185 protein-coding genes, 6 tRNA genes and 1 CRISPR repeat array (1 of these 192 cut by a window edge) are annotated in these 230,686 nt (G+C 38.2%); of the genes, 101 read left to right on the top strand and 90 right to left on the bottom strand.

What is annotated here, in order from left to right:
• Both D9O48_RS04925 and D9O48_RS04920 read right to left on the bottom strand, forming a co-directional pair.
• Window positions 1-156: the beginning of an ROK family protein gene (locus D9O48_RS04925; protein ID WP_126971227.1), read on the bottom strand. Its footprint begins 822 nt before the window's first position; 156 of the gene's 978 nt are visible here — the first part of the coding sequence; it begins with the start codon at window positions 154-156; its stop codon lies off the left edge, out of view.
• An 86-nt stretch (window positions 157-242) separates the two neighbouring features.
• Window positions 243-1,865: an MFS transporter gene (locus D9O48_RS04920; RefSeq protein ID WP_126971225.1), complete on the bottom strand. Its 1,623-nt coding sequence runs from the start codon at window positions 1,863-1,865 to the stop codon at window positions 243-245.
• Window positions 1,866-2,026: 161 nt separating this feature from the next.
• Here D9O48_RS04920 and D9O48_RS04915 point away from each other — a divergent pair, with 161 nt between their 5' ends.
• The 4 genes from D9O48_RS04915 (at window position 2,027) to D9O48_RS04900 (ending at window position 8,186) form a co-directional block, all read left to right on the top strand.
• Complete coding sequence (locus tag D9O48_RS04915; RefSeq protein WP_126971223.1) at window positions 2,027-3,433, top strand: glycogen synthase; 1,407 nt, start codon at window positions 2,027-2,029, stop codon at window positions 3,431-3,433.
• Window positions 3,434-3,448: 15 nt separating this feature from the next.
• Window positions 3,449-4,726 (top strand): glucose-1-phosphate adenylyltransferase, encoded by a 1,278-nt coding sequence (locus D9O48_RS04910; protein WP_126971221.1) that lies wholly within the window; start codon window positions 3,449-3,451, stop codon window positions 4,724-4,726.
• Between the two features lie 100 nt (window positions 4,727-4,826).
• Window positions 4,827-6,194 carry an MFS transporter gene (locus D9O48_RS04905; protein WP_199750500.1) on the top strand — a complete coding sequence of 456 codons (1,368 nt, stop codon included), beginning with the start codon at window positions 4,827-4,829 and terminating at the stop codon, window positions 6,192-6,194.
• 141 nt (window positions 6,195-6,335) lie between these two features.
• Window positions 6,336-8,186 (top strand): alpha-amylase family glycosyl hydrolase, encoded by a 1,851-nt coding sequence (locus D9O48_RS04900; protein WP_126971219.1) that lies wholly within the window; start codon window positions 6,336-6,338, stop codon window positions 8,184-8,186.
• Between the two features lie 101 nt (window positions 8,187-8,287).
• On the opposite strand, the gene D9O48_RS04895 is transcribed toward D9O48_RS04900, so the two are convergent.
• Complete coding sequence (locus tag D9O48_RS04895) at window positions 8,288-8,506, bottom strand: OmpA family protein (protein WP_126971858.1); 219 nt, start codon at window positions 8,504-8,506, stop codon at window positions 8,288-8,290.
• A gap of 180 nt (window positions 8,507-8,686) precedes the next feature.
• Between D9O48_RS04895 and D9O48_RS04890 the strand changes: the two genes are divergently transcribed.
• The 5 genes from D9O48_RS04890 to D9O48_RS04870 all read left to right on the top strand — a co-directional run bounded on the left by D9O48_RS04890 (window position 8,687) and on the right by D9O48_RS04870 (window position 14,018).
• Window positions 8,687-9,190, top strand: a complete 504-nt coding sequence (locus D9O48_RS04890) for a PEGA domain-containing protein (RefSeq protein ID WP_126971216.1) — start codon at window positions 8,687-8,689, stop codon at window positions 9,188-9,190.
• Window positions 9,191-9,326: 136 nt separating this feature from the next.
• Complete coding sequence (locus D9O48_RS04885) at window positions 9,327-9,725, top strand: VOC family protein (protein ID WP_126971214.1); 399 nt, start codon at window positions 9,327-9,329, stop codon at window positions 9,723-9,725.
• 79 nt (window positions 9,726-9,804) lie between these two features.
• Window positions 9,805-10,863 carry a serine hydrolase domain-containing protein gene (locus tag D9O48_RS04880; RefSeq protein ID WP_126971212.1) on the top strand — a complete coding sequence of 353 codons (1,059 nt, stop codon included), beginning with the start codon at window positions 9,805-9,807 and terminating at the stop codon, window positions 10,861-10,863.
• A 125-nt stretch (window positions 10,864-10,988) separates the two neighbouring features.
• Window positions 10,989-12,941 (top strand): 1,4-alpha-glucan branching protein GlgB, encoded by a 1,953-nt coding sequence (glgB, locus tag D9O48_RS04875; RefSeq protein ID WP_126971210.1) that lies wholly within the window; start codon window positions 10,989-10,991, stop codon window positions 12,939-12,941.
• Window positions 12,942-12,998: 57 nt separating this feature from the next.
• Window positions 12,999-14,018, top strand: coding sequence for a tetratricopeptide repeat protein (locus tag D9O48_RS04870; RefSeq protein ID WP_126971208.1), 1,020 nt, complete (start codon window positions 12,999-13,001; stop codon window positions 14,016-14,018).
• A 139-nt stretch (window positions 14,019-14,157) separates the two neighbouring features.
• On the opposite strand, the gene argS is transcribed toward D9O48_RS04870, so the two are convergent.
• Window positions 14,158-16,047 carry an arginine--tRNA ligase gene (gene argS, locus D9O48_RS04865; RefSeq protein ID WP_126971206.1) on the bottom strand — a complete coding sequence of 630 codons (1,890 nt, stop codon included), beginning with the start codon at window positions 16,045-16,047 and terminating at the stop codon, window positions 14,158-14,160.
• A gap of 75 nt (window positions 16,048-16,122) precedes the next feature.
• On the opposite strand from argS, the gene D9O48_RS04860 reads away from it, so the two are divergent.
• From D9O48_RS04860 to D9O48_RS04845, 4 genes are all read left to right on the top strand, one after another.
• A complete protein-coding gene (locus D9O48_RS04860; RefSeq protein ID WP_199750499.1) occupies window positions 16,123-16,647 on the top strand; it encodes a GtrA family protein in 525 nt (174 codons plus the stop codon).
• 64 nt (window positions 16,648-16,711) lie between these two features.
• Window positions 16,712-17,824 carry a TlpA disulfide reductase family protein gene (locus tag D9O48_RS04855; protein ID WP_126971202.1) on the top strand — a complete coding sequence of 371 codons (1,113 nt, stop codon included), beginning with the start codon at window positions 16,712-16,714 and terminating at the stop codon, window positions 17,822-17,824.
• A 12-nt stretch (window positions 17,825-17,836) separates the two neighbouring features.
• Entirely contained in the window at window positions 17,837-19,630 is a 1,794-nt protein-coding gene (locus D9O48_RS04850; RefSeq protein WP_126971200.1) for a sensor histidine kinase, read from the top strand.
• 8 nt (window positions 19,631-19,638) lie between these two features.
• A complete protein-coding gene (locus D9O48_RS04845) occupies window positions 19,639-20,394 on the top strand; it encodes a LytR/AlgR family response regulator transcription factor (protein ID WP_126971198.1) in 756 nt (251 codons plus the stop codon).
• A gap of 104 nt (window positions 20,395-20,498) precedes the next feature.
• On the opposite strand, the gene D9O48_RS04840 is transcribed toward D9O48_RS04845, so the two are convergent.
• The 7 genes from D9O48_RS04840 to D9O48_RS04810 form a co-directional block, all read right to left on the bottom strand.
• Complete coding sequence (locus D9O48_RS04840; protein ID WP_126971196.1) at window positions 20,499-21,515, bottom strand: PDDEXK nuclease domain-containing protein; 1,017 nt, start codon at window positions 21,513-21,515, stop codon at window positions 20,499-20,501.
• A 264-nt stretch (window positions 21,516-21,779) separates the two neighbouring features.
• A tRNA-Pro gene (locus D9O48_RS04835) sits at window positions 21,780-21,853 on the bottom strand.
• 73 nt (window positions 21,854-21,926) lie between these two features.
• A complete protein-coding gene (locus tag D9O48_RS04830) occupies window positions 21,927-23,135 on the bottom strand; it encodes a family 16 glycosylhydrolase (protein WP_126971194.1) in 1,209 nt (402 codons plus the stop codon).
• A gap of 6 nt (window positions 23,136-23,141) precedes the next feature.
• A complete protein-coding gene (locus D9O48_RS04825) occupies window positions 23,142-23,858 on the bottom strand; it encodes a glycoside hydrolase family 16 protein (RefSeq protein WP_199750498.1) in 717 nt (238 codons plus the stop codon).
• A 95-nt stretch (window positions 23,859-23,953) separates the two neighbouring features.
• On the bottom strand, window positions 23,954-24,844 hold the full coding sequence (locus D9O48_RS04820; protein WP_126971192.1) for a PKD domain-containing protein: 891 nt from the start codon (window positions 24,842-24,844) through the stop codon (window positions 23,954-23,956).
• 1 nt (window position 24,845) lies between these two features.
• Window positions 24,846-26,327, bottom strand: a complete 1,482-nt coding sequence (locus D9O48_RS04815; protein WP_126971190.1) for a RagB/SusD family nutrient uptake outer membrane protein — start codon at window positions 26,325-26,327, stop codon at window positions 24,846-24,848.
• 18 nt (window positions 26,328-26,345) lie between these two features.
• Complete coding sequence (locus D9O48_RS04810; protein WP_126971188.1) at window positions 26,346-29,438, bottom strand: SusC/RagA family TonB-linked outer membrane protein; 3,093 nt, start codon at window positions 29,436-29,438, stop codon at window positions 26,346-26,348.
• Between the two features lie 853 nt (window positions 29,439-30,291).
• Here D9O48_RS04810 and D9O48_RS04805 point away from each other — a divergent pair.
• The 5 genes from D9O48_RS04805 to D9O48_RS04785 all read left to right on the top strand — a co-directional run bounded on the left by D9O48_RS04805 (window position 30,292) and on the right by D9O48_RS04785 (window position 38,893).
• A complete protein-coding gene (locus D9O48_RS04805; protein WP_126971186.1) occupies window positions 30,292-33,171 on the top strand; it encodes a triple tyrosine motif-containing protein in 2,880 nt (959 codons plus the stop codon).
• A 373-nt stretch (window positions 33,172-33,544) separates the two neighbouring features.
• Window positions 33,545-35,290: a sensor histidine kinase gene (locus D9O48_RS04800; RefSeq protein WP_126971184.1), complete on the top strand. Its 1,746-nt coding sequence runs from the start codon at window positions 33,545-33,547 to the stop codon at window positions 35,288-35,290.
• A complete protein-coding gene (locus D9O48_RS04795) occupies window positions 35,287-35,952 on the top strand; it encodes a response regulator (protein ID WP_126971182.1) in 666 nt (221 codons plus the stop codon). The genes D9O48_RS04800 and D9O48_RS04795 overlap by 4 nt, the downstream gene beginning before the upstream one ends.
• 86 nt (window positions 35,953-36,038) lie before the next feature.
• Window positions 36,039-36,875, top strand: a complete 837-nt coding sequence (locus D9O48_RS04790; RefSeq protein WP_126971180.1) for a DUF6089 family protein — start codon at window positions 36,039-36,041, stop codon at window positions 36,873-36,875.
• 80 nt (window positions 36,876-36,955) lie between these two features.
• On the top strand, window positions 36,956-38,893 hold the full coding sequence (locus D9O48_RS04785) for a menaquinone biosynthesis decarboxylase (RefSeq protein ID WP_126971178.1): 1,938 nt from the start codon (window positions 36,956-36,958) through the stop codon (window positions 38,891-38,893).
• A 40-nt stretch (window positions 38,894-38,933) separates the two neighbouring features.
• Here the strand turns inward: D9O48_RS04785 and D9O48_RS04780 are convergent, their stop codons facing one another.
• Together D9O48_RS04780 and D9O48_RS04775 are read right to left on the bottom strand one after the other, a co-directional pair.
• On the bottom strand, window positions 38,934-40,778 hold the full coding sequence (locus D9O48_RS04780; protein WP_126971176.1) for a transglutaminase-like domain-containing protein: 1,845 nt from the start codon (window positions 40,776-40,778) through the stop codon (window positions 38,934-38,936).
• Window positions 40,775-42,706, bottom strand: a complete 1,932-nt coding sequence (locus tag D9O48_RS04775) for a DUF3857 domain-containing protein (protein ID WP_126971174.1) — start codon at window positions 42,704-42,706, stop codon at window positions 40,775-40,777. Before D9O48_RS04775 ends, D9O48_RS04780 begins: the two co-directional genes overlap by 4 nt.
• Before the next feature lie 193 nt (window positions 42,707-42,899).
• Here D9O48_RS04775 and D9O48_RS04770 point away from each other — a divergent pair, with 193 nt between their 5' ends.
• Window positions 42,900-43,772: a TraB/GumN family protein gene (locus D9O48_RS04770; RefSeq protein WP_126971172.1), complete on the top strand. Its 873-nt coding sequence runs from the start codon at window positions 42,900-42,902 to the stop codon at window positions 43,770-43,772.
• An 84-nt stretch (window positions 43,773-43,856) separates the two neighbouring features.
• Here D9O48_RS04770 and D9O48_RS04765 read toward each other — a convergent pair whose 3' ends face one another.
• Window positions 43,857-44,273 carry a nucleoside-diphosphate kinase gene (locus tag D9O48_RS04765; RefSeq protein WP_126971170.1) on the bottom strand — a complete coding sequence of 139 codons (417 nt, stop codon included), beginning with the start codon at window positions 44,271-44,273 and terminating at the stop codon, window positions 43,857-43,859.
• A gap of 131 nt (window positions 44,274-44,404) precedes the next feature.
• Here D9O48_RS04765 and D9O48_RS04760 point away from each other — a divergent pair, with 131 nt between their 5' ends.
• The gene (locus D9O48_RS04760; protein WP_126971168.1) at window positions 44,405-45,412 is read left to right on the top strand and encodes a DHH family phosphoesterase; all 1,008 of its coding nucleotides are present in this window, start codon (window positions 44,405-44,407) and stop codon (window positions 45,410-45,412) included.
• A gap of 9 nt (window positions 45,413-45,421) precedes the next feature.
• Window positions 45,422-46,345: an FKBP-type peptidyl-prolyl cis-trans isomerase gene (locus tag D9O48_RS04755; RefSeq protein ID WP_126971166.1), complete on the top strand. Its 924-nt coding sequence runs from the start codon at window positions 45,422-45,424 to the stop codon at window positions 46,343-46,345.
• Window positions 46,346-46,420: 75 nt separating this feature from the next.
• On the opposite strand, the gene folP is transcribed toward D9O48_RS04755, so the two are convergent.
• Window positions 46,421-47,260 carry a dihydropteroate synthase gene (folP, locus tag D9O48_RS04750; protein ID WP_126971164.1) on the bottom strand — a complete coding sequence of 280 codons (840 nt, stop codon included), beginning with the start codon at window positions 47,258-47,260 and terminating at the stop codon, window positions 46,421-46,423.
• Between the two features lie 100 nt (window positions 47,261-47,360).
• Here folP and D9O48_RS04745 point away from each other — a divergent pair, with 100 nt between their 5' ends.
• Window positions 47,361-47,912: a DUF1599 domain-containing protein gene (locus tag D9O48_RS04745; protein WP_126971162.1), complete on the top strand. Its 552-nt coding sequence runs from the start codon at window positions 47,361-47,363 to the stop codon at window positions 47,910-47,912.
• 11 nt (window positions 47,913-47,923) lie between these two features.
• On the top strand, window positions 47,924-49,042 hold the full coding sequence (locus tag D9O48_RS04740) for a BT_3928 family protein (RefSeq protein WP_126971160.1): 1,119 nt from the start codon (window positions 47,924-47,926) through the stop codon (window positions 49,040-49,042).
• 513 nt (window positions 49,043-49,555) lie between these two features.
• Here the strand turns inward: D9O48_RS04740 and D9O48_RS04735 are convergent.
• Both D9O48_RS04735 and recF read right to left on the bottom strand, forming a co-directional pair.
• On the bottom strand, window positions 49,556-49,837 hold the full coding sequence (locus tag D9O48_RS04735; RefSeq protein WP_126971158.1) for a DUF721 domain-containing protein: 282 nt from the start codon (window positions 49,835-49,837) through the stop codon (window positions 49,556-49,558).
• 29 nt (window positions 49,838-49,866) lie between these two features.
• The gene (recF, locus tag D9O48_RS04730) at window positions 49,867-50,952 is read right to left on the bottom strand and encodes a DNA replication/repair protein RecF (protein ID WP_126971156.1); all 1,086 of its coding nucleotides are present in this window, start codon (window positions 50,950-50,952) and stop codon (window positions 49,867-49,869) included.
• 196 nt (window positions 50,953-51,148) lie between these two features.
• Here recF and pdhA point away from each other — a divergent pair, with 196 nt between their 5' ends.
• From pdhA to D9O48_RS04700, 6 genes are read left to right on the top strand one after another with little or no spacing between them, the layout of a single operon-like run.
• The gene (gene pdhA / locus D9O48_RS04725) at window positions 51,149-52,144 is read left to right on the top strand and encodes a pyruvate dehydrogenase (acetyl-transferring) E1 component subunit alpha (RefSeq protein WP_126971154.1); all 996 of its coding nucleotides are present in this window, start codon (window positions 51,149-51,151) and stop codon (window positions 52,142-52,144) included.
• A 32-nt stretch (window positions 52,145-52,176) separates the two neighbouring features.
• Complete coding sequence (locus tag D9O48_RS04720; RefSeq protein WP_126971152.1) at window positions 52,177-52,860, top strand: tetratricopeptide repeat protein; 684 nt, start codon at window positions 52,177-52,179, stop codon at window positions 52,858-52,860.
• Between the two features lie 6 nt (window positions 52,861-52,866).
• Window positions 52,867-53,358 carry a 6,7-dimethyl-8-ribityllumazine synthase gene (gene ribH, locus D9O48_RS04715; RefSeq protein ID WP_126971150.1) on the top strand — a complete coding sequence of 164 codons (492 nt, stop codon included), beginning with the start codon at window positions 52,867-52,869 and terminating at the stop codon, window positions 53,356-53,358.
• 9 nt (window positions 53,359-53,367) lie between these two features.
• Window positions 53,368-54,087 carry a (Fe-S)-binding protein gene (locus tag D9O48_RS04710; protein ID WP_126971148.1) on the top strand — a complete coding sequence of 240 codons (720 nt, stop codon included), beginning with the start codon at window positions 53,368-53,370 and terminating at the stop codon, window positions 54,085-54,087.
• 21 nt (window positions 54,088-54,108) lie between these two features.
• Entirely contained in the window at window positions 54,109-54,513 is a 405-nt protein-coding gene (locus D9O48_RS04705; protein ID WP_126971146.1) for an EVE domain-containing protein, read from the top strand.
• A 6-nt stretch (window positions 54,514-54,519) separates the two neighbouring features.
• Complete coding sequence (locus D9O48_RS04700; protein ID WP_126971143.1) at window positions 54,520-55,200, top strand: SIR2 family NAD-dependent protein deacylase; 681 nt, start codon at window positions 54,520-54,522, stop codon at window positions 55,198-55,200.
• 6 nt (window positions 55,201-55,206) lie between these two features.
• Here D9O48_RS04700 and D9O48_RS04695 read toward each other — a convergent pair whose 3' ends face one another.
• Both D9O48_RS04695 and D9O48_RS04690 read right to left on the bottom strand, forming a co-directional pair.
• Window positions 55,207-55,797 (bottom strand): HD domain-containing protein, encoded by a 591-nt coding sequence (locus D9O48_RS04695; protein WP_126971141.1) that lies wholly within the window; start codon window positions 55,795-55,797, stop codon window positions 55,207-55,209.
• A 145-nt stretch (window positions 55,798-55,942) separates the two neighbouring features.
• Entirely contained in the window at window positions 55,943-56,428 is a 486-nt protein-coding gene (locus D9O48_RS04690) for a hypothetical protein (RefSeq protein ID WP_126971139.1), read from the bottom strand.
• A gap of 104 nt (window positions 56,429-56,532) precedes the next feature.
• Here D9O48_RS04690 and rimO point away from each other — a divergent pair, with 104 nt between their 5' ends.
• Together rimO and D9O48_RS04680 are read left to right on the top strand one after the other, a co-directional pair.
• Window positions 56,533-57,843 (top strand): 30S ribosomal protein S12 methylthiotransferase RimO, encoded by a 1,311-nt coding sequence (gene rimO, locus D9O48_RS04685; RefSeq protein ID WP_126971137.1) that lies wholly within the window; start codon window positions 56,533-56,535, stop codon window positions 57,841-57,843.
• A gap of 108 nt (window positions 57,844-57,951) precedes the next feature.
• A complete protein-coding gene (locus tag D9O48_RS04680) occupies window positions 57,952-60,474 on the top strand; it encodes a zinc-dependent metalloprotease (protein ID WP_126971135.1) in 2,523 nt (840 codons plus the stop codon).
• 307 nt (window positions 60,475-60,781) lie between these two features.
• Here the strand turns inward: D9O48_RS04680 and ychF are convergent, their stop codons facing one another.
• Window positions 60,782-61,879, bottom strand: coding sequence for a redox-regulated ATPase YchF (ychF, locus tag D9O48_RS04675; protein ID WP_126971133.1), 1,098 nt, complete (start codon window positions 61,877-61,879; stop codon window positions 60,782-60,784).
• Window positions 61,880-62,013: 134 nt separating this feature from the next.
• On the opposite strand from ychF, the gene D9O48_RS04670 reads away from it, so the two are divergent.
• On the top strand, window positions 62,014-63,255 hold the full coding sequence (locus D9O48_RS04670; protein ID WP_126971131.1) for a nucleoside recognition domain-containing protein: 1,242 nt from the start codon (window positions 62,014-62,016) through the stop codon (window positions 63,253-63,255).
• Between the two features lie 60 nt (window positions 63,256-63,315).
• Here D9O48_RS04670 and D9O48_RS04665 read toward each other — a convergent pair whose 3' ends face one another.
• The 4 genes from D9O48_RS04665 to D9O48_RS04650 all read right to left on the bottom strand — a co-directional run bounded on the left by D9O48_RS04665 (window position 63,316) and on the right by D9O48_RS04650 (window position 68,146).
• Entirely contained in the window at window positions 63,316-64,065 is a 750-nt protein-coding gene (locus D9O48_RS04665) for a DeoR/GlpR family DNA-binding transcription regulator (RefSeq protein WP_126971129.1), read from the bottom strand.
• Window positions 64,066-64,182: 117 nt separating this feature from the next.
• Window positions 64,183-65,919: an OstA-like protein gene (locus D9O48_RS04660; RefSeq protein ID WP_126971127.1), complete on the bottom strand. Its 1,737-nt coding sequence runs from the start codon at window positions 65,917-65,919 to the stop codon at window positions 64,183-64,185.
• Window positions 65,897-66,880, bottom strand: coding sequence for an MlaD family protein (locus D9O48_RS04655; RefSeq protein WP_126971125.1), 984 nt, complete (start codon window positions 66,878-66,880; stop codon window positions 65,897-65,899). Before D9O48_RS04655 ends, D9O48_RS04660 begins: the two co-directional genes overlap by 23 nt.
• Window positions 66,881-67,069: 189 nt before the next feature.
• Complete coding sequence (locus tag D9O48_RS04650; RefSeq protein WP_126971123.1) at window positions 67,070-68,146, bottom strand: N-acetylmuramoyl-L-alanine amidase family protein; 1,077 nt, start codon at window positions 68,144-68,146, stop codon at window positions 67,070-67,072.
• 716 nt (window positions 68,147-68,862) lie between these two features.
• On the opposite strand from D9O48_RS04650, the gene D9O48_RS04645 reads away from it, so the two are divergent.
• Both D9O48_RS04645 and D9O48_RS04640 read left to right on the top strand, forming a co-directional pair.
• Window positions 68,863-69,711, top strand: coding sequence for a helix-turn-helix domain-containing protein (locus tag D9O48_RS04645; protein WP_199750497.1), 849 nt, complete (start codon window positions 68,863-68,865; stop codon window positions 69,709-69,711).
• 66 nt (window positions 69,712-69,777) lie between these two features.
• Window positions 69,778-71,463: an alpha/beta hydrolase-fold protein gene (locus tag D9O48_RS04640; protein ID WP_126971121.1), complete on the top strand. Its 1,686-nt coding sequence runs from the start codon at window positions 69,778-69,780 to the stop codon at window positions 71,461-71,463.
• A gap of 60 nt (window positions 71,464-71,523) precedes the next feature.
• Here the strand turns inward: D9O48_RS04640 and D9O48_RS04635 are convergent, their stop codons facing one another.
• On the bottom strand, window positions 71,524-72,429 hold the full coding sequence (locus D9O48_RS04635; RefSeq protein ID WP_126971119.1) for an N-acetylmuramoyl-L-alanine amidase family protein: 906 nt from the start codon (window positions 72,427-72,429) through the stop codon (window positions 71,524-71,526).
• Between the two features lie 681 nt (window positions 72,430-73,110).
• Between D9O48_RS04635 and D9O48_RS04630 the strand changes: the two genes are divergently transcribed.
• Window positions 73,111-75,714 (top strand): putative LPS assembly protein LptD, encoded by a 2,604-nt coding sequence (locus D9O48_RS04630; RefSeq protein ID WP_126971117.1) that lies wholly within the window; start codon window positions 73,111-73,113, stop codon window positions 75,712-75,714.
• 129 nt (window positions 75,715-75,843) lie between these two features.
• Here D9O48_RS04630 and D9O48_RS04625 read toward each other — a convergent pair whose 3' ends face one another.
• The 6 genes from D9O48_RS04625 to D9O48_RS04600 all read right to left on the bottom strand — a co-directional run bounded on the left by D9O48_RS04625 (window position 75,844) and on the right by D9O48_RS04600 (window position 81,992).
• Window positions 75,844-76,581 (bottom strand): lysophospholipid acyltransferase family protein, encoded by a 738-nt coding sequence (locus D9O48_RS04625; protein WP_233589184.1) that lies wholly within the window; start codon window positions 76,579-76,581, stop codon window positions 75,844-75,846.
• A 154-nt stretch (window positions 76,582-76,735) separates the two neighbouring features.
• Window positions 76,736-77,410, bottom strand: coding sequence for a uracil-DNA glycosylase (ung, locus tag D9O48_RS04620; protein WP_126971113.1), 675 nt, complete (start codon window positions 77,408-77,410; stop codon window positions 76,736-76,738).
• Between the two features lie 10 nt (window positions 77,411-77,420).
• Window positions 77,421-77,912 (bottom strand): hypothetical protein, encoded by a 492-nt coding sequence (locus tag D9O48_RS04615; RefSeq protein WP_126971111.1) that lies wholly within the window; start codon window positions 77,910-77,912, stop codon window positions 77,421-77,423.
• A gap of 49 nt (window positions 77,913-77,961) precedes the next feature.
• Window positions 77,962-78,582 (bottom strand): SGNH/GDSL hydrolase family protein, encoded by a 621-nt coding sequence (locus tag D9O48_RS04610; protein WP_126971109.1) that lies wholly within the window; start codon window positions 78,580-78,582, stop codon window positions 77,962-77,964.
• A 123-nt stretch (window positions 78,583-78,705) separates the two neighbouring features.
• Window positions 78,706-81,303 (bottom strand): TonB-dependent receptor family protein, encoded by a 2,598-nt coding sequence (locus tag D9O48_RS04605; protein WP_126971107.1) that lies wholly within the window; start codon window positions 81,301-81,303, stop codon window positions 78,706-78,708.
• A gap of 80 nt (window positions 81,304-81,383) precedes the next feature.
• Window positions 81,384-81,992 carry a DUF445 domain-containing protein gene (locus tag D9O48_RS04600; protein WP_126971105.1) on the bottom strand — a complete coding sequence of 203 codons (609 nt, stop codon included), beginning with the start codon at window positions 81,990-81,992 and terminating at the stop codon, window positions 81,384-81,386.
• A gap of 25 nt (window positions 81,993-82,017) precedes the next feature.
• On the opposite strand from D9O48_RS04600, the gene D9O48_RS04595 reads away from it, so the two are divergent.
• The 11 genes from D9O48_RS04595 to trhO all read left to right on the top strand — a co-directional run bounded on the left by D9O48_RS04595 (window position 82,018) and on the right by trhO (window position 94,009).
• The gene (locus tag D9O48_RS04595) at window positions 82,018-82,206 is read left to right on the top strand and encodes a hypothetical protein (protein ID WP_126971103.1); all 189 of its coding nucleotides are present in this window, start codon (window positions 82,018-82,020) and stop codon (window positions 82,204-82,206) included.
• Window positions 82,184-82,257 (top strand) — tRNA-His (locus tag D9O48_RS04590). The genes D9O48_RS04595 and D9O48_RS04590 overlap by 23 nt, the downstream gene beginning before the upstream one ends.
• Window positions 82,258-82,407: 150 nt before the next feature.
• Window positions 82,408-84,510: a carboxy terminal-processing peptidase gene (locus D9O48_RS04585; protein WP_126971101.1), complete on the top strand. Its 2,103-nt coding sequence runs from the start codon at window positions 82,408-82,410 to the stop codon at window positions 84,508-84,510.
• 144 nt (window positions 84,511-84,654) lie between these two features.
• Window positions 84,655-85,170 (top strand): KdsC family phosphatase, encoded by a 516-nt coding sequence (locus D9O48_RS04580; protein WP_126971099.1) that lies wholly within the window; start codon window positions 84,655-84,657, stop codon window positions 85,168-85,170.
• 97 nt (window positions 85,171-85,267) lie between these two features.
• The gene (locus D9O48_RS04575) at window positions 85,268-86,134 is read left to right on the top strand and encodes a geranylgeranylglycerol-phosphate geranylgeranyltransferase (protein ID WP_233589196.1); all 867 of its coding nucleotides are present in this window, start codon (window positions 85,268-85,270) and stop codon (window positions 86,132-86,134) included.
• 3 nt (window positions 86,135-86,137) lie between these two features.
• A complete protein-coding gene (locus tag D9O48_RS04570) occupies window positions 86,138-86,716 on the top strand; it encodes a Maf family protein (RefSeq protein ID WP_126971095.1) in 579 nt (192 codons plus the stop codon).
• Between the two features lie 111 nt (window positions 86,717-86,827).
• Window positions 86,828-87,814, top strand: a complete 987-nt coding sequence (locus tag D9O48_RS04565; protein WP_126971093.1) for a pyruvate dehydrogenase complex E1 component subunit beta — start codon at window positions 86,828-86,830, stop codon at window positions 87,812-87,814.
• Between the two features lie 354 nt (window positions 87,815-88,168).
• Window positions 88,169-89,332, top strand: coding sequence for a sigma-54-dependent transcriptional regulator (locus D9O48_RS04560; protein ID WP_126971091.1), 1,164 nt, complete (start codon window positions 88,169-88,171; stop codon window positions 89,330-89,332).
• A 304-nt stretch (window positions 89,333-89,636) separates the two neighbouring features.
• Window positions 89,637-92,081 carry a penicillin acylase family protein gene (locus D9O48_RS04555; protein WP_126971089.1) on the top strand — a complete coding sequence of 815 codons (2,445 nt, stop codon included), beginning with the start codon at window positions 89,637-89,639 and terminating at the stop codon, window positions 92,079-92,081.
• A gap of 7 nt (window positions 92,082-92,088) precedes the next feature.
• Complete coding sequence (locus D9O48_RS04550; protein WP_126971087.1) at window positions 92,089-92,436, top strand: hypothetical protein; 348 nt, start codon at window positions 92,089-92,091, stop codon at window positions 92,434-92,436.
• Window positions 92,437-92,962: 526 nt separating this feature from the next.
• A complete protein-coding gene (gene trhO, locus D9O48_RS04545; RefSeq protein ID WP_126971085.1) occupies window positions 92,963-94,009 on the top strand; it encodes an oxygen-dependent tRNA uridine(34) hydroxylase TrhO in 1,047 nt (348 codons plus the stop codon).
• A 253-nt stretch (window positions 94,010-94,262) separates the two neighbouring features.
• Here the strand turns inward: trhO and D9O48_RS04540 are convergent, their stop codons facing one another.
• Entirely contained in the window at window positions 94,263-95,354 is a 1,092-nt protein-coding gene (locus D9O48_RS04540) for a lactonase family protein (protein WP_126971083.1), read from the bottom strand.
• A 134-nt stretch (window positions 95,355-95,488) separates the two neighbouring features.
• A complete protein-coding gene (locus tag D9O48_RS04535) occupies window positions 95,489-96,424 on the bottom strand; it encodes a phosphoribosylaminoimidazolesuccinocarboxamide synthase (RefSeq protein ID WP_126971081.1) in 936 nt (311 codons plus the stop codon).
• A gap of 141 nt (window positions 96,425-96,565) precedes the next feature.
• Here D9O48_RS04535 and D9O48_RS04530 point away from each other — a divergent pair, with 141 nt between their 5' ends.
• The 5 genes from D9O48_RS04530 (at window position 96,566) to bshC (ending at window position 105,406) form a co-directional block, all read left to right on the top strand.
• Window positions 96,566-99,502 (top strand): TonB-dependent receptor domain-containing protein, encoded by a 2,937-nt coding sequence (locus tag D9O48_RS04530; RefSeq protein WP_126971079.1) that lies wholly within the window; start codon window positions 96,566-96,568, stop codon window positions 99,500-99,502.
• 80 nt (window positions 99,503-99,582) lie between these two features.
• Window positions 99,583-101,055, top strand: coding sequence for an aldehyde dehydrogenase (NADP(+)) (locus tag D9O48_RS04525; RefSeq protein ID WP_126971077.1), 1,473 nt, complete (start codon window positions 99,583-99,585; stop codon window positions 101,053-101,055).
• Window positions 101,056-101,160: 105 nt separating this feature from the next.
• Window positions 101,161-102,213 (top strand): aldose epimerase family protein, encoded by a 1,053-nt coding sequence (locus D9O48_RS04520; RefSeq protein ID WP_158624815.1) that lies wholly within the window; start codon window positions 101,161-101,163, stop codon window positions 102,211-102,213.
• 95 nt (window positions 102,214-102,308) lie between these two features.
• Window positions 102,309-103,559, top strand: coding sequence for an NAD(P)/FAD-dependent oxidoreductase (locus D9O48_RS04515; protein ID WP_126971073.1), 1,251 nt, complete (start codon window positions 102,309-102,311; stop codon window positions 103,557-103,559).
• A gap of 230 nt (window positions 103,560-103,789) precedes the next feature.
• The gene (gene bshC / locus D9O48_RS04510; protein WP_126971071.1) at window positions 103,790-105,406 is read left to right on the top strand and encodes a bacillithiol biosynthesis cysteine-adding enzyme BshC; all 1,617 of its coding nucleotides are present in this window, start codon (window positions 103,790-103,792) and stop codon (window positions 105,404-105,406) included.
• A 76-nt stretch (window positions 105,407-105,482) separates the two neighbouring features.
• On the opposite strand, the gene D9O48_RS04505 is transcribed toward bshC, so the two are convergent.
• The 6 genes from D9O48_RS04505 to D9O48_RS04480 form a co-directional block, all read right to left on the bottom strand.
• Complete coding sequence (locus tag D9O48_RS04505) at window positions 105,483-106,373, bottom strand: DUF6929 family protein (RefSeq protein WP_126971069.1); 891 nt, start codon at window positions 106,371-106,373, stop codon at window positions 105,483-105,485.
• Window positions 106,374-106,413: 40 nt separating this feature from the next.
• Window positions 106,414-106,959, bottom strand: a complete 546-nt coding sequence (gene purE, locus D9O48_RS04500) for a 5-(carboxyamino)imidazole ribonucleotide mutase (RefSeq protein WP_126971067.1) — start codon at window positions 106,957-106,959, stop codon at window positions 106,414-106,416.
• Between the two features lie 63 nt (window positions 106,960-107,022).
• Window positions 107,023-108,336: a TolC family protein gene (locus D9O48_RS04495; RefSeq protein WP_158624814.1), complete on the bottom strand. Its 1,314-nt coding sequence runs from the start codon at window positions 108,334-108,336 to the stop codon at window positions 107,023-107,025.
• A 4-nt stretch (window positions 108,337-108,340) separates the two neighbouring features.
• Entirely contained in the window at window positions 108,341-111,436 is a 3,096-nt protein-coding gene (locus D9O48_RS04490; RefSeq protein ID WP_126971063.1) for an efflux RND transporter permease subunit, read from the bottom strand.
• 9 nt (window positions 111,437-111,445) lie between these two features.
• Window positions 111,446-112,489 (bottom strand): efflux RND transporter periplasmic adaptor subunit, encoded by a 1,044-nt coding sequence (locus D9O48_RS04485; RefSeq protein WP_126971061.1) that lies wholly within the window; start codon window positions 112,487-112,489, stop codon window positions 111,446-111,448.
• 127 nt (window positions 112,490-112,616) lie between these two features.
• Complete coding sequence (locus D9O48_RS04480; protein ID WP_126971059.1) at window positions 112,617-113,738, bottom strand: 5-(carboxyamino)imidazole ribonucleotide synthase; 1,122 nt, start codon at window positions 113,736-113,738, stop codon at window positions 112,617-112,619.
• A 218-nt stretch (window positions 113,739-113,956) separates the two neighbouring features.
• Here D9O48_RS04480 and D9O48_RS04475 point away from each other — a divergent pair.
• A tRNA-Arg gene (locus D9O48_RS04475) sits at window positions 113,957-114,030 on the top strand.
• 384 nt (window positions 114,031-114,414) lie between these two features.
• On the opposite strand, the gene D9O48_RS04470 is transcribed toward D9O48_RS04475, so the two are convergent.
• Genes D9O48_RS04470 through D9O48_RS04445 form a run of 6 tightly spaced genes read right to left on the bottom strand, consistent with a single transcriptional unit; the run spans window position 114,415 to window position 119,076 of the window.
• Complete coding sequence (locus D9O48_RS04470; RefSeq protein WP_126971057.1) at window positions 114,415-115,746, bottom strand: OmpA family protein; 1,332 nt, start codon at window positions 115,744-115,746, stop codon at window positions 114,415-114,417.
• 39 nt (window positions 115,747-115,785) lie between these two features.
• Window positions 115,786-116,265 (bottom strand): lipocalin-like domain-containing protein, encoded by a 480-nt coding sequence (locus tag D9O48_RS04465; RefSeq protein WP_126971055.1) that lies wholly within the window; start codon window positions 116,263-116,265, stop codon window positions 115,786-115,788.
• Complete coding sequence (locus D9O48_RS04460; RefSeq protein ID WP_126971053.1) at window positions 116,246-117,079, bottom strand: hypothetical protein; 834 nt, start codon at window positions 117,077-117,079, stop codon at window positions 116,246-116,248. Before D9O48_RS04460 ends, D9O48_RS04465 begins: the two co-directional genes overlap by 20 nt.
• Window positions 117,003-117,791: a hypothetical protein gene (locus D9O48_RS04455; RefSeq protein WP_126971051.1), complete on the bottom strand. Its 789-nt coding sequence runs from the start codon at window positions 117,789-117,791 to the stop codon at window positions 117,003-117,005. Before D9O48_RS04455 ends, D9O48_RS04460 begins: the two co-directional genes overlap by 77 nt.
• Before the next feature lie 3 nt (window positions 117,792-117,794).
• Entirely contained in the window at window positions 117,795-118,562 is a 768-nt protein-coding gene (locus tag D9O48_RS04450) for a hypothetical protein (protein WP_126971049.1), read from the bottom strand.
• Window positions 118,563-118,584: 22 nt separating this feature from the next.
• Complete coding sequence (locus D9O48_RS04445) at window positions 118,585-119,076, bottom strand: hypothetical protein (RefSeq protein ID WP_126971047.1); 492 nt, start codon at window positions 119,074-119,076, stop codon at window positions 118,585-118,587.
• A gap of 119 nt (window positions 119,077-119,195) precedes the next feature.
• Here D9O48_RS04445 and D9O48_RS04440 point away from each other — a divergent pair, with 119 nt between their 5' ends.
• From D9O48_RS04440 to D9O48_RS04415, 6 genes are all read left to right on the top strand, one after another.
• Window positions 119,196-121,388, top strand: a complete 2,193-nt coding sequence (locus D9O48_RS04440; protein ID WP_126971045.1) for a tetratricopeptide repeat-containing sensor histidine kinase — start codon at window positions 119,196-119,198, stop codon at window positions 121,386-121,388.
• 57 nt (window positions 121,389-121,445) lie between these two features.
• Window positions 121,446-122,084 (top strand): response regulator transcription factor, encoded by a 639-nt coding sequence (locus tag D9O48_RS04435; RefSeq protein WP_126971043.1) that lies wholly within the window; start codon window positions 121,446-121,448, stop codon window positions 122,082-122,084.
• 420 nt (window positions 122,085-122,504) lie between these two features.
• A complete protein-coding gene (locus tag D9O48_RS04430; protein WP_126971041.1) occupies window positions 122,505-122,741 on the top strand; it encodes a helix-turn-helix domain-containing protein in 237 nt (78 codons plus the stop codon).
• Window positions 122,742-122,943: 202 nt separating this feature from the next.
• Window positions 122,944-123,183: a helix-turn-helix domain-containing protein gene (locus D9O48_RS04425; protein WP_126971038.1), complete on the top strand. Its 240-nt coding sequence runs from the start codon at window positions 122,944-122,946 to the stop codon at window positions 123,181-123,183.
• A gap of 119 nt (window positions 123,184-123,302) precedes the next feature.
• The gene (locus D9O48_RS04420) at window positions 123,303-124,157 is read left to right on the top strand and encodes a DUF6265 family protein (protein ID WP_126971036.1); all 855 of its coding nucleotides are present in this window, start codon (window positions 123,303-123,305) and stop codon (window positions 124,155-124,157) included.
• A 45-nt stretch (window positions 124,158-124,202) separates the two neighbouring features.
• Window positions 124,203-124,763: a YdeI/OmpD-associated family protein gene (locus D9O48_RS04415; protein WP_126971034.1), complete on the top strand. Its 561-nt coding sequence runs from the start codon at window positions 124,203-124,205 to the stop codon at window positions 124,761-124,763.
• A gap of 87 nt (window positions 124,764-124,850) precedes the next feature.
• Here the strand turns inward: D9O48_RS04415 and D9O48_RS04410 are convergent, their stop codons facing one another.
• The 3 genes from D9O48_RS04410 to D9O48_RS04400 form a co-directional block, all read right to left on the bottom strand.
• Window positions 124,851-125,369, bottom strand: a complete 519-nt coding sequence (locus D9O48_RS04410; RefSeq protein ID WP_126971032.1) for a YciE/YciF ferroxidase family protein — start codon at window positions 125,367-125,369, stop codon at window positions 124,851-124,853.
• A 298-nt stretch (window positions 125,370-125,667) separates the two neighbouring features.
• A complete protein-coding gene (locus D9O48_RS04405; protein ID WP_126971030.1) occupies window positions 125,668-131,526 on the bottom strand; it encodes a non-ribosomal peptide synthetase in 5,859 nt (1,952 codons plus the stop codon).
• A gap of 26 nt (window positions 131,527-131,552) precedes the next feature.
• Window positions 131,553-131,744 carry a hypothetical protein gene (locus D9O48_RS04400; protein ID WP_126971028.1) on the bottom strand — a complete coding sequence of 64 codons (192 nt, stop codon included), beginning with the start codon at window positions 131,742-131,744 and terminating at the stop codon, window positions 131,553-131,555.
• Between the two features lie 112 nt (window positions 131,745-131,856).
• Between D9O48_RS04400 and D9O48_RS04395 the strand changes: the two genes are divergently transcribed.
• The 9 genes from D9O48_RS04395 to cas2 all read left to right on the top strand — a co-directional run bounded on the left by D9O48_RS04395 (window position 131,857) and on the right by cas2 (window position 141,753).
• Window positions 131,857-132,879 (top strand): methyltransferase, encoded by a 1,023-nt coding sequence (locus D9O48_RS04395; RefSeq protein WP_158624811.1) that lies wholly within the window; start codon window positions 131,857-131,859, stop codon window positions 132,877-132,879.
• Between the two features lie 3 nt (window positions 132,880-132,882).
• On the top strand, window positions 132,883-133,209 hold the full coding sequence (locus D9O48_RS04390; protein ID WP_126971024.1) for an EthD family reductase: 327 nt from the start codon (window positions 132,883-132,885) through the stop codon (window positions 133,207-133,209).
• A gap of 9 nt (window positions 133,210-133,218) precedes the next feature.
• A complete protein-coding gene (locus tag D9O48_RS04385) occupies window positions 133,219-133,845 on the top strand; it encodes a 4'-phosphopantetheinyl transferase family protein (protein ID WP_126971022.1) in 627 nt (208 codons plus the stop codon).
• Between the two features lie 63 nt (window positions 133,846-133,908).
• Window positions 133,909-134,301 (top strand): hypothetical protein, encoded by a 393-nt coding sequence (locus tag D9O48_RS04380; protein ID WP_126971020.1) that lies wholly within the window; start codon window positions 133,909-133,911, stop codon window positions 134,299-134,301.
• A 498-nt stretch (window positions 134,302-134,799) separates the two neighbouring features.
• Window positions 134,800-135,309: an O-acetyl-ADP-ribose deacetylase gene (locus D9O48_RS04375; RefSeq protein WP_126971018.1), complete on the top strand. Its 510-nt coding sequence runs from the start codon at window positions 134,800-134,802 to the stop codon at window positions 135,307-135,309.
• A gap of 4 nt (window positions 135,310-135,313) precedes the next feature.
• Window positions 135,314-135,853 (top strand): RNA 2'-phosphotransferase, encoded by a 540-nt coding sequence (locus D9O48_RS04370; RefSeq protein WP_126971016.1) that lies wholly within the window; start codon window positions 135,314-135,316, stop codon window positions 135,851-135,853.
• Window positions 135,854-136,141: 288 nt separating this feature from the next.
• The gene (gene cas9, locus D9O48_RS04365) at window positions 136,142-140,443 is read left to right on the top strand and encodes a type II CRISPR RNA-guided endonuclease Cas9 (RefSeq protein ID WP_126971014.1); all 4,302 of its coding nucleotides are present in this window, start codon (window positions 136,142-136,144) and stop codon (window positions 140,441-140,443) included.
• Window positions 140,444-140,493: 50 nt separating this feature from the next.
• Window positions 140,494-141,390 (top strand): type II CRISPR-associated endonuclease Cas1, encoded by an 897-nt coding sequence (cas1, locus tag D9O48_RS04360; protein WP_126971012.1) that lies wholly within the window; start codon window positions 140,494-140,496, stop codon window positions 141,388-141,390.
• A gap of 27 nt (window positions 141,391-141,417) precedes the next feature.
• Entirely contained in the window at window positions 141,418-141,753 is a 336-nt protein-coding gene (cas2, locus tag D9O48_RS04355) for a CRISPR-associated endonuclease Cas2 (RefSeq protein ID WP_233589183.1), read from the top strand.
• A gap of 105 nt (window positions 141,754-141,858) precedes the next feature.
• Window positions 141,859-143,110: direct repeats of the CRISPR family, unit length 46 nt; unit sequence GTTGTGTAATACTGAAGTTACATCAAAAATGAAAGCAAATCACAAC.
• 528 nt (window positions 143,111-143,638) lie between these two features.
• Here cas2 and D9O48_RS04350 read toward each other — a convergent pair.
• The 13 genes from D9O48_RS04350 to D9O48_RS04290 all read right to left on the bottom strand — a co-directional run bounded on the left by D9O48_RS04350 (window position 143,639) and on the right by D9O48_RS04290 (window position 163,657).
• Window positions 143,639-144,616 (bottom strand): hypothetical protein, encoded by a 978-nt coding sequence (locus D9O48_RS04350; protein WP_126971010.1) that lies wholly within the window; start codon window positions 144,614-144,616, stop codon window positions 143,639-143,641.
• Window positions 144,617-145,092: 476 nt separating this feature from the next.
• Window positions 145,093-146,100 carry a cytochrome d ubiquinol oxidase subunit II gene (locus D9O48_RS04345; protein WP_126971008.1) on the bottom strand — a complete coding sequence of 336 codons (1,008 nt, stop codon included), beginning with the start codon at window positions 146,098-146,100 and terminating at the stop codon, window positions 145,093-145,095.
• A 2-nt stretch (window positions 146,101-146,102) separates the two neighbouring features.
• The gene (locus tag D9O48_RS04340) at window positions 146,103-147,446 is read right to left on the bottom strand and encodes a cytochrome ubiquinol oxidase subunit I (protein ID WP_126971006.1); all 1,344 of its coding nucleotides are present in this window, start codon (window positions 147,444-147,446) and stop codon (window positions 146,103-146,105) included.
• A 403-nt stretch (window positions 147,447-147,849) separates the two neighbouring features.
• Window positions 147,850-148,572, bottom strand: a complete 723-nt coding sequence (locus tag D9O48_RS04335; protein ID WP_126971004.1) for a copper homeostasis protein CutC — start codon at window positions 148,570-148,572, stop codon at window positions 147,850-147,852.
• A gap of 2 nt (window positions 148,573-148,574) precedes the next feature.
• Window positions 148,575-149,594 (bottom strand): N(4)-(beta-N-acetylglucosaminyl)-L-asparaginase, encoded by a 1,020-nt coding sequence (locus D9O48_RS04330; RefSeq protein ID WP_126971002.1) that lies wholly within the window; start codon window positions 149,592-149,594, stop codon window positions 148,575-148,577.
• A gap of 44 nt (window positions 149,595-149,638) precedes the next feature.
• On the bottom strand, window positions 149,639-150,988 hold the full coding sequence (locus tag D9O48_RS04325) for a sugar porter family MFS transporter (RefSeq protein ID WP_126971000.1): 1,350 nt from the start codon (window positions 150,986-150,988) through the stop codon (window positions 149,639-149,641).
• Window positions 150,989-150,998: 10 nt separating this feature from the next.
• Window positions 150,999-152,783 carry a class I mannose-6-phosphate isomerase gene (locus tag D9O48_RS04320; RefSeq protein ID WP_126970998.1) on the bottom strand — a complete coding sequence of 595 codons (1,785 nt, stop codon included), beginning with the start codon at window positions 152,781-152,783 and terminating at the stop codon, window positions 150,999-151,001.
• A 183-nt stretch (window positions 152,784-152,966) separates the two neighbouring features.
• Window positions 152,967-154,235: a glycoside hydrolase family 88 protein gene (locus D9O48_RS04315; protein ID WP_126970996.1), complete on the bottom strand. Its 1,269-nt coding sequence runs from the start codon at window positions 154,233-154,235 to the stop codon at window positions 152,967-152,969.
• Between the two features lie 18 nt (window positions 154,236-154,253).
• Window positions 154,254-156,209 (bottom strand): heparinase II/III domain-containing protein, encoded by a 1,956-nt coding sequence (locus tag D9O48_RS04310; RefSeq protein WP_126970994.1) that lies wholly within the window; start codon window positions 156,207-156,209, stop codon window positions 154,254-154,256.
• Window positions 156,210-156,359: 150 nt separating this feature from the next.
• Complete coding sequence (locus D9O48_RS04305; protein WP_126970992.1) at window positions 156,360-157,769, bottom strand: c-type cytochrome domain-containing protein; 1,410 nt, start codon at window positions 157,767-157,769, stop codon at window positions 156,360-156,362.
• 20 nt (window positions 157,770-157,789) lie between these two features.
• Window positions 157,790-158,854 carry an NHL repeat-containing protein gene (locus tag D9O48_RS04300; protein ID WP_126970990.1) on the bottom strand — a complete coding sequence of 355 codons (1,065 nt, stop codon included), beginning with the start codon at window positions 158,852-158,854 and terminating at the stop codon, window positions 157,790-157,792.
• A 1-nt stretch (window position 158,855) separates the two neighbouring features.
• Window positions 158,856-160,328, bottom strand: coding sequence for a DUF1501 domain-containing protein (locus D9O48_RS04295; protein ID WP_126970988.1), 1,473 nt, complete (start codon window positions 160,326-160,328; stop codon window positions 158,856-158,858).
• Between the two features lie 140 nt (window positions 160,329-160,468).
• Window positions 160,469-163,657 (bottom strand): DUF1553 domain-containing protein, encoded by a 3,189-nt coding sequence (locus D9O48_RS04290; RefSeq protein WP_126970986.1) that lies wholly within the window; start codon window positions 163,655-163,657, stop codon window positions 160,469-160,471.
• Window positions 163,658-163,942: 285 nt separating this feature from the next.
• Between D9O48_RS04290 and D9O48_RS04285 the strand changes: the two genes are divergently transcribed.
• The 4 genes from D9O48_RS04285 to D9O48_RS04270 all read left to right on the top strand — a co-directional run bounded on the left by D9O48_RS04285 (window position 163,943) and on the right by D9O48_RS04270 (window position 174,368).
• Window positions 163,943-167,986: a hybrid sensor histidine kinase/response regulator transcription factor gene (locus tag D9O48_RS04285; RefSeq protein WP_126970984.1), complete on the top strand. Its 4,044-nt coding sequence runs from the start codon at window positions 163,943-163,945 to the stop codon at window positions 167,984-167,986.
• A gap of 412 nt (window positions 167,987-168,398) precedes the next feature.
• Window positions 168,399-171,695: a SusC/RagA family TonB-linked outer membrane protein gene (locus D9O48_RS04280; RefSeq protein ID WP_126970983.1), complete on the top strand. Its 3,297-nt coding sequence runs from the start codon at window positions 168,399-168,401 to the stop codon at window positions 171,693-171,695.
• Between the two features lie 30 nt (window positions 171,696-171,725).
• On the top strand, window positions 171,726-173,483 hold the full coding sequence (locus D9O48_RS04275) for a RagB/SusD family nutrient uptake outer membrane protein (protein ID WP_126970981.1): 1,758 nt from the start codon (window positions 171,726-171,728) through the stop codon (window positions 173,481-173,483).
• Window positions 173,484-173,651: 168 nt separating this feature from the next.
• On the top strand, window positions 173,652-174,368 hold the full coding sequence (locus tag D9O48_RS04270) for a 3-ketoacyl-ACP reductase (RefSeq protein WP_126970979.1): 717 nt from the start codon (window positions 173,652-173,654) through the stop codon (window positions 174,366-174,368).
• 51 nt (window positions 174,369-174,419) lie between these two features.
• Here the strand turns inward: D9O48_RS04270 and D9O48_RS19120 are convergent, their stop codons facing one another.
• A complete protein-coding gene (locus D9O48_RS19120) occupies window positions 174,420-174,623 on the bottom strand; it encodes a YqaE/Pmp3 family membrane protein (protein WP_126970977.1) in 204 nt (67 codons plus the stop codon).
• A gap of 209 nt (window positions 174,624-174,832) precedes the next feature.
• Between D9O48_RS19120 and D9O48_RS04260 the strand changes: the two genes are divergently transcribed.
• Window positions 174,833-175,201, top strand: coding sequence for a VOC family protein (locus D9O48_RS04260; protein ID WP_126970975.1), 369 nt, complete (start codon window positions 174,833-174,835; stop codon window positions 175,199-175,201).
• A gap of 24 nt (window positions 175,202-175,225) precedes the next feature.
• Here the strand turns inward: D9O48_RS04260 and D9O48_RS04255 are convergent, their stop codons facing one another.
• On the bottom strand, window positions 175,226-175,618 hold the full coding sequence (locus tag D9O48_RS04255; RefSeq protein ID WP_126970973.1) for a hypothetical protein: 393 nt from the start codon (window positions 175,616-175,618) through the stop codon (window positions 175,226-175,228).
• Between the two features lie 112 nt (window positions 175,619-175,730).
• On the opposite strand from D9O48_RS04255, the gene D9O48_RS04250 reads away from it, so the two are divergent.
• The 10 genes from D9O48_RS04250 to D9O48_RS04210 all read left to right on the top strand — a co-directional run bounded on the left by D9O48_RS04250 (window position 175,731) and on the right by D9O48_RS04210 (window position 184,738).
• The gene (locus tag D9O48_RS04250) at window positions 175,731-176,246 is read left to right on the top strand and encodes a DUF2975 domain-containing protein (RefSeq protein WP_126970971.1); all 516 of its coding nucleotides are present in this window, start codon (window positions 175,731-175,733) and stop codon (window positions 176,244-176,246) included.
• A gap of 2 nt (window positions 176,247-176,248) precedes the next feature.
• Window positions 176,249-176,455 carry a helix-turn-helix domain-containing protein gene (locus D9O48_RS04245; protein ID WP_126970969.1) on the top strand — a complete coding sequence of 69 codons (207 nt, stop codon included), beginning with the start codon at window positions 176,249-176,251 and terminating at the stop codon, window positions 176,453-176,455.
• Between the two features lie 75 nt (window positions 176,456-176,530).
• Window positions 176,531-177,403 (top strand): ABC transporter ATP-binding protein, encoded by an 873-nt coding sequence (locus D9O48_RS04240; protein WP_126970967.1) that lies wholly within the window; start codon window positions 176,531-176,533, stop codon window positions 177,401-177,403.
• 2 nt (window positions 177,404-177,405) lie between these two features.
• Window positions 177,406-180,573 (top strand): ABC transporter permease/M1 family aminopeptidase, encoded by a 3,168-nt coding sequence (locus D9O48_RS04235; RefSeq protein WP_126970965.1) that lies wholly within the window; start codon window positions 177,406-177,408, stop codon window positions 180,571-180,573.
• A gap of 24 nt (window positions 180,574-180,597) precedes the next feature.
• Window positions 180,598-180,729 (top strand): hypothetical protein, encoded by a 132-nt coding sequence (locus D9O48_RS19070; protein ID WP_262707373.1) that lies wholly within the window; start codon window positions 180,598-180,600, stop codon window positions 180,727-180,729.
• 246 nt (window positions 180,730-180,975) lie between these two features.
• Window positions 180,976-181,404: a VOC family protein gene (locus tag D9O48_RS04230; protein ID WP_126970963.1), complete on the top strand. Its 429-nt coding sequence runs from the start codon at window positions 180,976-180,978 to the stop codon at window positions 181,402-181,404.
• A 37-nt stretch (window positions 181,405-181,441) separates the two neighbouring features.
• Entirely contained in the window at window positions 181,442-181,945 is a 504-nt protein-coding gene (locus D9O48_RS04225) for a DinB family protein (RefSeq protein ID WP_126970961.1), read from the top strand.
• A gap of 215 nt (window positions 181,946-182,160) precedes the next feature.
• Entirely contained in the window at window positions 182,161-182,415 is a 255-nt protein-coding gene (locus tag D9O48_RS04220; RefSeq protein WP_126970959.1) for a hypothetical protein, read from the top strand.
• 172 nt (window positions 182,416-182,587) lie between these two features.
• Window positions 182,588-183,322: an SRPBCC family protein gene (locus D9O48_RS04215; protein ID WP_158624810.1), complete on the top strand. Its 735-nt coding sequence runs from the start codon at window positions 182,588-182,590 to the stop codon at window positions 183,320-183,322.
• A gap of 228 nt (window positions 183,323-183,550) precedes the next feature.
• A complete protein-coding gene (locus D9O48_RS04210; protein WP_126970956.1) occupies window positions 183,551-184,738 on the top strand; it encodes an acetyl-CoA C-acyltransferase in 1,188 nt (395 codons plus the stop codon).
• Between the two features lie 501 nt (window positions 184,739-185,239).
• Here the strand turns inward: D9O48_RS04210 and D9O48_RS04205 are convergent.
• From D9O48_RS04205 to D9O48_RS04195, 3 genes are all read right to left on the bottom strand, one after another.
• Window positions 185,240-186,100, bottom strand: a complete 861-nt coding sequence (locus tag D9O48_RS04205; protein ID WP_126970954.1) for a hypothetical protein — start codon at window positions 186,098-186,100, stop codon at window positions 185,240-185,242.
• 282 nt (window positions 186,101-186,382) lie between these two features.
• Window positions 186,383-186,766 carry a DUF3037 domain-containing protein gene (locus D9O48_RS04200; RefSeq protein WP_126970952.1) on the bottom strand — a complete coding sequence of 128 codons (384 nt, stop codon included), beginning with the start codon at window positions 186,764-186,766 and terminating at the stop codon, window positions 186,383-186,385.
• Window positions 186,756-187,520, bottom strand: coding sequence for a HipA family kinase (locus D9O48_RS04195; RefSeq protein WP_126970950.1), 765 nt, complete (start codon window positions 187,518-187,520; stop codon window positions 186,756-186,758). Before D9O48_RS04195 ends, D9O48_RS04200 begins: the two co-directional genes overlap by 11 nt.
• 80 nt (window positions 187,521-187,600) lie before the next feature.
• Here D9O48_RS04195 and D9O48_RS04190 point away from each other — a divergent pair, with 80 nt between their 5' ends.
• From D9O48_RS04190 to D9O48_RS04175, 4 genes are all read left to right on the top strand, one after another.
• Window positions 187,601-188,257: a protein-L-isoaspartate(D-aspartate) O-methyltransferase gene (locus D9O48_RS04190; protein WP_126970948.1), complete on the top strand. Its 657-nt coding sequence runs from the start codon at window positions 187,601-187,603 to the stop codon at window positions 188,255-188,257.
• 166 nt (window positions 188,258-188,423) lie between these two features.
• Complete coding sequence (locus D9O48_RS04185) at window positions 188,424-188,807, top strand: response regulator (protein ID WP_126970946.1); 384 nt, start codon at window positions 188,424-188,426, stop codon at window positions 188,805-188,807.
• Window positions 188,808-188,986: 179 nt separating this feature from the next.
• Window positions 188,987-190,477, top strand: a complete 1,491-nt coding sequence (locus D9O48_RS04180; protein WP_233589182.1) for an alpha-N-arabinofuranosidase — start codon at window positions 188,987-188,989, stop codon at window positions 190,475-190,477.
• Between the two features lie 108 nt (window positions 190,478-190,585).
• On the top strand, window positions 190,586-191,095 hold the full coding sequence (locus tag D9O48_RS04175; protein WP_126970942.1) for a ClbS/DfsB family four-helix bundle protein: 510 nt from the start codon (window positions 190,586-190,588) through the stop codon (window positions 191,093-191,095).
• A 149-nt stretch (window positions 191,096-191,244) separates the two neighbouring features.
• Here the strand turns inward: D9O48_RS04175 and D9O48_RS04170 are convergent.
• From D9O48_RS04170 to D9O48_RS04155, 4 genes are all read right to left on the bottom strand, one after another.
• A tRNA-Val gene (locus D9O48_RS04170) sits at window positions 191,245-191,319 on the bottom strand.
• A 93-nt stretch (window positions 191,320-191,412) separates the two neighbouring features.
• Window positions 191,413-191,487: transfer RNA gene (locus tag D9O48_RS04165), tRNA-Val, on the bottom strand.
• A gap of 93 nt (window positions 191,488-191,580) precedes the next feature.
• Window positions 191,581-191,655: transfer RNA gene (locus tag D9O48_RS04160), tRNA-Val, on the bottom strand.
• Between the two features lie 266 nt (window positions 191,656-191,921).
• Window positions 191,922-192,311: a barstar family protein gene (locus D9O48_RS04155; protein ID WP_126970940.1), complete on the bottom strand. Its 390-nt coding sequence runs from the start codon at window positions 192,309-192,311 to the stop codon at window positions 191,922-191,924.
• A gap of 273 nt (window positions 192,312-192,584) precedes the next feature.
• Between D9O48_RS04155 and D9O48_RS04150 the strand changes: the two genes are divergently transcribed.
• Together D9O48_RS04150 and D9O48_RS04145 are read left to right on the top strand one after the other, a co-directional pair.
• Window positions 192,585-192,875, top strand: coding sequence for an ATP-dependent Clp protease adaptor ClpS (locus D9O48_RS04150; protein ID WP_126970938.1), 291 nt, complete (start codon window positions 192,585-192,587; stop codon window positions 192,873-192,875).
• 263 nt (window positions 192,876-193,138) lie between these two features.
• Window positions 193,139-193,549 carry a response regulator gene (locus D9O48_RS04145; RefSeq protein ID WP_126970936.1) on the top strand — a complete coding sequence of 137 codons (411 nt, stop codon included), beginning with the start codon at window positions 193,139-193,141 and terminating at the stop codon, window positions 193,547-193,549.
• On the opposite strand, the gene D9O48_RS04140 is transcribed toward D9O48_RS04145, so the two are convergent.
• Both D9O48_RS04140 and mtaB read right to left on the bottom strand, forming a co-directional pair.
• A complete protein-coding gene (locus tag D9O48_RS04140) occupies window positions 193,546-194,988 on the bottom strand; it encodes a hybrid sensor histidine kinase/response regulator (protein ID WP_126970934.1) in 1,443 nt (480 codons plus the stop codon). The two genes, D9O48_RS04145 and D9O48_RS04140, sit on opposite strands and share 4 nt — an antisense overlap.
• A gap of 328 nt (window positions 194,989-195,316) precedes the next feature.
• A complete protein-coding gene (gene mtaB / locus D9O48_RS04135) occupies window positions 195,317-196,591 on the bottom strand; it encodes a tRNA (N(6)-L-threonylcarbamoyladenosine(37)-C(2))-methylthiotransferase MtaB (RefSeq protein ID WP_126970932.1) in 1,275 nt (424 codons plus the stop codon).
• Window positions 196,592-196,658: 67 nt separating this feature from the next.
• On the opposite strand from mtaB, the gene D9O48_RS04130 reads away from it, so the two are divergent.
• From D9O48_RS04130 to murB, 4 genes are read left to right on the top strand one after another with little or no spacing between them, the layout of a single operon-like run.
• On the top strand, window positions 196,659-197,072 hold the full coding sequence (locus D9O48_RS04130; protein ID WP_126970930.1) for a DUF4258 domain-containing protein: 414 nt from the start codon (window positions 196,659-196,661) through the stop codon (window positions 197,070-197,072).
• 58 nt (window positions 197,073-197,130) lie between these two features.
• A complete protein-coding gene (locus tag D9O48_RS04125; RefSeq protein ID WP_126970928.1) occupies window positions 197,131-197,901 on the top strand; it encodes a lysophospholipid acyltransferase family protein in 771 nt (256 codons plus the stop codon).
• 13 nt (window positions 197,902-197,914) lie between these two features.
• Window positions 197,915-200,377, top strand: coding sequence for a replication restart helicase PriA (gene priA, locus D9O48_RS04120; RefSeq protein WP_233589181.1), 2,463 nt, complete (start codon window positions 197,915-197,917; stop codon window positions 200,375-200,377).
• A 3-nt stretch (window positions 200,378-200,380) separates the two neighbouring features.
• A complete protein-coding gene (gene murB, locus D9O48_RS04115; RefSeq protein ID WP_126970924.1) occupies window positions 200,381-201,397 on the top strand; it encodes a UDP-N-acetylmuramate dehydrogenase in 1,017 nt (338 codons plus the stop codon).
• A 498-nt stretch (window positions 201,398-201,895) separates the two neighbouring features.
• Here the strand turns inward: murB and D9O48_RS04110 are convergent, their stop codons facing one another.
• The 4 genes from D9O48_RS04110 to D9O48_RS04095 all read right to left on the bottom strand — a co-directional run bounded on the left by D9O48_RS04110 (window position 201,896) and on the right by D9O48_RS04095 (window position 208,144).
• Complete coding sequence (locus tag D9O48_RS04110) at window positions 201,896-205,249, bottom strand: glycosyltransferase family 117 protein (RefSeq protein ID WP_126970922.1); 3,354 nt, start codon at window positions 205,247-205,249, stop codon at window positions 201,896-201,898.
• Window positions 205,250-205,361: 112 nt separating this feature from the next.
• Window positions 205,362-206,177 (bottom strand): SAM hydrolase/SAM-dependent halogenase family protein, encoded by an 816-nt coding sequence (locus D9O48_RS04105; protein ID WP_126970920.1) that lies wholly within the window; start codon window positions 206,175-206,177, stop codon window positions 205,362-205,364.
• A gap of 14 nt (window positions 206,178-206,191) precedes the next feature.
• A complete protein-coding gene (locus D9O48_RS04100) occupies window positions 206,192-206,998 on the bottom strand; it encodes an SDR family oxidoreductase (RefSeq protein ID WP_126970918.1) in 807 nt (268 codons plus the stop codon).
• A 66-nt stretch (window positions 206,999-207,064) separates the two neighbouring features.
• On the bottom strand, window positions 207,065-208,144 hold the full coding sequence (locus D9O48_RS04095) for a lipase family protein (protein WP_126970916.1): 1,080 nt from the start codon (window positions 208,142-208,144) through the stop codon (window positions 207,065-207,067).
• Window positions 208,145-208,339: 195 nt separating this feature from the next.
• Here D9O48_RS04095 and D9O48_RS04090 point away from each other — a divergent pair, with 195 nt between their 5' ends.
• Window positions 208,340-209,155 (top strand): SOS response-associated peptidase, encoded by an 816-nt coding sequence (locus D9O48_RS04090; RefSeq protein WP_126970914.1) that lies wholly within the window; start codon window positions 208,340-208,342, stop codon window positions 209,153-209,155.
• On the opposite strand, the gene D9O48_RS04085 is transcribed toward D9O48_RS04090, so the two are convergent.
• Complete coding sequence (locus D9O48_RS04085) at window positions 209,152-210,666, bottom strand: rhomboid family intramembrane serine protease (RefSeq protein ID WP_126970912.1); 1,515 nt, start codon at window positions 210,664-210,666, stop codon at window positions 209,152-209,154. The two genes, D9O48_RS04090 and D9O48_RS04085, sit on opposite strands and share 4 nt — an antisense overlap.
• A 1-nt stretch (window position 210,667) precedes the next feature.
• Window positions 210,668-211,132, bottom strand: coding sequence for an OsmC family protein (locus D9O48_RS04080; protein ID WP_126970910.1), 465 nt, complete (start codon window positions 211,130-211,132; stop codon window positions 210,668-210,670).
• A gap of 233 nt (window positions 211,133-211,365) precedes the next feature.
• Here D9O48_RS04080 and D9O48_RS04075 point away from each other — a divergent pair, with 233 nt between their 5' ends.
• The 4 genes from D9O48_RS04075 to D9O48_RS04060 all read left to right on the top strand — a co-directional run bounded on the left by D9O48_RS04075 (window position 211,366) and on the right by D9O48_RS04060 (window position 215,718).
• Window positions 211,366-211,953 (top strand): PhnA domain-containing protein, encoded by a 588-nt coding sequence (locus tag D9O48_RS04075; RefSeq protein ID WP_126970908.1) that lies wholly within the window; start codon window positions 211,366-211,368, stop codon window positions 211,951-211,953.
• A gap of 133 nt (window positions 211,954-212,086) precedes the next feature.
• Window positions 212,087-214,312, top strand: coding sequence for an alpha/beta hydrolase family protein (locus D9O48_RS04070; RefSeq protein ID WP_126970906.1), 2,226 nt, complete (start codon window positions 212,087-212,089; stop codon window positions 214,310-214,312).
• 9 nt (window positions 214,313-214,321) lie between these two features.
• Entirely contained in the window at window positions 214,322-215,260 is a 939-nt protein-coding gene (locus D9O48_RS04065; protein WP_126970904.1) for an aldo/keto reductase, read from the top strand.
• 113 nt (window positions 215,261-215,373) lie between these two features.
• Window positions 215,374-215,718, top strand: a complete 345-nt coding sequence (locus tag D9O48_RS04060) for an ArsR/SmtB family transcription factor (RefSeq protein ID WP_126970902.1) — start codon at window positions 215,374-215,376, stop codon at window positions 215,716-215,718.
• A gap of 100 nt (window positions 215,719-215,818) precedes the next feature.
• Here the strand turns inward: D9O48_RS04060 and abc-f are convergent, their stop codons facing one another.
• From abc-f to D9O48_RS04015, 9 genes are all read right to left on the bottom strand, one after another.
• Window positions 215,819-217,405 carry a ribosomal protection-like ABC-F family protein gene (abc-f, locus tag D9O48_RS04055; protein ID WP_126970900.1) on the bottom strand — a complete coding sequence of 529 codons (1,587 nt, stop codon included), beginning with the start codon at window positions 217,403-217,405 and terminating at the stop codon, window positions 215,819-215,821.
• Window positions 217,406-217,625: 220 nt separating this feature from the next.
• On the bottom strand, window positions 217,626-218,165 hold the full coding sequence (locus D9O48_RS04050; protein WP_126970898.1) for a GNAT family N-acetyltransferase: 540 nt from the start codon (window positions 218,163-218,165) through the stop codon (window positions 217,626-217,628).
• Between the two features lie 5 nt (window positions 218,166-218,170).
• Window positions 218,171-218,692 (bottom strand): GNAT family N-acetyltransferase, encoded by a 522-nt coding sequence (locus D9O48_RS04045; RefSeq protein WP_126970896.1) that lies wholly within the window; start codon window positions 218,690-218,692, stop codon window positions 218,171-218,173.
• Window positions 218,693-219,133: 441 nt separating this feature from the next.
• Entirely contained in the window at window positions 219,134-219,508 is a 375-nt protein-coding gene (locus D9O48_RS04040) for a DUF779 domain-containing protein (protein ID WP_126970894.1), read from the bottom strand.
• 14 nt (window positions 219,509-219,522) lie between these two features.
• Window positions 219,523-221,028, bottom strand: a complete 1,506-nt coding sequence (locus D9O48_RS04035; RefSeq protein WP_126970892.1) for an aldehyde dehydrogenase family protein — start codon at window positions 221,026-221,028, stop codon at window positions 219,523-219,525.
• A gap of 362 nt (window positions 221,029-221,390) precedes the next feature.
• Window positions 221,391-221,945 (bottom strand): GNAT family N-acetyltransferase, encoded by a 555-nt coding sequence (locus D9O48_RS04030; RefSeq protein WP_126970890.1) that lies wholly within the window; start codon window positions 221,943-221,945, stop codon window positions 221,391-221,393.
• Between the two features lie 94 nt (window positions 221,946-222,039).
• On the bottom strand, window positions 222,040-222,855 hold the full coding sequence (locus D9O48_RS04025) for a TSUP family transporter (protein WP_126970888.1): 816 nt from the start codon (window positions 222,853-222,855) through the stop codon (window positions 222,040-222,042).
• Window positions 222,856-222,900: 45 nt separating this feature from the next.
• Entirely contained in the window at window positions 222,901-223,371 is a 471-nt protein-coding gene (gene ybaK, locus D9O48_RS04020) for a Cys-tRNA(Pro) deacylase (protein ID WP_126970886.1), read from the bottom strand.
• Window positions 223,372-223,394: 23 nt separating this feature from the next.
• On the bottom strand, window positions 223,395-224,432 hold the full coding sequence (locus D9O48_RS04015; RefSeq protein WP_126970884.1) for a succinylglutamate desuccinylase/aspartoacylase family protein: 1,038 nt from the start codon (window positions 224,430-224,432) through the stop codon (window positions 223,395-223,397).
• 331 nt (window positions 224,433-224,763) lie between these two features.
• On the opposite strand from D9O48_RS04015, the gene D9O48_RS04010 reads away from it, so the two are divergent.
• From D9O48_RS04010 to D9O48_RS04000, 3 genes are all read left to right on the top strand, one after another.
• Window positions 224,764-225,369 (top strand): FMN-binding negative transcriptional regulator, encoded by a 606-nt coding sequence (locus tag D9O48_RS04010; RefSeq protein ID WP_126970882.1) that lies wholly within the window; start codon window positions 224,764-224,766, stop codon window positions 225,367-225,369.
• Between the two features lie 42 nt (window positions 225,370-225,411).
• A complete protein-coding gene (locus D9O48_RS04005) occupies window positions 225,412-226,137 on the top strand; it encodes an AAA family ATPase (protein ID WP_126970880.1) in 726 nt (241 codons plus the stop codon).
• A 95-nt stretch (window positions 226,138-226,232) separates the two neighbouring features.
• The gene (locus D9O48_RS04000) at window positions 226,233-226,793 is read left to right on the top strand and encodes a hypothetical protein (RefSeq protein ID WP_126970878.1); all 561 of its coding nucleotides are present in this window, start codon (window positions 226,233-226,235) and stop codon (window positions 226,791-226,793) included.
• Window positions 226,794-226,826: 33 nt separating this feature from the next.
• On the opposite strand, the gene D9O48_RS03995 is transcribed toward D9O48_RS04000, so the two are convergent.
• Window positions 226,827-227,321, bottom strand: coding sequence for a GNAT family N-acetyltransferase (locus tag D9O48_RS03995; protein WP_126970876.1), 495 nt, complete (start codon window positions 227,319-227,321; stop codon window positions 226,827-226,829).
• Between the two features lie 35 nt (window positions 227,322-227,356).
• A complete protein-coding gene (locus tag D9O48_RS03990; protein WP_158624809.1) occupies window positions 227,357-228,133 on the bottom strand; it encodes a LuxR C-terminal-related transcriptional regulator in 777 nt (258 codons plus the stop codon).
• Between the two features lie 376 nt (window positions 228,134-228,509).
• Here D9O48_RS03990 and D9O48_RS03985 point away from each other — a divergent pair, with 376 nt between their 5' ends.
• On the top strand, window positions 228,510-229,007 hold the full coding sequence (locus D9O48_RS03985; RefSeq protein WP_126970872.1) for a hypothetical protein: 498 nt from the start codon (window positions 228,510-228,512) through the stop codon (window positions 229,005-229,007).
• Window positions 229,008-229,432: 425 nt separating this feature from the next.
• On the opposite strand, the gene D9O48_RS03980 is transcribed toward D9O48_RS03985, so the two are convergent.
• Window positions 229,433-230,560, bottom strand: a complete 1,128-nt coding sequence (locus tag D9O48_RS03980) for a hypothetical protein (RefSeq protein WP_126970870.1) — start codon at window positions 230,558-230,560, stop codon at window positions 229,433-229,435.
• Window positions 230,561-230,686: the final 126 nt, after the last annotated feature.

Raw genomic sequence — 230,686 nt, 5'->3', positions numbered from 1 at the left:
TAAATCTTGAATATAATCTTCTATTTTCTCATGTTTCTTAGTTGATACAGCTCCACGATAACTGATTGCTCCACGATGATCTACTAAACCGAATACGGTATTGGTTCCACCTATATCAATTCCTATCGCGTATTCCTTTCTTTTTAAAGTTGACATATCGTTAGTCGTTTATATTTTATAATTAATAACTAAGAGTTAAGAATGTATAATTCCTAACTCTTAGTTATTAATTCTTAATTGAATTAATGTCCTTTACTCTCTACTGCTTTATCTACATCCAGCCCCTGGCTGATTAACACCTGTCTGGTTTTAACAGTATGCCAGATAAGGTAAGCGAAACAAGCTAAAGGAACGATGTAAGACATATGTGTGAAGTTAATACCACCGGTATTGTTAATATCTAAATCTATCACAGCTGCCTGTGTTGGAGGAATAATTGCACCACCTAAAATCATCATTACTAAGAATGCAGAACCCTGGCTGGTGTATTTACCGATACCGTTTAATGCTAATGCAAAGATTGACGGCCACATTACAGAACAGTATAAACCGGTTGAAATGATAGCAAAGTTTGCGATTGCCCCGGTAGTGAATAATGACAATACAATAAAGAAGGCGGCAAAACTGGCAACGGTGATTAACTGCTTCACCGGTTTATCTCCACTGTACAGGAACGCCGCTACCGCTACTGCGATATAGAAAGGATAAATCATGAATTCTCCTACTGTATTTCCTTTGATGATATTCACTAACAGAATAACACCGAAGGCAAGGAAAGGAACAACGATCTTTAATATTTTCTTTACTTTTTGTGAAAGGTTAAACACACTCACGGCACCTGTCCAGCGGCCGATCATCATCGATCCCCAGTAAAGCGACACCAGGTGTGAAATTTCCTGTTCGGTATATCCTCCGAATTGTTGCAGTTTCAATAATGCACCGAAATTATTATCGATGGTTACTTCAACACCCACATACACGAAGATGGCAATCATACCCAATGTTAACTGCGGATAACTCATCGCCCCCCATCCATTCGGATTTTTTCTGGCAGATACCAGTGCATTAAATAATACACCCAGAATCAATACCAGTGAAGAGATAATGATCAATCCTTTATTAATTTGTAAGGCATTGTGAATGGCATCAGCAAACAGAATCGGTAAAATTAATGCACCGATGATCAATAAACTGATCAGTGCTTTCGGACTTTTTTCTAATTTTTCATTAGAAGTAGTTTTAGGAAGTTTCGTAAAACCGAATACTAATGCAGCGATGATAAACAAGCCTGATAAGAAGAAGTATAACTGTTGAATTTTGCTGATATCAGCTACGTGGTCGCCTTTGGCATCACCGAAAAGCAGGTAACTTACAGCTAACGGGCCTACAAGGGCCCCGAAAGAGTTTAAACTTCCGGCCATATTCAGACGGTGTGCACCGGTTTCAGGGCTACCCAACGCAATAGCGAAAGGTTGTGCTGCTGTTTGTTGCAGTGAAAAACCTAAGGCAATAATGAAGAAAGCTACCAGGATAAGCGGGAAGGTGGTATTTTCCATTGCACTTACAAAGGCTAATGAAATAGCTCCTACCACTGAAATCGATAACCCGATAATGATACCTTTTTTATAACCGATCTTATTTAATAAGTCAGTACCGCTGATAGATGATAATAAATATAAAATCAGAGAACCGTAAAAATAAGCTCCGTAGAAGGCAGAGCCGATCAATTGAGACTGAATCTGGTCAAGATTGAAATATTCTTTACAGAATGGAATAAAAATAGAGTTCGATGCTGCTACAAATCCCCAGAAAAAGAAAACTATAGTTAGTACTCCGAACTGAGACCATTTGGTTTGTTGAGCCATGCTTTGAAAATTGAAAATTAGAATTAGACGCTAAAATTAAAAGATTTTTTAAAGAACCCTCCATTTTGTTAGAAAATTTAATCACCAATTACAAACATTTTTTAAAATTATCAGAACTTTCCTGCGAAAGAATCCTTATATTGATAAGGAAATTTTATCTAATGGAAATTGTACATGTCAGTGCTGAATGCTATCCGTTTGCCAAGGCAGGTGGGCTGGGGGATGTGGTAGGCGCTTTACCGAAATATCTTCAGCAGGCAGGAAATGTAGCGAAAGTCGTTTGCCCGATGTATCGTACTAAATATCTCTTTCAGAAAAACTGGGAGGTGGTGCACAAGGGAAATACCAATATGGGAAACTGGTGGTTTGATTATACCGTCATTAAAGAAAGTTCCAATGATTCAGGGTTTGATCTGTATCTCATAGATATCAACGGTTTGCTTGACCGGGAAAAAATCTATGGTTATGACGATGATGTTGAACGCTTTACTGCGTTTCAGATTGCCGTACTGGATTGGTTGGTAAACTGGCAGCACCAACCTGATGTGCTGCATGCACACGATCACCATACGGGCCTCATTCCGTTTATGCTTCGTTATTGTTACCGTTTTAAAAAGATCTCCTCCGTTAAAACGGTTTTTACTATACACAACGCCGAATATCAGGGAGCCATGAGCTGGCAGAAATCTATTTACCTGCCCGAATGGAATACCTGGTATTGGGGATTACTGGATTGGAACAATGCTATCAATCCACTCGCATCCGCCGTAAAATGTGCAGATTGGGTAACTACTGTTTCACCCAATTACATGCGCGAATTACAACAACATGCCAATGGGCTGGAACGATTATTTCAACAGGAATCAAAAAAGTGTATCGGTATCCTCAATGGAATTGATGTAAAAGTATGGGATCCTGAAAACGATCAGTATCTTGATCAACACTATTCGGTTAAAACCGTTTCGAAAGGTAAAAATTACCATAAAAAACAACTGTGTAAGCGTTTCCAGTTAGATGAATCTAAACCTTTGTTCATCTTTATCGGAAGATTGGTGGGAGAAAAGGGAGCCGAAATTATTCCTTCAGCCATACGCGACTCTTTCCGTTACATCGGACGCAAAATGAATTTCCTGATTCTCGGATCGGGAAGTCCGGAAACCGAAAACGCATTGGTACAGTTAAAGTCTATAGCCGAAAACGATTACAATGTATTTGTTGGCTATAATGAAGCCCTGAGCCATGCAATGTATGCCGGTGCAGATTTTTTGATGATGCCTTCAAGAGTAGAACCCTGCGGGCTGAATCAGATGTACGCATTAAGATACGGTACGATGCCATTGGTAAGAAGAACCGGAGGATTACAGGATACTGTGATTGATGTAGGCGATGAAGGAGGCTTTGGTATCCGTTTTGAAAATGTATCAACAGGAGATCTTACACATGCCGTTTACAGAGCATGTGCCTTATATCAAGATACGAAAAAAATGGCAGAATACCAAAAACAGATGATGAAAATCGACCATAGCTGGGAAAGCAGCATTCAGCAATATATGAGCATTTATCAATAACAAAAACAGACGACTATGAGCAAGCAAGTGATCGCAATCATTTTAGGAGGAGGAGCCGGCACACGATTATATCCCCTGACCGCCAGCAGATCTAAACCCGCAGTACCCATTGCCGGTAAATACAGATTGGTGGATATACCTATCTCAAACTGTATTAATTCAAACATCACCAGAATGTATGTATTAACGCAGTTTAATTCCGCTTCGCTCAATAAACATATTAAGAATACTTATCACTTCAGTATTTTCAGCTCAGCTTTCGTAGATATCCTTGCAGCAGAACAAACTCCCGATAATGCCGGTTGGTTTCAGGGTACCGCAGACGCCGTTCGTCAATCGTTCAGACACCTCACCCAACAGGAATACGATTATGTATTGGTGTTAAGTGGTGATCAGTTGTATCAGATGGACTTCCAGCATATGATTCAATCACATATTGATGCAGAAGCGGATGTATCAATCGCAACGATTCCTGTTACTGCCAAAGACGCCACTGATTTCGGTATTATGAAAGTTGCTGCTGATAAAAGTATTACCGCCTTTATCGAAAAACCATCTACTGACCTGTTGGAAGGATGGGCGAGCGATACAGGTGAAGAAATGCAACAGGCCGGAAGAAACTACCTCGCCTCAATGGGTATTTATGTGTTTTCTAAAGGAGTACTGCATAAATTATTGAATGAAACTTATCGTGAATCGACCGATTTTGGAAAAGAAATTCTGCCAAAATCAATCGAAAATCATAAAGTAGTCAGTTACCAGTATGAAGGTTACTGGACGGATATCGGGAATATATCTTCTTTCTTTGAAGCGAATCTCGCGCTGACGGATGATTTGCCTCCGTTTAATTTATTCGACAGAAATAACGCCATTTATTCGCGTGCGAGAATGTTGCCGCCGGCAAAAATAAACGGTACCACGCTGAACCGTACAATCATTGCAGAAGGATGTATTATCCGCGCAGCATCTATCGAAAACTCTGTGATCGGTATCAGAAGCCGTATCGGTGAAGGAACCGTCGTTCAACACTGTTATATGATGGGTAGTGATTATTTTGAAACGATCGATGAAATGAATCGCGCACGTGAACGTGGAATGCCACCTATTGGTATCGGAAATAATTGCCTGATTCAGAATGCGATCATTGATAAAAACTGCCGCATAGGGCATAATGTTCAGATTAAAGGAGACCAATCGCTTGAAAACAGTGATCATGAATTATATACTGTAAAAGACGGAATCGTCGTAATCAAAAAGAACGCGATTATTCCTGATAACTATATTATCGGCTAAAAACAGGGAGTGGCAGGAGAGGGCAGAAAAAATATTTAAGCAATGTGTATTAAATACGCAAAGTTTATTATCTTTCGGTCTGATAAAACTAAAGATTGCTATGTCATCCACTACCACTCCTTCTTCCTTTAAGAAGAAGCCAATGATGAGCCTTGCTCAGATTTTCAATATGAGCTTTGGGTTTTTCGGCATTCAGTTTGGCTTTGCACTTCAAAATTCCAATGCTTCCGGTATTTTAAGAACCTACGGTGCAGATGTGCATCAACTTTCGTGGTTTTGGCTGGCAGCTCCTTTGATCGGCCTTATTGTTCAACCTATTGTAGGGCACTACAGCGACCGTACCTGGTCGAAACTGGGAAGAAGACGTCCTTATATTTTAGCGGGTTCTATTTTATCGGCAGGGGCACTTACACTCATGCCGAATGCAAATATTCTGGGAGATATTGCTCCTCTGGTGATTATCGGTGCAGGTTTCCTAATGATTATGGATGCCTGCTTTAACCTGGCAATGGAACCTTTCCGCGCTTTGGTTGCTGATAATCTGTCTGCAGAACAGCATACTTCCGGTTTTTCGGTACAAACAGCTCTTATCGGTGCCGGTGCCGTAATCGGTTCTTTTTTACCCTTTGTTTTAGGTAAGTTTATTGATTCGGATGCTCCTGAAGGAGTAATTGCCGATAATGTAAAATATGCTTTTTACATCGGAGCGGTGTGTTTTGTATTAAGTGTGTTATGGACTGTTTTTAAAACCAAAGAATATAATCCGCAAGACTATAAAGCTTATCACGGCGAAACTAAAGAAGAAGGTGGATGGAATATTTTCAGAGACTTTAAAAATATCCCTTTAACGATGCGTCAGCTGGGGCTGGTGCAATTCTTTTCGTGGTTTGCCTTATTCGGTATGTGGGTATTTACTACTGATACGATTGCCACGCATATATTAGGATTGGATCCGGCTGATTCTTCTTCAGAAGCTTTTAGAGATGCACAGGGGTGGACAGGAGTGATTTTTGGTGTATACAATGGTGTATCGGCTATTTATGCTTTAATGCTACCGAAAATTGCCCGTAAAATCGGCCGTAAAAAAACACACGCTATTTCATTGGTCATCGGTGCACTCGGTTTGATTTCTATTTATTTTGCTCCAAATAAAGAGTTTTTAATTTTCTCCATGGTACTGGTAGGTATTGCCTGGGCAAGTATTCTTGCAATGCCGTATGTTATTCTGGCCAGCTCCATTCCTGCCGGAAAAATGGGTATCTACATGGGTATTTTTAATTTTTTCATCACGCTTCCTCAGATATTAAATGGTATCATCGGTGGTCCGATGGTAAAAGTTCTGTTCAATGGTAAACCGGTTTATGCACTGGTATTGGCAGGTGTGTGTTTCTTAATTGCTGCAGTAGCCGTACTGCGTGTATATGACCCGGGCGAAGATAAATTGAAAGTGGGGGATATTAATCGGTAAAGATAATTTTTTCATTATAAATAGCTACCGTATGGTTCATTTCCTTCATGTTTCAATTCCCTAAACTGGCGGAGGAGAGTGGAGAATGAAAAGTGTAGTGACTTAATTCCTTAACTTCTTAATGGTTCAAAAATATTAAAGATGAAGTATTCATTTCTTTTTGTGTTTGCATTGTTGATTGGTATACAATTATGGGCTAACCCGAAAGCATATCCTACACATTGGTATGTGGGTATGAAAGATCCTTCCCTGCAAATTTTATTGCGTGGTGAAAATATCGCTGACGGCGTTACCGGTATTACCACTGCATATCCCGGCGTAACGGTGAATAAAGTTCATTTCTTCGATAACAAAAACTATATCGCAGTAGACCTGACCATCGCCGCAGGTGCAAAAGCTGGAGTGATTGACTTTCAGGTACAGAATACCCGGAAAAAAGGATTCAAACAATTCAGGTATGAATTAAAAAATAAAAACACCCAAAACGGCCGGTCAAGAATCGTCGGGGTGGATACAAGAGATCTGATTTATCTGATCATGCCCGACCGTTTTAGTAATGGCGACCCGTCTAATGACCGGATAAAAGGTATGTTAGACCAAAGTCTGAACAGACAAAAAATGTTCGACCGTCATGGAGGTGATTTAGCAGGTGTTCAAAATAAGCTGGATTATTTATCAGATATTGGTGTTACTGCCATCTGGTTAAATCCGGTATTGACTTCTGATATGCCAGGCCGTTCTGAGCATGGGTATTCTACCACCGATCATTATGAAGTAGATCCCCGTTTGGGAGGAAATAAAGCTTATTATCAGCTCGCAGATGCGATTCATGCAAAAGGAATGAAATTGATTCAGGATGTTGTTTACAATCACATCGGCACTGAACACTTTCTGTATAAAGATATGCCTGATAGTTCGTGGTTTCATTGGTGGGATGAGTATACCAATACGACTTATAAAGACCAGGTCTTGATGGATCCGTACGCTTCAGAAATTGATAAAAAAAGAATGAGCGACGGCTGGTTTGTACCTTCAATGGCTGATTTAAATCATCACAATATATTCGTAGAGAAATTTTTGATTCAACACGCTTTGTGGAGCACTGAAGAGTTCGGCTTAGATGGCTGGAGAATCGATACTTATGCTTATAATGACCTTGACTTCATGAATCGTTGTAATGCGGCTTTATTGGAAGAATATCCGCAATTGCTGATCTTTGGTGAAACCTGGGTACACGGCGTTCCAAACCAAAGTTTTTTTGCAGCCAATCATTATGATATCCCTTTCAAAAGTAATTTACCGGGTGTAACCGATTTTCAGTTGAATTTATACGGAATATTACCCGCGTTAAATGAAAAGTTTGGCTGGACAGAAGGTGTTTCGCGTTTACAACTGACTACCTCTAACGATTTTGTATATAAAGATCCCAACAGAAATGTTATATTCCTCGATAATCATGATGTAAGCAGATTCTTTTCAATGGTAGGAGAGGATGTTGCTAAAATGAAAATGGCCATCAACTGGTTGTTTACTTTCAGAGGTATTCCACAGGTATATTACGGAGCTGAAATTCTGATGAAGAATTTCGCAGATCCCGATGGAAAAGTAAGAGAAGATTTTCCTGGCGGATGGAAAGAAGATACCGTGAATAAATTTGAAAGCAGCGGCAGAACAAAAATGGAAGAAGACTTTTTTCAGCACTTTAAAAAGTTAGCGAATTACAGAAAAAAATCATCTGCATTGGCTGCCGGAAAATTTATGCACTATGTACCTGAAGACGGTGTATATGTATACTTCCGTTACGACGATAAAGAAACAATCATGTGTGTAATGAACCCAGAAGAAGAAAGCAAAACATTTAAACTGAAACGTTTTGCCGAAAGAATAAAAGGAGCTCAAAAAGCCAGAGAAGTGGTTACTGATAAAGAGTATGAATTAAAAGAATCTTTCACCGTTCCGGCAAAAGAATTATTGATATTGAAATTGAATTAAGTAGTCAGTTTAATAGATCTAATTAAAAAATTAAGGTAATTAAGAAGTGTTTATTTCATTCTTAATTACCTTAATTCATATATACCAGGTTGAATAGATATTTATAGTTTTACCAGTTCAACCCTTCTGTTTTTAGCTTTACCATCTTCAGTAGAGTTATCAGCAATCGGGTTTTGCGCACCAAATCCCTTAGCTGATAATCGTGAGGTTTCTATACCTGCCTCAACCAATGAATTTAATACCGTATTGGCACGTTGTTCGGATAAGGTTTGATTGTGTTTACCATCTCCTGTATTGTCAGTATAACCGTTAATAGCTATTTTAAGAGACCTCCCCGTCTGGAAAACTTATCCTGTATCACACGGTATGAAAAGCACAGGTATTTTGTAATTCTATTTTGTTTTACTTTTGTTGTAGAATCAGCTATCGCAGGTTACTATAATAAAAGTTATCTATTTGTAAGTAGCTGATGCTCAAAATTCCCAAACCTTTACCATCATATGACAAAGTATTTTTTGAAAATTGTTTTTACAGCAGTTCTTATTTCTTTGTTTTTTACAAACTGCGCTACTATTGTAAGTAAAAGTTCTTATCCGCTATCGATTGATAGTAGTCCTTCAGGAGCTTCGGTAACCGTTACCAACAAAAAACAAAACCTTGTTTTTAAAGGTGAAACGCCTGCAACCGTTGTATTAAGCGCAGGTGCCGGTTATTTTTCAAAAGCAGAATATCTCGTTACTATTACTCAACCCGGCTATCAGGAGCAGGTTTATCCCGTGATATTTAAGTTGAACGGCTGGTATTTTGGTAATATATTAATTGGTGGCTTTCTTGGCTTTCTGGTAATTGATCCGATTTCAGGTGCTATGTGGAAATTAAGTTCACCACCGATTTATGCAGCCCTGAAACCTGAAACCGTTGCCCATCGCACCCCTTCATTACAGGTAGTGGATATTAACAGTTTGTCTGAAGAAATGAAATCAAAACTGATCCGTATTAAGTAACAGCTTCATAAGTAACCACCGGTAAGATAATTTTACTATTATTTCTTTTCTATTCAACAGCTGGGTACACTCAGCTGTTTTTACTTTAATAAATTTGCCCTCAGGCATGCTGATATTACTTATAAAATAACTTATTATGATAAAGTTTGGTTATACTATTCTCTACGTGAACGACGTAGAAAAGATGGTTGATTTCTATGAAAGAACTTTTGGGTTTCAGCGTAAGTTTGTAACTCCTGAAAATGATTACGGCGAAATTATAACTGGTGAAACAACCCTTTCATTTGCGTCGCATACCCTTGGAAAATCGAATTTTACTACAGACTATATCAAAAGTGAACCCGGTGAAAAGCCTTTTGGGTTTGAATTGGGTTTTACAACCGATGATGTGGAAAGTTTAGTAAAAACAGCGATTGAGAATGGAGGCGTTTTGGTAGCGGCTGCCAAACAGAAACCATGGGGTCAGACGGTGGCCTATATCCGTGATCCGGAAGGTTTTTTAGTTGAAATCTGTACACCCATTCATAATTCTTAATTAAGAATGGGGAGGTTGTAACATTTTTTATTTTAAAGCGTCTTTGTAAAATAATGATTTATTCTACAAAGACGCTTTTATGAAAAAGATGAAATACCTTTTATACCTGTTTTTATTTTGTTCTGCCCGGTTGCATGGTCAGCAGGATGCAACTGCATTCATTCATCAGCAATTTGAAAAAGGGCATTTCAATGGTGCTGTTTTGATAGCAGATCAGCATCAGACAATACTGGATATACAAAAAGGGTATGCGAACTTCCAGTTTAGTGTACCGGTCACCCATCATACAAAATTTCCGGTTGCTTCCGTTACTAAATTATTTACTACAATAGCTTTGTTGCAGCTGTATGAAAAACAACTGCTGCAATTCAGTGATCCGGTTGGTAAATACATCGATTATCTGAATGATAGTTGTAAGAATGTTACCATATCAGAATTATTGCTGCACTATTCCCCCCTCGAGAATGAACCTATCCGCGCTTATACTTCAAAGTTTAAATTAGACGACTACATAAAAACATTTGTAAAGAATTCTACCAGAGGTAATAGAAAATTTAATTACAATAATGTTGATTATGTATTATTGTCTAAAGTAATTGAAAAAATAACCCGGCTTTCATATGCAAAAGCAATCGATAGTTTGATTTTACAACCGCTTCAGTTAACCAATACAGGATTTGTAGAGGAGGGTGAAGTAATTGCTCAACTGGCATACGGTTACCACAATTATACTTTCGGAACCGGTAGTAAAACTGATAAATTATACAATGACAGAAGGTATTTGTCAAATTACTATGGTGCCGGGCAAATATACTCCACCACATATGATTTACACCGTTTACTTCTGGCAATAAAGAACAATCAGCTTATTACTGAAAAAACAAAACAGTTGTACATGGTGAAATCGCAAACAAATGATTACATTGATTGGTTGAAAGGTAAACCGACATATGGTTTTTTCTATGATGACAAACACCTCCAACGTGCCTTATTGCGAAGAAGTGGAAGTATTGACGGGTTTAATTCGGAAATTATCATCAGTGCAGATTTCAGTTACTGGGTGATCATTCTTTGTAATACAGATACCGGCGATCTGAAATTGATCGGAAAAAGATTGGTAGAAACATTTAATAAATAATGAATGATAACATTTGCTTACTGTGTGCATGAAGGGTAACAGCCTGAGAAACATATAAATGATAAAGTTACCAGTTGCAACTAATTCATATTTTCATTATATTTGAGAATAACAAAAACCTCATCATGCAACTGCCGCCATACAGATACGAAGACGTGCACTTTGTAGACAGTACAAAGTCTGTATGGAATTATTCCTTTTTTCAGCAGCAGGATTTAGATGATTTTAAAGATGGCATTTTTATCAATGCTTATAAGTGTTTCGGCGCACATCCTACCATTGTATTAAATACGGCAGGGTATTATTTCAGTGTTTGGGCACCAAACGCAACTTATATTTCTATTGTCGGCAACTTCAATCAATGGAATGAAAATGCACATCCTTTATTTGTGCGGTTAGATAAATCAGGTATCTGGGAAGGATTTATACCTCATTTGCCTAAAGGCGAATTATACAAATTTCACATTGTTGGTTATGAAGGACTGGTTCTAAAAAAAGGAGATCCTTTTGCCTGGTTCTGGGAGTTACGTCCGCATACGGCATCTATTACCTGGGATTTGGAGTACCATTGGAAAGACGGTACCTGGATGGCCGACAGGAAGATGAGGAATAGCTTATCGGCGCCCTGGAGTGTTTATGAAGTACACCTGGGATCGTGGATGAAACCCGATCCTTCTGATGAAGAATCATTTCATACTTACGGATATCTTGCAGACCGTTTAGTGGGGTATGTGAAAGAAATGGGATTCACTCATGTGGAACTCATGCCGGTGGCAGAGTTTCCTTATGATGGAAGCTGGGGGTATCAGGGAACAGGATATTTTGCCCCTACCAGCAGATTCGGAAATCCGCAGGATTTTATGTATCTCGTTGACAGGTTTCATCAGGAAGGAATCGGAGTGATTATGGATTGGGTACCTGCCCATTTTCCTTATGACGAACATGGTTTATATCGTTTTGACGGTACAAACACTTATGAATATGCCGACTACCGGAAAGGGTTTCATCCAGACTGGAACTCCTATATTTTCAACTATGCGAGAGGTGAAGTTCGTTCCTTTCTTTTAAGCAATGCTCATTTCTGGATGGAGCATTATCACATTGACGGACTAAGAGTGGATGCAGTAAGCTCTATGTTGAAATTGAACTACTCTCGAAAAGAAGGTGAATGGGAACCCAACGAATTTGGAGGCGATGGCAATATTGAAGCCATTGAATTTATTAAATTGTTTAATACAACTTTATATAAAAGATTTGAAGGCATACAAACCATTGCGGAAGAAGCTACTGACTGGCCGGGTGTTTCAAAACCTATTTATGCAGGAGGCCTGGGGTTCGGTATGAAGTGGATGATGGGCTGGATGCATGATACCCTCAAATACTTTAAAACTGATCCATTCTATAGAAGCAATATTCAAGACCAGCTCACATTCAGTATCATGTATTATTATGATGAAAACTTTATGTTGCCGCTAAGTCATGATGAAGTAGTACACGGAAAAAGTCCGATGATCTACAAAATGCCTGGTAATGAAAAGGAAAAGTTTGCAGGTTTAAGAAGTCTTTACGGATACATGTATACTCACCCCGGAGGTAAGTTATTATTCATGGGAAATGAGTTTGGTTCTACTACCGAGTGGAACTACAAAACAGAATTGCCGTGGGGGTTATTACAGTATCCTGTACACGCTGGTTTACAGCAATATGTAAAAGCACTCAACGAGTTATTGGTGAGTGAACCGGCTCTTTATGAAAAGCAGTTCGACACCGGGGGATTTGAGTGGGTAGATCTGCAACATCGTTCAGAATCAGTAATTGTATATCGCCGTAAAACCACGGCAAATGAAAAAGATTTGGTAATAATTTTAAACCTGACTCCGGTTGCCAGATTCGGATGGGAAATTGTCGTTTATGGTAAATCTGCCTGGAAACAAATCTTAACCAGTGATGATCAAAGGTTTGGCGGGGATGGAGTGGCAGATAACCAGGTAATTAAGTGTGAACTCATCGATAAAAACTCTGACCACTACAAAATAAAACTTGATTTACCAGCGTTATCAATAGTAGTACTCAAGTAATCACCCTATGTTTTTGGAACGAAGATTGTACCTTTGTTTCAATAAACGCCCTTTTTTATGAAATCCGTATCCGTAGTAATATTAACCCTATTGAACCTGTCACTATTTGCTCAATCAGATAGTACTTCACATTATTATCAAACCGGCAAGGAGGCCTTCCTTGAAAACAAATTCCGGGTTGCAGAAATCGCTTATCACAAGTCCTTAAGTTTTAACAATGAACACATTCCCAGTTTACAAGGACTTTATTCTTCGCTTTTAGCTCAAAGCAGATATCCCGAAGCATATGCTATTTTATTAAAGATAGAACCGTTAACCGATGGCAATGATAAATTTGTTGTAGGTGAATTGTCGCGTCTTTCTTTGGATATGCGTAAGTGGCAGGATGCTATCCGCTACGCAGAAAAAGCAAAACAATTAAATGTAGAAGGCAATCACTCTTATACATTATCAAAAGCGTATTATCATTTAGAAGATTACGGTAAATCATTACAGCATGCAGATCATGCTTTCAGGTATGATTCTTCTTCTGCTGAAATTCCTTATATAGCAGCACAATGTTTCTTAGAGATGAGTAATTACAAACGTGCAGCCGGTTGTTATGAACAGGTGCTGGCAAGAGATTCTTCAAAACCTCAATGGATGTATGAAGCAGGCCTGGTTTATTATGCTATGCCTGACGATAAAAAAGCTATTTACTGGATTGAAAAGGCCGGTGAAAAAGGTTATCGTAAAACCAATGATTATTATGAGAATCTTGCAAATGCTTACCTGAATAGTAAGCAATTTGAAAAAGGTACTGCCATATTGATCGAGCTATTAGCTAAAAAACCTCAGGATCAGGAATTATTATACAATATCGCTGATGGGTATTACCGTCAGGGTAAGTTTGATCAGGCGATAGAGTATTGGGATAAAATACTTTTTATTGACAAGCAAAACGCTCAGGCTTTATACATGATCGGGTTAAGTTATCAAAAGAAAGGAGATGTTTCAAAAGGTCAGCAATTATGCGATGCGGCGATTAAATTAGATCCTTCACTCGGTGATTTAAAGAAAGAGCGTAGACTTCGTTAGGGTTATTATTGGAATAAAGGCCGGCAGTTTCTTCAAACCTCCCCGGCCCATTTTTTTAGCACGTTTTTCAATTGAAAATGGCCACGTAAATAAATTAAGAATGAAGAATTGAGAATTTTTTTCAACTTTCCATTCTCAATTACATTTTAGATGGTACATTAATTCCCATCAGATGCATTCCTCTTTCGATAATGTTTGCGGTTAACATTGCAATTGCAATTCTCAATACCTTTTTCTCTTCGTTTTCTGCTTTTCCGATTGAATGTTCAGAATAGAAGCTGTTAAACGACTGAGCCAGTTTAAATACATAAGCAGCGATTACGGAAGGATTGTACTCTTGTGCGGCCTGAGCGACTACCGCAGGAAACTGCTCTGCTAAACTGATTACGGCTTTCTCTAAAGGCAACAAACCTGTTCCGAAAGAAGACGTTGTTACATCCACCGTTCCCTCTTTACGTAAAATAGATTGTATTCTCGCATAAGCATATTGAACGAATGCGGCAGTAAATCCATGAATATCGATCGATTCTTCCGGGTTGAAGATAATTCTCTTTTTAGCGTCTACTCTTAACAGGAAGAATTTCAATCCCCCCAAACCAATGGTTCTGTATAAGTGCTGTAGCTGCTCTTGCGTAAAATCATTTACTTTACCCAGTTCGGTTGTTTTTTCTTCGGCTATCTTAACCATATCAGCTGCCAGATCATCGGCATCCACCACCGTTCCTTCACGACTTTTCATTTTACCGAAAGGCAATTCCACCATCCCGTAGCTTAAATGAAAAATACCGTCAGCTGCCGGCAGCCCCAGTTTCTGAGCAATCAGTTTCAATACTTTGAAGTGATAATTTTGCTCGTCTCCCACTACATAAATACTTTTATCACACTTAAATTCTTCATATTTCTGTAGTGCCAGTCCGATATCCTGTGTTATGTAAACAGATGTTCCGTCTCTTCTTCTGACGATCTTTTCATCCAATCCGTCAGCAGTTAAATCAATCCATACAGAGCCGTCTTCTTTTTGATAGAATACTCCTTTTTCAAGCCCTTGCTCTACCAGGTCTTTTCCCAGGAGGTAAGTTTGGCTTTCATAGTATGTTTTGTCAAAGTCAGACCCAATTACTTTGTAGGTTTCATTAAAACCGTCATATACCCACTGATTCATGGTTGACCATAACTTTAATACCTCCTGATCACCTTCTTCCCATTTGAGCAACATCGCTCTTACTTCACGCATAATCGGGGTATTGTTACGGGCAATTTCTTTAATCTCGTCTTCAAGACTTTCTTTCTTTTCGCCCTCAAGTGTAGGTAGCTTATCTAAGAATTGTTGAAGTTTAGGTGTGTCGGCAGCCTGAATATTTTCAAAGTTTCCGCTTTTAATCTCTTCTAAAACCGGTACAGTCTGCGCTTTTAGTTCATTTTCGAATTTTACATAAAAGTCGCCCACCAGGTGGTCGCCTTTGATGCCGGTAGAGGCAGGAGTGGCCCCGTTACCGAACTTTTGCCAGGCCAGCATCGATTTACAGATATGTACACCACGATCATTCACGATACAGGTTTTTACCACATCGTATCCGTAAGCTTTGAAGATTTCGGCAATACTCCAACCCAAAAAGTTATTTCTCAGGTGACCCAGGTGTAAAGGCTTATTGGTATTCGGAGAGGAATACTCTACCATTACCTTCTGGCCGTTTGATGAATGATTGCCAAAGGTTTTATCGGTATACCTGCTACCCAGAAACTGTATCCAGAAACTGTCTTGCAAACTTATATTCAAAAACCCCTTGATAACATTAAATCTGGCAATAAGGCCGGAACATTGCGCCAATAAAGCGTTACCCAGCTCATTTCCGATCTGTTCAGGAGCTTTTTTCAGCGATTTTACCAGGCTGAACAATACCACTGTATAATCACCCTCAAATTCAGGTTTTGTTTCATTTATAAGGATATCTTTCTCAGCAACAGACAGTTGAAAATTGGCTGAAATAGCCTGGGCTACCTCTTTTTGTATAATCGAAACTATTGACATCTTATTCATTTAAGGTTGCAAAAATAAGAATTACCCGTTAAAATGCTTAATTTCGTGCACTTTAAAAGCAATAGAGTGAAAGATTGGGTTATAAGTTTTATAGATTTTTTTTATCCACCGTTCCGGCGGTTAATGCCTTTGCAAACGTTCAGATACGCTGTTTGCGGCGGAACAAATACTTTGTTAGACATCTTTATCTACTTTGTTGCTTATAATTTCATCTTAAAAAAAGAAATCCTGGATCTGGGTTTTTATGCTTTTGAACCCCATATTGCGGCGATTTTCATTGCTTTTCTGATCAGCTTTCCTACGGGATTCCTTTTAAACAGGTATATAGTTTTTCCGGGTTCAGCTTTAAAAGGCCAGACGCAGCTGTTCCGTTATCTATTGCTGGTGGTGATTTGTATTCTGTTAAACTATGTATTTATCAAGTTTTTCGTTGAATATTTAAATATCTATCCAACCGTTGCTAAAATCATTACTACGGTTATTGTGGTTTCTTTCAGTTATGTAACCCAAAAGAAGTTTACTTTCAAACAATCGATGGATGAGCCACTAAATACACAGGTTGACGATCAACAAAGCCCGGATTCTCATTAGTATTGCCCGGATTCTCATTGTAGTTTGATAATTAGCCCGCATCATTTCATTTTTGAATAAAAAAATGAAATCCTTAATTCTTTCTTGTTGTATTCTTTTTCTTCCGTTTTTTCTATCGGCTCAGTACCGTATAGAAGCGCATCTAACCGGTTTTGATGACGGAACTGTTTTTTATCTGAAAGATATTGAAGCCGATCAGGTACTGGATAGTACCGTGCTAAAAAACAAATCCTTCAATTTTTACGGTTCTTTTGATGATGTTCCTTATGCTTTATGGGTGTATACCATAGTAGGCAACCAGTTTTACTATTGTAACCTTCTGATGGGAAATGAGCATGTAGTGATAAAGGGAGCAGCAAAGGAAATGCCTTATTACATTAGTATTACCGGATCTGGTATTCAGGATACGGATAATATTCTCCGGAAGAAAACCGCTGGTTTTTCCGTTTCAAGAGACAGTCTGGTGAATATTGTAGTACCTCTTATGAACAAGGATGAGAATCCGGAATTGCAGAAGAATATCTGGAATCAGATCCGGAAAATAGATGATACCATGGATATCATTAAGCGTACGTTTATTGATAAAAATATTAATTCATATGCTGGTCTGAGGCAATTGTTTTTTTATCGCTTCAGTTTAGATTCCTCTACTTTGCATAGTTTGTACAATCAACTGAAAACTCCCTTCAGAGAAAGCCGTTATGCCAAAACAATCGCCACCTTTCTGAAAGTAGGCATGCCGCTGAAAACCGGAGAGATGTCATGGAACTTTAAGGCAATCGATTCTTCGGGGAAACAATATCAACTCTCTGATTACAAAGGTCAATTTGTATTGATTAACTTTTCTACTACTTATTGTGGCCCTTGCATACTTTCAAAAGATGAACTCAAGGCGGTAGCAGTTAAATATGAAAATCAATTATCATTATTAACTTTTAATGCAGACGCGTCAAGATCTACCTGGCTGGCTGGTATTTATCGTGACCAACCTTCGTGGCCTGTATTGTGGGATGGTAATTCCGGTCATAGTGAAACCGTTCTTAAATACGGCGTGCAGGGATACCCCACTTTTGTACTGATTGATCCGGATGGGAAAATTGTGCACCGGTGGTCAGGGTATGGAAAAGGATCATTGTTGTCTGTAATGGAAAACAAAATGCCTAAACAGAATAATTAGTAAATTTCAGTAATGAATATTAGAAAAATCAATAAAGAGTGGTTATTGATCTTGTTCCTGAGCTTACCGCATTATGGTATAGCTCAGGAATCACGTATTTCATCAGCTGAACCGTATTTTCAATTTCATATTTTATATAATCATGCGGATAGTTTTAGTTATGATAATTACTATTATCTGAAAGAAAAGTTTTTTTGGTCGTTTGAGTCTTCATCCGGTGAATTCAGACCTTTCGCCGATGATTTGTTTAACGGTGCATCGCCGCTGGGAAAAATAAATACCATAGCAGGAATAGGGCTTCGTTTTAAACGTTCAACAACAGCACATTCAGGTTATCCGGTAAGAGTGCTGGATAAACAATATACTTCAACGAATATATACGATTCATCTGCTGTGCACGTAATTGCCCTGGGAATAAACAAAAGCAATGCTGCTCAATATGAGTACAGGCTTGTTTTGAATGAAGATACAGTAATACGAGGATGGTCGCAGTTCACCACTTTCAAAACAATACCGGAAAACGGTTACACTTATGCTGACCTGGGAACATTTTTGCATCCTGGCAATTATCTGTTATTGGAAGTGAGACATAAAAAAACATTACAAGACGCCGGAAGTATTGTTTTAAACTGGCCAAGATATCCTAAATTAAGAGTGGCACAGTCCAGAATTTATTTTAAGGAGAATAATGCAATGGGAACAAATGGATATTTTGATGCAGGCATGATCAAGAATGGTTATGCTACAGAAAAAGACAGCCTGACCGGTGTTTTGAAAAACTTACGATTGCCCGGCGATAAAGAATATGAGAGTTTTATTTTTGACCTGAGAGACCAGGAAATTACTTTTCCTTATACAGCTAAACTGGTAAGAAATATAAAAGGTGTAGAGGATACTGTCGAAATAAATAGTTACTTCAATGAATCAACAATAAAAATACCTTCATATTTTCTGAACAAACCAGGTAAGTTCAATTTGTTGTTAGGAAGTACCTATTATTTTCATTATCCGGATTTTGATAAGTGGATTTTGAAAATTCCATTTGAAATTCAACCGGTGCCTGTATTATTGAGAAAGTGGACATTCAGGGAAATTTTACCTGTATCTCTTCTGGTGATTCTAGCTATTGTATTGTTTTTTTATTTTTATTATAGACGAAATAAACGAAAATTAAAGCAGGTAGAATTGGAAAAACAGTTGAACACTTTGCAACTCCGAAGCTTGCAGGATCAGTTGAATCCTCACTTTTTATTCAATGCATTGAGTGCGATACAAAACCTGATAGGTAAAGGTGATCTGGAAAATGCTTCTCTTTACCTGCAGCGTTTTTCTGTGTTAACCAGAACGATACTGGCTAATAGTCAGCAGGAAATGATCAGCCTGGAAGATGAGCTGAACATTCTGCAATCATATCTTGAAATGGAACAATTGCGTACTTCTTTTAAATTTCGAATTGAAGTAGATAAAAAAATTAATACGGCTAATACAGAAATACCGGTAATGTTGTTACAGCCTTTTGTTGAGAATGCCGTAAAACATGGAGTCAGTTCTTTAGATAGAGAAGGTTTAATATTGTTGAAAGCGGTTCAATCAGACCAAACACTAACTTTTATCGTAAATGATAATGGAAAGGGAATAAAGGCCAAAGAACAATCGGATATAGCAAAAGGGTGGGGGCTGGATGTATTAAAGAAAAGAGTATATTTTTTAAATGAAATGTATGGTTATCCGGTGGTGAGTTATCAGGTACACTCTGATTCAAACGGTACAACAGTAGAAATAAATTTAAAAAAGTGGTTTAATTAAAAGCTATTATGCCTATCAAAACAATTATAGTTGAAGATGAAATAAATAATCTGGAACATTTACAACGTCTTGTGAGCGTAAATATTCCGGATGTAGTAATAGTAGCTACCGCTATGGACATTGTAAGTGCTCAGGAGGCTATTTTATTTCATCAACCGGAGCTGGTACTACTGGATATTCAGCTAAAAGACCATACGGCATTTGATCTGTTAAGACGTTTGCCTGAAATTTATTTTGAGATCATATTTATTACGGCTTATGATCATTATGGAATTCAGGCGATAAAATTCTCTGCACTGGATTATTTATTAAAACCGGTAACAAAAGATGATTTAGCGGCAGCTATATTAAAGGCTTTTGACAGAATACGTCAAAAGAAGAAAAACAAACAATTGGATAATTTATTGGATTTTCTCGCTGCGGGTAGTCCGGAACAGAAAAAACTGGCATTACCCTTACAGGATGAAATAAGATATGAACCCATTACAGCTGTTGTACGTTTTGAAGCATCCAATAATTACTGTTATGTTTTTTTAGATACAGGGGAGAGGCTGTTAGTATCCAGAACATTAAAAACATTCGCAGTAATGTTAGAATCGTATGGATTTATCCGAACACATCAGTCACATTTAGTGAATTCAAGATATGTCAAAAGCTTTCTGAAAGAAGACGGCGGCTTATTGTTATTAAGTGATACATCAAAAATTCCCATTTCAAAAACTCATAGACTGTTGGTTAAAGAGCGTTTAGGACAATTACCCTGAGAAGAATGATTTTTTAGAGAATAGCCAGCGAAGACAATATCTTGAGAGATACAAAGTATTGTATTGATTCATTGTTTTTTCAATAATTCATCATTTCAATAATATTAGGATTTGGAAGTTGTTGAATGGTTAAATTGTTCGAATCCTCTTGTCATTTCATCGAGTAGTTGTTTTTCTGTAGGAAGGTATAATTGATATTGACTGGCTACCAACTGTTTTTGATTTTCTGGCAAAGTAAACCTTACGACTGCATCATTTTTACTGGCGCAGAGTAATATCCCGATTGTAGGATTTTCATGTGGGAGCTTTTCAATACGATCGTGATAGTTGATATACATTTGTAACTGACCGATATCCTGATGTGTAAGTCGGGTTGTTTTAATTTCTACAATTACAAAACATTGTAACAGGCGATTGTAAAACACGAGATCTACAAAGAAGTCGTCTCCATCGAGATGTATTCTTTTTTGACGGGCCATGAAAGAAAACCCATTTCCAAGCTCCAGTAAAAAATCTTTTAAATTTGTGATAATTGCACTCTCAATTTCCCGTTCGTAATAAGAGGCTTCTCTCTTTAAGCCGAGAAATTCAAGATACATGGGGTCTTTAATAATTTCTTTTGCATCAGACGGCTGCTTTTCATTTCTTGCAACAGCCAGTACACTTTCCTTATCATTACTTAAAAGTAACCGTTCATAGAGGCTGGTATGGATCTGTCTTTCTAATTGCCGTACAGTCCAGTTATTTTTAATAGCTTCTGCTATGTAAAAGTCTCTTTGATCTTGATTTTTAAGGGTTAAAAGTAATCTATATTGACTCCAGCTCAATTGTGAACACACTGTGTTCACAATTGGAAATGTTCGATAAAACTGTCGATACCAGTTAAGTTGGCGATACGAAAAGTTAGTACCATATTCTGGTTGTAATTTTTCAGATAAGTATTTTATCAGAAAGGTTCCATAATCTGCCCTGTCTTTTCCGTTTTGTTCCTCTTCGAATATTCGTTTGCCAATGTGCCAGTACATTAAAGTACGTTGGTGATCAACTGCGCGAATGGCGTTTTCTCTTGAATGCTGAATGATAGATTTAATATCTTTTACTAAAGATTCAATTACCTGCATATCGTGGGCTTTAGAGTTTTAAAAAGCACTTCGTGAATAATAATTTACGTAGTTATTGTGCAACTGGATTTAAAACCAGGTAAATGAATATAAATACTATAGAATAAATATTTAAATAGCGATAAATATGAATTATCAGATTGTAATCAATTAATCAGTGCGATAGTCGGGTTGGGAAACCTGTGGAAAACGGGTAGAGTCGGTAGTATGCGGCTAGATAGTTACAATAAAAAAAGAGGCCGAAGCCTCTTTTTTTAATTTCTGTCGGGAAGACAAGATTTGAACTTGCGACCCCTTGCACCCCATACAAGTGCGCTACCGGGCTGCGCCACTTCCCGAACTCAGGTTGCTGATGCAACGGGGTGCAAATTTATCATTTTTTTTATAACTTAAAAAATTACCGCGTGAATTTTATGGATTAGGTGCAAAATAACGCACGTAATCGACTATTAACCATTGCGGAAACTCGGTGGTGGCATTCGGATTGCCCGGCCAGTTTCCACCTATTGCAAAGTTGATAATCATATAAAACTCTTCGTTAAAAGGCCAGTGATGGCCATTTAAATCAGCCGGCGTCATGCGCTTGAATTCAATATCATCCACCAGCCAAACGATTTCATCTTCTTTCCAGATTAATGAATAAACATGGAATTCGTCGTGTAAAATTCCTGAAGGAAGCGTGTAGCTGGAGGTGCTGTGTACAGAGGAAGGTCCGGGGCCGTAGTGCAATGTACCATGTGACTGGTTCGGTGTATTACCGACCATTTCCATCATGTCAATTTCACCGCTGCTGGGCCATCCGCCGAATACCTCATGTTGCGGCATCAGCCAGAATGCCGGCCATATGCCTTGTCCGTAAGGTAATTGTGCTCTGATATCGATTCTACCGTATTTAAAGAACTTTTTGTCGCGGGTGATGATTTTTGACGAAGTGTAATCAAATCCCTGATATCTTTCCTGACGCGCTTCGATAACCAGATTGCCTTGTTGTGTATAAATGTTTTCGCTTCTGGCAGTGTAGTATTCTAGCTCATTATTTCCCCAGCCACATAATTCAGGACAACCGTTTCCGTTCTGATTGGTCCAGATATTTGCATCAAAACCATCCGTAAACTCATCATTCCAGGCTAATGTATAGCCGGAATAACTCATCGGAGTACTGTATCCGGTAGTAGCGATTTCAATTTTACTATCATCATTTACAATGGTACCGGTGGCTGTTTTTCTGGTGATGACTCCATAGTTGGCAGAAAGTAATTCAACCGTAAAGGTTTCATTATTTTCTCTGATTTCATCACCGATTACTTTTACTACGATAGAACTTTTTGTTCTACCGGCGGGCACTACCAGTGTACCGTTGGTGACCGGTTGGAAGTCTTCACCTCCGATAGCGGTACCATCATGAACGGTGTATTGAATCGTGATATCCATATTAAAAGCACGGTTGAAACTTACTTCGAAATCGAAATCAGTTAAACCGCTGTTACCTTCGGCTTTTGTGACATCTTTTATTTCAATACCCGGTTCAGGTACACCTTCTATTTCTTCTTTGTCTTTTTCACAAGAAGTAAATACCAATAGTAATACCAGTGCGGAGAAGATATAATTAAGTCTGATCATAATAAATTATTGATAAATTCTAACATAGTCGATCACCAGCGTTTGAGGAAAGATGCTTGTATCAACACCATGTTTTCCTCCCCAGTTACCGCCTACTGCGACATTTAATAATAGGTGAAAGGCCTGATCAAATGGCCAGGCAGCACTACCATCGTGTTCGTTGGCGAACTCAAAAAAGTAGTGGTTGTCTACGCCGATCTGAATCATTTTCTCAGACCACTTTAACTGGTAAACTCTGAATGTATCAGCGACATTGGGCAGATAGATATCTTCACCTTTATGCGTTTGCATTACATGGTTATAGGCACCGGTATGAACCGTTCCGAATAAAGAATCTTTTTCGAAGCCTACATATTCCATGATATCAATTTCTCCGCTATGAGGCCAGCCTCCATATACCCAATCGGTTGGTAACATCCAGATGGCGGGCCAGATACCTCTTCCTGTAGGAAGTTTAGCCCGTACCTCTATTTTACCATATTTCCAATCACCTTTTTTCTTTGAAGTTAATCGGGCGGAAGTAAAAGACGGATGATTACTGCTGTCGTAACGAGCTGTAATATGTAAAAAACCGTCCTTTACCTGAACGTTCATTGAATCGGCTTTTGTATATAACTGAAGTTCGTTATTGCCCCATCCATGCGCGCCCACATCATAACTCCATTTAGTGCTATCGGGTAATCCTGTATAGTCAAATTCGTCTTGCCAAACAATTTTTTCCACAGTCGATTGACACGCATTGCACAGAACAGCCATCAAAAGAATAGAATATAGTCTATACATAATATTAAACATTGAAAGGCAAAACCTTCTGGTTATTAATCTTTCGGGATTAAGGTAAACTTCCATGTGCCCCAGTCATATGCTTTTTTCAATATGATTTTGGTAGCTGATATGAATTCTATTTCATAGGAGTTACTATTTTCCGGCTCACTTACAATAGCAGTGTTACCGGCTTTGTACAATCCTACGAAAGCACCTAATCCTGTAATATTTAATCTGTTTCCTGATATGGCAAATCTATGGTCGGCATTCGTTCCCCATGCAGCATATTTTGCAGGAATAGAACTGAACGGAGCACAGCCTACCAGTGGTGCCATATCGGCTGGGAATACAGCACCGCCTTCTTCGTCTACCCAGATATCACCTTTGTTATCGAATGAATAAGTACCGTTAATGTTAAAAGTATATTCGTCGTTGAACAGGCAAGGTCGCACGCCAGGTTCGCCGGCACCGCTTGCCCACCATTGTTGTCCTTCAGGGCTTCCTACCCATAATGCTCCTGGAGCGGTATTATCCAATACCCAGGTTTTAAAGTCGCAACCTGTTAAGTTTGCCAGCATACCTACACAACGGTCAGGATCGTTTTCCGGTACTACGATCTCAATTGAATCCAGGCCAAAGCCATCTTGATTAAAACTTCTTAGCTTTAGCAAATAACTGCCTCTCTCAGGATAATAGGCAGTATCTTTCTGATTACCGTTAAAACTGGCAGAACCGTCGCCTAAAGTCCATTGATGAATGAATGCGCCGGGTGTTAAATCGGTAATCAACCAGCGGTTATTCATTCCCTGAATAGGTGTTGCTGTAAAGTTAGCCGTAGGTGGGTTACCCACTGTACGGTAATCTTCTTTTGATGAACAGCTTTGTACTGAGCAGACAGTAACTACTGCTACACAGATATAGGTTAGTTGATGAATAATTTTCATACTAGTAATTATTTTGTTTTAACACGCCTTTAGTGATATCGATTTCCTGCTGCGGAATCGGTAATATTTCATGTTTGTTCGGAAGAAATCCTAAAGGGCCTAATACTGTTGATGCCATGCCTGTTCTTACGAGGTCAAAGAAGCGATGTCCTTCTGTAGCCAGCTCTAAGTGTCTTTCTTCCATGATATTTTCAATCGTGGCTACTTTATCGCCTAATCCTACACGGTTACGAACGGCATTTAACAGGTCATTGGCTCTTGACTGATCGCCACCTGAACGAACAAGGGCTTCAGCTTCGAGTAAGTAAGTATCAGCCAGTCTGATTTCTATTTCATTAATCGGCCAGTTTAACTCCACATTACCGATGGTAGATCTGTAAGCAGTAACAGGTGCATATTTTTTAATGAAGTAATCAGTGTTCTGATATCTTTCAGTATAAGTAGCGCCACTCAACTTCAATGCATTTCCGTCAATGATAGTATGTTCAAAGCGTGGATCACCCTGCATTGCGTTTACAAGATCCATTGAAATCGGGCAGAATCCCCATCCTGCAGAATAAGTTGGTCCGTTATAATCTGCCGGTCCGATAAACTGCGGTGCTACGTTACCGTCAGAGCCATTGATCCAGCCCCAGTCGCCCCAGCCTGCTAAGGTAGTATGCGAAATTTCAAGAATTGATTCGGTATGAAAAGCATTATCAGGGTTGAAAATATCTCCATAATTATCCAATAAGCGATAAACTGAAGAGGTATTTACTTCTCTTAATACGGCTGCTGCTTCTGCCATTCTGCTGTTATCCATTTTGAAAAGCAGCATTTTTCCGAATAAAGCCTGTGCTGCACCTTTGGTTAATCGGCCTGTTTCTTCTACCGGAACAGAAACCGGTAATACATTAATGGCTGCTTTCAGATCTTCTTCAATCAACTGATAAACCAGATTAGGATCTACCTGTTCCTGATTGTACATTTCACTAGGAGCCAGTGATTTTGTAATCAATGGAATGTTTCTGAAGAATCGAACCAGGTCAAAATAAAAGAACGCTCTTAAAAATTTTGCTTCAGCACTTACCCTGTCTAAGAAAGTTGGATCCAGTTTATCTTTTACCAGTTCAATTTTTTCTAACAAAAGATTAGCTCTGTATACACCTGTAAAGTTTCTTTGCCATAGGCCGTATTGTGGGCCACGAAAAGGATCTAATGTGAAGTTGTCATAAGCTACCCATGCCGGCTGGTCAGATGCATCTGAACCTCCTGCATGTGCTTCATCTGATGCTGTTGTTAATAAAGGCATTTTCATGGTATAGCCACCTGAGTTTCCCCATTGCATCACATCATAAACAGCTACCAACCCTTGAAATACCTGTTCTTCATTCTGATAAAAATTGTCTTCCAGTTCTGTACCTCTCGGAGTTAGCTCCAGAAAGGATTTACTGCAGGCACTGGCAACAATGCATATAGCGATTATATAAATTGATTTTTTCATTGTAATACTTTTTAGAAATTAGAAACCTAAGTTCAATCCTAGGAAAAATGCTCTTGGTTGCGGATAAATACCTCTGTCTACTCCGAAGCTGTCACCACCGATTTCAGGATCAAATCCTCTGTATTTGGTGAATGTTAACAGGTTGTTGGCCATTACATATACTCTGGCTTTCTGAATACCTGCTTTTCGGGTAATTGATTGTGGTAATTGATATCCTAACTGAATGGTCTTGATTCTGAAATAAGATCCATCTTCTAAAAAGAAATCTGAGCTTTGGCTATAGTTTTTGTTCGGGTCACTAATGGTCATTCTGGGATGTTCGTTGGTAGAACCTTCTCCGATCCAACGGTTCAAGGCGTGTTTGGTCCAGTTGGCCATTGGTAAATCGAATCTTCTGATCAGATTCATTACGTCATTACCCTGAATACCTTGTCCGAATACCATCAGGTCAAAGTTTTTCCATTTAGCCTGAGCGGTAAACCCATAAGTGAATTTTGGAGTAGGATTGCCTATAATGGTTCTATCATTGTTATCAATAATACCGTCTCCATTAAGATCTACAAATCTTAAATCACCTGGTTTTGCATTCGGTTGAATAACGTTACCGTCTTTGTCTTTGTAGTTATCCACTTCCTGTTGGTTCTGGAAAATTCCATCTGTTCTCAAGCCGAAGAAAGAACCGAAGGCATGACCGATTTGTGTACGTGTAATATCTAAGCCTTGCGGACCATAAGTTTGTCCGGGTAAGAACTCTTTATCATCTCCGAGATAAGTGATTTTATTCTGGATGGTAGAGAAATTACCATTTAATGATAACTGTACTTCTCCGATTTGTTGGTTATACCCTAATTCAAATTCAAAGCCTCTGTTTTCAAGTGTAGCGATATTTCCGATAGGTCCTGCATTACCAACAAATGCCGGTACTGCAATTTCCAATAACATGTCTGATGTTTTTTTGTGGAACCAATCGATGCTGGCATTGAAGTGTCGAAGGAACTGTACATCCATACCAATATTGAGCTGAGAAGTTTCTTCCCATTTCAGGTCCGGGTTTGATAAACGGTTCGGAGAAACTCCAGTGAAGATTGCTGAAGGCATTCCGAATGTATAATCTCTACCGCTACCTACCGTAGCAAGATATTGGAAATCGGCAATTCTATCATTACCTGCAACTGCCCATGAACCTCTCAATTTCAGGAATTGAATAGGTGTTACACTTTCAAAGAATGATTCTCTTGAAAGAATCCAACCTGCTGATACGGAAGGAAACACACCATATTTATTATTGCTACCGAAACGTGAAGAACCGTCTCTTCTTACAGTGGCAGATAAAAGGTATTTATCTTCATAAGAATAAATAAATCTACCGAATAGAGAACTGAGTGTATTTAAATATTCTCCACCCCAGAAGTTACGATCAGCACGCGGTACATTAAACCCTAACGAAGCATCTTTTAAACGGGTAACAGGAATATTATCAACGGCTCCGGCCTGTGTCAATCCTTTATTCTTTTGAGCGGAAGTACCTGCCAATACGGTAAAGCTATGGTTATTTAAAGTTGTCTGATAAGAAAGTGTATTTTCCCACAGCCAAAATAAACCTCTGTTTGATTCGCGGGTATATTGATTTCTTACGCGCTGATTCGTTGCATTCAGATAAAATACCGGTAAAAAGGTTTCTGTTCCCCAGAAAGCCAGGTCAGCACCTATGCTTGATCTGAATTTCAATCCCTTCAGTATTTCTGCATCGATATAAGCATTTGCTACGATTTTATCGCTGAAGTTGATGGTTTCATTCGTTTGAAGTGCAGCAACCGGATTCAGAATTTCCGAAGTTACCAGGCCGGAAATACCATAAGGGAAACCTCCCGGGGTTTTAATGATATTCGGATTATTATAAGGAGCCATGTTGTATTTAGCCGGATCTCTTTCTACCAGAGGAGTAATCGGATCTATATTGATCGCTCTGTTTAGTGGTGAGCCCCACTCAGAGTTGGTACCCACTCCCACAGACTGAATTCTGGTATAACCGATATTGTTTCCGAATTCAATTCTATCAGAAATTTTGTGTGTACTGTTAAATCTTAAAGTGATTCTCTCAAATTGAGAATTAGAAGTGGCAACGATACCGTCCTGTTGAAAATAACCGAAAGAGGTGAAGTAAGTAGACTTCTCTCCACCGCTGGCTAAGCTCAATTCATGGTTTCGCATTTTTGCGTTATCATTAAATATTTCTTTCTGCCAGTCTGTTCCTTCTCCCAAACTTGCTACATCCGGAAAACGTAAGCCTTGATTAGAAGCAGCATATGCTTCATTCACTAAAGTGGCATATTCTCTAGCATTCAGTAAATCCAGCTTTTTCCATGGTGCCTGGGTAGCCTGATAACCATTATAGTTTACAGAAGTTTTTCCTTTTACACCTCTTTTGGTGGTTACAAGGATAACACCGTTTGCCCCACGTGCTCCGTAAATGGAAGCCGCAGCGGCATCTTTCATTACCTCAATGCTGGCAATGTCGGCCTGGTTCAGGAACTCAATGCCGCCTTCAATCTGAACACCATCTACTATATATAGAGGATTACTGTTACCGATAGTCGTGATACCTCTCACACGAACAGTGGCCGGAGCACCGGGCTGGCCCGAAGATGTAGTAATATTAACCCCTGAAATTCTACCCTGAAGTGAGTTTTCAACTCTCACTACGGGCATGTTTTCAAGCTGTTCTGCTTTAATTGAAGAAATAGCGGTGGTTACATTAGACTTCTTTTGTACACCGTACCCGATTACAACAACCTGTTCCATCTGATTAGGTAAAGGAATCATGGCCACCGTATAAGTAGCACGGTTGTCTGCTTCCCAGCTGGCAAGTTCAAAGCCAATGTGGCTAAAAGTCAGTTTGTCTTTTTCTTTAATATTATTAATGGTCGCGGCCCCGTTCACATCGCTTGACCCGGCTGGCTGGCCATTCAACAGAATGGTCACATTCGCCAAAGGTTCAAGTGTTTGTTGGTGAACGAATTGGAGTTGTAGGGGTGGCCTTGTTTGCGCAAAAGTTGTTTGAGCAAACATAAATAAAAGCCACCAACTCATAAGATAAGAAGCGAATTTCATAAGCAATCATTTTTGTGTTGGTGAATCACTGTAAATCTAGGCATGTTCTTAACTAATTTTAACAAATTCACTACATCACTGGTACAACTAGATCGTTTTAGCTGGCTAAAACGATACATCAATACTACGTCATGTACATAAATGCGCTTTTTTCGGTTTTAAAACTGACCGGAAAATCTGCCGGAAATCAGCATCTGAAAATTATAATAGATTATAAAACATTGACAATCAAAAAAATAATTAGTGCTGACTTCGCTGGCAAATGAATGGATAAAAATAATATGTATGTTGAAGTAGTTGATTTTCAACTAAATGAAGTATAAATTATGATTAATCGTGCTAGTAATAGATGTATCTATAAATATTATATATATACAATACACTAAAAATAACTTTATCGGAATCAAAATTGAAAAGAATACTTTTTGATTGCGATTGAAACTAAATAGGAGTACTGTGAGCGTTAGAGAAGGAGTAAGTCAATGCATTATAATGTCTGAACATTGTAATGCATTTTTTAATCTATACTCGCCGGAGAACTGTTTCTTTTGCAACCTTTCCGCTTTTCAAAAAAGCATTCGCAAGAGAATAAAAAAATAGAAAGGCTTAAAACTATTGGATACAAAAAATACGTAAGTAGTTAGTAACAGGGTAGAAATAATTAATTATTAAAAAAATTTAAACGCTAAAATAAAATAGTACTGTAAAGTAGAAGAGTGATGATTTTACAATAAGGTTCTGTAATAAAGAAATGCTATGATAAAAGCATGTGTGCAATAGAAGAAAACGGTTTTATATTATATACATTCTAAAAAAAATATCGTAATATGTGTTAAAATGCATTACTAAGCCTATGAGGGGTTTCTTTGTAGTGTTGCTAACGATGAATTTGCTGTTTGGTAATTTGTTTGCTCAAAATACCATTGGTATGCCTTCTATTGTCAATTATATAAAAAAGGAATATAGAGGTGCTACACAAAACTGGATGATCACTCAGTTGAACAATGGAGTTGTCTTAGTAGCCAATAATGACGGACTTTTATCTTATGATGGTGTTTATTGGAAAAAACATACTGTTTCTAATCGAACAATCGTTAGGTCTGTTGCGGTTGATGCGGCTAATCGCATCTTTGCCGGAGCCCAGGATGAATTAGGTTATTTTCTTCCCGATAGTAATGGTAACCTTTATTACCAAAGTTTAAAATCGAAGATACCTGAGAAACATCGGAACTTTACTGATGTATGGCAGATTAATTTTTGGGGTAATCATGTTTTCTTCAGAACAGAGAAATCAATTTTTATTTATGATTCCGATACTATAGCTGTTTTTGATGCTCCGGTTCAATGGACGGATATGCAGCTTGTGAATGGAAAAATGCTGGCACATCAAAGAGGTGGGCATATTTATGAGTATAGTAAAGGAAACTGGAAAGTATTCCTTGAATTACCCGTTTCATTTCAACACGAACTAATAACAGGTATTATATATAATGAAAAATCAAAACAATATGTAATCGGATTTTCTAAAGGAATCTATATCTATGATCAAGGCAAATTAAAGCCCTGGTACCCGTCGTTAGAAAAAACATTTGAGAAAGCCAATCTGATCCGTTTTTCACAGAATCGTTCAGGTGACTGGATGATTGCCACTCAATATCAGGGTATGTATGTAGTAGGAGAACAGCTGGATTGGGTACAACATTTTAGTACAAACGAAGGGTTGCAGAATAACCACGTCAATTATATTTTCGAAGATCAACAGGGAAATGCCTGGCTGGCACTTGAGAATGGAATAGATGTAATGTTGAGCACAAACGCTATTAAAAAGATTTTACCCGAAGGTCGTTATGATGCAGCGGGATATGCAATGCTATCTTATAAAAATCATCTTTACTTAGGAACTACTAATGGCCTGTATCAGATTCCGGTTAGTGCGCCCGGTGATTTCACACTCCAGAAAATGCGGGTTGCAGATATTCCTCAGGCGCAAGGACAGGTACGTAATATTCAGGCTGGCAATTTTGGAATGATTTTGTCGAAACACGAGGGTGTACAATTTTATTATCCCGAAGAAAAAAAACTATTAAACAGTAATGAAACAATCGGACATTGGGTTTTTCAGCCGATCGTTTGGGAAGGTAAACTCGCGTGGATTGCCGGACATTATCTGGGATTGTCTGTCTGGACAGAAACCAGAAAAGGGTTTAAAAAAGAATTTGATATTCCGGATTATCATGAGTCATCGAGGTTTGTAGAGGTTGACCAGCAAAACAGAGTATGGGTTTCACATCCTTACCGCGGAATTTATCTCCTTGAACAAATAAACAATTATACAGCACCGGTATTGTTCGGAGAAGCCGACGGGCTCCCTTCTAAGATGAACAATCACGTCTTCAAACTCGGTGGAAGAATGGTTTTTTGCACGATTGACGGAGTATATGAATTTGATGATAAAAGCAGAAGATTTTATCCATCTGAATTTTTCAAAAGATACATTGGAAATATTCCTATTCGGTATGTTAAACAGGACGAAGAAGGAAGCTGGTGGTTTATTACAGATAAAAAACTCGGCGTAATAGATTTCACGGGTACTGAACCGCAATATTGGGAAATAGCCGAATTGGAGGATAGAATGGTGAGGGGTTTCGACCGGATTGAAGCAATTGATCCTAACAATATTCTTATCGGGGCGGAAGAAGGTTTTTTGCATATTAACTTTAAAAGATATAAAACAAAACCGCTCGAATTAAAGCCGATTATCAGTTCTATTCAATTAAATGAAGATCATAATATCTATAATGGATTCGGAGAGCTTCCGGCCAATGCGTGTTTTGATTATCTGGACAATCAGCTCAAATTTAGTTATGCTACACCTTCTTTCGGAAGTATAGAAAACATTAAATTTTCTTACCGGTTAAAAGGTTATCAGGACGAATGGAGTGAGTGGTCTGATAAAACTGAGAAAGAATTTATGAATCTGCCGGCCGGGCAATTTGTGTTCGAGGTAAAACTTCGAACGAATAAAGGAATTGAATCTGCTATCACCGGGTTTCCGTTTCAAATATATCCGCCATGGTATTTAAACGGATGGGCATATTTGTTATACTTTATTATGATTATCGGTCTCATATCTTATCTCTTTTACCGTCAGCACCAGAAATACCTGCAGGCTATGCAAGTGCATCAGGATGAACAGGCACGTTTGAAATACTTGCATGAACTGGAGTTGGATAAATCCGAAAAAGAGCTGGTAGAATTGAGAAATGAAAAGTTACAGAGAGAATTGGCTGAAAAAAATCAGGAACTAGCTTCAAATACTTTACATCTGGTACATAAAGAGGAGGTTTTGGCACATCTGAAAGAAAATTTGCAGAAAGTAAACGGACAAAAAGACGTAGAGTATGCTTCAAATGAAATTAAAAGGTTACTAAAGAAATTGGGTGAAGAGGAAAAGCAGCGGGAAACATGGGAACAGTTTGCCGTACACTTTGATACTGTACACGCTAATTTTATCCAGCAACTCATCGCTCAGTACCCAAAACTGAGTTCGAATGAAGTAAAACTATGTACATATCTGAGATTGAACCTGAGTAGTAAAGAAATTGCAAAATTGATGAATATAAGTGTAAGAGGAGTGGAGATCAGCAGATATCGTTTAAGAAAAAAACTGCAACTTCAGAAAGAGGAGAACCTGTTCCACTTCCTCTATAAAGTTACTAATAATTCTCTATAATGTCAATTACGGTTACCAATAAGTGTTTTCCTTTAGTTTATTGATTAGTGTTAGGTAGTTTTTTCAGATTCTGTTTAATAAAAATTTATTTTCCAAATTAGTTGCATTTGCAATTTGTTGTAATGCAATAGATTCTATTTAAAGAGTTTGTCGGAAAAACATAGTACTAAACAGTAAGTTGTTGGTTTAATCTAAATATTAACACTTACAAAATTGAGCTGATCGATCTAAAATATTGATGTTAATCAATTTTGTTTGTAAATAATTAGAATTAAATTGAATATATATTTCTACTTAAGTCGAGATGAAGTTTATTTGCCTACTTATACTGATACAAAGTTTGACACTCGTGGTATGCGCGCAGTCGAAACCAATGCCTGGCGAAGTCGTTGCGAAGTACTATGACTCTGTAAAGCTTAAAAATAAACTGCAGCATAATTTTATCGAGTCTTTTACCGAAGGTGCAGAATGGCTGGGAGAGATGCCAAACTTTGACTCGGTTGCCCAGTTGTATTATCAGTTAACCTATAAAGACAGCTCCAACCAGTATGAACTGGCGAGGTATTATCTGGCTAAAGTAGTGCGAAAACTGAATATGGGCAGGTTGGGGGAGGCAGATTACTATAATGAGCTCTTTTACAATATTGCAATTAAGAATAATTTTCAGCAGGATCAGATAACGGCTTTACGCAGACTGATAGGAGTGGCTAGCCTCATTCATGATACGGCCACCTTTCAGAATTACTTTAAAGTAGTATATCCGCAACTTGAAAACTTTGAAGCTACTATCAGGTCTGATAGTTTTAAGTATAATACGGTACAAAGCTATTTCTACTTTATTAACTATGCCGGTGGCATGTATGCTTATCTGAAAGATTCTATGGCTATAAAAAAGCTTTATGATATTTCAACCAATATAGCCTCGATCATTAACCGGGATAATTACTTTAAACAGTCAGACAAAAATATGTTCGAAAGAACCTATTTATTGATAAAGATGTATTACAAACGATTTTTTCCAAACGAGATCAATGAAGATTTTTATGAAAAAATAAAGAGTTATTTTTTAGAGCCGAATGCAGCGTACATGAAAGCCGATAACTATGATGCAATGAGAGTATACCTGCTATTGGCACAGAATCTAAAAAGTGTTGATATGTTAAAAAAGTCACTGACTTTATATAACACTTTTGTGTACGATAATAATTTGATCAATAATGATAATGTATTATTACTGAATCAGGGGTGGTTGGCCTATTATAGCGGTGATTATAAAGGTGCGGCAGATAAATTCTGGGAAATGAAGGTAAATCTGGATAGCATAAATTACCTGTTGTACCGTATCAACTTTAAAAATGAAAGAGAAAATTATATATCCAATCTGAAGTTAAAAGAGTCCTACGAAAAACAATTACAGGCTGAAAAGGATAAAAGACAATATCAGATGATTACCTATATCCTTTTAATCGCAATTATTATAGTGGCTGTAGTAGTGTACTATTTTTACAAAAATAAATCGCACCAGATTGATAAAGAAAGACTCTTTCTGGCGCAGAGTATTCATGACGAAATAGCTCCGTTAATTTTGTTTACCAGACAAAATCTGATAAGATATCATAAAAATAAAGATATCAGTGAAGAAGCTTACAATGAATTAAACGATCAGATTTCAAATGTAAGGGATATGGTTCGCCAGATGAGTCATGAAATCAATGATAAAAGAACATACTCAACCAATATCTTTAAAAACTCTCTGATTGACTTTAAGCAAACAATAGAACGAATTTCCGGTAAAGCGTTCGAGTTCGAATATAATGTTCCGAATGTTGCGATCAGCTTTACTCAATATCATCGAATGCGGTTAATTGTATCTGAATTGGTAGCCAACACTGTAAAACATGCCCAGTATAATAAAATTACTTTACGGGTAACTTATGTTGAACACAGGATTATCTTTTTTTATCAGGATGATGGCACCGGCTTTAGTGAGAATATTTTATCGGGTGGAATAGGAATGAAGAATCTGCTCTATCATACCGAAATCTTAAAAGGTGATCTGAAACTCAATAATCAGTACCCTAATGGTTATCATTATCAAATCACCATCCCTTTAACATGAAAAGTACATTGAATAATACCCTTTTGATTGTAGATGATCACAAAATGATCGTGAATGGTTTAGTCAGCCTCATCGGAGACCGTTTTGAAACGGTAGAAACAGCTTTCAGGGGCGACGACGCTATTGAAAAGTCTTCGTTGTATAAACCTCAATTGGTTATCTTAGATTATAGATTACCTGACCAGTTAGGCCATCAGGTTGCACGGGAAATTAAAAACCAAAACCGCGATACCAAAATTTTAGTATACACTTATAATGACGATGCGGAAGCTGTCAATAATATGTTTTCAGCCAATGTAAACGGTTATATTATTAAAGATGACAAGGATGAAGATATCTTGCAGGCGGTAGATTATATTTTGCAGGGAAAGGACTATTTCTGTGCCATCGCCAGGGGGCATATTATTAATACATTTACTTTACAAGACAATATCCCGGCATTCAGAGTCGGAGAGCTGGAGTTCTCACCCCGGGAAATCGAAATTATCCGGTTTACCTGCATGCAAATGACGGCAAAACAAATAGGACTAAAACTTAATCTGAGCGAACGGACCATCGAACAATACAAAAGTTCTGTTAATAAAAAAATCGGTTCAAAGAACCTTGTTGGCCTGATTAAGTTCGCTTTGAAGTTCGGAATTGTTAAATTAGAGGACCTGTAAAACAAGAACAAGCCGGTTAATTTGCTTTTGGAATAAATCTTGTTGACAAACTACCATAGAATTAATACATTTACGTCTTTAATTGTATGAACAAGATATTATTCGCCGTTCTCGTTATCTCCAATTTAGTTGCCTTACCAGGCTTAGCACAAGATCGTTGGCAGCTTACTGCTTTCGGAGGAGTGATGAACTACAATGGAGAACTTAATAGTGCTTTCAGAGTAAAAAACTCCAAACCGAGTTTCGGTTTGGGCGTGCAATATAAATTAACAGATTTCTGGGCTGTGCAGGCAAATCTGACTTATGGTAAATTAAATGCGCACGACTCTAATAACGTAGCTAATACAGCACATCGTAATCTACATTTTTCTAATAATATTTTTGAAGTGAATACAGTTGCTGTATTACACTTTAGAGACTTATATTATAAGATGTGGACTCCTTACGTTTTTGTTGGCGTTGCTTATTTCCACCATGAACCTTATACTTATTATGCGGGCCAGAAAGTGAAACTACGCCCGCTGAGTACTGAAGGACAGGGATTGGCTAATTACCCTGACAGAAAACCTTATTCACCCCATCAGATTGCTATTCCTTTCGGAGGCGGTGTAAAATTCAGATTATCTGATAAAGTACATCTGGCATACGAAGTGAATCTAAGAAAACTATTTACAGACTATATCGATGATGTAAGTACACGTTATGTGAATCCTGCAGATTTATTGGCAGAAAGAAACCAGTTAGCCGTTGATCTGAGCTACCGTGGCGGCGAAATTCCGGGCGGTAACCCGGCTTACCCCGCGCTGAATACGATCAGAGGTAGTGAAAAGACTAAAGACTGGTACTATAATCACGGAATTAAACTATTTATCGGTTTAGGCGACGGCGGTCGTAATAATTACTTGCGTTGCCCGAAATTTTAACGCGATTTTACTCTTACTATTTATTACTGCTCTCTTTTTACCATGCTTATTGCGTAAATTTGTGTTTTATAATATAGCGCATGGCATATAAGAATCAACAAGCTTTTATTGAAGCATTAGAAAATGCGGGCGAATTAATCCGTATTAAAACTTATGTAGACCCTAAGTTGGAAATTGCTGAAATCACCGACAGGTTTAGCAAAGAACCAGGTGGTGGAAAAGCTCTTTTGTTTGAGAACACAGGTTATGACTTCCCTGTTCTGATGAACGCTTACGGAAGCGAAAAAAGAATGTGTCTGGCTTTAGGAGTTCAACAACTTGACGATATTACCCACGAAATAGAAGGTTTATTTAAGTTATTAACAGCTCCGAAAGAAGGAATGCTGGATAAACTTAAACTACTTCCCAAATTGAGCACTTTTGCATCCTGGATGCCTAAAGTTAAATCAGGCCGGGGTGAATGCCAGGAAGTGGTAATGACCAACCCTGATATTACTAAATTACCGGTTATTACCTGTTGGCCGAAAGATGGAGGCCCGTTTGTTACTTTACCGGTTATTCATACGAAGGATCCGAACACCGGACATAGGAATGTAGGTATGTACAGAATGCAGGTATTCGGTGAAAAACTCACCGGAATGCACTGGCACCGACATAAAGTAAGTGCAAAACATTTTCAGGAATACAAAAAGCTGGGTCAGAAAATGCCGGTTGCTGTGGCATTGGGAGGTGATCCTGCTTATGCTTATTCAGCTACTGCACCTTTGCCCGAAAATGTAGATGAATACATGTTAGCGGGTTTTCTGAGAAAAAAGAAAGTAGAACTGGTAAAATGTATCACCCAGCCTTCAGTTGAAGTTCCTGCAGATGCAGATTTCATTATCGAAGGCTACGTTGACCCCAATGATGAGTTAATATGGGAAGGTCCTTTCGGTGATCATACCGGTTATTATTCATTACCTGACTGGTATCCTAAATTTCATATCACAGCCATCACTCATAAAAAAAATGCAGTTTATCCGGCCACTATAGTAGGTATTCCGCCACAGGAAGATGCCTGGCTGGGAAAAGCTACAGAGCGGATTTTTCTGGCACCTATCAAAATGACAATGGTACCCGAAATGATCGATATGGATATGCCTGTGGAGGGTGTATTTCACAATCTCGTGATTGCTAAAATTGACAAAGAATTTCCCGGGCAAGGCCAAAAAGTAATGAATGCGATGTGGGGTGCCGGCCAGATGATGTTTAATAAAATTCTGGCAATTCAATCAAAACATCCAGACGCAACAAAAGATGTGGCTATTACCGACTATCTGCACTTAGCGCGCCAGATGTTTGAACAAATGAACCCTGCAACGGATGTTTACTTCTCTCAGGGCCCGATGGATGTTTTAGACCATAGCTGCTCTAAAATGGGCTTCGGTGGAAAAATGTGTATCGATGGTACCATCAAACTTCCTGAAGAAATAGACGATCGTTATGAGTGGAGCAAAACGTTTGATAAAACTACTGTTGTTGCGCGCCTGGTAGAACAGTTTCCTGCGATACAGGCTGTTAATGCAAGTTTGACTGATCAGGGAATAGGTTGCCTGGTCATAGCGGTAAAGAAAAATAAAACCGGCCATATTCGTGAACTGCATGAACAAATTGCTGCTTCAGGATCAGTAGATGCTATCAAAATGATCCTTTACGTGGAGCATACGGTAAATCCACATCACTTACAGGTTGCCTTGTGGCGTTTCTGTAATAACCTGGATCCCAAACGCGATTATTATTTGTACGATACACAGAAAGGCACTAAAAAATGGTCTTGTTTAGGTTTGGATGGCACTATTAAAACACTCGGGTTTGACGGTTTTGAAAGAGATTGGCCGAATATTATTGTTGCAAATGATGAAACCATCAAAGCTGTTGATGCAAAATGGAATGATTTAAATGCAGGTCCTTTTATTGCATCGCCTTCGCTGGCATTTAAAGATCAGATCTATGGCGAAGAAGCCGTAGTTAAACTATAAACAAATAAAAAAGGTATGACCGCAAGTCATACCTTTTTTATTATTGCTTTTGAAGAATCATTTGTCCGCTTCTTGAAACTAAAACTTCTGTATTGGTGCGCTGAAAGTCGCTGAAGTCTTTTGCAGGAATCACTTTCTCCTTCATACTGTACTGTGTATAAATATGTAAAATATTGTTCTCTTCGTCATACACACGCTTTGAATTAAAAGAGATATACTTCGAATCAATTGACACATCAGCAGGTTTCGACAACAATTTATAATTCATTGGCAGCTTGTAGGTAATCGTATCACTTTCGATAAAAGGGAATTGAATAACAAGATCTTTTTTTCGGGATTCATTCGACTTGATGTCTTCTGCGAAAAAATGGTATGGATAAAGATCTAAAAATATCTTATCCGGTGTTTTTGTTTTAGAAAGGTTGTCAATTTGCATTTGTACTTCGGCCAGCTGACTTTTTTCTTTTTTAATTACATTGAGTGTACGGGGTTGTGTCCAGTGAAGTTCGTTGATCAATAAGTTGGTTGCCTGGGTTTTGGTACCATGAAGGCGGGGGCGAATCAATTGACTCACATCACCGGTAGCTGAAATATGATGTACAATATCAGCACCTGCCTGCTCATTCAAAGTAATAATAGTGTTTACATTCAACAAAGAACTTTGAGCAATACTTTTAGGTGTATGAATCAGTTTTCCTCCTTTTTCCATAATTGGAAACCCTGTTCTGTTTTCTGTGAAATATCCCAGATTGCCGAATTCAGCTGTTTTTGAGGTGCATTCCAGCCAAACCGTATCACCTTTATTCGGCACGGTTAAAATAATATGGTTACTATAATCAAAAACAAAATCTTCTGTCATTACAAACGGAATATCTCCACCTGCATAAATAACTACCGGATAACTTTCAATATTCAATGCTTTTAAAGCACTGTGCATGTAGTTTGTTAAAGCTTTACAGTCGCCATACTTATTTTTTAAAGTACTGATAGCTGAATAAGGCTTAAATCCACCGATTCCTAACTGAATACTTATATAACGAAAATTATTCTGAAGGTATTCATATACGATTTTTGCTTTTTCACGGTCACCGGAAGCATTTTTAGTAATATCCTGTAAAAATGTTACATGCTCAGCGGGTAGGGCAGTTTCAGTTTTCCATAGTTCCCAAAAGAAATTTGACAGGCTTTCAAAACTTTCGTTTGAGCCTGCTTTGCCATAATAAACAAATCGGGGAATATTCAGAAAAAGTATAGGAACATCAAATTGTTGTCCTACTTCATAGTTTTCCAGTCTTAAATTAGCAGCTTCAAACGTATATAGTTTTTTACCGTTCGAAAGGTTATCGATTTTTTGCGTAAACCGGGCATTTTTTGCCAGATACGATAACGGCAAACTGGCAGGAGTTTCAACATATACCTTCGCTTTTTCGCACAGCTCTTCATCAGAGTTGATTACCGAGAAAATCGGAAGGTTTACAAAACTGCTGTACTTTACTTTGTAAGAAACTTCTACTTCAACCGGATAGCTAAGTGCTGAGTAGCCTGCTACGTAATAGTATGAACTGGAAGCCATGTCTGAATCTACTATCTGTTTAACCATGTCTTTAGCAGACATTTTTTTCTCTGTTTTACCATTCTTTTTGTAAACAATAGAGGCTGATTCCAGTTTAATGCCTTCATTCTGAAATATTGCAACGCCCAGGTTTTTTTTTCCGGAAGGATTCAGTACGGTCATCGTATATTTAACCTCATAAGTAAACTTCTTCTCATCTGCCAGAGAAATACTGGTTTCATAGTTATGATAAACTGTATGCGGTGGTTTTTTATCGCTAAAAGAAGATAATATACACCAGAATACTATAAAAAATAAAAGTTGCTTTATCATGCCTTTTGTTTGAATACAATTTGTTCGTTTAGTTTCTCAAATAACATTTTCCAGAATTCATAAAAATCTTCATATTCTGATAACTCATACATATGTTTCAGAATAGAAATGTCAAGCTGGATGTTTAATCGGTTATTTTCATGAAATACTCTTCGGGTATAACTGATTGACTTATCATGCATCAATAATTTAATATTCTGTGGTACATTTTCTATTTCCCATTTTGGATCTACTTCTATTACAAAGTTGACTCTTGTTTGTACCGGAGCAGAAAAATAAACAGCTGTTTTTCTTAGCTCAGCGGTGAAAGGGTTTTTGGTAAACCCACTAAAATAGTTCGTAGGAACCATCAGAAACTGGTCTTGTAATAAGGTTGGCTGTTTAAAGTTGAAATAGGTTCGGGCCAGTGAAGCGTTGGTTGAATCACTCTCAAAACGTATATCTTTTATTTCCATTGAACCTGTTTGTTCAAATGTTTTATAATAATTAGATGAATCTTTTACATAGAGGCTGTGTGCGTTAATTTTGCCGTAATCTGCATGGAAATAAATTGCTCTTCCGTCAATGATTCCATTTTCATCCATCTTAGCTACAACATTAATGTTGTTTAGATTTTTCTGATTGTTTGATTCGATAGATACAATCTGATAGGTAGCATTTTTTGAAGCAGCACTTATAATTTCCAGGCCGGCGGTGTTTAATACATCCCGCGGTGGTAAATCAAAAGGAACAAAACCGAATACAGGATTATTATAGTAGGTTTTACCATCAATTTCTACTTTAATCATAAGTGTAGAAAAGTTTGAAATAGACGGCCAGGCAAGATCCAGTGTTGGTTCGTCGTTCGTTGTAGCTAATACAAGGGTCGGTTTAAGCCCTGCTTTCTGAAGAAGTCTGTAGTATAATGCAGCAATTTCAACCTGTTTTCCTTTCTTCTTTGAAAGAATGTTTGACAGTGTCGTTTCAAAATACAAATCACCATCTTCGGTCATAATATAATTATCTCTCACATACTCGTACAAAAACTTTGCTTTTGAATAAGAGTCTTTAAGGTCTGTCATTTTTGAGAATACACGTTGAACTTCATGATCGTTGTTGATATTTGCTTTCAGCTTTCTTCCGAAATTATCATCATCCAGATAATTTCCCAGAACCTGCGCCAGTTTGGGCGTTAAATCCGGTCCATGGTTGTAGGATCTTGGTACTAACATAGATCGCTGTACGTAGATATAAAAATTATCTCCGTAAGGTTCTTCTTTTAAACCAAAAATAGAATCTACTTCAACATAATATTCTTCTCGCCCGCCTTTACTGCTATTAATTCTTTTAAAGTTTTTATGGATGTGGTTAGCCAGGTCAACCTGAAACGCCTGCTCGAAAGAAGAACGCATTACTGATTTCAGAATGGGAATGTTTTCCTGGTAATAGTGATTTCTGAAGTAAGGAGTATTTACGGTGTATTCATAGTGAACAATGCTGCCTACCTGGATATTAGGTGCGGCTACTTTCATGGTAGCACGGTAGTTGTTTTCTTTGGAAGTGAAAATATTTTCTTTGGCAATTACCTGTTCGGTCACTTTACCGTTTTCATCTATGTTATAAACAATCGCTTTATCAATTTTTACTGTTTCGGTAAGTTTGAATGGATTAAAACGAACGCTTAAATTGGCTTCTTCAAACCCTTTCTCGTTTAATACTTTTACAATACGCGTATGTTTCGTTCTGATGGAGAAGTTAGAAGAAGTAAGAATTAAATCATATGCACTTTCTTTATACAATACGATCGCTTCTGCATCGGGGTCAAATCCGCATTCATCAATACTCCATCCCTGATTTACAAAATCTTTTAAATCATATTGAGGGGCTCTTTGAGAGAATGATTGAAAGTGGGTTAAAATAATCAATACTACGATTAGGTAAGGCTTCATTTTTTGAACTTTGGGGGCAAGATAGCAAAAAATGTTACAATCAAATAGTACTTAGGGCAGGTCTTGATTTTTATCATACCATTTTTTCTGATCTGTTAATTAATTGTAATATAATTGTAACTTAAACAACTAAGTAATATATTTAGACAGGATAAAAAAATTATAAAGAAAAAGAATATATAAATATTTCATAATGAAGTTTGTTGTAAAAATTTTAGCTTTCCTCTTACTACAAGTATCGGCCATCGAAATAAATGCCCAGAAAAGAAAGTCAGGTAATCACTCTCTTTTGTATAAAGTAGAATCAAAGGGTTCAACACCGTTTTATCTGTTTGGAACGATTCATTTGATCTGTGCTGATCAGTTTAAAGTTTCCGAATCATTAGAGCTGGTATTGGAGCAGGCCGAAACATTGTATCTTGAATTAGACATGAATGCGGTGAACCCGCTGGCTGTTTTTTCAAAAGCTGTTTCTTCTACAGCGTTAGATGAATTTTTACCGGCTCCGACCGTTGATTCTTTAAAAAAGTTCATTGCAACACAAAGTAGTTTGAATTTACCCTGGATGGTGGTTAAAAAGTTGCAACCTGTTTTTATTCAGCAATTGTTTATGCAAAACTTACTGGATTGTAAAACCGAGGCGATCGATCTTTATCTGAATAAACGTTTTGTGGATATGAAAAAGCCGGTAAAAGGGCTGGAGACTTTCGAGTTTCAATTGGATATGATGATGGGAATAGAATATAAAGATCAGGTGGAAGGGTTACTTCAGTACATGCGACAACCAGATCAAACGAAAGAACAGTTTGGTAAACTGGTAGAAACTTATTTGAGAGGCAATGCTGAAGAACTGTATGCTTTGATCAATGAAGACAAGTCTTTTGTTGACATGGAGGATAAGTTTTTGTCTGAACGTAATGAAAACTGGGTAAAGATTATGAAAGAGAATAAAGGAAAGCAAAAGTATCTGTATGCTTTCGGTGCTGGTCACCTGGGTGGAAAAAAAGGGGTGATAGCTTTATTGAAGAAGGAGGGTTTTAAAGTAACGCCGATAGAACAAAAATAAGATTACTGAATATCTGATGATGTTTTAATCAGAGCGTTGCAGTAAGAATAATAAAAAAACCGCCGTCAGGCGGTTTTGATATTTTTAGAATTGCTCTAAACCACTGAAGAAGAAATTACCCTCAATAGCAGCGTTTTCGTCGCTATCAGATCCGTGAATTGCATTTTCACCCAGTGAAGTAGCAAATTGTTTGCGGATAGTACCTTCAGCAGCCTGAGCAGGATTCGTTGCACCGATTAAAGTTCTGAATTCAGCTACGGCGTTTTCTTTTTCAAGAATTGCGGCGATAATGATACCGCTACTCATGAAATCTACTAATTCGCCGTAAAAAGGGCGCTCTTTATGCACAGCATAAAACTCACCAGCTTTTTCTTTGCTTAATTTAGTTTGTTTTAAGGCAACTATTCTGAAGCCTTCTTTAATGATCCTGTCTAAAATAGCTCCTGCGTGGCCATTTTTCATAGCGTCAGGCTTGATCATTGTAAAAGTGCGATTGCTCATAACTTGTCTCAATTTTGCGCAAATATAATCGATTCAGTTACTTTTTCGAAAAAATGCTGCGCTGAATGGGGATAAATCTGCTAAACTAAACTTGGAGAAACCCTGATAATTACGCAAATTTGCGTTCTTTTATGAAAGCAATTAAAGAAATATATCCGATTTTAGAGCAGCCACAGAACATTGTCATTACCTTTCATCAGAAACCGGATGCCGATGCAATGGGGTCAGGATTAGCACTTTACCACTTTTTGGTAAAAGGCGGGCATAAAGTGGATGTAATTTCTCCTACTAACTGGAGTGATTGGTTGAACTGGATGCCGGGCGTGGACAAGGTGATTGATTTTGAACTCAATAAAAATTTGTCTCAACAGCTCATTGCGCAGGCTAATTGCCTTTTTTGCTTAGATTTTAACATTATTTCGCGTACGAAAAACTTTGCTCCGGTACTCGAAGATATCAGTGCTACTAAGGTATTGATCGACCATCACCAGCAACCTGACGTAGATTATTTTGAATACGGTGAAAGTAATACGGCTAAGAGCTCTACCTGCGAAATGGTCTATGACTTTATCATCGAATCAGGTAAAGGTGAATGGATAGATCAAACCATCGCAGGATGTTTGTATGCGGGTGTAATGACAGATACAGGGTCGTTCAGATTTCCTGGAGCAACGGCCAGTACGCACCGGATGATTGCCGATCTGAAAGAAAAAGGAATTGAGCATACCCGTATTCATGAAAACATTTATGACAACTTCCTTGAAAACAGGGTGCGCTTTTTAGGTTACGTGCTTTTGAAAAGAATGGAAGTGTTTTATGAATATAATACTGCCATTATTTGGATTTCCAAACGTGACTTGTTTAAATTTGAAATCAAAACCGGCGATACCGACGGTTTGGTGAATTATCCTTTAACAATCAAAGGGATTAAATTTGCGGCTTTGGTCATCGACAGGGATGAGGAGCGTAAATGGAGTTTCAGAAGTAAAGGAGATTTTGACGTTAATACATTTGCCCGAAAATATTTCAATGGGGGAGGTCACTTCAATGCAGCAGGAGGTAGATCTAATGATTCTCTCGAAGAAACCATTGAACACTTTAAAAAAGTTTTAAAAGAAAACGCTGCTCAATTATTATAAAATTTATTCATGAAAAAGTTATCTGCAATCTTAAGTACTGTTGCTTTAGCTGCAATGGTCAGCTGTAGCGGTGACGGTAATTTAAAAACCACTGCGTCCGGTTTACGTTACAAAATTTTTGATGGTGGTACAGCTGAAAAAGCACAGTACGGAGATATCATCAAATTCAGATACGAGCAAAGAATCAAATTTGCTAAAACCGGTAAGGATTCTATTTTAAACAGTAATGCTGAATCAATGCCTGCTTATGCAAAAGTTGATTCTGTAGGTGCAGTTTATGACCCATCTGAAGTTTTCAACCTTTTAGGTTTAAATGACTCTGCAGTAACTTATATTTCTGTAGACAGCCTTGCTAAAAAAGGAGCTAATTTACCTCCGTTCATTACTAAAGAAGATGAACTGTTAGTTACTTTTAAAGTGGTACAGATTTTCAAAGATGACAGTACTGCCCGCGCTGATCAGATGATTGAAGTGGAAAAAGAACAGGCTCGTCTGGTACAGGAAAACCAAAAACTGGAAGATAAAGCTGCCAGTTTAATCGGCCCTAAAACAGAAGAAATTGAAAAATATCTGGCTGACAATAAAATCAATACTGTAAAAGCTCCTAAAGGAACTTTTGTATTGGTTTCAAATGCAGGAACAGGTGCTCAGGTAGAAGATGGAAAAACACTGGTGATTAAATATACCGGTAAATTATTTCCTTCAGGAGAGCAGTTTGAAAGTAATGCCGGACCTGATGGCCGTCCTTTTGAATTTGTAATCGGTCAGGGCCGTGTAATTCAAGGATGGGAAGAAGGTTTGAAATTCTTTAAAAAAGGTGGAAAAGGAACTTTATTTATTCCTTTCAACTTAGCTTATGGTGCTCAACCGGGCCCTGGCGGTACACCACACGAAAACCTGATTTTCGATATCGAAATAGTTGATGTAAAATAATCAGTAATAAATAAAAAGCCGTCCGGAACATGATTCCGGACGGCTTTTTATTTGCAATAAGTGAAACAGCTGCTGTTATTGATTCGTTGAGGCGGATACAAGCTTTTCTCTTATTTTTATCACTTCCATCGCTTCTTTTACATCGTGTACTCTGAGTATATGGGCTCCTTTTTGTAACGCATATGTATGCAGGATTGTGGTACCGTTCAAAGCTTCTGAAGCTTCTACATTCAATAATTTCTGCACCATTGATTTGCGTGAAACTCCTACCAGCAGTGGCCGATTCAATAAATGGAATGTTTCCAGCTCTGCCATTATTTTATAATTATGCGCCAGGGTTTTACCAAATCCAAACCCCAGGTCAATAATAATATCTTTGATTCCATTCTCCTCACATTGTCTGATTTTTTCAATAAAATACGTTAACATTTCTGACAGAAGATTATCATAATGCGGTGCAACCTGCATCGTATCCAGATTCCCTTTCAAGTGCGTGAGGATGTACGGAACTTGCATCCTGCCCGCCACCTGGAGAATAAGGGGGTCGATAGAAGCACCTGTTACATCATTAATTAGGTCTGCACCGGCTTCTACTGCCTGTTCAGCCACTATTCCATAGAAAGTATCAACAGATATAACGATATCAGGATAGGTGTTTCTGATCAGCCGTATAGCTGCGGATACTCTCTGGGCTTCCTCTTCAGCACTGATTCGTGCAGAACCGGGGCGTGTACTTTGCCCGCCTATGTCGAGCATCGTAGCGCCTGCTTCAACGTGTTTTTGAGCTACGGGAAGAATGTCTTCACCCAGATGACGATTACCGGCATAGAAGCTATCCGGTGTACAATTAATAATACCCATGAGTTGCGGGCGATTAAAATTCATTAATCTTCCCTTACAGTTGATACTATACATCTCAAATCATTACTTTGTGCTAAGTTAATCATTTAGAAAATGATAAGAATAGTGTAATTTTTTGTGCGTTTGGCGTAAATTAGCTCGAATTTGATTGATTATGAATAATACATTGACGCAATACGATCAGGTAGTGGCTGAGTGTGAAGCATTGTTTCTAAAGAAAACGAAAGATTATGGCACAGCCTGGCGTGTATTAAGGCCGATTTCTATCGTTGATCAGCTGTTTATCAAGGCTAATCGTATCCGTACGATTCAGGAAACCGGCGTAAATAAAGTCAATGAAAGCATTACCGGTGAGTTTGTAGCAATGGTCAACTACGGTTATATCGGATTGATGCAGTTAGGTTTTACCAATGACGATCCGGAAGAAGTTGCTTATGACCTGGTGGCTCCGTTATACTCCCAAAAAGTAAACTGGGTAAGAGAAATAATGTTGAAGAAAAACCATGACTATGGAGAGGCATGGCGTGATATGTCGCAGGAAAGTTTTGTAGACCTGATACTGATGAAATTAAAACGTATCAAACAAATTTTGCAAAATGACGGTAAAACAATTGTAAGCGAGGGTATAGATGCAAACTACACTGATATTATCAACTATTCGATATTTGCACTCATCTTAATTCAGGAAGGACAACATCCTGCTTAAATAAAACTGTTATGAAGTTAGTACTAACCATTATTCGCTATTTTGTAGGTATTTTATTCATTTTTTCCGGTTTGGTGAAAGCGAATGACCCTCTCGGACTCAGCTATAAAATGCAGGAGTTTTTTGAGGTGTGGGGATTGCACGGTTTAAGTGACTATACACTGGTCTTTTCAATACTGATGATCGCTTTTGAAATTATTGCCGGAGTAGCGGTAATTATCGGTTGGAAAATGCGATTGTTCAGCTGGTTATTATTACTGCTGATGATTTTCTTTACCTTCTTAACAGCCTATGCAGTTTTTTCGGGAAAGATAAAAGAGTGTGGTTGTTTTGGAGATTGTATTCCGCTCAGTGCATTGCAATCATTCTGGAAGGATGTTATTTTGCTGATACTGATCATTGTACTGTTTATTAACCGTCATAAGATAGAATCACGCATCAGTACCCGTTGGGCATTAATCAGTCTGGGTTTAACGATTGCTTTTAGTTTTAAGCTGATGGGGCATGTAATGACCCACCTTCCGATTGTAGACTGTTTACCTTACAAAAAAGGAAATAACCTGGTAGAGCAAATGAGTATTCCGCCGGGAGCAATTCCTGACAGTACGGTGATTACATTCGTATATAATATGAATGGCCAGAAACTGGAGTTTACAGCTGACAACTTTCCTGATGATTTTGATGAAGATGTTTATCAGTTTGTAGATCGTTATGATAAGGTGGTGCGTAAAGGAAACGCCACTCCGAAAATCAGAGATTTTATTTTAGCGGATTATAGCGGTACGGACCTGACTTATGAGTTATTAGAGAAAGACCGGTATCAGGTATATGTATTCCTGAAAGATGAGCTAAAGCCTGGTAAATGGCAGGATGAGCTGAAAGCATTCAATACTTATCTCGATGGTCAGCAGATTGAAAAATATCTGGTTTCTAATCTGAGTGAAACGGAAGCGCAAAAAGTTGCTGCACAATATTTCCCTGGCTATCAGTTATTGCGTTCGGATGCAACCGCCATTAAAACAGCGGCAAGAGTGAATCCGTCTATATTATTGGTGAAAAAAGGAACGGTGTTAGACAAGCAAAGTATCAATGATATTGAAACAATGACAGAAAATATTAAGAAATATTAGATAACCTCTTTGAAATTCATCTGACGTATAAATAGCGTTGTAGTGATCTGTGAAGCGATAAAATAGTTAGATGAGTGTGGGGCGATCGTATAATAAATTTTTGAATACTATGTGGAGTCTTAATACTCCACATAGTATTATACGTATTTTTTCAGCAAATAGATTTAGAAATGATAATTTTCTCTTTCTTCCGTTGAAGTTTTTCTTACTCTTTACTTCAAACAAGGTAGTATGCTGTTTAACTGATGTTAAGCAGATCGCTGTAATAGTTCAAGGAAAGGCCTGATTACTATTATCAGCCTTGTCAGCATCCTCTTCATTCACCTACCCCTATACTAATAATATACGATTTTTTCTTCGTAAAAATGCATTTTATTGAATGCTATATATAGCTGGTTTATTAAGAACAGCTTAAACTATAAAAATTATAAAAGGTTGCTTCGGAAGACTTATAATCTAAGAAGTGAAGTTAACAACGTTAATGCAGAAGTATTGCAAAAGCCCTTAAGTTTGCTACTTTATAACAACATCTTTAATAGTACCGGCTCCCAGTTTTTCATTGACACGGAGAATAATATTTTCTTTCTGATACATTAACTCCTGACGCAGGGGCGCTACATTGGTGTGGATATAAAGCGTATGCTGGTAAATACTGATTTTCTCTGTATACCTGGCAATCGTTTTACCCATTAAAGTTTCCCAAACATCTTCAATCTGTAGTGCCTGAACACTGAATTTTAATCTGCTTCGGTTCAGGAACTGCTGGATAGCGTCTCCTAATGAAATTTCAGCCATGCTGCAAGATACATTCTTTCGGGTGATAATTAATCAAGTTTTATGATCTGAACAGTCTGATTTAACTGGTTGAAGTGTGTTTTTATTCTTTCAACATGTGTGTCTGTAATAAAAATATTCGACTCCTGCTGTTTACAAACCCATTGCAGCAGGTGATGCATCCGGTGTTCATCCAGTTTTTCAAAAACATCATCCATTAACAGGATGGGAGAGAAGCCTTTGTTTTCTCTTAATATTTCGAATTCGGCCAGTTTGAGCGCAAACAAAAGACTTTTTCTTTGTCCCTGAGACGCGATCTGTTTAAACGGCTGATCAAACATTGAAAATTGAAGATCGTCTTTATGTATACCACCATTGGTGCGTTGCAAATGAATATCTTTTTGCCGGTTATTTTGAAGAATCTCACCCATCGGCCGGGTATGAAGGCTACTTTGATATTGCAGGGTAACCGGTTCGTCTACCTGGGCAATTTCCTGATAAAATCCACCTACTTTGGGTAAGAGATCGGCTAAAAAAGTATTTCTTACTTTGAAAATAGCATCTCCCAATGGAATTAGTTGATTATCATATACATCGATCAAATCATGAGGAACGGGCTGGTGGGGTGTCAATGATTTCAGTAAACTATTTCTTTGTTGAATTATCTTGTTGTAATCCAGTAGATTTTGTAAATATACCGGATTGATCTGGGCGATCATGCCATCTAAAAATTTTCGTCTTTCTTCAGAACCTTCGGTAATGAGTGCAATATCATCCGGAGCAATGATTACGCAGGGTAATTTGCCAATATGCAGGGCAAACTTTTCATAAGGTTGCTGATTCCATTGCAATTCTTTTTTTCCGGTTTCACGTAAAATACAGGTTACCTGAGCCGGTTCTGACTGCCAAAGCAGTTTTGCGTCGATTCTGAAGCCTTGCAACCCTTTATATACATTGAGCTGGTCGTTGCGCGTAAAATAACTTTTTGAAAAGCATAAATAGTAGATAGCATCCAGTAAATTGGTTTTTCCGATGCCATTTTTACCGCAAATGCAAACAATTCGCTCATCAAAGTGGAACTGTTGAGCCGGGTAATTTTTAAATTGGAAAATAGATATATCTTGAAAAGCGACCATGTGCGTTTGCAAGATAGCACGTTTTAACGAATGAAAATGTCAAAAACTGCCATTTCAGCACAGAAATCTAAAGGGTTCTGAATCAAAATTCTAAAAAGCTGTACCAAGTGATGAAAAATTGAGCTGAGTATCTTATATTTGCTCCGCTTTTCATGTAAAAAACTGAAAAGATTAGAAAACCTCAAATTTAAATATTGTGGCCACTAAATTCACCAAGGATACTTATTTATACTGGTACGAATTAATGCAATTGATTCGTCAGTTTGAATTGACAGCAGAAGAAAAATACAAAATGGAAGGAAAAATCCGCGGTTTTTTCCATGCTTATGTAGGGCAGGAAGCAATTGCGGCAGGATGTATGACTGCTACTCGTTTAGAAGACCCTTATGTAACTGCTTATCGTGATCACGGTCTGGCACTGGCAAAAGGAATGAGCCCGAATGCTTGTATGGCTGAACTGTACGGAAAAGCAACCGGTTGTGCTAAAGGTAAAGGCGGAAGTATGCACTTTTTCGGTAAAGATGTATATTTCTTCGGAGGCCATGGTATCGTAGGTGCACAAATCGGTACAGGTGCTGGCTTAGCTTTCGCTGAAAAATATAAAGGAACTGATAATGTAGCATTGACTTTCTTCGGAGACGGTGCTTCTCGTCAGGGTATATTGCATGAAACTTTCAACATGGCGATGACCTGGAAACTTCCTGTTATCTTCATTTGCGAAAATAACCATTACGCAATGGGTACCTCTATCGAACGTACGTCAAACGTAATCGATATCTACAAATTAGCAGATGCTTATGAAATGCCTGCTGACTCTGTGGATGGTATGAGTTGTGAAGCTGTTCATGATGCGGTTGCACGTGCAGCGAAAAGAGCAAGAGAAGGAGATGGTCCTACTTTATTAGAGATTAAAACCTATCGTTATAAAGGTCACTCTATTTCTGACCCTCAGAAATACCGTACCAAAGAAGAGGTAGAAAATTATAAGCAAAGAGACCCGATCGAATTAGTACGTAACACCATTTTAACTAACAAATTTGCTTCTGAAGCTGATTTGAAAGCGATCGATCAACGTGTTGCGGATGTGGTGGCTGAGTCTGTGAAATTTGCTGAAGAGTCACCATGGCCAAACGACGATGAAGTGTTGAAAGATATCTTAACAGATGAAAACTATCCGTTCATCGTAGACTAAACAATAACCAATACTAATTAAATAGTCATTTCATGGCAACTGATGTTCAAAACACCACAACATCTATCGATAAGTCACCAGTGTCGCCTTTAGTGCCTGGCGGTAGTTTTTTTAGCCAATACGGTAAAAAAATTGCTATAGGTTTAGGTATCGTTGTAGGCGCTATCGTAGTAGTTTTAGGATATAACCATTTTGTAAAAGGACCTCAACACGAGCAAGCCGCAGATGCTCTTTGGAAATCACAAGAGTATTTTAAAGTTGATTCATTCGCATTAGCTTTAAACGGCGATGGTAAAAAACCAGGTTTATTGAAAGTAATCGATGAATACGGTTCTACTCCAAGTGGTAACCTGGCACAATTTTATGCAGGTGTATCTTATTTACAGTTAGGACAGTTCGAGAATGCTGTAAAGCATTTGAAAGCTTTTTCTACCAGCGAACCTGAGTTGAAATTAAGAGCTGCCGGTTTATTAGGAGATGCTTATTCTGAATTAGGTCAAACCAATGAAGCAATTGCATCTTACAAAGAAGCTGCTAAAGCAAACACTGAAGATGATATCAATAGCTCTGAATACTTATTCCGCGCAGCATTGTTATCAGGTGATGCTGGCAATGCGCAGGATGCAGTAAGTTTATTAAAAACTATTAAAGAAAAATATCCGAATTCTCAAAGAGCTTTCGAAGTAGATAAGTACTTAGGGAAATACGGAGGATAATTTATTATGGCAAGCGTACACAATAGTAAATTATTACATATAGATACAGGCATTCTTACAAAGGATGCCTGTGTCGTTATTGTAAAAACCGAATGGAATGCAGCAATCGTTGATGAGCTCGAAGCCGGCTGTATCAGTGTATTAAAAGAACATAATGCACAATATAAAGTACTGACGGTTCCGGGAGCATTTGAACTTCCTTTTGCTGTTAAAAGATATTGGGAACTGAATAAGTATAAAGATGACCGCCCACTCGCCTTCATTACACTGGGATGTGTGATCAAAGGAGATACCCCTCACTTTGAATATGTATGCCAGGGTGTTACCGATGGGGTAATGAATCTGAATCTCCAGTTACCGGTACCAACTATTTTCGGGGTTTTAACCGTTAATACACAACCTCAGGCAATGGAAAGAATAGGTGGAGAACACGGACATAAAGGGGAAGAAGCAGCCATCACAGCTTTAAAGATGATTGCTTTAGCGAAAACATTCTAAACTTTTCATATGAAAGTACACATTTTCATACCTTGTTTCATAGATCAACTATATCCTCAAACCGCTTTTAATATGATTAAGGTGTTAGAGCGGTTAGGGTGTGAAGTCGTGTATAATGAATCTCAAACCTGCTGCGGACAACCGGCCTTTAATGCCGGATTCAGAGCCGAGTCTAAACAGGTTTGTTCTAAATTCATTGAAGATTTTAAAGACGCCGAATATATCGTTATTCCAAGCGCTTCCTGTACAGGTTTTATTAAAAACTATTATATAGAACTTTTTGATAATTCTTCTTTACATCAAACCATCGTTGAAATGGAAAAGAGAACTTATGAGTTTTCTGATTTTTTGGTGAACGTGTTGGATGTAACTTCTTTCGGCGCTTCATTTCATGCAAAAGTAGCGTATCATGATTCATGTGCAGCATTGAGAGAATGTAAAATTAAAGAAGAACCCAGAAAGTTACTGGAAAATGTAGCCGGCCTTGAACTGATCGAAATGCCTTACAATGAAACCTGCTGCGGATTCGGTGGCACTTTCGCTGTAAAGTATGAACCCATTTCTATCAGTATGGCTGATCAGAAAGTAAATAACGCTTTGTCGGTTGGAGCTAATTGCATTGTGAGCACAGACCTATCCTGCTTAATGCACCTCGACGGTTATATAAAAAATAAAAAACTGCCATTACAAACGATGCATATCGCAGATGTATTGGCTAACGGATGGTAAATTATAAGAAATACGTTTACTATGGCTTATTGGTTAATCAAATCAGAACCTTTTAAATATTCCTGGGAACAGTTTTTAAAGGATAAAAAAACATTCTGGGACGGTGTTCGTAACTACGGAGCAAGAAATAATCTGAAAGCTATGAAAAAAGGAGATCTCGCTTTTTTCTATCATAGCAATGAAGGGGTAGAAATTGTAGGCATCGCCGAAGTGGTGAAAGAACATTATCCTGACCCGGAAGACGACAGATGGGTGTTGGTAGACTTTAAACCGGTGAAAACTTTAAAAAATCCGGTTAAGCTGGCGCAGGTGAAAGCTGATGATCGTTTGCAGGATATGGACCTGGTGCGCCTGGGCCGTTTGTCTGTTCAAACAGTAAAGCCCAAAGAATGGGCAGTTGTATTGGAACTTGCAGGAGAAAAATAACCGCATATGAAACATATTGTTGTACTATCAGGAGCTGGTATCAGTGCCGAATCAGGGTTACAGACTTTCAGAGATGCTGACGGTTTGTGGAACGGTTATGAAATTACCGAAGTGGCTACACCCGGTGCCTGGAAAAGGAACCCTGCACTCGTGCTGGATTTTTACAATATGCGCCGCCAGAATGTATTGGGTGCTGAACCCAATCAGGCTCACCGGTTATTAGCAGACCTCGAACAACAATATAAAGTAACAATTATTACGCAAAATATTGATGACCTGCACGAACGGGCAGGGTCTACGAATATATTACACCTGCATGGTGAAATTTTGAAAATGCGTTCTGAAAAGGATGAGTCACTGGTGTATGATATCCGGGGTGATATCCATCTTGGAAATACAGCAGCAGACGGCGCTCAGCTTCGTCCGCATATCGTTTGGTTTGAAGAAGCTGTACCTATGATAGAACCGGCTATCGGAGTAATGCAAACTGCTGATATTTTTATCATTATTGGTACCTCCCTCGCAGTTTATCCCGCAGCAGGTTTAGGCCAGTATGCTTTTAATGCTACTGAAAAATATATTATCGATAAACGTATTCCTTCCGAAGTCAATTTAAAAGGATATGAGGCAATTGAAGCTACAGCAACTGCCGGTATGGAAATATTACATAAAAAACTAATGAAGTAACCGGTTCTATTTTCTTAATATTCCTTTTTCAACACCTTCGTTGATAAGTTGCTCTGCATATTCCCAGATCGTTTCTGAACCGTCTTTGATAACACTCTTTTTGTTATATACTTTTTGATAGTTAACGCCGGGTTCGTTCCAGGTACCGCCGTTATTAGAAGTGTTTTGTAGCAAAGGTTCCAGCCTGTCCATCGCTTTGGCAAATCTTGCTTCAGCGGTTTCACCGGCTTCAAACTCTTCCCATATTGCAATGAGGGCTGTAGCCTGTTCCGGTGGAAGTAATCCAAAAATTCGATTCGCAGCTAACCGTTCTTCTTCCGTATTGCTATGATTTTTCTGTGTATCATAAATAAAGGTATCTCCAGCGTCAATTTCAACGATATCATGTATCAGTACCATTTTAATGACTTTTAGCAGATCAACCGGTTCGTTCGAATGTTCTGCTAATACAACTGCCATTAATGCCAGGTGCCAGCTATGCTCCGCATCGTTTTCATTACGGTTACTATTCAACAGTTTTGTTTTGCGCAGGATATATTTGAGTTTATCTATCTCTTTGATAAAATCAATTTGTTGTAATAGTTTTTCAGAAATCATGGTAGGTCACATTAATTATTCGTTGTAAATGTAGTGCTTCTTTCAGAACTACAGCTGAGTGCACGGGCATTAAAAAAAGCTGATTCTTTAAAAGAATCAGCTTGTAAATTGTAAATAATAAATATGATTAACTGGCTAACGGGTGTTAAAATGCAAAGCGAATACCTAATCCACCCCAACCGGATTCCCAGTAATTATAACCGATAAAACTAACAGACGGCTGCCAGTCTAAACTGATATTAATTGGAGCACCTTTGATTTTATAGTCTAAACCTAAAACTCCGTCCACTCCAATATTAACACCTTTCTTACGTCCCGGATATGACCTTCTCCACTCGTCGTTCCAGAAACCGATATGCGCACCGCCACCAATATACCATCTCAGACCTTCAACATTGTCAAAATTGCCATGGTATTCATATAACCCGGTTACACGGATGCCATCGCCCCAGATATACAGTAAACCTTCTAATGCAGCATCCGATTTGATAAAATGCTTCACAGAAATGGCTGTGGGGTAGAACTTAAAACCGACAGCTGTTTGATAATCACTGCCTAATGCCTGAGCTGTGGCCGTTTGGCTGCCTATAAAAAGCGATCCGACTAATAAAAATGCAAGAATTTTCTTCATAAGTCATTCTTTATGTATCCAAATAAAGTTATAGCTAAATTAATGCTTATTAGCAATCATAATGCCATTCTACTGATGGAAATGTTTAACTTTGCAGGATATTTATGAAAACGAGATCACGAAAACAGGATAAAGTGAACATTATCACCCTAGGTTGCAGTAAAAACCTGGTGGATAGTGAAGTATTAAGTGGACAACTGAAAGCAAATGAAATTGATGTTGTGCACGAAAATGAAAAGTTAGACCATAACATTGTGGTAGTTAATACCTGTGGGTTTATTGATAAGGCAAAAGAAGAGTCGATTAATACTATTTTAGACCAGGTAGACCTGAAACGTCGCGGTAAACTGGATAAAGTTTACGTAACGGGGTGTTTGAGTGAAAGGTATAGAAATAACCTGGAAGATGAAATTCCTGAAGTAGACGCATTTTTCGGAACAATGGAATTACCATTGATTTTGAAAAAATTCGGTATTGATTATAAAGCCGAGCTGATCGGAGAACGTTTACTGTCTACTCCGCAGCACTATGCCTATATGAAAATTTCAGAAGGCTGTAACCGTACCTGTTCTTTCTGTGCCATTCCTTTAATGCGTGGCGCACATACTTCCAGAAGTATTGAGGAGTTGGTGACTGAAGCTAAAAGATTGGTGAGCATGGGAGTGAAGGAGGTAATGTTAATTGCGCAGGAGCTGACTTATTACGGATTAGATATCTATAAAAAAAGAATGCTTCCCGAGCTGCTGAACCGTTTGGCAGATATTGAGGGTTTGCACTGGATCCGCTTACACTACGCTTATCCTTCGAAATTTCCTTTAGAAATATTAGATGTGATGAAAGAGCGCCCGAATATTTGTAACTACCTCGATATGCCGTTGCAGCATGCCAGCGATAATATGTTAAAGGCTATGCGCCGGCAGATTACAAAAGCTGAAATGGACGACCTGATTTATCAGATCAGAGACAGAGTGCCGGGTATTTGCTTAAGAACGACCCTGATTGCCGGCTTCCCGGGTGAAACACTGGATGATATCCAGGTGATGCAGGATTTTCTGACACAACACAGATTCGAAAGAGTTGGCATCTTTACCTACTCTCATGAAGAAGGTACCTCCGCACATGATCTGACAGATGATATTCCTGCAGAAGAAAAGGAGAGAAGAGCACAGGAAGTAATGGAGGTACAACAAGAAATTTCGTACGAAAAAAATCAGTTACTGATAGGTAAAACATTCAAAACTATCATTGATAAAAAAGAAGCCGGCAGATATATCGGCCGTACTGAGTTTGATAGTGTGGAAGTAGATAATGAAGTAATTATTAACGCTGATACTCCGTTAACCATTGGCGAGTTCGCAAATGTAAAAATTACCAAAGCATACGATTATGATTTGGAAGGAGAAGTAGTTAAATAGTATCAAGATAAATAGACCTGCTCTTTTTGTTAGCTAACTGTTATAAACACATTATTTTTTGTAAAACATTCAGGAATTATCTGTACGTTCGGGGAAATTAATTTGTTTATGAAAAGTTATAAGAGTAGGTTTATTGTACTTACCTGTGCAATATCCTTATTTGCGTATGGGTGTGTGTTTAAGAAGAAGCCCCAGAAAACTACTCCTGCTCCGGCTACTACAGCCACAACAACCCCTCCAGCCGCTGCTCCGGCAAAACCAGCCGATAAAAAGTACAGCGATGTTATTACCAAAGATAAAGTCACTTACAAAGGTTTTATCGACTTGCATAAAGTTGGAGACAAGTTCTATTTCGAAATTCCGGATTCAATCTTTAACAGAGATCTTTTAATGGTTGGCCGTTTTTCTGCTACCGGTTCGAACATGAAAGACAGAGGTGAATTTTTTGGATTCGCCGGTGATGAAATGGGGTCAGACCTGCTGCAATTTGAGATTCAACCGGGTAACAAGGTTTTCTTAAAAAGAATGGTAAGCGCTAACCTGATTACCGATTCTACCGATAACCTTACTGCCAGTGTGAAAAGGTCTAACATGGATATCTTTTTAAATGTGTTTCCTATCGCTGTAAAGAAAAGCGATACGAATAACGTGGTAATTGATATCACCGACTGGATTACTAAAGATGAGGCATTTGCAGGATTAAATGAAATGCTGAAAAAAACCATCGGTTTAGGTGCTCCTAAAAGCGACCTGACCATCGTACGTTCTGCAAAAGCATATCCAATCAATATTGAATTTGATGTGTTAAGAACCTATTCTTTTTCAGGAATGAGAGCAGCTCAGACTGCAACCTTTGGTACTAATACTTCCATCGTATTATTACCGAAAACTCCTATGAAAGCAAGAAAATTCGATGAGCGCGTAGGTATTTTCGCTACTCCGAAAATTGATTTTCAGGCATACAAAGACAAACGTATCAATATTGAATATGCTGACCGTTTCAGACTGGAGCCAAAACCTGAAGATGTTCAGAAATATTTAAGAGGAGAACTGGTAGAACCTCAAAAACCAATTGTGTTCTACATCGACAGAGCTACTCCTAAAGAATTAATTCCTTACTTTATTAAAGGTGTTGATGCATGGAACATTGCTTTTGAAAAAGCCGGTTTTAAAAATGCAATCAAGGGAATCTTAGCACCGACTCCACAGGAAGATTCAACCTTCAGCTTATATGATGCGCGTCACAGTGCAATCGTTTATCACCCTTCCAGCACTGAGAACGCAATGGGGCCTCACGTAGTGGATCCAAGAAGCGGTGAAGTAATTGAATCACATATTATCTGGTACCACCACATGTCAAATATCCTGAAACAATGGATTTACATGCAGGTAGCTCCCAACTTCCCTGAATTATATACTTTAAATGTGCCTGAGAAATTAATCGGCAGAATGGTTGAGTATGTAATTACGCACGAAGTAGGACACACTTTAGGTTTACACCATAACTTCATCGCTAATAACTCAACGCCGGTGGATAGCCTTAGAAGTAAAACCTACATCGCTAAATATGGTATCAATAGTAGTTTGATGGACTATTCAAGATTAAATTATGTAGCGCAGAAAGAAGATAATTTACCGATTGAAATGTACTTCCCTACGATCGGAGATTATGATATTTGGGCAATTGAATGGAACTATCGCTGGACGCCTGACACTTATGAAAAAGATGTTCTTGCGTTTGATGATTTAACCACTGAGCGTTTAAAAAATCCCAGATTAAGATGGGCTGCTTATAAACCCGTTCCGGATCCGAGAACGCAAACAGAAGATATCGGTGACGATCCGTTAAAAGCTTCTGTATATGGTATCAACAAAATCAAAGCTTTGATTCCTACAGTACCTAACTGGGCGTTTGATAATGTATCTAAGTACGACGATATGATGGGCATTTACGACATGAGTAAAGCTTATTATGGTATGTTCTTAAATCATGTTGCTGCATGGGTTGGTGGATATTATTACGAAGATATTCATCCGAAAAGCGGTAAAATTGAAATGAAAAAACCTGTTGAAGTAGCTAAACAAAAAGCTGCTATCGACTGGATGAAAAAATATGTGTTAGAAAAACCAACCTGGTTCTATAACAAACAATATGGTCAGATCACCGGTGTTACTGAAAGAAACTTTTTCTCATCTTTTGCAAGTGCCAGAGCTATGAACCTCTTAAGTGGAAGATTGTTACAAGGATTATTTGATCAGCAACAAGACCGTAGCCAGCCTTCAGTTGGTTTAGGTAATTACCTGAATACATTCACTACTGAAATCTTCACCAGAAGCAGAATGAATGACGAGTATTACCGTCAGATGCAGATCGCTTATGTAAATGGTTTGATCAACGCATATTCTACTAAAAGAGCTAACCTCGCCAAAACATTTAATGTAACGGTTAGCAGTGAGAATGTTGACTTCAGTTCAATTGTTGCAGCCCAACTGAGTAAAATCAGAACGAACTTACAAGCTGTTTCAGGCGACGAAATCATTAACGGACATAAGAATTATTTAATAAAACTTATTACCGACGGATTAAACTTCAAAGCTGAACCTGTATTGATTCTGAATACTCCTCAGTAATTAATGAGTCTTTTTATAAAGAAAAAGGTGTATCTGTTACAGATACACCTTTTTTATCTTAATTAAATTAAAGCGGATAAGTTGTAGTATAGATTAAATGTAATTCAGCACAGGTTTACCGGATAATTACCATTTCTCTTATGTTTGGCAAAAGGAAAAAGCGCTTTGTAACTGAACACATCAAACGATATTAACTTCAAGAGCTGCATAGCCGTTTTCAACGCTCAACTTTCAATTGCCTTCATTCTCTTCATGTTTAAATTTTAATCAACAGGTTGAATGAGGCAAAGTGCAGCGGTAAAATACATTATACATTAAATCTGAAGTGCATGATATCACCATCTTTCACTATATACTCTTTACCCTCGATTCTTAACTTACCTGCATCGCGACAAGCAGCTTCGGAACCCAGGCTAACGAAATCTTCATAAGCGATTACTTCAGCTTTAATAAAGCCCTTTTCAAAATCCGTGTGAATCACACTCGCCGCTTGCGGTGCTTTCCAGCCGTCCTGGATAGTCCATGCACGAACTTCCTGTACACCTGCAGTAAAGTACGTAGACAGGTTTAATAATTTATAGGTAGATTGAATTAATCTGTTTAATGCAGGTTCGGTCATTTTATACTCTTCCATGAACATTGCTTTATCCTGCGGGTCTTCCATTTCAGAAATTTGCGCTTCGATGCTGTTGTTCATAATAATGACTGTTGCATTTTCATTTGTCACGGCAGCTTTCAACGTGTCAGAAAACTTATTACCTGTATGCATTGACGGTTCGTCAACATTGGCTACATATAATACCGGCTTAATCGTCAGTAAAAACAAATCGGCAACTGCTGATAATTCATCTTTTGCAAGACCCAGCTCACGCATATTTTTCCCCTGCTCCAGATGGGCTTTACAACGTAACAAAACCTCTTGTTCTGCTTTATATTTCGGATCCTGACGAGCCATTTTCTCTATTCTTGAGATTTTTTTCTCTACAGACTCCAGGTCTTTTAGCTGTAATTCAGTATCAATAATTTCTTTATCGCCGATAGGGTTGATGGCACCTTCATCGCGAAGAATATTTTCATCTTCAAAACAACGGATTACCTGAATGATAGCATCCACTTCACGGATATTGGCAAGGAATTTATTTCCTAAACCTTCCCCTTTGCTGGCTCCTCTTACTAATCCGGCGATATCTACGATTTCAATCTGGGTAGGTACTGTTCTGTTCGGCTGTACCAGTTCTTCCAATTTGTTTAATCTCGCATCCGGTACATCTACTAAACCAACATTCGGTTCAATGGTACAGAAACGATAATTGCTCGCCTGAGCTTTAGCACTATTACTAACTGCATTAAACAAAGTTGATTTTCCGACATTCGGCAACCCAACAATTCCTGCTTTAAGTGACATGTAGAATGATAATTATTTGATTGAATCTCTATTTTCCGCGCAAAGATACACCCAATTTCAGATTTTACTGCCCAATTTGTTACAATTGATTGAGTTTTCGAGTAATTTCATTTCTTCTATCTAAATCGAGGAAAATGGTTTTAAATTATTTGTGGATTGCCTTTTTTTTATTGTCTTTTATTGTTGCAACAGTTCGTCTTTTAATGGGTGATACGTTGATTTTCAAGGAGATGATGGATGGTGTTTTTAACTCAGCCAAAACAAGTGTTGACATTTCTATCGGTTTGATAGGAATCATGAGTTTGTTTCTGGGTTTTATGAATATCGGTGAAAAGGCCGGTGCTGTCAATTTATTATCGCGAATTGTTGGTCCGTTATTCAGTAAACTCTTCCCTGAGTTGCCGAAAAACCACCCGGCATTCGGAACAATGATGATGAGTTTTTCGGCTAACATGCTCGGTTTAGACAATGCTGCCACGCCATTTAGCCTGAAAGCAATGAAAAGCCTGCAGGAGTTAAATCCTTCATCGCATACTGCTACTAATGCACAAATTATGTTCATGGTACTGAATGCGTCAGGATTAACCATTATTCCTGTTAGCATCATTGCCCAACGCTCCATCTTAAAGTCGAATAACCCCACCGAAGTTTTCATTCCTCTACTTATAGCAACTTTCATATCTACTATGGTAGCTATGGCGGTTACTGCCTTCTGGCAAAAGTTTACCCGTAAACAATGGGGGGCTATTATCGCTTTCGGGTTAGGAGGAGCTATACTGGTAACAGGATTAGGTTATTTATTAAGATATGTGTTAAGTCCTGATTCTGCCACCGGCTTTTCAAACGTAGTGAGTAACGGCATTATCATGCTCATCTTTGTATTGTTTATACTGGGTGGTATGGTAAAAAAGGTGAATATATTCAACACCTTTATTGAAGGAGCCAAGCAGGGATTAATGGTGTGTATCCGCATTATTCCTTACCTCGTAGCCATGCTCGTAGCCATCAGTTTATTAAGAACCAGCGGCGTTTTTGAATTTATTATATCCAGCATCAGCTGGTCAGTAGCGGCCATGGGAATGGATACGCAGTGGGTACCGGCACTACCGACAGCTTTAATGAAACCATTAAGCGGAAGCGGTGCCAGAGGGATGATGATTGATGCAATGACACAGTATGGGCCTGACTCATTTGTAGGAAGACTGGCCTGTGTATTTCAGGGAACTACAGAAACTACTTTTTATATCGTAGCGGTGTATTTCGGTTCTGTAAATATCAGAAATACCCGGCATGCTATACCGGCTGCACTGATTGCCGATCTTGCGGGTATAATTGCAGCTATTCTGATCGTTTATAACTGGCCATGGAGCAGTTAAAAAGTTAAGAGTTAAGAATTAAGAGTTATGAATTTTTAATTCATAACTCTTAATTCTTAATTATAATACGGTGATTCCTGCGTCGATAAATGGTTTTAATTTAGGGTCGGTAGAAGGCAGTTCTGTGATTAAAACATCAATATCCTGAATCGGACTAATATGAATCGGTTGTAATGTATTAAGCTTTTCTGCAATGGTTAAGCAAACTACTTTTTGTGAAGATTCGATCATCGCTTTTTTTAATTGTACTACATCCCAGTCGCTATCGGTAATACCGTCTTTCACATCAATAGCATTAATACCAAGAAAGCAAAGATCCGCCCGGATTTTTCTTACCTGGCTGATAGCTTCTCCACCTACAGTTATTTTTGAATTTTTAGCCACCTTATCTCCCAAAACAATCACATCAATGGTAGGATGCTGTATATATTCGAGTACCGCAGGAATACTGCCGGAGATGAACGTCGCCTTTAACTGGGGGGGTAATGCCTTCGCCATTTCAATAATAGTAGTACCGCCGGTAGTGATTACAAACATTCCGTCGCGGATTAATGAAGCTGCTTTTTGTGCAACAATCCTTTTATTATCTTGCGAGTAAACGTCTGTTACCGGATAAGATACCTGGTTAAAGGAGTGAGACAGTGCGCCGCCATGTACTTTTATCAATTTCCCTTCTTCTGCCAGTTCCTGAAGATCTCTTCGGATAGTATCTTCAGAAACATTCATTTCCTGACTTAAACCAGAGCTCAATACTTTATTATGTAAATTGACCTGATGTAAAATATAGGCCTGACGTTCTTTTTTTAACATTGCACCATGCTTTGCTTAAAAATACTGTTATTTCCTGCAATAAAAAGCAGATTATCGAAAAATAAAAACAAAAAAGGCAAATATGCCTCGTAAAGTGCAGGTATTTGCCTTAGTAATTTATAAATCAACAGTTACTTCTTTAGCTACTTCTTCTTTTTTCTTTTCTGCTTCCGGCACGATAAACCGGACTTTCGGAAGAATATCATATTTGCTTTTCGGACGATCTGCCTCCCGCCATTTAAAATCGGGGAGCTGTTTATCCGAATCGCCTGCTTGCTGTATCGGAACCATTTTTCCATTTGGTGCATCGATAGCAGCTACCTGGTTCAATTCTTTATTAATAAAACGAAGTTCTATAATTGAGCCTTCCAGTTTATTGACACCGATGAGTGCGCTGTCGTTATCAGGAATATAATAGATCGATTCAGCCGACCCTCGTGAACGTATAAGATTGATATTGCCTTCGAGGAAAAAGGCGTTGATACGTCTTCCTTTCAGCTGATTGTACAATTCATTACCATATTTATTAATCGCAAATGCATTTTCAAATACCATGATTTCGTCTGGTTGCTGATTTTTAGTGAATACATACATGGTATCGCCAGACATCTGATTTTCCGGATTCCAGGCCACCGGATCGATATACAAGCGGAGAACGGAGTCTATATTACTATAATAAATACTGTCAGCTACAGCCTGCAGTGAGTCACTATACACTTTTACATTGCGGTAACCGATAAAATATCTGTCGGCACTGTCTTTACCTGGTTCTAATACAGGCAAAGGATACATGGCTTCTACACCTGCGCTATCCAGCCCTAAACTGGTATCTGTATAGGCAGCAGTACGAAGCTGCATAATGAGGTCAGTAACTTTACCAGATTTAAACTGATCTGCCCTGAGGTATAAAGAATCATTTTCCTGTTTAATGATCAGGTAAGGATCTTTCTCTGCAAAGAGGTTATTGTTTTTTGAGTTAACTTCTATATAGTTTCCTCCCAAAACCTGTCCTTGTGCAGAGTCGGCAAAAATGGCATTGCCCCATAATTTACTCAATCCGGTTGAGTCATCTGTAATGATATCATCGGCCGTGGCCATTGTTCTTTTAACAGGATCGGTAATGACCGGGTTCTTTCCGAATTTAGCTTTTCGGTTTTTTACATCATAATAGCCGTCATTCGTAACGATTTGCTTTTGTGTAGAATCGATAATCGTGGTGCGGGTAACGAAAGTGGCAATTTCGGTTTCCGTATTATACAGCAGTGAATCGGTATTCAACTTATACTGCGGATCTACCAACTTTACCTCTTTTTTAAAGAAAACATCTTTAAGGTCTCCGTAATAAGTACCTTCTACACTGGTTAATACCGATTGTTTATTAATTACTTTACCTCCCTTAAAATAATCACCTACATTTTCGCCAACATTGTAATTAAAGTTTTCGGTGAGCAATTCGATTTTACCGTCTGTGAGTTTTACCTTTTTGCGGAGTTCTGCTAAACGGGTGCTACTGTAATATTTGAGGTATTGGGAATATATATTTATACTGTCTGCCTCATTGATATGTACATTACCAAAAGCTTCCAGTATTCTGGTTTTTTGATTTAAAACAGCACTGTCACACTTAAAAATAGTGGTTTCGTGTTGTAATATCACATTTCCCACCATTATAAAGTATTCAACTGAGTCGTTGACTTTTTGATTTCGGGTAAGATCGGAATTAATCCATTGTATCACTTTAACCGAAGTATCAGCTGGTGAAGGGGGAGGTGTTACCTGTGCATATAAAGAAACAGTGCTGCCTAATATTAAGCAGCACGTTAAAATCAATTTATTGAGCTTTTGTTGAATCATAAACTGGTGCTGTTATGGGTCCCGTTTTATCTTTCCTGCCAAATACACTTACGTTAACATATCTTTTCGGGTGTAAACGGAAATCATCTAACAAAGTATTTAAGCTTCTGTTCGTTTGTCTGATCTCTTCATATAGTTTTTTATCATGAATTAATGCACCCAGAGAACCTTCAGAGCTGTTCATTTTAGCAACTACACCATCTAATTGTTTGAGGGTAGATTGTAATTGAATAACTATCTGGTCAACAGGAGCGGCGGCAAACTTATCAGAAGTAGTGGCAAAGTTAGTGATCATTCGATCAAAATCAGCCTGTTTATTGCTAAAACCTGCTGTTAAAGTTTCTATGTTGGTTAAACTTTTTTGCAGGCTGCCATTGGTGGCTAAAAGATTTTTGAGTGAGCTGCTGGTAGCACCGAGGTTGGCTACAATTGCCTGTAAATTATGCTGGGTGTTAGGGTCAAGAATTGCTCCCAGTTTTTGCATTACCGAATCTACAGACTGCAAAGTCAGGTTGAGGCTGGCTAAGGCCGGATCGAGCGAACCCTGTATTTTGTCGAGCATTCCTTTGTAAGGCTTGCTGGCTAAAACTGCACCGGATTGTATATAATTAGTGCTTTGACCCAGTTCAATACCTAAAGAACTTCCCCCTAATAAAGCACTGTTCATGAAAACTTGTGAGTCATCAGGAATATTCAGATCTCTGTCCAGAAAAATTCCTACTACAATAGCAGACAGGTTTTTATCTTTTTCTTTGAGACTAATGACCTTACCCACGGGTAAACCGTTAATGGATACGGGGCTGGAAGTGGACAAACCGTCTATATTCTGGAATTCTGTATAGATAGTAAATTTAGAGCCCGGACTTAAACTTTTACCTTTCAGGAAATTGAAGCCTAATATTAGAACAGCGATGGCTACTGCGGTTAAAGCTCCTATTTTCGTTTCGTTTGAAATCTTCATTTTTCTGAATTTATTGCTGGTTTCTTTTCCAATCTATCTACTCAAATTATCATACCACCATCAAAAATAGGCAAATCAAGGTTACCTCGTATCAATCAAGCTTACGAATTTTCTAAAACTATATGTTAATTCCTTGAAAATAAGTGGGTTCTAATAGCCTTGTAAATATCCGGAAATTTTCGTATCTTATTATTTAAGGCCTTCCTTTACCTGAGTACTATCGGGTAGCTCCTCAATAATATCCAGAGAATCCATAATAATTTTAGTAGTGGTATCTTTTACCGGTGCCCATACTTTAATCTTTTCATAGCTTTTACCTTCTGTAAGGGTGCGGTATTGTTTTACTGCGTTTACCACAGAGTTGGCAATGGCTTCCTGACCTATTTTGCTGTTCAGATAGTCTTCTTCTGCTTTGCTGGAAATAAAACCTGTTTCTACCAAAACGCTGGGCATTGCGGTGGCTTGTAACACCCAGATACCTTTTTCATTCCTTTGTTTAACACCTCTGCTGAACCTGCCGCCATCTACAAATTCTTTTTCTACCAGTTCTGCCAGTAATAAACTTTTATCAAAGTATTTTTTGGTCCATAAAAGCGATTTAACCTTAAATTCGGGATCATCCAGATCAGGAACTGAATCGAATGAAGGAATTTTATCCGCCAGTCTTTCTGCTACATATTCCGATTTTGCCTGGGTACGGTCTGCGGCCCAGATAAAGGTTTCTGTACCGTTAGACGGGTTAGGAGAGTAAGTGACGTTATATTTAGGAACTTTACGGGTTCTTTTTTTTCTGTTTTTTCCTTTACCGGTATAATAAGTTTGAGTACGATAGCCGATAAACTTAGAGTGTTTGAGTTTCGGCGCCGCATTTACGTGAATCGAGATAAAGAGGTCGCCATTGTTTTTATTAGCAAAATCTGCCCGCTCTTTAATCGCCGGATAAGTATCACTTTTACGGGTATATAGAATTTTAGCATCCGGAAATGCTTTTTCCAGTTTTTGCCCCACAAGTAAGGCAATGGTTAAGCTGATATCTTTCTCGGTAGAATAAGCGCCCCTGGCGCCTACGTCTGAACCGCCATGTCCGGCATCAACGATAATGGTTTTAAGTGTTTGTGCCGGCAGGTTCAGAATGCCGGTAAACAAAAAAGTTATAAGGGTGATAGATGGAATATATTTTCTAAACATCGATTCAGGTTTCTTATTATTTTCAGAATAACGGATCATTCTGCAATCCATTGTTTCAAAAAGGTGTCTTTTTTTCACCAAACGTAAATTTACAGCGGTTTTTTGTTAAACCGATTGGTTTTTATTGAATTTGGGAGGGGAGAGGGCACATTTAACAAACTATATGCTATAATCACTTTTAAAGGGTGATTTCTTGTTTGTTATAGGGATGTTTATTGATGTGTGCCTGAATGAATAAAGGGAAGGTTCCGATTATTTTACTACCTTTTTTTTATAAAAAAATCAACCAAAAGCATTCTTTACTTTATTCGTCATGATTCAAGGATAATTCCCCGTCCAGTCTTCATTTTTCAATAAAAAATATTGGCAGATCATCTGAACCTGGGTACAAATCCGTATATATTCCTGTAGCATGTTACAGGTTTAGAATCAACTTTATAGTTGATAGATTCATCAGGCGTTTTTACGTTCGGCGAATCACACTGGGGTTTATCGTGATGGCTCGTTAAATACCGCTTTGAGGGAGCGAAGTGAGTCGGCGGGATACAAATCTACAGTATAAAGGGTTACGGTAAAATAACACTATGAAGGCGGTGTTGGGAGTATAGTGTTATATAAATATTAAAAGTGATCTGATTCAAAAATAAAATATACGATTTATGATTAAATTGGATGTTTCCTGAGAAAATGGATTGCATCCAAGGGAAAAAACATGCGTGTCAGTTATTAAGTAAATAATTGAGGAAATGCAGCTTTCCGGAAAAATGTAACATTTTTATTTTAATTGCGTCTTTATGCAAAGATGGTCTTCTTTTCATAAAACCCCTGTTGCAATGGAAACATTTATAACATTTAAATCAAACGACCCGTTGATATCCCGGTATGTACACTATTACTATCTGGATCTCAAACCCAATAATATTGTTACGGAGTTCGAGTGTTTCCCTCATTATAATAATACTTTATCACTGTACCGGTCGCACCATTATACGCCGGATGGAGAAATTGTTTACCAGGAGAATGGTACACCCTGCCAGATCTTTACCCCGGTACGCGAAAAAGTATTAACAGTTAAACAAACCGGAAAGGTGCACCGAATTGTAATTGTTTTTCATGCAATGGGAATACAGCAGTTTTATAGAGAACCGGATTTTGGAGTGCTCAACAACAGTTACAATTTTTTCTCTACTGATGAACTGACAGATTTATTTGATGGTAATGATACCGACACACTTACCCATCAACTCGATACCTTTCTCAAAAGCAGATATATTGCTTATGAAAACCCCTTGCCTGAAAAAGCAATCAGTGAAATATTCAGCAATTATGAAGATTTTTCAGTTGAATTACTGGCGGAAAAATTATCCGTTAGCAGAAGACATCTTAATAGAGTATTCAAAAAGAATATCGGTGTTTCTGTAAAAAAGTTTCATGAGATAGTTGTATTTCGAAAAACGATGGAACGCAAGCTGTTTATCCGTCCAGAAGAAAGCTTTACCAGTCTTGCTTATCAGTTTAACTTCAGCGATCAGGCGCATTTGAATAAAACCTTTGACAATTTTACAAAAAAATCACCCACGACTTTCTTTAAGAAAGGTATTTTACTGGGTTCGCAGGACACTTTCTGGCACCGTATCCGGTAAAATACATGTCCCAATTTTACAATTTTCTCTTTAGGTGAAAGAATAATTTTGTTGCTAAAAGTGAAAATGAAAAAATATAAGATACTTGCTTTGTCATTGTTGATGACTGTTAGTTTGTTTTCTCAGGAGAATTACAAACTACTTTCCAGAAAGGCACTCGAAACAATGTGGGCGGCGAAAGATAGTTCTGGTTATGTACAAGCGCTATCAATGTACGAAGATGCTTTTAAAAAGTTTCCTGATGAAGTGGACGGTACCGGTCTATACAAAGCTTCAGTACTGGCGGGAGAGTTAAAATATTATGATAAAGCGTTCTATTACTTATACCTGTTGAAAGATATTGATCCTGAAAAAAATGGCGGCTTCCCCGGTTGGCGTGTGATTACCGGAAACTATTCAGCGTCTGAGTATAGAAACCTCCTGAAAGATTCCAGATGGGAGCGTTTAAAAATGGAGGCGCTGGCTATGAAAGCTGCATTTTTTAAACAGTTAGCTGCAGCAGAAGAGGAGTTTTTTCAGGTAAGTGCAACAGCAATTGACACTACAGTAGATGGAAAACAATTGTACATACAACTTAAAAATCAACAGCAGTACCTGCCTAAACAGCAGCAGAATTATTCCATTTCCTTTCAGATTAATGACTCTACCAAAACATCTTACTTTGTACATCTGCCGGCAAATTACAATCCTGAAAAGAAATATCCTTTACTCGTATTCCTGCACGGTGCTGTTAGAAGCAATGCATTGATTGATTTTCAGACTGCTCAGATGAATCTCTTTGACTGGAATAGATATTATACCAAATATGCAGCTCAATACGAAGTGATCCTGGTGTTTCCGAAAGGCAGCCGCCAGTATAACTGGATGGTTCCTGATGACGGGTTTTTCATGGTGCCCGACATGGTAAAACAAATCAGAAAATCAATCAATGTAGATGGAAATAAAGTATTTGTTTCCGGACATTCAAATGGTGCTACCGGCTCTTTCTCTTACCTGATGAAACAACCTACAGCTTTTGCCGGTTTTTATGGATTCAATACTTATCCGAAAGTATTTACCGGAGGAACATTTGTTGAGAATATTAAGAATCGTTCTTTTATTAATTTCTCTACCGATGAAGATTATTATTATCCGCCCAATGCCAATGATGATTTTACAAAACTGATGCAATCTTTGAAGGCCGATTATAAAGAATATCGCTATAATGGATTTCCACATTGGTTTCCTCAGTTCGATGAATCGGAGCCGGCTTATGAAATTCTTTTTAAAGAGATACAATCCCGTAAGAGAAACCCGACACCTAACGATGTTTCATGGGAGTTTGACGACGAAAAGTATGGCAATATTGACTGGCTGAGTAATATCCGGTTAGATACGGCAGCTCCTAAAGCCAACTGGCACCAGACAAAGAATTTTACGATTGATACCTGGTTATCTTATAATAAAGAAGATAGCCTGGTGGCTGATAAGGTAAACAGACAGGCATTTGACTTTCCCCGGCAATCCGGAAAAATTATAGCCGGCTATAAGAATAATACATTTACTGTTAAAACCTCATGTATCGATGCTTTTGAAATTAATATTTCACCTGAAATGGTTGATATGAATAAGAAAGTAAAAGTTTATTTGAACGGAAAACTGATTTATGATAAAAAAATCGATTATGACAAAGCTTTTATGCTGCAGCAAATGCAGATGAGTGCAGACAGGGAGCAGCTATGGGTTAATAAAATTGTTTGTGATACTAAATAATAAAAGGGAATGCGTCATCTTTCATCAGATGGGGCATTCCCTTTATAAATAATATTCCGATTATTTAACGAGATCAAAATATCTTTTCAGAGAGGTGACGATTACATCTACCGATTCAGCCTGACCTTTTGCACTCATCAGGTATTCTTCTTCTTTCGTATTTGACAAAAATCCTAACTCTATCAGTACACTTGGCATTCCGGTAGCCTGTAACACCCAGATACCTTCTTCATTACGTTGTTTTACACCACGGCTAACCCTGCCTATTTTCACAAATTCTTCTTCTACCAGAGTGGCAAACTGTAAGCTTTTGGCAAAGTATTTTTTCTCATACAACTGTGCACGAATGAGTGCTTCAGGAGAAGTAAGATCTAAGCCCAGATTTTCATTTTCATGATAGGCCTCTTCCTGCGTTCTGGAAATTTGTTCGGATTTGGCACCGCTTCTGTCTGCTGCCCAGATAAAGGTTTCTGTTCCGATTACTTTATTTTCTACCCACACGTTTTTATAAATAGGCTCTCTTTGTTTTACTTTCTGCACTTTTCCTTTTACTTTTTTCTCTACCCATTTGTCTTTGTAACCGGTAATTTGTCTTTTATTCCATCCGCCGGGCTTTAATCCGGTGGCATTGCAGTGGATTGAAATAAATAGGTCGCCTTTATTTTTATTGGCAAACTCTGCACGGTAATACAAGGCGTCTTTCTTATTAGTAGTGTTCCCCGGAAAGATATCCGTAGTACGCGTCATAATGATTTTATAAGTCGGAAATTGTTTTTTCAGCGCCTCCGCTAACTTCATAGAAACCTGAAGCGCCACCGCAGACTCTTTAATTTTTTGCCCCATTGTTCCTCCGTCAGCACCTCCGTGCCCGGGATCAATGATGATCGTTTTCTGATCGGTATTCTGCGCAAATAAACTGGTAAAGTGTAATGTCAATGAAAATAAAAAAAGAAAACTATATTTCATGCTTTAGAGCTTTTTCCGTTCTTCAAGGATTAATTAACAAAGTTAGTTAAAACTTGCGAAGGATTGTTTAAATCTGTTTAAGTAGAGTTTTATTTATAGGCTGTGGAAGATTTAAACAGTATTTTGCTTTTATTTATTTGATTATCAATTAATAATGAAATTGTTGTTAGTGGCCTTGCAGCTTCTGCCTATTTGATTCAACTCTTTATTCCACCTTCGGCCATTTCTTTTTAAAACAACTCACACGAAAATTAATCATTTTTATCTAGCTGACATAACGTTGAAAGATACAGCTTAAAAAATAACAAAATAACAACAGTTATCAGGGGATGTTTGTCGTTTAACGCAGCTAAAAGGCTTTTTATTTTATAGCAGGTTACCCATGTGTTTGCTGACCGGTGTGGGTATTAAAAGAGGAGAGGAAAATGAGGTGTTTGTTACTTTAAGACTAAAAACTTAGAAATAAACACCTGTTTTTCAAGCAGTGCATTGCCATGTTTTCGTTAAATCTTTTGTAATACTAGTTATTTCATGCACTTCAGTCAACTAAAATTTTAATTTCTCTATTTATTTATTCATTAATAGTTATTTTTGCCCATCGTGCTTAGATCATGTTTTATGGTTGGAAAAATGTATAGGTTTAACTGCAATACCGGAGGTCGAAATAAATCATTAGTCCTATTGTTATCATTTCTGATACTAGGCAGTCTTTCTGTATTGGCCCAATCTACTTCGAATGATACGATTCCTCCTGTAAAAACAGACTCCTTACAAATTGAAAAGGTCGACACGATTCCCCTGAATGACTCTACCAAACTGGTTCAAAAACGTTTTTCTTACAAAATTTCCAAAGATTCTTTAGATGCGCCTATCAACTACGGTTCGAAAGATTCGTTGGTGATGAATATTCCCGATAAGGTGATTATTTTGTATTCGGATGCGAAAATTCAGTACAGAGACATGAATTTGACGGCCGATAGTATGAATATGAATCAGCAAACAAAGCTGATTACCGCTATGTACAGACGCGACACTGCAGGGAAAATGATCGGTAAGCCTAAGATGACACAGGATGGAACGGATATGGAAGCGTTAGAAATCGTGTATAATTTTGAAACGCAACGCGGCATCACTAAGAATACTGTTACACAACAAGGAGAAATGTTCGTGCAAGGTGAGCGGATCAAAAAAATCTCCATGGAGGAGTATTTTGCCTACCGCGCACAAATCACTACCTGTAACCTGGATACACCTCACTTTGCCTTCAGGGCACATAAAATGAAACTGATCAATAAAAAAATGGCAGTTTCCGGTCCGATTCACCCCGAATTTGAAGGGGTACCTATTCCTATTTACCTTCCTTTCGGTATTTTTCCAATGGCCCAGGGCCGCCGGTCTGGATTATTACCACCACAGTTTACTGCCAGTGAACAATTCGGTTTGGGTTTAGAAGGATTGGGGTATTATAAAGTATTTAATGATTACTTAGACGTTACTTTACGGTCAAATATCTATACTTATGGAGGTTGGATGATGAATCTGATGCCTACCTACAGGGTGCGTTATCGATACAACGGATCTATGAACCTGTCTATGCAGAATTCAAGAATTCTGAGTAATGCCGGCGACCGCGAATTCGATAATACCCGTACGTTTAATATTACCTGGACGCATGCTGTGGATAGCAGAGCTCGTCCGGGAACCAACTTCTCGGCTAACGTTAATGCCGGTTCTACCCGCTACAACAGGTTAATCACCAATAATGCGATGAGAAACTATCAGAACCAGATGAACTCATCTATCACTTATTCTAAAACCTGGGACCGTTTCAACTTTACCGCCAGTGCAAACCACAACCAGAATAATAATACCCAGTTAATCACTATGACGCTTCCTAATATGGCGTTAACCATGAGTACTCTGTATCCTTTCCAAAAGAAGGAAGCCGTAGGAAAAAGCGGATGGTATGAAAAACTAGGTATTGGTTACAACTCTACTTTTTCGAATCGTGTTTCTGCTTACGAAAAAGATTTTAACGTCAAACACCTGCTGGATACCATGCAGTGGGGAGCTTCACATAATGTACCGATTCAGTTGGCCTTGCCACAATTGGGGCCCTTACAAATTACCCCTGGTATCTCGTATCGCGAAAACTGGTATTCGCAGCGAATGTTCAGATCATGGAATTACGGTACCCAAACAATGGATACCTCTATTAATAAAGGTTTTTATCGCTCGAGCGATATGGCTTTCAGTGTCAGCATGAGTACGGCAATGTTCGGAAAATTCGAACGTTTCGGAAAAAACAGCAATATCAAAGCGATCCGACACGTAATCAGGCCACAGGTTTCTTTGAACTACAATCCGGCATTGGCGAGTAAAGACTACTATACCGTTATGATCGATAGCGGAAGACGTGCGCAGCAAACCTCTTACTACACAGGTGGAATTTCGTCGGTTTTCAGTGGTGAGAAGTTCGGTGGTATGAGTTTTGGTATCGACAATAATATTGAAGCAAAGTTCCGGGCAAAAGATTCAACTTCTAAAGACAGGGTTGTTCGGTTAATTGATGGATTTGGTATCAACGGTAGTTATAACTTCTTATTAGACTCTTTCCAGTTGTCGACTTTCAATTTATACGTAAGAACAAATCTGTTTGAAAAGATCAATATTACTGCACGTGCAAACCTTGATCCGTATCAGGTGGATGAACGTGGCTTCCGTGTGAACAAATTTGCATGGGAAGGAAGGAAGTTTACCCCCGGAAGAATTACCGACGGATCATTAACCATCTCCAGTAGCTTCAGAAGTAAAGCCGCAGAAGGAAAGGATGCAGACCCAATCAATGAAAACTATGATAACCTGAGTCCATATACTCCTGATGAAGAAATGGCCCAGCTGGCATACATGCAACAAAACCCTGCAGAGTTTGCAGACTTCAATATTCCCTGGAGTCTGAACTTTTCCTTTACTTACAACTTCAGAAGAGTTTTTGAAGAAGATCAGGGGCGTTTTTATACCAATAACACCGCGAGTCTGAATATGAACGGTGACTTTAATATCACTCCGAAATGGAAGTTGGGGATGAATACTTTCTATGATGTAAAGACTTCGTCTGTTCAGATGTTAACCATGTATCTATCCAGAGAACTTCACTGCTGGCAGTTATCCATTAACGTAACACCGGTTGGTATTGTAAGAACATTCAATATCACCATTCACCCGAAATCTGGTTTATTGAGAGATTTGCGTATCAACAGAACAAGATACTTCTACGGAATGTAATTAGAGAAAAGTAAGAATGGAGAATTAACAATTAATAGTTAAGGGTGATGTAAAATCATTCTCCAACGAAGCATTATAATTCAGTACAAATCTGCTGGATAACGCAATACCTTAATAGTAAAAAATATTCTAACTCTTCGCATTTGCTGCATAATAATTACTCATAATGTTAAATACCCGTTCTTTTAAACTGGCTACAGTGTCAGAATCTAAAGGAATGATTGGTGCTAAAAAATGAATATCGATCGGGTGGGGAAGTACATATAATCCTTCATCAGCAGGCATAATTTTTCTCGTATTGAAGATAATACCTGGAATGATTGCTTTTCCTGTTTCAAGCGATAATTTGAATGCGCCGTCATGAAACGGTTTCATCGGTTGGTCGGTTTTATTTCGGGTACCTTCGGGATACAAACACATGTGTAAGCCATCAGCTAATACCTTCTTCATTTTTCCGAAACTCTGTTTGCGTGAGTTTTCGTCTTTCCTGTCAACAATCACACTTCCGGCTTTGTAAATCAGTCCAAACAAAGGAACTTTTACGAAATCACTTTTCGCGATAGTTTTGTTTCCTCCCGGAATGGCAGGAGAAGAAACCGGGATATCCATGAAAGAATTATGATTACAGCATACAATATAGTTTTCTCCCTTAGCAAAATGTTGTCGCCCTTTAATACGCATCGGGCAACCACACAATGGAAGAAAAACGCCCATCCACACACGTGCAAATGATAAGAAGCGAACAGTTCTTTTAGGGTCGGGTAAAAAATATACAAACAGTAAAAACGGAATAAAGAATACTACCATGGTGCTAAAAAAAGCAATGGCAGTCCAGACGGCCCATATTCTTGCAAAGATTTTTTTCATCATACTATAATTTAGCCCGCTGCGAACTGATCGGTATTAGTGAGCGGATAACAGGTCTGTATTTCTCTTATTGAACGTTTCCGCAGCATAATTGTTCAAAGCGATTATTATCTTTCTTATCAAAGAATGATAAGATGAAGGTTAGATACGATTCTTACAAACTCCAATCTACCGGATCCGCCCCGTGTTGTATCAAAAACTGATTCGCCATTGAAAAATGTTTACATCCGAAAAATCCACGATCTGCAGAGAAGGGTGATGGGTGTGCTGCTTTCAGGATATAATGACCGCGGGTGATATCTATCAGGTCAACTTTTTCCTGTGCGAATTTACCCCATAACAGAAATACGACATTTTCTTTTTGTGCGGATATTGCCTGAATAACTGCATCAGTAAAACTCGCCCAGCCGATTTTAGAATGGCTCATTGGTTCGTTTGCACGAACAGTGAGAGAAGCATTTAATAACAATACGCCTTGTTTTGCCCAGGCAGTAAGATTACCATGGGTTGGGATAGGCATTCCGATATCTGTCTTTAATTCTTTGAAAATATTGACCAGTGACGGCGGTGGTTTTACACCGTCCTGTACCGAAAAGCTTAGTCCATGAGCCTGCCCGGCTCCATGATAAGGATCTTGTCCGATAATTACTACTTTGACTTCATCAAATGGAGTGAGCTCAAATGCATTAAAAATCTGGGGGCCCGGAGGAAAGATAGTAGCACCACTTGCCCGTTCCATCTTTAAATGCGTTACTATTTGTTGAAAATATGTTTTACTGAATTCGGCTTTTAAAGCCTGCTTCCAGCTGTCGTTGATTTTTACATCCATGTTCAGAGTGTTAACTTAATACAAGTAATGTAACCATGCCCACCATCACTAACGCCAGTACATAATTACCGGGTTTTACCTGCCACCTCATACGGGTTGCGGGCAGCCATAAATAAATTGCCAGAAATAAAGAAAAAAGTACTGCAATAATAGCTCCGGCCAGGTATGAATCCAGACTTTTGTCTGAAATCATCTGTGTTAAGAAGGCTACGCTTAAAGTGAGTATCATCAATGTTACGAAAACGGCAGCACTCCAGCCGAAAGATTTCTTTTGTATAATTTTTATCCCTCCTAAAAGTGCAATAATGGTAATAAATAAATCTCTGGTTTGACCTAAAAACGCGGCTCTGTCAACAATGAGCTGTTCGTTATTCATTTGAATACTGGCGGCGTTACCGTTCACTAATTCCGTAGCCATTAATCCGCCATAAACGATCGCAATAATAAAACAAATGATTGCAATCAGAATGTCAATCCAACTTAGTTTAAACTGATTTTCCACTGTTTCTCTTTTAATAGCTGCAAAATAAGAAACATTCTTCAGGAATGTTTTAATCTGTTGAATGATTATTTATCTGGTTGGTAATATAGTTAGAGACCAGCGTGGCCCATTGCATGTAGAGGTTACCGGAAGGATGGAGACCATCTTCTGCTAACAAACTCAGGTCTGTAGCCGCCATTTGAGTAAGTGGTGTAATATTGATAAAATGTGTTTGGTAATCTTTAGCAGCCGTTTCAATAATTTCATTGAAGGTTTCCAGCTCTACACTGATTTTAGAAGGATTTTTGTCAGCAGCAAACGGAGTTACCCCATAATCAGGAATACTTAGTAAAATACAATGCTGCGGTGTTTCAACAAAACTGAGCGCTGTTTCAATTAATGCAAACAGATTTTCCTTGAAATTCTGTACCGATAAACCCCGATACTGATCATTTACTCCAATCAGTAAAGTTGTATAATCAAATGCCGGTGGTAAAATTCTTTCATCGATGGCCTGCAACAATTCAGCAGTAGTCCATGCCGTTTTTGCTACAATTTCAGGAGCAGCAAACGGAATAGCTGCTTTTCGCAGTAATTGAACAGTCTGATAAGGGAAATTATGATGAAGAGGAACTGATTCCCCGATGGTGTAAGAGTCGCCTAAACATAAGAATGAATACGTTTCCTGCATAGTTGTTTTGAAATTTTAATAATACATTTCATTTAGGTAGGGCTCATCTTATAATGATACAAAAAAAACAGCACATCACCAAATGATGTGCTGTTTGCTTATGATTGTTTGATTCTGATATTATTACATATTCATATCACCACTATCCATTTCCTGGCGGTTGTTTTTACGTTTGAACAGAGATTGGTCGAACTTACCGAATCTTAAACTAAACGTAGCACGTACCACTTGCGGGTCTCTTCTTCTCCACTCATCCTGAATCATTCCGATTGCTTCAGAATGTATAATCATTTTGCGTGATCTCAGGATATCGCTCCAGTTTACAGAAAGGCTCGCCTGGTTATTACCCAGTTTAAATTCTTTTCTAACACCTAAGTCTACACCATAGTTAGCACCGATATAACCCTGAGAAGTTGAGGAGGGGCCTCCACCCATCGGGCCTCTGCCACCACCGCCAAAGCCACCGCCTTGTCCGGAATTACTGGTAGATACAGCCAATGCGGATTTAGATTTGTAATCACCGTTTAACTGAAAACTCCAGCCTTTGTTAAAACGGAAATTATTATTCAGTTTCATCGTCCAGCTCCAACGTTCATTTTCGATATCAGGCATACTGCTGGTACCATTGATTTTAGAGTAGTATAGATTACTACCTAAGTTGGTTTCCCAGAACTTAGTAATATTATTTCTGAAAATTAATTCTAAACCGCTGGCATAAGCGTCGCTGGCATTGATAAAGGTAGAAATATACGCTGTATCAAAGTCATTGCCGATTATCTCATATTTCTGGTAACGGGTAATCAGATTATTGGTATGTTTTCCGAATAAAGTAGCCAATACCATGTTGTTACTTTTACCATAAGTCCACTGATAAGATAACTCTAATGAGTTTGTAAACTCCGGAACCAGGTCAGGGTTACCGGTACTATAATTCAAGGGGTCAGAGTAGTCGGTATTCGGCATTAACTGGAAGAAACTCGGACGGTTGATTTTTCTTGAGTAGTTTACCTGGAAATCCTGATAATCGGTAATACGTTTGTTGATAAATACACTTGGGAAAAGGCTGATAGGAAATTCATTTTTGAATTTACCAATCCCTTTTTGTTCTCCATCGTAATTTGAACTCTCCGCACGTAATCCTACCTGATAACTCCATGAATCTTTTACGTTTTGTGAAAAAGTTGCATAAGCTGCGTACACATTATCAACATAGGCGTAGTCGTTCGTTAAACCCGGATTGAGCACACCGTTGAAATAGTTTTGTTGTAAACTCTCAAAGTTTCTGCTTTGTAAACGAAGTCCACCTTCCCACTTCATAAAATCATTAATAGGAGAAACGTAGTCGATCTGTGCAACGATGAAATCGTTTTTACCATTTCCTCTTACACCTTGTAATAATTCATTTGAAATAGGGGTATGGTGGCCGGCATCTGCATAATTTCTGGAGAAGATATCACTATTATTTACGTTTTTACCGTAGTTGTATGTAAGATCTGCTGTTAGTTCACGTCCGGGTTTTGTAAACAATCTTTTATAACCTATCTGGGTACCCATATTGCGCATTTCAAACTCACTGAATGTATTTCTGTATTGTGAAATGAAATTGTTATGAGTTCCTGAAGTATCGATATTAAGACGGTTATAATTCTCATTGTCGAAATTACCACGCATAATAGATTGCGTAACGGTAATCGTATTTCTATTATCAATCATGAAGTCTAAACCGAAGCGGGAAAACAAAAATCCGCCCAGGTTTTCTCCATCAGTTCTTTGATAGGTATTAATAATATCACCGTCTGCAAATTGAGTACGATCGGTTTCACCCCAGTTTTTAGATTTACGCTGGTTATAACCAAGGTTGGCGAAAAGATTTACTTTTCCCTGGCGAACGTTAATATCACCACCACCGTTTAATTTACCGTATGAGTCGATACCGGCACGGATACTACCGTTGTAACCGGTTTTACGGCTTTTCTTCATAACGATATTCAGAATACCCGACTGACCGCCGCTGGCATCGTATTTAGCGGAGGGGTTGGTGATGATTTCAATACTTTGAATGGCATCGGAAGGAATCTGATCGAGCGTTAATGTAGTGGGGCGCCCATCTACAAAAATGGTAGGAGCACTGTTTCTTAAAGAAACGTTTCCTTCTATATCCACATCCACAGATGGTACTGTACGCATTACGTCGATTGCCGTACCGCCGGTGGCGTTAATACTTTTTTCAACATTAAAGATCTTACGGTCAATTCCCATTTCCAATAAAGGCTTTGAGGCGGTAACCGTTACAGTTTCAAGGGTTTTGGCACCCGCTTCTAATTTAATATTACCTAAATCTACTTCGGTGTTTGGCATTTGACCGCTGGACGGATTAAAATTAAAGCTCACTTCATTCGTCTGGTCTTCATAACCGATGGCGGTGATATACAATTTGAACTTTCCGTTCAGGGGTAAACCACCTACTTCAAAGTTTCCGTTCGACTTGGTCAGCATCCCACCTACTAAACTGTCTTTAGTAGATTGAGTAGCCGGATCAAACTTTAAAATGTATAACTGAATGGAGGCGGCATCGATGCCTTTGTTTTTCTGGTCTACTACTTTCCCGTAAAATTTACCATTGGCAGGCGCAAAGCCACCTCTGTTTGCACCTGCTGGTGGCTGTGCATAAACAAGAGAGGCTGTAAGTACACCTACCAGTGCTGCTAAAAAATTTTTCATAATTTCTTCTTAGTGTATTAGAGTTAGACGGTGAATAGAAATAAAACCTTCGTCCTCAAATGTTAAAAAAAGTTAAAGAGTTATTTTAAGATAAATACACTTAAAATCACCTGTATAACACCGATCAGAAATCCTAATATGCCTCCGATAATTTCAATATATCTGAATTCTTTTGATAAAATCTGGTATAAAATAGATTCCAGCTTGTCTGAAGAGAAGTTTTTGACTTTCTCGTAAACAATTTTTTCCAGGTCGAGTTCATTTTTCATTGAATTAATGTACCCGCTTAAAAGCTGGGGAAATAATGCCTCTAATTCGCCCATGAAGACGGCTTTTAATTCCTGAATGGTTTTGTCGCCAATGAACATACTGATAACGGGCATTTTTTCTTTGAGGCGAACACGTAAAAAATCGTCGATATGGGTTTCAACGAGGGGTAAAACCTTTTGTACATTAGCAGGATTGGCAATTTTTTGTTCAATATCAGCAAATGAGAGCAGTTCGTCACTTACCAACTTTCCGAGTTTTTGGGCAAATGCATCCTGGCGCTTGGGAAATACGCCTTGTAGTTTATATCCTAAAATGTTAACGGGTTGTTTAGGATGAAATAACATTCTGATTGCTATCAGATTCGTAATCCAACCGATAAAACCTGCGATGATCGGTATAATAATAAGTGTCCAGCTCATGTTTGTTTTTTATAAATGCCTGCAAATGTATAAAAGTAATTTGGAAACTGGTTTTTTGATGAAATCTAATATGGGATTGCTTCCTGCGGGGGAGCAAACTGAAAATGAAAACTTTACACAAAAAAAGTTTAAAAAAATAACAAAAAGTTTTTGTGCGAATATTAAACTTATCTATCTTTGCAACGCAAACGGTGGTCATAGCTCAGCTGGTTAGAGCGTCGGATTGTGGTTCCGAAGGTCGTGGGTTCGAACCCCATTGGTCACCCAAAAGGCTAAAGCTTTAAAGCTTTAGCCTTTTTATTTCCGGTCTATTTTGTTAACTTACTCTTTAATAGTTGTTAAACTATAAATAATTTCAAACCTTTCTGACCTAGAATGTTTTATATTTGGTAGGATGTCTAAAGTTTTTAAAAATATGTTTAATAGAAGAAACCTTCCCTTTATTGCAGTATTGGTAGGCCTCGCCCTTTTGATAACAGTCAACACATTAGGTAGAAGTAGTAAAGAGGACCCCTCTCCGAATGAAATGATTCTGAGAAATGTAGCCGTGTATCTGCAACAGCTGCACTATAGCCCTAAACAAATAAATGACGAATTTTCCCAAAATATATTCAATAAATACCTGAACGATCGTTTAGATCCGCAAAAGAATATTTTTATTCAGCAGGATATTAATGATTTAAGCGAATATAAATTAACACTGGACGATGAAATTCTGGGAGCACCCATCAAATTCGTACCGGCAGTGTACAATATCTACCAAAAAAGAATTCGTGAAACGGAAGCTTTGTATAAAGACATTTTAAGCAAACCGTTCGACTTCTCTAAGAATGAAACCTATGCCGTAGATGCTGATAAAAAGAGCTTTCCTTTAAACGAGGCTCAAAGACGAACTGAATGGACGAAACGTTTGAAATACCTGGCATTAAATCGTTATGTTGATCTGGTAATGGAGAATGAAACCAGTGAGAATAAAAAACGCCCTAAAGATTCATTAGAACTGGACGCCAGAAATTATGTGCTGAAACTGATGAACAGAACCTACGATCGTTTTAAAACAAAATATAACGAACAGGAACAATTCAATGATTATGTAAAAACAATCGCTGAATATATCGATCCGCATACTACTTACATGCCGCCTGTAGATAAAAGATATTTTGAAGAGCAGATGAGCGGTAGCTTTTTCGGTATCGGAGCTTCTTTGCAGGAATCTGATGGTAACATAAAAATTACTTCAGTTCTGGTGGGTAGCCCCGCATGGAAATCAAAAGAAATAGCCGTTGGTGACCTGATCGTAAAAGTAGCACAGGGAAAAGAAGAGCCGATTGATATTGTTGGTTATTTTGTAGAAGATGCAGTAAAAGTAATTCGTGGCCAGAAAGGTACGGAAGTTCGTATCTGGTTAAAAAAACAAGATGGTTCAATTAAAGAAGTTTCTTTAATCAGAGATAAAATTATTCAGGACGAAACCTTTGCCAAATCTGCTATTATTGAAAAAGACGGAAAAAAAATCGGATATATTTATCTGCCTGAATTCTATGCGCCATTTACCGAAGAAGGCGGGCAATATAGCTCTGAAGATGTAAAAGCAGCATTGGTAAAACTCAATGAGTCAAAAGTAGAGGGTGTCATCATCGACCTTCGTAATAACGGTGGCGGTGTGCTGCGCGAAGTGGTGAAAATGGTAGGTTATTTTATCGACCAGGGGCCTGTAGTACAGGTGCAGGATAGAAATAAACGTCCTTACATTCATAATGATACAGAAAAAGGAATTGTTTTTAACGGACCAGTCACTGTAATGATCAATGAGTTCAGTGCTTCGGCTTCTGAAATATTTGCAGCTGCTATTCAGGATTATAAACGTGGTGTAATTATAGGAAGTACTTCTTCATATGGTAAAGGAACTGTACAAAGAGTGTTGGGAATTGACCAGGCAACAGGATTTTTTAATACCGATTCTGAATTAGGAACTTTAAAATTAACCATTCAGAAATATTATCGTATCAACGGTGGGTCTACTCAGTTAAAAGGAGTAGAATCTGATATCATCCTTCCTGATTTGTACGAATATGCAAAATTCAGAGAGAAAGATGTGAAAGAAGCATTAGAATGGGATGAAATTAAAAAAGCAACTTATCAGGAATGGCCGATGAATTATGACCTGCAACTGGTGAAACAAAAAAGTGAAGAAAGAGTAGCACAGAATAAAGCATTCCAGCTCATTAAAAATAATGCTGAGTGGCTGGCAGGTGAAAAAGATAGCATTGTTTCATTGCAATTAGACAGTGCACTGAAAGAGCGTAAAAAATCAAAAGAAATTACCAAATCAATTGATGAAGCTTTAAAAGATAAAGTAATCTTAAGCGTGAAAGCTTTTCCTGCTGATATAGAGAAAGTGGCGAATGATACAGCAAAAGCAGATCGTTTCAAAGACTGGATCAAGTCATTGAGCGAAAATGATATTTATCTGAGAGAAACGGTCAGTATCATGAATGATATGATCAAAAAGCAATAAAAACTTAACATTCTGAGCAGAACGGATATTGTTCTGTGATATATAATTCTACCTGAAGCAGTGTTGTTCCGGCTATTTGAGATTTCAACCTCGAATAGCTGGAACAACATTTTTTTTGACGTACATTTGTTTGAACCTACAGCTATGTTAGATCAATTAAAGAATATTAAAGCCTTTGTGTTCGATATGGACGGCGTTTTAACCGACGGAAGTCTTACCGTACATCCGGAAGGTGAACTGATCCGCACCATGAACGTAAAAGACGGCTATGCGATGCAGTTTGCCATCAAAAGAGGGTATAAGATGGCTGTAATTTCAGGTGGCGTATCGCAACCAGCCGAAATAAGGTTTCAAAAATTAGGATTAACCGCTATTCATATGGGCGTGAGAGATAAGGTAGAAGTGCTTAAACGCTTCATGAGTGAAGAAGGCATTAATGCGGGAGAAGTACTTTATGTGGGGGATGATATTCCTGATCTGGAAGTGATGCAAATGGTAGGAGTAAGTGCCTGCCCCCATGACGCTGTACCGGAAATCCAGGCAATCGCACATTATATCTCACCGGTTGCAGGTGGCAAAGGTTGTGTGCGCGAAATCATTGAGAAAGTATTAAAACTCCAGAAAAAATGGGTAGCTGATACCCATATTCCCAGTACATAAATAAGTATAGAGAAAAGCTTATAGCATGCATATTGTTACTGCCTTTTTTAAATTAATTAGAAGTCTGAACTTACTGTTCATTGTGCTTACACAATGCATGTTTTTGTTTTTTATAGCACAGCCGATATTAGGTGAAACTCCTCTAACCGATATATTGCCTTTACCTGCAATTATATCGCTCATTGTAGCTGGCGTGCTGATTGCCGCAGGCGGAAATGTTATTAATGATTACTTTGATATCAATATAGATATTATTAATAAACCCGAACGACGAATCATTGATAAATATATCAGGAGAAGATGGGCTATCGTATGGCATTTAATGTTCTCATTTGCCGGCATTTTATTAACCGGTTATGCTGCCTGGAAAACAGGTGCCTGGTGGATGTTGCTCGGCAATATCGGAACTGTACTTGTTTTGTGGATGTACAGTGCTTCTTTCAAAAAGAAACTATTAAGCGGTAATATTATTATTTCATTACTCACAGCATGGGTAATTCTGATCGTTGGGGGATGGATTCATTTTGTGATTATTACGCGCTTCCCTGAACTGGAGGTGAATACAGGTAAACTATTAAGACTGACCTTCCTCTATGCCGGATTTGCATTTATTATTTCTATCGTCAGAGAAGTCATCAAAGATATTGAAGACCGTAAAGGAGATCAGAAATACGGTTGTAAAACAATGCCGATTGTTTGGGGGATACAAGTCTGCAAAATATTCATTATTACCTGGCTGATTATACTAATTGCCGCTATTGCCGGATTAATTGTATACGTTTTACCTTATCAGTGGTGGTATGCGATCGTTTATTGTATTATTTTCATTTTAGCACCTCTCATGAAAATAGTTAAAGGTGTTTATCATGCACAAACGGTGGCGGAATTTACAAAACTCAGCTCGCAGGTAAAAATTGTAATGCTATTCGGTATTCTGTCGATGGTGTTTTTTAAAATTTACTAAATTATGTACCGTTATCAATATCCTGTTGTTTTGGCTTCAGCGTCACCCAGGCGAAAACAACTGCTGGAATGGGCTGCCATCCCCTTTGAAGTGGAAGTGGCTAATACCGATGAAATTATTCCTGAAAATACCCCTGTAACGGAAGTTCCTATCCTGATTGCAGCTGAAAAAGCCGGTGCAATTCAAAAAAAACATTCGCAACCGTCTATCATTATCGCTGCCGACACCATTGTTGTGGCGAATGAACAGATTTTAGGAAAACCTCAGAACCGCACGGAGGCCCTCGAAATGCTGGCTTTGTTAAACGGAAAAAACCATACGGTGATTACCGGAGTATATATTATTACTCCGAACGAAAATATCCGTTTTTCCAGTTCTACCGAAGTGAGCTTTAACTTGCTAACGCCCGCTGAGCTTGAGTTCTATGTAGATCAATATCAGCCCTACGATAAGGCCGGGGCCTATGCTATACAGGAATGGATCGGTGCCGTGGGCATTGAAAAAATAACCGGAGACTTCTACAATGTGATGGGACTACCTGTTCATGAGGTATTTGCAGCCCTAAAAAAGTTCAGACTGTAACTTATGTAGAGTAAAAATTATGAATTATCTTTAATCCCCGGTTGACTAAGATTTGTTTATATGCCTATCAACCAATAATTTTGCACAACTTTCTAAATAATAAAAACCGGAATGGCAAGAGTTATCGCATATCGTGAGGCGCTTCGTGAAGCGATGAACGAAGAAATGAGAAAAGACCCGAATATCTTCTTAATGGGTGAAGAAGTAGCAGAATACAATGGTGCTTACAAAGTGAGCCAGGGTATGTTAGCTGAGTTCGGCCCTAAAAGAGTAATCGATACCCCAATTGCAGAATTAGGTTTTGCTGCTATCGCAGTAGGCGCTGCACAAAACGGACTACGTCCGATTGTAGAGTTCATGACATGGAACTTCGCTGTATTGGCGATGGACCAGATCCTGAACACTGCATCTAAGATGTTAGCCATGAGTGGTGGTCAGATCAGCTGTCCTATTGTTTTCCGCGGACCAAACGGTTCTGCAGGTCAGTTGGGAGCACAGCACTCTACAGCATTTGAAAGTTATTACGCTAATATCCCTGGTATTAAAGTAATATCTCCTTCAAACCCTTACGATGCAAAAGGCTTGTTGAAAGCTGCAATTCTTGATAATGACCCGGTAATGTTCATGGAAAGTGAACAAATGTATGGCGATAAAGGAGAAGTTCCTGAAGGCGAATACATTATCCCAATCGGTAAAGCTGATATTAAAAAAGCCGGTAGAGACGTAACCATCGTTTCTTATAACAAAATGATGAAAGTTGCTTTGGGTGCTGCAGCTGAATTAGAAAAAGAAGGTATCAGCGCTGAAGTAATCGACTTACGTACTATCCGTCCTCTGGACTGGCATACTATCGTTGAAAGCGTTAAAAAAACGAACCGTCTGGTGATTGTTGAAGAACAATGGCCAATGTGTTCAATCTCTTCTGAAATCGCTTATCGTATTCAGAAAGAAGCTTTCGATTATTTAGATGCACCTGTATTAAGAATTACCGCAGCAGATGCTCCTTTACACTACGCTCCAAACCTTGTAGCAGCAGCTTTACCTGATGTTCCAAGAACAGTGAAACTGGTGAAAGACGTGATGTACAGAAAGAAATAATCAACTGATTATATAAATAAAAAAACCGGAACTAGTTCCGGTTTTTTTTATGAATTTTAATGATTATTTTAATAGCCTGGCGGTGTTGATGATCACTAACAGAAGTCCTAAATTAGTAGCCATAAATAAACTGCCAACTAAAAAAACTTTCCAGAAAATGTTTGAATTTGCGTACGTTGTTTGTGGGTTCATAGGTGATGGGTTTGGGTTTTAACTAAATTACACCGAACTTTAAGAATTAACGAATATTCTACATAAAATATTGAGGCAATACATATTTTTATGTAGAGGTTTATACAGAAAAGCAAACAGCCAAATTGGTAAAATTCTTTAATAAAAAACGATATTAAAAATATGCCTAATATATTGCTGATCGATGATGAAAGAGCAATTCGTAAAACGTTGGGTGAAATCTTAATTTACGAAGGGTACAAATTAGATGAGGCGGTAGACGGAGAAGACGGCTTAAAACAGTTCAAGGAAAAAACTTATGACCTCGTTTTGTGCGATATCAAAATGCCAAAACTTGACGGAATGGAGTTTCTGGAAAAAGCACGTGCTATTAATCCTGACGTTCCTATTGTAATGATTTCTGGTCATGGTACCATCGAAACAGCCGTTGAAGCAGTAAAAAAAGGCGCTTACGACTATATCAGTAAACCACCCGATTTAAATCGTTTGTTGATCACGATTCGTAATGCAATGGATAAAACGCAGCTCGTTGCAGAAACCAAAGTGTTAAAAAGAAAAGTCAGCAAAGTTGCCGAAATGATCGGCGAATCAGACCCTATGGTACATATCAGGGCAACTATCGATAAAGTTGCTCCGACCGACGCAAGAGTACTGGTTTTGGGTGAAAACGGCGTAGGTAAAGAGTTGGTGGCCAGATGGATTCATGAAAAAAGTAATCGCGCAGCATCTCCGATTATTGAAGTGAACTGTGCCGCTATTCCGAGCGAACTAATTGAAAGTGAGCTGTTCGGACATGAAAAAGGCTCCTTTACTTCAGCGGTTAAACAAAGAATTGGAAAATTCGAACAAGCTAACGGCGGTACACTCTTCCTCGATGAAATCGGTGATATGAGCCTGAGCGCACAGGCAAAAGTGCTCAGAGCACTCCAGGAAGGTAAAATCACCCGTGTGGGCGGTGAAAAAGATATTAATGTTGATGTAAGAGTGATTGCCGCTACCAATAAAGATTTATTGAAAGAAGTGGAAGAGAAAAATTTCCGCCTCGATTTATATCACCGGCTCAGTGTAATTATCGTAAAAGTTCCTTCACTCAACGAAAGAAAAGGAGATATTCCTCTACTGGTAGATAAATTTTTATCAGATATCTGTGCCGATTATGGCATTACTAAAAAAGTAATTACTGATGATGCCATTGATGCTTTAAAAGAGCATAACTGGACCGGTAATATCCGCGAATTACGCAACGTGGTAGAACGTCTGATTATTCTTTCCGGTAAGTCTATTAATGGAGAGGATGTGAAGAATTATGTTTTGCCGAAAATTTAATAAGTTATAAGATTTATAAATCCCGTATATAATGGTAGTAGTAAATACTCATTGTATACGGGATTTTTATATTTATGGCATTTTTTCCATAAGACCTCTTACCTTTTCTGTAAGGGTAAATACTTGTTGCGATAAACGGGCTTTAAAGATGCGCAGGCTACTTCTTATCAAACGGTTTTGACAAAGATCAAAACTGGCCAAATTTCTTAGAATAGAAGAGTGATATTTTTGTAATCTATTGAGAATCGGTTAAATAATTTAATAAAAAGATCTATTTTTATTCTCAAACCCTCTCTATTAACTTATGAAATGGATTTCTTTTTCAATTTCTGCATTGGTTTTAGCAGCATTGATTTACGCATTAGACAGGCCTTGGGGGGCAATTCCTGCATTGGGAAAACTGTTAAGTCCGCAACATGGTTTCTGGCAGAATGCTGAATCTTACGATAAAGATTGGTCAAACACTTATCAGTTTAATCACTTAAACGGAAAGGTGGAAGTATTACTGGATGAGAGAATGGTGCCACATATTTTTGCAGAGCATGATGAAGATGCTTATTTTGTTCAGGGATATTTACATGCACAGTTCAGATTATGGCAAATGGAGTTTCAAATCTATGCCGCATCAGGTAGATTGTCTGAAATTCTTGGCTTCGGAAACGATAGCCTTTATCTGAAAGTTGACCTCGGAATGCGTAGACTGGGAATGGTATACGCTGCTGAACAGGCCCTCAAAGAAATGGAAAGTGATCCTGCCTCTAAGTTAATGCTCGATAATTATACTGCAGGGTTTAATGCTTATGTACAGCATCTGCAATGGAAAGACCTGCCTTTAGAATATAAATTATTGAATTATACTCCTGAAAAATGGACTAATCTGAAGTCGGCCATTTTTCTGAAAATGATCTCTTACGATTTAACTGCTAGAGATAACGATATTGAATACACTAATCTCTTAAAAACACTGGGCCCGGATATGTTTGAAAAAATGTATCCTGTTACGAGTGACTCTCTCGATCCGATTATTCCTAAAGGAACTTTTTTTGAAAAGTCGCCCATTGATTTAAGTGTTCCTGCACATATTCATGATAGTACGCATGCATGGGGCGTATTGCTGGAAAAAGAGATGACTGAGCCACATCCCGGAAATGGTTCTAATAACTGGGCGGTAAGTGGTTCACGTACTGCCAGTGGAAAACCGATTCTTTGTGATGACCCTCACCTGGGAATGAACCTTCCCGCACTCTGGTTTGAAATACAGATTAAAACGCCGCAACAAAATGTATATGGCGTCAGTTTCCCCGGAGCACCCGGTGTGATTATCGGTTTTAATGATTCTATTTCATGGGGCGTTACCAATGGTAGCAGAGACGTACGCGATTATTACAAAATTCATTTTGAAGATCAGACCCGTCAAAAGTATTGGTACAACGGCGAGCTGCGGAATACAACCCAGCGTCCTGAAAAAATTACAGGTAAAAACGGCCAGGTATATATCGATACCGTTGATTATACGCATTTTGGTCCGGTAGCACGACAATTATTCCAGGGTGCGAAAGATAAAGTATATGCTGAGTATGCAGTAAGATGGAAAGCACACGATCCGAGTAATGAGTTAAAAGCCTTCTATATGCTGAACCGTGCAAAAAATTATGATGAATACCTGACTGCTATCAGAAACTTTAAAACACCTGTGCAGAATTTTGTATTTGCATCAGCAACAAATGATATTGCTATCTGGCAACAAGGAGAATATCCTGCTAAATGGAGACGCCAGGGTGATTTTTTAATGGATGGAAAAGATTCTACTTATGAGTGGAGAGGGATGATTCCTGAAACGCAGAACCCTCATCAGAAAAATCCTGCACGCGGATTTGTAAGTTCAGCCAATCAGTATCCTACTGACACTACTTATCCTTATTATCTGGGCGGCGATCATCCTCCGTACAGAGGAAAAATTATCAATTTCTACCTGAGCGATATGAACGGAGTAACGGTAGAGGATATGATGTATCTGCAAAATCAGAATTACAACTACTATGCAGAACTGGCTGTTCCTGTGCTGATCAATCATTTGAATCGTGATTATCTTGATGAAAAAGGATGGAAGTATTTTGAAATGATCAGAATATGGAACCGCAAGAATGATCCCGAAGAAAAAGGTGCTACCATCTTTACTATCTGGGCAAAAAAATTCAGAGAACTGACTTATGCCGATGAACTGGCAAAAGTTCCGGATCCGAAAAGAATGCCTTATGAAAATATTCATATTGAAGCTATCCTCAAAGATACCAACTATCTATTTTTAGATGATATCACTACTGAAGTGAAAGAAGGATTGAGCGATATCGTTACCCGGGCTTTTATTGAAACAACTGAAGTACTGGAGAAAATGGAAAATGAAAATAAAGGTTCATTAGCCTGGTATCAATACAATAATGCCAGTGTAAATCACTTGTTGAAACTTCCCGTATTCTCGTATAATAAATTGTATACCGGCGGAGGTGTACACATTATCAATGCGGTGAGTGGAAATCATGGGCCTAGCTGGAGAATGATAGTACATATGACAGATCCTGTTGAAGCTTATGGAATATATCCGGGTGGACAGGTAGGTAACCCCGGTAGTAAGTTCTATGACCAGTTTATTAATGACTGGGCTGCAGGCAGATATTACAAATTGTTGTTTTTGAAAGAAGCCGATGGCACCCATCCGGCAGTTAAATTTAAACAAACCTTCTCTAAATAATTAGTATATGAAATATATAGTAGCATTATTGCTTACCTGTTTACTGGCATTTGCATTGTCATTGTACTTGCCCTGGTATGCTATTGCTATCGCTGCCTTTGTAGTGGCGGCTTGTATCCACCAAACTCCTTTTAAAGCATTTTCAGCAGGTTTTGTGGGTATATTTTTTTTGTGGACTGTTGTGAGTTTTTATTTAAACTGGCAAAACAAAAGCCTTTTAAGTACGAAAATGGCCAATCTTTTTCCGTTGGATGGAGAAGGTTTCGGTTTACTGGTTATAGCCGCTTTAATCGGAGGAATAGTGGGTGGAACCGCAGCTCTGACGGGCTCCTATTTCAGACGCATGCTGAACTAAACAAAAATATAAGCCGAGGTATTTATTTGGGGACTTTTATCAACACAGTTTTGTTCGCAACTTATTAAGTACCAATATGCTGGATAGGTAATAGTTTCGTTTCATCCTAATTTGTCAAGAGAAAAAGACTCTTTTATTGACCTCAGACAATGCTTTTATTTAAAGCATCTAAAAAATAAAAGTGAAATCGATATTCAGTGAATTTCAAGTAGATACGTCATTCGTGGCATCTGCTTTGTAATTACTATATTGGTTTTTCATAGGATATTGGATTTAAAAGTGGGGACTGATTTCTATCAGACCCCTTTTTTTATGCACACCTTAGAAATCGAGTGGAGAAGTAAGTAATCGGTTTGATCACCCGTTCTTGATTCAAATATTGCGTAGCCGTTTTCAATTCTCAATGATCGACTTCTTCACACTATTGTGCTGACGAAAATCATCTCTTTAAATTACTGTTTGTTGTATCTTTGCATCGGTTCAAAATTTTGACCGTCAGGCATACGGTCGCAAAATTTTAAAGTTTATGGCAATTTTACACAATCGGGTTTCTCAAAAGGAACTCAAAGAAAAGTTATTTCAAGAAACGACTCCGCGAAAAACGATCTCATTTTATCATTATTTTCCTATCGCAGATCCTCATCAATTCAGAGATGACCTCTATAAACACTTATATGAGTTAAAGGTATTCGGGCGCATTTATGTGGCTAATGAAGGTATAAATGCTCAAATCAGTGTTCCTGAAACGAACTTCGAGGCATTTAAGAATTTTTTATATAGTATAGCACCGTTGAATAATCTGCGGTTGAACATAGCCGTTGATGACGATGGTAAATCATTCTGGGTATTAAAAATTAAAGTAAGAGAAAAAATCGTAGCTGACGGAATTGAAGATCCTTCGTTCAATATGGAACAGAAAGGAAAGTATGTGAATGCCGAGCAGATGAATGAGTTTTTACAGGATCCGGATACGATAGTAATTGACATGCGCAATCACTACGAATACGAGGTAGGGCACTTTGTAAATGCATTGGAAGTTCCCAGTGATACTTTCAGAGACCAGCTGCCGATGGCTGTTGATATGCTGAAAGACCAGAAAGACAAAAACATTATCATGTACTGCACAGGGGGCATTCGTTGTGAAAAAGCCAGTGCTTATATGTTACATGCAGGTTTTGATAATGTGTATCATCTGGAAGGTGGTATTATCAACTACGCGCGTCAGGTGAAAGATGCTGGCCTGGAAAGTAAATTCATTGGTAAAAATTTTGTATTTGATAATCGTTTAGGCGAGCGGATTACTGAAGATATCATCTCAAAATGCCATCAATGCGGAAAACCATGTGATACGCATACCAATTGTTTAAATGACGCCTGTCACTTATTATTTATTCAATGTAAAGAATGTGCTGAAAAATTTGAAGGAACCTGTAGTACGGAATGTTTCGAATTCATTCATTTGTCAGAAGAAGAGCAGAAAGAAAAACGTAAAGGCATTGATAAAGGAAGAAATATTTTTAATAAATCAAAAGCCAGACTCAGACCCAAAATTCAACCTGGTGACTTACACTAAGTAAGTGTGTAAGCGTATCGATATAATATTTGGTAAATCCGGTAATTTTTCGTATCTTATTAGTAAGAGGCTTTATGTTGGAAATTGAAAATTGAGAATGAAGAATTGAGAATGGAAAGTGTATACTAATTCTTTGTAATTGAACACTGCAAATTGTGTTAAACTCAAAACTGCGTAACCGTTTTTAATTCTTAACTCTCAATTCTCAATCGCCTTAACTCTTTCTTATTAAAGGAATTAAGAATTTTCTTTTCTAATCTTTATGAATCATACACACCGGCTGAATGATATTTTCCAGATGATTGTAATACTCAATTTCTCCTGATTTTTTATCCCGCTTAAAAACAACAATTTTATTGCTGTTCTGATTCTCTATCATTAACCAGTTATCATCTTTACTGATAAAGAAATTACGGGGAGTTTTTCCTCCGGTTGCATGGATATTTTTTTGTTTAATACTTCCGTTATGCTGAATTTCAAACAGTGTAATACTGTTTAACTGGTCGCGAAGCGTGGCATACAAATGTTTTCCGTCATGGCTGACATGAATATCCGCTGCTGTAAACCGGCCTTGAAATCCGTTGGGTAATGCACTTACACTTTCAATATATTGAAACGCTGGATTGGTATAATGATAAACATCCACCATTCCGTTTAGTTCTCCTAAGATATACAACCACTTTCCATTCGGATGGAAAGCGATATGTCTTGGCCCGCCTCCTTGCGCAAAGGGTATATTTTTTGAATAGTCAGGTAGTAGTTCTCCGGTTTTTTCGTTAAAAGTGTACACTTTTACAGTGTCGATACCCAGGTCGGGAACCAATAAAAATTTGTTGTCGGGAGTAAATACCGTAGAATGCACATGTGCTGCTTCCTGACGTTCTTTATTCGTACTTTTTCCGGTATGTTGCAGCGTAGATACGGGGTCGCTGATACTACCATCGTCCTTGATTTTATAGAGCGTAAGGTTTCCTGAACTATAATTACCAACAGTCAGCCATTGTTCTGTTTTGTCTAAACTAATGTAACAGGGGTGTTTTCCATTGGTCGTTTGTGTAGAAAATATTTCGAAACGATTATCTGCATTTTTTCTGATGGCATGCACTTTCCCTTCTGTGTTTTCTTCAACAGCATATAAAATTTCTTTTTTACTGTAAGTTAAAAAAGAAGCCTGCGGTATTGCCACGCTGTCTACAATCTTTAAAGAAGCATCGTTTGCGTTAAACTGAAGCAAATGTATCCCGAAGGGTGATTCTTGTGTATAGGAGCCTACCCATAACTTTTGTTGTGCTGTTAATGCAATACTTACCGGCAAGCAAATGCATAAAAACATGTATTTTTTCATGTCGTTTGATTCGTATTAGATATTATGAATATACAATAAAAAAGGCTCTCAGAAAAGTTCTGAGAAGCCTTTTAGTAAGTTATATCAGTAAAAGTTTACTGTAAGTTGAACTACAGTGATATTGCGCAGTAATATCAATGTAATGATTGATACTGTTCTAAAGCTTTTACCACTTTTGCTTCTAATTCTTCATCACTGATCGGTTCCGGTTTGAAAGTTTCACCGATCACGCGCTCATAAAGCTCAATATAGCGGTTTGAGATAGTCTGAATCCATTCAGGAGACATGTATGGGACGGTTTGACCTTCCTTACCCATAAAATTATTGGCAATCAACCATTCTCTTACGAATTCTTTACTTAACTGTTTTTGTCTTTCGCCTTTTGCCTGACGGTCTTCAAACCCCTCAGCATAAAAATATCTTGATGAGTCTGGTGTATGTATCTCATCCATCAGGTAGATGGTATCCCCGATTTTACCAAATTCATATTTTGTATCAACGAGAATAAGCCCGCGTTTAGCAGCAATTTCTTTTCCTCTTGCAAAAAGTGCCAGTGTATACTTTTCAAGTTGCGCCCATTCTTCGGCAGTACACAGCCCTTGTTTAATAATTTCTTCTTTAGAGATATCTTCATCGTGACCTTCTGAAGCTTTGGTAGAAGGAGTAATGATTGGGGTAGGGAAGTAGTCATTTTCTTTCATTCCCTCGGGCATGGTTACACCGCAAAGTATTCTTGTTCCGGATGCATAAGTTCTCCAGGCATGGCCGGTAAGGTTACCTCTTACAACCATTTCAATTTTAAACGGAGTGCATCTTTTTCCGATAGAAACCTGAGGAGCAGGCGAGTGTAGTAGCCAGTTCGGACAAATATCTTCTGTTGCTTTCAGCATATAAGCAGCAATCTGATTTAATACTTGTCCTTTATAAGGAATCGGTTCCGGTAAGATAACATCAAATGCCGAAATACGGTTAGATGCGATCATCACCAATAAATTTTCATTAATAGAGTATACATCGCGTACTTTACCGCGATAGAAATTTGTTTGATGTGGGAACTGAAATAATTTCATGAGGCAAAATTAATTCTTAGTAATGAAATTCAAGCATTTTCATGGAAAATAGGTAGAATATATTATAGCATTAAAATAAATTTTCAATATTCATCAACTGTGGTTAAATTACGTATATTATTATTGACTAAAACTGCCCATATGAGAAAAGGCTATCAATTTATGACAGCTTTCTTACTGACTATTTTTTGTACGATTGCTGTCTACTCGCAAAACGTTACTATCTCAGGTACCGTTATCAATCAAAGAACTAAAACAACAGTTCCGGCTGTTTCGGTTACCATTAAGGGAACCGGACTGGGAACTTACACCAGCGACAAAGGTGTTTTCAGAATCAGCACTACTCAGCCTTTACCACTCACATTAGTAATTTCTTCTATTGGTTATCAAACTCGTGAAGTTGAATATACCGGTGGCGGAGAATTGAATATTGAGTTGGAAGAAGGCTCCGACCTGGGTACGGAAGTGGTGGTTTCTGCCTCCCGTTTAGCTGAAAGAATTATTGAGTCTCCCGTATCTGTTGAACGTTTGAACGCTGCTGCCGTAAGGTCATCTGCCGCACCTTCTTATTATCAGGGGCTGGCAAACATGAAAGGGGTGGATATGACTTATTCATCTATTACCTTTCCGACTTTAAGTACCAGAGGTTTTAACGGTAGCGGTAACCTCCGCTTTAATCAGTTAACGGATGGAATGGACAATCAGGCGCCTGCACTGAACTTTTCAGTTGGGGTGATTCTGGGGCCTACCGAGCTTGACATCGAAAGTGCCGAATTATTACAGGGTGCTTCTTCAGCTTTATATGGTTCAGGTGGTACCAACGGTACACTTCTGATTACCAGTAAAGACCCGTTCAAGTATCAGGGTTTTAGCTTTCAGGCTAAAACCGGTGTGAACCACGTAGATAACAAACAACGTGATATGGCAATGTATCACGATTATACTTTCCGTTGGGCTAAAAAACTTTCGGAAAAGTTTGCTGTAAAAGTTGGCGGGCAATATATGAGAGCTGCTGACTGGCAGGCTCAAGACACCAGAAATTTGAGTCGTAACAACGTTTTAAGTGAAATTAAATCCGGCGACCGTATGACCGACCCGAACTACGATGGTATCAGTGTGTTCGGTGATGAGGCTTCTGTAAGTATGCAAAGCCTTGCACAGGTAGTACGCGGTCAGGTATCTGGGGCACCGAACGGAAATATGTTGTTGGCAGGGCTGGATAACTATATTCAGGCAGGCTATACACCACAACAGATTGCAGGAGCAATGGCCGGTGATCCGAACCTTGCACCATATGTATCTTATCTGCCTTTCTTACTGGCAACTTCCGGCGTGGCCAATAATCCGTACGCAGGATTATATGGAAACCAGCTCGTAAGCAGAACCGGTTACGATGAAAGAAACCTGGTAGATTACAATGCTTATAGCATTAAAGCAAATGCAGGTTTGTATTATAAAATAACGCCGGGCATCGAAGCTTCATTGTTAGGTTACTGGGGTAAAGGTACCACTGTTTATCAGGGTGCTGACCGCTACTTCTTAAAGAACTTTATCATGGGGCAGTACCGCGCTGAAGTAAAAGCTAAAAACTGGTTTTTACGGGCGTATACATCACAGGAAAATTCCGGTGATTCTTATACCACTACGACCGCCGCTTTGGGGGTAAATGCTACCTGGAAAGGAAACACCGATTGGTTCAGCCAATATTCCGGCACTTATGGTGCTGCAGCATTGGGAATTATTCCGAACCCTGCTAACCCGGGTACTTTCTTACCGGTAATGAATCCGCAGACTGCACATGGATTAGCACGTCAGCAAGCAGACGGTGGAAGGTTTTTACCAGGATCACAAGATTTTAATAATGCATTATCTAATGTCACCAGCATTGATATTAAAGATGGCGGTGCTAAATTCTCTGATAAATCAGCCTTATATCACTTTGAAGGACAATACAATTTATCAGAACAAATCAAATTTGTAGATGTACTGGTAGGTGCAAACTATCGTATTTATCACCTGAATTCAAGAGGTACGATTTTCGCCGATACTACCGGACCGATTAATATTGGTGAATACGGTGGTTATGTACAATTACAAAAGAAATTGTTCAACGATGTATTAAAACTGACAGCTACCGGCCGTTATGATAAATCTAAAAACTTTGACGGACGCTTTACGCCACGTGTAACTGCATTGATACAGGTAGCGAAAGACAATAACATCCGTTTAAGCTATCAGCAGGCTTATCGTTTTCCTTCTACACAGGATCAATACATTAACTTAAACGTTCCGGGTGCACGTTTAATCGGTGGTTTGCCACAGTTCCAGCAATTCTTTGAGTTCGATACTCGTCCGGTATATACTGCCGAAAGTATTGCAGCTTTCAGAAGTGCTTATGCTGCCGGTAATGTTGACCCTACTTTATTAAAGCAGGCTACTTTCAAAGAGTTAAAACCTGAGATTGCCAATTCATACGAAATCGGTTATCGCGGTTTAGTTACTAATAACTTATTGATCGATGCTTACTTGTACTTCTGTAATTACGAAAACTTTATCGGAAGAACAGCTGTAGGCAGAGCCATGGCTACACCGGGTGCCAGTATTGTTAACCCATTGACCAGTGAAAACTATTCATCTCCTCAAAACTCTGAAAACCGCGTAAAAGCTGTTGGTTGGGGTATCGGTGGTGAATATCGTTTCCCGGGAACGTTCTTCCTGAAAGCAAACGTATCCGGTGACCAGTTACGTGATGTTCCTCCGGGTTTGGTTACTTTCTTCAACACACCTAAAGTACGTTATAATGTAGGGGTAGGTGCTGAAAGCATTAGAATGTCTCGCTGGGGCTTTAACATTGCCTACAGATGGCAGGATGCTGTTCAATGGCAAAGTACCTTTGCGTCTGGTATGATTGATGCATACGGAACAGTAGATGCTCAGGTAAACTATAAATTGCCTAATATTAAAAGTTTTATTAAATTAGGTGCATCAAACGTATTGAATAAATACTATGTAAGTGCTCTAGGTAACCCGGCTATTGGCGGTGTATACTATGTTAGCTTCGCTTACAATGTATTCTAAGATATTAAAAAAGTCTACCGAAAAGTGTCGCCATAAAGCGGCACTTTTTTTTTGACTATTTTTGCTTAAACAGTTTCATTATGATACAAACAGCTACCATGGGAGACTCTGTTGCAAATGCTTATCAGGCATTTCTTGCTTATAGAAACTTATCCTATGCCGGAAGAGCAAAGCTATTGAATCATATAGCTGATGCGCTGGCATCAAATGCGAACGACCTGATTGCGATTGCTGCAGAAGAAACAAACCTGAACCCAGCCCGATTAAAAACAGAGTTGAACAGAACCTGTTTTCAATTACGTTCATACGGGGAAGCTGCTGCTAAAGGATTGGTGTTTGATAATACGATAGATGTGGGAACTACAGGTAATTCTCAGGTAAATATAGATATCAGAAAAACGGTTGTTCCAATAGGCGTGGTGGCTGTTTTCGGGGCTTCTAATTTTCCTTTTGCGTACTCTACTCCCGGAGGAGATACGGCCTCAGCCCTCGCTGCGGGTTGTACGGTAGTGATTAAACCACATCCGGCACATTTTAAAACATCCCTGGCGGTTGCAAAAATAATGAAGGAGGTTTTGGCACAACTCCATCTGCCCGGCTCCATCATTACACATCTGGAAGATGCTTCTACTGAAGCCGGTATTGAACTGGTAAAACATCCTCTGATAAAAGCTGTTGGTTTTACAGGTTCTCTGAATGGAGGTAAGGCCTTGTATGATATTGCACAACAAAGAGTGCAACCTATTCCTGTGTTTGCCGAAATGGGAAGTGTGAATCCCGTGTTTCTTTTTCCTAACCGGCTAGCGCAATCCGCACCTAAATATGTTGGTGTACTGGCCGGAGCAATTACCGGAAGCGTTGGTCAGTTTTGTACGCAACCCGGAATTATCGTCGGTATTGATTCTCCTGCTTTGGAACAGTTCAAATCTTTACTGGTAGCAGATTTAAACACAATTCCGCCCGCTAAAATGTTGCATCAGGGTATTGCAGATTCTTTTGCAAAATACCGTCAACTGTTCTTAGATAAAACCACTACTGAACTACTTACAAAAGAGCAATATTTTGAACATGATATGGCAATACCTACTCTGATTGAAGTGAGTGCTGCAGATTTTATCAATGATAACAGTTTACAGCATGAAGTATTTGGCCCCGTGTCATTACTGGTTCGTTGTGCGAACGAACAGGAAATGGTACAGATTGCTTATCTGATGAAAGGTCAGCTAACAACAACTATAGTGGCAAATCATCTGGATGTGGAAGACTATAAAGAAGCTATTCACCTTATTGCTGAAGTGGGAGGAAGAGTAATATGGAATGGTGTACCTACCGGAGTAGAAGTTTGTTTAAGTATGCACCATGGCGGAGATTTTCCGGCTACTACCGATTCACGCTTCACAGCTGTTGGTGCTGATGCTATCAAAAGATGGGGAAAAATCAAATGCTATCAGAACTTTCCGCAGGAATTACTGCCTCCACCTGTACAGAATAAAAATTCCTGGCAAATATGGAGAAGAATTAATAATGAATATTCCAAATCTGACCTGGATTGATTATTTTAACAATAAAAAATGCGCCTTCCCCAAATCCTTATTCTTTTAACTTTAATGATCATTGTTAGTTGCAATGACGAAAATGAAGAAACGAAACCTCCAGAAATGAACCAAGCAGAAATAAATGTACCGGTTGAAACAATTGGATCAATCAATGGTGTTGATGTAAAAGCTTATACGATCAGTAACAACAATAATCTGAGTATGACGGTGTTGAATTATGGAGGAATTGTACAAAGCCTGTTGGTACCGGATAGAGAAGGAAAGATGGGAAACGTGGTACTTGGCTATGAAAAACCCGAAGGGTATTTACAAGAAGGTAATCCATACTTCGGCGCATTAATCGGTAGATATGCAAACAGAATTGCCAATGGAAAGTTTTCTATCGGAGACAAAGAATATAAACTCACCGTAAATAACGATCCTAATACATTACACTCGGGTGAACATGGTTTTCATAATGACTTCTGGATAGTTGAACCACTCAGCAATTCGAGTTTATTACTGAAGTATACTTCTGCTGACGGACAAGAAGGTTTCCCCGGTAAACTTACCGTGGAAGTGATATATATACTCACCGATAACAATGAATGGATTATTGATTATACGGCAAGAACAGATAAAGCCACGCCTGTTAACTTAACCCAACATACCTATTTCAATCTGAATGCATTTCAAAATGCAGCCGATGTATTGAATCACGAAGTGTATTTTAATGTTACTCATTATACGCCGGTGAATGAATATTTAATTCCTACAGGTGAAATCGCTACCGTGAAAAGTACTCCGTTTGATTTCAGCGAGCCGAAAGTATTAGGTACTGTGATAGGTGCTTTAAAGGGAGGTTTTGATCATAATCTCATTTTTCAAAAAGAAAGGGCAATGGATAAGCCGGTAGCGATCATTAAAGACGCATCTTCCGGAAGAAAAGTTACCATGTATACCACTGAACCCGCAGTGCAGTTTTTTACTGGCGGTGTATTAGACGGTAGCCTTATCCATACACACCACCAACGCAATTACCCGCAATTTGCAGGTTTTTGTCTGGAAGCGCAGCATTATCCGAACAGTCCCAATCAATCGAATTTTCCTGATGTAATTCTCAGACCGGGCGAAACTTATTTCCAAAAAACAATATATCGGTTTGGTATTGAATAATTTCGCTGTTTATTTCTTTTTTATCTATTTGAACTTAGTTAAATTCACATCGATTTTTAAGCTCAATTAAAAGTCTATCCTTAACACCTTCAAACATGAGAAAAAAGATTACAATTGTAGGTGGTGGAATTATTGGTCTCTGTTCCGCCTATTACCTGCATAACGATGGCTATGACGTAACTGTTATTGAACGGGGAGATATTACAGACGGTACTTCTTTTGGAAATGCCGGATATGTTTCTCCCAGTCACATTCACCCTCTTCCATCTCCGGGCATTATTGCTAAGGGATTACGTTGGATGATGAGTTCAACTTCTCCTTTTTATATTAAACCCAGAGCTAACTGGGATTTAGTACAGTGGGGGCTTACTTTCTGGAAAAATGCTAACCATGATACGATGCACCGTAACTCACCGCATCTCGATCGTTTATTGAAATTGAGCAGAGAGTTGATGAATGATGTGCGTGATGATATTGGTAATGAATTTCATATGGAGGAAAAGGGAATTCTGAACGTTTATAAAAGCGAGGCGCTTGAAAAAAATGAGATCCGCTTAGCTAAAGAAGCAGCCGACTACGGAATTGAAACCAGAATACTGAATGCAAAAGAATTACAGGATCTTGAACCTGAAGTGGAAATACTGGCGAGAGGTGCTGTGTGGTATCCGATAGATGCGCATATACATCCGGGAAAGTTTGTAATGCACTTACATAAACACCTGGCAGCAAAAGGTGTGGAGTTTGTTCTGAATGCAGATGTACTCAACTTTGAAACCAATGGTTCTAAAATTACTTCAGTCATAACTACTAAAGGAAAATATCCGGTAGAAGAGTTGGTATTAAGCCCCGGGGCATGGTTACCGGTTCTTACAAAAAAATTAGGAATTCATCTTATTTTGCAGGCAGGTAAAGGGTACTCGATGACTTTTGAAAAACCTGCTGTGAATTTAAGACACCCTGCTATTTTAGTAGATGGCCGTGTGGCTATGACACCAATGGGCCCTGATCTCAGAATGGGAGGAACGATGGAAATAAGTGGATTAGACTCTCCCAAACTTTTTAAAAGAGCCCGTGCTATTTATGATGCTGCAATGACTTATTATCCGAACCTTCCGGTAACATTTCCGGGAACAGATAAAATCTGGAGTGGCCTGAGACCGTTGAGCCCGGACGGTTTACCTTATATCGGAAAACATAGTAAGTACGATAACCTGGTAATAGCCGGCGGACATGCCATGATCGGCGTATCAATGGCAACAGGAACCGGAAAAATAGTGAATGAGTTAATTGCCGGCAGGCCTACATCCATAGACATCAGCGCATATAACGTAGAGCGTTATAAATAAAAAATTATCGCTGTTAACCCGAACTAATCAGGGTTAGCAGCGTTTTTTATTTTGTATGGTTGAAAATCAGTGAAGCGCTTCAATTGGCTGTGTCGCTGTGTGATAGGAAATCTGCGTAATAAATGGCTCAGAATAAATTAAACATTCTACAGTGTACGTAGCGATGGAATTAAATAATTTTAACGATCTTTTCAACCAAAAAAACGTAATCTTGTTATAATTCCGAAAAGATGGATGAGTTTATGATGAATACTTCAATTAACAACGTTTCGCTCGAAAGTACAGGCTATTTTTCTAAATTGATGCTTGACTATGTTCAATCGCATCCATCTGTGTCAGGCTTATACGATTATCCGATGAATGAAGAAGGTTTGTTGAATGCGTTAAAAAATAAGCAGCAACAAACAATTAACAGAAATGTTCTTGCAGAAGTATTAAAAGAGCAATATCAGTTACTGTCTACTACCGACCTTGTACAGCAAAATATAGATGCACTGCTCGAGGAAAATACGTTTACAATATGTACCGCGCATCAACCGAGTTTATTTACGGGTAACTTGTACTTTATCTATAAAATTGCTCAAACGATCAGTTTAGCAAAATCAATGTCTGCCAAATATCCTGAATACCGTTTTGTACCGGTTTTCTGGATGGGTTCAGAAGATGCGGATCTTGACGAGTTAGGATATGTTTATCTGAATGGAGAAACATTGCGCTGGGATACCAAACAAACCGGCGCTGTAGGCAGAATGAGTAATAAAGGAATTGATACACTTATACAGCGTCTTGAAAACGAGCTGAGTGTTCAGTCGTATGGTAATGAACTAATTGATTTATTAAAACGATGTTACCGGCCGGATGAAAATTTTCAGCAAGCTACTTTCCGTTTGATTAATGAACTGTTTCAGCAATGGGGCGTAGTCGTATTGATTCCTGATCATCCGGCCTTAAAAAAAGAAATGCAACAAATCTTCGAAGATGATTTAACTACACAACAACCATCTGAGATTGTTGCCAAAACAATTGCGCAAATTCCCTCTCAATATAAAATTCAGGCAAATCCACGTTCTGTAAATCTTTTTTATCTCACAGAAGGTATCAGAAACCTGATTGTGTTTGAAAACAATCTTTATTGGGTAAAAGGCACTGAATTACAATTTACACAGGCAGCTTTACTGGAAGAATTACATACTCATCCTGAAAGGTTTTCTCCCAACGTAATTTTGCGTGGATTGTTTCAGGAGAAAATCCTTCCTAATATTGCTACAATCGGTGGAGGTGGAGAAACTGCTTATTGGTTAGAATTAAAAGACCTGTTTAAGCATTATGAGATTCCGTATCCGGTACTGGTATTGAGAAATAGCTTTTTATGGATGGATACAGATCAGGTAAAAATTCAGCAGAAATATAATATTAGTAATGAGGAAATGTTTTTACCTACACAACAGCTGTATGCTGCGCTAACTAAAAAACAAACCGACAAAGACTTTAGCACGCAGAAAGAATGGGATGAAATGAATGCTATTTATCAGCGTTTAAAAGAAAAGGCTGCACAGATTGATAAAAGTTTGGTGCAACATATCAGTGCATTACAGGTAAATGCTGAAAGAAAATTGAATACTTTAGAAAAAAAGTTATTTAAATCTGAACGGCAAAGTTTTGAGCAGCTTAACCGTCAGGTAGAAAAGTGGAAAAAAGAATTGTTCCCCAAAAACGGATTACAGGAAAGAGTAGAGAATTTTTTACCGTTTTATGCAAAGTATGGTAAAGAATTTATTGAAATCATTGTTGAAAAATCTCCGGCATTATCTAACGAATTTATCATAATAAAAGAAGAGGTGGTTTAGAAACCACCTCTTCTTTTATATTAGTCAATAAGATTGCTCTGTTTTGATCATCAGATAAAATGAGCAATCTGTTGTATTAGTGTTGAACAACACCGTCTTCCTTTAATTTGAGTTTATACAAAGTAGTATAACCATTCTGGTGATGTGAAAGTAACTGAATTTTGATACGATCTACTTTCTCAGATTGTACACAAACACTTTCAACATTACATTGTTCAAAGTCTTCGATGTGTTTATTGAGAACAATCAGTTCATTTACTTTCATATGTTTTCTACCAACTTTTCTCGATGCGTTTTCGATAATGCCCAAATAGTTAATGCTATGTTCTTTTGAAGTATGAGCAGTAAATAACAACCAGTCATTTTCAGGAGCATAAGCAAAATCTGTCAGATGGAAGGGGGCGGTCGGTTTATCCGGAAATTCTATTGGTAAAATACTAATAGGAATAGAAGATGGTTTTTTCCAGAATTTATTTTTAACGATAATGAGTTTTGGAACTTCCACTTCGTTAGTAGGTTGATGTGCTAAGATGATCTGATCATCCGGAAAAGTAGCAGCAGCAATGATGTTGGGATTTTTGATACCAGCTTTTTCAATTTGTTGGAAAAGAAGTGTCAGGTCGAGATCTTCTTTGTGTAAACTGTCGAGATTGAAAAGAATACCGTATTTGCTGTATGGTTCGTTGCCGCCATTTCCTAAAACCAATAAACGCGGGATAGAGTTTACTTCAACAATAGTGTTGGTGGCTAAACCCGGTTCGATGGAAGGGAGATGAAATTTACCTTGTGTAGGTATTTTTGGCTGGTGAAACAAATTAGCCTGTTCGTGATTCCTCCAGTTCTTATTCGTATTCAGAATATCACTGGTTTTTTGGTCAATAATCCACAACTTGTTATCGTGAAATTGTAAATGAGTTCCCAATTTCACATTTTCTAGCTCTTTGGCTTTAAATACTTTTACTTTCATACAGGTATAATTTCAAACATGCTAATGGTACCGTGAAAGATTAGTTTTTCTTCGAATCAAATTCGTTAGGGAATCCTTTTGATTGAAGGTTTTTTACTTTTGTTAATACTTCGGCTTCCAGCTGAGATTTGTAATCTGCTACTTTTTCTCCGATAGATGCTTCAAAGGCCCCGATGATGGAACCAGCTAAAATACCGGCATTTTTGGCCGCATTTAAAGCTACTGTTGCAACAGGGATGCCATTCGGCATTTGTAGAATAGATAACACAGAATCCCAACCATCAATACTATTAGATGATTTGATTGGAACACCTATGACGGGTAAATGAGTAAGTGAAGCGACCATTCCTGGTAAATGTGCGGCACCGCCGGCGCCGGCAATGATGACTTTAATTCCTCTCCCAGCAGCTTTCTGTGCATATTCCACCATTCTTAGTGGTGTTCTATGCGCCGAAACTACCGTTAATTCATAACCAATCCCAAACGCTGATAATACATTTGCCGCAGCCTCCATTATAGGCAAATCGCTGTCGCTGCCCATAATGATGCCTACCTGAATAGGATGGTTCTTTTCAGTAGATACCATTTATTTTGATTTTACTAATTAGCTTTCACGCTATGGCCGCAATAATTATTTTGCAAACCTACGTTATTTTATCAAATCTCCCTTCAATTTTAGAAGTTCGGTTTCTGCTAATTTAGTATTATATCGGGCCTGAATCAACCTGTTATAGCCATCTTCAAGGCTTTTTTGGGCTTCTCTGAGCTCCAGATTGGTAGTGACCCCTTGCTTAAAGCGGGCCATGGCGATTTGTACGTTTTCTTGTGCCAGCTGTATATTTTGCTCTTCTAAGTCAAGCATTTGTAAAGATGTCTGATAGTTTTTGAACTGATTATTGAGTGCCAGATGAACGAGACTTCTCTGACGTTCCAGCTCCAGCTCACTCGCTGTTAATGCATAGTTTGCACGAAGAATATTTTTTCGAACGGTAAATTTATTAAATAAGGGAATGTTGACACTTAATCCATAGTTCAACCCCAGGTTTCTGTTAAACAAAGGGGTGAAGTTGTTGATAACCGTCTGGTTTTCTGTTCTGGAAAAGTTGTAAGCTGTATTCCAGGTAACGGTAGGATAGCGGTCTGCTTTATTTTCTTTCACCCATAATTGCGCCAGCTGAACATTTTGTCTGGCAATCGCCAAACTCCAGTTAGTGCGCTCCGCATCATCGTGCAAATCGCCTAAAACAAGACTTTCATTAAACGGAATACTATCATATACATCGTATTGAGCATTGTTATCAACGCGCATAATCTGATTCAACGTTTCTTTTAACTGTTCAATCAAAGTACGCTGTTGAATCAGCAAACTTTGTTGAGCATTTAAGTCTACCCTGGCTTGTAAAAGCTCAGGCTTACTTCCTAAACCTACGCTTACTTTTTTCTCTGCCAGTACAACACGTTCTTTATTGAGGTCTATCAGCTCGAGCGTAGCTTTCAACTGTTGTTTCTGACGAACAATGTCGTAATAAGTAGCGATTAACTGGGCTAAGCTTTCTGTAATCTGATTTTTCAACTGATAACCTGCTAATATATTCTGCTGATCATAGCGCTCTCTTAGTACAAACATTTTCATACCGTCGAATAAAGTCCAGTTTAATGCCACTGCCCCTTGCATATTACTGGAGCGGATATTAGGGCTACCTCTTTCTTCGCCGTTGGCCAATAATTGTTTCTGGTCGTTTTTATTCCAGGTTTTTGTACCGGTAGCATTTAATACCGGTAAAAAAAGTGCATAAGCATATTCACGGTCAACTGCAACATTCAGCGAATCGTTTTTCGCTAAAAGAATATCGTAGTTGCGCTCGAGCGTAACCTGAATGGCTTGTTCAAGACTTAACTTTTCTTGTGCGGTGGATGTAATGGATAGCAACAAAAACAGGTATATAAAGAATGATTTTTTCATTGATTTAATTTTCATCTGGGATCTGATCAAGATTGCCTGATTCAAATACATTTTTTGCTTTCTTTTTAGATAAATAAGTATACATAGACGGTACTACATATAATGTAAGTACAAGCGAGAACATAATACCACCTACGATTACAATACCTAACGGAATACGGCTGGTAGCTGCAGCACCCAATGACAATGCAATCGGTAAAGCACCTAATGCCATTGCAAGGCTGGTCATCAGGATGGGTCTTAAACGCATTTTCGAGGCATAAGCTACTGCACTGATGGCTGGCATATTTTCTTCTCTTTTCTGATTGGCAAATTCAACAATCAGAATACCGTTCTTTGTTACCAGACCAATCAGCATGATCATACCAATCTGAGAGAAGATATTAATTGTCTGATCAAAATACCACAAGGCCAGTACAGCACCCGCGATTGCCAGCGGAACTGTAAACAGGATGATTAACGGATCTACAAAGCTTTCGAACTGTGCGGCCAGTACCAGATAAATTAATACAAGCGCCAGTACAAACGCAAATAAAGTGTTTCCTGAACTTTCTGCATAATCACGCGAAGCACCTGATAATTCAACTGCAAATGTTTCATCTAATAACTGATCTTTGATTGAATACATCATCTCTATTCCTTCTCCCAATGTTTTACCGGGAGCAAGACCCGCTGAAATAGTAGCAGATTTATAGCGGTTGAAGTGGTACAAACTCGGTGGAGTAGTAGCTTCTTCAATACTTACGAGATTGTCTAAAGAAATCATTTCACCTCTGGTATTTTTTACATAGAGGTTTCTTAAATCGGTCGGATCATCTCTGTCGCTGCGCGCCACTTGCCCGATTACCTGATATTGTTTGCCTTCTTTATAAAAATATCCGAGACGAAGATTACTAAAAGCAAGTTGTAATGTCTGAGAAATATCAGCTACGCTCACACCCAATTGTGATGCTTTGATACGATCTATCTCAATTCTTAATTCAGGTTTATTGAATTTTAAATCTACATCTACATTCAGGAATATACCAGACCGGTTGGCTTCTTCTAAAAATTCGGGAAGTATAGATGTTAGTTTTTCAAAATTATTATTCTGTATCACAAACTGAACCGGTAATCCGCCTCTTCTGTTTACCTGAATGGTTTGTTCCTGAATGGCGAATGCTCTACCGATCGTATAATTTTTCAGATTCCTGTTAACCATGTCAACAATCTCTTCCTGCGAGCGTTCACGTTCTTCCGGATCGTTTAATGTTACCCTTACCGTACCGGTGTTTGCACCCCCTGTACCTGAAAATCCGGGAGAAGTAATGGAAAGAATAATCTTTTTCTCAGGTACTGAATCTAATAGAAAATCAGATAGCTGATAAACATACTGGTCCATTAAATCATAACTGGTTCCTTCCGGTGCGCTTAACGATAGTCTGAACTGACTACGGTCTTCCATTGGTGCCAATTCCGATTTCAGTCCTTTTCCAAGAAAGTAAATCAAACCAAAACAGATCACCGTGATCACTAATGCCAATGATCTTCTTTTTAAGAACCAGTTTAATGATTTGTAATAGCTGTTTTCCATCCATAAGAAGAACGGTTCTGTTTTATCATAAAACCAGCTGTTCTTATGTGTTTTTCTGGCCATTTTTACGTTTAGTACCGGTGTGAGGGTTAAACTCACAAATGCAGAGATCAATACTGCTCCGGCCACCACGATACCGAATTCACGGAAAAGGCGTCCTACAAACCCTTCTAAGAATACGATTGGTAAAAAGATAATTGCGAGTGTAATCGAAGTTGCAATTACCGCAAAGTAAATTTCCTTGGATCCTTCCAGTGCAGCTTTATGCCTGTTCATACCTGCTTCCATCTTTTTATAGATGTTTTCGGTTACAACAATACCATCATCCACTACCAGACCGGTAGCCAATACAATGCCTAACAAGGAAAGTACATTGATGGTAAATCCGCACAGATACATGATAAAAAATGCACCGATTAATGAAATCGGAATGTCAATCAACGGACGGAAAGCAATTAACCAGTCTCTGAAGAATAAATAGATGATCAGTACTACCAGTACAAGTGCAATGATGAGCGTTTCTTCTACTTCACTGATCGATCGTTTAATGAAGCGGGTTTGGTCTAAACCGATGTTCAATGTGATATCGGCAGGTAATTCCGCTTTCAGTTCTTCATATCTTTTATAAAATTCATTAGAGATAGATACATAGTTAGAACCCGGTTGTGGTACAATTGCCAGCGCAATCATAGGAATACCACTTTCACGTAGCGATGACTCTTCGTTTTCGGGTCCTAAAATGGCTTCGGCTACATCACTTAAACGAACGGTTGTACCGGTTCCGCTGGCAACGATGACGTTATTAAAATCATCTTCTGTAAATAATCTGCCAAAGGTTCTTAAGCTTAATTCGGTTTGGTTACCTGAAATTTTTCCTGAAGGAAGTTCTACGTTTTCTCTTGCCAAAGCATTCTGGATATCACGTGGAGTAATGCCATATGCTGACATTTTAGAAGGATTAAACCAGATACGCATTGCATATCTTTTTTCTCCCCAGATCTGAATACCGCTTACTCCCGGAATGGTTTGCAGGCGTTCTACCAATACGTTTTGTGCATATTCGGTTAATTGCAACGGATTTTTGGTTGTACTCTGCACCGTCATAGAGATAATCGCATCTGAGCTGGCGTCTGCTTTTGAAACTACCGGATCGGAAGGGATATCGTCGGGCAATTGTCTTTTTGCGCGGGATACTTTATCTCTTACATCATTGGCCGCTGCTTCAAGGTCAACACCTAATTCAAACTCCACATTGATTCTTGAACTACCCTGGCTAGAGGTTGAAGTAATATTTTTAACACCGGGAATGCCGTTGATTTCTTTTTCTAAAGGTTCGGTAATTTGTGATTCAACGATTTCGGCATTGGCGCCGGGGTAGGAGGTGGATACGTTCACATTCGGCGGATCAATGGCAGGATAATCTCTCACCCCCAGAAAGGTGAAGCCAATGATACCGAAGATCACGATCAGTATATTCATCACGGTTGCCAGTACCGGCCTCCGTAAACTTAGTTCTGAAATATTCATGAAATATTTTTAGTCAACTTTCGATAATTCAATTTTACTATTCGGTCGGATGGTCATCAGCGATGTAACGATAATGGTATCGCCCGGAAGAATACCGCTTAATATTTGTACATAAGAAGCATCTCTGATACCGGTCGTTACCGTCGTCGGAACACCTTTTCCGTCGCGGTAAACAATCACTTGTTTATCTCTGGCCTGTGGAATAATTGCCTGCGTCGGAACTACCAGTTGTACATCCTGATCAGCGAATGCCAGATTTACTCTTGCAAATGCACCGGGTGACAGGTGTTGATCGTGACCGGTAATGGTGGCACGCACTTTCAGTGTTCTGGTATTGGTTTCAATAGTGGTTTCTGTAGCAATCACTTTTGCCTGATAGGGCTTTACATTACCGGCAACGTAAAATTCAATGTTTTTGCCGATACGGATATGATTGCTATATTTTTCAGGAATCGAAAACTCCAGCTTCAACTGGTTTACCTGACTGATTGTAGTGATTAAAGTAGTAGGAGTGATATAAGCGCCGGGAGAAATATTTCTTAATCCCATTCTGCCGTCATAAGGCGCGCGAACTTCTGTTCTGCGGATATTTACATTTACCAGATCGATATCAGCTTTCAGATTGTTTACATCCAATTCGCTTAAATCGTATTCCTGTTGAGAAACTCCTGATATGGTCAATAATTCTTTCTGACGTGAAGCTGTTTGTTCTGCAATAGATAACTGAACCTGTAGTTTTTTCAGTTGAGCCTGCAGGTCTTCGTCGAATAGTTTTACTAAAACCTGTCCTTTTTTAACCTGACCACCTTCCGGAATATTAATGGCTACGACTCTTCCGGAAATTTCAGACATTACATCTGTTTGTTCATAAGGCAAAATCGTGCCTGGTGCATCCAGCTTTTCATCTACCCCCAAAGATTTAGCAACAAACCCTTCGGCAATAATTGTCGAATTTCGGGCAGCGGGTGCTTCTGTTTTTTTTGCTTCCCCTTTGCAGGCAATCAACCCTGTGATTACTAATAGAGACCAGGAAAAGACCGGTATTTTTCTCATATTTGCTTAGTTGGTGTTGATGGTCAAACCATCAAACTATTTTGAACCGTTTAGTGATATATAGCAGACGATAAAAATACGTCATACGTTGCAATCAACATCAACTAAGCACCATGAATTCAGGAAATTAAGCCTTCACTTTCAAAATATTTTTAATGCGATTGGCTTTGAAGGTGAGATCTTGCATCTCTTTATGAATGATAGTGATATGTCCCATCTTTCTACCAGGCTTGGTTTGTGCCTTTCCGTAAATATGCACAAACACATTATCCATTTTTAATATTTCTTCCATATTTTCATATACTGCATCCCCGCTGTATCCTTCTTCTCCCAGCAAATTTACAATGGCTGCCGGTAAAATATGTTCGGTATTACCGAGTGGATATTGTAATAAAATTCTCCACAACATATCGAATTGTGAACTGTAATTGGCTTCAATTGTATGGTGACCGCTATTGTGTACGCGCGGAGCCGTTTCATTTACTAATACTTTACCATCAGTATCAACGAATAGTTCCACGGCAAAAATACCCGGGCTATTCAATCCTTTTACCACTGCCAGTGAAACCGCTTCAATGGTCCATAAAATACGCTCGGGCAGCTGAGCCGGCGCCAATTGATAATCTAAAAGATTCAATTTAGGATCAAAAACCATATCTACTGCCGGATACAAGGCCGTTTCACCTTTTTCGTTAATCGCAATAATCTGTGCAATTTCTTTACCTACATTGACCATTTTTTCAAGAACTGCCGGAGCATCAAATCCTTTGGATATGTCAACGGCAGATTGCAATACCTGTACACCTTTTCCATCATAACCGCCTTCACCGATCTTGTGTACTGCCGGTAAAAAAGAGGCATTTTCGCTCAAAGCCTGTAAGTTCTCCGTAACGATAAAAGGAGAGGTAGGAATCTGAAGATCACTATAAAACTGCTTCTGGGTAATCTTATTTTTGATGATTCGCAATGCAGCCGGACGGGGGTAAACTCTTACACCTTCTTTTTCCAATTGCTCCAAAGCTTCTATATTTACCGCTTCAATTTCAATGGTAATCGCATCCAGCCCTTTACCGAACTGATAAACCGCTTCATAATCTTTGATATCTCCTTTCACAAAGTGGTGACATAAGTGTGCTGAAGGGCAGTTTGCATCATTTTCTAATACATAAGTTTCTACCGGATAATTAGCAGCAGCCTGTAATAACATTCTACCTAATTGTCCGCCTCCTAAAATTCCTACTTTTTGCATGATTAAAACTTGAGTGGCGAAAGTAGAAAACAATTGAGAATGTTCCTGCAAAAAAGAGGGATAATTTTCATTGTAGGAGTGGTGCTAAATTTTTTTTTGAGTGGAAATGCTTTTCCAGACTGCATTTCAAATACCATGAACAATTAAATTTCAATTTTTTATGAAATTTTTTTTGTGTAAATGAAATCATTTTTTACTTTTGCCATCCTTTAGCGGACGGACCGGTAGCTCAGCTGGATAGAGCAACTGCCTTCTAAGCAGTAGGTCATTGGTTCGAATCCAATCCGGTTCACTAAAGCAAAATCCTTCTCAAATTGAGAAGGATTTTTTTATAACCAATAACCACTGCTAAGTTTTTTACGCTTAAAATATTCAATTCTCCCGCAGATTATGCCGATAGCACCGCTGTTATTCACATGATTGATTCAGCACAGCTACACACTGAATTACATTCAATCATCTATAACTTATCTGCGAAAATCAGCGGAAAATTTCACCTGTCAAATATAGGCTGCCATAAAGCAGTGCATTACCCGGTGATAAAAAAATCTGTTCGCACAGAGGCTTTATCGCCCCATCCTTAAAAGATACGATTTTTTTACCAGAGTAACAAATTTGATTTGCGTCATAAGATGCACATAATGTGTGTTTTATAGATCTGTGTTATGTAACATTGCTAATTCCGCAAAAACTCCACTCTTCTGTTCTGAGCCTTACCTTCCGGTGTAGTATTGTCCGAAACAGCTTCGGTGTCACCTTTTCCATCAGTGATGAGCCTGTCGGTTGCTATACCATATTTTTTTGTCAATTCATTTTTTACGGATGCTGCCCTTTGTTTCGAAAGCGCTAAATTATTTTCCTTTTGCCCGGCGTTATCGGTATGTCCTATGATGGTCAGTTTTAAAGAAGGATTTTCTTTCAGTATGGCTGCGATTTCCTGTAGGGTTGCATCAGATGATGGCTGTATGGCTGATGAATTGGTACTGAACAAAATGGCATTGGTAGAATACCTGCCTTCGTTCAGTATTTTTGAACGGGCATCGTCATCTGAAGAGGCAAGCCTAACATTTGAAATATAAAAGTAATTGCCGTCTTTTGCTTCATAACGACTGAATAATAGGGTGTTCAGTACTTGGCCGCTCTCAAATGCCTGTGGTAAATCCCAGATTTTCTGTTCACCCATATACATGCGCAGTCTTTGTTTTTGTTTCCAAATCTGCACTTTAACCTTATTGTTGTTTACGTTGAAGCGGTTAAGTGATTTTATTTTGTTGAAGGCAATTTTTTCGCTGTTCTCCCAGATTTCATATTCACTGTAGCCTGATTTTTTACCACCTTCTTCCTGTGGATGCAGCATCAGTAGTAAGCCGTTTCTTTTTTCTTTCCCTCTTTTTTCTTTATACTTTTCCCAAATCATCAGTTCCCTTTTGTTTTTCATATTTCCGATAACGATCCAGAGCGGATAATCGTAATATGAAAACGTAGAAGGCACGTAAAGATCAAATTCAAGCGTGAAATTTTCAGGGAGATTTTTTACTTTATCCCATATGAAAACCCCTGGCGAAGAAAGCTCCATCCACTTTGCATCACTTCCTGCCATCCTGGTTACTTTAGCTGAACCTGTTGTATTCCAGTTAACGGGCAGGTCTCCTTCTTTGTCGTCTGTAAAGTTTTCAACAAACAGCACTTTGCTACCAGGCTCAAAGTCCGGGTTACTGTTTATCTTATCAGGGTTTTGTTGATCTGTATTGCTTACAGGATTGTTTTTATTTTCCGGAATATTTCCGGTTGATTTTTCCTTTTTCTTATTTTTTTTACCACTGAATATACTGTCAATAGCCTGGTCTGTTTTTTTAGAGCTTTCTCTTTCTACGCGTCGTTCTACCGTACGTTCGGCGGCTTTTTTAGCTTTATCTCCCAATCCTTTTACAAACTGCGCATGGACGTTGCCTGCACATAATAACAGGGCTATCACCCATAGATATTGATTAGTTATATGTGTTTTCATTGTATTAACTGCATTTTTATAAAACGGTGAATGAAAAATTTATCCTTCGGTTTTATCAAAGAACAGTCTTTGTGTTTCCCCACCCGAACTTGCCTCGAATGCCATTGCATCATGACTAATACTTATTATTTCAACAGCCCATGACATAGAAGCTCCATTAATAGTAAGGTATTTATTGTCGGTCAGTGTATAGGTTCCTTCAGATTGTCCATAATCTGTACAAATTCCTTCACTCATTTCAAATGATTGTGATAAGATGGTACCGTCTGCATTAAACCTGAAGTAGGATCTGCGGCTGCAGGCGCTGGTGGTGCTATAGGAGGTAGACTGCAGATACCAGTTGCCCGAAGTGAGATGATCGCGAATATCAGTGGCTTTGTCTTTATCCTTTTTACATGAAGCCAAAATTAAAATAGACGCGAAAAAAAACGTATTAAAAAAGCTGGTCACCGGTTTCTTCGTTACTGGTGAAAAGTGGTTCATTTTCATAATGAGTGTTTTATCGTTTGGTATATTCATAAGTTACCGTTGTTTCAAATTCGGTAGGCATAATTCGTAAGGTCCTTTTAGTAGGATAACCGTCCTGATTATATTCATGCGTGTAGGTATGTGTGTAAGTTTCTGTACCTCCTGATACGGATTGCATTTCAGAAAGATTATTGTTATTAAAACTCATAAAAGGCCGGGTATCTTCGTGATAATAAAATTCTTTTAAAGATTTTTTATCATCGTAGGCATTGCAGGTGATTCTTTCAGTTAATACGTTGGATGAATTGTATACCGTGTATCCGGAAACATTTCCTTTTACATCAAAAGTATATACAAATCTTCCCCAGAGAGAACCGGAAGAACTGTAATTACTATACTCCATAGAGTTCGAAGTATAGGAGTAAACGGAGGTTTTGTAAATAGCGTCCGCTTCTCTGACGGTTATTTTAACCAGCCGGTTCTGACCGTCATATTCCATTTCTTTTGTGGTCGTTTCGCCTGCCTGAACAATTGTTGATTTTGTAGGAAGACCTGCAGCGTTAAAATCGGAATAAGTCTGTGTTGTAATGGTGCCGTCAGTAGCAGTAAATGTGATGGAAGCTAACTTGTTTTCCGGATTGTAATTGAATATTGTTGTACCATTTATGTTAGTTAACTTAGTCAGATAAGTTTTTCGGTTATCATGCTGTTGATCATTACTTTTTTTACAACAGATAAAAGTTGACAGGCACATTAATATTGATAAAATTTTTATCGCATTCATGGGTTTACCATTTTTCATATTGATAGGTATTGTGTTGGCTGCCACCTCCGTCTGAAGCAGTGGTGGTTGTTTTTGTAACATAACCATCTTCGTTATATTCATGAACCAGCGTGTAATTGATGATTAAACTTCCACCACCTGATGCAGGAAAAGTGTTTGTATAAGTCAGCGCATTATTTATACCGATTTGCAATTTCCAGTCAGAGAAAGGGCTGAGAAATTCTTTGAAAGAATGTTTGTCATCATGAGCCGTGTAATTTCTGCGGAAAGTTTGTTCGCCACGTTCGTTATAATTACGCTCGTAGAGAATATTGTCATTATCATCGTAGCCATATACAGACTCGTTGATCTGATTATGAGCGTTGTCAAAAGTCTTCTTTTCAATGAAGTTTCCTGAATAGGCATAGGTTGCATATCTGAATACCACAAGGGTACCGCCTTCATTGAATAAGGTAGTACGTCTTGTGATGCGGTTCTGGCTGTCATACTCGGCTTCCTGATAGGTTCTGTTGTCAGGAGTAGTAGCATTATATCCGGTTACCCTTCTTGCGTTACCATGATCATCGAAGAGTGAATACTCAACAATACGGGTTGGATATATTCCGGAGGGATAGACTGTTTCTTCTTTCACGAGCCTGTTTTCACTGTCGTAAGTGAAATTTATAATTGCTTCTCCGGTGGTTATTCTGGTCAGATATGTTTTGCGGGTGTCGGGCAACGGTTCTTTATCTTTTTGACAGGCGATCAGCATTGCCAGACAGGTAAGTATTGAAATGATTTTGGAGATTTTCATGTGTTATCGTTTTATAAATTCATAAATTTCCTGGAAAGATGCATTAGAGAGCAGGTCGGTCGTTACTCTTTCTGTTGCATATTCGTTCTGGTTATAGGTGTAAGTACATGAATACCGGGCATCTAACACAGCATAGTTGTATGCCTCGTACCCGGTATAGTTGTTGACCGAAAAAAAGTTGGGTGTTTCATTGAGTGCTATCGACAGGTATTTGTAGGGATGTTCAGGAGCTTTCTTGTTATCATATCCTGTAAATACCAACCTCCAGGTAGATACATTATCTGCATTTAAAGAGTTCATAGACGTTACATTTCCTGCATTGTCTATTGAGTATATTCTCAGATACTGTTGTGCACCGCTAACATTAAAAGTTCTGTATTCAATTCTGCCAGTGGTATAGTTATAGGTGTCGTAAGGGCCGGATATACCGTCAGTAGCGTAATTGGTTACTTTGGCTGGCCTTGCGTTGGCATCATATTCAACCAATAAATAAGGTTTATGCGAAGGATTTGCCGGAAAATTATAATCTATTCTTTCAGGCATTCCCGCAGCGTTGAACTGGCGATAGGTAAGATGAATATCTGTGGCGCCGTCACTTTTTTTATAGGTTTCGCCTATCAGTTGATCGTTTCCATCATAGGTATACTCTATCTGACCCGCACCGTGTTTGTGTATTGTAAGGTAAGTTTTGCGGTTGTCTTCCTCTTCTTTACTGCAACTAAAAAGTGTAGTAAAGCAAATAGATAGTAGCAAATATTTTAACTTGTTCATAATTAATGATTTATTTTTTTGCTTATAAGGAAGAAAACTCGCCATTCGTTATTGTAACACGATCGCCCGGAGCCGGACCGGTCAGTTGGCCTGAAAATGTTCCTTTGAATTTTTTAGAAGAACCGGAGCCGGCTACTTCTGTGATTTGTATTACGAAGTTGTTTGCTCTTCCTGTCAGATAGGTTTTTCCGTCTACCTGAGTAATAGAAGCACTTCCGTCCAGCTCATTAAGCACATAAGTGCCGGTAGTTATTTCGGTGGTGGTAGAAAATATGATTGAGAGTCTGGATGTTTGTCCTTCGAAGGTCTGATCACTGCCTGCAAGTGTAAAATTGTGCTTACCTTCAGCAAAAGAGTTGCCGATGATCGTTGTTCCGTCTGAGCTCCAGGTTTTTCCGGCTATGCTCAGCCTTATGTAAGCGGGTGCTGTTTCAGAAGAGTTGTTTTCACTTCGGTTACAAGCTGTCAGGCTTACGTAAAAACAAATGGCAATCAATAAAAAGATCTTACGCATAAGTGTTTATTTTCAGCAAAATTTGCACAAAGAGTCAGGGTTTTTTATAGCATGATGATGCGTAAAAGACAGTTCGGGTATTCGCTCTAAACTTTTTAAATTCGTAATTAAAAACAATTATGATCCGCTATCTGCATTGCTTATTAGCCTGCATGCCATTATTTGCCGTTTCCCAAACGGTGAACGACCGGTATCTGGAACAAAAACTGGACGAGGCAAGGCAATATCATCAGCAGTTTGAGCATAACAAATCAATGCAGGTACTGGATGCTTTATATGCTCAATCAGTAAAAGAGCAAAACGACTTTGCTGCGGCTTTGTCACTGATTAAGAAAACCCATTATACCATAACAAATGGTGGTTTTGCATCTGGTGAACCCGACTGGACGGAGATAGAAAAGTTTACTCCAAAAGATGTTGTGCGACAGAATATACAGAAGCTGCACCTGTTGAAGTTAAAAGCAACCTGGTATCAGTCTACAGGGAAAAATTATCCTGAAGCCTTCCGGTTGCTGGATGAAGGTATTCACCTTGCTGAACGCACTCCCGACTGTTTACCTGTACTAGCTGAAATCTGGTACCTGTATGGTCAATTGAAGTCTAAAAATTCTCAATATGTAGAAGCCAATGCCGGTTTTCTGAAAGCTTTGCGTATTTATGACCAGCTGGATGATGAGGCAAGTGCAGGGCGACTGTACGGAGAATTGGCAAGTACTTCATTTTTAATGGGAGAGAAAGAACGTGCGATTGATTATGCGGGAAAAGGCATCGCTATTATAGAAAACAAAAAGGATTATGAAGAACTCATTGTACAATTGAGTAATCTTGCCCGGATGTATCAGATGAGCGGAGATATTGAGAACGCTATTAAATATTTCTCAAAATCCGCAGAATACGTACCCCGGTCTGCCAAAAAAGAAACAAAATTTATCAGTCTGGTAGATTTATCATTGGTTTACCACGTAAAAAAAGACAGGGAAAATGCTTTAAAATACATGGAACAGGCCATTGCCGAAGGCCGGAAGATAGAACAACCAAAGTTGCACCGTTATATCAGAATGGGGGCTATGTTTGCGGGCTATACCGGCAATGAAGACCTGATGAACCGTTATTATGATGAAAGCTATTCATTGGCACTAAATGATAATGACAGGGATGCCCTGCGTGATTGGTACGGATCGTTGAACTTTTATCATGCGCAGGTGAAGAATGATAAAGCAAAAGCATATCCCTTTCTCGAAAAGTTTCATGCTTATAAAGACAGTATAATTAATGAAAAATCGCGTAAAGATTTCAACGAACTGGAAGTGCAGTACCAGACCGAAAAAAAACAGGCAGAAATAAACAAACTCGCCACCGAACAAAAAATACAGCAACTTGAATTAGAAAAAAAGAATGCACTGCTGCGGGGATACTCAATAGAAGCAGCTCAGAAAGAGAAAGAAATTCAACTGCTCACACAGGAGCAGATTATCAGTAACCTGAAAATAGAACAACAGGCTAAATCACTTAGCCTTCATGAAGCAGAAGTAAAAAATCTGGAACAAACAAAATGGATAGCAGCTCAGGAAAATCTGATAAAAGAAGAAAAAATACAGAATGAACAGCTCAAACGCAATCTGGTAATAGTGTTATTGCTGATTGCAGTTATACTGTTTTTGTTTATTCTCAACCGAACATTGCTCAAAAAGAAACTGGATCAAAAAAACCTGCTATTGAAAGAAAGAAGCCGCATTTCAGCAGAGTTACACGATGAGGTGGGCAGTACACTTACTGCTATCAATCTATTGTCTTACTCCACCATCAATCAGTTACATGAAGCGGAATCTAAAAATCAGGTAAAGAAAATACAAGAGAATACACAATCAGTAATGGAGAATATCAGTGATATTGTATGGAGTATGAATCCTCAGAATGACATTTTCTCGCAGATTGTTGTACGCATGAAAGAATTTGCTGCCAATGTACTTGAACCGCAACAGATACAATATTATTTTAGCGTAGATGAGAGTTTTGAAAAGGTAAAACTGTCTGCTGAAAAACGCAGGGATCTGTATCTTGTTTTTAAAGAAGCAGTGAACAACATGGCCAAATATTCACAAGCCACCAATATTTCCATCAAACTGGTAAAATCTGCACAATATCTGCAACTTATTGTTAAAGATAACGGTATAGGATTTGAAGCCGATACGCTAAAAAAAGGAAACGGATTGAAAAATATGAAAAGCCGTACTGAAAGACAACAAGGCGTTTTTGAAATCAAAAGCAATGAGAACGGAACAACTGTTACAGCGCAGTTTCCTTACGCATGATAATGTAGTTGTCAATCGGAATAAAAGCTACTTACTTTATACTTTTAATCATCGGTTATGATAAACGTTGCTATTTTTGAAGACAATGCTCTTTTACGTGAGCAGCTCATCGCGTTATTAGAACAAACGGGTAAAGGGTTAAATTGTGTTGGCGGTTGGGAAAATTGCCTCAAGATAGAAAAGATCATGGATTTCTACCGCCCTGATGTAGTACTGATGGATATTGATATGCCGGAAGCCAATGGCTTTTTTGGATTGAAGCATATTATGGAAAAACAACCTGGTGTACCGGTGATTATGCTAACCGTTTTTGAAGATGACCACCATGTTTTTGAAAGTATTTGCCTGGGTGCAAAAGGGTATCTGCTAAAAAAATCCAGCCCGGAAAAAATAATAGAAGCCATTCTTGATACCGTAGATGGGGGATCACCGATGAGCCCAACCATTGCCAGAAAGATGATGAGGGCTTTTGCAGCAATCAGACAGGTTAATACTACAGATTACAAATTAACCAAAAGAGAAAAAGATATTCTGCAATCACTTGTTGACGGCAACAGCTACAAGATGATCGCTAATAACCTCGAAATATCTATCAATACAGTTCGCCAGTATATCCGCAGCATTTACGAAAAATTACAGGTTCATTCTATGAATGAGGCGGTGGCAAAAGCGATCAGGCTCAATGTATTGTCTTAAATATAAATAGTTTGACTATCAATTCTTTAGACGTATATCATCTGATATATGCTAAGTTCCGTAGATGTTTCTTCTAAACTTTTTGATTTCTCTTATAATACACTGATGGAGTTTTGCCGCTGATAAACGGATCAGCGAATGATCAACCTGATTGCAATTCAGCAAAGCGCTGTATTGAATTAGTCATTTGAGTTGAAAGGATACTTTCAGCGTAAGCTGCAGAATAACTTTATTGCTCCTCTGTGGTTTAAAATATTACTGAATCAGGTCGTCGAATACTTGATTTAAGGCAACACTATAGCTTTGCGAATAGGATTTTCATTTGTTTTCTTTCACTAATTATCCAAATAATACTCCTCCATAAAATAATACGTATTATAATACGTTGTACGCCAGTAATATAGATTACACTTTTGCACTATGCCTGTAAAATCCAGAAACGATCTCAGCATTCAGATTGGGAAAGCATTAAAAGAACTCAGGCTTGAAGCCGGATATACCAGCCAGGAAGAATTTGCCTGGAAAAACGATTTCGATCGCAATCATTACTCAAAAATGGAAAGGGGTGATATTGATATCAAAGTTGTGACACTTGCGAAGATTTTAGAAGCATTTGATACTTCACTGGAAGACTTCTTTAGCAGACTCGAAAAATAGAAGCCCCTGGAAAGAGGCTTCGCTTTACTTCACTGAAATTCTCCTCGCCTTACAGAGAGAAGATTAAAACAAACTTATGGTTTTTAACTTCATCTGACAAGAATTTCCACGTAAAATATTACGTTGTTAACAAAGAAGAGGTTCAATTCTTTTGTATTACAATGATTAAGAAACATCCATTAGTGATTGAAGTTGGAGACTCATACGTGAACTAAGGAAAAAGAATACCTCTTTGTCTCAGGAACGTTTTGCGCTTGAGCACGATATAGACAGAACGCAATACGGAAAAATTGAAAGAGGTGAGCATGATATCGGTTTGTCAACGCTGATTAATGTGTTGGATAAACATAATATGGACTTGTCGACCTTCTTCAAATTGCTGGATAAAAAGCTGGCCAAAAAAAGTCCGGCTAAAAAGCGACAACTCCCCAAATCAAAGTAAGTTTATTATTGCCACAGTTACCGGAATAATAATTTTTTAAAGTTAATACAAATATTACTGTATGAATTATTCTGCTTAACTTTTCAGTATCCACATTTTTATTTACTCAATGTACGGTTATGAAATATATTTTAGCGCTGATTGTTGCTTTATGCACTCAGGTGATGTTCGCGCAACCAACGATGCCCTCTTTTTTGCAAGGCATTTGGAAAGTAGAAGGTAAAGAAATATATGAACGTTGGGATAAAATGAACGACCAGCACCTCAAAGGTTTTTCTTATAAATTGATAGATAATCAAATTGTGATTACTGAATATCTTGATCTGACCTATATCAATAACGAGATTTTGTACGGCGCTACAGTAATAGGACAAAACCAGGGTAAGAAAGTGGATTTTAAGTTGACAAAAACCGGAAATATCTATACATTCAATAATCCTGCACACGATTTTCCTAAAAGAATTGTATACGAAAGAATAAGTGACCGTGAAGTATTGGTTAACGTTTCAGACGGTCAGCAAAAACAATTCAGCTATACACTGAAACTATTAACCGGCTTGAAAGATACGACGGTAGCCAATCCGAATTATAACGCAGCATTAGCAGCGAAATTAGGAGGTGATGAGTATGGTATGAAAAATTTCATTTTTGTTATTCTTAAAACCGGTACGAATACTACTACTGACAGTGAGCTGATCAATAAAAGTTTTCGTGGCCATATGGAGAATATTAATCGTCTTGTAGCTGAAGGGAAACTCATTGTTGCCGGTCCGTTTGGAAAAAATGATAAAAACTTTCGTGGCCTGTTCATCTTAACAGGTATTGCTTCTCCGGATGAAACCAAAAAAGTATTACAAACAGACCCGGCCATTGCCATAGGCTTGTTGGAGGCAGAAGTGTTCAATTGGTATGGCTCGGCTGCTTTACCGGAGTATCTCCCTTTTTCAGATAAAATCTGGAAAACAAAACCTTAGATTAATTAATAATTAAGAGTGGTTAATGTTTAAAAACAAGACAGAATGCAATCAACAACACAATGGACAAAAGAGTTGAAATTACTGGCTAATATTCTGAATAAAAGTGGCCTGGAAAAAAGTATTAAATGGGGGGCAGAAGTGTTTACTTATGAAGGTAAAAATGTAGTGAGCTACGGAGGGTTTAAAAATTATTTCACCGTATGGTTTTACAATGGTGTTTTTTTGAAAGACAAGTATAAAGTACTCGTAAATGCACAGGAAGGAAAAACAAAGTCTTTACGTCAATGGAGGTTTACCTCAATTGATGAAGTAGAGGAGAAAAAAATATTGGAGTATATTAAAGAAGCTGTTGAAATTGAAAAGAAAGGGTTGAAAATTAAGCCTGAAAAATTTCAGCCGGTCTCCTTACCTGTACTGTTGATAAATGCTTTTAAAGCTGAAAAAACATTAAAACCTGCTTTTGAAAAATTAACTCCCGGAAAACAGAAAGAATATATTTTATATATTGAAGAAGCTAAACAGGAAAAAACTAAAATTGCCCGTGTAGAAAAAATTATACCAATGATTCTGGGAGGAGTCGGGCTAAATGATAAATATAAGTAGCCGAGGTATTATAATATGAATTAAAGAAGTGAAAAAAACTTCACCTCTTTAATTCATTGCAAATAAAAGGGGGTAAAATCATACAGATCATTTTTTTGTAGCTAAATTAGATTCGCTCAACGCTATTTGTGTCAGCTTTGAATCTGTTTCTTTTTCTTCGTTTAATGTTTCTTCCAATAATGACATCGCTTCAGTGTGTTCCATTAATTCGGCATAGGTTACTAAACAACCATAACTGGCTATTTCGTAATGCTCAACTTTTTGAGCTGCTGCTATTAATGCTGCATCCAGCGCGGGGTCATCTTCAAAATCTTCCATAATTTCATCTGCTTCTTCTAATAATCCGGCCATCGCTTTACACTTTTTTGATCTGGCTAATAATCCCAACGACTGAAAAACGCCTTTTAAGCGGTTTATCTGCTCTTCCGTTTGAGCGTAGTGCTCTTCAAAAGCTGCTTTTAAACTTTCTCCGGATGCAGCTGAAGCCATTTTTTTCAGTCCTTTTAATAATTGTTTTTCTGCTCCGAGAATATCCCGGAGTTCGTCAATGAATAAATCATGTAAATGTGCATTCTTCATTCCTTGTTGTTGTTTTGAGTTTGCCATATGCTTTTTTATTGAGGGTTTAAAAAGCATGCCTGGAAAGTTTAATTTTTCATTTACCTGTTCAAAATAAAAGTTAAATACCATGAATGTCAGAGTTATAGATTTTTGAAGATTTTTTATCCGTAAAAGAAATGAAATAACCGTTTAAACAATCATTTAAAGGTCCGGTGTTTTTATACAACACTTAATTATATAGATAAATCTCTTAAAGAGTGAAAGTATAATTTTTAAACTTTTATGAAATAATACCGGATAAACACTTAATGAAAAAGGGTTTATCCGGTATTCAAAATATGTTTTAATCAATTATATTCATATACCTGCAAAACTGCAGAAGAATATTGCGGTTTACCTTTGGAGGCTTTATTCCTGAGCCTTCCAGATGTTCTAGTGTATTGGTAATGTCAAAGTTCGGTGTATCCTGATGCAGCTCTATGAGTGATTTTTTGTCATATACTTCAAACTTAAATAAGCTTAATAAAGGATATAACGGGCTGTTCTCATCTTTTTCCCACATCTTCACCCATTCGCCATAAGAAACAGGTTGCAGACCCATATTGAATTCCTGGTTGAGCATTTCAAAGAAGTCTACAACAGTAATATTGTTGGCGGGGTCAGGACTGAGATGAAATACTTTTCCTGTCGCTTGCGGTTGAGGAGCGATGTGAACAATTGAGCGGGCTACAAAATCAACCGTTACAAATTCTTCTTTCTGATCGCCTAATAACGGGTAGTATTTTAATTCGGTACAGGTTTTTACAAACAGGCTCCACCATTGATATTTAGCAGTGGCGCCCGAATTACCATTGGTGAAAACATAGCCCAGCCTGAATATAGTAATCGGTAATCCCTGTTCAATTGCTCTGAAAGCCATTTTTTCCATTACCCATTTACTTTGTACGTATCCCATATCACGGCTAAGGCATCTGAATACACTATCGATCGGGTCAGTTTCTCTCAGTATTGCGGGTTTTGAAAAATGGTGTTCCCAGCTAAAAACACCGACCGTTGATAATAAAGCGATTTTTTTCAGCTTTTTATCAGTGGCCAGTTTAATCAGCATCCTGAATCCGTCTATATTGGTAGCTTTCATATAAGCATAGGGTTGTATAAAGTTAACCGCACTGCCCGCATGATAAATTATATCTAACTCACTGGCAAGAAATGCATAATCTTCGGCAGATAAGCCAAGATCCGGGATAGACAGATCACCACTCAATACCTTTATTCTGTTTTTATGTATATCTGGTAAGATAATCTTTTGTTCGTCTAAAGTTTTGTATAACCTTGAAGATGCATGCGAGGTATTTTGCGACCTGATCAGTACATAAATATCTGCGGCAGTGTGATGAAGTAATTCCGTTAGTAAGTGTGCCCCAACGAATCCGGTAACACCTGTCAGTAATATTTTTTCTGGTTGCAGAAAGTTTCCTTTCGGTAACGAGCTGATAGCCAGGTCACCCAAATCGATATTTGCATCTTCCATAATTTGCCGGCTCAATGCGTCTTTTCCTAATTCGGGATCTTTACCGGCCTGCAGCACCTTATTTTCTAAAAATGATGCCAGATCCCTGATAGAACTATTGGTATAAAGATCGCCTAATGATAGTTTACCCGGATAATACTCACTGATTCTGTTATACAGTTTGATCAGCAACAATGAATGTCCGCCTATGTTAAAAAAGTTATCATCCAGTTGCATTATTTTTCTGTTCAACACTTCTTCCCATATTTTTTTTAGCTGTATTTCATGTATACCGACAGGAGTTTCTTCGTGCACAAAAGTATGCTGATAATGATCAGCGAGCCTGTTCAGTTCATGCTGATCGAGTTTTCCATTATGATTGACCGGTACTATCTTGAGCGGTATAAACGTTGAAGGAATCATATAAGCCGGAAGTTTTTGACTCAGTCGCTGACGTAAATCATTTACTGTTATATTCCCTGTAAAAAAAGCTCTGATTGATAGAGGTTGCGTGTGATTAACCAACTGCACAACAGCATTATTTACACCTTCAATCTGCATCAGGTGATGCTCAATTTCCTGCAGTTCTACTCTTTGCCCTCTTATTTTAACCTGCTGATCTTTTCTTCCAAGATATTCCAGTAAACCTTCCTCTGAATATTTTACCAGGTCGCCGGTTTTATAAAGTCTGTCAAAAATATTATCACCCTCCCGTGATTTTATAAAATGATTCGTAATAAACTTTTCATTTGTAAGCTCGGGTTGTTGGTGATAGCCACGCGCCAACTGAATACCGGATAAATGTAATTCACCTTTTACACCGGCCGGAACGACTCTTTCGAACTTATCCAGTACATAAAATCGCATATTAGAAGTTGGTACACCAATGGTATTGGATGAATGTAGCAGGTCAAATACAAACCGGTTGACTGATACCGTAGTTTCAGTTGGCCCATATAAGTTCAATAGTTTTACTTTTTGTGACCAGTAATTGCTTAATGCGGGCGGGCAACTTTCCGCACCAGTTCCAATAACCGAAATCTTAGAGAATACTGAAATTTTTGGTAAAGTAGATAGTACGGAAGGCGAAATAAAAGGAATTTTAGTAATGCCTTTTTCAATGAGAAACTCAGCCAGCGGATCTCCTAAAAGTTTATTATTAGGATAAAGATAAAGCGTAGCACCCTGTGTTAAAGGCATCCATAAGTCAATGATAGAACCGTCAAAATTGTAAGGTGAAAATTGAATGGTTTTATCTTTGCTGTTGATCTCTAACAATTCTGCTATTTCACGGATATAGTTATTAGCGGCCCGGTGTTCGATTAATACGCCTTTCGGATGACCGGTGGTACCGGATGTATGAATAACATACATCAAATCTTTATCGTTGTAGTTATCCGCATAAGAGTCTTTTACTTTTGTTTGCTGATAATTGATCATTAATTCTTCCACAAACAAACAATCCACTTCCAGGTCCTTGATTTTTTCTTTAAAGCGGGTAGAAGTAATGAGATATTTTGGTTTTATATCTTCCAGAACAGTACGGATTCTTTCTAAAGGATACTGAACATCCAGTGGAACATAAGCAGCGCCGGATTTAACAATCCCTAATAAAACACTGATACGATCAATTCGTTGATCGAGCATACAGGCAATAAAATCGCCTGGTACCGTTGCCAGGTCAGATAAAATTTCTGCAATGTGACCTGACTGTTGGTTGAGGCCGGCATAACTTATTTCATCTCCTGATAAATGAACTGCAATTTTATCAGGGTTATTCATTACCTGTGTTTCAAACAATTCAATAATCTTCTTATTATCTGGTGCGGGTGCTGGTAATTGAAGTTCGGCAGGTACAGGTGTAATCTCAAAACTACTGATGTTGGTGTCAGGGTTTTCTGCAATCGATTTCAACAGATTCATATATCCTGTAGCCAATGATTGTATGAAATTATCTGAAAAAAGCGGACTTTTATACTCTATATTTACCAATAACTCTTTCCCCTGTGGTAATACTTCAAACTGCAGATCAAATTTTGCTGATCCGTTAAACAGCCATTCGGGCTGATAGAATACCACATCTGTCAACTGAGGTACTACCTTAAAAGAATCCTGCAATGCAAATACCGTATTAAAAAATGGATTATTTCCTTCATTGCGGTAATTACCGGCATGGTGAATAATCATTTCTAAAGGAATTTCCTGGTGCCGGAACACTTTCGGCAATATAGTGCTGATATTTTTCAGAAAATCTTTGTAAAGCGGATCATTCTCGATTTTAATACGCACAGGCAATGTATTTACAAAATAGCCGATCATTTCGTCAAGTGCAGGATGTGTACGGTTAGCGACCGGAGAGCCAATGCAAATATCATCCTGTTGCGTATAATGTTGCATCAGCAGGCTAAAAGCTGATAACATCACCATATAAAGTGTAACCTGTTCGTTTTCTGCCAGATTTTTTAAATCATCACTCAACCGTTCATGAATAAAAAATCGGTATTGTTTTCCTTTTTTGATATTTTTTAAATGGGCCGTACTGTATGGCAGATCTAATAAAGTAACACCTTTCAGATAATTTTCCCAGAAAAGAATACTATCTCCGGAAAAAGTTTTTTGTTGCTGCCAGTGGGCATAATCTCTGTATTGAAGTTTTTCTTCAACTGATGGATGTTCTATAACGTGACTTAAAGAGTGATAATAAGTGTTTAATGATTTTATTAAGACGGGCATAGACCAGCCATCTGTTGCAATGTGATGAATCACAATAAACAGATGCGAAGGCGTAGCATCGGCGTATTGTAAATAGGCGCTCAGCATAAAATCATTACTAAGGTCAAAAGGCAATTGAATATCTTCTATGGGTATATTTCCATCCAACCGGTTCAGTTCAAAATGATCAGCTTCCAGTAATGTCTGATAGGCAATGCCGTTTTCGTTTTTAATGACTGTTCTTAATATCTGATGTTCATTGATTAATAGGCGGAATGCTTTTTCAAGTTTTTTAAAAGATATATCGGGCTTTACTTCATACCTTACCAGTATGTGATAATCTGAACTATTGCTCAACTGATCGAGGAACCATAAACTTTGTTGCTGATAAGAGAGTACCGGCATTTTTTCGGTGGTTGAAATAATTTCCGGTACAGGGGTGTTGGTTGCCGAATCTGTCAGATAATCTGCCAGCTCCTCAAGGGTAGGATATAAAAAGATATCAGCGACCTGAACATGATTTCCGAAACGTTTTCTGATAATTGATACTGTTTTATAGGCGAGTATGGAGTTGCCTCCGAAATAAAAAAAGTTATCTTTCAAACCGATTGGTGAAGTGCCGAGCATCGACGACCAGATAGCCGATAATTCTTTCTGTATATCAGTAACCGGTTCCACATATGAAGCTCTGTTTTCATACAAAGTGGATGTTTCCATTTCGCGCAGAACAGACCGGTCAATTTTTCCGTTGTCGGTTAAAGGAAAAACATCTATATGCACAAAAGAAGAAGGAATCATATACGCAGGAAGTAATTCGTATAAGTGTTTTCTGAAGGTATCACTTGCTACTTCTTTTTCAGCAATGTAATAACAAATCAGTTTTTTTTCTTCTTCTCCTTTGGCAATTACGGCGCAGTTATGTACCAGTCCTGATTTCCTGAGTACTTCTTCAATTTCCGATACTTCTACTCTGAACCCGCGTATTTTTATTTGCAGGTCTGCTCTTCCGGCAAAAACGATATTTCCGTCTTCCAGTTCACGAAATAAATCTCCTGTTTTATAAGCCCGTTGAACAGATCCGTTAGCTAAAGTAATATTTACAAAACGTTCAGCCGTCAGGTCGGGGCGTTTCCAGTAACCTTTAGAAAGTTGCACACCGGTAATATAAAGTTCACCGGCTTCTCCTTTAGGAACAGGTTGCAGGTTTTCATCGAGCAAATGATAACCCACATTAGTAAAGGCACGGCCAATGGTAGCGAGGGGATAATGTTCATTATAATGAAATGCGCTGGTGATAACCGTGGTTTCAGTAGGTCCGTAGATGTTGGTAACTTTTACTTTCGTTTTCCAGTAGTCAATAACAACATGCAGCGGTGCTTCACCTCCGAAACAAAGTTTTTTTATGTTTCCTGTTCTTCCGTCTCTGGGGAGAGTAGAAAGAATTGACACCGGAATATAAGGAAGAATGCTGATTTTCCGGTCAATAATGAAATCAAGTAAAGGTTCACCTACTATACGATTATCGGGATATAAATGAACTTTTAATCCGTAAGAAAGCGGTGCCCAGAGGTCAAGGCCCAAACCATCAAAATTAGGACTCGAAATTTGTAAAACACTGTCATTGATACCCGGGTCAATTACTTTTTTGAAGTTCTCAATAAAATTTGCTAATCCTTCATGTGTTGCCATCACTGCTTTGGGAATACCGGTGCTTCCTGAAGTATAAGCCAGATAAGCCAGTTCGTTTGGTAACTGATCCGATTGGTGAGTATTGTCATCTATTTGTAGAATAGCATTCATTGTTTCCGGATCATCAATTACAATTAAATTTCCCTTAAAGAAAGATGCTTTGTGCCGGAGTGAGGCAGTTGTAATCAAAAAATCGGCATTCACATCTTCTGCCATAAATTCTAATCTTGCGGTGGGATAAGAACTGTCAAAAGAAACAAAAGCAGCACCTGATTTCCATATGCTCAACATCACGATTACACGCTCAATAGACTGATTTAACAGAAAGATAACTTTGTCGTTTTTTTTTTACTTAAAAGAGCGAGGTAATTCGAGAATTTGTTCATATTTTGCTCTAACTGCCGATAAGAAATCTCCTTCTCCTCATACGATAATGCAATTTTTTCCGGGTTATATTTCGACCAATAGTGAATAGAATCGATAACCGGCATTGGAATGTTCAGTTTCATATATTGTGGATTTAGAATTAATACGTATATTAGTGTACGTTTATGTATATACGATTATTTAAATTTCAAAACTAAATCAAAAATTAAATCAGTAATTTTTAAAATAAGCGTTATGAAACAGTATTCGATTAATCCCGCAAATACTTTAAAATTATATGAGCTGATCAGCAGGTATTGGACCGCTTGTGCAATGCATGCCGTAGCCAGATTAAAAATTGCAGACTTACTTTTTGAAAAACCGCTTTCGATTACAGAATTGGCGGATAAAACAAACAGTGACGAGCAGGCGCTTTATCGTTTGATGCGCGCAGTTTGCAGTGAAGGTATTTTTGAAGAGACCGCTGATAAAACTTTTCAGCTCAATGAGCTGGGAAGTGGCTTTTTGAGTAATGTTTCCGGTTCTATCACTCCCTGGGCGCTAGCGAATCTCGGTGAACATTTTGCTGCTTTCGGAAAGTTAACCGAAGGTATTCAGTCGGGTAAAGTTCCTTTCGAAGAACATTACGGAATGCAGGTATGGGATTATTATAAACAAAACCCCGAACGTGGCGAAAACCTGGTGAAAGCAATGGCGGGTGTTTCGGGCGCGGTAATTGAGGGTATTACGCAATCTTATGACTTTACACCTTATAAAACAATTGTAGACATTGGCGGAGGTAACGGTGCATTGCTATTCGGTGTTTTGAATGCTGCACCCGATAGTAGCGGAATTGTATTTGATGAACCTTATGTAATTGAGGCAACTAAAAAGAATATACCAGATCATTTGAAATCGAGATGCGAAGTAGAAGGTGGTAGTTTCTTTGAAAGTATTCCTGCCGGTGCCGACTTATATATGACCAAGTGGGTGTTACATGACTGGAATGACGAACAGGTTGCCCAAATTCTAAAAGTTGCTTATGAAGCGATGAAGCCCGGTAGCAAACTGCTCATCATCGAAGCCGTGATTCCTGATCAACTCAATCAACCCCATGCAAGTAAATTGCTGGATTTGAATATTTACGCAATGACTACCGGTAAAGAACGAACAGAAACAGAATTTAAATCACTATTGGCTGCCGCAGGATTGAAATTCAAACGATTAATATTAACGAATACGGAATTGTCCGGTATTATTGAATGTGAAAAGATTTAGCATATGGTAAAAATAACAGTCGAATATCCTATTAATGAATCATCATGGTTTGATATAACCTATTATGTAAAAAAGCATCTTCCTTTATCAAAATCCATTTTTGGAAGTGTATTAAAAGGTGTTACTATAGAACAGCGTATAGATGAAAATGATTACGGAATCTGTAAAATGGTGATCGGTTGTCTTTTTTTCAATACAGCAGATGATTTTTATAATCATTACCTGCCCGCAGCTGAATTATTAAGTAAAGATGCGGAAAACTATACGAATGTTACACCACATGTTCATCTGAGTATAATGAATGTGATGGAAGAATTCAGAATTAATTAATCATGAAAAGTGATACATCTTTATTATTCTTTAATGAAAGGTTCTGAGCAATCAGAATGGTTCGATTATTATTATTCGAAATTAAATGCTCATTATAAGAATAAGATTAAAAGTTTATTAAGATGGCAAGACAGACAGGTGAGTCTGCTTGCCATTTTTCTATTAATAGAGAAAGTCTGTAATGGTGATTGGACTTATTTAAATCATATTCAGTATAATACTTTTGGAAAACCATTCATAAAAGGCATTCCATTTTTCAATATTTCACATACACAAGATCTGGCTGTAGTACTAACATCTGAATCTGCTGAAATAGGTATAGATGTTGAGCTGATTCAGAACATTGATATATCTGAATTTAGAAATGTACTCAATGAAGAAGAATATAAGAATGTAGAATCGGATGCATTGCTTTTTTTTGATTACTGGACAAAAAAGGAAGCCGTTTTAAAAGCGAAAGGAGTGGGGATGACTATTGATCTGGCAAAGGTTAATGTAACAAGGGATAGCTGTATTGTAGAAGGAGTAGAGTTTTTTATGAAAAATGTTTATATTAGAAAGGAATACTGTTGTTGGATTGCGCAACAGTTGAAGCAAATACAATATATTAAAGTTGAAGAAATCTTTTTAAGATAATAATTATTTTACTGAGTACGTTGTTGATGTATAAAAGATAGAATCAAATAAAAGTATCTATATATGAGTTTTCAGCAGGATTTTTTTAAATGGATTCATTCTATTACAGCCACTAGTGTGGCGAATGAAAAAATTACAGGTTTTAATTTCGGTTTAATAGAAACTGAAGAACAGTATTTAATGTACTTAACCGGTTCGGAACACTTTGATGCAGATGATGATGATTGGGCTACAGAGGTTGATTTTGAACCCGCGAATAAGTATCTCGGCTTCGGAAAAACATTTTCTCAGGGAAAAGAATGGAATGAAGTGCTGGAGTTCTCAAAAAAAATATTAACTGACTTTATAGAATCTGAAGCATTTAGCAACTCTTTTCTGAAAAATGCGGTTGGTATTACCACCGGGTTTGATGACGGGGAGCTGAGTATTGTTTATCTAAAAGATGCTGATGCCTGAATTACTGTGAAAAAAACAGCAAGCCCTATCTATTAAGATACAAAAAAAATGGCAAATTTCCAAATTGGAGTTATGAATTAGTTTTACTATCTTAATATTATGTCATTCGCATGGATGTTGATGATCTATAGAGCAACTGCCTTCTAAGCAGTAGGTCATTGATTTATTTTTGTTACACACATTGCTTATGTTGATATATTTCAACCCGCTTGCTACTTCTCCTGATAATAGTCATCTTACCTGTTCTTTGACCCAAAATAGCTATTCGTTTTGAAAAAAATTACGGCTAACCGTATGACAATGTCATTTCTATTTCTTTAATTGACTGAAATTTTTATCAATTAAAGAAGGAAAAAAAGCATAGGATCGGTACAGTAATCAGTTTATGAGATCTCTTTTTTTGTCATGAATACTTTTAAACTCTAAGATGAAGTTAGACAATAATGGTATTAGCTTTATAAACATTTCTGTTATATTTGCTTGAAAATATTTTATATAATGAAAATAGAAGTCTTAAGAGCAGACATTACTAAAATAAAAGCTGATGCAATTGTGAATGCAGCTAATACATCTCTCTTAGGCGGTGGGGGTGTAGATGGTGCTATTCATAAAGCCGGAGGTAAAGCTATTCTGGAGGAGTGTATTGCTATTCGAAATAAACAGGGGAAATGTGCTACCGGAGAGGCTGTTTATACCACCGCTGGAAATCTGAGTGCAAAATTTGTGATTCATACAGTAGGCCCGGTATGGAACGGTGATCAGGAGAAATGTGAAAGATTGCTGGCTAACTGTTATCGTAATAGTTTATTATTGGCTGATCAGTTGAACGTTAAAGTAATTGCATTCCCTAATATCAGTACAGGTATATATAAATTTCCTAAAGAACTGGCTGCTAAAATAGCTATAGATACAGTCAAACATTTTAATACTGCTGGTATAGAGAAGGTTTTATTTGTTTGTTTTGATGAAGGAAATGAAGAAATTTATAAGAGACTTCTAAATGTATAGCAACATGACGCCCAAACAACAAAAAACGATCAGCAAATTTTTAAGTTACGTATTGAGGCATCATCCTGAACAAATACAACTGCAACTGGATGAAAACGGTTGGGCAGAGGTAGGAGAGTTAATTATAAAATCTCAATCGGAATATATTTCTTTTGATAAAGAACAACTTGAAGAAATTGTTGCCTCCAATGATAAAAAACGTTTTGTATTTAATGAAGATCATTCGAAGATTCGCGCCAATCAGGGTCATTCTATTGAAATAGACCTTGCACTTACTACCCAACAACCTCCTGAATTACTTTATCACGGAACTGCTGCAAAGAATATAGATTCTATAAAAACAACCGGTATACAAAAAAGAAACCGACAACAGGTACACCTGAGTGCAGACAAAGAAACTGCTTTAAAAGTAGGTAGCCGTCATGGTAAACCCGTTATTTTAGTAATTGATGCCGGTAAAATGTATGCCGACGGCATCAGTTTTTATATTTCAGCCAATGGCGTATGGCTGACAGATTATGTAGCTCCGGAGTATATATTATAACTGCTGCACAGCGTTTTATTTTCCACTATTATAACTGCAGATGGATATTTGCGATAATTCTTTTCTGTTGATAAAAATCAATATTTACAAAGGGGGTTGTATTTTTTTTATTTAAATACGGAAAACCATACTGCAAGTGTATGAGTTTTTTAATATATTGTTTTAAATAAAAATGCCCCGAAGGTAGTCGAGGCGCTAAATGTTTTCACAACGGAAAAATCCTTATTGTGATTTGCTTTCAAAGTAAAGCTAACAAAAAGTTGGAAATAAAAAAATAAAACTTGCTAAATGGGAAAAAAAATTCTTGGCTTAGACCTGGGAACTACTTCTATTGGCTTTGCGGTGGTAGATGAGGGTGAGGATTATGAAAGTTCATTCATAGAATTGGCCGGAGTGCGTGTAAATCCTTTGACAACAGATGAACAAACAAACTTTGAAAAAGGAAAACCTATAGCTGTAAATGCCGAACGTACTTTGAAAAGAGGAATGCGACGGAATCTTGATCGATATCAGCTCCGGCGAAGTGCTCTAATAAAATTATTGAAAAATAACAACATTATAAACGACGATACTTTACTAAATGAAAGTGGTAATGATTCAACTTTCTCTACCTGGAGAAACAGGGCTTTAGCAGCTACCGAAAAAATTTCTTTAGCTGACTTTGCTAAAGTACTACTGGCTATTAATAAGAAAAGAGGATATAAAAGCAGTCGAAAAGCGAAGTCGGCAGATGAAGGACAGGTCATTGATAGTATGTCCGTTGCCAGACAATTGTATGATCTGAATCTTACCCCCGGACAGTTATCTTATTCCTTATTAAAAGATGGCAGGAAGCGATTGCCAGACTATTACAGATCAGATTTAAATGCTGAATTTGATAAGGTATGGGAATATCAGAAACAATTTTATCCTGAGATATTTACGGATGACTTTAAAAAGCTGCTTTCCGGTAAGGGGCAAAAAGCTACATCAGCAATATTTTGGAGCCATTACGGTTTTAATATCGCAGAAAATAAAGGAACCAGAGAAGAAAAGCGATTGAAGGCATATGAATGGCGGTCAAAAGCGTTTTCATATCAGTTAACAAAAGAGGAAGCTGCTTATGTAATCACAGATATCAATGGTGAAATAAATAAATCCAGCGGATATCTTGGAGAAATAAGCGATCGAAGTAAAGAGTTGTTTTTTAATAAAGAAACAGTTGGTCAATATCTATATAAAAAACTACAGAATAATCCTCATAGCCGACTTAAAGGACAGGTTTTTTACCGACAGGATTACCTGGATGAGTTCGAAGTGATCTGGCAGACCCAGGCCGGATATTATCCTCAGCTGACAAACCAACTAAAACAAGAGTTGAGAGATATCGTTATTTTCTATCAACGGAAATTGAAATCTCAGAAAGGCCTGATCAGTTTCTGTGAGTTTGAAAGTCAGGAAAAAGAGATGGTGCAGAATGGTAAAACAATTAGAAAAAAAATCGGCTTACGTGTAGCACCTCGTTCTTCACCTTTGTTTCAGGAGTTCAAAATATGGCAACAATTGAATCACCTGGAGTTCAGGAATAAAAATTCCCGTGAGAAAATAGCTCCATCGCAGGAAGAAAAAGATTTATTGTTCGAAGAGTTAAATGTAAAAGGAAGATTAAGTGCCGGCGATGCTTTTAGAATATTAGGATATAAACCATCCGATTGGGAAATGAATTATAAGTTTTTGGAGGGGAATAAAACCTCAAAAGAGTTATACGACGCTTTTTTAAAGATATTAGAATATGAAGGGTATGAAAATAGTTTAATTAAAAGTGATAAAGATGACAATATCGATGTATCGGTAATTGAACAACCGGCTTCAGAAATCAAAAAAATGGTTGAAACGGTTTTTAATTCATTAGGAATCGATACTGGTATACTAAAATTTGATGCAGAGTCTGACGGTAAAGCATTTGAAAAGCAACCTTCGTATGTTTTGTGGCATCTGTTGTATTCGGTGGAGGACGATGTTAAAAACTATACACAGGAAGATATAATTAGATATGGTAACAGTAATGTGGGCCTTAAAAAAAAGATATGTGAAAAATTCGGTTTTAAACCGGAACATGCTAAGATTTTATCAGAAATTGTTTTCCTGGGTGATTATGCCAGTCTTAGTACAAAAGCATTAAGAAAGATCGTTCCTTTCATCAAAGAATTAACTTATGATAAAGCTTGTGCGGAAGCAGGATACAGGCATTCGGCAGCTTCTTTGACGAAAGAAGAAATAGAAAATAAAGTACTAAAAGATCGGTTACCTTCTATAAAGAAAAATGAATTGCGTAGTCCCGTAGTAGAGAAAATTCTCAATCAGACTGTCAATGTGGTGAATATGCTGATAGACCGGGAAAATGAAAAGAGAAGATTAACGGGTAATCAACACCCTTTTCATTTTGATGAAATCCGGATAGAGTTATCCAAAGAATTAAAAAAGAATACAGCAGAAAGAAAAGAGCTTAGTACTGCTATTAATTCAGCAGAGTTAAACCATATAAAAATTTCAAAAATACTTCAGACTGAATTTGGAGTACCTAATCCTTCAAGAAAAGATATAATACGTTATAAGCTGTATGAAGAATTGAAAAATAACGGATACAAGGATATTTATACAAATACTTATATCCCCCGGGAAATATTATTCAGTAAACAAATTGATGTGGATCATATTATTCCGCAAATGACACTTTTTGATGATAGTTTCTCTAATAAAACATTGGTGTTTAGAAAAGTTAACCAGGAGAAGGGCAATCAAACGGCATTCGATTATTTGTTAAATAAAAATGGTGAAAAGGGGATAGAAGAATATTTAAACAGAATTAGATTGCTGCATGAATTTAATTTAAAAAATAAGGAAGAAGGTATTGGCAAAGCAAAATTTCTCAAACTGCAGAAAAGAGAGAGCGAAATAGGAGACGGCTTTATTGAGCGGGATTTAAGAGAAAGCCAATATATCGCTAAAAAAGCGAAGGAAATAATGTTAGATATATCAAGGAGAGTGGTTTCTACCAGTGGAAGTATAACTGCGCGTTTAAGAGAAGACTGGGGACTAAACAATATCATGCAGGAGCTGAATTATCCACGCTATAAATCTGTGGGGCTTATTGAATCTGTTCTGCAAAAAGATGGCCAGATTAAAGAAAATATTGTCAATTGGAGTAAGCGCGATGATCATCGGCATCATGCAGTAGACGCTTTAGTGATTGCTTTAACAAAGCCAGCCTATATACAGTATCTGAATCACCTGAATGCACGGAAGAATGAAAGTCATCCACTCCATGGACATATTATTGGTATAGAAAAGAAGCACGCGGATATTGTTTATGATTCTCTGGGCAACCGGAAAAGAAAATTCAAAGAACCTGTAAAGAATTTCCGGGCTGTAGTAAAAGAACAACTCGAACAACTGTTTGTATCGCACAAAGCAAAGAATAAGGTAGTTACTAAAAACAAGAATAAAATCAGGATAAAGCAGTTTGAAAAGGTTACAACCGTACTAACGCCCAGAGGACAGTTACATAAAGAAACTGTTTATGGGAAGTATAATTTTTATCAAAGTAAGGAAGAAAAAGTTAGTGCTAAGTTTGATAAAGCTACTATTGAAAGAATAACAAATCCTCACTATAGGAAGGTATTGTTGCAGCGGTTGACTGAAAATGATAATGATCCTAAAAAAGCCTTCACCGGAAAAAATTCATTGAGTAAAAATCCGGTTTATCTGGATGCTGAAAAGACAAAAATCTTACCTGAGTTGGTCAAATTAGTTTGGTTGGAAGAGGATTACTCTATCCGTAAGGAGCTTACTCCGGATAATTTCAAAGATGATAAAAGTATAGAAAAAGTGTTGGACGAAGGAGTGAAGCGAATATTAAAAGAAAGGCTAAACGAATTTAACGGAGATGCGAAGAAAGCTTTCTCTGATCTTGAAAAAAATCCGGTATGGCTCAATAAAGAAAAGGGCATAACCATTAAAAGAGTTGCTATCAGTGGTGTGAAAAATGCTGAGCCTTTAGGCTTTAAAATGGACCATTTGGGAAAGTCGTTATTAGACGTAAATGGTGAATTAATTCCGAATAATTATATACAACCTGGCAGTAATCATCATGTATCAATCTATGCAGATGAAAAAGGAGTATTGCAAGACAGGATAGTTTCATTTATCGATGCGGTGCGATTAGTAACAAATGGAGAAACAGTGATTGATAAACAATATAATCAGGGTTTGGGTTGGAAGTTTCTGTATACAATTAAAGTCAATGAAATGTTTGTATTTCCCAATGGTTTGTCGGGTTTCAACCCTTTGGAAATAGATCTGCTGGATCCAAAGAATAAAAGCATGATCAGTCCGAATCTGTTCAGGGTACAATCTATTTCATTACTCAAGTATGGGAATAATATTATCAGAGATTTTAAGTTCAGGCATCATCAGGAGTCGAAGCTGAATGATGATAAAAATTTGCAGGGGGTAGCTTATCGTCAGGTAAAAAGTTTAAAAGATCTGGCTGGAATTGTAAAAGTCAGAATAGATCATATTGGTAATATCGTTTCGATAGGAGAATATTAGAGTACTGAATATTGTTTACGGTTGAATAAAAAACATTTCAACTTAAGAGAATGATAAAGAAAACTTTATACTTTGGAAATCCTGCTTATCTGAAAACCAGTAATGAACAATTAATTATTGAGCTTCATGATAGCGGTGAAAGAAGAACAATACCCATTGAAGATATAGGTTTACTAATATTAGATCATCGTCAGATTACGATTACGCAGGTTTTGTTGGCGAGATTACTGGCAAATAATACGGCTGTTATAACCTGTGATGAAGCGCATCATCCCGCAGGGATGTGGTTTAGTCTGGATGGTAATACTTTACAAAGCCAGCGTTTTCAAGCGCAGGTGGAAGCTACAGTTCCACTGAAAAAGCAATTGTGGCAACAAACAGTGGTTTCTAAAATACAAAACCAGGCTGCTCTTTTGAAACAGGAAAGGCAGGAAAGTAAGCTATTGTATACCTATGCCGGTGAAGTGAAAAGCGGCGATAGTGAAAATCACGAAGCAAAGGCTGCGGCATATTATTGGAAAAGAATTTTCCCGGACTTTCTGATGTTTAAAAGAGATCGGTTCGGTGATCCTCCTAATAATTTATTGAATTACGGATACGCCATACTTAGAGCAATAGTAGCAAGGAGTCTGACGGGGTCAGGATTGTTACCGACTTTGGGAATACATCATAGAAACCAATATAATTCCTATTGCCTGGCTGATGACATCATGGAGCCTTACCGTCCTTTTGTAGATAAACTGGTTTGTCAAATCATTAAGGGTAATGGTAAATTTTTAGAGATGACACCTTCTATGAAGCATTTATTGCTTAGTATACCTTCAATGGATGTAACCATTGAAGGAAAGAATAGTCCATTAATGAATGCTGTGCAGCGTACAACAGCCAGTTTAAGTAAATGTTATGAAGGGAAGGCCAGGAAAATAATTTATCCTGAGTTGATTTAATTTGAGGATAGAAAAGCTGAAAGTAAAATGTTTCATCGTATAAATGCATATCGTACTATGTGGGTATTGGTATTCTTTGACCTTCCGACTGAAACAAGAAAGGAAAGAAAGATTTATGCAAAATTCAGAAAAGAAATTTTAACGGATGGTTTTACCATGTTTCAGTTTAGTATTTATTTACGGCACTGCTCCAGTAAGGAGAATGCTGAAGTGCATATCAAGCGGGTGAAGAGTAAATTGCCGGTAAAAGGGCATGTAGGTATTATGTGTGTAACAGATAAACAATTTGGCATGATGGAGATTTTCCGTGGCAGGGAATTAAGTCCGGTGCCGGAAGTGGTTCAGCAATTGGAGCTGTTTTAACGGGGAAAGATACCTGAATAGGAATAAAAAAACGGAGCTGCAGCTCCGTTTTTTTATTTAAAATCTCTTGTAATCTGTTAATTATAAAAGATTTAGATGAGTTCTGTTGTGTAATACTGAAGTTACATCAAAAATGAAAGCAAATCACAACTATTTTTTCTTTATTCCAAACTATTTTTCTGTTGTGTAATACTGAAGTTACATCAAAAATGAAAGCAAATCACAACTAGGTGTTTTATGTTATGAAGACTTAACAAGTTGTGTAATACTGAAGTTACATCAAAAATGAAAGCAAATCACAACAAAAGAGGATTAATAACAATAATTAATGAAGTTGTGTAATACTGAAGTTACATCAAAAATGAAAGCAAATCACAACGATAAGGCAGAGGTAACGCAGGATTATATTGTTGTGTAATACTGAAGTTACATCAAAAATGAAAGCAAATCACAACTAGAGTATAAAGTATTGATCAAAAAAGGAAATTGAAGTTACATCAAAACTGAAAGCAAATCACAACTAGCAATAGACCTTCTTAACAATAGGTCGAGTTGTGTAATACTGAAGTTACATCAAAACTGAAAGCAAATCACAACTAGCAATAGACCTTCTTAACAATAGGTCGAGTTGTGTAATACTGAAGTTACATCAAAACTGAAAGCAAATCACAACTAGCAATAGACCTTCTTAACAATAGGTCGAGTTGTGTAATACTGAAGTTACATCAAAACTGAAAGCAAATCACAACTAGCAATAGACCTTCTTAACAATAGGTCGAGTTGTGTAATACTGAAGTTACATCAAAACTGAAAGCAAATCACAACTTTCTCTAAGGCTTATGGAGTTTCAATACAGTTGTGTAATACTGAAATTACCTCAAAAATGAAAACAAATCACAACGGTATCGGTAAAGCCCCTGATACCTGTTTAGTTGTGTAATATTGAAGTTACCTCAAAACTGAAAGCAAATCACAACCACTGTGTTGGATGGAATGGGACATAATATGTTGTGTAATACTGAAGTTACCTCAAAACTGAAAGCAAATCACAACCGGGAAAATCAATAGGTTTTTTCCCGTATTGTTGTGTAATACTGAAGTTACATCAAAAATGAAAGCAAATCACAACTATCACATTAATGTGATTGCATATAGTACGTTGTGTAATACTGAGGTTACCTCAAAACAGAAAGCAAATCACAACTAATATAATTAGCGAAATGGGCGATAAATGGTTGTGTAATACTGAAGTTACCTCAAAACTGAAAACAAATCACAACAATAGAGCGGAACCGGAACAATAGCAGGATAGTTGTGTAATCCTGAAGTTACCTCAAAACAGAAAGCAAATCACAACTTTAAGAAAGTTACGACTGAACTTTATAGTGTTGTTTAATACCGAAGTTACCTCAGAAAGAAAGCAAATCGCAACGGTAATGACCTGCACAACGATTGAATAATAGTGTAATGCTGAAATTTCATTAAGACTGAAAGCGAATCATAACCAATCATTTAAAGTAAAGGTTTTATGAAAAGTTGTGTAATACTGAAATTAGAGTAAAACAGAAAGCAAATCACGACGGAGTAATCCGAAAAGGCTGTAAATTCATTTTGTTATATTGAATTTACTAAAATGAAAGCAAATCACCGCTAACGATTTCCCTATACTTCTTTTTGAGCTCCGTAATACTGAAATTACCTCAAAAATGAAAGCTAATCTCAACACATCAATAATACCCCAAAATGTAATCCAGGCTTTATTCTTCAAAAATAGTATTTAACTTATTATTTTCAATAATATGTTTATAAAGGTTGATGTAAGTCAAGTTTGTTATTTTATAGTGCAGCTTAAACTACTGCACTATAAAATAAACATTGTTGTAACTTATTTCTTTACCGGCTTTCGTACTATCACCATTCCTGCATAACTCGGCGTAGCATAGTATTGAGCATCCAGGAGGCTGGTGGGGTCTTTTAACTTGGGCACAACTAACAGTGCACCCCCTCTTTTATTGTTGTTCTGACTATCACGGATGGTACTGCCATAATCGATAGCGATCTGACTACCTGCCTCAACCTGATTGAACTCCATCGTATTGGGCCTTACAAAATCATCTTGTCCATCCCATTTAACTGTTGCATCCTGAACTGCACAGGTCATGGAGGCTTTTCCTTTAAAGTTGACTGAACCTTCGGCCGAAATGGTTACCGTTATCGGGTTAGGGTTACAGGTAGGTTGGAGTGCTGAGCCTTCCCATACACCTTTCAGAGATGCAAAAGCTGCCGGTGGTGTTGTTCCAAAATGTTCCACGTTATTGCGGAATCTGTATTGATTCGAAAACTCTATGGAAGTATAGCCATCATACAACTCACCGTTATCATTCGCATAAATTAATATTTGTTGACGTTTGAAGTCTGTTGTATTCGCCCAGGTGGTAATGGTTGTGTTAGAGGGGGTGCCAGATACACGAATGAATTGCTTATAGTTGCTGCCTCCGTTGGCATTGATATCTACGTTATTCTCGGCCAGTATGCTGCCACTTGCGTTTAATAGTTTCATCGTGAAGGTAGTGCCATTTCTTGAAAGAACGAGCTTGCCCTTGCCGATATCACTTCCTTTGCCTGCAGGAGTTGCATATATGGCAACCGGATGCTCTCCCGCGTAGAAATCAGCTACGGCATTTGCGTCTGTATAAGTAAGCGATGCGGCCCCGGAAAAATTCTTTGCAATGCCTACCGAAAATTCTGAAGATGTACCACCTTCGATCGGGGTTTCTTCTTGATGATCGTCATCGTCGGCAGCGGTACCGTCTTTACCGCATGAAATAAATACGACTATACTGGCCATGAGAACTGCACTCACACTAAAGTATTTTGCGAAGCGCTGAGTTTTTATTACTAATCTGTACGTTAAGTTTATCATATCATTGTTTTATAAAATCTGAATTTTTATACTGTGCCTCTATTGCTATTATTGTAATTAGCTTCAGGCAGGTGCTTCCCGGTTTTTCATTTTATTAATTTTAACAGCATAAAATTCGGAAAACGTTTCTGGCAGCACAATACGCAATTTTGCGTATTATTTTATTAAACAAAGATTGATATTGATACAACTTAAACGACATACAGAAGGTATGTTCTTCTGAAAAGCAACATTCTTCGGCGAACGATCTTTATGTAAAAATGGTTGGTTTATGTTGTATGCCGAAGCCTGCACCATAATATACGGCGACTTCTTTTCTTAGAATCAGATAACGGTAAAAAATAAAAAGAAGTAAGAATAGTTTAAAAGAATATTGAGCGTAATTTTATTCGTGTAGATATTAATGTTATTATTTTTTATTGAACTCTTCTTCGATGAAATGAATACAACAGATAAAAAAAGAACGGTAAGATAAAAATTGAACCCAGCATCAGCGCCCAGGCCAATACTTCTATTGTTCTTTCACTTCCCTGGTGATCAACCAGTGAAAGAGATTGATTATTTGCTAACAGAATGAGATCGGGAAAATGATTATAGGTGGCCGCTACGAGAATCATAAAAGTTTGTAACGCCACGCATATTCTCATCGTTGTAATTTTTTTGTGCTTAAATGCCCAAAAGAGTACTATGATCGATAAAGTAGCGAGAACGATGGCAATCTGACCGATCGTTTGCCCGAATATCCAGGTGAACAAAGGAATCTGCTCAAAATATGATGTTGTGAATACCAGCATGCCTGCTATCATTACTACAAAAAAGTATGTTCTGGCTTTTCCGGTCAGGTATTGTACAAATTCTTTATTCTCTGCTTCTCCGATGATATAAACAGATGCAAGATAAGCACTGATTGCAACGGTAAATAACCCTACACTAATACCGAATGGGTTCCACCAGCTGAAAATATAGGCACTTAAAAAATCTGTAGCAGCCGGATCTATGTGTCGTGAAACGGTACTGGCAGCAATCAAACCCAGAAAGAACGGGGTTATAATGCTGCTGACGCGGAATATCCGGTTATACACTTGTTGCCAGTTGTCGTTAATTGCATCATAGTGTCTGAATGTAAATGCAGTACCTCTGGCTATAATTCCTAATAACATCAGCACCAGGGGTATATGGAGGTAGATAGAAACCGTGCTATAGATAGTCGGAAATCCGACAAACAGCACCACGATGGCAATAATCAGCCACATATGATTGGCTTCCCAAATCGGGCCCATTGATTTGTAAGAAGTGTTTTTGACTTTCTCAATATTTTTTTTACCTGTAAATGTTTCTAATATTCCCACTCCAAAGTCTGCTCCGCCCAAAATCAGGTAGAGATATAACGATACCCATAAAAAGGCGATCACTACATATAACATGGCTAATGTTTTGGCTTTTTTGTAATAAAATGGGGATCTGTGGGATCATAAAGTTTACCCACCATCTTCATCTGTCTGTAAAGTAGAAATATTACAATCGCGGATAATGAAATAAACACAGCTGTAAATATGTAAAATGAATAAACTATACCCGGCATAGGTGTTACTGCATCTTTTGTGCGCATGATTTCATAAATGATCCACGGTTGCCTACCGACTTCCGTTACTACCCAACCGGCTTCCAATGCGATATAGCCCAGCGGAATGGCAAAGACGAACAGTTTAAGGAACCATGCTGCCGACAGCCAGCTTTTTTTCTTCCAGACGGCGAGCAGATATATTAATGAGATAAGGCAAAGTAACATTCCCAGGCTGATCATAATTTGAAAAGCATAGTGTGTAATGGCTACCGGTGGCAGATTTTCTTTAGGAAATTCATTTAATCCTTTCACGGGTGTTTTAAAATCTCCATGAACCAGAAAGCTTAAAACACCAGGTATTTTAATGGCGTAATTTACCTCTTGTTTTTCTTCATCAACAATTCCACCTAATATGAAAGGAGCAGCAGGTTCTGTATGAAAATGAGCTTCCATAGCTGCCAGTTTGATCGGTTGGCGTTTTGCTACATCTTTTGCTGATATATCACCACTCAGCGGTTGTAACAGCGCTGCGATACAGGCGCAGGTAGCTGCAATTGAAAATGCTTTGCGGTGAAACTCAATGTTTTTCTTTTTGAGGATCATGAGTGCATGTACTCCGGCCACCGCAAAGCCTGTTGCGGTAAAGGCTGCCAATACCATATGCAATGCCTGTGAAAACCAGGCTTCATTGAGCATGGCTTTTATCGGATCTATATTAGAGAAAACGCCGTTCTGATAATCAAACCCGGAAGGACTGTTCATCCATGCATTAGCAGCCACTACCAATATACCAGATGCCAGTCCGCTGATACCCACCAGTAAACCTGTTATCCAGTGAAACCATTTGTTGAATTTGTTCCAGCCATATAGAAAAAAGCCTAGAGCAATCGCTTCTATAAAAAATGCAGTACCTTCTAAAGAAAACGGCATGCCGAAAATGGGGCCGGCATGTTTCATAAACTCTGGCCAGAGTAAGCCCAGCTCAAAAGAAAGCATGGTACCGGATACTGCACCAGTGGCAAATAAAATGGCAACGCCTTTACTCCAGGCCTTGGTTAATCCTTTATAAACTTCATTACCGGTTTTCAGATATTTATAATGACTGATGGCCATGAAGAATGGCATAACCATTCCAACGCAGGCAAAAATAATGTGGAAACCTAATGACATGGCCATTTGTGACCGGGCTGCAATAAAATCATTCATGTTATTCAGAATAAAGTAATGCTAAATGTATGGCGCACAAACGAGGGAGAATAGAGATGATATGTAATACAGCAGAAAAGCTTTATACAATCGCTCAATTCTACCAGTAATATTGCAAAGGTAGCTAATAAGTGGAGAAGGAAGAGTTTTTTGTTACACAGTTTTTCACCATTAAGAAATTAAGGTTATTTAGCACTTCAACTTACGTATTAATTTTTTCAATGAATGGGTATCGATGGGAAACATGAAGGTAATGAAGGTTAGGAAGCACTGTTAACCCGCTCTTCATACGCTTTTTTCCTTCATTCTCTTCCTATTTAAATTACAATTAACAGCTAGAATGAACCAAAGCGAAGCGGTATGGGTTTCTTAATTTCTTAATAGTAAATATCATATAACTGCGCTAATTTAGCTGTTCTAATAATTTTGCCAATGCCAGTTGATCTGGTTGACAAACGGTACCGAAATCAAGAACTGCCGGATTGGCAAAACTCATCGGATTTACGGTTGCCTTTCTTAATGAACCGTGAAACTCCCTGGCACCGGTTTCTTTCATCAACTGTTCAATGTTCTCAGCAGTAATTCCTGCACCAGGCATTATGATGATTCTGTCACCGGCTTTTTGTACCAGTTCGGCTAATAATGAAGTGGCTTCAGGGGCACCGCTTTTTTGTCCGGACGTGAGAATTCTTTCACACCCTGCATCAATAATATCTTCGAGTGCTTTGAATGGGTCTGGAGTAGCATCAAAAGCACGGTTACAGGTCACCTTCATCGGATAAGCCAGCTCTACAAACTCTTTTAGCTGGTCAACATTGATCGTACCGTCTATATTTTGTACACCGATTGAAATTCCATCGCATTGTAATTCCTTACACATTGCAATATCATGTTTCAGAATTTCAATCTCGTTTTCATCATAATAGTAATTTCCACAACGCGGACGAAGGATGGGATAAAGCTTAATACTTATTTTATCTCTGGTTTGTTTAATTGTTCCATAGCCGGGGGTAGTACCACCTTCTACCGGATTATCACAAAGCTCTACACGGTATACACCCATTTTTTCAGCGATGATGCAAGACTGTATATTGAATGAACAAAGTTCGAATAATGCTTTTGCCATAGTTAATAAATACTTTTTGCGTTAATTAATTTTTCTTCCGTACCGCTTTTTACAGCGAATGTAAAACCTTTTTGAAGAGCATATGCTCCGTAGTTACCATTTTTATCTAATGCAAGAAATGCGACCTGAATTGTTTTTGATTTTTCAGGGTTGCGTTTTATGATGCGTTGAGTTGCTTCTTTACAGGCTGCTTCCGGAGCATATCCCTGTCGCATAAGTTCTATAATCAGATGTGCACCTACTATCCGGATAACTTCTTCACCTACTCCTGTTGCAGTAGCCGCACCTACTTCAGGATCTACGTATAAGCCGGCGCCAATGATAGGAGAGTCACCAACACGACCATGAATTTTATAAGCCAGGCCGCTGGTAGTGCAGGCACCGCTTAAATTTCCATTTACGTCCAGCGCCAGCATGCCTATTGTATCATGATTATCCGGCCCACCGGGCATAGGATCATTTTCTTTACTGTAGGATTGATTTTCGATATTCATGGATGGCGAGTAGTTGGAGGTTTTTAACCATTCTTTCCATGCCTTTTCACTTTGGGGTGTCAGAAGGTTTTGTTTTTTGAAACCGTTGGCTAATGCAAAACGTAATGCACCTTCGCCGCTTAATACGATGTGTGGTGTTTTTTCCATTACCAGCCTTGCAACACTAATTGGATGCATAATATGTTCTATGCACATCACTGAACCACAATTATATTTTTCATCCATAATACAGGCATCTAAGGTAACACGCCCTTCACGATCTGGCAAACCGCCATATCCTACACTATTACCCTTTGGATCAGCTTCCGGCACACGAACGCCGGCTTCTACTGCATCCAGTGCATGACCTTTTTCTGCCAGTACTTTCCATGCCGCTTCATTTGCCTGCACGCCGAAGTTCCAGGTAGAAACAACAATTGGTTTTTTAATAGTAGTATCGGAGGAGGATGCACTCACTACTTTTGCAGATAAGAGTATTCCTGCTGACCCCAATACTGAGTTTTGAATGAATTTTCTTCGGTTTGACATATACAATTTTTTACGAAAACTTTTAGTTTACCGGTTTGAAAATATTAATGCGGACTTACAAAGGCTTCTTCTATTTCTTCTAATGTTTTACCACTGGTTTCTTTTACTAATTTCCAGATAATAATGAGATTAATGGTGCTGAATGCAGCAAAAATCCAGAACAACCACGCAGCACCTGCCTGTTCCAATAACCATGGAACAAATTGTCCTACCATCCAAACCGCTACCCATAACATCAGTGTACAAAATGCTACGCTCTTTACTCTTACATCGGTAGGGAATATTTCATTGATGATTACCCACGTAACCGGACCCAGTGAAAAAGCAAAACAGGCGATAAAAAATAACATCAATATTAATAGGAGGTAACCCTGCGTGTAATCTGTGTAAAATAACCATCCGCAACCCAGTAGTGAAACTATTATACCGATCAATCCGATTATCATTAGTTTTCTTCTACCGTATTTATCTGTCCATTTAATAGCAATAAAGGTGGATAACAGATTAACTGATCCGATAATTACCTGAAACAATAAAGCATTCTGACTGTCTATTCCTGCTTTTTCAAAAATGCTTGGTCCATAGTAGATGATAGCATTAATTCCTGAAAATTGTTGCAGAACGGCCAGAATGGTACCTATGAATAAAGTCAGCCGGAGAGGTTTTGAAAAAAGAGACCTGCTGTTTTGCCGGCTTTTGTCCGCAGCTTCTTCCATCGCTTTAAATTCTCTGGCTGCTGTTTCCGGTGGAATGATTTTAAACAAGATCGATGCTGCTTTTTGTTTTTCATTAATACTGATCAACCAACGGGGGCTTTCAGGAACTTTTGCCAGTAACAACATAAAAATAACTGATGGTATCGCCATCACTAAAAACATTGGCCGCCATATTTCTGTTTGAAAAATACTCTGTGCAGATCTTGTATCCAGCAAAGCATTTGAAAAGTATGCAAGCAGTATGCCCGCAGTTATAGATAACTGATAGTAAGATACCATTCTTCCTCTTTTTTCCGCCGGTGCAAATTCTGTAATGAACATAGGAGAAATTACTGAAGCCATACCTACGCCAATTCCTCCTATCATTCTACCAATTACCAACATTGAAACGGAAAAACTACCGGCACATAAGATGGCAGATGCGAGGAACATCCAGGCTGATAAAATGATCGTTTTTTTTCTGCCGATTTTATCACTGACCATACTGGTGGCAGCTACTCCTGATATACATCCGATTAATCCACTGCTTACCAGCCAGCCTTCCATGCCACTGTTGAGCGAAAACTGAATTTTGATAGGAGACAGGGCTCCTGATATAACAGCGGTGTCAAAGCCGAATAATAATCCTCCCAATGCAGCGGTAAGACAAATAAATTCCTGCTTACTGATTTTTTTCATTGAATAATGTTTATCCGGTGATTGGTTGATGTGTTATTCCTGTTCTTACCCGTGCTTTTATGGTGGCGCATTTCCTTCCTTCACTATTACCATATGGTGTGATGGTAAAAACATTTACTGAAGCAGGAATAACAAATGTCTCTGCATAGTTTACTTTGAAGGGTGTGAATTCATTTTCAGGACTCTCTACGATTACTTCATCTCCTTCTACGAGGTTGAGTACGTTTACACTACCTTCGGTATAATGAGTAACCTTTTTTGTAAACCAATGTCGCCTGGTTTCAATGAATTCTTTTTCGTGTAAGCCGGTTTTTTCTTCCTTCCATCCGTCACCTGACGCTATTGTTGTGATATCATTGATGAGATGCTTTTGTGTATATGCAGGAGTTACAGACCAGTTAATAACATTTTTGCCATGTTCGATATTAATAGAACGTGGTTTGCCATCGAGGCCCATCCGGTTCCAATCCCATAATTTGAATGTGAAAATGTAAGGAGTTGCGCTTATTTCAAGTACCATACTGTTTTTTCCGGAACAATGAATAGTGCCTGCCGGAATCAGGAAGTGGTCATGTTTTTTAGCCGGCCATTGCTGTACATATTTGTCAACATCAAAGTCTGATGCTGTTTTTTGAGCTTTATGAAGGTCAGCTATCATTTCTGTCGGGTTGATATCGTCTTTTAATCCAAGATATACTGTAGCGCCTTCTGTTGCATCCAGCATATAGTAACTTTCGTCCTGTGTATAATGCATACCGAATTTTTCCTGTATATAACCGGTGGTAGGGTGTACCTGTAAACTCAGGTTGCCGCCTTCTATAGTATCAAGAAAGTCAAAGCGAATAGGAAACTCTTCTCCGAAACGTGCATGTACTGCAGGTCCTAACAATTTTTCAGGTTGGGCAAATACCAGATTGATACCAGGCGTTTCAAAGAAAGTATTTCCAAATTTATATACGATGCTGTTTTCTTCAGCAACACAATCAAATGCCCAGGCATAATTCGGCACATCTTTCGGTAAGCCTAATTTTTCCATCATCCACTTTCCTCCCCATGGGCCCGGGTCAAAAAAAGGAACAAACCGGAAAGGACGCTCAGCAGTATGTTGATAAGCCGCGTTCAGATCATTACCATTAACCATAACAGGGCTACCGGCAGTGGTAGTATCTACAACAAAGTCCCAAACCGGCATTATTGTTTTTTTGTGCCTGTCACAAATACGCCAGTCAACAAAAAAAGCCTGTTTGTATTGTAGGGAAGTTTTATGGTTGTTATTCTGAAAACCAAGGTTTCCTACTGTATTATTTCTAAACCGGAGCTGTATTTCCCATCTGGGCATATCAAAGTATACTAACAGATCTGATGCGGAGGATAGGAGCGATGCTCCCGGACCGTAAATGAGTACAATACCTTCTTTTTGTGATTCGATTTCTTTACGGATACTGTTAAGTTTTTTCGTATCGAACAGGTTGATCATTGTTAGCCGGTTCATGTACCCGAATATCTCATCGTCTGTTACATATGGCTGCAATAAAACTTCCAGTTCTTTTTCATTCAGAAAGTAATCTCTGGTATAAATAGTTTTCAGGTTTAATGGTTGAACTAATCCTTGCAGAATTTCATCATCATGAACCCCCTGATAGGTATCAAAGAGTACTATTTTTTTAGATTTTTTTAGATTTCCGATAGCTGAAGTGATGCTTTCTTTGATGCTGATCCAACCTGTTTTAGGTTCGCCGTTTAAAAAGTTTACTTCTATAAACGGATGTTTATTATATTTTAGAGGGTTTGTCATGATACATGTTTTCTACTTGTTGATACAATAGGGCAAATAAATTCCCCATATACAAGCGTTGCCTGTTTTAAGGCAGAACCTGCATTTGCTATTATTATAGCTAAAAAGTATAATGGTTATTTAATGTTTACCCGGATAGCTGTAAATTTTACGTTTATAATTTCTGGGTGCAGATTTTAATAACTAATGCTGAAGTGAAACTTTAAAGTTTTGTGTTCCGTTCAGATATTGTTTGTATCTGGTTAATGCTTCTACATAATAGTAATCTGCATATACCAGCGGTACGTCTATTTCTGTTTCATGAGGTATACTGCCAACACTATGTTTCAGAATGAAATTTCCATTGGTGTTTAATGCTGCTTTGTAGGGGGATGCACTCAATGAGTGCAACATTTTGATGGCAGCATTTCTGAACTTGTTTTCTTTTTTTCTATCGTAGGTGCTTAGTTCAAATAAAGCTGAGGCGGTTATTGCAGCAGCAGATACGTCGCGGTAGGGTGTATTTACCTGAAGTGCATAAGATTTTTTACCAGGCACAAATCCTTTCTGGTGAATATTGAAATCCCAATACGGTATTTTGTCTTTTGGTAAATTTTTATTGTTCAGATAATATTCAGCCATACCTATAGCAGCTTTCAGGTAAGCCGGGTTACCGGTTTCCCGATAAGTCATGGTGTAACCGTAAATCGCCCAGGCTTGTCCTCTTGACCATGTTGAGTTATCGGAATAACCTTGTGCGGTTTCCTTTCCTGTAACCTTTCCGGTCAGTGTATCATAAGTGATTACATGGTATGAGCTGTAATCTTTTCTGAACTGATGTTTCAATGTATTGTCGGCGTGCGTAACAGCGATTTTGTAAAAAGAACTGTCGCCCGTAACTTTTGTAGCAAAAAATAATAACTCAAGGTTCATCATATTGTCGATGATTACCGGAAAATCATACGTTTTATTTCCGTGCCATGAATGAAACCTGTTCCATGATTTAATACATCCTACTGTAGTATTAAAACGGGTGCTCAATGAGCGCGCCGCTTGTACGAGCAAATCTTTATATTCTTTATTTTGTGTCAGCCTGTAAGCATTTCCATAGCTGCAATAAACCATAAATCCCAGATCATGGTGTTCTGTAAAGTCTTTTAAAGGTTCCAGCTTTTCGGTCCAGCGAATGGCGGCATCTTTTAAATTGGCATCAGGTGTATTTTCAAAAGTATACCACAATGTACCAGGAAAAAATCCTGGCGTCCAATCGTACATGTTTGTGGTAACCAGTTTTCCTTGTGCATTGGTTGTTCTTGGAAATGATTTATCCGCGTCAGCATCTTTTAGCAGCAGTATTACCTGTTTCCTGGCTTCTTCCAGATTTTGTTTTACGAATGCCGCTTCTTCACTTTTATTACCCGATATGGTAATAAAACCGGCAGCAATCAATAAACAAAGACTTGTCCATTTCATAAAGATGAGATTAATGAGTTATTTGTATTTTTTAAATATAATTTTGTGTGACCCTGATTTTTTTGTGTTGAGCAGTTTAAAACTGACACGGCTGATTTCGGCAGGCCAGCTTTGAAGCAGTTTTTTATCAGCAACAGGTATCGCTTCTACCGTTACGCTGAGTAGTGCGGGATCATACTCCACTACCAGTTTAACTTCATTAATGGAGAACATCAATAAGCCGTTATCAATTTTGTTCACCTTTGCTGAAGTCATAAAGTTGAGTGAAGTATTTCCCGACATTTTTGACAACTCATATTTGTCGCTGATCGTAAACGATTGTTTTTTTCGAAGATGATAACTCCGTTGCCAGCTTTTTACATTGGCATTTTCAGGGTAAGCTTTTTCTATATTAGTAGTAAAGACGGCTTCTTTTGGATTGAACCTGAAGGTCGTACCCGTTGCTTTAAATTTTTTGCCGTAAGCCTGTTCAGTATCATTGATGTGGGGCACATTATGATATAATGAACGCATCGTCCATATGTCATAACGTTCACTACTAAATGTTTTTCTGGTGTAGGTTTCGTTGCCGATGTCTATTAAAATGGGTTGCCCATCATAATAGAGTACGCAGGTTCCTACATCATTGTGATTGTGACTTTCATCATTATGACCACCTAATGCCGAAAAATAAAATCCCTCCGGGGTGCCGGCTTCATCTCTGGCAATAGCTATTCCGGTTTCCTGCATCCATATGTCAGAAAGGTAAGGAGCCCGGGGCGGGGTTGACAGAATTGATGAAATATTCTGAAGGTTTCTTAATCCTCCGTAAACAGAAGAAAGAGGAAGACTGTCTTTCCAACGTTGTTGTTGTGCCAGATAAGCTCCGAATCTGATCAGTGTACTGTCGCTGATTGCTTTTCCATAGGAATATACCAATGCCGGATCGGTGGTTAATTTAGCTGATGCATCTGCATAATTCAGGTAATAATTACCATCAATATAGGCTTTCGCTATATAAGTACCGATGCGTTTTACCAGTACACTATCAAACAGATTAATGGTTTCTCCGGTGGCTTCCTTTAGTAGTTCAAGATAATTGAATAACATTCCTCCGGCATGAGTCCAGTAAGCAGGCCCTTCTTCACAACCTCCGTCTTCTTTGTAATAATTGATAAACTGATCAACGGAGCGCATCGTTTTATAGATACCTTCAGTTTTCTTATCAGTATCTTTTTCTACCAATAGCAGGCAGGTAAGTACATTATAATTTAACCATACATTCCAGTTATTCACCATTCTGGTTTTACCGTCCAGTGCCATCCACCAGAAATCATTCCGATTGTAATATGGTTGAAGAATTCTTCGTTGAATTTCATTATAAAGCCTTTCGCTGATTAATGGATTATATTCATCAAAGTTATCTTTCATGAGATAGTAGACCCATGCCATTACATTAGAAGTAATGCCAGCGCCCAATTCAATGATTGGTTCGTTTGGGTCGGGTAGGCCTGCTCCTTTTTTCTGTAAATTGAGGCTGGCTGAAATTGACCAGCTGCTGATATCGCACAAGGCCCATACTCCATTAATTAATTGCGGTACAAACCTTTTTTTACCTTCTACCAGCTCTGCAAACAACAATTTCTGAATAGCAGTGAGGTTTTCATTATAGATATCTTCCATATTGTAGCGCTCGCCTGTAAGTACAAATTCAAGATAGGTCATGGCTGGTACTACCTGCCATTTATAATGCAGAGCATCTTCGCCGGCAGCGATGATTTGATTTTTGTATCGGGAAGGTATAGCATTCCAGAAGCTACGGTTATAGTACGAATATGTTTCCGCAGACGGAATAACCTTCTGCAGATTTTGTGCAAGTATTGTTTTTGTGGCAGCCTGTTGCAAAAAATTTCTTTCATGCTGTGCGCTACAAATTTCAATAAATGAACAAAAGAATATTGTCAGACAAAACAAACGCGTTGATACTGTATTCATAATTTTCTGAAAAAAATCACAATCGGTTCTTTATCAATCATTGCAAAAATTAGTTAATTAAAATCTCGTATGAGAGAAATTCTTAAAAGATTGACGTGATTATTTTAAATCTGTTTTAACTATTTGATTATCAATATAGTGTTTATGCTTTTATAAGTTTTCTATTCCCTGAATAATGTTTGTTTCAGGCTTTTGGGTTCTGAAAATTCCCACTGCCTCAGGGGTAACAGACGTTTTCCAGCAATAAATATTTTTTAAAGAGTTGATTTTTTGCAATATTTCCAGTGTTTTGTTATCTGCTTTGGTATGATTTATATTGATGTATTCAAGAAAACTTAATGCCTGTAATTTTTTGATGCCTTCGGTTCCGATTGAAGTGGCAGATAGGTTTAACCGGATAAGGTTCGGCATTTGTGCTATTATTGCTAAAGCATCATCGGTGATCATTGTATTTTCAACCTGTAACCATACAATATTGTCTTTTAGGGGCAGCAACAGTTGTGCTGTTTTATTGTCAAACTCTTTAAAGTTTACACAACTGACCATCAAAAAAGGACTGTTTTGGGCTACCGGGCTCACCAGCACTGATAAATTTCTTAGGGCTTCCACTGATTCATTATCCGGCATAGAAACTGTTTTTTCAAAAACAGCAGATAGTGCTTCCGGCTCATGTTTTTGAGCCGGCGTAGTTCCGTGGTTTGCTACAAAACTATTTAGCATCACCAGGGTGGAAGAATCCGGATTCAATTCTGCCACTTTTTTACTGGTATTACTGCCACTTTCAACCCACCAGGTCAGTAAGGTAATTTCTTCTTTTGTTAAGGGTTCCTGATCTTTCGGGGGCATCAGTTTGTCATCTTCACGAGAAAGTAGTAATCTTTTAATAAACTCACTATTGGCGGCATTTCCAGGTTCGATGATCGTACCATGTTTACCGCCTTTAAAAATATGTTTCTCTTCATCGAGACGAAGAGCACCTTTTATTTTTGCTGAACTATGGCAGCTGTAACATTTGTTTGCCAGAACGGGAACTACTAATTGTTTATACACCTGCGCCTGTTGAATATCAGTTATTGCTGCTACTGGTGTTGAGTTTATTTTTTTTACTTCGCCTCCGATCAGTCCTGGTAAGCCTGCTGTAAGATAATCGTCACCGTGAGTCATATTTCCTCCCTGGTGCCCTGTGATCATTAAAGCGAGAAAGAGCACGACAAGCCCTGCGCGATACCACCTGATCAGATTTTTTTGATAGAGTAACCAGCTGATTCCTGTAAATAAGGTTAAGCTGATTCCCATCCATTGATGCAGTAACAAAGTATTTTCTTCGTAGCCGCCTTCCTGGCTTAAAAAGAATCCGACAATGCAAGAAATAACTCCTGTGATAAAAGCAACAACAAGTGATAGCCGGATTGCTTTCCCCAGGTTGTTTTCCGGCTTTCTCCATTGAAGTATTTCCATTATGAAAACTATCATGAGTATACCAATTGGCAGGTGCACTACCAGTGGGTGAAAATGTCCGAGAAAACTCATCCAGTTTTGTAAAATATTTAGATAAATCATAAGGAACAATCGTAGAATTTTTAAACTCGTTCTAGTTTAGTTGGATAAACTCCGCCGGCATTCCATTCACACACATAAATGTTTTTTTCATCATCTATGCAAACATCATGGCAATGTTTAAATACAGGTTTATTCTGTACCATTAATTCGGGTTCGTCAGTAATATAAACAGGTTCGGTACCTCCCGGATTGGATATGACTTTGTTGTTTTTGTCAAGTATCGTTACAAATCCTGAATTTAATGTGAGCATATGATGTTTCAGTGCCGAATAGCATACACCAGCATATATATTTTCACCATCAATTACCGGCCTGCTAAGATAAGCGCCCGGCATGTAAATAGAGTCAATATACCGGCCATCCAGCGTAAATCGTTTGAAACAGTTTTTAACTCTCTCGCTGCAGATTAACACAGGGTTGTCAGCGTCGCGTGTATCCAATGCGATACCATGTACCTGTTTGAATTTATCGTCGTAAATAAAACTATCCCCACCAAATTTCCGGATAAATTCACCTTTGGAAGTATACTGAAGAATGTATTGTGAGCCATATCCGTCTGCAATGTAAATATCTCCATTGGGGCCGATACAGGTTTCTGTTGGCAAAAATCTATCGCAGTCTTTATACTGGCCGATGAATTTCGGATGACGTATGGTAAGCAGAATATCACCTTTAAGAGTGGTTTTATACACTTCTCCTAATTCAAAATCGGTGATGTATAAGTATTCTTCGCCGTTTTCATTGTGTAGGGTAAGGCCATGGCCACCGGGAAAACGATTTCCCCATGTTTCCAGTAGTTTACCGGACTTATCATAAATGAGAATATTATTTTTGGTTTCATTGGTCAGCATGATTAACCGCTTGCGGCTGTCCATCACCATTTCGTGACAATCTTTTACGGGATAACGATTCCGGTCGAGATTTCCCCATTCCCGATTGATACGATACCTGAATCCGTTATGGCCGATAATATCATTATTACTATTATTGTTATCAGGTTTGGATGATATTATATTAAAGTGAGGTACCACCAATCCGGTAGTACTGATACTCAGCGTATTTTTTAAAAAGTTTCTTCTTTTCATTTTAAGTAATAATTCCTTTTACAACTTCACCTGCAACATCTGTTAATCTGTATCTTCTTCCCTGACTTTTATAAGTAAATTTCTCGTGATCAATTCCGAGCAGATGGAATAATGTTGCCTGGAAATCGTGCACGTGTACTTTACCATCCACAATATTATGTGCGAAATCATCTGTTTGTCCATAAACAGTTCCCGGTCTGATTCCGCCTCCTGCCATCCAGATGGAGTAAGCGCCCGGATGGTGGTCTCTTCCAAAGTCTTCCTGTGTTAATTTGCCCTGGCAGAAGCTGGTTCTACCGAACTCTCCACCCCATACTACGAGTGTGTCGTCAAGTAGTCCTCGTTGTTTAAGGTCTTTTACCAATGCTGCCGATGCCTGGTCAGTTTGTGCAGTTGCTTTTCTGATACCGGAATGAAGACTTCCATGATGATCCCAGCCAAGGTGATACAATTGTATAAAGCGCACGTCTTTTTCTGCGAGACGTCTTGCCATTAAACAGTTGTAGGCATAAGTTCCGGGAGTTCTTACATCGGGTCCGTACATATCCAATATATGTTGTGGTTCATCACTCAGATCGGATATTTCCGGAACTGCCATCTGCATTCTGTAGGCCATTTCATATTGATTGAGACGGCTGTCTATTTCCGGATCTTTCCATTGGTCTTTTTGGAGGAGGTTAAATTCTTTTATAAAATCTAATGCTCTTCTACGGTCCATTTTTTCTGGCCCGGCATCTGATGACAGATAGAGTACAGGATCTTTTCCGGTCATAAATTGTACACCCTGATGGTGTGACGGAAGAAATCCGTTACTCCAGGCCAGGTTACTGATTGGCTGATCACCTCCACCCTGGGATATAAGTACAATAAAAGACGGCAGGTTCTGATTTAAACTACCTAAACCGTAGCTTAACCATGAGCCGATGCTTGGACGGCCGCTTAACTGATTACCGGTTTGCGTAAATATCACGGCAGGTTCATGGTTGATCTGTTCGGTAAACATACTTTTTACAATACAGATATCATCTACAATACCTGCAGTATGTGGAATCAGATCACTCAGATAAGTACCATTTTTTCCATATTGCTGAAAGGTTGCTGCCGGACCCGCCAGAGGAAAACTATTCTGATTCGACACCATTCCCGAAACACGGTTGGTACCAATTACACTATCAGGTATTTCCTGCCCGTGCATCTCATACAATTTAGGTTTGTAATCGAATAGTTCCATTTGCGAAGGGCCACCGCTTTGAAACAAATAAATTACACGTTTAGCTTTCGGAACAAAATGGGGATTAATCAAGGGTTGATTTTCATCCACATCATTTAAAGTGATTATTTTTTTATTGCTTTTGGCTGCATCATTCTCACATCCCAATAACGCACTGAGGGCAATACCACCCAGGCCAATGGCTGATCCTCTTAAAAACTTACGACGGTCATATTGGTATAATATTTTTTTGATTTCGTCCATAGTTATTTTATTTATAAGGTTAACCGGTTATCACCGGCGGACTGTTTCAAGTAAACCTGCCGGGTTACCGGCAGGCGATGAATACTTGCATATGAGAGATAAGGAATGGTAAATAACTTTTGCTCATATTCAATGTCATCTTATTTTCTTGTGATAAATTCATCTGTATTGGTAAGTGCCATCACCACATTTACGTAGGCTGCAGTTTTGTTCAGGTCTCTCGATTGTGTCCACTTTGCTTCACCTACTGATAAAAGTCGTTTCATCTTTACCGGATTTTTTTTGAATACTTCATATTCCGTTTCATACATTTTTACTAATAAATCCAGCTCTGGTTTTTGTGGTTTTCTTCCTGTTACGAGCCTGAATCCAAAAACAAGCTGGTCGGTGATTTGTGGGCCACCTTCGTTGATCATTCTGTCTGATATGAATTTTGCTGCTTCTATAAAAGTGGGATCGTTCATTAATACCAACGCTTGTAACGGAGAACTCGAATTGGTTCTTTTAACCGTACAAAAGTTTCTGTCTGGTGCATCAAAAATCAACATGAATGGCGGAGGGCTCGAACGTTTCACAACAGTATAAATACTTCTTCTGAATAAATCTTCACCTTCTGACAAATGATAGTGGTATTTCCAGCTTTTGTCACTCAATGCTTCCCAAAGTCCTTCCGGTTGATAAGGGTACACACTTGGCCCGCCAATTTTTTTGGTAAGCAGATTACTGATCGATAATATATTATCTCTGATCATTTCTGCAGGCATCTTGTATCTTGAACTCCTTGCCAGTAAACGATTGTCAGGATCTATGGCATATAACTCGGGAGTGATCACTGCAGATTGTTTGTAAGTGGAACTCATCAATATATATTTCTGAATCGCTTTTGTATCCCAGCCTGTTTCCTGATAAAGGATAGACAAATAATTTAGTAACTCTGGATGCGAAGGTAATTCTCCCTGATTACCGAAATCATCAGAGGTTTTAACCAGCCCGTTACCAAAATATAATTCCCATATATGATTCACTGCTACTCTTGCTGTCAGCGGATTTTCCGGTAAAAACAGCCACTTTGCCAGGCCCAGCCTGTTCTTCGGAAATGATGCCGGATACGGTAGTATTGCTGCAGGCGTATTTGCTTCTACTTCCTGACCGTAATTATCATATATACCCCGCAACAGTATATATGTTTTTCTCGGAACAGGCAAATCTCCCATGACCATTGTTTCCTGAATATCGTCATAGGTACGGGCAAGCTGGGCACGGTAATAAAACAGACTATCTCTTACAGGAGTAATAATCTTATTTTTTGCATTTAATCTGAGCTGTTTATTCTGATAAAGGTAAGCGGCTTCATCTGCTGTGAGCTGATCATTGAACAGATAAAATTCATCAATCATTCCACCTTTCATAGTCTTTTCCAGTGACCTTGCTCCAAATGAGAGTCCGGTAAACTCCACTACCTTATGAATATTCGGAAATGGACGGATGTTTTTCTTCAGGTGATCGTATTCGGTTTCTGTAGTGGTTTGTTTTCCGTTGATGAAAATTTTTACTCCGGCTGCTTCGCTGCTTCCATCATAACTGACAGTGATATGATACCATTTATTTGAATCAAGTGCTGCTTTAGTGTATACACTGATGGCATCATGCGGAAAAGCATGCATTAAACGAAAATTAACTTTATTATTGATCAACATCAGGTCATATCCCTGAAATCCGTATCTGCGCGGATCACTATTATGCAGGATGGCAGATTCTTCATAATTTTTAGGAACATTCAGCCATAATGAAAAAGCGAAAGGTTCATATCGTTCAAAACTTCCGACTCTGTAGGGTGGAAGGTGAACCAATGATTCTTCTTCCAGCTGAAGTGCATTGCCCGCAATTCCCTGTACGAATTTTGTTTGTGTGGCTGTTGCTGAAAGTGCCGGTTGTACACGATTCATCACACCGGTTGTTTTTACCGGCTTATCATTTTTGTAGCTGGATAATTGTTCTGTTTTTTCAAAAGATAATGCAGCTATTATTTTATCATTGATATTCTTTGCCGGTATACTTTCGCTGCCGGTAGCTTTGTTTTTTGAAGTACGCGCAATATGATTTTTGAGTATTTCAAGTTGACTTTCCTGCTCACTGGTAGGTAATAGTAATGTGGGGCCGGGAACAATGTTATTGTCAGCGCCGTAGTTGGAACTGCCCAGTTCAAAAGTGCTGTTGAAAAAAGCGTATAAAGAAAAATAATCTTTATGGCTGATAGGATCGTATTTATGATCATGACATTTGGCACAGCTGACCGTCATACCCAGTAGTGCTGTTCCGATCGTATTCGTTCTGTCAACATTGTATTCTACCCTGAATTCTTCAGGAAGTATCCCTGCTTCAGAATTTTGTTTTTGATTTCTGCTGAAACCGGTTGCCAGAATCTGCTCTTTGCTGGCCTGCGGTAAAAGGTCACCGGCCAGTTGCCAGGTAATAAACTGATCAAACGGCATATTGTTATTATAGGCGTTGATGACCCAGTCGCGCCAGGGCGAAGCATCACGGTGTTTATCATCGAGATAACCATGGCTATCTGCAAAACGTGCAACATCCAGCCAATACGCCGCCATTCTTTCGCCATAATGCGGAGATTTCAAATAATAATCTACTATTTTTTCATAGCTGTCGGTTGAATTGTCATTCAGATAAGCATCAATTTCCTGAATGGTAGGAGGCAGGCCGGTTAAATCAAAACTCACTCTTCTGATTAAAGATTCCTTGTCTGCTTCAGGTGATGGTTGCAATCCTTCTGTTTCCAGTTTTTGAAGAACAAAGAAATCAATTTCATTCTGAGCCCATTCTTTCTGTTGTACTTTCGGAAGCCTGGGTTTTACCGGCGCTTCAAAAGCCCAGTGAGGTTTATATTCGGCACCATCATCGATCCATTTCAACAAAACAGCCTTCTCCTCAGCCGTAAGCGTTAAGTGAGAGGCCGGTGTAGGCATCAGATAGTCTTTATCAGTGCTGAGGATTCTGTGTGCAACATCACTTTTACGGAGATTTCCGGGTTTAATAGCTTTTAGACCGGAGGCGGTTTCCTTTCCGTATGCTGCTTCAGCCATATCCAGGCGGAGGTCACCTTTTTGTTTGGCCATATCCGGGCCATGACAGCTGAAACATTTATCCGAAAGAATACTTTTCACATGGACATTGTAATCCAGTTGGTCGGGAAGGTTTTTCATCGCCAGCTGTACTTCTTCAGGAATGGTTAATTTGGGAGAACCATCCCACTGAACAACGACAATGGTAATCACTAGTAAAATGGTACCTAAAAGAATCTTTTTTTTCATATGCAATCTCTTTCTTAAACTGTTTGCGGTAAATCTGTACTGTGGAATTCAGCACCCGTTTATCTGTCAAACAGCGTAATATTCAGCTGATGTAATCATACTTCATAAAGGTCTTACTATATTTTTCAAGATATGAGTGAATATCTTAAGCTTTATGTTAGACAATAATAAATTGTTGACATTTTATTGGTTTTCAATCGTAAATTTATAACACACTCATTTGGAGTTTTGCTTGTTTCGGGTATTGAGCATAAAAAAATATAGCCGTAATCTTAAAAAGTACCGATGAACCGGTTGATAGTTGCCATAACGATTGTTTTTTTTGTAATGAACCCTGCTGGTATTACTGCCCAGGGAATATCATTTCATCATTTGACTGCTGAAGACGGTTTGTCACAGAATGCTGTTTTGTCATTGTCGCAGGATCATAATGGGTTTATGTGGATCGGAACTTCAAATGGTCTGAATCGATACGATGGTTATCGGATTAAAGTATATGAAGCCCGTAATGATGACCCGGTAACACTCTCTTCTAATAATATATTATCACTAAAGCAAGACTCTAAAAAACGTCTCTGGGTAGGTACTTACATGGGACTGAACAGATACAATCATTTGCAGGACCGTTTCACCAGAATTCCTTCTCCCGTTTCTTATCAACTCGCTTATTACCAGATTTATGAAGACCAGAAAGGTAATATCTGGATGGCAACCAGCGAAGGAATATACACACTGGATAATGTTGCAGATACGCTTAAAAAAATAATATTACCGTTAACAAACAGTACATCGGTAAAAACGGATGTAAGAGCAGTGCTGGTAGACCGAAAAGATAATGTATGGGTAGGTACTACCAACGGATTAATAAAAATGCAGGTGCAACAAAATGTTGCTACGGGGGTAACTTATACACGAAATATTCAATTTCCTGAAACAGTCAGTGCTAATTTTATTACAGCGCTGGCCGAAGACAGATTTGGAAGGATCTGGATAGGAACATTAAACAGCGGCATTGATATATATGATCCGCAAACACAAAAATTTACGCACCTCAATTCTAACAATACAGAAAAAAAACTCATTCATAATAATATCCGCCGGATTTTCGTCAGCAATATAGGTCAGATATGGATTGGAACCCAGGAAGGTATTACTATTCTGAATGAAGATTTCCGTGTCGTAGAACATCTGCAACAAAATGACGGAGTATCACAAAGCCTCAGCCAGAATAGTATTCACGCAATTTTTCAGGATCAGACCGGAAATATGTGGGTAGGAACCTATTTTGGCGGTTTGAATTATACAAATGTTATACATACCGACTTTAAGGTTCTGAGAAAAAAAGATCAGAATAATTATTTGAATAATAATGTTATCAGCAGCATTGTAGAAGATGAGAATAATAATCTGTGGATCGGAACAGAAGGAGGGGGATTAAATTATTTCAAAAGAAAAGAAGGTTCATTCGTTGTATATAAAAATGAAGGACAGGATGACGGAGAGATTGGTTCAAACCTTATTAAATATGTTTACAGAGACCGTCACGGCAGAATCTGGGTGGGTACGCACAGAGGCGGATTAAATGTTTTTGATCCCGGTTCTAAAAAATTTAAAAAATACCTCTTTAAAGAAAATGATCCCTCTACTTTAAATTCTGAAATACTGAGTATTTATGAAGACAGCCGCGGACGCTTCTGGATAGGCTCTACGGAAGGTGTCAGGATTTTCGACAATACTGAGCATGGATTAACAGAAAGGGTAGATTATTATAAAGGTGCCGAAGTGATGAAACATACAGCGTATTATTTTCTTGAAGACGATCAACAGCGATTATGGATCGCGACAGCCGAAGGATTGTATTGTTTCAGAAATGGAGTATTTGATAAAATTACAGATGATATTGTTAACTGCGTAATACAGGATAGTAAATCAGCTATCTGGTTAGGCATGCGCAAAGGTGGTTTGGCCAGGTTCAATGAACAAACCGGTAAATTGGAAATTTATAATCAGGCCGGAAAAATCGGTAACCGTAATATTGTAGGAATTCTTGAAGATCAAATAGGAAATTTGTGGTTAAGCTCCGACAATGGGCTCATTAAGTTTAATGCCGGAGCTGATCTTTTTCAGGTGTTTACCGAAAGTGATGGGCTCGCAGGAAAATCTTTTAACTACAATTCATTTTTTAAAGATAGCAACGGCATGTTCTGGTTCGGTGGGTTTAGTGGAATCACCTATTTTTATCCGGAACAGATTCAGGCAAATCTGAAACCTGCAAATCTTGTTTTAACTGATCTGAAACTGTTTAATGAAACATTGATACCTGCAGCAGGCGGAGAAATTTTAGACAAAGCGGTTGCTTATACAGATGATATTGTGTTAAGGTATAATCAGAACATGATTACCGTAGATTTTGCTTTACTCAATTATATAAAAAGTAGTAAAAATGCTTTTGCTTATATGCTGGAAGGATATGATAAGAATTGGGTATATACATCGGAACCAACCGCTTCTTATACCAATCTTCCTTCAGGCAAGTATAATTTTGTTGTAAAAGGAGCTAACAATGATGGGGTGTGGAGCCCGGTTCAGAAATTGAAAATAACCATTCTACCGCCTTTCTGGTTATCATGGTGGGCTTTCCTGATTTATTCACTGGCAGTCGGAGCAGTTGTTTTTGTGGTAGTACGCTATTTTTTCCTGGGTGCTTTGTTAAAAAAAGAAGAAGAACTACATCAGGTAAAACTGAACTTTTTTACAAATGTGTCACATGAAATCAGAACCCACCTGACGCTGATCATGACTCCTGTTGATAAAATGCTTGAGTCAGATGCCACATCATCGTTTGTAAAAGATAAACTCATCGGTGTTAAAGGTAATGCCAACCGCTTACTTAAACTGGTAGGAGAGTTAATGGATTTCAGAAAAGCCGAAACCAACAATCTTAAATTATCTGTAGGTCAGTATGACCTGGTTGCTTTTCTCGAAGATATCTATAACAGCTTTACAGAAGTAAGTATAAAGAAAAATATTTCGTTCTCCTTTGTTCACAATAATGATGTACTTCCATTGTATTTTGATAAAGAACAACTGGAAAAAGTATTCTTTAATCTACTGGCAAATGCTTTCCGTTTTACTCAGGAAGAAGGAAATATTCTGGTAGAAGTTACGGAAAATGAAAAAGAAGTAATTGTTTGTGTTACGGATAATGGAAAAGGTATCGCACTGGATTATATCGATAAAATATTTACGAATTTTTTTCAGGTAGCTGAAGACGGTAAACAAAATACCGGCTATGGAATTGGTCTGGCACTGGCAAAAACTATTGTAACATTACATAAAGGAGATATTCTGGTTGAAAGTGTACCTGTAGCAGATTCCGGAGAATCGCGAACCTCCTTTAAAGTTTTTCTGAAAAAAGGAAAACTGCATTTTGATCAGGGTGAAGTAAAATCTGACGCATTAATACCTTCAGTGCGCGCACAGGATTCTACAATGACTGATATGAATAAGGTATATCAAAATGAAAATGATACCACTAAAACAGAAACTATTCTGATTGTAGAAGATAATCCGGAACTGAAGAAAATGGTCAGAGAAATTTTCGAGCCGAATTATACTGTAATTGAAGCAGTAAACGGAAAAGAAGGACTGAACATTGCTTATACCGAAATTCCTGATATTATAGTAAGTGACATCATGATGCCTGAAATGGACGGAATTGAGTTATGCCGTATTCTAAAAACCGATAACAGAACCAGCCATATCCCGGTTGTTCTGCTGACAGCAAAAAGTACTCAGAATGATAAAATTACCGGACTTGAAAACGGGGCGGATATATATATCACCAAGCCCTTCAGTCCTAAAATTTTACAACTAAGCATCAGAAACCTGCTTTCTGCACGCGAGAAATTAAGAAATTCTCTCAGAGCTCAATTTATAGATCCCATTTCAGAAAAGCCGGTTTCATTTGCAGCCAAAGAAATGAATACGGTGGATAAAGAATACCTTGATCGTGCTGTAAGTTTTGTTGAAGAAAATATGGACAACCCTGAATTCGGTGTAGAGATGTTATCAAGGCATATGGCGATGAGCGTACCGGTACTCTATAAAAAACTAAAAGCAATTACTCAAATGTCGGTGAATGACTTTATAAAATCAATCAGGTTGAGGCGTGCGGCCGAATTATTACAGGAGCAACGATTGAATGTGAATGAAGTATCGATGGAAGTGGGCTTTAAAGACCGACGCTATTTTAGCCAGGAGTTTCGTAAACAATATGGTAAAACTCCAAGAGAATTTATACAGGATTATCGCCCTCCCACCTCTTAATTATAGAGAAGCTTATTAAACAACATACCGGTAATTATTAAAATAAATACCGCTGGTAACTTAGTTCGATCACTTTAGCATCCGGTAAAGTTTTATTTAAATAGCACTCAGCTTCAGGTTGAACATGAATGACCTGAAAATTCAAAACCAACTATCCAAAACTGATTCTATAGCTCTCACCGATGGTGGTAATCTTAAATAAAAGTATCCAGATTGTAATTTTTTATATTGTAAATCAATTGCTTGTGAGTCCTTTAAAGAAATCCACCTTATCCTTTACTTTTTTCTCACCTTAAAAGCTACTCAGTTTACAAATTTGTGTAAAGTCTTGCCACAAAGAAAATTTGACTGTTCGATTGTATTGATCCTTTGTGGGCAGAGTTTCAAATCTCTAACAAAAAAACTGCTGCTTATGCAAAAAATTAGTTCGTCAGCGAACAACTATTCTTTTTTGAGGATGTTGTTCGGACTACTCCTTCTTTTTCCTGTAGTACTCAATGCCCAAACAAAAACATTTACAGGTATAGTAACAGATCAGACAGGCCTTCCTGTTGCAGGAGCTACTGTAATGATAAAAAATGCCCTTACCGGCACATATACTGATGAAGAAGGCAGGTTCTCCATCAATGCTGAAACAGGGAATGTATTAGTGATTTCATCAGTCAATTTTGATAATACTGAAATCACTTTGGGTAATGAAACCTCTTTAAAAGTTGTTTTAAATCCGTCTTCCGGGAATCTTGAAAATGTGGTAGTGGTAGGTTATGCTACGCAGAAAAAGGTAAATGTTACCGGTGCGGTTTCTACCATTTCTTCTGCAGAACTGAGTTCCCGGCCAATTACTAACGTATCAAGCGGATTAGCAGGTTTGGCTGCCGGTGTGTTTGTGCGTCAGGGATCTGGTAAGCCTGGTTATGACGGTGCCACTATCAGAATCAGAGGTACGGGATCTTTAAATAACAGCGACGCATTGATCGTTGTAGATGGTATTATCACTTCCAGTATGGATGTGGTCAATCCGGCTGATATAGAAACCATGTCTATTTTGAAAGATGCCGCGTCTGCCTCCATATATGGTGCGCAGGGGGCGAATGGAGTTATTCTAATTACCACTAAACAAGGTAAGCGTGGAAAAACGAATCTGAATTATACAGGAATGTTTTCCAGTGCCAAGGCGGTAGGTCAAATCGATTTTGTGAGTGATTATGCCCGCCACATGAGCTTAATTAATGAGAGTGTGCTCAATCTTCAACCAACAGCAGCACCGATCTTTTCACAACAAACGATTGATGACTGGAAGGCTGCAGCAGCCAATCCGAACGGTTTGAATTCATACGGTGTTCCGAATTGGCTGGCATATCCCAATACGGACTGGTATGATGCGGTTTTTGAAAATAACCTTGTACAGAATCATAACATTTCGGTAAGCGGTGGTACCGATAAACTTCGCTACCTCATGTCGATGAACTACCTGAATAACCCGGGTATTATGAGAAATACCGGTACTGAACGTTATCAGTTTCGTATAAATCTTGAATCGAAAATAAATAAGGTACTTACAGTCGGTACACAAACTTTTGCTTCGCTGCAGAGTGTAGGTATGGCGAATACAGATCTTGCTTTTAATTATCTCAGCCAGACTACGCCGGGGCTGTATCCTTATTATGATGGCAAATATGGTTATCCTTCTGCACTGGAAGAATCAGGAAATGCGAATAACATTATTTCTTATCTCGACCGTACAGGAGGTAAAAATAATCACAACAGAATTAACACCACCCTTTACGCTACGTTTGATATTTTTAAAGGATTATCTTTCATTTCTAAAGTAAACTATCAGCAAAGAACCCAGGAGCAGAATACGCACACTATTCCTACAGACAGATGGGATTTTGCAACCAATACATTAAGATATGCTACGGATGCACCAAACGTGCAGAGCTCTTACTACGGCTTCAATAAAGATTATATGGTTACACTCGATAATGTATTAAGATATAATACACAAATCGGTGATCATAGTATTGGTGCATTGGCCGGTTACAACGAGTATTACTTTAATTACTATGATTTCTCTGCTACTAAAAAAGGATTAATCGATTATAATATCACCACGTTAGGAGCTGTTTCGGATATTGAGAATCTGGCAAATGGTCAGGAGTCAGACCGTTCAATGAGAAGCTGGTTTGGTAGATTGAATTATGGTTATAAAGATAAATACCTGGTAGAAGCTAACCTGCGTTATGACGGATCGTCAAGATTTGACAATAACTACAGATGGGGTTATTTCCCTTCAGTATCCGTAGGTTGGAGAATTTCAGAAGAAGAATTTTTCCAAAAACTTACATCAGTAGTTACCAATCTTAAATTAAGAGCTTCATGGGGTGAGTTGGGTAATAACGGTAGTACTGCTATCAGCAACGACTATCTTTATCAGTCTGTTTACGGTGCCGCAGGATATTCATTCAACGGATTACCGGCTACAGGTTTAAGACAAAGACAAATACCTAACCCTGCATTGCTGTGGGAATCAACCACCCAGAAGAACATTGCATTGGAAGCAACTTTATTTAACTCATTGAATCTTGAGGTAGACGTATATGAAAGAACGACCAATGGAATTATAACAGCCCCACCGGTACCTTTAGTATTGGGAACAGCATTGGCGCCTTATCAGAATACATCTTCAGCACTCAACAGAGGGGTTGAAGTAACAGTAGGCTGGAATAAAATGTTAGGAGATGTGAGATTGAATGTATCTGGTAATATGGGTTATAATAAAACTACAGTAACGCAGTACAAAGGTAAACTGGTTGAAGGTTTTGTAGATGTAAACGGTAACAGAACTTATATGACTAATATCGGCGCCGTTGCATTAGACCCTTCAGCCAACTCAATGGTCATTGAAGATAAATTGATGTATGAGTTTTATATGAGAACCCCGTATCAGGGTAACGGAAGTTATTATCATGGAGACGGCGCTGTAAATATTAATGGTGGTCCGAGAGATGGTATGATCAGAACTGTTGAAGATTTGAATTGGGTTCGTGATATGATTGCGGCAGGTTATACTTTTGCACCCGTTTCAGGTGTGTCTAACGGAACCAATACGGCTTTACTCAATTATGGTGACCTGATTTATGCAGATAATAACGGCGATGGTATATATGGTAGTGATAACGACAGAAAGTTCACTAACACTTCTACTGCTCCTAAATTTAACTTCGGATTTAATTTCGGCCTCCAATGGAAAAACTTTGATATGAGTATGCTTTGGTCTGGTAGTACAGGTATGCAATATTATTGGAACAACGGTTTAAATACCACTACTACAAGAAACGGATTCCATATTACAGAAGCGATTGCGAATGATCACTATTATTTTAATGAGGCAAATCCATCCGACCCTAATAACAATATCAATGGTAAATTTCCAAGATTAAAACATAATTCAGACGCACAAAATCAGGTGTTCAGTACTTTCTGGTTATATGATGCAAGCTTTTTCAAACTTAGAAATTTACAAATCGGTTATACTATTCCTGCACGCATAGCAGAGAAAGCAATGATCAGTAATGCCAGAATATACCTTTCAGGTGAAAACCTTTTACTGATTACCAATTACCCAGGTATGGATCCTGAGTTAGGTACCGGTATGGTTTATCCTACTTTAAGACAGTTTTCTGCAGGTATTACACTGAACTTTTAGAATCTTATTAAGAACAACAAATTTAAGCTGATGAAAAAGCTATTTATAATATTAAGTATTGCAGCATTTATCACCGGTTGCCGCAAAGACCTGCTGGATACTTATCCTTACGATGCGGCGAGCTCTCTTTCGATGTGGACGACAGACGGATTAACCGATCAGGGAATTACCGGTATTTATCAGGCATTAAGATTAAGTATCAGTACCAGCGGTGCTTCAGGAATTGAATTATATCATTTTGACCGTTTCGCAGTAACAGGGCAGGGGCGTAGTTTAGACGGCCTTTTAGGGGCAACCGCTACTTCTGCCAATAGTATGTTCGCTACTTACTGGCAACAACAGTATGAAGGAATTATGAGAGCGAATGACGCTATTATGAATATACCGTTACGTTCTCCTTCTTCAGATCAAAAAAAAGCCAGATACATCGCTGAAAGTAAATTTTTACGTGCATATTTCTACTTCAGATTGAATCAGGTATATAAAGGAGTTCCTTTATACCTTGAGCCGATCACCCCTTCAGAAGCCTATCAGCCTCGTGAAACCGAAGATAGAATATGGGATGCGGTTCTGGCAGATCTTACCGATTGTATTAATGAATCCAATCTTCCTGATAAATATTCGTCAGGCGACCCTAACTTCGGACGTGTTACAAAAGGTGCCGCTTATGCATTAAGAGGAAAAGTATACATGTATAAGAAAATGTGGCCAGAAGCGATCAATGATTTCAGAGAAGTAAAAAATGCAGGGTATGATCTGTTTCATGGTACTTATCACGATTTGTTTATTGAAGCCAATGAACAATCTGATGAAATGATCTTCTCTATTCAGCACCTGAATCAGGAAGGTTACGGTTCTACCACCCAATTTTATTGCGGAACCAGATCTTCTTTCGGATCTTGCTGGAATAACTTCCTGGTATCTCCCAACCTCGTTGATATGTATGATAATGCTGACGGTAGCAAATTTAACTGGGATGATGTTATCCCGGGTTACAATACAATGCCGATAAAAGATCGTGAAGTATTCTTCTTCAGAAATAACCTCACTGCCTCTGAAATTGCTGCTGCTACCAACAGAGGACTCAATATGTCTTTATACCTTCCTAATGGTAATGAGCAAAGAATTAAAGCGGCTTATGAAAACCGCGACCCGCGTTTAAAGGCATCTGTCATTACACCGTACTCTACTTATCTCGGACGACCTATTGACGGAGCAGATGCGCTTTTTACGATGAGATGGCCTGCCCGTACAGAAAATGCACCGGAACATGACCTGTTTACAGATACCAGAAGCTACTTCTATTACCTATACCGTAAGTTCGTATATGAAGGATCAAGCCAGTTGCTTTCACGCATTACCGGGCCGGTTGATTTTCCTGTAATCCGTTATGCAGATGTACTGCTTATGTGGGCTGAAGCCATTAATGAACAAAGTTTCAGCCAGGACGCCGTTGATCTGGTAAACGAAGTAAGGAGCCGCGCCGGTGTAGGTTTATTAAACTCTTCACCTGAAACAACAGTGAATGATCAGGAAGGTCTTCGTCAACGGATCAGAGATGAAAGAAGAGTGGAGTTCGTGAACGAAGGTGTCACTTATTTTGATGAGTTAAGATGGAACAGCTGGAAGGATAAAGTATTTGCAACCGGCAATGGTGTGAAACAGATCTGGGGAGCCAATGTAAGCACTTATGTATGGCAGGGTGATTACATCAGTACATGGCCCATTCCACGTACTGAACGACAAATGAATACCTCCTTAGAACAAAATACCGGTTGGATCGACTAGTTTTTTATAAAGTTTGCTACTCTTATTTCTCAATGAAGAGCCCTGAATATTCAGGGCTCTTTTTGTTAGCAGGTACGATACCCACCAGAACAATTTTCCCCAAACATTGTTATCTTAACTATATTCTCGAAAGAGGTAGACTCAAAGAATAATTGTAAAATCATATATATGAGTAATCTTAAAGGAAAAGCGGCCATCGTTACGGGTGGAGGCAGAGGACTAGGTAAAGCAGTGGCTTTAATATTGGCAAAAGAAGGCGTGGATGTTGGAATCAGTGGAAGAAATGAAGCTAATCTGAAAGCAACCGTAGCTGAAATTGAAGCCCTGGGCGTAAAAGCTGCTTATGCAGTGTTTAGTGTAGATGACGAAAAAGCTGTGCAGGAGGGAATACAGTCTTTGGCTAAAGCATTGGGTGGAGTGGATATACTTATTAATAATGCAGGGATTGGTAATTTCGGAACCATAGAAGACATGCCGGGCGCAGAGTGGGAGCAAGTCATTAAAACCAATTTATTCGGGGTTTATTACGCCGCAAAAGCGGTTTATCCGTTTTTGAAGCAAAGAGGTGCGGGAGATGTTATCAATGTAGCTTCAACAGCCGGTTTGAAAGGCGGCGGAACCATGTCTGCCTATGCCGCGTCAAAAGCTGCAGTTATTTCCTTATCGCAATCCATGATGGCTGAGTGGAGAAAACAAAATATCCGTGTTGTTACTTTAACACCCAGCACTATTGCATCTGATATGAGTATCCAGGGGGGATTAACTGACGGTAATCCCGAAAAAGTATTACAACCTGAAGACTTTGCCGAATGGGTGAGAGATATTCTCAAAATGAACAGGAGAGCGCTGATTGCTAATGCTTCTATCTTTTCAACGAATCCATAAATTATAACTACAGTATACCATTCTTTATGCGAAAAATAGCAGAAAGAATGGTTACCTTTTGTTTTCTTTAATTGCCCGCACAATTCTTTCCGTTCTCTTTTCAGCCCGTGAATTGTTCAATGAAATTACCGCCCAGGCAGCAGCGGGTATCCACCCGATAATAGTTATTTGTAAAAAAAAACAAAAAATACCCGTGAGAATCCGCCCTCTTAAAATAAAAGATAACCACGGAAATATAATTGCAACCAATGTCATTGAATAAATCCTTTATATAAATATAAGCAACAATAGAAACATTGGAAGCATTTTTAGATTTTTTTAGCGTACAGAATAACAATTAATTACCCGGAAACGTACTATTGCCTTAATTCTGAAATCGCCGCAGTAACATCTTTTATCCGGGCTCTGCTCTTTTGTTTTCAGGTTAACGAAATTCGTATCTTCCAAATTGATAAAGAATAAATATGTTGTCAAAAAGCTTATCTATACGACCCTTTCTGGGTACCGTAAATTACAATGAATCCCGCTTTTTTTATCAGAAAATCGGATTTGGTGAAGTTATTATTACACCCAACCTGTCTTTGTTTACCAAAGGTGATCTGGCGTTTTATTTACAGGATTATTATGTAAAAGAATGGATAGAAAATACGATGCTGTTTCTTGAAGTAGAAGACGTTGAATCTTTCAAAACCGAAATTGATCAACTTGAATTACGCGAACAATTTACCTCTGTAAAAATTTCAGATTTACAACATCAGGATTGGGGTAACCAGTTTTATATACATGATCCGGCTGGTAATCTTTGGATTGTTGCTACATTTAAGCCCGCGTAAACATCACCAGCAATCCTCCATCTGCTATTCACTGTGTTTTTGTGAAGATCTTTTCAATTCATATTCTTTTACCTGCTTTTTGGTCGCCAGTTCTTTCCAACTCCATTCTAATATTTCATGTAAGAATTCTTTGTTATACCGATGTACCCACATACAGAGATAAGGATATCCTTTAAAATGATCAGGCAGATGAAATATTTCCGGATGACTGGCCAGATACCGGTCCTGCAATTCAAAGTTTACCCTGATCGGAATAAACTCCCCGCTCTCATGCAGCCGGCACATTAATTTCCCCCGCACTTTTACCGAAGGCGTTCCTTCATGCGATATACTTTCTTCGGCTCCTTCAAAACTTAACGCAATCTGTTTAACCGGCTCAAAATCAGCAGTATTAAATTCAAAAGCAGGTTTTTTCATAATCAGTTGTGTTTGTTAGAGTTAGTTTATTTTAATTAAATATTGTAAAATATAAATAAATTATTGTTTTACGATAATTTATTTATATTTGTAAGGAATTTAAACCTGGTTTATGCAAAGAGTAAAACTTATCTCTAAAATACTGTTTTATATTACGCGGTTATTGTCTTTCTTATACCTCACAGGTATATTATATTCTATTTTTTGTTTATTAACGGGATGGAGTATCATACCCTACGGTGATGGAAAATACCTACATATCCTTTATCCCTTTACACAGCAGCCCTTTTTAAACATCGACAATAATCTTCCGTATATTTTATTTGAGTTTATCATGCCGCTATTGTTGTACGGATTATTCTTTTTGTTAAGCAGTAATGTATTTAAAGTATTTCATCAGCCTAAACTGTTTACGACTGCTGCCGTTCAGCATTTAAAAAATTTCTACTGGGCAAATCTTACTTTACCAACTGCAGCTTTGTTTTGTGCAATGGCTTTTGCTGAAGTGGAAGGAATTGCCATTGCTTTAGTATTTATTCATTACATACTCGGAATCTTTGTTTATTTCCTTTCTGAAATTTTTAAACAGGGTTTGAAGTTACAGAAAGAACAAGATCTATTTATTTAATTATGCCAATTGTTGTAAACCTTGACGTAATGCTGGCAAAACGCAAAATGCAAAGTAAAGAATTGGCAGAAAAACTGGGAATAACACCTGTTAATCTATCAATCCTTAAAACAGGAAAAGCCAAAGGTGTACGATTTGATACACTTGAATCTATTTGTAAAATTTTGCAATGCCAACCCGGTGATATCTTAGAATACGTCGAAGAATAAAATGTATTTCTGAGATCATTTTAATTGCAGCTCCACAAGCTGCCGGATTCGTATTGCCTAAACTCAAGTCATTTTATGAACACGCTTTCTATTCAGAATTTATCGCTGGTTTATAATAACCATACTAAAGCCATTAACGAAGTTTCACTCCAGATTAATAACGGTATGTTCGGATTGCTCGGTCCGAACGGAGCCGGTAAATCTTCTCTGATGAAAACAATCGTTGGACTGCAAAAGCCAACTTCGGGAAGTATTTTTTTCAACGGAGTTGAAATTACTACTGATCCGGCATTTCTTAAAAAACAACTCGGTTTTTTGCCGCAGGACTTCGGTGTTTATCCTAAAGCCAGTGCTGCTCAGTTACTCGATCATCTTGCACTACTGAAAGGTGTTACCGATAAGAAAGAAAGGAAAAATCAGATTGAACAGCTCCTTTATAAAGTGAATCTGTATGAATACCGCAATAAAGAAGTATTCACTTATTCGGGAGGAATGAAACAGCGCTTTGGTGTGGCTCAAACACTACTCGGAAACCCGAAACTTATTATCGTTGATGAGCCTACTGCCGGCCTCGATCCTGAAGAACGTAACCGTTTTAATACCTTACTCACAGAAATCAGTGAAGAAGTTATTGTGCTGTTATCTACACACCTTGTGGAAGATGTAAGGAACCTGTGCTCCAATATGGCTGTTATGAAAAAAGGTACTTTACTAAGTACCGGACAACCTGCTCAGTTAATGACAACAATGAAAAATAAAGTCTGGACAAAATTTATTGATAAAAATGAGCTCCCCGGTTACGAACTTCAATATCAGGTGATCATTAAACAGTTTGTTGAAAGGAAGTTGCTGATTACTGTTGTTTCTGAAGATGCACCGGCGGGTTTTGATACCACCATACCTACACTTGAGCATTTCTATTTTTATACACTCACAAAAAACAACTGATCATGTACCGGATATTTTTATTTGATCTTCAATCGTATACCCGGGGTGTAAGAAATAAATTCATTTGGGTTTTATTATTACTGGGTGGTGTTTTTTGTGGTAATAAATTTAATCTTTCAATAGGAGAGGGAGTTTTTTTGAACGGCACTTACACGATCGGATATATGGTCGGATTTCTTAGCTTATCTATCATTTTTATCGCCTCAATTATTGGAAGCAGGTTACTGTTTAAAGAATGGGATAGCCGCTTTCATTGGATGATCTTTTCAACACCGGTAACCTCTCAACAATTTCTGCTCGGGCGTGTTTTTGCCTTTATTACACTTACCTTTGGTTTTTTTTGCCTGGTCATTGCAGGATTCACCATCGGGCAATGCCTTCGTTCAGAAACCGATCTGAACGGTAAATTCAATATCAGTTACTACCTATATCCTTTATTGGTACTCGGATGTATTAATACATTGCTGGTTTGCGGCGTACTGTTTCCTGTTGCTATATTGTCGCGTAAGAAAATTTTACTGGTAATGGCCGGATTGCTATTGTATGTTCTTTACATGGTGATGCTCCTCTACTCCGGCTCGCCTTTAATGGCTAATGCATTACCACAGTCTTTAACAGCCCAATGGATAGCTGCTGTTACTGATCCGTTCGGACTCTCTTCTTATTTTTATGAAAGTAAAGACCTTACTGTGTTCGAAAGAAACAGTGTGTTGGTTCCTTTGGTCGGTACATTTCTCATCAATAGACTAGCGGTAATCATGATTGCCCTGGCAGGTGTTTTTTTGTCAATTAAGTTTTTTAGTTTTCAAATACCAGAAAAGAAACATAAACGAAGATTTGATAAAGATACCACAGCGTTAAAAAAAATAACAACGGTTCAATATGAAAAAGCATATCCTGTATTTCATTGGAAGGCTGCCGTAAAATCATTACAATCTTATCTGAAACTTGATTTTGTATACCTGTTTAAAAGTGTATCATTTTTTGCAGCCACCTTGCTGATATTATTTTTTGTAGGGATGGAAATGTATGCGGAAATAGAAAAAGGAATCAGAATTCCTCAGAAGTATGCGGGTTCAGGTTTAATGGCAACTGCTATTATTGAAAACTTTTACCTGATAGGTACATTGCTGTCGGTTTACTTCGTTAATGATATCTATTGGAGAAGTCATTCCTCCGGTTTTTCACTCATCGAAAATACCACCCCTTTCTCAATTATGAAGCCATTAGGGCATTGGATCAGTATCTGCCTGTTGATATTCATTTTTGCAGTAATACTGGTAGCAGAAGGTGTATTGTTTCAGTTAATGTACGGTTATCCGGTATTGCTGTTTGAAGCCTATTGGGGAGTAATGATTTTTAATGTGTTTCCTCTTTGCTTGTTAGCTGCTTTATTGATTTTGATAAACACATTATTTAAAAACAGGTTTATTGCATTGGCAATATCCCTTTTGTTTACACTTATGTTTAGCACTCCGGTGGTTAAAAAAATAATCTCGTTTCCTTTGCTTCGTTTTTTAACCGGATTTTCCGGTGAATATAGCGACTTTAATGGTTACGGAAAATACCTTCATTCTTTTGGCGATCGCTTAATATTCGGATGGTCGGTGGTCGGTTTTTTATGGATAGCTTATTTTGTTGTATCACGAAAACATCTTTTCAGAAGCTGCATATTGTTTTTTATCATCTGTTTACTGTTGGCTGGTTATAGCGCACCGCGTTTCGTAAAAGGATATTTGCCGGTGAATGAAAATGAAGAACTGGCATGGAGTGCGAACTACGAAAAGACGTATAAACATTATCAGCATTCGCCACAACCGGTAGTGACAGATGTTCATACCCGGGTAGACTTGTATCCAACCCAAAATGCTTACCGGATTGAGGGTACTTATATTCTTGAAAATCTTACGGTAGAACCGATTTTAAAGGTACTGGTTAATTTTGCGCCTTCTTTAAAAACAAATTCGGCTGTATTCATCTATAAAAACCGTAGTTACTCTTTAAAAGAACAAACAACGGAAGTTTTTTTAAGTGATACATTATATCCCGGTGCAAAAGCTACCCTTGTTTTTAAACTTTCTTATGAATGGTTTCCGGTGAACGGGCATCAGTCTTTCAATGCCATTATTGAAAACGGTTCATTTATGCGAATCAGCCGTTACTATCCGGTAATTGGTTATCAGGAAGAAAATGAACTGATGCACCTGTTTCAACGAAAACAGTCGGGTTTAGGCGAACCGGAGGGAATAAAAAGGGTAGATGCACCCAAAGAAAATAAACAGGATTTTATCCGGTTGAATATGACAGTGTCAACCGAGGCGGGTCAAACACCCATAGGAACCGGTGAACTGGTTCGGGAATGGACGGATAAAGACAGAAGCTATTCTGAATACAAAACCGGAGAATCGGTTCCTTTCAGATTTGCTGTTGCATCAGCAAAATATAAGAGTACGATGGATGAACACCGCGGCATTGCAATCAGGGTATTGTATCACCCCGCGCACTTCGAAAATGTAGAACATTTGATAGAACAAACCCGGCAAAGCCTTGATTACTGTATCGATAACTTCGGAAAATATCCATATTCGTCTATCACCTACGCCGAAATATCTTCATTTACAAAAGGGTTTAATGCAACAGCTTATCCCGGTGTTATTTTTATGACAGAAAATGTTACGTTTCATGCTAACCTCCGGGCAGATAAACAACAAGACGTCATAAATGAACTGGCGGGTCACGAATTATCACATTTATGGTGGGGGAATAACCGGATAGCACCCGACGACAGGGAAGGGGCAACGATGCTAACCGAAACCCTGGCGATGTATACCGAAATGATGATATATAAAAAGGTATACGGAACAGAAAAGATGAAAAAAAGACTGGCAGTTCACCGGCAGATTTACGAATCTGAAAAGGGTTTTTCTGTATCCGAACCTTTGTATAAGGTAACCGGCCGGCATACGCATATTTCTTACTCGAAAGGTGCCCTTGTAATGGTAGAGCTGAGTGAACTGATCGGAGAAGAAAAGCTCAACGAAACATTACGCCATTTTTTGAAAAAGTATAGTTATCCTGAACGGCCGGCCAGTACCGATTTTATTCAGGAACTGTATCTCCACACAGACCAAAAATATCATGATAAAATAAAACAACTTTTCACAGAATAACCCGTGGTAGAAATTGTTGCCCAAATGCGCAATAAAAAAAGAAAAGCAGTAAACATTTCCGGACGAAAAGTTGTTGTAAACAGAAATTATTCAAAAGTTGTATTAGTATATGGCAAACCGCGCAGGTGGTTTAAAAGAACCGGTTTAATGGTATAGAGCGGAGGAGGGAGTGTATTTAAATAGCGCAGGAATACGCTGAAAGGAATCATATTGAAGTTTTTATTAAATCGATTCCGGAATTTTGTTTTCTGATATTTTTTTAGTATCTTGATAGTATAGCCTGGTAGCTTAATACTCTTACGATAGTAGCACTTTCCGCACCAAACAAACATAAACCTGTTTCAAGTTACTTACACAACGATAAATTTAGTATATTGGGTAAGTGCTAAACCATCGATTGCTATGCCAAGTATTAATTTATTTTTGAATTTTGACGGAAATTGTAAAGACGCATTTGAGTTTTATAGTAAGGTTTTCGGTCGTTCGTTTTTAGAGTGTCAGACCTTTGGTGAAATACCAGATACAACACCTATTCCCGACACAGAAAAGGATAAAATTTTGTATGTGGCTTTGCCTATTAATGATCAAACAGTGTTAATGGGTTGTGATATATCATCTGCAGTTGGCCATCAACCAATTAAATTAGGTGATAATTTTTCCATCTCCTTAGAAGCTAACACCGAAAGTGAGGCAAGGTATCTGTACCACGAATTGGCCAACCAGGCACAATTGCACCTGCCTCTTGAAAAAACCTTTTGGGGAGCTTTGTTTGGCATGGTTACTGATAAATTTGGTATACAGTGGATGATTAATTATAAGCTTCCACAATAACTCACACCCTAAACACGGAATCAAAAAACTATTCATTATGGATTCTGTGTATCTATCATTACATCAATCGTACATGCAATTCTGCGATTCAGTAAAAAACTTTCCTGACTCGTATTTTCATGAGCGTCTTAATCAGCGTTGGAGCGCTGCCCAGATCGCTGAGCATATTATTAAAGCAGGTAGCTTAATTCATTTGCTACAAGGGGATATCGTAGTGATAGACCGTGAGCCAGACTTGTACGTACCTGTTATTAAAAAAGTGTTTCTTGACTTCCAGAAAAAATATCCTTCCGAAGAACGGTTAATTCCGAGCGAAGAGGGCATCGATAAATCAATCGCCCTGGATGAACTGGCGGAGCATTCTATCAGCTTCCAGGAGTTCGTTCAACAACATGATCTGCATCAGACAGTAAAAGGATTTGAATTTCCTGAAGTGGGCCAGCTTACCCGCCTTGAAGTACTGTGGATGCATTCCTACCATATTCAACGTCACTATCATCAAATCCAAACACTTTATTCAGAACTGGCATCTTTAGTGTAAACAAGTTTTAAACCTCCGGTGGTATGTTAAAGAAAACATACACCGGTTAAAGAAAAATTACTACTCCGGCTATTCAGGGTAATTGAATGGTTGAATCGGTGTGTCTAATTGTTAATCAATTAGTTATACAGCTAATGAGGTTGTTGATACAATTTTTTACAGCCTTTTAGCGTTGTAATTCAGATCCCGTATTTAATCATCGAAAATTGATCCCTATGAATGCTAATCTGAAGAATAATCAAGATTTTTTAGCAGAAAAGTTTCGACTATTGGATAATCATATTGCTCATGCCAGTAAAATTGCTTTACTAAAGATTCAAAGCTGGAAATATGCAGAAGCTCATCCCGAAGTGGGTGCGTTATATGCCGCCGCCGCAAAAGAGATGGTGAAAGAATCTTTACTCAGTCTGGTACCCAACGCTCATATTCTTTGTGAAGAAGGATTTTTCTTCGAAGCAATTGAAAATTAATTGATATATAATTCTGGTTTTGATTAGTGCTCCCTCCGCTACAACGGAGGGATTTTTTTATGCCTTAAAGTTTCCAACTGCCACATTCTGAATATTATGTAGAATTAATACAACAGAAGTTAACAGATCATTATGGCAGGGTAATTGAATGAATATTACAAACCGAGTTACTATGAGCAAAAACATAATAATGGAAAATGAAAAAGAAGTTTCTTTGAATTCATTGAAAAACAATAATGTGATTAATGTATCATGGCCTGAAAGAATGGTTTCTTCCACCGCCGGAGCATTATTGATCAGTAGTGGCATCAGAAATATTTTACATCATCCGGTAAGCTCATTTTTTAAAACAGTAATAGGAGGTTACCTCCTTTACAGAGGTGCTTCCGGTAATTGTGCTCTATATAATGCAATTGGTACAAAACAAATGATTGAAAGACCGGAACCGATTGTGGCAACGGCTAAAATGGTTATTAACCGTCCGAAAGAAGAAGTGTATATGTTCTGGCGCAGACTTGAAAATTTACCCATTTTTATGGAACATTTGTCTGATGTAATAGAAGAAGACAGTGTACATTCTTATTGGGAAGCTTTCCTACCCGGAAAAATAGGTAAAATTCACTGGAATGCTCAGGTGATCAGAGACGATTTCGGTGAAGTAATTTCGTGGCAGTCAATCGGAAGCTCACAATTGGAAAATGCCGGAAAAGTTACTTTTAAGGCAATTGATGAAAATCAATGCGAACTCGAAGTCATTATCGTTTATCGTGCACCGGCAGGTGATATCGGAAAAACATTGGCCAAATGGTTTAACGGTGGATTTCAGAACATGATTCAGAATGATATTCTTCGTTTTAAAGATTATATGGAAGGCCGTTTAATCTCACACGAAGCGCTCGAAGAGTAAATTTTAGCTATGAATATTCAAAAATAACGCACCGGGGTTTTTACAGAAATGTAAGTCCTTTGTGCGTTTTTTTTATTGAAATTTAAGGTTTTTTCGAACCTTTTAGAAATTAAGAAATTAAGTGATAACATTGCCGGAAATTCTCTATCTCTTAACGCTTCATTCTTAATTCTCCACTCTCCATTCTCCATTAATCCTGTATATTTGTTTCAAAGAAAACGTTGCTATATGTCAAAGAAAGAAGTTTATGTAGTGGCTGCTGTCAGAACACCCATCGGTTCATTCGGTGGTTCTTTAAAAGACCTGTCTGCTACTCAGCTCGGAGCTATTGCTATAAAAGGAGCGCTCGGCAAAATTAATCTCTCTCCCGATCTTGTAGATGAAGTATATATGGGTTCGGTAATTCAGGCAAATTTAGGACAGGCACCTGCCCGTCAGGCAGCAAAATTCGCGGGATTACCCGATAAAGTAAATTGTACCACCGTAAATAAAGTTTGTGCTTCCGGCATGAAGTCCGTTTCCATGGCTGCTCAAAGTATCTTGTTAGGAGATGCCGATGTGGTAGTAGCCGGCGGAATGGAAAGCATGAGCAATGTACCTTTTTATGTTCCCAACCTGCGCTGGGGTAATAAATACGGTAACAGTTCACTGATTGATGGTTTGGCTAAAGACGGCCTTACCGATGTTTACGACGGCCAGGCAATGGGAATGGCTGCTGAATTATGTGCGAAAGAATGTGGTATCTCCCGTGAAGAACAAGACGCTTTTGCTGTTGAAAGTTATAAGAGAAGTCAGGCAGCCTCAGAAACCGGTAAGTTTAACGACGAAATCGTTCCGGTGGAAATTCCTGGTAAAAAAGGTGACGCAATAGTGATTTCTAAAGACGAGGAGCCTTATAACGTGAAGTTTGACAAAATTGCGGGTCTTCGCCCGGCTTTTACAAAAGAAGGCACTGTTACCGCTGCAAATGCTTCTACAATGAATGATGGTGCGGCAGCATTGATACTGATGAGTAAAGAAAAAGCCGAATCGCTGGGATTAAAGCCTTTGGCAAAAGTCATTGGCTATGCTGATGCCGAACAAGCGCCTGAGTGGTTTACTACAACCCCGGCTTTAGCTGTTCCGAAAGCAGTGGAGAAAGCCGGATTGTCAATGGATAAAATAGAATATCTTGAACTGAATGAAGCTTTTTCAGTAGTTGGAATCGAAAATACCAAACGATTAAAATTTGATCCGGCTAAAGTGAACGTACACGGCGGTGCTGTTTCTATTGGCCACCCCCTGGGTGCCAGCGGCGCCAGAATACTGGTAACGTTGATCAATGTGTTGAAACAAAACAATGCCACTTACGGTGCTGCCGGTATTTGTAACGGCGGCGGCGGTGCTTCGGCATTAGTACTCGAAAATGTTAAATAAACAGCTCCTTATATTTTGAAAACGGCTCGGTAGAGCCGTTTTTTTTGTTGCAAAATTTTGTAAACGGTTTATGAACGAATTGCAGCACTGTTAAACTGATCATTTGGGTACAAAAAACTCCTCTTACTAAAAGTAAAAGGAGTACGTAGAGTATATTTAAAAATGACTAAAAAATTATTGGCTCTTCAGCTTTTGCAGTGTATTCTTAATGCCTCGTCTTGGTTGAAATATTTAGATAAAAGCTATACAAACGAAGCTTCATACGCTTGCCTGTTGTTTGAAATCGGGTTCGTAACAACTTCCATCAATAAAGACTACTGAAATGTAGAAATGTTTCACTTAATACATATTGATCCGATTACTTCCGGTGAAGATCAGTATGTATATTGAAAGATTGAATGGTTTGTAATAAGAGAAAACAAGTATCCGGTTTGTTTTTAAAAAAAATACCATCATCGTGAGTACGTATACAAAAAATCCCCGTCTGAGCGGGGATTCTGATTATCTTAATAATTCCTTGATATTGTAAAGCTTGTTTCTTGATACCTTGTAGTATTGTTCGGGTGTATTGAATTTTAATAATAAATCTTCAAATGTATTAGAAGTACTCACAGAGCTTGCTGTTTTGCATTGTTCCTGCAATAAAACATTACCGATCACTTTAAACTGTTCGGCAAATTTGCTGAACTTTTTGTGGTCAATAGAAATCATGTATAAACCAAACGGAGCGTCTTCCTCACTGGTACTGAAAAGACTTAAAGCCAGCATGCCGCTTTTACTACTGCCTTTGTCACCGACTATCTGTGCCTGTTGTATCATATCCACCGTTGGAGGCTCAGGTCTGTTATACACCAGTTTCCCTAAAAAATAGGTACAAATACCTCTTTGCTGGATAATATTCAATACTACTGCCGCTGCAGAATTTTTGTTGGGCAAATGAAAACTGATAACATCATTTTCTTTGAACAACAATTTATCTACAGTTTTGTATTTTTTAGGTTTTCTGATTTTAGTATTAGGAACACTGATTTTTTCTAATAACTTCTGTAACTCTTTTTGGCGTGCCTTGCCCATCGCATCACTGAACGATTCCGTCCAGTCTTTCACACCTGCTCCGGCCTGGATAATTTCCCGGGTTTTTGTCAGCATAGAGGTATTAAGCATACCGATTTCCCATGCCGCCAATGCATAGGCACTGATATAATTTTCCTGTTCTACAGCATCTGTAATTTCTGCTGAAGGAAAAGGTTTTTGTTGTAGAATCTGATCAAAACTATTGCCAGAATCATAAAGGTCCAGGATTGCCCAGTAAGTTTCTTCCGCAATTTCATTTTCCAGAATTTTAACGCCTTCGGTGGTCATTTCAAAAATGTTTGAAATTTAATAACGCTAAACTAATTTTTATAGTGTAAAAAAAGAAAGAAAACAATCCTGAGTTTTTAAACGGTAAAATTAATATTTCACATATTAGTTTTATTTCTATACTGATAATGGCTTAACTAAATCGAAATGACTATAATTTCCTCAGAGATTTCTTCCCCAGGTAACGCAGTTAATTCCTCTTCATTTCCTCCATTCCCTTCATGTTTCAAATTGCATCCCCAAACACAGGAGAAATTTTAATTCCTCTGATTACTTAATAGTTTAAAGCACATACTCATCAAACAATCGCTCTAATTCTTTTTGCATATCTTCTCCATAGCCCGGATGAATTTTGCTTACCTGAAAAATAGTGCTTCTGGTGGCACTCAGCCATCTGAAACGCGCCGGTTGGTCTTCTTTAGCCATGATACCACCTTTCGGATTACCTTCACAAATCCACTGAAAAGATTGCATATAACTTCTTAATTGTTCAGTATCACAATCAGGATGAAAAGTACATAAGCGATGGTGCTCACCAACAAAAAGAACTGATAAAAATTTAGCCTGTTTTGAAAATAAAATCACACCGATATTAATAAACTCTTCACGCTCCACTTTTGGAACATATCGAATCACTGCATATTCATATAGTTTTTTATCGAGCATTGAGGGCAAATTTTACAAAGTTAGAAGATTCATTGAAGCGTGTAATCAGAAATTGCTCATACAGATCTCTTGGAACCTGTGCGATGGTTAAAAATTCATCCGGAATCAATGCTACGATAGATTTTATTTTTTCTTCACTGAGTTTTTTGTGTGCCCATTCATTGGCTGCTTCCAGTTCTGTTGCCAATGGTAAAAAAACATGGTTTTTAATCATTGCAAAAGGGTTCAGTGCCGTTTGTTGTATATCATCGGGGATATTATGATGAAAATAAAAGGACGCTCCATGATCGATCAACCATAACTTACGGTCAAATACTAATAAGTTGGTGTTTTTAATTGTACGGTCAACATTCATGATAAAAGCGTCGAGCCATACAATTCTTGAAGCAATCGTGGCATCCACCGGAGTGGCTACCGGGTCAAAAGTGATTGATCCTGATAAATAATGCAATCCGACGTTTAATCCTACACTTGCTTTTAAAAGATCCTGAATTTCTTCGTCTGGTTCCGTTCTGCCGAAACCTTCATCCATTTGTGCAAATACCAATTCAGGTATAGGTAATTCCAGTGCTTTGGCCAGCCCATATCCTAAAATTTCGGCTATCAATGCTTTAATGCCTTGTCCGGCCCCCCGGAACTTCAGTACATACTTGAATCCGTCGTTTGCTTCTACAATACCCGGTAACGAGCCCCCTTCGCGCAATGGTAAAACGTAGCGGGTACCGGATACGGTGCGAATATCTAAATCAGCCATATCTTCACTTTAAGAGTTAAATGTACTAATTATTCACATCATTGAAAATTCATCTTTGCTTTATTATCTTTGCACTGTTTATGAGAAAGTTTGAAGATTCATATTTGCACAAAGGATTAAGAAACCAATTGATTGAAGTATTAAAGAAAAAAGGGATCAGCGATGAAGAAGTACTGGCTGCTATCCAGCGTATACCGCGGCATTTTTTCTTAGATTCTGCTTTTGATCGGTTAGCTTATGAAGATCGCGCGTTTCCTATCGGTGAAGATCAAACGATTTCTCAGCCGTATACAGTTGCTTACCAGACACAATTGCTCGAAGTAAAACCCAACCATAAAATTCTTGAAATTGGTACGGGTAGCGGTTATCAATCTATTGTATTGGCCGAATTAAAAGCATTGGTGTTTACAATCGAACGCCAGAAAGTATTATTCGAACAGCATAAACATTTTATTCTCCGTAAAAAATATAGCAATATCCGTTACTTCTTCGGCGACGGTTATCTGGGCTTACCTACTTATGCCCCTTTTGATGGCATCATTGTGACTGCTGCCGCACCTTTTGTTCCACCCAGATTGTTAGAGCAATTGAAACCAGGTGGTAAAATGGTTATCCCGGTTGGAGAAGGGAATGTACAAAAAATGATCCGCCTTATAAAACTTGAAGATGGAAGTTTTCATAAAGAAACCTACGAAGACTTTTCTTTTGTTCCAATGCTCGAAGGAAAGAATGGTTAACCGGTGAACCTCTCTTCTTTTAAACTCATTTCTTCCAAAATGGATTTAGTGGGTATTTTTAAGCTTATTTATAATGATTTCTATCGAATTGCTATAAGAAATACCAAAAATGAATTATATTCGTTTAAGCATTATGGTATTGCTTATTCTTTACTAAAACTATCTTATGCGGCAATCTTTAAAAATTGCTATTGCCGATGATTACAGATTAATGCGGGAAACACTCAAACAGTTTTTTAGCATACAAGGTTGCGAAGTGGTCGTCGAAGCAAATAATGGCAAAAACTTAATTGAGCAAATCGAATCTTCCGGTCGTTTGCCTGATCTGTGTATTGTTGATATTGATATGCCTGTAATGGATGGTTATGAAACTACTAAAGCTTTACAATCAAAGTTTCCTAATATTAAAGTCTTAGCTACTACGGTATTCAACAATCAACAGAAATTTGAAAAGGTAATGGCCTGCGGTGCACTTGGTGTAATTTTGAAAAACAGCGAACCCGATGAATGGCAGGAAATGATCAGCACTGTTACCTGTATTAGTGCTTAGTCTGCACGTTTTATTTATAGCAACTCCTCTCTTTTTCTTCTCCGGTAATCTATTTTACTTATATTCATAAAGTATTGTAACCGATTTAATAATCAGTGCAATTTTTGTTGCATATTCTTTCTTGCTTTATGAATTTAAAATATTTACTACTACTTGTTTATGTATTGTGCCTAAATTTAATGTCAGTTGCACAAACTTCTATTGTTCTGGCAGAACCAGCTAAACAGATAAAAATCTCCAAACATATTTACGGACATTTTGCCGAACACCTGGGACGTTGTATTTATGACGGTTTCTATGTCGGTGAAAAAAGCACTATCCCGAATACTGCTGGTGTTCGTAATGATATTATTGAAGCATTAAAGAAACTCAATATTCCCAATCTTCGCTGGCCGGGGGGCTGTTTTGCAGATACGTACCACTGGAAAGACGGTGTAGGCCCAAAGGAAAATCGCCCTACGATTGTAAATACCTGGTGGGGTGGTGTTACAGAAGATAATAGTTTCGGTACACACGACTTTTTGAATCTTTGTGAAATACTCGGTGCCGAACCTTATCTGTCTGCAAATGTAGGCAGTGGTGTTGTGCAGGAGTTGATCGATTGGATACAATATACCAATTTCGGGGGCGAAAGCCCGATGTCTAAATGGCGCCGCGAAAACGGAAGAGCCCAGCCCTGGAATGTAAAATATTGGGGCGTAGGTAATGAGGCATGGGGGTGTGGTGGTCATATGACACCTGAGTTTTATGCCAATATTTACCGCCAGTATGCTACTTATATGAATGGATGGTCAGGGATGCCATTGTATAAAATTGCTTCCGGTGCCAGTTCAAATGATTATAACTGGACGGAAGTACTAATGAAAAATATCCCCCACAATATGGTAGATGCACTGGCTCTACATCATTATTCGGTTATTGACTGGAGTGATAAAGGACCGGCTACCGGATTCTCGGAGAAACATTATTTTGCTACTTTAGAACAAGCCTGGATGATGGATAGCCTTATTATCAAACACGGTGCAGTTATGGATAAATATGATCCTAAGAACAAAGTAAAATTAGTGGTAGACGAATGGGGAGGATGGTATGATGTAGAACCGGGTAGTAATCCGGGATTCTTATACCAGCAAAATACAATTCGCGATGCCATGATCGCAGGAATGACTTTAAACATTTTTAATAATCATGCAGACAGGGTAGTAATGGCCAATCTGGCTCAGGCCGTGAATGTATTGCAGGCCGTTGTTTTAACGGAAGGAGAGAAGATGATTCTGACACCGACTTATCATGTAATGGAAATGTATAAAGTACACCAGGAAGGAAATTTATTACGCTCAAAAATTACAACACCCGATTATCAGCTCGACGGCAAAAAGATCCCGGTGGTGTCTGTTTCCGCTTCAAAAGATTCTACCGGTATATTGACTGTTACACTGACGAATCTGCATCCTTCCAAAACCCAGGAAACATCCATTGATTTAGGGGCTGCCTATAAAGCCTATACCGGCAGGGTATTAGCCGGATCTTCTATTCAGGACCATAACAGTTTTGAACAACCGCAGAGAGTAATTCCGAAACTGTTTAAATCTGCAAAATTGAATGGGCGCGAATTGAAATTGACTATTCCGGCGGCCAGTGTGATCGTATTGCAATTCGAAGCTAAATAATAAACTAGCCGGATTTTGTTTCTAGCGGGAACCAGATTCAGGCTGATAGCATATTATCACTTAGCTTTGTAGCTGATATTCCCTTTCTTACATTAGTAACGATAAAAGATGGCAGTTCCCGTAAATAAAGAAGAATTGATAAAAGCAATTACTCTGAACTATGAAAAACTCAAAAAAGAGTTGGCAACTATTCCGGCTGAACTGACAGGTTTTAAGGAGTTGGGAGGCCATGCTAAAGGAACATCGATGAGTATAAATAATCTGTTGGCTTATCTGTTGGGTTGGGGTGAGCTGGTGTTAAAATGGAATAAGAAGAAAGATAACGATAAGGAAGTTGATTTTCCGGAAACCGGTTATAAATGGAATGAACTGGGTAAACTTGCACAAAAGTTCTACGAAGATTATAAGGAAGAAAATTTCACTTCGCTGCAGCAAAAGTTAGATAAAAACGTCACAAAGATATTGGCACTGATTGAAAGCAAAACGAATCATGAACTGTATGAAAGCGCATGGTATGAAAAATGGACTTTAGGGAGAATGATTCAGTTTAATACGGCATCTCCTTATACAAATGCACGTGGGCGAATCCGTAAATGGAAAAAAGAAAAGGAAATATAGATATTGAAAAATACTTTAATGACATAACCCGGGCTGAGAAGTGCAGTTACATTGGTTATTCTTCATTCCTCATCTTCTGAATCTTTTAAAATCTGAAGCTCTTAATTAAGTGCATAAAAAAAGCCTCAACATTCGTTGAGGCTTTTTTGTGGGAGTTGACGGATTCGAACCGCCGACCCTCTGCTTGTAAGGCAGATGCTCTGAACCAGCTGAGCTAAACTCCCTTTGTTTACTTCTCTTTCGGGAGAGCAAAAGTAGTGAAAAGTTTTTGATTAACAAGTTGTTGAAAAAACTTTTCTAAAATTTTTTAAGATCTGTGGGAGTTGACGGATTCGAACCGCCGACCCTCTGCTTGTAAGGCAGATGCTCTGAACCAGCTGAGCTAAACTCCCTTTGTTTACTTCTCTTTCGGGAGAGCAAAAGTAGTGAAAAGTTTTTGATTAACAAGTTGTTGAAAAAACTTTTCTAAAATTTTTTAAGATCTGTGGGAGTTGACGGATTCGAACCGCCGACCCTCTGCTTGTAAGGCAGATGCTCTGAACCAGCTGAGCTAAACTCCCTATTGTTAACCGCTTTATTGCGATTGGGAGTGCAAATATAGATAACAGTTTCAAACTGACAAATTATTTTGAAAAAAAATATTCATTTTTTTTCAAAATAACTATCTGAGGGTCAATTGAATGCAGTGTGGTATTGGGTTTTGTTAGAATTTATAACTCAAAAAATATTTATTCGCGATGGTCTGGCATCTTTGACTATCAGAAGTACTGTTGTCTGTTTGAATGATTGATAATTTAACTAAACAATGATGGAATACGGTTCTGTATTATATACCGGTTAACTGTATTCGAATATGTTCGTCAATGATTTCTTTCACAATGTCAAAGTATGTTTGTCCTTCGCCATTTTCTAATTGAGCTAATTTTTGTTTGAAGTATTCCTGGTTAAATGAACTGCCCGGTTGTAGTTTGTTCAGGTAATAGGCTTTTGTTGCATTATAGCCCAATGCCTCTTTGCTGATAGCAATATCTTTCCATACCAGCTGAACAGGCTTGTTCAATGGTACTTCTCCAAAGCCTCCGTGCAGTAAATCATTGAATGCATCCAGGCTTTGACCTATCTGCCAGTCTTCATTGAACATGAATACACGATTGATTTCTTCGTAAAAAGAAGCAATGTCATGTATGTTCTTTCCTTCTATGGTAAGCGTTTTCATAGATTGTTATTAGTTAATATAAAAGTACCGGCAGTAAATGATTAAACATTGAATAGGCGGTAGAAATTTTGCTGGTTTTCAGTAAAATACGGTTAGTTTTCTGAATCGCTAATAATAGTGTAATAAATTATAAATTTTATAAGTACTTATATATAATCGGCTTCTGATTTATTTAAATCTGAATTTTAATGAAAATCAAACAGCTAAATCTTTTTGATGTCTGCATATAGGTTTTATATTTGTGCTGTGATTGTTAATAATGAAATTGACTTTATGAATTTCCCTTTGCGTCCCAAACACAAAGTAGAGGTAGACGTGCTCACTGAATCGGACGAGCAATGCGACCTTGTTGTATGGAATGATGAAGTCAATACCTTCGAACATGTTATTGAAACGCTGATAGAAGTCTGTGGACATACTCCGGAACAAGCCGCCCAATGTACTTTATTTATCCACTTTAATGGCAGTTATGCCGTAAAACACGGCTCTTATAATGAGCTAAAGCCAATGTGCGAGCAAATTATCGACAGGGGAATCGGTGCTACCATCGAATTTAACACCTAATTTATTTTACGATTTTTTCAGTATCTCTCAATAATTATATACATTTAGCGTTATTAAGTAGATGTACTTATACTACATAAGTAGTAATTGAGTTCGTAGATCATGAAAAACTTTTAGTTTTCCGTGATTTTTACCTCAATTTTTGACTACTCTTTTATTGTTTAGTTGTATATTTAACCATTATTTATCCTTGGAAAGACTAGTAATGAAAGGTAATCATATATAAATATCGGTACCCGGTTGACCCTTTTTGAACCTAGTATATGAAAAATAAACTGAAACGAATATTATTGATTGATGATGACGAGTCCTCGAATTACTTACATCGGATTATAATTAAACAGGCTGAAGTAGCTGAAGAAATTGAAACGATGACAAGGGCCGACAAAGCCATTGATTATTTGAAGGACCTGAATTCGTCTCGCCCCGATGATTTACCAGATCTGGTATTTCTGGATATTAATATGCCCGCCATGAATGGTTGGGATTTTCTAAATGCCTATGCAGAGCTGGATTTAGAGAACAAAGAAAAACTGAAAATCGTTATGTTAACAGCCTCTGTTAACCCAAATGATGTATTAAGAGCACGTACGAACGTGTTTGTATCTGAGATTTTTCACAAGCCATTGTCTGTTGAAGCAGTAATGGAAAAACTTCCCGGTTTATTCCCTTAGCTTTTTGTAATAGGAATTTCTATTTTCATTAAGCAACCTTCATTGGGAGCTGTATCAATCTGGAAACTTCCATTTGCCATTTGAACTCTGCTGTTAATACTCATTAATCCTAGTCCGTTCGATTTTTCTTTCAAACAGAATCCGACCCCATTGTCTTGTACAATTAATTCGAGCATATCGCCTTTTATGGCTATTTTGATATATGCATCGGAAGCATTCGCGTGCTTCAGTATATTTTGTACCTGTTCCTGAATGATGCGATACAGCACCAGATTCAATTCATTTCTGAGTGTGTTAATAGTATCCGGATTGTATTCGAGGTGAAACGAAGTAACACTGGAGTGAACATAACTTAATAGTTCTTTGAGCGCTTCTTCTAAACCAATATCACCTAATGAAGGTGGTACCAGACTCTTACTGAGCTTTCTGATTTCTTCTATTGCTTTATCTATGTTTACAAAACTTTTCTTCAGATAATCTTCTCTGAACTCGTCTTCATTCATCACTATATCTAACCAAAGTTTAGCAGTAGCGAGTATCTGATTGATATTATCATGTAACTCCAATCCGAGTTTTTTTCGCTCCGATTCCTGCGTTTCTATCACGGTTTTTGTAATTAACTGTTGCGTCTTTAGCTGGTGATTCAGTAATTCCTGCTGTAACTTCCTGCGCTCAGAAATATCCATCATAATGCACAACATGCGATAGGGGTCATCTTCGTCCATCAGTATATATCCACGCGCATACACCAACACATCTTCGCCATTGGCATTGGTAAAATGAAATTCATCCTCCCAATGCATTTCACATTCTTCTTTTTTAGAAGCAATCAATTCCAATACACGTTTTCTGTCTTTAATATTGATTTGCTCTATGAACCAGTCAAAGTGGAAATTATCTCTGAATTGCGGATATTTAAATACGGTGGAAAGTCCTTCATTCCATACAAACTCATTGGTTCGTAAATCCCAATCCCAGATAGTATCACTGGTGAGTTTTAAAATAGATTGATACCGGTCGTGGTTTTCTTCAACATTCCGGAGAATCTTTTTACGCTCTATACTATACCGGATGGTTTTGGAGAGTACAAACTCATCAAACTCATCTTTAATCAGGTAATCCTGCGCACCATGTTTGATCGTTTTAATGGCTAAGACACTGTCGGTACTACCCGACAATACAATTATTGAAGAATGTTTGGCGAGTTTACTGATTTTTTCGATCGTCTCTACACCGAAACTATCAGGTAAGGATAAGTCCAGAAAAATAAGGTCAAACTCTTTTTGTTTAAGCGCTTCCAATCCCTTCTCTAAATAGAACTCATGATGAATTTCCTGAATAGGAATATTCGCGTTGTGAAGTTTGTCTTTGAATAGGATAAAGTCTTCTATTCTGTCTTCAATGACTAAAATATGAACGGGATTAAATGCTTCGAACATTGGGCTGATTTCTACTTATTAAATATAGATCATTTAACGCGCTTTTCAGGGTTTTCGTTCATTAATTTTTGAAGATCAATGCTTTTTGTTAACATACTGAGGTAAATACTTAAGTAATTGACTTAGGCGAAGGGATATCAGGAATTAATAATTAACAATTAATGGTGAAGAGTTGAAAGGATATTTTACAGATCAGGTCTGCGCTATTTGTGTGGTTGAAAACATGCTTTTAAAGGGTGTTATTGGTAGTATCTGCGAGTAATTCTATCAGTGCAGAATGAACAATGAATAGTCAAGAAAAAGCCCCCGAACAAAGTCGGAGGCTATTTTATATCGTCCAGTCAACCACCTGATTGACCCATTCTGTTTTTTGAGGAGCTACTATTTTGATATAGTTGTCTGAATATCCTTCCATCATACCGTTTTTCACATGGCCTTCGAACAATACTTTTCTACTGGAACCGATGTGTTGATTCTGGAAGAATTGCTGTTTCATATACGACAGGTTCCGCAGTGTTTTGTTGCGTTCATGGCGAACATTCATCGGAACAACTTCTGCAATCTCCAATGCTTTCGTCTGGTCTCTTTCAGAGTAGGTGAAAACGTGCAGATAACTAATATCGAGGCTATGCAGAAAATCAAAAGTATCTTTAAAGTCTTCTGCTGTTTCTCCCGGAAATCCTACAATTACATCCACTCCGATACAGCAGTCAGGCATTAACTTTTTAATATTAACCACCCTGTCAGCGTATAATTCTCTTTTATATCTTCTACGCATCATGGCCAATATCTTGTTGCTGCCGCTTTGCAATGGAATATGGAAATGAGGCATAAAGTTTTTGCTCTGTGCCACCCATTCAATAATTTCATTTGATAAGAGGTTCGGCTCAATAGAAGAGATCCTGTATCTCACCCCTGAAGCTTCCGTATCTAATGCTTTTACCAGCTCATAGAAAGATTCCTGACTCTTTTTATCACCATCGGGCCCTTTTCCGAAATCGCCCAGGTTAACACCTGTTAATACAATTTCTTTCACCCCATTCGAAATAAGGGTTTGGGCTTGTTTGATAACGTTTTCAACAGAATCACTTCTCGATTTGCCTCTGGCCATCGGAATCGTACAGAATGAACAGCTGTAATCACATCCGTCCTGTACTTTCAAAAATGTTCTGGTACGGTCATTTACAGAATAGGAAGAATTGAAGCCGGTAACGGTTTCAATATCACAGGAACATATTTTAGTATCATCGCCCTTGGTTAAGGAAGATAGATGTTGAACAATATTAAATTTCTCCGCAGCACCCAATACGAGGTCAACACCGGGGATTTCTGCTATTTCCTTAGGTTTCAGCTGTGCGTAGCAACCTGTAATCACTACCATACTGCCGGGTGACTTACGCTGAATACGACGTACCAGCTGACGACATTCCTTATCGGCATTATCAGTTACCGAACAAGTATTAATGACGTACACATCCGCAACGTCCTCAAAAGGCTTCTTTTCATAGCCTTCCTGCTCTAATAATCTGGAGATCGTAGATGTCTCCGAAAAATTCAACTTGCAACCTAATGTATGAAAGGCTACCGATTTCTTTGTACTCATGGATTTGCAAAGATAATTGTTATCGGGAAATTACTATAAATAACTATTTTGCAAAGAAAAGGTTGAAATGAAGAGTACATTGAGAGTCATTATGTTAGTGATAGCCGTGATCATGTCGGTTTATAGCTGGAAACTGTTAAATAAGACGCCCGGCAGTGAAAATAATACCGAACAGCACGAAATCACTTCATCGAATGACCCGTTTAACAGAACTCCTGATAAACTGATCATCTCAAAACATGCAGCGTGCAGAATGGATTGCCGTAAAATAGATGAAAGAGAAATCAGGGAAATTCTGCAGAAAGGAACAATCAACTGGAGCAAAAGTGAGCCCCAAAATAAGCCTGATCCTAAATATGCACTCGAGGGAACCACCTCTGACAATCAAAAAGTTAGAATTGTTTTTGCCGATTCTCCCAAAGGGTTGGTGGTGGTAACTGTAATTGATCTGGTAACTGACTGGGAATGTGCTTGTAATTAATCAAAAAAAATCGTATATTAATTGTACAGACAGGTTTTTTGTGTTTGAAAAATTGGATATGAAACTACTTTTGTGGCCTTTTCGACTGATTTATACGCTTTATGCACTGATTATTTTTATCATTCTCATGCTATTGGTATTTCCGGTAGCAATTATCGGAGCATTACCCGGCGACGGGTTTAAAAGTGGAAACTTTGTATACAATGCCTGCCGTGTATGGGCTGATGTCTGGATGTTTATGATCGGCATCCGCCATCGCAATATTTATGCAGCGCCTCATAATAAAAAAGAACAATTCATCTTTGTAGCCAATCACATTTCTTATCTGGATATTCCGATTCTGGTAAAATCGATTCAACAACCGATCAGGGTATTGGGCAAGGCAGAGATGACCAAAGTACCTATATTCGGGTATATCTATAAAAATGCAATTGTGACGGTGAACAGAAGTAATACCCGCGACCGCGCAAAGAGCATCTTAAAATTAAAAGAATTCATCCATAGAGGCGTTTCCATCTTCATTTTTCCGGAAGGAACTTTTAATCAGTCTGACCAACCTTTAATCAGGTTCTATGACGGCGCATTCAGACTGGCTATTGAAACGCAAACGCCCATTAAGCCGGTATTGATTCTTGACAGTTTTAAGTTGATGCATTATAGTTCTATCTTTTCCTTACTACCGGGCAGAAGCAGAACTGTTTTTTTAGAACCTATACCTGTAGCCGGTTTAACACTTGCCGATCTTCCACAACTCAAAACCGTTGTTGCTGAAAAAATGGAAACCGCATTAATTCAATGGAATGCCGGTTGGATCAAGAATAATAGATAACTTGTGCCAGAATATGTTTGAGAAATTATTTGCCGAAATAATCATTCCTTTAGCGTTACCCAAAAACTACACCTGGTCGGTACCTGATACATTGCAGGACAAAGTTCAAGTGGGTGTAAGGGTAGAAGTAGTACTGGGTAAAAATAAAAAATACGCCGGTATTGTTAAAGCAATTCATTCTTCTGCACCGGAAGCGTATGATACCAAAGATATTATTAATGTTTTGGATGATGCTCCAATTGTAAACGCCGAACAATTGAAGTTATGGGAATGGATTGCCCGGTACTATATGTGTTCAGAAGGAGAAGTAATGGCTGCGGCACTTCCTGCACATTTTAAACTCAGCAGTGAAACAATTCTTGTTTACAATGAAGAGTTCGGCGAAGATTTTCAGGCACTTGATCATGATGAATATCTGGTAGCTGAAGCCTTATTGCTCCGCAAAGAATTAAAGATTACCGAAGTACAGCAGATTCTCGAAACCAATCATATCTATCCGGTTGTAAAAAGACTGATCGAAAAAAGAGTATGTACGGTTTGGGAAGCTTTGAAAGAAACCTTTACACCTAAGAAAGTTTCTTTTGTAAAATTATCTCCGGTATACCGTAATGAAGAATCACTTAGTAAACTACTGAATGAAGATCCCAAGCTGCAAAGAGCAGAAAAACAGTTAGAATTATTATTGAGTTACCTGCACCTTGAGCAAACGGAAGGAATAGTACGGAAGTCTGACTTATTGAAAAAAAGCAATGCTTCTGATGCACAGTTGAAGGGATTAGTGCAAAAAGGAATTTTAACAGTAGAAAAACAGGTGATCGACCGTATACAATACCTGGCCGAAGATATTAATGTTGATACAGACCTCACCCAGGCACAGAATGATGCCTATGAGCAGTTACTGAGCAATTTTGCTATTAAAGATGTTTGTTTGCTGCATGGCGTCACCGCAAGTGGAAAAACCTTACTATACATTAAACTGATTGAGCAATATATCCGTGAGGGCAAACAGGTGTTGTACCTGTTACCCGAAATAGCATTAACCTCGCAGGTGATTCGCCGTTTACAAAAACATTTTGGCGGACATATTGGTATTTATCACTCTAAGTTTTCACAAAACGAACGGGTGGAGATATGGAAAAAAATCAAACAGGGTAAACTGAAAGTGGTGGTAGGGGCAAGGTCAGCTTTGTTTCTGCCTTTTAATAATATCGGATTGATTGTTGTTGATGAAGAGCACGATTCTTCTTATAAACAACAGGATCCGGCACCCAGATATAATGCACGTGATTCGGCTATTTTCTTAGCCGGTTTGTTTAATGCAAAAGTTCTGCTCGGGAGTGCTACTCCTTCGGTAGAAAGTTATTATAACGGTCAGCAAGGCAAGTATGGCCTGGTAAGTTTGTTAGAACGTTTTGGAGGAGTTGAAATGCCGGTGATACAAATAGTAGACACCAAAAAAATAGCACAACCCGATCATGAAAAAGTGATTATTACACCTGCTCTGGAAGAGGCAATGCATTTGTCGTTGACGAATCAAAAACAAATTATTCTTTTTCAAAACAGAAGAGGCTATAATCCTTATCAGATTTGCCAGCAATGCGGTTGGATACCTAAATGCAAACATTGCGATGTTTCGCTTACTTTCCATAAAATTACACATAAACTGCATTGCCATTACTGCGGAACTGTTTATGCGCCTATTCATGAGTGCAGTGCCTGTGGATCACATCACTTTCTCAAACGTTCGTTCGGAACAGAAAAAATCGAAGAACATCTGGCTACTTTGTTTCCCGATGCCAAAATTGCACGGATGGATGTAGACAGTGTCAGAGGGAAGTCTGCCCATGACCAGCTGATATTTCAATTTGAGAATAAAGAAATTGATATTCTGGTAGGCACACAGATGGTAGTGAAAGGGTTGGATTTTGAAAATGTGAATCTGGTGGGCATTCTGGATGCCGACAGTTTACTTACTTTTGTTGATTTCAGAGTAAATGAACGGGCTTTTCAATTAATGGAACAGGTGAGTGGCCGGGCAGGCAGGCGTGATGGTAAAGGACTGGTATTGGTACAGGTAGCACAGGTACACCATCCGGTACTGCAATTTGTACAGAGTCATCAGTACCTGGCATTTTATGATTTTGAAATGCAGATGAGAAATGCTTTTGGTTACCCGCCTTTCTCAAGAGTGATCAATATAACTTTCAAACACAAACAAAAAGAAATTGTAGACAAAGCCGCTAACCTGATGGCGCGGGCACTGCATCCTTTATTTGGCAAATACATTATAGGCCCGTCTGCACCGGTAGTCAGCAGAATCCGCAATCAGTACCTGATGGAAATGATGGTGAAGATTCCAAGGGATGCAAGGTTATTGAATGAATGTAAACACCTGATTCAACAGCAGGTTGCGATGATTCATCAGGAAAAAGAATTAAAATCGGTCGTGATCATTCCAGATGTAGATAAATATTAAATCATGCAATTCTTAAAAAATATATCGTTGAAAGAATACCTTACGATGCAGGTAGATGTTCAGGCACGTAAAGCGGTAAAGGTTTTGTCGGAGGCAGATATAGAACAATTATGGAAGGTTTACCGGCATGAATTGCAGCAGGCTCTGGTAATTGGCGGTGGAAGTAATCTTGTGATAACGGCTTCGCCGGATCAATTGGTTTTATTGATGGAAATACAAGGTATTGAAGTTGTACATAAAGAAAAAAAAGTTTTACTGCAGGTGGCAGCAGGGGTTACCTGGCAACACTTTGTGGAATATTGCCTGAATAACAATTACGGCGGTGTAGAAAATCTGATCAGCATCCCCGGTAAAGTAGGCGCTGCTCCTATGCAAAACATCGGTGCCTACGGAGTGGAGGTAAAAGATACCATTCAAAGAGTAAAAGTATTCGATTTAACGACAGGTGGTTTTGATTGGATTACCAATGAAGATTGTCATTTCGGTTACCGGGAAAGTATTTTCAAAAATGTAGCAAAAGACAAGTATATAATTGTTGCGGTAGAGTTTTTACTAACAACCAGCGACCATACAATAAAGGTTTCTTATGGTGACGTTCAAAAAATGTTATTCGAAAGAAATATTCATGAACCTCGTATTCAGGATGTAGCTGCTGTAGTTGCTGCTATCAGAGCGAGTAAGCTACCTGATCCTAAAGAGTTGCCGAACTGCGGCAGTTTTTTCAAAAATCCGATAGTTGGCGTAGAAGTGTTCACAAAATTGCATGCGCGGTATCCTGAAATACCACATTATTCAGTAGATACCGAATGGGTGAAAATACCTGCCGGCTGGTTGATTGAAAAAGCCGGTTGGAAAGGTTTACGTAAAGGCAAAGTGGGCGTACATGAAAAACAGGCATTGGTAATAGTAAATTATGACGGAGCTGACGGAAACGAAATACTGAATTTTTCAAAAGAGATTATGAAGGATATCAAACAGAAGTTTGGTATAGAGCTGGAGCGTGAGGTGAATTTTGTATAATGTCACTGCTTGCAAAGCAGCGCCAGTAAATCTCTCGCGCCGGATTGTATCCGGTGCGTTATATCATGATCATTCTGAAAAGTATCCTATTATATAATAGGCAGGTATAAAGAAAAGGGGTTTGGTCAAAGGGAAAGATAAATTTTGTATAATGTCACTGCTTGCAAAGCAGCGCCAGTAAATCTCTCGCGCCGGATTGTATCCGGTGCGTTATATCGATATTTTTTCGAGAAGTATTAAATTCTATAATCAGCAGGTATAACGAAATCGGTTTTGTCGAAGGGAAAGATGAATTTTGTATAATGTCACTGCTTGCAAAGCAGCGCCAGACTATCTCTCGCGCCGGATTGTATCCGGTGACTTATATCGTGATATCTCTTCGAAAAGTAATTTAAATCATGTAATAACTACGTTAAAGCATTCTTGCTTGCAAAGTATTGTAGGTACGAGAGCTAACAAAAAAGCTGACCATAAATGGTCAGCCTTTTTGTTTATTCTTTATTGAAGCGGAATATTATTTTCTATTTTCTGGTCATCTCCGAAATCCTGTTTTAATTGTTCAAGATTCATTAATAACTGGAAGGTAGATAAGATGTCTTGTGCAAATGCTTCCTGACGGCGGTTTAAGCCTGATAAGCGTCCGTTCAGCAATACATTTGCCTGCATCGCTAATTGTTCGCCGGTTAGTTTATTATTACCTAAAGCTGCGTAGTAGGCCATTTGTTCATTCAGGTCTTTTTGTAATGAAGCGCCCACTTTTTCAGCAAGGGCTTTGTCGCCTGAACGGTAAGCAGCATATAAGAATTGTAAAGTAATTCTGTTATGGAAGTTACCTCTGTTAGAGGTCATACCGTAAGGAACATTTTCCTGATCTACGTTCTGATCATATTTATTGAGTACTTCTTTAGCTTTTCCACTTTCACCTGCATCTACCAGATGATTGGCTACGATCGCATGTGTCTGGCGCATAGAGTTGATGTGGCGACGGTTTTCTTCATCGAAATAAACTCCTTTGGTTTTTGCATTACCATAATACATGTGGTTCATGATATTATTATAAGCGGCATCTAAACCTACACCGGATTTTGTTTTGTAAGGAACCAGGCGATAGGTTAAACCTTCTGTTCTTACATAATCGGTTAAACCTAATTCTCTCAATTCCTGCTCAGAGGTAAAGTAAATCGGTCTTTCCCATTTATTAGCTGCGATCACCGCTAATACGGCTAAATCATTTTTAAGAATCAACGATTTGTTCAGGTCGATTTCTATGTAGTTCACCAGGCTGTCACCTTCTTCCAGTTTGTATTCTTGTTTTACTTTTTCAATGTCAACAGGAATTCTCACTTTAGTAGTAGGTAAGAAATGTACTTTTTCTGCATCACCTCTTCTGCTGGCCATCAGGTTTGGATCATCTTTACCAACAAAGTCTTTTAGTAAAGTGTACAGATCATGATATTCTCCATTCTGATAAGCATAAGCTGAAGGCGGAACACCATAACCATAGCGTTGTAATCCCTGAACGGTAAATACTACGTCACGTTTGTTACCTGCAATCTGATTTTCAGTGAAAATAACATCAAATGGTGCGCTTTCATTCAGTTTATAACGAAGCTGATTGATATACCAGTCTGTGCCTAATAAGCTGTAGTTAATCACACGTAAATCTTTTCTAACGCCTTCTACTTCCTGTGTAAACCAAAGCGGATAGGTATCATTATCACCGAAGGTTAATAATAATGCATTTTCAGCAGTTGATTCGAGGTAGCTTTTACCTAAATCTCTGGCGAGGTATTTTTCTCCTCTGTCGTGATCATCCCAGGTTTGAGATACCATTAATACCGGAGCTGCTAAGAGTGCTGCAGCGGCTGCAACAAATTTAGCCGTATTACCTGAAGGAATGAATTTTTGTAGTCTTTCCTGAATCCACAATACTGATAAACCGATCCAGATAGCAAAGGCATAGAATGATCCTACGAATGCGTAGTCACGTTCTCTCGGTTGAAATCCGGCCTGGTTCAGATAAACAACAATAGCAATACCGGTAAAGAAGAATAGTAGTGTAGCTACCAGCCAGTCTTGTTTGTTTTTTCTTAATTGGAAGAAGAAGCCAATTAAGCCCAGAATAAAAGGAATTGCGTAAAATTTATTATTGGCTTTGTTGTCTTTTCCGGCGGTACTTGGTAATATATCATCGCCATCTTTTCCGAACAGATTATCTACAGGTTTTATACCGGTAATCCAGTTACCGTCTCTGCTGTTTCCAAAACCTTGTAAATCGTTCTGGCGGCCGGCGAAGTTCCAGAAGAAATATCTTCCGTACATCCAGTTCAGCTGATAGTTGAAGAAGTAGTAAATGTTATTGGAAAACTTAGGCTGGCCTCCCGGAGGGATATTTCCGAATACGCGATAAACGTAATCCTGCTGGCGTTCGGTGCCGGCATCATACATTCTCGGGAATATATGTGGTCCGATTTTGCTCGGATCCCAGCCTGGGTTTTGTTGAATAATGTATTGAATTTCTTCCTGGCTCGGTTTGGCAGAATAATCTACTTTTCTTTTTTTACCAGAAACAATGTATTTGTCTTCGCCTTTAATGTACTGATCACCGGCGTCAACGAAATTCGGACGGTAATTATAGTCAGGTCCGTATAAAATCGGCCAGTCACCGTATTGTTCACGGGTTAAATATCCGATCAGGCTGACTGGATTATCAACGTTATACATATCCACTGAAGGATTTGCATTTGAACGGATTAATGTAGTAAAATAGGTAGTGGTTCCGAGAATCACGAAGAAAGTAGACCAGATACCAATTTGTAAGAAATTAAATATTTTTCTTTTATGGGTGCTCAGGAAGAACAACAGCACTCCTGTAGCGATAGCAAAAAGAACGAAGCTTCCGCCAGACTTGATAAACGGAAAGCAGAACATCAGTAGTAAGACGGTTAGCCAGGTGGCGAAACCAGAAAATTTCTGAATGCTTTTGTCTGTGAATCTTAATCCTAACAAAATAAATACAAACAGGAAAACGAAATAAAATCCGAAACCACTGAAGAATGGTAATCCGAGCGTATTTACGAAGAATATATCAAAAGAGCCGGCACCCTGAATACTCCATTGAATAAATACAACCTGTGTTAAACCGGTTAGTACACATCCTACCAAAAAGGCAATAATGGTATTTTTAGTAGTGATCGGATATCTTTTGAAGTAATAAACCATTACGATGGCCGGAATGGTCAAAAGGTTTAATAAGTGGATACCGATAGATAAACCTACCAGATAGAAGATCAGAATGAGCCATTTATCGGCCACGCCGAACTTACCGATCGGGTTAGTTTCTTTATCAGCGGCATGTTCCCATTTCAGAATTGCCCAGAATACCAGCGCTGTGAACAATGAAGAAAGGGCATATACCTCACCTTCAACAGCACTATACCAGAAAGAGTCGCTCCATGCATAGGCGAGCGCACCTACTACACCGGCAGCCTGAATGGAAAAAAGTTGACCAAAATTAAAGGTATTCGCTCCCGGTGCAACGATTTTACGGGCAAAGTGAGTAATAGACCAGAAAAGAAATAAAATAGTAAAGCCAGAAGCCAGGGCGTTCATGAAGTTTACTGCAAGTGCTGCGTTCATTGGGTCAGCTCCGAATAAAATGATAAAGAAACGACCTAATAAAACGAATAATGGTGCGCCGGGTGGGTGAGGAATTTGTAATTTAAAGGCAGTTGAGATAAACTCGCCACAATCCCAGAAACTACCCGTTCGTTCCATTGTTAGAACGTAAGTGGCAGTCGCTATCAGAAATACCAGCCATCCGACAATATTATTCACTCGGTTAAAGTTCATATACGCTATTTTTTTAAAAACTCAGCAAATATAATATTCAGAGCACAATGTTAATAAAGCAAAGTGCTAATTCATAGACTAAAGCATTAAAATTAAGGTAAATAAGGATAAATTATTCAAAATGCACTCTTACTGTTTGATAAAAAAGCCGATTTTGACTACTTAACGACTTTTCCGAGAACCCTTGTAAACCAAGTAATCCGGCAGCATTGCCTTTATTCATGGCAATTTCGAGGTAACCGGCAGCATTGAAGAGGGCTAATTTTTCACCTTCCATTACATCAGCATAAGTTTCGCTGATGGTAGTAATAACTTCATTTCGAACGAAAACTATACGGAAACTTCTGTTTTTTCGTTGACTTTCGAATTGTTCGCGGGTGATATTGACAATGACGTTTTCGAAATTGTCAATATAAATAATATGACCTTCTATCCAGTTTTCGCCTAACAACGGGCGAAGGTGATTTTTTTCGAGGTAATTCACATCAGGTTGACCAATATCAAGTATACTGGCACCTTTGTGTAATTGATGAACAGCTTGACCCATTATTTCGGCGATATAAAGCGTGTTTCTGTTTTCGAAAAGGTTTAAAGGAAGGCCGATGACCATTTCGGGGCGATCTTCCAGAATCATATTCAGGAGGCCGTTATCGGCACAGATAAAATATTGGTTATTGTGATAACATAGCAATAATTGTTCGGGTTTTTGCTCGAACAGATTGATAAAGATTAAGTGAAACGAGTAAGCAGGGAAATGCTTTATGGCATTTCTGGTAATATATGCCGCCTGCGGATAGTTAAACGGAGCAATTTCATGCGAAATATCTACCAGATTAAAACCCGGATCTACTGATAGCAGTTTACCCTTGATAGCCCCGACCAAGTAATCTTGATGCCCTATGTCTGATGTGAGGGTAACTATTGCCATGGGTGCAACTTCGACTATTTAATAAGTTTACCGTCTTTGAAATAATATTTATGTACCAGTTTATCTGCCCAGGCCGGGAAGAAGCGGTTTAAGAAAACAGTTTGTTTACCGGTTCCGGTAAGTACAAGGGTACGTTTTCTCTTTTCAATCGCTTTTACAATGTGAACAGCGCACTCTTCGGCAGACATTAATTTCGATTCATCTAATGGCGATTCACCTTGTGACTCACCAGTGGCGTTCAAAGCGGCATTACGTATGTTCGATGAAGTGAACCCCGGACAAACCCACATTACATTCACACCGCTATCCAGCAATTCGGTTCTCAATGCTTCCAGCCATCCCTGTAATGCAAATTTGGAAGCAGAATAACCGGTTCTTCCGGGTAAACCACGGTAACCGGCTATAGACGATACGCCCACAATGGTTCCTTTACGCTCCAAAATAGAAGGTAAAGCATATTTTGTACAATATAAAGCACCGAAAAAGTTTAGATCCATTAGTTTTTTAATGACTTCGGTATCGGTATCATTAAACAAACCACGCATACTGATACCGGCATTATTGATCAGAATGTCAATGCCACCGAGGTTTTTGATCGTTGATTCAATAAAACGCTTACAATCACTTTCTTTACTGATATCGCAGGTAATTGTATGCAATAATGCATCACTATGTCTGATCTGCAGATCATAAAGTTTGTCGTGATTTCTGGCGCACGTAGCCACTTTTGCACCTTGCTGGATGAAATATTCTACCAAGGCTTTTCCTATTCCATCACTTCCTCCTGTTATAGCTACTACTTTATTATTGAATATACTCATACGATGGTTTTATACCGCAAAAATAATAAATGATGTTTGTATTATAATACCTGTTAGTGTAATATGTTATTTTTTTAAATACCAATATTTTAGTAAGTCCATATATGCCACAATAGAGTGGTGTACAAATATTTTTTTACCGTTTTCGTCAAGATATTTGCTGTTATACTCTTCTGTTGCCTTGAGCACTACCGGCTGGCCGGTACGCGCATACTGGTGTGAAGTGGCAAATACGGGTAATGTTGCGTTCGGATCGGCTTTAATAATGAATTTTCCTATGGTTTTGCCCAGTCTCTTCTGAAACTTACGTTGTGCCTTTTCCGAACTTTTTGCCAGATCATTATAGTATTTCTTTAAGGCCCATCTCACCGGAACTTTTTGCTTTTTGATAACTCCTCTAAGGTTGGCAAAAGGATTTACTTTATTAAAATCCTGCATGGTTTGTATAGAGAAAGGTACTTCAGGCACCCAATCCAGCTCATTTACTATATTAAAAGCCCAGCCACCTCTAAACAAAAATTCAAAATCATATGCAAAACCGGTATTTCCGGGCTTTGGTGCTGCCGAGCAGTATACTTTTACAGTAAGGCCGGGATATGCTCTTTTTAACCAGGTTGCTAAAATATAGGCAATGGCACCGCCCTGGCTATGCCCGGTTACAATAAATTCATTAATACCTGCTGCCATTTCTGCTTTAATCAGCAGGTCGAGGCTATCTTTCATGTACGAAAAACCTAGTGTCCAGCCTACATGTACTGCGGCATCGGGGCGATCGGCTAATTGATAGTTAAACTTCTTTCCGTCAATAAAATCAAGTTGCCCGGTAGCAGGGATCATCGCTGCATAAAAGTTTTCTAACCACGATTCCCCTTTTCCGGAAGTGCCGCGAATAACAATCATACCTACCGGCCGTTTATTACTTTTCCAATACGACCAAACATTGTCAAGTGGTGAAGGGCTACTCTTATAAATCATTTGAAATTCAGCCGGGGGTGGGATTGAAGGCTGTTCAAAACCTGAAATAATATTATTGACCAGGCAAACTTCATAATATTCTTCCGCGTCGAAGTCTGGTTTTAAATATTGCTGTGCTGCTCCTTTTAATGAAATTGTCAGAATCAATAATAAGGTAGAGTAAATGCGCATAAAATGGTTTTTGAGGAAAGCTTTTATGAAATTACCATGCAAAAAGCATTTCGTTAATATACAATTTTTTTCAGGATTACTAACATTTAATGTTCATGAAGGTTTATTCTTCCGCTGTTTTTTAAGTTTACGCTTAATAGGCGAATTGATTATTGAATTCATCAGTTTATATTTGGGCAGAACGAATTTAAGTGTATGTGTTTTTATAAAGGAATTAAGACGAATGTTACCCTGAATATAACCTTAGGCGAAACTGATCTGGATCTGAGCGGTTTCGAACCATTGTTTAAAGAGGTGGAAGTGGGGTTTGATTTTTCACCCTCCGTAGTTGTTACCAATGAAAATGGTAATCTACAACCCAGAATAATGGAATGGGGTTTTATTCCTTCCTATATCAGAGACGGGAATGAATTACTGAGAATGCGTAGCGGTTATACCGATAGTACAGGAAAGTTTCACCCGCCAATGGATTTGTTAAATGCAAGAGTGGAAACAGTGTTTCAGAATTTGTATAAAGATGCTGCTCTGAAAAGACATTGTCTTGTTCCTGCCACCCATTTTTTTGAATGGCGTCACCTCCCGAAAATAAATAAGAAAACCGGTAAGCCGTTAAAAACTACTGATAAATATCCTTATGCCATTCAGGTAAAACAGCAGGAATGGTTCTGGATGGCCGGTATCTGGCAAGGCTGGACCGACCGGCAAACGGGAGAGTATCTCGAAAATTACGCGATCATTACGCAGCCGGCGAATGAGTTAATGAAAAAAATTCACAACTCAAAAGAAAGAATGCCCGCCATTCTTACAAATCAGCAGGCATATGATTTTTTAAATACATCCGCAGAACAGGAAACGCTTGCGGTATTATCAGATATATTTCCCTCAAACAAGTTACAGGCACATACTATTCAGAAGGATTTCAGAATGAGTAGTGAACCTCTTTTGCCAGTGATCTATACAATGATAGAAGAAACTGAAAAAGGTACAGTTGAAAATGGTAAGCTTTTCTAACGCCTTCTTAGTTTTTTGAGTCTGTTTTCATATTCATTTACATCGAACTCATAGTTTTCTTTACTCTCTTTTAAATAGAGTAACAAGTCTTTTCTTTCCTCTATGTATGTAAATGCTTCTATTGGAATTTTTTTATAACCCGCAGGTACCCGTAGGTGCTGTAATGAGTCTATTGTTTTGTTCAGGTCAGCAAAACATTCCAGTGCATAATTTACTTCTTTAGGGATATCAGCTCTTCTGTAAAGATGATAATTCAATAAGATAAAATTACCGTTTTCATAATACAGCTCGGCTTTTTTCATATGGTGTTCCCACTCTTTAAAATCAGTTGGTTTTGACAACACTATCAACATTGCTACAGATGCTGTTAATAGTGGGGCAAACAGAATTCTCAGATTTTTTTTAAATGGGGCTTTTCTATTACTGTAGTCATAAATGATCCCGTATATAAAGCCGAAAGAGAGTCCGGCAAGGTGGCCGGTATGATCAATGTATGTATCCCAATGCAGTGTAATCATTACAAGATCTACTGATAAAAAAGCAGCTATGCTGAGGATGGTTGGAATAATAGCACGCGGAAACTGTTTTCGAAGCAGCGCAAAGAATAGTAATCCCAATAACCCGAATGCAGCACTGGATGCTCCCAGGATAAATCCACCGTCATGAAAGTAAAAACTCAGACTGGCGGCAAAAAAACCGATCGAAATAAAGTGAATGATATAGAATTTAGAGGATACCCATTTTTCTATAAATCCGCCGATAAGGAATAACACAATGATATTTCCGAGCACGTGCATAATATCACTGTGTAAAAATATACTGGTAATCAGTCGGTGTATTTCACCGTTAGAAACAAACAAATCATGGTTAGCTCCCCAGGTACGCATAACAGCGCGGTTGACATGCCCTGTTTGAGAACTGAGCACCATTAGTCCGTATACTAACAACAACGACACAATCAGCATCAGATTTGCGTAATAGGGAGGTCGATTGCTGACAAAATCAATCGGCGCTAAAAACCGTGGTGTTTCTACCGGAGGAGGTATACTTTCTGTTATCTCCGGTGGAGCAGAAGTATTGTTTCCGGTTGTAATGTCATACTGCAACGGCTCTTCTAAAGTGTTTGTTATAGCAGCTATAGAGGTCGTATTATCCGGGCTATCGCTCATCAAAGATTCGTCTGTATTTTCATCTGCAGTATCTGCTGATTCCGTATTTTCTCTAATGTAAGCAACAAAGTCACGAACGTTGAAAAAATTTGCAGAAAAATCATAGAAAGTAGGAAAAATTTGCCGGCTTAATACTTCCCAGTAACCATTTTCGGTATCAATAGAAATTTCCTGACCGAGACTATACCATTTTCTGACTCTGTAAAAGATAAAATGGGTATTGCTAAGCTGGTAACAATCGTATTTTTTTTCTTTACAATAATTAAAAATCAGCTGTTCTGCATCTTCGGTACCGGTGAAGATTTGCTCATTATAAGCGCAGTAAGTTATTTTTGAAATCACTTTATACTAAAATCGAGGGTTGATGTAATACTGGGAAATTAACTGATTTAGCAATAAAACAGGCTTTGTGTGCTTCGTGATGCAAGGTCATAGCCATGGTTGTTTTCTCCGGATTTTTTATTTTGACCTGTGGTTTCAGCACTACTTCAGTAAAACGGCCGTTACCGGTATCGTCGAGTTCCATCTTACCTTCTGCAAAATCTTTGTATTCTTCCACCACCACGTCATTAACGGCACAAAGGTGCAGGTACCACAACATATGACAGGAGCTGAGGGAAATAACCAGCAGGTCTTCGGGGTTATACCTGGTGGGATCTCCTCTGAAAATAGGATCGGAGCTGCCTTGTAATACAGGCTTTCCGGGAATGGATATATTATATCCTCTTTCATAGCTGGTGTAAGCGGTTGTTCCGACACCAGTATTACCAGTCCATTCCAGTTCCAGATGATACAAATGAGTACTCATAACAAAGCGAATAAGTGGTTAGCTAAAATTGCATCGGGGTAAGAGCCCTAAGTTCACTAAAAAAAAGAAAGTTTCAAAGCTTAGTGAAAGAATTTAAGTTGAATTAATAAAAAATACTTAAATACACGTAAAATATGCGCTGATATGTGCAATGAAATACATCATATTATGATAAAACTCAACTTTCTTTGCTAAATAAAAATGTACATTTGTGGCCGAAAACCTGACGGTATATGAAATTAGACGAACAATTGAAGAATCGCAGTGGTAATCAGTGTGAACTGTGCACAGCAGCTGCTCCTTTACACATGTATGAGGTACAGCCCGCCAAAAATATCGGTGCAGACGGTTACGTACACTTATGTAGTACCTGTATCGAACAGGTAGATAAAAAAGTACCACTCGATGCACAAAGATGGAATATCCTGACTACTACTATGTGGAGCGAATATCCTTCCGTACAAGTACTGGCCTGGCGTTTACTGAATAGATTAAAGAGCGAATCCTGGGCCGCTGAACAACTTGAATTGATGTATCTTGATGATGATACGCTGGAATGGGCAAAAGCATTGGGTGATGCTGATGCTGACGCCTCCGGTGATCTGTTTCACAAAGACAGTAACGGGCATCTCTTACAGAATGGCGACAGCGTTGTATTAACACAAACTTTGGATGTGAAAGGTTCTACAATCAAAGCGAAAGTGGGTACTGTTGTAAAAAATATCAGACTGGTACCGGATAATCACGAACAAATTGAAGGAAAGGTTGAAGGACAAATGATTGTAATACTCACTAAATACCTGCGTAAACAACAGTCATAAAGAAATCAAACATATTCCGGAAGCTATTTTTCCGATCATAATACCAAACAGGTCTGTCCGGGCTAACCGAACAGACCTGTTTTATTTTTAATGTGTTAACTTGTATCCGCTTTATTAATAAAAATTGTGATTCATGAATGTTTTAAATCAATTGACCGGAAGCTGGAAAGCCGACTTAGCTATACAAGGTAATAAAGTGGTCATACAGCTGGAAATTAAAAATCAGAATGATACAACAGCAGCATTGGTTTCTATCACCGAATTAGGATTACAAAACCTGAATGTATTTCCTGTGGTGGATGGTAATAATGTAAATTTCAGCATTCCTCCTTTAGGAGTTGAATTTAAAGGAATCTTTGATGGAGAAACGTTAGCCGGTGAAATAGGAAATGAAGGAGATACTACGGCAATACAATTTACTTCCTTCGAAAAGAAGTTACCGGGAAACCCTGCTTTGGTATCTTCTGCTGAAGAATTGAACGAACTGATTCAGCTCGATAAAGGTGATTTTAAATATAAAGTGGAAGATTATTTTCAGCGACCGGAAATCAGTGCATTTGCACTATCTCCCCAAGGCCGTTATATTTCATTCAGAGAAAAGAACGCACAACATAAACGACCTGTTTATATCCGGGAAATCAGTACCGGAAAAGTGTTGAAAGTAATCGATGAAGTAAAAGAACTGGTGCGTGATTACTATTGGTTAAGTGATGAGAAACTGTTGTATTTTATGGATAACGGCGGCGATGAAAATTATCATCTCTACACCGTAAATGTAGACGGTTCCAATAATATCGATTTAACACCTTTCGAAGGAGTAAAAGCCGGTGTGATCAATGTGTTGAAAGAGGATCCTGATCATATGATTATTTCTATGAATAAAGAGAATCCTCAGGTGTTCGAACCTTATAAAGTAAATGTTCATACAGGAGAATTGGTAAAGTTGTATGAGAATAAAGATGTGGTGAATCCTATTCAGTCTTATACCTTCAATAAAGACGGCTTAATGAAGGGGTTTTCAAAACTGAAAGATGGAGTAAATACACAATACTTCTACAAGGCAGCCGGTGAGGAGGAGTTTAAGTTATTGTATGAAAATAAGTATTACGATCATCACGCTATTCTTGCATTTGATTATAGCCAGGCTGATGAAGATATCGTATATCTTGTATCCAACCTTCAAAGTGATAAGGCCAGAATCGAATATTGGAATCTGAAAACGTATCAACAACTTAAAACCGTATTAGAAGTAGAAGAGTATGATGCTGCCGGTTTACGGTTATCAAGAAAGAGAAACTGGGAGATTGACTTTTTTACTTATGAAGGTGAAAAGCAGGAAATCATCCCTGTGAGCGAAACCTTTAAGGAAATTTATAAAAAGTTAAATGCCGAACTGGGTGACGATGCGATTCATATTATTGACAGAACAGATGAAGAAGACCGTTTTCTGGTATATGTCACCTCCGATAAGTTGTATGGAAAATATTACCTGTACGACCATCTGACGGGTAAGATAGAGTTATTAATGGATTTAATGCCTCAGCTAAAGGAAGAAGATATGGCTTCTATGAAGCCTATCCGTTTTCAATCGAGAGATGGTTTAACAATTCATGGTTATATCACATTACCGGAAGCAGCGCTCTCTGGAAAAAAAGTGCCTTTGATTGTGAATCCGCATGGCGGGCCGCAGGGTATCAGAGATTCATGGGCTTTTAACCCCGAAGCTCAGTTATTTGCTTCGCGTGGATATGCTACTTTACACGTGAACTTCAGAATTTCCGGAGGATATGGAAAAGAATTCATGCGAAAAGGCTTTAAGCAAATCGGTCGCGCCTGTATGAATGATGTGGAAGATGGTGTATTATATGTGATTGAGCAGGGGTGGATTGATGTAGCAAAAATTGCCATCTATGGTGGTAGTCACGGAGGGTATGCCGCATTAATGGGATTGGTAAAAACTCCGAAACTGTATGCCTGCTCAGTTGATTATGTAGGGGTATCAAACCTGGAAACATTCTTTCAATCGATACCGCCGTACTGGAAGCCAATGTTAAAAATTATCAAAGAAATCTGGTATGATCTGGATAACCCTGCGGAAAAAGAAATTGCACTGGAAGTATCCCCCATTTTTCATATTGATAAAATTGAACGGCCATTATTTGTGGTACAGGGAGCAAATGACCCGAGGGTGAATATTCATGAATCCGACCAGATTGTATCCGAATTACGCTCACGCGGTTTTAATGTACCGTATATGGTTAAGTATAATGAAGGACATGGATTTGCCCATGAAGAAAATCGGATTGAGTTATATAAAGCAATGATGGGTTTTTTCAGTAAATATTTAGGAGGTAAATAATAACGGGTCATGAAACAATTAGGTAATAGTAGTTTATCGGTAAGTGACTTGATTGTAGGTGGAAATGTTTTTGGCTGGACGATAGGTGAAGAAAAGTCTTTTGAGTTATTAGACGCCTGGCTGGCTCATGATATCAATACAATCGATACTTCTGATAACTATTCACATTGGGGAACCGGTTTGAAAGGCGGTGAGTCAGAAACTGTACTGGGGCATTGGATAAAAAAAAGAAAATGCCGAAGCAGGGTAGTGATTGCTACAAAATTTGGTGGTACATATTCTGAAAACACTTCGCGTAATATTTCTGCGGCATATGCCCGACAGGCAATAGACAGATCATTGAAGCGGTTACAAACTGATTATATTGATTTGTATCAGGTGCACCACGATGATGAACAAACTTCTGTTGAAGAAACCATTGAGGTATTGAATGAATTCGTGTTAGCAGGAAAAGTGCGGGCCATTGGTGTATCAAATATGAATGCCGGAAAAATAGCTGCTTCTATAGAATATAGCCGTTTACATCAATTAGCAGCTTATGTATCTATTCAACCTGAATACAATCTGGTATTCAGAGATAAATATGAACAGCAGTATGCAGCATTGGCAGAAAAGTATGGGCTGGGGGTGATGCCGTATTTTTCACTGGCCAGCGGTTTTCTGAGTGGAAAATATAGAAGAGGAGAAGAAGCATTGCTGCAAACAACAGCGCGTAAAGATTTTGTAAGGAAATATATCAATGATGATAGCTGGAAGGTGTTGGAATGTCTGGAGATGTTAAGCAAAAAAAAGAACCAGTCCATGGCGTCTATTGCTATCCGGTGGGTGATGCAGCAAACAGGGGTCACCGCACCCATAGTTAGTGCAACATCAATTGAACAACTGCACGATCTGGTGAGTGTGCGTACATTTGAATTGAGTGCCGGGGAAATAAATGATTTGAAATAGTATTCTGAGGATAACAAAACAATTTTGAATAAAATCATTAAACAAAATAATGGTTTAACTGAGCGGCATGTTAAATTAACAGATGAAATGTGTTTACTCTTAAAAATTACATCATGGCTTATTCGAAAGGAGCTCAGTTTTCTCAGCAACAACAAATGCTTGCTAAAGTAGCGAAAGCCATTTCGCATCCTGCAAGAATTGCTATCATTGATCATCTGATGACAGCTAAAGAAAGTATTTGCGGTGAAATAGTGAATGAAATCCGGTTAGCGCAACCAACCGTGTCACAGCATTTAAAAGAGTTAAAAACAGCAGGATTAATCGATTGCAAAATTGAAGGAAACGTTGTTCGGTATTTTCTTAATGTTGCGACGTTGGAGCTGTTGGGGTTGTACGTGGTGTACGTTCAAAACAAACTATCACCTGAACGTAAATTAAAGGTTGTTTCGCAAAATTAGAAAATAACTGTAAGGGATATTCTTTCTCTGCTGCTCTGTAAACTGCAAAACAGCAGAGAAAGCCGGCTATTTGATATTTCGGCTTATTTAGGAATTATTGTCACATATCAAAATATTCCTGAATGTTCAGGTCTTCTAAAAAGGTTTGATCGTGTGAAACTACCAGTAAAGTGCCTTTATATGCTTTGATTGCTTCCGTAAGGATTTCTATACTTTGTATATCCAGATTGTTAGTCGGTTCATCTAAAATGATAATATCGGGTGCTGTACGCTGAATGTTGATGCAACATAATAATAAACGCATTTTTTCTCCACCACTCAATTTTGAACAGGATTTATTCCAATCACGTTGATAAAATAGAAAACGAGTGAGGTAGATATTTATCTCGTGTTCTAATAATCCTGTTTTATTGAAAAGCTCTGCTTGCCCGAATACCGTCAGTTGATCGTTCAACAGGCTATAATCCTGATCAATATACACGATCGAATTATATTGAAGCAGTAAACTTCCTGTAGTGGGCGGTATTTTTTGAGTGATGAGATTCAATAATGTTGATTTACCACTACCATTTCCACCTTTTATAGCGAGCCTTTGTCCGCAATTAATTTCAAAATTGAAATTTTCTTTCCAGAGATTACCACGCCCATAAGAAAAATTTAAATCAGTTGCCTGAATCAGTTTTTTACCAAAATGAAGTTTCGTATTGTCTAGTTCCAGACGCATTCCATCTTTAATAATCAACTGGTCTTTAATCTGATCCAATTCTTTTACCAGGTTCTCTTTTTTGTCTGCATGAACGGCTTTTAATTTCGCACTGCTCGCTTCACCACTATTGCGAAGTTTATTAAGCATGATGGTCGGAATACCACCGGCAGAATTCTTTTTCTTCCCGCGTGTATTTAGTTTGTTTTGTCTTTCGATTGATTCTCTTTCTGTTTGTTTTGCCTTTCTGATTTCATGCTCCTTGTTTTTGAGTTGTTGTGCCAGCGCTTCCTCTGAAAGCAGTTTTTGTTCTTTGAAAAATGAGTAGTTGCCACCGAACTTATTTAATCCTTTCGGCGTAAGTTCCCATATTTCTTCCATCTGATTCAGCAAACCACGATCATGGCTCACTATCAGGTAGGTTTGTTTTGAATCACGAACATAGTTCATCAATAACTGCCGGCTATAAGTATCTAGATGATTGGTCGGTTCATCTAACAAAACCAGTTCGGGTTGATGAATCATTAATCCGGAGAGGAATACTTTTGTTTTTTGTCCGCCGCTTAACTTTTGTAATGGGGTATTCATATCAAAAGAAGTCAGTTGCCAATAGCTGAAAGCTTCTTTGCAACGTTCTTCAATCGTCCAGTCGTCATCGAGGTCGGTATAATTTTGCTCGTCAATGCTGCCGTTTAAGATAGCAGACAGTGCTGCCAGCTTTTTATCAACGTGTAATGCCTCAGCAATAGTGAGATGATCAAACTGGCCTACTATCTGCGGAATGTAATAAGCTTTAGAAAGCATATGAATTGTTCCTTCAGCAGCAGATAAATTTCCGGCAATCAGTTTCAGCAGGATGGATTTACCCACACCATTGTCACCAACCAGTGCTACTTTTTTTTGCGCGGGTATAAAAGCATTAATACCTGAGAATAAAGGTTGAAGATCGGGATGTATATATCCCAATTGTTGTATAGAGAGCATAATTTCTTTCTGTTGAAATAGTTAAATATTATATTAATTGCCCGGGCGGGCAGCTGAAATGATATTTAGAAAGAAATTATCTACTACATGGAAACAAAAGATTTGTGTACTGTAAAATTAAACAATTTTTTGAATAATTGAAAGCGTGGGCATTTTTTTCAATTACTAATGGTATAATTTGCTTATTTCTAACTACTTGGATGCAGCCGGAATAACCGTCTCAGCTGTTCCTCTGGTACCATATTTCTTTTTTGATTTCATATACAAAATTCGAACGGGGTGCTTCTCCGAAGTAAGGCACTATTTCTTCTCCGGTTTTAATTGCCCCGATACGGCCGATGGCTATTTGTGAACGCGTGTTTTGGGCACCGATATGGAAATATACTTTAGTTACAAATTGAAAGATATAATCAAGCATCATCTTTTTTACCAAAGGGTTGATTCCTTTTCCCCAGTAGTCGGTGGCATAAAAAGTATAACCTATAAAGATGCTATCGTCTTGTTCATTATGATCATAAAATCGGGTACTTCCAATAGTATTTCCTGTTTGTTTATCAATGATTTTAAAAGCACCCTGGCTTTGCAGTGCTCCTTCAAAAAAAGTTTGAAATACTTCTTTTTTCCATCTGTCTTTGTTGGGATGTTGTTCCCATACTTTAGGATCGGCAGCTACCAGATACAGATTTTCAAAATCACTTTCCTTTAAAGGTAAAAGCTTTACCTTTTCTGTTTCAAGAACCGGTTGTATATTGATTGGCATGGTGTTTAGTTTAGTGCTTTTTTCATCATAATATCTGTTTGTTCGGAACTACCCAGTTTGAAAATATGTTGATCGAAGGCTACAAATCCATTTTTTTGATAAAAAGCAACGGCTCGATGATTTTCTTCCCACACCGCTAACCAGAGATAAGATTTCTGAAGATGATGAGCGGTCTCAAATGCTTTTTCATAAAGAATCTGGCCAACTTTCAGACCATGATATTCTTTTTTAACATAGATGCGTTCTATTTCGATGGCCGTATCATCCTGTAACTCAGTTTGTGCCTGACCGGTATTCAGCTTCAGGTAGCCGACAGAAACCTGATCGTGCCAGGCGATGAAAAAAAGAGAGTCCGGATGGTTTAACTCGCTTAATAATTTTTCGGTACTAAAACTTTCAGCAAGATATTTCTTCATGTCTTCTGCTGAGTTGGTAGAGGAAAAAGTTTCAAAAAAGGTATCTCTGCCTATTTGTTGTAAAATGGTAATGTCTTTTGGGTTTGCCTCTTTTACGATGATCTCTTTCACGGTATTACTATTTTGTAAGTTAATTTATAAAGTTACGTTTTAGTTTTACATTCTCAGGTTGATTACACTCGTATAATCACTTTCATGTGAGTAACCTGCCCGCTGATTCCTGCATTTTAAGATGGGTATTAAGCAAATTCCCATATCAGTTTTTATAGCCTTCTTAGAAAGCATGTGATTGGAATATGAAAGAACCAGGGCTTCTCATGATTTATAGAATTATCCTAAGGGTAATTCCAAGCGTTTGAACAGGCCGGTCGTAGTAAGAGTTTTATACAAAGAAATCCCTCTGTTACACATACATACAAATCTCAAGAATTTAGGCATTTCAAAAAAGGATTTTGAAGAATATTTAAAAAGAAATTCATAGTTGTTGTTCTGAAGAATATAATTTATTATAAATTAAAACCCTTGTTAACTAACAAGGGTTTTAATTTGCTTTTATTCCATTCTTTTTACCGGTTCGAGGTTTTTCAGTTCCTCTTCAGTAAAAAGCCGGTAGTGTATTTTAAAAGTTTTGTTGTAAGGTGTTTCGAGTGAAAAACCGCCCGGTCCGAAACCATCCAATACATCGAGTGTAAAGTGAGAATATTGCCAGTACTCGAATAAATCTCTGTCTACCCAAAATTCGTAACCATTAATGGTACCGATGCAAACATCATTCATCCGGGGAAAAAAGCCTCCTTTTTCGAAGCATTGCGGTTGCGTTCCTTCACAACAGCCACCTGCCTGATAAAACATTAAGTCGCCATGTTGCTCACTTAATAGTTGAATCATCTCAAGTGCTTTTTCTGTGGCATCCAAACGTTTTACCATGGTAGTATTTTTAATTAGAAGAATCCTAGTTTTTGTTTATTATAAGAGATCAGCATATTTTTTGTTTGACGATAGTGCGCCAGCATCATTTTATGATTTTCTCTACCTACGCCTGATTGTTTATATCCACCAAAAGGTGCTCCGGCCGGATAACTATGATATTGGTTTACCCAAACTCTACCTGCCTGAATTGCTCTTGGAACACGATATAATTCATGAGCGTCTCTGGTCCATACACCGGCGCCTAATCCATACATGGTATCGTTGGCGATTTCAATCGCTTCCTCAACCGTTTTGAAGGTGGTAACGGCCAGAACCGGTCCGAAAATTTCCTCCTGGAAGATACGCATCTTATTATGTCCTTTAAACAAAGTAGGTTGAATATAGTAACCGTTTTCAAGATCGCCGCCCAGGTGGTTAATATCACCGCCGGTTAACACTTCTGCACCTTCTTCTTTACCCAGTTTAAGGTAAGATGCAATCTTATCTTTCTGAATTTGTGATGCCTGAGCACCCATCATTACAGTCGGATCTAACGGATTACCTACTTTTATTGCCTGCACTCTTTCAATAACACGTTTGATAAAGGCATCGTAAATATCTTCCTGAATTAATAGTCTTGACGGACAGGTACAGATCTCACCCTGATTTAAACAGAATAGTACAGCTCCTTCAATCGCTTTGTCGAGGTATTCGTCGTCTTCATCCATTACTGAGTTGAAGAAAACGTTAGGAGATTTACCACCCAGTTCTAAAGTAACGGGAATAATATTTTCGGTAGCGTATTGCATTACCAGTCTGCCGGTAGCTGTAGACCCGGTAAAGGCTGCTTTTGATACTTTAGGGTTTGTTACCAAAGGGCGTCCGAGTTCAGCACCGAAACCATTAATGATATTGACTACACCGGCCGGTAATATATCACCGATTAATTCCATCAGTACCATGATTGAAACGGGTGTACTTTCTGCCGGTTTCAGTACAACGCAGTTACCTGCAGCCAGTGCCGGCGCCAGCTTCCACACAGCCATCAGAATCGGGAAGTTCCATGGAATGATCTGTGCCACAACACCCAGTGGTTCGTTGATGATGAGGGAGAGCGTATCTTTATCCAGTTCCGTTGCTGATCCCTCTTCAGCGCGTATCACACCGGCAAAATATCTGAAGTGATCAATTGCTAAAGGAATATCCGCATTCAATGTTTCTCTTACTGCTTTACCATTATCTACTGTTTCAACAGATGCTATATATTCTAAGTTTTCTTCTATCCTGTCGGCAATTTTATTCAGCAAAATGCTGCGTTCGGTTGCTGATACATTTTTCCACGATTTAAAAGCATCATGTGCCGCATTGACTGCCAGTTCTATGTCTTCTTTCGTTGAATGTGCTGCTTGTGTGAATACTTTACCGTCTATCGGTGAAATAACATCAAAATACTTTCCCTTCGAAGGTGCTGTCCATTTTCCATTGATGTAGTTATCATATTTGTCTTTGAAACTTGGTCGTTTAATAGCGTTTGGCATATGACATTTATTTAAGTTAAAAAATGATTTCAATTGTAAATGACGATGTTTAACCATTGATAAGAGCGCAAAAAAAATTTACCCTCTTTTTAAATACTAACAGGTATTAGTTTTTATTTGTTCGTAAGTTTTGGGATTTTAATGTATAAGTGAAGTTGCTGGCTCCGCTGTACCATTATTAACGTTATGCTGAACAGCTTAAAAGCTAACAGCAGGAACGGATTATTAAGCAGTGTGGTGCAGAATTGCCGGTAAGTAGAACGGATTTTACTTTAAAATCGGCCGGCTGATTCATGATATTAAGTTAAGAAATTGATCTTGAAATATTTGCAAATTACATGTTACAGTGTGGTTAATGTCGTTTATAGTGTTTTCGACCAATCCCATAATACAATATTCCAGTCCTGATATTTATCAGAGAAAGTATGAATGGTTTTGAATCCGGCTTTCTGGTGTGCTTTCATAGAGCGTTCGTTGGATACGGCGATTTCAGTAACACAATAATTATATTTTTCTGAGTAGGATTCTTTCATAGCAGTATACATTTTTGTTAGCAAGCCCTGGTTACGATAAGCTTTATCTACGCATGCTTGTCCGCAAACGATGTATTTTGAAGAAGATAATTGCTGTTGATTATATTGCAGGTTATTGAGCAACTCAAACATAGGAACCAGTACCGGTACTTCATTATTTAAGGATGGATCCATTGATAATACATAACCTACTACTTTATCATTCTCTACTGCAATAACATGCCGCGCAATACCATTCATTTTTTCAAGTAATTCAAGGGTATGCTTCACTGTTACGAATCCTTGTTCTTTTATTTCCTGTTCTGAAAGATTGGCGGGCAGGTTGAGTGCTTGTAAATCAAGTATACCTTGTAGATGTGTTCTGTTTTCAGCAAGGGTGATCATAATTTTATTATTTTAAGATGAATAAAATTATGCATTTAGGCTGGATGAGTTTACTTACAGTTTTTTACCTGTGTATGAGTACAGTTTGTTTTTGTTAGCTAAACACTGAAGGGCTGAATTCTTTCCACACATCATATGCATAACGGATGATCATAAGAGAAACTACTACCAGAAAAAGTTTGCGTACAAAGGCATTTCCGTTTTTCAGTGCCATACGGCTGCCAATAACATTTCCCAGAATATTGAAAACTGCCATCAGTATACCTATTTCGAGTAGATAATTTCCAAGTTTTATAAATACGATAAGAGCAGAAATATTGGTAAGACAATTGATGATTTTTGAATAGGCGGAAGCAGTTACAAAGTCGAAACCGAGAATAACAACAAAACCGAGAATCAGGAAGCTACCGGTTCCGGGTCCGAAAAAACCGTCATAAAATCCTACCACCAGCCCGATGAGTGATCCGAAAAGAATTTGTTTTGGAAGGCTTAATGTTTTACTCACCGAATTACCCAGACTCTTTTTCCGGTAAATGTAAATTGCCATAACAATGAGAATAAACAGAATTACAGGTTTCAATACATCGGCACTGATAAAGCTGACCAGTTTGGCTCCTGCTGTAGATGCTATAAATGAACAGACCGATACTGCCAGTAATAACTTGTAATCAAACTTAATTCTGCGGGCGTATTGGTAAGCTGCTACAGAAGTGCCGGATAATGCTGCAATCTTGTTGGTGCCGAATAGAGTAGCTACCGGTGCATTCGGAAAAGAAATCAGCAATGCGGGAATTTGAATTAATCCACCTCCACCCACAACGGCATCAATAAAACCGGCAATGAAAGCAACTACAATTAAAGAGCTTATTAATGCAGCAGAGTGGTCGGTCAGGAAAAGGGATAAGTCCATTACTAAAGTTTCGTTTATACAAATAACTCAATTCGTTCATGTTTATTATATCAGGTCAGCCAGTGTGGCGTCAATGGCTTTCACCAGGTCGAGGGGATGAATGATAATTTGTAACCCTCTTTTACCGGCACTGATTACAATGGTTTTTTCTATTGAAGATAATTCTTCAATAAATGTTGGAAATTGTTTTTTCATACCGATAGGTGAACAACCGCCACGGATATAACCCGTCACCGAAAGTAAGTCTTTCATCGGTAACATTTCACAGTTTTTGTTTCCTGAAGCCCTGGCAATCTTTTTTAAGTCTAGTTGTGCATTGCCGGGAACAACTGCTACCAGGTAAGGATCTTTCTGTCCTTTTAATATAAGCGTTTTATACAAACGTTCGGGTTCAATACCGATTGATTCTGCTACATCTGTTGCACTGAGATGGTCTTCGTCTACTATATAAGTGCGCAGTTCATACGGAATACTTAAACTATCTAAAATACGTACTGCATTTGTTTTTTGTATCATCTTTGATTTACTAAGCTTTTATATTAATGCCCGATACAAAAAAGCGTTTCGTCTTTATTAACAGGGGGTGTTCCCACTTTGTATAATATCAGGCCTTCGGTGGGCGATAAGATCGTGTGCAGTGTTTTTCCAAACTCATCAGCAATGTAACCGAGTTCCTGGCCTTTCAACACTCTATCGCCACTTTTAAAATTACTATAAAAAATTCCTTTTACCGGTACCTTAATATAAACCTGGTCTGAAAGTATGATGGGTGCTCGTGTTTTCGTAGAGCGGCCTGTAGTGGTATACATTGTCATATGATCAAGCATATTATACACTGCTGTTTTAATCAGTTGTACATTTTCTGATTGTACTGTTCCTAATTTTCCTGCTTCAATGCTAAGCGCCGTAATATCGTGTTGTGTGGCCTGTTTAAATGCATATTTAGCAGGTTCTGTAGAAGAAATGGTATAAGGATAAGAAACAATGTGATCTATTCCTGATGCAACAGAGAGCTGGTGTGCCTGGCTGGTTTGTAAGGAAGCATCTTTGCGGTCATAATAACAGATAAAAGGTAGCAGGTCTTCATTTGCATCTCCGCCGTGGATATCGAGAAAAACATCGCTCTGCGGAATAATATTGCCGGTGATCCAATGGGCAATCTGTTCGGTGAGTGTACCGCTAGCAGACCCCGGAAATGCGTTATTGAGGTTTTTTGAATCAACCGGATTCACAAAAGGAACTCTTTTGTAAAAAGACGCAATATTAGCTATTGGTAAAACGACCAGTGTGCCTTTCAGTTCAGCCGGATTAATTTCATTTACTAATTCCTGTACGGCAATAATAGGGGGATACTCATAACCATGTATACCGGCTACAATTGTAAACACCGGCCCTTTTTCTTTTCCATTAATGACTGTTAGCGGTAAATAATTAAATTCAGAGGAGCTGCTAAACCGGATGAGCGTATCTTTTCTTTCATTTTGGGATTGCAGAAAGGATTTTGTAAAGTTCTGTGCCTGCAACGTGAAAGGAAAAAGAAGGCCGTAAAGAATTAATATTTTTTTGATCTGCTTCATTTTTAGGATGTTTTACATTCAACGGCTAACATTTTTGAAAGGAGCAATGTTGACCCGATAATGAAAAAGTGCCTGACAAAGATAATGTTTGTTAATGCATATGTAAAAGTGTATCAATTAATTAACATTCTATGGGATGAAATGTTTGGTTATTGATGCACGGTCTTGATGAGTAAGCTGAAAGCCTCTTTTTCCTGAACGTTGGGCTTATCCATCAATCCGTACCTTTTATCAAGAATTTTACATAAAAGCCAGTATTAAAGGATATTTTTGTAAATCCAGAAATGATTTGAATTGTATGGAGAGCGTGTTTAAGGTTAAATGTTAATGTATGTATATTCCTAACTCCTTTAAGTTTGAAGACCGGCAGGCGATGATCGATTTTATGAAAAAGTATAGCTTTGCCACGATTATTACCGTGAAAGAAAACATTCCGGTAGCCACTCAATTACCGTTTTATATACAGCAAACTGATGAACATTTATTATTACGGTCGCATTTCGCAATAGCCAATGAGCAGGCACGCTATATTCAGGAAAATACCTCATTAGTTATTTTTTCAGAACCACATGCGTATATTTCTCCCAAACATTACGACAAACGCGAGAGTGTTCCTACCTGGGATTATATAGCCATACACGCTTACGGAAAAGGCCGTATTCTTGAAAGCGAAGCGGAAAAGATCGATTTGCTGGAACAAACCATAAAATTCTATGAGAAAGATTATCTGGAACAATGGAATAGTTTAAGTGACAAGTATAAAAATGGAATGATTCGGGGTATTGTGGCTTTTGAGCTGGAGGTAACCGGCTTGCAGGGGCAACAAAAACTCAGTCAGAATAAAACGCAGGAAGAACGTAACAGAATTATTAATCATCTCGAACAAACAGGTAATACTGTAGAAAAAGATATTGCTGTTTATATCAGCAAATTATAGTTTCAGTTATTTTGTTAGTTGTGGTGAAATAAAAGAGTTGATATGAATATATACGATCTGATTATTGATGACAAGAATGCCGTAAAGTTGGAGGATGTATTATTGAGCGAAGAGAATAGAAAAACGGTTAACCAATTGATTAAGGAACATCTTTATATAGAGGAATTGTCGCGTTACGGATTACCGGTGAACAATAAAATATTTTTACATGGGAGTTCGGGTTGTGGTAAAACAACAACGGCAAAAGCGATTGCTGCAGCTCTGGGAAAACCGATTTTGATTTTGAATCTGAGCAATGTGGTTTGTTCTCGAATCGGAGAAACGTCTCAAAATATAAAAGCAGTCTTTGATAAAGCTGCCAGAGACAAAGCTGTTTTGTTTTTGGATGAGTTTGATCAGGTAGGCAAGGAGCGGGGTAATGATGAAAAAGATGTAGGGGAAATGCGCAGATTGGTCAATACGCTGATTCAATTGATCGATTACTTTCCTGAAAAGTCGATGCTCATAGCTGCTACTAATCATGCTACTATCATTGATCATGCATTAACCCGTCGTTTTCAACTTCGATTGAGTTTTGAAATGCCCTCCCGCGATGAATTAGACCTGTATTACGATAAATTGTTGGCTGAATTTCCACCACATCTTCGAAAAATAGAACGGCTATACGCAATTTCATATGCAGAGGCGAAAGACAATGCACTCACCCAGGTGAAAGTGATCTTGATTCGACAGTTAGAGAGTGCTGAAAAGTTAAGTGTTGAAAAATAAATACAAAATTTTATTATAAAAAAAGTATAATGTTTCAGAAGAATAGATTGCATGCTTTTGGGAGCCTATTTTTATTGGCTACTATTTTTTTTCTAATGGCTTGTAATAAAATCGATGGTGATAAAAAGGAAGAAGATACCAATGCTTCAGCTATTTTGAAATACATTGAATCGGGCGCACAATTGCAAACACTTACGAATAGCTTTATGAATGAGTTTGTATTTGATAACATAAATGTAGTCAGCGTTGGTGCTTATCCCCAGCAACCTTTTGTTTTTTACTATGATGCCGCATGGTCTAAACAGTTAACCAATGAACTCTATTTAAACAGGCATTTAAGTGCTACTGCCGGTGCTGGCAGTATGACAATGGAAGATTATTCGTCATTAGGATTTGTAAAAATTTCTGACAGCAGATTGAATGAATCTCCTTATAAAAATTTACTCTTAGTAAAGAAAAGTGATAATAATAAACGTGACTGGCGATTTGAAATGCATATCCCCTTAGAAAATAATAACAGGCGTTCTCAGAATATCACTATATCCGGTTCTTATTCTCCTTGGAATGACCATCTTGAAGCAACCGTTCCTGCGCCTCCCGGTGATAATGAGGTAGTCTCAGTGATGTTGCAATTAATAGAGTCACAAAAATTGTAGTTTATCCGAAATGAATTGAAACGGATAGCTCTTTTAAAGAACTATCCGTTTTCCATAATAAACGTGCCCGATTTCTTTGTCTTCAAAAACAGCTACATTCGGTAGATGTCCCCATTTTTCATAATTGTATTTTTTCAGTAATTCAATACTGGCATCATTACTATCGATGATAATTGCAATAAAAGTTTTTAATCCCAGCGATGCACATTTTGCTTCTGCATGTTCGATTAATTGTTTTCCAATACCGCGGCGTTGATAACTACTGTCAATATAATAACTGATTTCTGCTGTTTCTCTAAGTGCCATTCTACCAGGCCGGTAGGCACTGACTGCTAAGTAGCCAACTACTTTGTGGTCGATTTCAGCAACGAAAACCGGATAATGATCATTATGATCTTCAAACCATTTTTTTCTTTTTTCTTTGGTGAGCGGCATTAAATCTGCTGTTTTGAACTTCAATGATACTGCCTGGTTATAAATATTATCAATGGCTGTAATGTCTGCAATAGTTGCGTTGCGAATCTTCATTATGTTAGATAGCTTTGGTGTATAAATAGTGAATGTTATAGCCAACCGTTTTCCATCGCCTTTTTCAAGAGCTCAGGAAAATTATTGCAGTTGCTCTTTTTCAGGATATTTTTCCGGTGGGTGTTGACTGTATGAATGGATATATATAACTCTTTAGCTATTGCCATAGAGGTTTTTCCTTTTAATACCTGCTGTAAGATTTGCTTTTCCCGCGGGCTGAATATTTCCGGATGCGGAATATTGAATGTTTTAGTGGTGGATACATTATAAAACGAAGGTTCACCTTCGAGTCCGATAAAAGACAAACCAGCTGGTTGATCTCCTCCTTTTAAGTGTGTAATGTCGGTATGTACACCTAATACTCTGAGTACGGCAGCTGTTTCGTCTGTTTGAATGGTTAAAACCTGTTGCAGAATCCACTTGTAAGAACCATCAGTATGCCTGATCCGGTAATCGTAACTCACTTTGTATCTTAATACCTGCTCAGGAGTGAGTTTGCTGAAAAATTCCGTTACAGTGTGCTCATATTCAATAAAACGCGATTTGTCATCAGGATGAATATTATCGTATAAATATTCTATCGTTAATTCATTGGCATGATGCAATCCCCAGATGTATTTTGCCCGCTCACTGATAAACTCCATATCAGCTCCGTTTGTCCTGAATATATAGTAATAAAAATCTCCGACATGAAAGATATGCTGAAGTTTTTTATGCAGTTGCAGTTGAAAATCAGGATCAGGAGTTATCTCATTATTCCCGCCTATCTGATACCAGGTTTTTTTCATCTGGTCGTATTGTAATAACTCCATCGGCATTTGAATTAAAATCACTAGAAGTAGCTATTGGTTGCTATATAGAAAATTACAATTTTTGCTTCATAAGTAGATCATTTTCACGATGGTATTGTTGTTAATTTCAAAAAAAAGTACTCCTGAAAAAAAATATACTGCGTATTCAGGCAGAACAGGTAATTGATATCTACTAATTTGTTATAAATTTAATATGAAATTGTTTGATAGTCAGTTGTTAAGTGTTGTAATCTGATTACTGTTTAAGTTTATCACTTCCTTAATCCAAATGTAGGTACTCTTAACAGGATCCAGGGTTTTATGTAATAAATGTTTTTTACTTTTCGTTTTATATAATGCCCTGTTTATTTAAAAGACAGCTTCTTAATTATTTTTTATGAAAAATATATATATTCTTGTTGTGTTTTTTTTGCTGGTATCGGCTTCGGTAAGTGCTCAGAATGATTTAAAGGTCGCCGATCTGAAAGGCAAATGGACAATGGTAGCTTTTGATATGGGAGGAATCTATTATGATTGGATAAATGATTCAATAAGGCTACCGGAACATATGTCTTCGCAGGTAGAAGCGAAAGACTTAGCCGAAACAAAAAAGAAAATCAAATCTAATCTGACACCTTATACCAAGGGAGAACTTGAAATAACTGATAATAGGTATATACAAACTTTATTGGGTGATACCAGGGCGGGTGATTATACATTGATAAAAAAGGACGGATTTCAACAGTTACGTGTTGTGAATGACGTTGATGATTTAATGGAAGAAGAATTGATAGACTTTTTTATTATCATGATGATAAAAGATATTTTGGTCTTAAAATATATAGATGAAGCGGAAGAAAGCGAAGCCTTGCTTTATTTTAAGAAAGATCAATAGAGTTTTTAAGAATGCACTCACCACTTTACTGTTAAAGTGGCGGCGGTTTTATATTTTTCAAATATAGAAAACGTGATTTTTTGTTTATCTTCAGTAGATGAACGAACAAATTACTTGTAAGAAAGCAAAAAGGGCAAAAAAACTTGGTATATTTTCGATTCTTTTTCTACAGGCTTCCATTGTTTGTTTTCTGATATGTACCCTTACCGAATTGGGTAATTCTGCAATTTTCATGGGTATTGTATTGTTTCTGTTCGGAGCTTTTATTCTTGCGTTAATAAGTGTTGCAATACATAAAACGTTGGCAGGTAGTATAAGTTTAATATTATCTTCCGGATTGGTTATTTGTTATATTGGGTTAATATACGTTGTTGAAAAAGATATAAATGAGTCACAATACAAACCTTTTCCTACCGGTTATAATATTACCCCACTTCAACATCATTTTTATCTTTACGAACAGATGCGATCAGTACAGGGTCTATCCGCAAATCAGGACGGAACAATTCAACTCCTTCGATAAACTTTTTCATTAACGATTTGGTATCTCTTCCAACATACCAGATATGACCATTATTAAATGTTTCTTTGTATTCGATCAGTTTTCCATTTTGACTTTCCCACCAAACAATACAGTTGCTGACAGTTGGTATAGTAGGTGTGGCAGTCCAGCTTAAGGTCTGATAAATATCATAAGTAAGTGGTGACTTCCGGAGATCAGACCAGGCTAACTTCCGGATGGTTTTTTTATGCAGTTTATTCAAATAGTGTATTCCCTGCTGATCTATTAAAATATGTGTATGTGCCTTCCGTAAAATACTGTATAGTACAATGAGTAACACTACTACTATTACTGAAATGAGCGGCATAGAAGCAATTGAGTTGACGCCCAGAATGATTGCCAGTAAGAATATAAAAGACATTAGTGTTCTGATAAAAATTCTTACAAAGCCTGCCTCCAATGATTTACCAGATTGTGAGAGAAGTGACTTAAACAAAACAGGCCCTTTGCTCTTGGTGATGTTTACTGTGGTGTAACTAATTGGGGGGAAGTGATATTGATCTTTTGCAAAACCAAAGTAACGATATTTAGTCCACCCACATTGGTTAAATTTTGCTTCCAGCTCCAGACAGGCATTTAAATCTTTTTTTGTTACAGCAGATGTTTTTTCTAAACCGCTGAGAGTGAAAAGTATATGATCTTTTTCTATCCATACAAATACTGAAATATTATCAATAGACACCATTCCGGGCTGTTCTAAGTCTGGAAACTCATTAATTCTTGTCCGGAAGTTCGCGATAAAAGCTTCAGAAGGGTATTCTTTTTCAAGTGCAGTGTCAGGCATTCCTTCAGGAATAATGTTTATTCCAATGTTTAAATGCTGTAATTTTCTTAATAAATCTTCGCGGTTTGAATAAATGATACCGGCTTTAAATTCATCAGTATCATTGGCATAACCACCGTAGGCACGCTTATAACAGAAATAGCTGAGCATATTTTGCCATTGGCTTATTTCCTCCCGGCTATGAGTTCTGTACAAATATTTTTGCATGCTGATTCAATTATCGTTAATGCCACTAAAATATTTTTTCAATAGAAAAATCTATTGCTATATCCTACAAGAACTTTACCATAAATATGCAATCCATTCAGGATTGTTGTTTTGCTTCCCAAAAGC

The organism is Gynurincola endophyticus, from assembly GCF_003991195.1.
GTDB classification, from domain to species: Bacteria; Bacteroidota; Bacteroidia; order Chitinophagales; family Chitinophagaceae; genus Gynurincola; species Gynurincola endophyticus.
Note: the sequence above shows the minus strand (reverse complement) of the source record. Positions and strands in the feature narration are given on the sequence as shown.

Coding starts and splice junctions, on each gene's coding strand:
- D9O48_RS04920 (WP_126971225.1), bottom strand. CDS start 1,865: ATGGCTCAACAAACCAAATGGTCTCAGTTCGGAGTACTAACTATAGTT.
- D9O48_RS04915 (WP_126971223.1), top strand. CDS start 2,027: ATGGAAATTGTACATGTCAGTGCTGAATGCTATCCGTTTGCCAAGGCA.
- D9O48_RS04910 (WP_126971221.1), top strand. CDS start 3,449: ATGAGCAAGCAAGTGATCGCAATCATTTTAGGAGGAGGAGCCGGCACA.
- D9O48_RS04905 (WP_199750500.1), top strand. CDS start 4,827: ATGTCATCCACTACCACTCCTTCTTCCTTTAAGAAGAAGCCAATGATG.
- D9O48_RS04900 (WP_126971219.1), top strand. CDS start 6,336: ATGAAGTATTCATTTCTTTTTGTGTTTGCATTGTTGATTGGTATACAA.
- D9O48_RS04890 (WP_126971216.1), top strand. CDS start 8,687: ATGACAAAGTATTTTTTGAAAATTGTTTTTACAGCAGTTCTTATTTCT.
- D9O48_RS04885 (WP_126971214.1), top strand. CDS start 9,327: ATGATAAAGTTTGGTTATACTATTCTCTACGTGAACGACGTAGAAAAG.
- D9O48_RS04880 (WP_126971212.1), top strand. CDS start 9,805: ATGAAAAAGATGAAATACCTTTTATACCTGTTTTTATTTTGTTCTGCC.
- glgB (WP_126971210.1), top strand. CDS start 10,989: ATGCAACTGCCGCCATACAGATACGAAGACGTGCACTTTGTAGACAGT.
- D9O48_RS04870 (WP_126971208.1), top strand. CDS start 12,999: ATGAAATCCGTATCCGTAGTAATATTAACCCTATTGAACCTGTCACTA.
- argS (WP_126971206.1), bottom strand. CDS start 16,047: ATGTCAATAGTTTCGATTATACAAAAAGAGGTAGCCCAGGCTATTTCA.
- D9O48_RS04855 (WP_126971202.1), top strand. CDS start 16,712: ATGAAATCCTTAATTCTTTCTTGTTGTATTCTTTTTCTTCCGTTTTTT.
- D9O48_RS04850 (WP_126971200.1), top strand. CDS start 17,837: ATGAATATTAGAAAAATCAATAAAGAGTGGTTATTGATCTTGTTCCTG.
- D9O48_RS04845 (WP_126971198.1), top strand. CDS start 19,639: ATGCCTATCAAAACAATTATAGTTGAAGATGAAATAAATAATCTGGAA.
- D9O48_RS04840 (WP_126971196.1), bottom strand. CDS start 21,515: ATGCAGGTAATTGAATCTTTAGTAAAAGATATTAAATCTATCATTCAG.
- D9O48_RS04830 (WP_126971194.1), bottom strand. CDS start 23,135: ATGATCAGACTTAATTATATCTTCTCCGCACTGGTATTACTATTGGTA.
- D9O48_RS04820 (WP_126971192.1), bottom strand. CDS start 24,844: ATGAAAATTATTCATCAACTAACCTATATCTGTGTAGCAGTAGTTACT.
- D9O48_RS04815 (WP_126971190.1), bottom strand. CDS start 26,327: ATGAAAAAATCAATTTATATAATCGCTATATGCATTGTTGCCAGTGCC.
- D9O48_RS04810 (WP_126971188.1), bottom strand. CDS start 29,438: ATGAAATTCGCTTCTTATCTTATGAGTTGGTGGCTTTTATTTATGTTT.
- D9O48_RS04805 (WP_126971186.1), top strand. CDS start 30,292: ATGAGGGGTTTCTTTGTAGTGTTGCTAACGATGAATTTGCTGTTTGGT.
- D9O48_RS04800 (WP_126971184.1), top strand. CDS start 33,545: ATGCCTGGCGAAGTCGTTGCGAAGTACTATGACTCTGTAAAGCTTAAA.
- D9O48_RS04795 (WP_126971182.1), top strand. CDS start 35,287: ATGAAAAGTACATTGAATAATACCCTTTTGATTGTAGATGATCACAAA.
- D9O48_RS04790 (WP_126971180.1), top strand. CDS start 36,039: ATGAACAAGATATTATTCGCCGTTCTCGTTATCTCCAATTTAGTTGCC.
- D9O48_RS04785 (WP_126971178.1), top strand. CDS start 36,956: ATGGCATATAAGAATCAACAAGCTTTTATTGAAGCATTAGAAAATGCG.
- D9O48_RS04780 (WP_126971176.1), bottom strand. CDS start 40,778: ATGATAAAGCAACTTTTATTTTTTATAGTATTCTGGTGTATATTATCT.
- D9O48_RS04775 (WP_126971174.1), bottom strand. CDS start 42,706: ATGAAGCCTTACCTAATCGTAGTATTGATTATTTTAACCCACTTTCAA.
- D9O48_RS04770 (WP_126971172.1), top strand. CDS start 42,900: ATGAAGTTTGTTGTAAAAATTTTAGCTTTCCTCTTACTACAAGTATCG.
- D9O48_RS04765 (WP_126971170.1), bottom strand. CDS start 44,273: ATGAGCAATCGCACTTTTACAATGATCAAGCCTGACGCTATGAAAAAT.
- D9O48_RS04760 (WP_126971168.1), top strand. CDS start 44,405: ATGAAAGCAATTAAAGAAATATATCCGATTTTAGAGCAGCCACAGAAC.
- D9O48_RS04755 (WP_126971166.1), top strand. CDS start 45,422: ATGAAAAAGTTATCTGCAATCTTAAGTACTGTTGCTTTAGCTGCAATG.
- folP (WP_126971164.1), bottom strand. CDS start 47,260: ATGTATAGTATCAACTGTAAGGGAAGATTAATGAATTTTAATCGCCCG.
- D9O48_RS04745 (WP_126971162.1), top strand. CDS start 47,361: ATGAATAATACATTGACGCAATACGATCAGGTAGTGGCTGAGTGTGAA.
- D9O48_RS04740 (WP_126971160.1), top strand. CDS start 47,924: ATGAAGTTAGTACTAACCATTATTCGCTATTTTGTAGGTATTTTATTC.
- D9O48_RS04735 (WP_126971158.1), bottom strand. CDS start 49,837: ATGGCTGAAATTTCATTAGGAGACGCTATCCAGCAGTTCCTGAACCGA.
- recF (WP_126971156.1), bottom strand. CDS start 50,952: ATGGTCGCTTTTCAAGATATATCTATTTTCCAATTTAAAAATTACCCG.
- D9O48_RS04720 (WP_126971152.1), top strand. CDS start 52,177: ATGGCAACTGATGTTCAAAACACCACAACATCTATCGATAAGTCACCA.
- ribH (WP_126971150.1), top strand. CDS start 52,867: ATGGCAAGCGTACACAATAGTAAATTATTACATATAGATACAGGCATT.
- D9O48_RS04710 (WP_126971148.1), top strand. CDS start 53,368: ATGAAAGTACACATTTTCATACCTTGTTTCATAGATCAACTATATCCT.
- D9O48_RS04705 (WP_126971146.1), top strand. CDS start 54,109: ATGGCTTATTGGTTAATCAAATCAGAACCTTTTAAATATTCCTGGGAA.
- D9O48_RS04700 (WP_126971143.1), top strand. CDS start 54,520: ATGAAACATATTGTTGTACTATCAGGAGCTGGTATCAGTGCCGAATCA.
- D9O48_RS04695 (WP_126971141.1), bottom strand. CDS start 55,797: ATGATTTCTGAAAAACTATTACAACAAATTGATTTTATCAAAGAGATA.
- D9O48_RS04690 (WP_126971139.1), bottom strand. CDS start 56,428: ATGAAGAAAATTCTTGCATTTTTATTAGTCGGATCGCTTTTTATAGGC.
- rimO (WP_126971137.1), top strand. CDS start 56,533: ATGAAAACGAGATCACGAAAACAGGATAAAGTGAACATTATCACCCTA.
- D9O48_RS04680 (WP_126971135.1), top strand. CDS start 57,952: ATGAAAAGTTATAAGAGTAGGTTTATTGTACTTACCTGTGCAATATCC.
- ychF (WP_126971133.1), bottom strand. CDS start 61,879: ATGTCACTTAAAGCAGGAATTGTTGGGTTGCCGAATGTCGGAAAATCA.
- D9O48_RS04670 (WP_126971131.1), top strand. CDS start 62,014: ATGGTTTTAAATTATTTGTGGATTGCCTTTTTTTTATTGTCTTTTATT.
- D9O48_RS04665 (WP_126971129.1), bottom strand. CDS start 64,065: ATGTTAAAAAAAGAACGTCAGGCCTATATTTTACATCAGGTCAATTTA.
- D9O48_RS04660 (WP_126971127.1), bottom strand. CDS start 65,919: ATGATTCAACAAAAGCTCAATAAATTGATTTTAACGTGCTGCTTAATA.
- D9O48_RS04655 (WP_126971125.1), bottom strand. CDS start 66,880: ATGAAGATTTCAAACGAAACGAAAATAGGAGCTTTAACCGCAGTAGCC.
- D9O48_RS04645 (WP_199750497.1), top strand. CDS start 68,863: ATGCAAAGATGGTCTTCTTTTCATAAAACCCCTGTTGCAATGGAAACA.
- D9O48_RS04640 (WP_126971121.1), top strand. CDS start 69,778: ATGAAAAAATATAAGATACTTGCTTTGTCATTGTTGATGACTGTTAGT.
- D9O48_RS04635 (WP_126971119.1), bottom strand. CDS start 72,429: ATGAAATATAGTTTTCTTTTTTTATTTTCATTGACATTACACTTTACC.
- D9O48_RS04625 (WP_233589184.1), bottom strand. CDS start 76,581: ATGAAAAAAATCTTTGCAAGAATATGGGCCGTCTGGACTGCCATTGCT.
- ung (WP_126971113.1), bottom strand. CDS start 77,410: ATGGATGTAAAAATCAACGACAGCTGGAAGCAGGCTTTAAAAGCCGAA.
- D9O48_RS04610 (WP_126971109.1), bottom strand. CDS start 78,582: ATGCAGGAAACGTATTCATTCTTATGTTTAGGCGACTCTTACACCATC.
- D9O48_RS04605 (WP_126971107.1), bottom strand. CDS start 81,303: ATGAAAAATTTTTTAGCAGCACTGGTAGGTGTACTTACAGCCTCTCTT.
- D9O48_RS04600 (WP_126971105.1), bottom strand. CDS start 81,992: ATGAGCTGGACACTTATTATTATACCGATCATCGCAGGTTTTATCGGT.
- D9O48_RS04595 (WP_126971103.1), top strand. CDS start 82,018: ATGTATAAAAGTAATTTGGAAACTGGTTTTTTGATGAAATCTAATATG.
- D9O48_RS04585 (WP_126971101.1), top strand. CDS start 82,408: ATGTTTAATAGAAGAAACCTTCCCTTTATTGCAGTATTGGTAGGCCTC.
- D9O48_RS04580 (WP_126971099.1), top strand. CDS start 84,655: ATGTTAGATCAATTAAAGAATATTAAAGCCTTTGTGTTCGATATGGAC.
- D9O48_RS04575 (WP_233589196.1), top strand. CDS start 85,268: ATGTTTTTGTTTTTTATAGCACAGCCGATATTAGGTGAAACTCCTCTA.
- D9O48_RS04570 (WP_126971095.1), top strand. CDS start 86,138: ATGTACCGTTATCAATATCCTGTTGTTTTGGCTTCAGCGTCACCCAGG.
- D9O48_RS04565 (WP_126971093.1), top strand. CDS start 86,828: ATGGCAAGAGTTATCGCATATCGTGAGGCGCTTCGTGAAGCGATGAAC.
- D9O48_RS04560 (WP_126971091.1), top strand. CDS start 88,169: ATGCCTAATATATTGCTGATCGATGATGAAAGAGCAATTCGTAAAACG.
- D9O48_RS04555 (WP_126971089.1), top strand. CDS start 89,637: ATGAAATGGATTTCTTTTTCAATTTCTGCATTGGTTTTAGCAGCATTG.
- D9O48_RS04550 (WP_126971087.1), top strand. CDS start 92,089: ATGAAATATATAGTAGCATTATTGCTTACCTGTTTACTGGCATTTGCA.
- trhO (WP_126971085.1), top strand. CDS start 92,963: ATGGCAATTTTACACAATCGGGTTTCTCAAAAGGAACTCAAAGAAAAG.
- D9O48_RS04540 (WP_126971083.1), bottom strand. CDS start 95,354: ATGAAAAAATACATGTTTTTATGCATTTGCTTGCCGGTAAGTATTGCA.
- D9O48_RS04535 (WP_126971081.1), bottom strand. CDS start 96,424: ATGAAATTATTTCAGTTCCCACATCAAACAAATTTCTATCGCGGTAAA.
- D9O48_RS04530 (WP_126971079.1), top strand. CDS start 96,566: ATGAGAAAAGGCTATCAATTTATGACAGCTTTCTTACTGACTATTTTT.
- D9O48_RS04525 (WP_126971077.1), top strand. CDS start 99,583: ATGATACAAACAGCTACCATGGGAGACTCTGTTGCAAATGCTTATCAG.
- D9O48_RS04520 (WP_158624815.1), top strand. CDS start 101,161: ATGAACCAAGCAGAAATAAATGTACCGGTTGAAACAATTGGATCAATC.
- D9O48_RS04515 (WP_126971073.1), top strand. CDS start 102,309: ATGAGAAAAAAGATTACAATTGTAGGTGGTGGAATTATTGGTCTCTGT.
- bshC (WP_126971071.1), top strand. CDS start 103,790: ATGGATGAGTTTATGATGAATACTTCAATTAACAACGTTTCGCTCGAA.
- D9O48_RS04505 (WP_126971069.1), bottom strand. CDS start 106,373: ATGAAAGTAAAAGTATTTAAAGCCAAAGAGCTAGAAAATGTGAAATTG.
- purE (WP_126971067.1), bottom strand. CDS start 106,959: ATGGTATCTACTGAAAAGAACCATCCTATTCAGGTAGGCATCATTATG.
- D9O48_RS04495 (WP_158624814.1), bottom strand. CDS start 108,336: ATGAAAAAATCATTCTTTATATACCTGTTTTTGTTGCTATCCATTACA.
- D9O48_RS04490 (WP_126971063.1), bottom strand. CDS start 111,436: ATGAATATTTCAGAACTAAGTTTACGGAGGCCGGTACTGGCAACCGTG.
- D9O48_RS04485 (WP_126971061.1), bottom strand. CDS start 112,489: ATGAGAAAAATACCGGTCTTTTCCTGGTCTCTATTAGTAATCACAGGG.
- D9O48_RS04480 (WP_126971059.1), bottom strand. CDS start 113,738: ATGCAAAAAGTAGGAATTTTAGGAGGCGGACAATTAGGTAGAATGTTA.
- D9O48_RS04470 (WP_126971057.1), bottom strand. CDS start 115,746: ATGAAAACACATATAACTAATCAATATCTATGGGTGATAGCCCTGTTA.
- D9O48_RS04465 (WP_126971055.1), bottom strand. CDS start 116,265: ATGAATATACCAAACGATAAAACACTCATTATGAAAATGAACCACTTT.
- D9O48_RS04460 (WP_126971053.1), bottom strand. CDS start 117,079: ATGTTACAAAAACAACCACCACTGCTTCAGACGGAGGTGGCAGCCAAC.
- D9O48_RS04455 (WP_126971051.1), bottom strand. CDS start 117,791: ATGAAAATCTCCAAAATCATTTCAATACTTACCTGTCTGGCAATGCTG.
- D9O48_RS04450 (WP_126971049.1), bottom strand. CDS start 118,562: ATGAACAAGTTAAAATATTTGCTACTATCTATTTGCTTTACTACACTT.
- D9O48_RS04445 (WP_126971047.1), bottom strand. CDS start 119,076: ATGCGTAAGATCTTTTTATTGATTGCCATTTGTTTTTACGTAAGCCTG.
- D9O48_RS04440 (WP_126971045.1), top strand. CDS start 119,196: ATGATCCGCTATCTGCATTGCTTATTAGCCTGCATGCCATTATTTGCC.
- D9O48_RS04435 (WP_126971043.1), top strand. CDS start 121,446: ATGATAAACGTTGCTATTTTTGAAGACAATGCTCTTTTACGTGAGCAG.
- D9O48_RS04430 (WP_126971041.1), top strand. CDS start 122,505: ATGCCTGTAAAATCCAGAAACGATCTCAGCATTCAGATTGGGAAAGCA.
- D9O48_RS04420 (WP_126971036.1), top strand. CDS start 123,303: ATGAAATATATTTTAGCGCTGATTGTTGCTTTATGCACTCAGGTGATG.
- D9O48_RS04415 (WP_126971034.1), top strand. CDS start 124,203: ATGCAATCAACAACACAATGGACAAAAGAGTTGAAATTACTGGCTAAT.
- D9O48_RS04410 (WP_126971032.1), bottom strand. CDS start 125,369: ATGGCAAACTCAAAACAACAACAAGGAATGAAGAATGCACATTTACAT.
- D9O48_RS04405 (WP_126971030.1), bottom strand. CDS start 131,526: ATGTTGAGCATATGGAAATCAGGTGCTGCTTTTGTTTCTTTTGACAGT.
- D9O48_RS04400 (WP_126971028.1), bottom strand. CDS start 131,744: ATGAAACTGAACATTCCAATGCCGGTTATCGATTCTATTCACTATTGG.
- D9O48_RS04395 (WP_158624811.1), top strand. CDS start 131,857: ATGAAACAGTATTCGATTAATCCCGCAAATACTTTAAAATTATATGAG.
- D9O48_RS04390 (WP_126971024.1), top strand. CDS start 132,883: ATGGTAAAAATAACAGTCGAATATCCTATTAATGAATCATCATGGTTT.
- D9O48_RS04380 (WP_126971020.1), top strand. CDS start 133,909: ATGAGTTTTCAGCAGGATTTTTTTAAATGGATTCATTCTATTACAGCC.
- D9O48_RS04375 (WP_126971018.1), top strand. CDS start 134,800: ATGAAAATAGAAGTCTTAAGAGCAGACATTACTAAAATAAAAGCTGAT.
- D9O48_RS04370 (WP_126971016.1), top strand. CDS start 135,314: ATGACGCCCAAACAACAAAAAACGATCAGCAAATTTTTAAGTTACGTA.
- cas9 (WP_126971014.1), top strand. CDS start 136,142: ATGGGAAAAAAAATTCTTGGCTTAGACCTGGGAACTACTTCTATTGGC.
- cas1 (WP_126971012.1), top strand. CDS start 140,494: ATGATAAAGAAAACTTTATACTTTGGAAATCCTGCTTATCTGAAAACC.
- cas2 (WP_233589183.1), top strand. CDS start 141,418: ATGTTTCATCGTATAAATGCATATCGTACTATGTGGGTATTGGTATTC.
- D9O48_RS04345 (WP_126971008.1), bottom strand. CDS start 146,100: ATGTTATATGTAGTGATCGCCTTTTTATGGGTATCGTTATATCTCTAC.
- D9O48_RS04340 (WP_126971006.1), bottom strand. CDS start 147,446: ATGAATGATTTTATTGCAGCCCGGTCACAAATGGCCATGTCATTAGGT.
- D9O48_RS04335 (WP_126971004.1), bottom strand. CDS start 148,572: ATGGCAAAAGCATTATTCGAACTTTGTTCATTCAATATACAGTCTTGC.
- D9O48_RS04330 (WP_126971002.1), bottom strand. CDS start 149,594: ATGTCAAACCGAAGAAAATTCATTCAAAACTCAGTATTGGGGTCAGCA.
- D9O48_RS04325 (WP_126971000.1), bottom strand. CDS start 150,988: ATGAAAAAAATCAGTAAGCAGGAATTTATTTGTCTTACCGCTGCATTG.
- D9O48_RS04320 (WP_126970998.1), bottom strand. CDS start 152,783: ATGACAAACCCTCTAAAATATAATAAACATCCGTTTATAGAAGTAAAC.
- D9O48_RS04315 (WP_126970996.1), bottom strand. CDS start 154,235: ATGAAATGGACAAGTCTTTGTTTATTGATTGCTGCCGGTTTTATTACC.
- D9O48_RS04310 (WP_126970994.1), bottom strand. CDS start 156,209: ATGAATACAGTATCAACGCGTTTGTTTTGTCTGACAATATTCTTTTGT.
- D9O48_RS04305 (WP_126970992.1), bottom strand. CDS start 157,769: ATGATTTATCTAAATATTTTACAAAACTGGATGAGTTTTCTCGGACAT.
- D9O48_RS04300 (WP_126970990.1), bottom strand. CDS start 158,854: ATGAAAAGAAGAAACTTTTTAAAAAATACGCTGAGTATCAGTACTACC.
- D9O48_RS04295 (WP_126970988.1), bottom strand. CDS start 160,328: ATGGACGAAATCAAAAAAATATTATACCAATATGACCGTCGTAAGTTT.
- D9O48_RS04290 (WP_126970986.1), bottom strand. CDS start 163,657: ATGAAAAAAAAGATTCTTTTAGGTACCATTTTACTAGTGATTACCATT.
- D9O48_RS04285 (WP_126970984.1), top strand. CDS start 163,943: ATGAACCGGTTGATAGTTGCCATAACGATTGTTTTTTTTGTAATGAAC.
- D9O48_RS04280 (WP_126970983.1), top strand. CDS start 168,399: ATGCAAAAAATTAGTTCGTCAGCGAACAACTATTCTTTTTTGAGGATG.
- D9O48_RS04275 (WP_126970981.1), top strand. CDS start 171,726: ATGAAAAAGCTATTTATAATATTAAGTATTGCAGCATTTATCACCGGT.
- D9O48_RS04270 (WP_126970979.1), top strand. CDS start 173,652: ATGAGTAATCTTAAAGGAAAAGCGGCCATCGTTACGGGTGGAGGCAGA.
- D9O48_RS19120 (WP_126970977.1), bottom strand. CDS start 174,623: ATGACATTGGTTGCAATTATATTTCCGTGGTTATCTTTTATTTTAAGA.
- D9O48_RS04260 (WP_126970975.1), top strand. CDS start 174,833: ATGTTGTCAAAAAGCTTATCTATACGACCCTTTCTGGGTACCGTAAAT.
- D9O48_RS04255 (WP_126970973.1), bottom strand. CDS start 175,618: ATGAAAAAACCTGCTTTTGAATTTAATACTGCTGATTTTGAGCCGGTT.
- D9O48_RS04250 (WP_126970971.1), top strand. CDS start 175,731: ATGCAAAGAGTAAAACTTATCTCTAAAATACTGTTTTATATTACGCGG.
- D9O48_RS04245 (WP_126970969.1), top strand. CDS start 176,249: ATGCCAATTGTTGTAAACCTTGACGTAATGCTGGCAAAACGCAAAATG.
- D9O48_RS04240 (WP_126970967.1), top strand. CDS start 176,531: ATGAACACGCTTTCTATTCAGAATTTATCGCTGGTTTATAATAACCAT.
- D9O48_RS04235 (WP_126970965.1), top strand. CDS start 177,406: ATGTACCGGATATTTTTATTTGATCTTCAATCGTATACCCGGGGTGTA.
- D9O48_RS19070 (WP_262707373.1), top strand. CDS start 180,598: ATGCGCAATAAAAAAAGAAAAGCAGTAAACATTTCCGGACGAAAAGTT.
- D9O48_RS04230 (WP_126970963.1), top strand. CDS start 180,976: ATGCCAAGTATTAATTTATTTTTGAATTTTGACGGAAATTGTAAAGAC.
- D9O48_RS04225 (WP_126970961.1), top strand. CDS start 181,442: ATGGATTCTGTGTATCTATCATTACATCAATCGTACATGCAATTCTGC.
- D9O48_RS04220 (WP_126970959.1), top strand. CDS start 182,161: ATGAATGCTAATCTGAAGAATAATCAAGATTTTTTAGCAGAAAAGTTT.
- D9O48_RS04215 (WP_158624810.1), top strand. CDS start 182,588: ATGAGCAAAAACATAATAATGGAAAATGAAAAAGAAGTTTCTTTGAAT.
- D9O48_RS04210 (WP_126970956.1), top strand. CDS start 183,551: ATGTCAAAGAAAGAAGTTTATGTAGTGGCTGCTGTCAGAACACCCATC.
- D9O48_RS04205 (WP_126970954.1), bottom strand. CDS start 186,100: ATGACCACCGAAGGCGTTAAAATTCTGGAAAATGAAATTGCGGAAGAA.
- D9O48_RS04200 (WP_126970952.1), bottom strand. CDS start 186,766: ATGCTCGATAAAAAACTATATGAATATGCAGTGATTCGATATGTTCCA.
- D9O48_RS04195 (WP_126970950.1), bottom strand. CDS start 187,520: ATGGCTGATTTAGATATTCGCACCGTATCCGGTACCCGCTACGTTTTA.
- D9O48_RS04190 (WP_126970948.1), top strand. CDS start 187,601: ATGAGAAAGTTTGAAGATTCATATTTGCACAAAGGATTAAGAAACCAA.
- D9O48_RS04185 (WP_126970946.1), top strand. CDS start 188,424: ATGCGGCAATCTTTAAAAATTGCTATTGCCGATGATTACAGATTAATG.
- D9O48_RS04180 (WP_233589182.1), top strand. CDS start 188,987: ATGTCAGTTGCACAAACTTCTATTGTTCTGGCAGAACCAGCTAAACAG.
- D9O48_RS04175 (WP_126970942.1), top strand. CDS start 190,586: ATGGCAGTTCCCGTAAATAAAGAAGAATTGATAAAAGCAATTACTCTG.
- D9O48_RS04155 (WP_126970940.1), bottom strand. CDS start 192,311: ATGAAAACGCTTACCATAGAAGGAAAGAACATACATGACATTGCTTCT.
- D9O48_RS04150 (WP_126970938.1), top strand. CDS start 192,585: ATGAATTTCCCTTTGCGTCCCAAACACAAAGTAGAGGTAGACGTGCTC.
- D9O48_RS04145 (WP_126970936.1), top strand. CDS start 193,139: ATGAAAAATAAACTGAAACGAATATTATTGATTGATGATGACGAGTCC.
- D9O48_RS04140 (WP_126970934.1), bottom strand. CDS start 194,988: ATGTTCGAAGCATTTAATCCCGTTCATATTTTAGTCATTGAAGACAGA.
- mtaB (WP_126970932.1), bottom strand. CDS start 196,591: ATGAGTACAAAGAAATCGGTAGCCTTTCATACATTAGGTTGCAAGTTG.
- D9O48_RS04130 (WP_126970930.1), top strand. CDS start 196,659: ATGAAGAGTACATTGAGAGTCATTATGTTAGTGATAGCCGTGATCATG.
- D9O48_RS04125 (WP_126970928.1), top strand. CDS start 197,131: ATGAAACTACTTTTGTGGCCTTTTCGACTGATTTATACGCTTTATGCA.
- priA (WP_233589181.1), top strand. CDS start 197,915: ATGTTTGAGAAATTATTTGCCGAAATAATCATTCCTTTAGCGTTACCC.
- murB (WP_126970924.1), top strand. CDS start 200,381: ATGCAATTCTTAAAAAATATATCGTTGAAAGAATACCTTACGATGCAG.
- D9O48_RS04110 (WP_126970922.1), bottom strand. CDS start 205,249: ATGAACTTTAACCGAGTGAATAATATTGTCGGATGGCTGGTATTTCTG.
- D9O48_RS04105 (WP_126970920.1), bottom strand. CDS start 206,177: ATGGCAATAGTTACCCTCACATCAGACATAGGGCATCAAGATTACTTG.
- D9O48_RS04100 (WP_126970918.1), bottom strand. CDS start 206,998: ATGAGTATATTCAATAATAAAGTAGTAGCTATAACAGGAGGAAGTGAT.
- D9O48_RS04095 (WP_126970916.1), bottom strand. CDS start 208,144: ATGCGCATTTACTCTACCTTATTATTGATTCTGACAATTTCATTAAAA.
- D9O48_RS04090 (WP_126970914.1), top strand. CDS start 208,340: ATGTGTTTTTATAAAGGAATTAAGACGAATGTTACCCTGAATATAACC.
- D9O48_RS04080 (WP_126970910.1), bottom strand. CDS start 211,132: ATGAGTACTCATTTGTATCATCTGGAACTGGAATGGACTGGTAATACT.
- D9O48_RS04075 (WP_126970908.1), top strand. CDS start 211,366: ATGAAATTAGACGAACAATTGAAGAATCGCAGTGGTAATCAGTGTGAA.
- D9O48_RS04070 (WP_126970906.1), top strand. CDS start 212,087: ATGAATGTTTTAAATCAATTGACCGGAAGCTGGAAAGCCGACTTAGCT.
- D9O48_RS04065 (WP_126970904.1), top strand. CDS start 214,322: ATGAAACAATTAGGTAATAGTAGTTTATCGGTAAGTGACTTGATTGTA.
- D9O48_RS04060 (WP_126970902.1), top strand. CDS start 215,374: ATGGCTTATTCGAAAGGAGCTCAGTTTTCTCAGCAACAACAAATGCTT.
- abc-f (WP_126970900.1), bottom strand. CDS start 217,405: ATGCTCTCTATACAACAATTGGGATATATACATCCCGATCTTCAACCT.
- D9O48_RS04050 (WP_126970898.1), bottom strand. CDS start 218,165: ATGCCAATCAATATACAACCGGTTCTTGAAACAGAAAAGGTAAAGCTT.
- D9O48_RS04040 (WP_126970894.1), bottom strand. CDS start 219,508: ATGGTAAAACGTTTGGATGCCACAGAAAAAGCACTTGAGATGATTCAA.
- D9O48_RS04035 (WP_126970892.1), bottom strand. CDS start 221,028: ATGCCAAACGCTATTAAACGACCAAGTTTCAAAGACAAATATGATAAC.
- D9O48_RS04030 (WP_126970890.1), bottom strand. CDS start 221,945: ATGATCACCCTTGCTGAAAACAGAACACATCTACAAGGTATACTTGAT.
- D9O48_RS04025 (WP_126970888.1), bottom strand. CDS start 222,855: ATGGACTTATCCCTTTTCCTGACCGACCACTCTGCTGCATTAATAAGC.
- ybaK (WP_126970886.1), bottom strand. CDS start 223,371: ATGATACAAAAAACAAATGCAGTACGTATTTTAGATAGTTTAAGTATT.
- D9O48_RS04015 (WP_126970884.1), bottom strand. CDS start 224,432: ATGAAGCAGATCAAAAAAATATTAATTCTTTACGGCCTTCTTTTTCCT.
- D9O48_RS04010 (WP_126970882.1), top strand. CDS start 224,764: ATGTATATTCCTAACTCCTTTAAGTTTGAAGACCGGCAGGCGATGATC.
- D9O48_RS04005 (WP_126970880.1), top strand. CDS start 225,412: ATGAATATATACGATCTGATTATTGATGACAAGAATGCCGTAAAGTTG.
- D9O48_RS04000 (WP_126970878.1), top strand. CDS start 226,233: ATGGCTTGTAATAAAATCGATGGTGATAAAAAGGAAGAAGATACCAAT.
- D9O48_RS03995 (WP_126970876.1), bottom strand. CDS start 227,321: ATGAAGATTCGCAACGCAACTATTGCAGACATTACAGCCATTGATAAT.
- D9O48_RS03990 (WP_158624809.1), bottom strand. CDS start 228,133: ATGGAGTTATTACAATACGACCAGATGAAAAAAACCTGGTATCAGATA.
- D9O48_RS03985 (WP_126970872.1), top strand. CDS start 228,510: ATGAAAAATATATATATTCTTGTTGTGTTTTTTTTGCTGGTATCGGCT.
- D9O48_RS03980 (WP_126970870.1), bottom strand. CDS start 230,560: ATGCAAAAATATTTGTACAGAACTCATAGCCGGGAGGAAATAAGCCAA.